This is a genomic window from Williamsia sp. z34, from assembly GCF_059553395.1.
Window position 1 is genome coordinate 57,111 of record NZ_JCANWW010000008.1, and the last position, 175,300, is coordinate 232,410.

The 175,300-nt window shown below is 63.8% G+C and carries 168 protein-coding genes, 2 tRNA genes, 3 pseudogenes and 1 riboswitch (1 of these 174 running past the window's edge); of the genes and pseudogenes, 98 read left to right on the forward strand and 75 right to left on the reverse strand.

The window, feature by feature from the left end:
- Positions 1-817: the 3' portion of a TauD/TfdA family dioxygenase gene (locus tag AC51GT_RS19430; RefSeq protein WP_496329847.1), read on the forward strand. It extends 185 nt beyond the left edge of the window; 817 of the gene's 1,002 nt are visible here — the last part of the coding sequence; its start codon lies beyond the left edge, outside the window; the stop codon is at positions 815-817.
- A 14-nt stretch (positions 818-831) separates the two neighbouring features.
- Here the strand turns inward: AC51GT_RS19430 and AC51GT_RS19435 are convergent, their stop codons facing one another.
- Complete coding sequence (locus tag AC51GT_RS19435) at positions 832-2,976, reverse strand: molybdopterin-dependent oxidoreductase (RefSeq protein WP_496329848.1); 2,145 nt, start codon at positions 2,974-2,976, stop codon at positions 832-834.
- 29 nt (positions 2,977-3,005) lie between these two features.
- A complete protein-coding gene (locus tag AC51GT_RS19440) occupies positions 3,006-3,839 on the reverse strand; it encodes an oxygenase MpaB family protein (RefSeq protein WP_496329849.1) in 834 nt (277 codons plus the stop codon).
- A gap of 166 nt (positions 3,840-4,005) precedes the next feature.
- Here AC51GT_RS19440 and AC51GT_RS19445 point away from each other — a divergent pair, with 166 nt between their 5' ends.
- From AC51GT_RS19445 to AC51GT_RS19460, 4 genes are all read left to right on the forward strand, one after another.
- Positions 4,006-5,214, forward strand: coding sequence for an MFS transporter (locus tag AC51GT_RS19445; RefSeq protein WP_496326702.1), 1,209 nt, complete (start codon positions 4,006-4,008; stop codon positions 5,212-5,214).
- Positions 5,215-5,233: 19 nt separating this feature from the next.
- On the forward strand, positions 5,234-6,463 hold the full coding sequence (gene arcA / locus AC51GT_RS19450; RefSeq protein ID WP_496329850.1) for an arginine deiminase: 1,230 nt from the start codon (positions 5,234-5,236) through the stop codon (positions 6,461-6,463).
- Between the two features lie 2 nt (positions 6,464-6,465).
- The gene (locus AC51GT_RS19455) at positions 6,466-6,840 is read left to right on the forward strand and encodes a GntR family transcriptional regulator (protein ID WP_496326704.1); all 375 of its coding nucleotides are present in this window, start codon (positions 6,466-6,468) and stop codon (positions 6,838-6,840) included.
- Between the two features lie 106 nt (positions 6,841-6,946).
- On the forward strand, positions 6,947-8,629 hold the full coding sequence (locus tag AC51GT_RS19460; protein WP_496326705.1) for a BCCT family transporter: 1,683 nt from the start codon (positions 6,947-6,949) through the stop codon (positions 8,627-8,629).
- 176 nt (positions 8,630-8,805) lie between these two features.
- Here the strand turns inward: AC51GT_RS19460 and AC51GT_RS19465 are convergent, their stop codons facing one another.
- Entirely contained in the window at positions 8,806-10,356 is a 1,551-nt protein-coding gene (locus AC51GT_RS19465; protein WP_496326763.1) for a dolichyl-phosphate-mannose--protein mannosyltransferase, read from the reverse strand.
- 97 nt (positions 10,357-10,453) lie between these two features.
- Between AC51GT_RS19465 and rsmI the strand changes: the two genes are divergently transcribed.
- On the forward strand, positions 10,454-11,305 hold the full coding sequence (gene rsmI, locus AC51GT_RS19470) for a 16S rRNA (cytidine(1402)-2'-O)-methyltransferase (protein WP_496326706.1): 852 nt from the start codon (positions 10,454-10,456) through the stop codon (positions 11,303-11,305).
- A gap of 149 nt (positions 11,306-11,454) precedes the next feature.
- Positions 11,455-13,530 (forward strand): putative bifunctional diguanylate cyclase/phosphodiesterase, encoded by a 2,076-nt coding sequence (locus AC51GT_RS19475; RefSeq protein ID WP_496329851.1) that lies wholly within the window; start codon positions 11,455-11,457, stop codon positions 13,528-13,530.
- Here AC51GT_RS19475 and AC51GT_RS19480 read toward each other — a convergent pair.
- Together AC51GT_RS19480 and metG are read right to left on the reverse strand one after the other, a co-directional pair.
- Complete coding sequence (locus AC51GT_RS19480) at positions 13,509-14,711, reverse strand: aminodeoxychorismate synthase component I (protein WP_496329852.1); 1,203 nt, start codon at positions 14,709-14,711, stop codon at positions 13,509-13,511. The genes AC51GT_RS19475 and AC51GT_RS19480 overlap by 22 nt on opposite strands.
- 50 nt (positions 14,712-14,761) lie before the next feature.
- A complete protein-coding gene (gene metG / locus AC51GT_RS19485; RefSeq protein WP_496326709.1) occupies positions 14,762-16,315 on the reverse strand; it encodes a methionine--tRNA ligase in 1,554 nt (517 codons plus the stop codon).
- Between the two features lie 61 nt (positions 16,316-16,376).
- Here metG and AC51GT_RS19490 point away from each other — a divergent pair, with 61 nt between their 5' ends.
- On the forward strand, positions 16,377-16,808 hold the full coding sequence (locus AC51GT_RS19490; protein WP_496326710.1) for a TIGR03668 family PPOX class F420-dependent oxidoreductase: 432 nt from the start codon (positions 16,377-16,379) through the stop codon (positions 16,806-16,808).
- Here the strand turns inward: AC51GT_RS19490 and AC51GT_RS19495 are convergent, their stop codons facing one another.
- On the reverse strand, positions 16,809-17,657 hold the full coding sequence (locus AC51GT_RS19495; RefSeq protein WP_496326764.1) for an alpha/beta fold hydrolase: 849 nt from the start codon (positions 17,655-17,657) through the stop codon (positions 16,809-16,811).
- Positions 17,658-17,806: 149 nt separating this feature from the next.
- Here AC51GT_RS19495 and AC51GT_RS19500 point away from each other — a divergent pair, with 149 nt between their 5' ends.
- The 15 genes from AC51GT_RS19500 (at position 17,807) to AC51GT_RS19570 (ending at position 34,682) form a co-directional block, all read left to right on the forward strand.
- Positions 17,807-18,652 carry a PhzF family phenazine biosynthesis protein gene (locus tag AC51GT_RS19500; RefSeq protein ID WP_496329853.1) on the forward strand — a complete coding sequence of 282 codons (846 nt, stop codon included), beginning with the start codon at positions 17,807-17,809 and terminating at the stop codon, positions 18,650-18,652.
- 1 nt (position 18,653) lies between these two features.
- Positions 18,654-19,571 (forward strand): TatD family hydrolase, encoded by a 918-nt coding sequence (locus AC51GT_RS19505; protein WP_496326712.1) that lies wholly within the window; start codon positions 18,654-18,656, stop codon positions 19,569-19,571.
- Between the two features lie 46 nt (positions 19,572-19,617).
- The gene (locus AC51GT_RS19510) at positions 19,618-20,739 is read left to right on the forward strand and encodes a resuscitation-promoting factor (protein ID WP_496329854.1); all 1,122 of its coding nucleotides are present in this window, start codon (positions 19,618-19,620) and stop codon (positions 20,737-20,739) included.
- A 16-nt stretch (positions 20,740-20,755) separates the two neighbouring features.
- Complete coding sequence (gene rsmA / locus AC51GT_RS19515; protein ID WP_496326765.1) at positions 20,756-21,643, forward strand: 16S rRNA (adenine(1518)-N(6)/adenine(1519)-N(6))-dimethyltransferase RsmA; 888 nt, start codon at positions 20,756-20,758, stop codon at positions 21,641-21,643.
- A 24-nt stretch (positions 21,644-21,667) separates the two neighbouring features.
- The gene (locus AC51GT_RS19520) at positions 21,668-22,606 is read left to right on the forward strand and encodes a 4-(cytidine 5'-diphospho)-2-C-methyl-D-erythritol kinase (RefSeq protein WP_496326714.1); all 939 of its coding nucleotides are present in this window, start codon (positions 21,668-21,670) and stop codon (positions 22,604-22,606) included.
- Positions 22,603-24,420, forward strand: coding sequence for an ABC-F family ATP-binding cassette domain-containing protein (locus AC51GT_RS19525; protein WP_496329855.1), 1,818 nt, complete (start codon positions 22,603-22,605; stop codon positions 24,418-24,420). The genes AC51GT_RS19520 and AC51GT_RS19525 overlap by 4 nt, the downstream gene beginning before the upstream one ends.
- Positions 24,421-24,434: 14 nt before the next feature.
- Positions 24,435-25,436, forward strand: coding sequence for an enoyl-CoA hydratase/isomerase family protein (locus tag AC51GT_RS19530; RefSeq protein WP_496326716.1), 1,002 nt, complete (start codon positions 24,435-24,437; stop codon positions 25,434-25,436).
- Between the two features lie 104 nt (positions 25,437-25,540).
- Positions 25,541-25,915 (forward strand): hypothetical protein, encoded by a 375-nt coding sequence (locus AC51GT_RS19535; RefSeq protein ID WP_496329856.1) that lies wholly within the window; start codon positions 25,541-25,543, stop codon positions 25,913-25,915.
- The gene (locus AC51GT_RS19540) at positions 25,912-26,601 is read left to right on the forward strand and encodes an ArsR/SmtB family transcription factor (protein WP_496329857.1); all 690 of its coding nucleotides are present in this window, start codon (positions 25,912-25,914) and stop codon (positions 26,599-26,601) included. The genes AC51GT_RS19535 and AC51GT_RS19540 overlap by 4 nt, the downstream gene beginning before the upstream one ends.
- A gap of 505 nt (positions 26,602-27,106) precedes the next feature.
- On the forward strand, positions 27,107-27,754 hold the full coding sequence (locus AC51GT_RS19545) for a transglycosylase SLT domain-containing protein (RefSeq protein ID WP_496329858.1): 648 nt from the start codon (positions 27,107-27,109) through the stop codon (positions 27,752-27,754).
- Positions 27,755-28,548: 794 nt separating this feature from the next.
- On the forward strand, positions 28,549-29,163 hold the full coding sequence (locus AC51GT_RS19550) for a transglycosylase SLT domain-containing protein (protein ID WP_496329859.1): 615 nt from the start codon (positions 28,549-28,551) through the stop codon (positions 29,161-29,163).
- A gap of 211 nt (positions 29,164-29,374) precedes the next feature.
- Positions 29,375-30,013 carry a TetR/AcrR family transcriptional regulator gene (locus AC51GT_RS19555; RefSeq protein WP_496329860.1) on the forward strand — a complete coding sequence of 213 codons (639 nt, stop codon included), beginning with the start codon at positions 29,375-29,377 and terminating at the stop codon, positions 30,011-30,013.
- Between the two features lie 44 nt (positions 30,014-30,057).
- On the forward strand, positions 30,058-31,302 hold the full coding sequence (locus AC51GT_RS19560) for an alanine racemase (RefSeq protein WP_496329960.1): 1,245 nt from the start codon (positions 30,058-30,060) through the stop codon (positions 31,300-31,302).
- Positions 31,299-32,615 carry a D-arabinono-1,4-lactone oxidase gene (locus AC51GT_RS19565; protein WP_496329861.1) on the forward strand — a complete coding sequence of 439 codons (1,317 nt, stop codon included), beginning with the start codon at positions 31,299-31,301 and terminating at the stop codon, positions 32,613-32,615. The genes AC51GT_RS19560 and AC51GT_RS19565 overlap by 4 nt, the downstream gene beginning before the upstream one ends.
- A 15-nt stretch (positions 32,616-32,630) precedes the next feature.
- A complete protein-coding gene (locus tag AC51GT_RS19570) occupies positions 32,631-34,682 on the forward strand; it encodes a neutral/alkaline ceramidase (RefSeq protein WP_496329862.1) in 2,052 nt (683 codons plus the stop codon).
- Positions 34,683-34,713: 31 nt separating this feature from the next.
- Here the strand turns inward: AC51GT_RS19570 and AC51GT_RS19575 are convergent, their stop codons facing one another.
- Both AC51GT_RS19575 and AC51GT_RS19580 read right to left on the reverse strand, forming a co-directional pair.
- Positions 34,714-35,352, reverse strand: a complete 639-nt coding sequence (locus AC51GT_RS19575) for a hypothetical protein (RefSeq protein WP_496329863.1) — start codon at positions 35,350-35,352, stop codon at positions 34,714-34,716.
- Positions 35,352-37,001, reverse strand: coding sequence for a peptide chain release factor 3 (locus AC51GT_RS19580; RefSeq protein WP_496326725.1), 1,650 nt, complete (start codon positions 36,999-37,001; stop codon positions 35,352-35,354). Before AC51GT_RS19580 ends, AC51GT_RS19575 begins: the two co-directional genes overlap by 1 nt.
- Positions 37,002-37,026: 25 nt before the next feature.
- Between AC51GT_RS19580 and AC51GT_RS19585 the strand changes: the two genes are divergently transcribed.
- Entirely contained in the window at positions 37,027-37,287 is a 261-nt protein-coding gene (locus tag AC51GT_RS19585) for a hypothetical protein (RefSeq protein ID WP_496329864.1), read from the forward strand.
- Here AC51GT_RS19585 and AC51GT_RS19590 read toward each other — a convergent pair.
- The 3 genes from AC51GT_RS19590 to AC51GT_RS19600 form a co-directional block, all read right to left on the reverse strand.
- The gene (locus AC51GT_RS19590; protein WP_496326727.1) at positions 37,242-38,258 is read right to left on the reverse strand and encodes a beta-ketoacyl-ACP synthase III; all 1,017 of its coding nucleotides are present in this window, start codon (positions 38,256-38,258) and stop codon (positions 37,242-37,244) included. The two genes, AC51GT_RS19585 and AC51GT_RS19590, sit on opposite strands and share 46 nt — an antisense overlap.
- Positions 38,259-38,355: 97 nt before the next feature.
- Positions 38,356-38,931, reverse strand: a complete 576-nt coding sequence (gene pth / locus AC51GT_RS19595) for an aminoacyl-tRNA hydrolase (protein WP_496326728.1) — start codon at positions 38,929-38,931, stop codon at positions 38,356-38,358.
- Complete coding sequence (locus AC51GT_RS19600) at positions 38,928-39,533, reverse strand: TetR/AcrR family transcriptional regulator (protein ID WP_496329865.1); 606 nt, start codon at positions 39,531-39,533, stop codon at positions 38,928-38,930. Before AC51GT_RS19600 ends, pth begins: the two co-directional genes overlap by 4 nt.
- An 82-nt stretch (positions 39,534-39,615) precedes the next feature.
- On the opposite strand from AC51GT_RS19600, the gene AC51GT_RS19605 reads away from it, so the two are divergent.
- A complete protein-coding gene (locus tag AC51GT_RS19605) occupies positions 39,616-40,605 on the forward strand; it encodes a DMT family transporter (protein WP_496329866.1) in 990 nt (329 codons plus the stop codon).
- A 3-nt stretch (positions 40,606-40,608) separates the two neighbouring features.
- Here AC51GT_RS19605 and AC51GT_RS19610 read toward each other — a convergent pair whose 3' ends face one another.
- Positions 40,609-41,229, reverse strand: a complete 621-nt coding sequence (locus tag AC51GT_RS19610; RefSeq protein WP_496326731.1) for a 50S ribosomal protein L25/general stress protein Ctc — start codon at positions 41,227-41,229, stop codon at positions 40,609-40,611.
- Positions 41,230-41,455: 226 nt separating this feature from the next.
- Between AC51GT_RS19610 and AC51GT_RS19615 the strand changes: the two genes are divergently transcribed.
- Positions 41,456-41,938 carry a limonene-1,2-epoxide hydrolase family protein gene (locus AC51GT_RS19615; protein ID WP_496326732.1) on the forward strand — a complete coding sequence of 161 codons (483 nt, stop codon included), beginning with the start codon at positions 41,456-41,458 and terminating at the stop codon, positions 41,936-41,938.
- An 82-nt stretch (positions 41,939-42,020) separates the two neighbouring features.
- Here the strand turns inward: AC51GT_RS19615 and arsC are convergent, their stop codons facing one another.
- The 3 genes from arsC to glmU are packed head-to-tail and all read right to left on the reverse strand — an operon-like array spanning position 42,021 to position 44,849.
- Complete coding sequence (gene arsC / locus AC51GT_RS19620) at positions 42,021-42,362, reverse strand: arsenate reductase (glutaredoxin) (RefSeq protein WP_496326733.1); 342 nt, start codon at positions 42,360-42,362, stop codon at positions 42,021-42,023.
- Between the two features lie 13 nt (positions 42,363-42,375).
- Positions 42,376-43,356: a ribose-phosphate diphosphokinase gene (locus AC51GT_RS19625; protein ID WP_496326734.1), complete on the reverse strand. Its 981-nt coding sequence runs from the start codon at positions 43,354-43,356 to the stop codon at positions 42,376-42,378.
- Positions 43,353-44,849, reverse strand: coding sequence for a bifunctional UDP-N-acetylglucosamine diphosphorylase/glucosamine-1-phosphate N-acetyltransferase GlmU (gene glmU, locus AC51GT_RS19630; protein ID WP_496329867.1), 1,497 nt, complete (start codon positions 44,847-44,849; stop codon positions 43,353-43,355). The genes AC51GT_RS19625 and glmU overlap by 4 nt, the downstream gene beginning before the upstream one ends.
- A gap of 163 nt (positions 44,850-45,012) precedes the next feature.
- Here glmU and fabG point away from each other — a divergent pair, with 163 nt between their 5' ends.
- The 4 genes from fabG (at position 45,013) to AC51GT_RS19650 (ending at position 47,498) form a co-directional block, all read left to right on the forward strand.
- Entirely contained in the window at positions 45,013-45,768 is a 756-nt protein-coding gene (gene fabG / locus AC51GT_RS19635; protein ID WP_496329868.1) for a 3-oxoacyl-ACP reductase FabG, read from the forward strand.
- Positions 45,769-45,883: 115 nt separating this feature from the next.
- Positions 45,884-45,955, forward strand: a tRNA-Gln gene (locus AC51GT_RS19640).
- A 152-nt stretch (positions 45,956-46,107) separates the two neighbouring features.
- Positions 46,108-46,650 carry a hypothetical protein gene (locus AC51GT_RS19645; protein WP_496329869.1) on the forward strand — a complete coding sequence of 181 codons (543 nt, stop codon included), beginning with the start codon at positions 46,108-46,110 and terminating at the stop codon, positions 46,648-46,650.
- A 158-nt stretch (positions 46,651-46,808) separates the two neighbouring features.
- Positions 46,809-47,498, forward strand: coding sequence for a TetR/AcrR family transcriptional regulator (locus AC51GT_RS19650; protein WP_496329870.1), 690 nt, complete (start codon positions 46,809-46,811; stop codon positions 47,496-47,498).
- Here the strand turns inward: AC51GT_RS19650 and AC51GT_RS19655 are convergent.
- The 3 genes from AC51GT_RS19655 to AC51GT_RS19665 all read right to left on the reverse strand — a co-directional run bounded on the left by AC51GT_RS19655 (position 47,495) and on the right by AC51GT_RS19665 (position 49,749).
- Positions 47,495-48,262 (reverse strand): dioxygenase family protein, encoded by a 768-nt coding sequence (locus AC51GT_RS19655; RefSeq protein WP_496329871.1) that lies wholly within the window; start codon positions 48,260-48,262, stop codon positions 47,495-47,497. The genes AC51GT_RS19650 and AC51GT_RS19655 overlap by 4 nt on opposite strands.
- A gap of 72 nt (positions 48,263-48,334) precedes the next feature.
- On the reverse strand, positions 48,335-48,859 hold the full coding sequence (locus tag AC51GT_RS19660; RefSeq protein ID WP_496326739.1) for a GNAT family N-acetyltransferase: 525 nt from the start codon (positions 48,857-48,859) through the stop codon (positions 48,335-48,337).
- Entirely contained in the window at positions 48,856-49,749 is an 894-nt protein-coding gene (locus AC51GT_RS19665; RefSeq protein WP_496329872.1) for an SDR family NAD(P)-dependent oxidoreductase, read from the reverse strand. Before AC51GT_RS19665 ends, AC51GT_RS19660 begins: the two co-directional genes overlap by 4 nt.
- A gap of 174 nt (positions 49,750-49,923) precedes the next feature.
- Here AC51GT_RS19665 and mfd point away from each other — a divergent pair, with 174 nt between their 5' ends.
- Positions 49,924-53,544, forward strand: a complete 3,621-nt coding sequence (gene mfd / locus AC51GT_RS19670) for a transcription-repair coupling factor (protein ID WP_496329873.1) — start codon at positions 49,924-49,926, stop codon at positions 53,542-53,544.
- A complete protein-coding gene (locus AC51GT_RS19675) occupies positions 53,537-54,223 on the forward strand; it encodes a nucleoside triphosphate pyrophosphohydrolase (protein ID WP_496329874.1) in 687 nt (228 codons plus the stop codon). The genes mfd and AC51GT_RS19675 overlap by 8 nt, the downstream gene beginning before the upstream one ends.
- Positions 54,224-54,315: 92 nt before the next feature.
- On the opposite strand, the gene efeB is transcribed toward AC51GT_RS19675, so the two are convergent.
- The 3 genes from efeB to efeU are packed head-to-tail and all read right to left on the reverse strand — an operon-like array spanning position 54,316 to position 57,771.
- Complete coding sequence (efeB, locus tag AC51GT_RS19680) at positions 54,316-55,641, reverse strand: iron uptake transporter deferrochelatase/peroxidase subunit (RefSeq protein ID WP_496329875.1); 1,326 nt, start codon at positions 55,639-55,641, stop codon at positions 54,316-54,318.
- Complete coding sequence (gene efeO / locus AC51GT_RS19685) at positions 55,641-56,858, reverse strand: iron uptake system protein EfeO (protein WP_496329876.1); 1,218 nt, start codon at positions 56,856-56,858, stop codon at positions 55,641-55,643. The genes efeB and efeO overlap by 1 nt, the downstream gene beginning before the upstream one ends.
- A 31-nt stretch (positions 56,859-56,889) precedes the next feature.
- On the reverse strand, positions 56,890-57,771 hold the full coding sequence (gene efeU / locus AC51GT_RS19690; protein WP_496329877.1) for an iron uptake transporter permease EfeU: 882 nt from the start codon (positions 57,769-57,771) through the stop codon (positions 56,890-56,892).
- A 331-nt stretch (positions 57,772-58,102) separates the two neighbouring features.
- Here efeU and AC51GT_RS19695 point away from each other — a divergent pair, with 331 nt between their 5' ends.
- From AC51GT_RS19695 to AC51GT_RS19715, 5 genes are all read left to right on the forward strand, one after another.
- Positions 58,103-58,834, forward strand: a complete 732-nt coding sequence (locus AC51GT_RS19695) for a lytic transglycosylase domain-containing protein (protein WP_496326745.1) — start codon at positions 58,103-58,105, stop codon at positions 58,832-58,834.
- Positions 58,835-58,980: 146 nt separating this feature from the next.
- Positions 58,981-60,267, forward strand: a complete 1,287-nt coding sequence (gene eno, locus AC51GT_RS19700) for a phosphopyruvate hydratase (protein WP_496326746.1) — start codon at positions 58,981-58,983, stop codon at positions 60,265-60,267.
- A gap of 202 nt (positions 60,268-60,469) precedes the next feature.
- On the forward strand, positions 60,470-60,883 hold the full coding sequence (locus tag AC51GT_RS19705) for an FtsB family cell division protein (protein ID WP_496326747.1): 414 nt from the start codon (positions 60,470-60,472) through the stop codon (positions 60,881-60,883).
- Positions 60,880-61,419 carry a DUF501 domain-containing protein gene (locus tag AC51GT_RS19710; RefSeq protein WP_496326748.1) on the forward strand — a complete coding sequence of 180 codons (540 nt, stop codon included), beginning with the start codon at positions 60,880-60,882 and terminating at the stop codon, positions 61,417-61,419. Before AC51GT_RS19705 ends, AC51GT_RS19710 begins: the two co-directional genes overlap by 4 nt.
- Complete coding sequence (locus AC51GT_RS19715; protein WP_496329878.1) at positions 61,416-62,369, forward strand: Ppx/GppA phosphatase family protein; 954 nt, start codon at positions 61,416-61,418, stop codon at positions 62,367-62,369. The genes AC51GT_RS19710 and AC51GT_RS19715 overlap by 4 nt, the downstream gene beginning before the upstream one ends.
- Positions 62,370-62,425: 56 nt before the next feature.
- On the opposite strand, the gene AC51GT_RS19720 is transcribed toward AC51GT_RS19715, so the two are convergent.
- The gene (locus tag AC51GT_RS19720; protein WP_496329879.1) at positions 62,426-63,022 is read right to left on the reverse strand and encodes a TIGR03086 family metal-binding protein; all 597 of its coding nucleotides are present in this window, start codon (positions 63,020-63,022) and stop codon (positions 62,426-62,428) included.
- A gap of 61 nt (positions 63,023-63,083) precedes the next feature.
- Between AC51GT_RS19720 and AC51GT_RS19725 the strand changes: the two genes are divergently transcribed.
- Positions 63,084-63,536 carry a MarR family winged helix-turn-helix transcriptional regulator gene (locus tag AC51GT_RS19725; RefSeq protein WP_496329880.1) on the forward strand — a complete coding sequence of 151 codons (453 nt, stop codon included), beginning with the start codon at positions 63,084-63,086 and terminating at the stop codon, positions 63,534-63,536.
- Between the two features lie 26 nt (positions 63,537-63,562).
- Here AC51GT_RS19725 and AC51GT_RS19730 read toward each other — a convergent pair whose 3' ends face one another.
- From AC51GT_RS19730 to AC51GT_RS19750, 5 genes are all read right to left on the reverse strand, one after another.
- A complete protein-coding gene (locus tag AC51GT_RS19730; protein WP_496329881.1) occupies positions 63,563-64,045 on the reverse strand; it encodes a DUF4395 domain-containing protein in 483 nt (160 codons plus the stop codon).
- Between the two features lie 86 nt (positions 64,046-64,131).
- Positions 64,132-65,592 (reverse strand): DHA2 family efflux MFS transporter permease subunit, encoded by a 1,461-nt coding sequence (locus tag AC51GT_RS19735; RefSeq protein ID WP_496329882.1) that lies wholly within the window; start codon positions 65,590-65,592, stop codon positions 64,132-64,134.
- On the reverse strand, positions 65,593-65,808 hold the full coding sequence (locus AC51GT_RS19740) for a hypothetical protein (protein ID WP_496327190.1): 216 nt from the start codon (positions 65,806-65,808) through the stop codon (positions 65,593-65,595).
- A gap of 54 nt (positions 65,809-65,862) precedes the next feature.
- Positions 65,863-66,978: a fatty acid desaturase family protein gene (locus AC51GT_RS19745; RefSeq protein ID WP_496329883.1), complete on the reverse strand. Its 1,116-nt coding sequence runs from the start codon at positions 66,976-66,978 to the stop codon at positions 65,863-65,865.
- 68 nt (positions 66,979-67,046) lie between these two features.
- Positions 67,047-68,123: a ferredoxin reductase gene (locus AC51GT_RS19750; protein WP_496329884.1), complete on the reverse strand. Its 1,077-nt coding sequence runs from the start codon at positions 68,121-68,123 to the stop codon at positions 67,047-67,049.
- Positions 68,124-68,305: 182 nt separating this feature from the next.
- On the opposite strand from AC51GT_RS19750, the gene AC51GT_RS19755 reads away from it, so the two are divergent.
- A complete protein-coding gene (locus AC51GT_RS19755; protein WP_496327198.1) occupies positions 68,306-68,989 on the forward strand; it encodes a TetR family transcriptional regulator in 684 nt (227 codons plus the stop codon).
- A gap of 82 nt (positions 68,990-69,071) precedes the next feature.
- A complete protein-coding gene (locus AC51GT_RS19760) occupies positions 69,072-69,845 on the forward strand; it encodes an SIMPL domain-containing protein (protein WP_496329885.1) in 774 nt (257 codons plus the stop codon).
- A 173-nt stretch (positions 69,846-70,018) separates the two neighbouring features.
- On the opposite strand, the gene AC51GT_RS19765 is transcribed toward AC51GT_RS19760, so the two are convergent.
- On the reverse strand, positions 70,019-71,425 hold the full coding sequence (locus tag AC51GT_RS19765; protein ID WP_496329886.1) for a carotenoid oxygenase family protein: 1,407 nt from the start codon (positions 71,423-71,425) through the stop codon (positions 70,019-70,021).
- A gap of 203 nt (positions 71,426-71,628) precedes the next feature.
- Between AC51GT_RS19765 and AC51GT_RS19770 the strand changes: the two genes are divergently transcribed.
- Positions 71,629-73,314 (forward strand): DUF7800 domain-containing protein, encoded by a 1,686-nt coding sequence (locus AC51GT_RS19770; protein ID WP_496329887.1) that lies wholly within the window; start codon positions 71,629-71,631, stop codon positions 73,312-73,314.
- 236 nt (positions 73,315-73,550) lie between these two features.
- On the opposite strand, the gene AC51GT_RS19775 is transcribed toward AC51GT_RS19770, so the two are convergent.
- The 7 genes from AC51GT_RS19775 to AC51GT_RS19805 form a co-directional block, all read right to left on the reverse strand.
- Positions 73,551-73,754, reverse strand: a complete 204-nt coding sequence (locus AC51GT_RS19775; RefSeq protein ID WP_020108824.1) for a cold-shock protein — start codon at positions 73,752-73,754, stop codon at positions 73,551-73,553.
- Between the two features lie 238 nt (positions 73,755-73,992).
- A complete protein-coding gene (locus AC51GT_RS19780) occupies positions 73,993-75,594 on the reverse strand; it encodes a GMC oxidoreductase (protein ID WP_496329961.1) in 1,602 nt (533 codons plus the stop codon).
- A gap of 94 nt (positions 75,595-75,688) precedes the next feature.
- On the reverse strand, positions 75,689-76,258 hold the full coding sequence (locus tag AC51GT_RS19785) for a TetR/AcrR family transcriptional regulator (protein ID WP_496327184.1): 570 nt from the start codon (positions 76,256-76,258) through the stop codon (positions 75,689-75,691).
- Positions 76,259-76,395: 137 nt separating this feature from the next.
- A complete protein-coding gene (locus tag AC51GT_RS19790; RefSeq protein WP_496327183.1) occupies positions 76,396-76,818 on the reverse strand; it encodes an organic hydroperoxide resistance protein in 423 nt (140 codons plus the stop codon).
- 25 nt (positions 76,819-76,843) lie between these two features.
- Positions 76,844-77,290, reverse strand: a complete 447-nt coding sequence (locus AC51GT_RS19795; RefSeq protein WP_496329888.1) for a MarR family winged helix-turn-helix transcriptional regulator — start codon at positions 77,288-77,290, stop codon at positions 76,844-76,846.
- A gap of 82 nt (positions 77,291-77,372) precedes the next feature.
- Positions 77,373-77,885 carry a mycothiol transferase gene (locus AC51GT_RS19800; RefSeq protein WP_496327181.1) on the reverse strand — a complete coding sequence of 171 codons (513 nt, stop codon included), beginning with the start codon at positions 77,883-77,885 and terminating at the stop codon, positions 77,373-77,375.
- Positions 77,886-78,012: 127 nt separating this feature from the next.
- Positions 78,013-79,107: an esterase/lipase family protein gene (locus AC51GT_RS19805; protein WP_496329889.1), complete on the reverse strand. Its 1,095-nt coding sequence runs from the start codon at positions 79,105-79,107 to the stop codon at positions 78,013-78,015.
- 360 nt (positions 79,108-79,467) lie between these two features.
- Here AC51GT_RS19805 and AC51GT_RS19810 point away from each other — a divergent pair, with 360 nt between their 5' ends.
- The gene (locus AC51GT_RS19810) at positions 79,468-80,565 is read left to right on the forward strand and encodes a DUF2776 family protein (RefSeq protein WP_496327179.1); all 1,098 of its coding nucleotides are present in this window, start codon (positions 79,468-79,470) and stop codon (positions 80,563-80,565) included.
- A 63-nt stretch (positions 80,566-80,628) separates the two neighbouring features.
- Here AC51GT_RS19810 and AC51GT_RS19815 read toward each other — a convergent pair whose 3' ends face one another.
- The 4 genes from AC51GT_RS19815 to AC51GT_RS19830 all read right to left on the reverse strand — a co-directional run bounded on the left by AC51GT_RS19815 (position 80,629) and on the right by AC51GT_RS19830 (position 83,229).
- Positions 80,629-81,090, reverse strand: a complete 462-nt coding sequence (locus AC51GT_RS19815; protein WP_496329890.1) for an ATP-binding protein — start codon at positions 81,088-81,090, stop codon at positions 80,629-80,631.
- A gap of 45 nt (positions 81,091-81,135) precedes the next feature.
- Positions 81,136-81,534 carry an STAS domain-containing protein gene (locus tag AC51GT_RS19820; RefSeq protein WP_496327177.1) on the reverse strand — a complete coding sequence of 133 codons (399 nt, stop codon included), beginning with the start codon at positions 81,532-81,534 and terminating at the stop codon, positions 81,136-81,138.
- Positions 81,535-81,824: 290 nt separating this feature from the next.
- Positions 81,825-82,424: an NADPH-dependent F420 reductase gene (locus tag AC51GT_RS19825; protein WP_496327176.1), complete on the reverse strand. Its 600-nt coding sequence runs from the start codon at positions 82,422-82,424 to the stop codon at positions 81,825-81,827.
- A 73-nt stretch (positions 82,425-82,497) separates the two neighbouring features.
- Entirely contained in the window at positions 82,498-83,229 is a 732-nt protein-coding gene (locus AC51GT_RS19830; RefSeq protein ID WP_496329891.1) for an SDR family oxidoreductase, read from the reverse strand.
- Between the two features lie 106 nt (positions 83,230-83,335).
- Between AC51GT_RS19830 and AC51GT_RS19835 the strand changes: the two genes are divergently transcribed.
- Complete coding sequence (locus AC51GT_RS19835) at positions 83,336-84,184, forward strand: LysR family transcriptional regulator (RefSeq protein WP_496329892.1); 849 nt, start codon at positions 83,336-83,338, stop codon at positions 84,182-84,184.
- Between the two features lie 72 nt (positions 84,185-84,256).
- Here AC51GT_RS19835 and AC51GT_RS19840 read toward each other — a convergent pair whose 3' ends face one another.
- The gene (locus AC51GT_RS19840) at positions 84,257-85,228 is read right to left on the reverse strand and encodes an NAD(P)/FAD-dependent oxidoreductase (protein WP_496329893.1); all 972 of its coding nucleotides are present in this window, start codon (positions 85,226-85,228) and stop codon (positions 84,257-84,259) included.
- 78 nt (positions 85,229-85,306) lie between these two features.
- Complete coding sequence (locus AC51GT_RS19845; RefSeq protein WP_496329894.1) at positions 85,307-85,897, reverse strand: hemerythrin domain-containing protein; 591 nt, start codon at positions 85,895-85,897, stop codon at positions 85,307-85,309.
- Between the two features lie 190 nt (positions 85,898-86,087).
- Between AC51GT_RS19845 and AC51GT_RS19850 the strand changes: the two genes are divergently transcribed.
- A complete protein-coding gene (locus AC51GT_RS19850; RefSeq protein WP_496327171.1) occupies positions 86,088-86,975 on the forward strand; it encodes a manganese catalase family protein in 888 nt (295 codons plus the stop codon).
- Positions 86,976-87,203: 228 nt separating this feature from the next.
- On the opposite strand, the gene AC51GT_RS19855 is transcribed toward AC51GT_RS19850, so the two are convergent.
- Positions 87,204-87,764 carry a TetR/AcrR family transcriptional regulator gene (locus AC51GT_RS19855; RefSeq protein WP_496329895.1) on the reverse strand — a complete coding sequence of 187 codons (561 nt, stop codon included), beginning with the start codon at positions 87,762-87,764 and terminating at the stop codon, positions 87,204-87,206.
- 112 nt (positions 87,765-87,876) lie between these two features.
- Between AC51GT_RS19855 and AC51GT_RS19860 the strand changes: the two genes are divergently transcribed.
- From AC51GT_RS19860 to AC51GT_RS19870, 3 genes are all read left to right on the forward strand, one after another.
- Entirely contained in the window at positions 87,877-88,818 is a 942-nt protein-coding gene (locus AC51GT_RS19860; protein ID WP_496329962.1) for an alpha/beta hydrolase family protein, read from the forward strand.
- Positions 88,819-88,892: 74 nt separating this feature from the next.
- Positions 88,893-89,336, forward strand: a complete 444-nt coding sequence (locus tag AC51GT_RS19865; RefSeq protein ID WP_496329896.1) for a MerR family transcriptional regulator — start codon at positions 88,893-88,895, stop codon at positions 89,334-89,336.
- A gap of 160 nt (positions 89,337-89,496) precedes the next feature.
- Positions 89,497-89,970: an ester cyclase gene (locus AC51GT_RS19870; protein WP_496327168.1), complete on the forward strand. Its 474-nt coding sequence runs from the start codon at positions 89,497-89,499 to the stop codon at positions 89,968-89,970.
- A gap of 12 nt (positions 89,971-89,982) precedes the next feature.
- On the opposite strand, the gene AC51GT_RS19875 is transcribed toward AC51GT_RS19870, so the two are convergent.
- From AC51GT_RS19875 to AC51GT_RS19885, 3 genes are all read right to left on the reverse strand, one after another.
- Entirely contained in the window at positions 89,983-90,591 is a 609-nt protein-coding gene (locus AC51GT_RS19875) for a TetR/AcrR family transcriptional regulator (RefSeq protein WP_496329897.1), read from the reverse strand.
- Positions 90,592-90,656: 65 nt separating this feature from the next.
- Positions 90,657-91,088 (reverse strand): nuclear transport factor 2 family protein, encoded by a 432-nt coding sequence (locus tag AC51GT_RS19880; protein ID WP_496327166.1) that lies wholly within the window; start codon positions 91,086-91,088, stop codon positions 90,657-90,659.
- Positions 91,089-91,280: 192 nt separating this feature from the next.
- Positions 91,281-91,925, reverse strand: coding sequence for a TetR/AcrR family transcriptional regulator (locus AC51GT_RS19885; protein WP_496329898.1), 645 nt, complete (start codon positions 91,923-91,925; stop codon positions 91,281-91,283).
- 141 nt (positions 91,926-92,066) lie between these two features.
- Between AC51GT_RS19885 and AC51GT_RS19890 the strand changes: the two genes are divergently transcribed.
- Positions 92,067-92,846 (forward strand): glucose 1-dehydrogenase, encoded by a 780-nt coding sequence (locus AC51GT_RS19890; RefSeq protein WP_496329899.1) that lies wholly within the window; start codon positions 92,067-92,069, stop codon positions 92,844-92,846.
- A complete protein-coding gene (locus AC51GT_RS19895) occupies positions 92,843-93,349 on the forward strand; it encodes a nitroreductase/quinone reductase family protein (protein ID WP_496329900.1) in 507 nt (168 codons plus the stop codon). Before AC51GT_RS19890 ends, AC51GT_RS19895 begins: the two co-directional genes overlap by 4 nt.
- A gap of 154 nt (positions 93,350-93,503) precedes the next feature.
- On the opposite strand, the gene AC51GT_RS19900 is transcribed toward AC51GT_RS19895, so the two are convergent.
- On the reverse strand, positions 93,504-94,268 hold the full coding sequence (locus AC51GT_RS19900; RefSeq protein ID WP_496329901.1) for a CPBP family glutamic-type intramembrane protease: 765 nt from the start codon (positions 94,266-94,268) through the stop codon (positions 93,504-93,506).
- Positions 94,269-94,827: 559 nt separating this feature from the next.
- Here AC51GT_RS19900 and AC51GT_RS19905 point away from each other — a divergent pair.
- Positions 94,828-95,841 (forward strand): alpha/beta hydrolase, encoded by a 1,014-nt coding sequence (locus AC51GT_RS19905; RefSeq protein ID WP_496329902.1) that lies wholly within the window; start codon positions 94,828-94,830, stop codon positions 95,839-95,841.
- 136 nt (positions 95,842-95,977) lie between these two features.
- Here the strand turns inward: AC51GT_RS19905 and AC51GT_RS19910 are convergent, their stop codons facing one another.
- From AC51GT_RS19910 to AC51GT_RS19930, 5 genes are all read right to left on the reverse strand, one after another.
- A complete protein-coding gene (locus AC51GT_RS19910; protein WP_496329903.1) occupies positions 95,978-96,826 on the reverse strand; it encodes a hypothetical protein in 849 nt (282 codons plus the stop codon).
- Entirely contained in the window at positions 96,823-97,635 is an 813-nt protein-coding gene (locus AC51GT_RS19915; protein ID WP_496329904.1) for a MerR family transcriptional regulator, read from the reverse strand. The genes AC51GT_RS19910 and AC51GT_RS19915 overlap by 4 nt, the downstream gene beginning before the upstream one ends.
- Before the next feature lie 643 nt (positions 97,636-98,278).
- Positions 98,279-100,495, reverse strand: a complete 2,217-nt coding sequence (locus AC51GT_RS19920) for an MMPL family transporter (RefSeq protein WP_496329905.1) — start codon at positions 100,493-100,495, stop codon at positions 98,279-98,281.
- 157 nt (positions 100,496-100,652) lie between these two features.
- Positions 100,653-101,339 carry a response regulator transcription factor gene (locus AC51GT_RS19925; protein ID WP_496329906.1) on the reverse strand — a complete coding sequence of 229 codons (687 nt, stop codon included), beginning with the start codon at positions 101,337-101,339 and terminating at the stop codon, positions 100,653-100,655.
- A 22-nt stretch (positions 101,340-101,361) separates the two neighbouring features.
- Positions 101,362-102,528, reverse strand: a complete 1,167-nt coding sequence (locus AC51GT_RS19930; RefSeq protein WP_496329907.1) for a sensor histidine kinase — start codon at positions 102,526-102,528, stop codon at positions 101,362-101,364.
- 303 nt (positions 102,529-102,831) lie between these two features.
- Between AC51GT_RS19930 and AC51GT_RS19935 the strand changes: the two are divergent.
- Positions 102,832-103,679, forward strand: a pseudogene (locus AC51GT_RS19935) (IS3 family transposase); the annotation flags it as partial.
- Positions 103,680-104,289: 610 nt separating this feature from the next.
- Here AC51GT_RS19935 and AC51GT_RS19940 read toward each other — a convergent pair.
- Complete coding sequence (locus AC51GT_RS19940; RefSeq protein WP_496327156.1) at positions 104,290-104,910, reverse strand: M48 family metalloprotease; 621 nt, start codon at positions 104,908-104,910, stop codon at positions 104,290-104,292.
- A 1,151-nt stretch (positions 104,911-106,061) separates the two neighbouring features.
- Between AC51GT_RS19940 and AC51GT_RS19945 the strand changes: the two genes are divergently transcribed.
- Entirely contained in the window at positions 106,062-106,607 is a 546-nt protein-coding gene (locus AC51GT_RS19945) for a thermonuclease family protein (RefSeq protein WP_496329908.1), read from the forward strand.
- 1,027 nt (positions 106,608-107,634) lie between these two features.
- On the opposite strand, the pseudogene AC51GT_RS19950 reads toward AC51GT_RS19945, so the two are convergent.
- Positions 107,635-107,984: pseudogene (locus AC51GT_RS19950) on the reverse strand (hypothetical protein); the annotation flags it as partial.
- Between the two features lie 347 nt (positions 107,985-108,331).
- Between AC51GT_RS19950 and AC51GT_RS19955 the strand changes: the two are divergent.
- The 4 genes from AC51GT_RS19955 to AC51GT_RS19970 all read left to right on the forward strand — a co-directional run bounded on the left by AC51GT_RS19955 (position 108,332) and on the right by AC51GT_RS19970 (position 112,654).
- Complete coding sequence (locus AC51GT_RS19955) at positions 108,332-109,360, forward strand: hypothetical protein (protein WP_496329909.1); 1,029 nt, start codon at positions 108,332-108,334, stop codon at positions 109,358-109,360.
- A 63-nt stretch (positions 109,361-109,423) separates the two neighbouring features.
- Entirely contained in the window at positions 109,424-110,077 is a 654-nt protein-coding gene (locus AC51GT_RS19960) for a hypothetical protein (protein ID WP_496329910.1), read from the forward strand.
- 394 nt (positions 110,078-110,471) lie between these two features.
- A complete protein-coding gene (locus AC51GT_RS19965) occupies positions 110,472-111,641 on the forward strand; it encodes a site-specific integrase (protein ID WP_496329911.1) in 1,170 nt (389 codons plus the stop codon).
- Entirely contained in the window at positions 111,638-112,654 is a 1,017-nt protein-coding gene (locus tag AC51GT_RS19970; protein ID WP_496329912.1) for a hypothetical protein, read from the forward strand. The genes AC51GT_RS19965 and AC51GT_RS19970 overlap by 4 nt, the downstream gene beginning before the upstream one ends.
- An 18-nt stretch (positions 112,655-112,672) precedes the next feature.
- Here the strand turns inward: AC51GT_RS19970 and AC51GT_RS19975 are convergent, their stop codons facing one another.
- Positions 112,673-113,047, reverse strand: a complete 375-nt coding sequence (locus AC51GT_RS19975) for a histone-like nucleoid-structuring protein Lsr2 (RefSeq protein ID WP_496329913.1) — start codon at positions 113,045-113,047, stop codon at positions 112,673-112,675.
- 487 nt (positions 113,048-113,534) lie between these two features.
- On the opposite strand from AC51GT_RS19975, the gene AC51GT_RS19980 reads away from it, so the two are divergent.
- Complete coding sequence (locus tag AC51GT_RS19980; RefSeq protein WP_496329914.1) at positions 113,535-113,831, forward strand: DUF4193 domain-containing protein; 297 nt, start codon at positions 113,535-113,537, stop codon at positions 113,829-113,831.
- 276 nt (positions 113,832-114,107) lie between these two features.
- Here the strand turns inward: AC51GT_RS19980 and AC51GT_RS19985 are convergent, their stop codons facing one another.
- Positions 114,108-115,163 carry a PDDEXK nuclease domain-containing protein gene (locus tag AC51GT_RS19985; protein ID WP_496329963.1) on the reverse strand — a complete coding sequence of 352 codons (1,056 nt, stop codon included), beginning with the start codon at positions 115,161-115,163 and terminating at the stop codon, positions 114,108-114,110.
- A gap of 259 nt (positions 115,164-115,422) precedes the next feature.
- On the opposite strand from AC51GT_RS19985, the gene AC51GT_RS19990 reads away from it, so the two are divergent.
- The gene (locus AC51GT_RS19990; protein WP_496329915.1) at positions 115,423-116,235 is read left to right on the forward strand and encodes a MerR family transcriptional regulator; all 813 of its coding nucleotides are present in this window, start codon (positions 115,423-115,425) and stop codon (positions 116,233-116,235) included.
- A complete protein-coding gene (locus AC51GT_RS19995; RefSeq protein ID WP_496329916.1) occupies positions 116,232-117,080 on the forward strand; it encodes a hypothetical protein in 849 nt (282 codons plus the stop codon). The genes AC51GT_RS19990 and AC51GT_RS19995 overlap by 4 nt, the downstream gene beginning before the upstream one ends.
- 169 nt (positions 117,081-117,249) lie before the next feature.
- Here AC51GT_RS19995 and AC51GT_RS20000 read toward each other — a convergent pair whose 3' ends face one another.
- Positions 117,250-117,384, reverse strand: coding sequence for a hypothetical protein (locus AC51GT_RS20000; protein ID WP_496329917.1), 135 nt, complete (start codon positions 117,382-117,384; stop codon positions 117,250-117,252).
- Positions 117,385-117,947: 563 nt separating this feature from the next.
- Positions 117,948-118,796 carry a bifunctional 5,10-methylenetetrahydrofolate dehydrogenase/5,10-methenyltetrahydrofolate cyclohydrolase gene (locus tag AC51GT_RS20005; protein ID WP_496329918.1) on the reverse strand — a complete coding sequence of 283 codons (849 nt, stop codon included), beginning with the start codon at positions 118,794-118,796 and terminating at the stop codon, positions 117,948-117,950.
- Positions 118,797-118,815: 19 nt separating this feature from the next.
- A riboswitch (ZMP/ZTP riboswitch) is annotated at positions 118,816-118,892 on the reverse strand.
- A gap of 133 nt (positions 118,893-119,025) precedes the next feature.
- Between AC51GT_RS20005 and AC51GT_RS20010 the strand changes: the two genes are divergently transcribed.
- Together AC51GT_RS20010 and AC51GT_RS20015 are read left to right on the forward strand one after the other, a co-directional pair.
- Positions 119,026-119,583, forward strand: coding sequence for a GNAT family N-acetyltransferase (locus AC51GT_RS20010; protein WP_496329919.1), 558 nt, complete (start codon positions 119,026-119,028; stop codon positions 119,581-119,583).
- Between the two features lie 238 nt (positions 119,584-119,821).
- A complete protein-coding gene (locus tag AC51GT_RS20015; RefSeq protein ID WP_496329920.1) occupies positions 119,822-120,376 on the forward strand; it encodes a recombinase family protein in 555 nt (184 codons plus the stop codon).
- 44 nt (positions 120,377-120,420) lie between these two features.
- Here AC51GT_RS20015 and AC51GT_RS20020 read toward each other — a convergent pair whose 3' ends face one another.
- A complete protein-coding gene (locus AC51GT_RS20020) occupies positions 120,421-121,029 on the reverse strand; it encodes a class I SAM-dependent methyltransferase (RefSeq protein WP_496329921.1) in 609 nt (202 codons plus the stop codon).
- Between the two features lie 1,757 nt (positions 121,030-122,786).
- On the opposite strand from AC51GT_RS20020, the gene AC51GT_RS20025 reads away from it, so the two are divergent.
- From AC51GT_RS20025 to AC51GT_RS20035, 3 genes are all read left to right on the forward strand, one after another.
- Positions 122,787-123,224, forward strand: a complete 438-nt coding sequence (locus AC51GT_RS20025) for a hypothetical protein (RefSeq protein WP_496329922.1) — start codon at positions 122,787-122,789, stop codon at positions 123,222-123,224.
- Between the two features lie 8 nt (positions 123,225-123,232).
- Positions 123,233-124,222 carry a hypothetical protein gene (locus AC51GT_RS20030; RefSeq protein ID WP_496329923.1) on the forward strand — a complete coding sequence of 330 codons (990 nt, stop codon included), beginning with the start codon at positions 123,233-123,235 and terminating at the stop codon, positions 124,220-124,222.
- A gap of 179 nt (positions 124,223-124,401) precedes the next feature.
- The gene (locus AC51GT_RS20035) at positions 124,402-124,881 is read left to right on the forward strand and encodes a hypothetical protein (RefSeq protein ID WP_496329924.1); all 480 of its coding nucleotides are present in this window, start codon (positions 124,402-124,404) and stop codon (positions 124,879-124,881) included.
- A gap of 76 nt (positions 124,882-124,957) precedes the next feature.
- Here the strand turns inward: AC51GT_RS20035 and AC51GT_RS20040 are convergent, their stop codons facing one another.
- Entirely contained in the window at positions 124,958-125,170 is a 213-nt protein-coding gene (locus AC51GT_RS20040) for a hypothetical protein (protein WP_496329968.1), read from the reverse strand.
- 412 nt (positions 125,171-125,582) lie between these two features.
- Here AC51GT_RS20040 and AC51GT_RS20045 point away from each other — a divergent pair, with 412 nt between their 5' ends.
- The 7 genes from AC51GT_RS20045 to AC51GT_RS20075 all read left to right on the forward strand — a co-directional run bounded on the left by AC51GT_RS20045 (position 125,583) and on the right by AC51GT_RS20075 (position 130,246).
- Positions 125,583-126,146 (forward strand): hypothetical protein, encoded by a 564-nt coding sequence (locus tag AC51GT_RS20045; RefSeq protein ID WP_496329925.1) that lies wholly within the window; start codon positions 125,583-125,585, stop codon positions 126,144-126,146.
- Entirely contained in the window at positions 126,139-127,260 is a 1,122-nt protein-coding gene (locus AC51GT_RS20050) for an XRE family transcriptional regulator (protein WP_496329926.1), read from the forward strand. Before AC51GT_RS20045 ends, AC51GT_RS20050 begins: the two co-directional genes overlap by 8 nt.
- A 254-nt stretch (positions 127,261-127,514) precedes the next feature.
- Positions 127,515-127,748, forward strand: a complete 234-nt coding sequence (locus AC51GT_RS20055) for a DUF2188 domain-containing protein (RefSeq protein ID WP_496329927.1) — start codon at positions 127,515-127,517, stop codon at positions 127,746-127,748.
- A gap of 271 nt (positions 127,749-128,019) precedes the next feature.
- Positions 128,020-128,475 carry a toll/interleukin-1 receptor domain-containing protein gene (locus AC51GT_RS20060; RefSeq protein WP_496329928.1) on the forward strand — a complete coding sequence of 152 codons (456 nt, stop codon included), beginning with the start codon at positions 128,020-128,022 and terminating at the stop codon, positions 128,473-128,475.
- Between the two features lie 347 nt (positions 128,476-128,822).
- Positions 128,823-129,224 (forward strand): PLDc N-terminal domain-containing protein, encoded by a 402-nt coding sequence (locus AC51GT_RS20065; RefSeq protein ID WP_496329929.1) that lies wholly within the window; start codon positions 128,823-128,825, stop codon positions 129,222-129,224.
- 52 nt (positions 129,225-129,276) lie between these two features.
- Positions 129,277-129,648: a PLDc N-terminal domain-containing protein gene (locus AC51GT_RS20070; protein ID WP_496329930.1), complete on the forward strand. Its 372-nt coding sequence runs from the start codon at positions 129,277-129,279 to the stop codon at positions 129,646-129,648.
- A gap of 352 nt (positions 129,649-130,000) precedes the next feature.
- Positions 130,001-130,246, forward strand: coding sequence for a hypothetical protein (locus AC51GT_RS20075; RefSeq protein WP_496329931.1), 246 nt, complete (start codon positions 130,001-130,003; stop codon positions 130,244-130,246).
- A 126-nt stretch (positions 130,247-130,372) separates the two neighbouring features.
- Here AC51GT_RS20075 and AC51GT_RS20080 read toward each other — a convergent pair whose 3' ends face one another.
- From AC51GT_RS20080 to AC51GT_RS20090, 3 genes are read right to left on the reverse strand one after another with little or no spacing between them, the layout of a single operon-like run.
- Complete coding sequence (locus AC51GT_RS20080) at positions 130,373-130,855, reverse strand: nuclear transport factor 2 family protein (RefSeq protein WP_496329932.1); 483 nt, start codon at positions 130,853-130,855, stop codon at positions 130,373-130,375.
- Positions 130,852-131,106, reverse strand: coding sequence for a hypothetical protein (locus AC51GT_RS20085; protein WP_496329933.1), 255 nt, complete (start codon positions 131,104-131,106; stop codon positions 130,852-130,854). Before AC51GT_RS20085 ends, AC51GT_RS20080 begins: the two co-directional genes overlap by 4 nt.
- Before the next feature lie 39 nt (positions 131,107-131,145).
- Positions 131,146-131,487 (reverse strand): LLM class flavin-dependent oxidoreductase, encoded by a 342-nt coding sequence (locus tag AC51GT_RS20090; protein WP_496329934.1) that lies wholly within the window; start codon positions 131,485-131,487, stop codon positions 131,146-131,148.
- A gap of 703 nt (positions 131,488-132,190) precedes the next feature.
- Between AC51GT_RS20090 and AC51GT_RS20095 the strand changes: the two genes are divergently transcribed.
- Positions 132,191-132,415 carry a hypothetical protein gene (locus AC51GT_RS20095; protein WP_496329935.1) on the forward strand — a complete coding sequence of 75 codons (225 nt, stop codon included), beginning with the start codon at positions 132,191-132,193 and terminating at the stop codon, positions 132,413-132,415.
- Here AC51GT_RS20095 and AC51GT_RS20100 read toward each other — a convergent pair.
- The 3 genes from AC51GT_RS20100 to AC51GT_RS20110 form a co-directional block, all read right to left on the reverse strand.
- Complete coding sequence (locus tag AC51GT_RS20100; protein ID WP_496329936.1) at positions 132,397-133,038, reverse strand: DUF6461 domain-containing protein; 642 nt, start codon at positions 133,036-133,038, stop codon at positions 132,397-132,399. The two genes, AC51GT_RS20095 and AC51GT_RS20100, sit on opposite strands and share 19 nt — an antisense overlap.
- Before the next feature lie 484 nt (positions 133,039-133,522).
- On the reverse strand, positions 133,523-133,987 hold the full coding sequence (locus AC51GT_RS20105; protein ID WP_496327140.1) for a hypothetical protein: 465 nt from the start codon (positions 133,985-133,987) through the stop codon (positions 133,523-133,525).
- Positions 133,988-134,649: 662 nt separating this feature from the next.
- A tRNA-Leu gene (locus AC51GT_RS20110) sits at positions 134,650-134,723 on the reverse strand.
- Between the two features lie 151 nt (positions 134,724-134,874).
- Here AC51GT_RS20110 and AC51GT_RS20115 point away from each other — a divergent pair.
- The 8 genes from AC51GT_RS20115 to AC51GT_RS20150 all read left to right on the forward strand — a co-directional run bounded on the left by AC51GT_RS20115 (position 134,875) and on the right by AC51GT_RS20150 (position 145,076).
- Positions 134,875-135,531 (forward strand): TetR/AcrR family transcriptional regulator, encoded by a 657-nt coding sequence (locus AC51GT_RS20115; RefSeq protein ID WP_496329937.1) that lies wholly within the window; start codon positions 134,875-134,877, stop codon positions 135,529-135,531.
- A gap of 33 nt (positions 135,532-135,564) precedes the next feature.
- Complete coding sequence (locus tag AC51GT_RS20120; RefSeq protein ID WP_496329938.1) at positions 135,565-136,743, forward strand: oxygenase MpaB family protein; 1,179 nt, start codon at positions 135,565-135,567, stop codon at positions 136,741-136,743.
- Between the two features lie 162 nt (positions 136,744-136,905).
- A complete protein-coding gene (locus AC51GT_RS20125; protein ID WP_496329939.1) occupies positions 136,906-139,230 on the forward strand; it encodes an MMPL family transporter in 2,325 nt (774 codons plus the stop codon).
- Positions 139,199-139,840, forward strand: a complete 642-nt coding sequence (locus tag AC51GT_RS20130; protein WP_496329940.1) for a TetR/AcrR family transcriptional regulator — start codon at positions 139,199-139,201, stop codon at positions 139,838-139,840. The genes AC51GT_RS20125 and AC51GT_RS20130 overlap by 32 nt, the downstream gene beginning before the upstream one ends.
- Before the next feature lie 305 nt (positions 139,841-140,145).
- Positions 140,146-141,741: a glutamate/gamma-aminobutyrate antiporter gene (gene gadC, locus AC51GT_RS20135; RefSeq protein WP_496329941.1), complete on the forward strand. Its 1,596-nt coding sequence runs from the start codon at positions 140,146-140,148 to the stop codon at positions 141,739-141,741.
- 66 nt (positions 141,742-141,807) lie between these two features.
- A complete protein-coding gene (gad, locus tag AC51GT_RS20140) occupies positions 141,808-143,223 on the forward strand; it encodes a glutamate decarboxylase (protein ID WP_496329942.1) in 1,416 nt (471 codons plus the stop codon).
- A gap of 69 nt (positions 143,224-143,292) precedes the next feature.
- Positions 143,293-144,054, forward strand: a complete 762-nt coding sequence (locus tag AC51GT_RS20145) for an SDR family NAD(P)-dependent oxidoreductase (protein ID WP_496329943.1) — start codon at positions 143,293-143,295, stop codon at positions 144,052-144,054.
- Positions 144,055-144,203: 149 nt separating this feature from the next.
- Complete coding sequence (locus AC51GT_RS20150) at positions 144,204-145,076, forward strand: Bax inhibitor-1/YccA family protein (protein ID WP_496329944.1); 873 nt, start codon at positions 144,204-144,206, stop codon at positions 145,074-145,076.
- 66 nt (positions 145,077-145,142) lie between these two features.
- Here the strand turns inward: AC51GT_RS20150 and AC51GT_RS20155 are convergent, their stop codons facing one another.
- The gene (locus AC51GT_RS20155; RefSeq protein WP_496329945.1) at positions 145,143-146,363 is read right to left on the reverse strand and encodes an acetyl-CoA C-acetyltransferase; all 1,221 of its coding nucleotides are present in this window, start codon (positions 146,361-146,363) and stop codon (positions 145,143-145,145) included.
- 186 nt (positions 146,364-146,549) lie between these two features.
- Between AC51GT_RS20155 and AC51GT_RS20160 the strand changes: the two genes are divergently transcribed.
- The 6 genes from AC51GT_RS20160 to AC51GT_RS20185 all read left to right on the forward strand — a co-directional run bounded on the left by AC51GT_RS20160 (position 146,550) and on the right by AC51GT_RS20185 (position 153,969).
- Entirely contained in the window at positions 146,550-147,953 is a 1,404-nt protein-coding gene (locus AC51GT_RS20160; protein ID WP_496329946.1) for a cystathionine beta-synthase, read from the forward strand.
- 75 nt (positions 147,954-148,028) lie between these two features.
- Positions 148,029-149,201 (forward strand): cystathionine gamma-synthase, encoded by a 1,173-nt coding sequence (locus AC51GT_RS20165; protein WP_496329947.1) that lies wholly within the window; start codon positions 148,029-148,031, stop codon positions 149,199-149,201.
- A gap of 166 nt (positions 149,202-149,367) precedes the next feature.
- Positions 149,368-150,516 (forward strand): threonine ammonia-lyase, encoded by a 1,149-nt coding sequence (ilvA, locus tag AC51GT_RS20170; protein ID WP_496329964.1) that lies wholly within the window; start codon positions 149,368-149,370, stop codon positions 150,514-150,516.
- 73 nt (positions 150,517-150,589) lie between these two features.
- Positions 150,590-151,291, forward strand: a complete 702-nt coding sequence (locus AC51GT_RS20175; RefSeq protein ID WP_496329948.1) for a TerD family protein — start codon at positions 150,590-150,592, stop codon at positions 151,289-151,291.
- 137 nt (positions 151,292-151,428) lie between these two features.
- Positions 151,429-152,430 carry an AurF N-oxygenase family protein gene (locus AC51GT_RS20180; protein WP_496329949.1) on the forward strand — a complete coding sequence of 334 codons (1,002 nt, stop codon included), beginning with the start codon at positions 151,429-151,431 and terminating at the stop codon, positions 152,428-152,430.
- Positions 152,431-152,433: 3 nt separating this feature from the next.
- Positions 152,434-153,969, forward strand: a complete 1,536-nt coding sequence (locus AC51GT_RS20185) for a 4Fe-4S binding protein (RefSeq protein WP_496329950.1) — start codon at positions 152,434-152,436, stop codon at positions 153,967-153,969.
- 66 nt (positions 153,970-154,035) lie between these two features.
- On the opposite strand, the gene AC51GT_RS20190 is transcribed toward AC51GT_RS20185, so the two are convergent.
- The 5 genes from AC51GT_RS20190 to AC51GT_RS20210 all read right to left on the reverse strand — a co-directional run bounded on the left by AC51GT_RS20190 (position 154,036) and on the right by AC51GT_RS20210 (position 157,033).
- Entirely contained in the window at positions 154,036-154,248 is a 213-nt protein-coding gene (locus AC51GT_RS20190) for a hypothetical protein (protein WP_496326171.1), read from the reverse strand.
- A 99-nt stretch (positions 154,249-154,347) separates the two neighbouring features.
- Positions 154,348-154,842, reverse strand: coding sequence for a transcription elongation factor GreA (gene greA / locus AC51GT_RS20195; protein ID WP_020108804.1), 495 nt, complete (start codon positions 154,840-154,842; stop codon positions 154,348-154,350).
- A gap of 105 nt (positions 154,843-154,947) precedes the next feature.
- Entirely contained in the window at positions 154,948-155,712 is a 765-nt protein-coding gene (locus AC51GT_RS20200) for a queuosine precursor transporter (RefSeq protein WP_496329951.1), read from the reverse strand.
- A 19-nt stretch (positions 155,713-155,731) separates the two neighbouring features.
- The gene (locus tag AC51GT_RS20205; protein WP_496329952.1) at positions 155,732-156,436 is read right to left on the reverse strand and encodes an LppP/LprE family lipoprotein; all 705 of its coding nucleotides are present in this window, start codon (positions 156,434-156,436) and stop codon (positions 155,732-155,734) included.
- A gap of 168 nt (positions 156,437-156,604) precedes the next feature.
- On the reverse strand, positions 156,605-157,033 hold the full coding sequence (locus tag AC51GT_RS20210) for a DUF4307 domain-containing protein (RefSeq protein ID WP_496329953.1): 429 nt from the start codon (positions 157,031-157,033) through the stop codon (positions 156,605-156,607).
- 129 nt (positions 157,034-157,162) lie between these two features.
- On the opposite strand from AC51GT_RS20210, the gene mca reads away from it, so the two are divergent.
- The 3 genes and pseudogenes from mca (at position 157,163) to AC51GT_RS20225 (ending at position 160,273) form a co-directional block, all read left to right on the forward strand.
- Positions 157,163-158,029 (forward strand): mycothiol conjugate amidase Mca, encoded by an 867-nt coding sequence (mca, locus tag AC51GT_RS20215; RefSeq protein ID WP_496326248.1) that lies wholly within the window; start codon positions 157,163-157,165, stop codon positions 158,027-158,029.
- Positions 158,026-158,247: pseudogene (locus tag AC51GT_RS20220) on the forward strand (hypothetical protein); the annotation flags it as partial. The gene mca and the pseudogene AC51GT_RS20220, both read left to right, overlap by 4 nt.
- Positions 158,246-160,273, forward strand: coding sequence for a thioredoxin domain-containing protein (locus AC51GT_RS20225; protein WP_496329954.1), 2,028 nt, complete (start codon positions 158,246-158,248; stop codon positions 160,271-160,273). The pseudogene AC51GT_RS20220 and the gene AC51GT_RS20225, both read left to right, overlap by 2 nt.
- A gap of 162 nt (positions 160,274-160,435) precedes the next feature.
- Here AC51GT_RS20225 and rocD read toward each other — a convergent pair whose 3' ends face one another.
- Positions 160,436-161,611: an ornithine--oxo-acid transaminase gene (rocD, locus tag AC51GT_RS20230; protein ID WP_496329965.1), complete on the reverse strand. Its 1,176-nt coding sequence runs from the start codon at positions 161,609-161,611 to the stop codon at positions 160,436-160,438.
- A 166-nt stretch (positions 161,612-161,777) separates the two neighbouring features.
- Here rocD and AC51GT_RS20235 point away from each other — a divergent pair, with 166 nt between their 5' ends.
- Both AC51GT_RS20235 and AC51GT_RS20240 read left to right on the forward strand, forming a co-directional pair.
- On the forward strand, positions 161,778-162,224 hold the full coding sequence (locus tag AC51GT_RS20235) for an Lrp/AsnC family transcriptional regulator (protein ID WP_496326166.1): 447 nt from the start codon (positions 161,778-161,780) through the stop codon (positions 162,222-162,224).
- 256 nt (positions 162,225-162,480) lie between these two features.
- A complete protein-coding gene (locus AC51GT_RS20240; RefSeq protein WP_496326165.1) occupies positions 162,481-163,581 on the forward strand; it encodes a 3-deoxy-7-phosphoheptulonate synthase in 1,101 nt (366 codons plus the stop codon).
- On the opposite strand, the gene trhA is transcribed toward AC51GT_RS20240, so the two are convergent.
- Positions 163,574-164,200 carry a PAQR family membrane homeostasis protein TrhA gene (trhA, locus tag AC51GT_RS20245; protein ID WP_496329966.1) on the reverse strand — a complete coding sequence of 209 codons (627 nt, stop codon included), beginning with the start codon at positions 164,198-164,200 and terminating at the stop codon, positions 163,574-163,576. The genes AC51GT_RS20240 and trhA overlap by 8 nt on opposite strands.
- Before the next feature lie 103 nt (positions 164,201-164,303).
- Here trhA and AC51GT_RS20250 point away from each other — a divergent pair, with 103 nt between their 5' ends.
- Positions 164,304-165,086 (forward strand): isoprenyl transferase, encoded by a 783-nt coding sequence (locus AC51GT_RS20250; RefSeq protein WP_496326164.1) that lies wholly within the window; start codon positions 164,304-164,306, stop codon positions 165,084-165,086.
- A gap of 39 nt (positions 165,087-165,125) precedes the next feature.
- On the opposite strand, the gene coaA is transcribed toward AC51GT_RS20250, so the two are convergent.
- On the reverse strand, positions 165,126-166,058 hold the full coding sequence (gene coaA / locus AC51GT_RS20255) for a type I pantothenate kinase (protein ID WP_496326163.1): 933 nt from the start codon (positions 166,056-166,058) through the stop codon (positions 165,126-165,128).
- A gap of 98 nt (positions 166,059-166,156) precedes the next feature.
- Between coaA and AC51GT_RS20260 the strand changes: the two genes are divergently transcribed.
- The 4 genes from AC51GT_RS20260 (at position 166,157) to phoH2 (ending at position 171,450) form a co-directional block, all read left to right on the forward strand.
- Positions 166,157-167,383 (forward strand): DUF885 domain-containing protein, encoded by a 1,227-nt coding sequence (locus AC51GT_RS20260; RefSeq protein WP_496329967.1) that lies wholly within the window; start codon positions 166,157-166,159, stop codon positions 167,381-167,383.
- 81 nt (positions 167,384-167,464) lie between these two features.
- On the forward strand, positions 167,465-168,763 hold the full coding sequence (glyA, locus tag AC51GT_RS20265; RefSeq protein ID WP_496326162.1) for a serine hydroxymethyltransferase: 1,299 nt from the start codon (positions 167,465-167,467) through the stop codon (positions 168,761-168,763).
- Positions 168,764-168,891: 128 nt separating this feature from the next.
- Positions 168,892-169,755, forward strand: coding sequence for an acyl-ACP desaturase (locus tag AC51GT_RS20270; RefSeq protein ID WP_496329955.1), 864 nt, complete (start codon positions 168,892-168,894; stop codon positions 169,753-169,755).
- Between the two features lie 378 nt (positions 169,756-170,133).
- Entirely contained in the window at positions 170,134-171,450 is a 1,317-nt protein-coding gene (phoH2, locus tag AC51GT_RS20275; RefSeq protein ID WP_496329956.1) for an RNA 5'-3' helicase PhoH2, read from the forward strand.
- 100 nt (positions 171,451-171,550) lie between these two features.
- Here phoH2 and AC51GT_RS20280 read toward each other — a convergent pair whose 3' ends face one another.
- Positions 171,551-173,140, reverse strand: coding sequence for a serine/threonine-protein kinase (locus tag AC51GT_RS20280; RefSeq protein ID WP_496329957.1), 1,590 nt, complete (start codon positions 173,138-173,140; stop codon positions 171,551-171,553).
- A 134-nt stretch (positions 173,141-173,274) separates the two neighbouring features.
- Between AC51GT_RS20280 and AC51GT_RS20285 the strand changes: the two genes are divergently transcribed.
- Both AC51GT_RS20285 and AC51GT_RS20290 read left to right on the forward strand, forming a co-directional pair.
- Complete coding sequence (locus AC51GT_RS20285) at positions 173,275-173,955, forward strand: L,D-transpeptidase family protein (RefSeq protein WP_496329958.1); 681 nt, start codon at positions 173,275-173,277, stop codon at positions 173,953-173,955.
- A gap of 269 nt (positions 173,956-174,224) precedes the next feature.
- Positions 174,225-175,280 carry an IS110 family RNA-guided transposase gene (locus AC51GT_RS20290; RefSeq protein ID WP_496323328.1) on the forward strand — a complete coding sequence of 352 codons (1,056 nt, stop codon included), beginning with the start codon at positions 174,225-174,227 and terminating at the stop codon, positions 175,278-175,280.
- Positions 175,281-175,300: the final 20 nt, after the last annotated feature.

Below are 175,300 nucleotides of genomic sequence, written 5' to 3' on the forward strand. Positions count from 1 at the left end.
CCGGGAGCTGCTGCTCGACTTCCTCGTCGAAGGTGACGGAGGATTGCTGTTGCGTGGGCTCGACGTCGGTGACATTCCCGAAACCCCGGCCGCCGCGGTCGGTGCTCCGACACGGCACACCGCGATCGCGAGGCAGTCGGCGCTACTGCTCTCGAGCATTGTGCATCTGGTGGGATATCGACCGGAATGTGGCGGTGAACTCGTGCAGACCCTGGTCCCGATTCGTGGTCATCAGCGGCGGCAGATGTCGACCGGTAGTGCGGTGAACCTCGAAAGCCATACCGAGCAGTGCCACAATCTCCGGACCCGGCCCGACTTCATCGCCCTCGGATGCCTGCGGGGTGATTCGACGGCGGCGACTTATCTGTTGTCGGCTCGGCAGTTGCAGAACCTGCTTCCCGCCGAGACCGTCGCCTTGCTCCGGGATCCGGTGTTCTACACGCGCGTGGACGGATCGTTCGTCGACGGTGGCGTTGCGGACGAAACCCGAGGACCCATCCCGGTACTCAGTGGTTCCTGGGATGACCCGGTGATCACCTACGACGAAGATCTGATGTCTGCAGATGACGACGACCACGTTGCCGCTCTGGCGGCGGTGAAATCCGTATGGCGGGCACGCCATGACGAAATCGTCCTGCGCCCAGGCGATTTGTTCATCATCGACAACAGCCGGGCCATCCACGGTCGTAGTTCTTTCGCGCCGCGTTGGGATGGGGCCGATCGATGGTTGTGCCGGCTGCAGGGGCTGTGCAATCTGGCGGTGTCACGGTTCGCCCGCGAGGATCGGTCGCCGATCATCGAGGTCGAGGGTTGCTGAACGCCGGTGCCTGTTCAGCCGGCGGCACTGACCGTCACCGGTACCCCGTTCAGCGCCGCATTTCCCGAGATCTCGTCGAGGCGAAGGGGATCGGTGACGTCGTTGGCGCTCGGGGCATCGACGAGTGCGGCCACGGACAGACGAACGCCGTCTTTGTTCTGACCGAAACCATGGGGCAGACTCACCACGCCCGGCATGATGGTGTCGCTTTCGGCAACAGTCACTTCCACACTGCCTGCCGCGGAGCGCAGCAACGCCCGGTCGCCGGAACACAGTCCGCCGGAGGCCAGGTCCGCTGGATGCATCAACAGGTGATGGCGCGCATGACCTTTGGACAATCTGGGTGAGTTGTTCATCCACGAATTGTTCGATCGCAGGTGCCGCCGGCCGATCAGCAACAGTTCGTCACCGGTCGTCGCCACCAGGTCGGTGTGCATGCGGCCCAGGTCCGCGGTGATCGGCGGTGGTGCCAGATCGACCTGGCCGGAAGCGGCAACGAGTTTGCGGCGCAGGCCGGGGCGCAGTGCACCGAGGTCCCGGCCGGACGGGGTGGCAAGGAGTTTGCGCACCGTCAGTTCTCCCGGCCCGGTGTGCAGCAGCAGATTCAGCAGAAACCGTGGACCGACCGCCGCGCGGATGTTCGGAACCAGTTGCTTCGGAATCTGCCGGAGACGTTGGAGCACGGGCCGGTCTGCGGAGCGGGCCCGGGACAGGCCGCGGGTGAGGTCTCCGAAGATCTCCCAATCATGCTTGGCATCAGCCGATTTGGTGACAACCGGCGCGGTGAATCGGGCGGTGTTGCGAACCGCGAGCTGGTGAAAGACGAGGTCGTAGTGGTCGCGTTCGAGGATCATCGTCGGCGGCAGGATCACGTCGGCGTGCCGGGTGGTCTCGTTGATATAGAAGTCGACGGACACCATGAAGTCGAGACCATCGAGGGCCGGTCCCAGATTGCCGCCTCCGGGTGCTGAGGAGACCGGGTTGCCCGCGACCGTGATCAGGGTCCGGATCTGGCCCTTGCCCTCGGTGACGATCTCGTCGACGAGTGTGGCGACGGGGAGTTCGCCCGCGAATTCCGGTAGCTGACGGACCCGGCTGCGCCACTTGTCGAAATGGCCCCGGCCACTGAGTTTGCGCCCCACCAGGTCGATCTCGGGGTCGGGCAGGAGTGCACCGCCGACGCGGTCGAGGTTGCCGGTGACCGCATTGATCACCTGGATCGCCCATTGGCACACGGTCCCGAATCGCTGGGTCGACACACCGGTTCGCCCATAGATCACCGCGCGCGGGGACGCGCCGAAATAGGTTGCGATCGAACGGATGTCGGTGATGTCCACACCGGTGATCGGGGCCGCCCATTCCGGCGTGGTCGTCGTGCAGAGCGTCCGGACCGTATCGAGTCCGGACAACGGGAGGTGCTCGATGCGCTCCGGCGAGATCCCGCGCTCGTGGACGAGCACGTGCAACATGGCCATGAGCAACGCCGCGTCGGTGCCCGGGCGGATGAAATGGTGCTTGTCGGCTATTGCGGCGGTCTCGGTGCGGCGGGGGTCGATGACCACCAGCTGCCCACCGCGACGGCGTAGTTCGCGCATGCGGTTGCGGAAGTCGGGCGCGGTCATCATCGAGCCGTTGGACACCACCGGATTTGCGCCGATGACCAGCAGGTGGTCGGTGTTGTCGAGGTCGGGTATCGGGATCTGCAGCTGGTGCCCGTACATCAGATGGGCGGTCAGTTGGCTGGGAAGCTGATCCGCCGAGGTCGCGGAGAAGACGTTGCGGGTGCCGATTGCTTTCACAAAAGGCAGTCCGTGGGTGACGAATCCGAGACTGTGCGCGTTGGGATTGCCCAGATAGATTCCGACGGCGTTGCGACCGTGCTGTTCTTGGGTCCCGGTGATCTTGCCGATGACCAGTTCGATCGCCGCCGGCCAGCTGATGGGCTGCCATCGACCTTCGGGTGTCTTGCGCAGCGGCGTCCGCAACCGATCAGGATCGGCGTGCAGGTCGGCCAGGGCCGTGCCCTTGGGACAGATGTGGCCACGGGATAGGGGGTCATCGCGATCGCCGCGGATATCGACGACGCGGTTGTCCTTGACGGTCACGTGGAGACCGCAGATGGCCTCACACAGATTGCAGACGCTGTGGCTGGGCGGCATACGACGTGAGTGTAGGCCTGGTCGCGGTCTCAGAAGACAGCAATTCCGAACCTGCGCCGGATTCGCAGGTCGGCCAGCATGACGTCGTTGAGCCCTTTGATCAGGCGTGAGGACGCCCAATCGGTCTGGCGATACACCTTGAGGACCCGGTGGTATCGCCGATCGTCCGCGGCGGTCCACGACCAGCCCATCGCCTCACGGAAAGGCTCGGGAAGGGCGCCTTTGGTCATGAACAGCTGTGGTCCGCCGAACGCCTTGTGCAATGCCTTCCCGCTGATACCCAACGGGCCGGTGAGGAAGCTGAGATCGGCGAGCGAGGTCAGCATCTCCCGGACCGGTGGATCGATGTGGATGTCCGCGAGCTGTTTGTCCCAGTACTCCTCGAAGGCGGCGCGATCGGGCGGCCACATCGCGGGGCGCACGTTCAGCGTCGTGCCGAGCCGGGCCGCGTCGGCGTAGACGGCGTCGGCGGCGTCGGCGTCGAGGGGTCCGTACAGGAACTCGTACTGGTCGACGTAGAAGCGGTACAGGCACGCGGCCACCCACAGTTGCAGTTCGGGGCTGTTGGCGCTGTAGGCGACCTCGGCACCCGTTTTCGAGGCGACCTGACCGTGGACATGATGTAGCTGTTCGCGGACGTAGGCGACGTCGTCGTCGGAACCGCTGATCGCCACGGCCAGATACTGGCCGGTGGTGCGCGCTCGCTTGATCGGGTGCTTGAACGTGCTGCCGCGTTCGACCGGGCTCTCGAGGACGCCGTGGCCGATACCGGGGGAGGCGAGCTGCATGATGACGTTTGCTGCGGCCATCGTGCCGCCCAGTGAAGTGATGAGGTCTAGCGTTCTCCGAGGCTTGCTGCGCATCACACGGCTCCTGGACCCGGGTGCACGGCAGTGTGCACACATCGGCGTTTTTCGATGATAGCTCCCGATCCGCACCGGACCGTCGGACTCGGCCGGGGTTGATCATCCGGTGGGTGATCGGAGGGTCCGATGTGACCGGCTCAAGGCGCGACGGTAGTTTTGTCCCGTGAAGCAGATACCCCGGGAGATATGGGTTCTGCTCGTCGCCAACGTCGTGATCGCACTCGGTTTCGGCCTGATCGCCCCGGCGTTGCCGATGTTCGCACGCAGTTTCAACGTCGGCATCACTGCGGCGTCCGTGGTCATTTCCGCCTTTTCGGTCATGCGACTGTTGTTCGCACCGGTCGGCGGACGGCTCGTCCGGGTGCTCGGCGAACGCCGGATCTACCTGACCGGACTACTGATCGTGGCGGCCTCGACGCTGGCATGTGCGTTTGCGCAGAACTATTGGCAACTATTGGTCTTCCGCGGGCTCGGTGGCATCGGATCGACGATGTTCTCGATCTCCGCGACAGCGTTGATGATCCGGTTGGCGCCGCCCGATATCCGCGGCCGGGTCTCGGGCTTTTTCAGTGCGGGATTCCTCGTCGGCAACATCACCGGCCCGCTACTGGGCAGTGCACTGATCGGTTTCGGGCTGCGGATGCCGTTCGTGGTGTATTCCATCGCGCTGATCGTGGCCTCCGTGGTTGTCGCCACCCAGCTCCGGTCGGTGGGTGGGCGCCCGTTGCCCGGCGGCGACGACGACCAGGTCGCGATGCCCATGGCCGAAGCGCTGCGCGACAGCGCATACCGCGCGATCCTGGCATCGAGTTTCACGCAGGGATGGGCGTCGATGGGCGTGCGTGTCGCGCTGGTCCCGCTGTTCATCGTGGAAGATCTCGATCAGTCCGATGCCATGACCGGCGTGGTGCTCGCGGTCTACGCCGCGGGCAATGTGCTGGCGATCATCGTCGCGGGCCGGCTGTCGGACTCGCTCGGGCGACGCCCGATCATGCTCCCCGGCCTCCTGCTGATGGGGACGTCGACCGCCTTTCTCGGGTACAGCGGCAACATCTGGATCGCGGCCGCACTGACCTTCGTGGCGGGGATCGGTTCAGGACTCTTCGCCCCGACACACCAGGCTGCACTTGCCGACGTCCTCGCCGGTAGGGGGCAGGGTGGCCCGGCTCTGGCGACCTATCAGATGACCGCGGACGTCGGAGCGATCAGCGGGCCGATCATCGCCGGTGTCATTGCACAGCAGTGGGGGTTCGGTCCGGCATTCCTGGTCACGGCCGGGGTGGCATTCGCCGCGACGATCCTGTGGATCGCGGCGCGGGAGACCTTGCCGAAGCGCATCGCCGACGACAACCTGCAGGCGAACGACGCCTGACCGCACTACCGTTGACTGCATGTCACAGACGGCAAGTTCGCAGCAACCGGTTCTGGGTTCGGACTCCGAGGTCGGCCGATTGCGCACGGTGTTGTTGCATCGTCCGGGTGACGAACTGCGCAGGCTCACACCACGGAACAGTGACCAGTTGTTGTTCGACGGTCTGCCCTGGGTGGACCGGGCGCAGGAAGAACACGATGCATTCGCCGACGTGCTGCGTGAGCGTGGAGTCGAGGTGCTGCTCCTCGGCGACCTGCTGACCGAGACCGTTCAGATCAGTGGCGCGGCGCGGATGCAGGGGATCGCGGCCGCGGTCAGCCCGCGCCGACTCGGCCATCATCTGGCTCAGGACCTGTCCGCGGAATTGCGGCGTTTGCCGGCCGGTGATCTGGCCCGGGTCCTGATGGCCGGGATGACGTTCGACGAATTGCCCGAGTCGGCGGCGACGGTGCGGTCCTCGCTGGTGTGGCGGATGCACCACGGTTCCGAGTTCGCGATCGAGCCGCTACCGAACCTGTTGTTCACCCGTGACAGTTCGTTCTGGATCGGTGACCGGTTCGCGATCACCTCGTTGGCGCTGCCCGCCCGGGTTCGAGAGACGTCCCTGACCGATCTCATCTATGCACATCACCCGCGGTTCCTCGGGGTCCGCCGGGCGTACGAATCGCACACGGCACCGGTGGAGGGTGGCGACGTCTTGTTGTTGGCACCGGGCGTGGTGGCGGTCGGTGTGGGGGAGCGAACCACTCCGGCGGGCGCGGAAGCGTTGGCGCGCAGCTTGTTCGACGACAATCTCGCGCATACGGTCCTGGCGGTGCCGATCGAGCAACGCCGGGCCTCGATGCACCTCGACACCGTCTGTACCATGGTCGACACCGACGCGGTGGTGATGTACGCCGCGATCCAGAACACGTTGTCCGCGTTCACGATTCGTGCCGGTGAGAATGTGTCGATCAGCGGACCGGAGCCGTTTGTCGATGCGGCGGCCACGGCGATGGGCATCGACAAACTCCGGGTCATCGATACCGGACTCGACGCGGTCACCGCCGAACGGGAACAATGGGACGACGGGAACAACACGTTGGCGTTGTCCCCGGGGGTGGTGGTCGCATACGACCGTAATGTCGAAACCAATCGGCGACTTGAGGATTCGGGCATCGAAGTGCTCCGGATCGCCGGCAGTGAGCTGGGTTCGGGCCGCGGTGGCCCCCGCTGCATGTCGTGCCCGGTCTCACGGGATCGGGTGTAGGCATGTCTCCTGACCTTCGCATCGACATCACGATCGACCCGGATTCCGACGTGGCGCCGTACGAGCAGGTGCGCCGCGGCGTCATCGAATTGGTCAACTCCGGTGAACTGCTGGCCGGGAGCCGGATCCCCACCGTCCGGGCGCTCGCGTCGGTGCTCGATCTCGCGCCGAACACGGTGGCGCGTTCATATCGCGAGCTCGAGGCCGAAGACATCATCGAAACACGGGGCCGTAAAGGGTCGTTTGTGAAGGCGCATGCAGATTCCACGCTGCAGCGCGCGGGGGAACTGACCGTCGAGCATGTTTCGGCGTTGCGGCAACTCGGCATCGACGACGACCGGATCAGACTGTTGCTCGACACCGCCCTGCGTCGGTGAGTGGCCTGGCGTCACGTCCGATTCTGTTCAGCCGCATACTTTCCGCGAGATCGCAAAAGGATAGCGAATGTTGATCAATAAGGGTTGATGCTGCTTTGGTGAGTACATGGCATTGAAGACCGAACGTTCTGACGCAGTTCCGCCAGCTGACCCCGGAAGTGGAAAACCCCGACTCGATCTGGTGGTTTTCGGGGTCACCGCGGTGGCTGTGATCGCGTTCGTGGTGTGGGGTCTCGCCGACGGATCGCATCTGCGGTCGATCACCGCGGACATGCTGGCCTGGATCACCGAAAACCTGGGATGGATCTACATCCTGTCCGCCACGTTCTTTGTCCTTTTTGCGTTGTATCTCGCGATCAGCAAATACGGCAAGATCCCGCTCGGGCGCGACGGCGAAAAGCCGGAATATCGGACGATCAGCTGGATCGCGATGATGTTCAGCGCCGGTATGGGTATCGGCCTGATGTTCTTCGGCGCCGCGGAACCGCTGGCTCACTATGTCGACGCCCCGCCCGGAACCGAAAGTGAAGATGTCGGTGTCGCCATGGCGACAACGATGTTCCATTGGGGATTCCATCCCTGGGCGATGTATGCCGTTGTGGGCCTGGCGATTGCCTACAGCACCTACCGCTGTGGCCGGGGCCAGTTGGTGAGCGCGGTATTCGCGCCGATCCTCGGGCATCGCGCGAACGGGTGGGGCGGCAAGTTCATCGACATCCTGGCCATCTTTGCCACACTGTTCGGGACCGTCGCGTCGCTGGGGCTCGGTGCGGCGCAGATCGGCTCGGGCATGGTGGAGATCGGATGGCTCGACGACCCGTCGAAGCTGTTGCTGGTGGCCATCATCGCGGTGTTGACCGCCGCGTTCGTCGCCTCGGCGGTGTCGGGGGTGGCCAAGGGAATCCAATGGTTGTCGAACACCAACATGGTGCTGGCCGTGATCCTGGCGATCTTCGTGTTCGTCGTCGGGCCCACTGTGTTCATCCTCAATGTGCTGCCGACGACGATCGGCACATATCTCGGTGACATCACGTCGTATTCGGCGCGATCGGGTGCCACGGTGGACAGTGCCGGCGAAGAATGGCTCGCCGGCTGGACGATCTTCTACTGGGCGTGGTGGGTGTCGTGGACGCCGTTTGTGGGCATGTTCCTGGCCAAGATCAGTCGCGGCAGGACAATTCGGGAATTCGTGGTCGGTGTGATGCTGGTGCCCACGATCGTGTCGTTGGTGTGGTTCGCGATCTTCGGCGGTACCGCGATCAGACAACAGATGGAGGGTAAGGACCTCGATGTCTCCGGAACGGAGGAAAGCCTGCTCTTCGACATGCTCGGCAACCTGCCGCTGACCGGTGTTGCGTCGGTGCTGGTGATGTTCCTGGTGGCGATCTTCTTCGTGTCGGGAGCCGATGCGGCGTCGCTGGTGATGGGGACGCTGTCGGAACGCGGTGCGCAGAATCCGAGCAAAACGGTCACGATTTTCTGGGGGACGTTGACCGGTGGGGTCGCGGCTCTGCTGTTGTGGCTCAGTGGCGACGATGCGTTGGAAGGCATCAAGACGATGGCCATCATCGCAGCACTACCGTTTGTGATCGTGATGCTCGGTATGTGTCTGTCGCTGTACCTGGATCTACGACGAGACCCGCTGATCGTGGCGCGCCGTACGTATAAGGGCGAAATCGACCGGAAACTGCGTGTGAAGGCGAATATCATAGCCGCCGAAGATGATTCCAGCGACGTCATGCCGTCCGACCAGTTCCCCGCCATCACCCCGGACACGTTCGACGACTGACCACCGCCGCCGAGCGGGCCGAAACAACCGCCCAACGTGCCAAAAACACCGCCCGACTGCCCAATCTGCTGGCGGCGCGGCAGTTTCGGCCCGCTCGACGGTATTTTGGGCCCGCTCGACGGTGATTAGGGCCCGGTCGACGGGTGGGGTGGGGGGTCAGTGTCGGAGTGCAGGGGTCAGGCCCAGCTGGGGAGCCAGATCTGTAGGTTCCACAACTCGCGGCTGATCGGGGATCCGGTGAGGATCGGCCACATCCACATGAAGTTGAGGACCACCAGGCCGATGTAGATGCTGATCCCGACCGCGCCCGCGAGCCGCCACTCGTAGGCGTTCTTGCGTGGCTTCCGGCCGGCCGCCAGGATGTCGCCGACGCAGAGGGCCAGACCCATGATCAGGAACGGGGCCATCGCGGTTCCGTAGAAGAAGTACATCTGCCGATCGAGGTTGGCGAACCAGGGCAGATAGGCCGCGCCGTAGCCGGCCAGGACCACCGCGTATCGCCAGTCGCGCCGGAAGAACATCCGCCACAGGGCCCACGCGAGCATGGGCAAGGCCAGCCACCACAGGATCGGCGTGCCGATGAACATCATGGCGCGAACGCATTCGGATTCGCCGCACTGGTCGGGGCCGTACTCGATGTAGTACAGCATGGGGCGCAGGCTCATCGGCCAGGTCCAGGGCTTGGATTCCCAGGGGTGATGGTTGCCCGCAGAGTTGGTCAGGGTCGAGTGGAAGTCGAGCACGCCGGACTCGTAGTACCAGAGCGAGCGCAGCGCGTCGGGCACCCAGGCGAACGGCCCGTCGGTACCGATCTGCCTGCCGACCTCATAGCGGTACACCGCCGTCTCGGAGGCGAACCAGGGTGCGAAGGTGGCCAGGTACACCAAGATCGGCGTGAGGCCCAACGAGAATCCGGTGGGGATCAGATCGCGTACCAGGACTCCGCGCCATGGCCGCCGGACCTTGTAGGCGCGCCGGGTGGCGACGTCGAAACCGAGCGACAGCACGATGAAGAAGGCGACGAAGTAGATGCCGGACCACTTGGTGCCGCAGGCCAATCCCAGCAGGATGGCCGCGCCGAAGCGCCACCACCGAAAGCCCAGGCGGGGGCCGTAGACGGAATCTCCCATCCGTCCTTCGAGGTGGACCCGGTGCATCCGGGCGCGCATCTGATCGCGGTCACAGACGATGCAGGACAGCGCGGCGACCACGAAGAAGATCTGGAAGATGTCGAGCAGCCCGGTGCGGGAAGCGACAAAACTCACCCCGTCGCAGATCAGCAACACCCCCGCGATGGCCCCGACCAGGGTCGACCGGGTGAGCCTGCGGACCAGGCGGATGACGATCAGGATCATCAGCGTTCCGCAGACCGCGGACATGAAACGCCAGCCCCAGGCGTCGTAGCCGAAGATCCACTCGCCGATGGCGATCATCCATTTGCCGACCGGGGGATGCACCACCAGGCCGTAGGCGGGGTTGTCCTCGAGCCAGTTGTCGCCGGTGAGGACCTGCCAGGCCTGTGGGACGTAGTGCTTCTCGTCGAAGACCGGCGTGCCCTTGTCGGTGGGTGTGCCGAGGTTGATGAAGCGGGTTGCCGCGCCGATGGCGGTGAGGATCAAGGTGACGATCCAGCCGCGCCTGCGGTCGGTGGCACCGAAGACCGGTGCGGGTACATCACGGGCATCGTTCGGGGTGTTGCCGAGGTCCTCGGCATGCGTGCCCGGCAGTTCTCCCGGGAGTCGACGGGTGTTGATCGAGTCCTCCGGCGTGGAGATCTCGAGCGGCGGGGAGAACGTCACGGGGCCAATCGTAGGCTGTGCAGTGATGAACTCTCCGGAACCGCACGGCCAACTGGTACTCGCAGCAACCCCGATGGGGCACCTCGACGACGCCTCACCCCGACTACGGCAGGCGATGGCCAGCGCCGATGTGGTCGCCGCCGAGGACACCCGCCGGGCGCGGGCCCTGGCCGCGGGTCTGGGGGTGACCATCACCGGGCGGGTCGTGAGCTATTACGACCAGGTGGAGGCGCAGCGGACACCGGCTCTGGTCGAAGAGGTCCGGTCCGGTGCAACTGTGTTGGTGATCACCGACGCGGGGATGCCGTCGGTGTCCGACCCCGGCTACCGCCTCGTGGTGGCCTGTGTCGAGGCGCAGTTGCCGATCACCTGCCTGCCGGGCCCGTCGGCGGTCACCACGGCGCTCGCGGTCTCGGGACTGCCGGTCGAGCGATTCTGCTTCGACGGTTTCGCCCCTCGTAAACCGGGTCAGCGCAAGAAGTGGTTGGCCGCCTATGTGGAAGAGCCGCGCACCGCGGTGTTCTTCGAGGCGCCACACCGTCTGGCCGAGTGCCTCGGCGACGCGGTGGAGGTACTCGGACCCGACCGTCGGGCGGCGGTGTGCCGGGAACTCACCAAAACCTACGAGGAGGTGCGCCGCGGGACGCTGGCAGAGCTGTCGCGGTGGGCTGCCGATGGGGTCCGCGGTGAGATCACGGTGGTGCTCGAGGGTGCCGTCGCCGGTGAACCCGACATCGATGATCTGGTGGCGCGGGCCGAAGAGCTCGTGGCGTCGGGTGTCCGGCTGAAGGACGCCTGCGCGCAATTGGCGGCTTCCTCTGGTGCGTCCAAGCGTGAACTCTACGAAGCAGTGCTGGCCGGCCGTCCGGACGAGTAGGCGCTTCCCGCCCGCCGGGTTTATGTGATCGGACCGTCATTATTTGGCCGATCGTTCAAAGTCGGCTGAGACGACGGCGGCGGAGGCGTAATGTTCGGCCCATTGTCAGTGGTGTGCCTGGGTGTGGCACCTCGGGAGGGGGCGATCGCATGGCGGCCTTCGATCATGTCGACCTGGACGCGATGCCCAACCCGGTGTGGGTCGCCGGCCGCGGCGGGACCCGGGGGCATGGCAACCGGGCGTGGTCCGAGTTCGTCGGCTGCGCGGTCGGGGCCCTGGCCGACTGGACGGACGTCGTCCACCCGGCGGATCGGGAACGGGTGGTGCAGGCCTGGGAGTACGCCACGGCGCATGGCGAGACCTTCGGCGATGAGTGTCGCCTGCGCGAGCGTGACGGCGGGTACCGCTGGTTCGTGATGATGGCCTATCCGCCGGACGCATCGCGGGATTCGTCGGGGCAGTGGGTGATCAGCTGCGCCGACATCGACGAGCGGGTGCGTGCACACCGAGCGCTGGTGGTGAGCGCCGAGATCCAGAACACCATGCTCGATGCGAGCGGCGATTGCATCAAGATCCTCGATACCGACGGCGTCGTGGTGCACATGAACAAGGCGGGGTGTGCCGCACTCGGGCTGCCAATCGAGACGACCATCTTCGGAATGCGTTGGCTCGACCTGCTGCCGGAAGAGTTTCGCGGGCGCGGACAACGCGCCATCAATGCGGCCAGGAGCGGCGAGAACGCGCATTTCGCGGGTTCGCTCCCGACGGAAGGGCCGTCCCGGCAGTACTGGGACAACCTGCTGACGCCGATGAAATCCGCGGACGGGACAACCGCACGGATCCTGTGCGTCTCGCGCGATGTCACACTGCAGCACGAGGCCGAAGCCCGGCTGCGCAGTGCCGGGGAGATCGACGACCTCACCGGCCTTCCCAACCGCAGATCGTTCAAGATCCACCTGAAGCGGGCCCTCGGCCGTGCGCGGAACACGAACCGGCCGGTGGGCCTGCTCCTGATCGACCTCGACCACTTCAAACTGGTCAACGACACCCTCGGACACCCGGCCGGTGACCATCTGCTGCGGGTGTTGTCCCGGCGCCTGCGATCGTGTCTGCCGGACAGTGGGTACGTCGCCCGGCTCGGTGGTGACGAGTTCGGTGTGGTGATCGAGGACGTGAACGGTGATGCCGAACTGCAGGCGGTGGCAAAATCCGTTGCCGCGCAGACGAACACGCAGGTCACCTACGCGGGCAAGGTGATCAACGGTGGAATGAGCATCGGCTGCGCCACGTATCCGCGCGATGCCGCAGACGCCTCTGGACTGTTGAGGTCGGCCGACACCGCACTCAACGACCTCAAGGCGGGCGGACGCGGCGGGGTCCGGATGTTCAGTGCGGAGATGATGGCCGGAACCGAAGACGCGGCGGCGCAGCGCGGGCGCGCCCGTCAGCTCATCCGCGACAACGCCATCGAACCGCACTACCAACCCAAGGTCCGCCTCGCCGACGGAGAAGTCGTCGGATTCGAGGCTCTGTTGCGCTGGCGGACACCGTTGGGCCTGCAACTACCCGGCGCAGTGGCCGAAGCGTTCAAAGACTACGAGCTGGCCACCCGGCTGGGCGCTCTGATGCACCTGAAGATCTGCCGCGACATCGCCGCCTGGATCGACGCGGACCTGCCCATCGTGCCGGTGTCGTTGAACGCCTCGCCGGTCGAGTTCCTGCGCGATGACTATGCCGAGAGACTGTTGCGGCGGTTGGAACTCTTCCGGATCCCGACCTCGCTCATCGAGGTCGAGATCACCGAACACATTCTCACCGATCGCGGATCGGAACATGTTGTGCGAGCACTCAATGCGCTCAAGTCGGCCGGAGTGCGGGTGGCACTGGACGACTTCGGTACCGGGCATTCATCGCTGGCCCACCTGCGCGACTACCCGGTCGACTGCGTCAAGATCGACCGCGGGTTCGTCCGGCGACTGAACGATGACCCGGCCGTCCTGGCCATCGTCCGGGCGATAGCCCAACTCGGGCCCGGCCTCGATCTCGACGTCGTCGCAGAGGGCATCGAGACCGAGCTGGAGTGCTGCGCGCTGGCCGATGCCGGATGCGCCTTCGGCCAGGGCTTTCTGTTCGCCGAGGCGATGGATGCGGCAGCGGTGGTGGCGCTGCTGCGGTCTGCCGACGGACTGAATCCGGACCGTCGTCAGCCGTCGGCGCTGGTGTGATCGGGCCGGTGTTGCAGGCCGATGATCGCGGCCGCCTTGTCGAGGCATTCCTGCCACTCGCTTGCGGGGTCGGAATCGATGGTGATGCCGCCACCGACACCGAGGTGCACCGAGCCCTCGGGTGAGACCTCGACCGTGCGGATCGCGACATTGAGGTCGAGGTCGCCGTCGGGGGAGGCCACTCCGATCGCGCCGCAGTAAAGCCCGCGGGGATGCTGCTCCCAGTCCGTGAGTAGCTCGCGCGCACGGATCTTGGGGGTTCCGGTGACCGAGGCAGGCGGAAAGGTCGCGTCGATCAGGTCGCTGTTGGACACTGTCCGACCGAGCGTGGCCTGCACCGTCGACACCAGATGCCAGACCCCCGGGGCCGGATGAACCTGCAGCAACTCGGTGACCGTGACGGTGCCCGGGACGGCGACGCGGCCCAGATCGTTGCGGACCAGGTCGACGATCATGATGTTCTCCGCCACATCCTTGGCGGAGCCGAGCAGTTGTTTCGGGTCGAGATCGATCGGGAGCGTTCCCTTGATGGGACTCGAGTGGACCACTGCACCGTGCCGCCTCAGGAAGGTCTCCGGTGAGAACGACACCACCGAACCCCAATCACCTTGCAGGAAAGCAGATTTCCTGGGCCGGGTGACATCGACACCGTCGGAGAAGTAATTGGCGACGGACCCGTCGAGCTGCCCGGTGAACCGCGTGCAGATACACGCCTGGTACACCTCGCCGGCTGCGATGGCGTCGAGGCACTGCTCGATGGCTCTCACGTGTGGCGCCTTGTCGGGCGGTGTCCACCGCACCGCCCAGTTGTCCCGGTGCTGTTCGGTCAGGGCGGCGAGAACCCAGTCGGGACACGGGCGGTCGGTGACCGAGGTCCACCACCAGGTGCCCAGTCGGTCCTGGTGCAGGATGGCGTCCGTCGATCCGCCCGCGGTGGCCGGCAACGGGCCCTCGTCGGCGCGATCCGGAAAACCCAGGTACCCGAACCAGAACTGGTCCGGGTGGTCCGGAACCGCGGTGCCCGCGGTCAGCGTGATCGACGGGGCGATGACGGCATCGGACCCGAGCCAATCGCCGATCAGTGCCGCCGGACCGGGCAGGCCCAGCCGGCGCGTGTGAAAATCCAGCGCGCGCACCACATCCGGGGCGGCGGCGGGACCGATCTCAACGCTGCGCAACACACCGCCCGCACCGGTCCGTACGGGCGATGGGCCGTTGGGGCACTGAGGGCTCAGCTCTTCGGTGCTTCGTAGCGCGGGAAGATCGGTGTCGGCTTCGGCAGGGACGTTCCGGCGGTGAGCCGCTGGGCGATCGCGTCGAAGTCACGTGAATCTGGCTTGACCACAAGCTGATCCAACAGACGTGCCGACGAATCCGGCATGGCCGGCTGGGTGAGCAATGCCGCGATCCGGACCACCTCGGCACAGATGTAGAGCACGGTGCCGGTGCGTTCGAGATCGGTCTTCGCCAGCTTCCACGGCTCTTCGACGGAGATGTACTTGTTGGTGTCGCCCAGAACGTCCCAGATCGCTTCGAGTCCGGAATGGATTGCCTGCTGGTCGAATTCGGCGCGGACCCGGTCGAGAAGTCCGTCGGCCTTGGCCAGCAGGGTGTTGTCGGCCTCGGTGAGGTTCACCGGGGCAGGCAGCACGCCGTCGAAGTACTTGCCCACCATCGAGAGCGTCCGCTGGGCGAGGTTGCCGAGTTCGTTGGACAGATCGGCGTTGACCCGCGCGACGATGGCGTCGTGACTGTACGAACCGTCCTGGCCGAACGGCACCTCGCGCAGGCAGAAGAACCGGATCGGATCGAGACCGAACTCGGCGATCAGGCCGGCGGGGTCGACCACGTTGCCGACCGACTTGCTCATCTTCTCGCCGCTGTTGAGCAGGAAGCCGTGTGCGAAGACCCGTTTGGGCAGTTCGATCCCGGCGCTCATCAGGAATGCGGGCCAGTACACACAGTGGAACCGGATGATGTCTTTGCCGATGATGTGCAGGTCGGCGGGCCAGTACTTCTTCCAGGCCGCCGAATCGGTGTCGGGGAAGCCCGCGGCGGTGATGTAGTTGGTCAGCGCGTCGACCCACACGTACATGACGTGGGCGTCGTCGCCCGGTACCTTCACGCCCCAGTCGAAGGTGGTGCGGGAGATCGACAGGTCCCGCAGGCCTCCGCGGACGAAGCTGACCACCTCGTTGCGGCGGGTGTTGGGTCCGATGAACTCAGGGTGCTCGTCATAAAGAGCGAGGAGCTTGTCCTGGTACGCCGAGAGCCGGAAGAAGTACGACGCTTCCTCGGTCCACTCGACCGGCGTTCCCGACTCGGTGGCGATGCGGCTGCCATCCTCGAGGACGGTCAGTTCGGCATCGCCGTAGAAGGCTTCGTCGCGGACGGAGTACCAGCCGGAGAACTTGTCGAGGTAGATGTCGCCGTTGGCGTTCATCCGCTCCCAGATGGCCCGGGACGCGACATGGTGGTCGGCGTCGGTGGTGCGGATGAACCGGTCGAAGCTGCTGCCCAGCATCTCCTGCAGTTCGCGGAACGCGGCGGAGTTGCGGTCGGCCAGCTCGCGGGTCTCGACGCCCTCGTTCTCTGCGGTCTGTTGCATCTTCTGGCCGTGTTCGTCGGTGCCGGTGACGAACAGCACGTCATAGCCGTCGAGCCGCTTGAATCGTGCCAGTGTGTCGGCCGCAATGTACTCGTAGGCGTGCCCGATGTGCGGTGCCCCGTTGGGGTATGCGATGGCCGTTGTCATGTAGAACGGCGGTTTTGTTGCAGAAGCCATGGTGTCGACAGCTTATCGGCAGGCCGAGCCTGCGCGGACTCGGCCACTACAGTTGCCCGGTATGGGTGACCCCACCGGCACGCGAGTGCCGCTCGAGCGATTTGCCGCCGCCCGGTCGGCCCGGCTGGCGACGGTGTCGGCCACCGGAGGTCCGCACCTGGTCCCGGTCGTCTTCGCCGTCGACGGCCAGACGATCCACCTGGCCGTCGACGGCAAGCCGAAATCGACCCGGCAGCTGCGGCGGCTGGCGAACATCGAGCGCAATGCCCAGGTCTGCCTCCTGGTCGACGAGTACACCGAGGACTGGGAGCAGCTGTGGTGGGTGCGCGCCGACGGCCACGCCGCGATCCACACCGAAGGCCCCGCGGTGGACCGGACGTATCAACTCCTGCGAGCCAAATACCCGCAGTACGCGACCGTGCCGCTCGACGGCCCGGTCATCGTGGTGGCCGTGACCCGATGGTCGGCCTGGAGTGCAACCGGCCGGGCCTGACTACTCCGCCCGGGCGAAGTTCTCGGTCAGTTCGAGGATGATCCGCGGCCACAGGGGTTCGGGGATGTCGTGCGCCATGTCCTTGAGCAGGACGAGCTTCGAACCCTTGACCGCCTTGGCGATCGCCTTGCCACCCGTCGGGCGCATCAGACCGTCCGCGGTGCCGTGGATGACGACGGTCGGTGCGGTGATGGCGCGGGTATAGGGGAGCAGACTGCCGGTACCCATCACCGCGGCCGCCTGTCGCACGACGCCGGCCGGGTCGTGGGCGCGGTCGTAGGCCAGGGTGGCGCGACGCAAGGACTCTTCCCAGGGCAGTGCGTATTTGGCGCTGCCGATGGTGCGGGCGGATCGCGCGGCGTTTTCGATGTACTCCTCGCGGGTGGCGCCGATGCCCGGCCCGGAGAGCAATGCCTTGAGTTTGCGGGGATCCGGTGGCGGGAGGAAGGCCTGGTTGGTGCTGGAGAACATGATGCCCACCGACAACACCCGGTCGGCATACTTACCCGCCACGATCTGGGCGATCATGCCGCCCATCGAACCGCCGACGATGTGGGCCTGCCGGATCTCGAGGGCGTCGAGGAGGCCGACCGCGTCCGCCGCCATGTCGACCAGGGTGTACGGCACCTCACTGGCCTTGCCGAGTTCGTAGTTGGCGAGCCGTTTGAGCAGCGACCCGTCGACCCGGACGCCGTCGAGGTGTGTCGACAGACCGATGTCGCGGTTGTCGAAACGGATGACGCGGTAGCCCTGATCGGCGATCTTCATACAGAACTCGGTCTGCCAGAACGTCAGCTGGGCGCTCAGGCCCATGATCAGCAGCACTGCCGGATCGTCGGGATCGCCCATGTCCTCGTAGGCGATCGTCAGGTCGCCGACCTGCTTCGTGCCCACCCGGTGGTTGGTCTGTGTCACATCGCGCCACTTTAGTGCACCTGCTGTCGAGTCCGGTCGATTTCCATTCGCCAACCGCGGGGGCGGACGGGCACAATCCACACATGTCACCTCGCCGGTTCGAGCAAGTCGATGTCTTCGCGTCCGGGCCGCTGACCGGTAACCCCGTCGCCGTCGTGTTCGGCGCCGACGACCTCACCGACGACCAGATGCGCACGTTCGCGCGGTGGACGAATCTGTCCGAGACGACGTTCGTGTGTACCCCGCGGGATCCGGCGGCGGATTACCTGCTCCGGATCTTCACGCCTGCCGGGGAACTGCCCTTCGCCGGACACCCGACCCTCGGTTCGGCGCACGCCTGGTTGCAGGCCGGTGGAGAGCCGAAGGGCGAGAAGATCATTCAGGAATGTGGCGTGGGACTGGTCGGTATCCGCGCGGTCGGCGACGCGCTGGCGTTCGCGGCCCCACCGCTGATCCGGTCGGGCGCGGTCGAGGCCGACGACCTCGCCCTCATCCGGCAGGCCCTGGGTCTGCGCCCGTCGGATGTCGTCGCCGCGAACTGGGTGGACAACGGGCCGGGATGGATCGGATTGCTGCTGACCTCGGCCGGCCTGGTACTCGACGTCGAGCCGGATTTTGCCGCGCTCGGGGCGTTCAATGTCGGCCTCATCGGCCCCTACCTGGGCGAGACGGGACCACCTGATCGACCAGATTACGAAGTCCGGGCCTTCGCCCCCGGCGCGGGCGTCGCGGAGGACCCGGTGACCGGCAGCCTCAATGCCGGCCTGGCGTGCTGGCTGCGCGGGCTGGAGATCGCGCCCGCGACATACGTCGCGGCGCAGGGGGCGGCGCTGGGCCGGTCCGGCCGTGTCCTGATCAATGACGACGACACCGACATCTGGGTCGGCGGTCGCAGTGTGTCGGTCATCGTCGGCGAGGTCGATCTCTGACATGACCGATCAGACGACGCCGGGACCCATCGCGCCGGACACGAGCAACGGCCAGGAGAAGAGCAACAAGGAACTCAAGAAGGAGCGGCGGCGCACCCCGCCGCCGGATCCGGAGCCGTTGCCCCCGCTGATCGACGCCCACACCCACCTGGCCGCCTGTGGCGGGCGGGATGCCGAATCGGTGCGGCAGATTCTCGACCGTGCCGAGGCCGTGGGTGTTCTTGCCGTGGTCACCGTCGCCGACGACATCGTCGATGCCCGCTGGGCCGTGGACGCGGCGCGGTGGGATTCGCGGGCGTACGCCGCCGTGGCGTTGCACCCGACCCATGCGCACGAACTCGACGACGCCACCAAGGCCGAACTCGAACAGATGCTGACCGACCCGCGGGTCGTCTCGGTGGGGGAGACCGGCCTGGACTACTACTGGCCGGGCAAGTCGGACGACTGCGCGACCGTCCCACAGCAGCATGAGGCGTTCGCCTGGCATATCGATCTCGCCAAACGCGTCGGCAAGCCGCTGATGATCCACAACCGCGAGGCCGATCGCGACCTGCTCGATGTACTCGAACGCGAGGGTGCGCCGCAGACGGTGATCATGCACTGCTTCTCCGGGGACGAACGCGTCGCCGCGGAGTGTGTCGAGCGCGGGTATCTGCTCAGTTTTGCCGGGACGGTGAGTTTCAAGAACTCCACCACCTTGCAGGCCGCGGCCGCTCTGGTGCCCGACGATCAGCTCCTGATCGAGACCGATGCGCCGTTCCTGACACCCCACCCGTATCGAGGCCAACCGAACCAGTCGTACGTCCTGCCCTACACCGCGCGGGCGCTGGCGGAGGTGCGGGGGCAGGAGCCAGCGGGGCTCGCCCGAGCTGTTACCCAAAATGCGATCCGCGCATACGGATTGGACCTGCAGGTTTAGCGATAGCTTTGCACAACGCACACCATCTCGTTATCTTGTTGTGATCATGTCTGTGCTTGCTCGTATCAACGAATCGACCTCCCGCACCCCACGCATCGCAATCGCGCTACTGCTCGCAGTACTCGTCGCAGGCGGTGTGATGGGGATCGTCGCCCACAAAAGCGTGACGATCGACGTCGACGGCGAGGTGGTCAGCGTCGCCACCATGCGTAGCTCGGTCGACGCCATCCTGGACGAACAGGGTTACGACCCGGCCGACGGCGACCTGGTGTTGCCGGCACCCGACGACCGGGTGGGCGATGGCGAGACCATCACCCTGCACCGGCTCAAGACCCTGACGGTCAACGTCGACGGTCAGCCCCGTGAGGTCAAGACCACCGCCACCACGGTCCAGCAGGCGCTCGCGCAGATCGACCTCGACTCGGCGGCCAATGACATCGAAGGTCCCATCACCGAGCAGCTGCCGGTGTCCGGTGGCACCGTGAACGTGGTGCTTCCCAAGAAGGTCAAGCTCACCGACGGGACGCACACCTCGACGCCGCAGATCGCCGCGAAGACCGTCGCCGAACTGCTCCAGGACACGGGCAACCCGCTGACGCCGACCGATCAGGTCACACCGGCCGCCGACGCGCCGGTGACCAACGACATGGACATCACCGTCACCCGGATCCGCACCGAGACCGTGACAGTGACCGAACCGGTCGCACCGCCGGAGAACAAGGTCGACGACCCCGAACTGACCACCGGCCGTACCGAGGTCAAGAACCCGGGACAGCCCGGCTCCGCCGAGGTCACCTATGAGGTGACCACCGTCAACGGCAAAGAGACCGAGAAGGTGAAGCTCGATTCCGTGGTGAAGGTCGAACCGAAGCCGGCCACCGTGGCGGTCGGCACCAAGCCGGGTGCGCCGTACGTGCCGCCGGGCTCGGTCTGGGACCGGCTGGCGCAGTGTGAGGCGACCGGCAACTGGTCCATCAACAACGGCAACGGTTTCTACGGTGGCGTGCAGTTCGACCAGAACACCTGGGACCGCTGGGGTGGCCAGGAATACGCGCCGCGCGCCGACCTCGCGACCCGCGAGGAACAGATCGCAATTGCAACCAAGACCCAGGCCGCGCAAGGATGGGGCGCATGGCCTTCTTGCTCGTCCAAACTCGGACTTCGTTGATCTCACCGCAGCACGCCTGCCCTCGTGGGCGGACGCTGCGCTGAGTAACGTACCCGCGCTGCTCGGTCCGGCGGAGATCCGTGAACTCGCCGCCGAACTCGACATCCGCCCCACCAAGACCCTCGGCCAGAACTTCGTGCATGACGCCAACACGGTGCGGCGCATCGTGACGGCCTCCGGGATCGGTCCGGACGATGTGGTGGTCGAGGTCGGCCCCGGACTCGGCTCGCTGACCCTGGGACTGCTCGCGGTGGCCAAAGAAGTGATCGCCGTCGAGATCGATCCCCGGCTCGCCGGCCGGCTGCCCGCGACCGTCGCCGAGCGTGCGCCCGACCAGGCCGATGCGCTGACCGTGGTCACCAAGGACGCCTTGCGGGTGACCGCGGAGGACCTGCCGACCGCGCCGACCGCGCTGGTGGCGAACCTGCCCTACAACGTCGCCGTGCCGGTGCTGCTGCACCTGATGTCGGAGTTCCCCAGTATCCGCACGGCATTGGTGATGGTGCAGCTCGAGGTCGCCCAGCGGCTGGCTGCCGGTCCCGGCGGGCGCGTCTACGGGGTTCCCAGCGTCAAGGCACGGTTCTTCGGGGAGGTCTCCCAGGCCGGCTCGGTGGGGCGGCATGTGTTCTGGCCCGAACCCAAGGTCGAGTCCGGTCTGGTCCGGATCAGCCGGTACGCCGAACCGCGCTGGCCGGTCGACGAGGCCCATCGCCGACGCGTCTTCTCGGTGATCGATGCGGCTTTTGCCCAGCGGCGCAAGATGTTACGTGCGGCGCTGTCCGGTCTGGCCGGTTCATCCCCGGCGGCCGAGGAGCTGCTGACCGCCGCCGGTATCGACCCCACCCTCCGGGGTGAGCGCCTGGCCATCGACGACTACGTGGCGCTCGCCGCGCAGCTTGATTAGCCGGGCCGCATAGACTTGGCGATCGTGTTGTCTGTTGTCCCACGTCCCGTCACGGTTCGGGTACCCGCAAAGGTGAATCTGCACCTGGGCGTCGGTCTGCCCCGCCGTGATGGCTATCACGAATTGACGACCGTGTTCCAGGCGCTGTCACTGTCGGACACCGTCACGGTGGCCCCGGCCGACAACCTCTCGATCGTTGTCACCGGAGACAGCGCCGCCGAGGTCCCGGTCGACTCGACCAACCTGGCGTGGCGGGCCGCCGAGTTGATGTCGCGGGCGGCCGGCCGGCCACCCGAGGTGACGATCACGATCAACAAGGGCATCCCGGTCGCCGGGGGTATGGCCGGTGGTTCGGCCGATGCCGCCGGCACACTGCTGGCGCTGTCCCGGCTGTGGCGCCTGGAGATCGACCGCGCCACCATGACATCCCTCGCCGCCGAATTGGGAAGCGACGTACCGTTTTCCCTGCGCGGTGGCACCGCGCTCGGCACCGGCCGCGGCGAGAAGCTCAACACCGTCCTGTCCCGCGGTGAGTACCACTGGGTGCTGGCCGTCGCCAAAGAAGGTCTGAGCACCGCGCAGGTGTACCGCGAACTGGACCGGTTGCGCGAGACGAACGAGTCCGCCGACGACACCGGCACCTATACCGAATCTCCCGACGAGCTCCTGCAGGCGCTCGCATCGGGTGACCCACAGAGAGTTGCAACATTGCTACACAACGACATGCAACCGGCAGCGCTGTCCATGCGCCCGGCTCTGCGCCGAACACTGCGCGCCGGTGTCGACGCCGGGGCCCTCTCCGGAATCATCTCCGGGTCGGGACCGACGTGCGCGTTCCTGTGCGCCGATGAGGCCGCCGCGGTGGCCACCGCGGCCGAGTTGTCCGGCGCGGGTGTGTGTCGCGCGGTCCGTACCGCCTCCGGCCCGGTCGGCGGCGCACGAGTGATCGAGGCAGCACTGTGACCGCACCAGGAAAACGTCAGGGCACCAACCTGATCTCCGTCGAGAAGATCAGCAAGTCGTTCGGCATCAAGCCGCTGCTCGAATCGGTCAGTCTCGGCGTCCAGGAGGGCGACCGCATCGGAGTGGTCGGGCTCAACGGCGGCGGCAAGACGACGATGCTCGAGATCCTGGCCGGGATCGAGCCGCCCGACGAGGGCCGCGTGGCCCGCGCCACCGGGTTGCGGATGGCGGTGGTGACCCAGCGTGGACACCTTCCTCCCGAGCAGACCATCGGGCAGATCGTTCTCGGACCACTCGGGGTCGCCGAACACGAATGGGCCGGCGATGCCCGCATCCGGTCGGTCCTGGCCGGTATCGGCATCGGCGAATTGGGGCTCGATACCCTCGTCACCGACCTGTCCGGTGGACAGCGGCGCCGGGTGGCGCTGGCGGCCGCGCTGGTGCAAGATCTGGATCTGCTGATCTTGGACGAGCCCACCAACCACCTCGACCTCGAGGGCATCGCCTGGCTCGGTCAGCATCTGGTCAACCGGCGCAGCGCGCTCGTCGTGGTGACCCACGACCGCTGGTTCCTCGACACGGTCGCGACCACCACCTGGGAAGTGCAGAACGGCAAGGTCGAGAGCTATGAAGGTGGCTACAACGACTGGGTCTATGCCCGCGCGGAACGGACCCGGCTCTCCGATGTCGCCGAAGAACGTCGACAGAACCTGGCGCGTAAAGAACTTGCCTGGCTCCGTCGTGGGCCGCCGGCCCGGACGTCCAAGCCGAAGTACCGGATCCAGGCTGCCGAGAAACTGATCGCCGATGTGCCACCGCCGCGAGATTCGGTGGCGCTGGCCAGTTTCGCCAAACGACGTCTGGGCAAGGTGGTCATCGAACTCGAGGACGCCAAGCTCACGACCCCCGACGGCCGCGTGCTGATCGACGACCTGACCTGGCGTCTGGCGCCGGGCGAGCGCATCGGTCTCGTCGGTGTCAACGGCTCGGGCAAGTCGACACTGCTACGGACCCTGGCCGGTGAATTGCCGCCGGCCGCCGGTCGTCGCATCGAAGGGCAGACGGTCTCGATCGGCTGGCTGCGTCAGGAACTCGACGACCTACCGGTCGACATGCGGGTGATCGAGGCCGTCGAAGATGTTGCCGGACATATCGAATTGGGCGGCAAGGACGTCTCGGCCGGGCAGCTGGCCGAGCGTCTGGGATTCAGTCCGGCCCGGCAGCGCACACCGGTCGGCGACCTCTCCGGTGGTGAGCGTCGACGGCTGCAGCTCACGCGCGTGTTGATGGCACAACCGAACGTGCTGTTGCTCGACGAGCCCACCAACGACCTCGACATCGACACACTGCAGCAACTCGAGGATCTTCTCGACAACTGGGCGGGGACGCTGGTGGTGATCAGTCACGACCGTTTCCTGATCGAGCGGATCTGTGAGAGCACCTGGGCTCTGTTCGGTGACGGTAAACTCACCAACCTGCCCGGTGGCATCGAGCAGTATCTGACGAAACTCTCCAACGGTCCGGCCGCTGCCTCGGCCGTTCAGTCGTCGGGACCGGCCAAGGCTGCCGCTTCGGCCGGCGGCGGTCCCGCCAAAGGCTCTGGCGCTGAGCGTGACATGGAGAAGGCTCTCAAGAAGGTCGAACGTCAGGTGCAGCGTCTGGTCAAACAGGAGGCCGAGTTGCACGACAAGCTCGCCGACGCGGCCACCTCACCGGATCAGCTGATTGCCTTGGGCATCGAACTGAAATCTGTGGTGGCGCAACGTGAAGCGGCTGAAGAGTCGTGGATGGAACTCGCCGAAGCAATCGGCTGACAAGGAGATCATCGGTGTCGTTCATCCGTACGCAGGTCGGCAATGGTGTCGGCGAGATCGTCTTGGATCGCCCCAAGGCCCTCAACGCGCTGGATCAGACGATGGTCGACGACATGTTCAGGGTCCTGTCGGATTGGGCGGACAATCCCGAGATCGAGACGGTCCTGGTCACCTCGTCGAACGATCGGGCGTTCTGTGCCGGCGGTGACATCCGGGCGATCCGCGATGCGGTGCTGGCCGAGGACTTCGCCGCCGTGACAAGGTATTTCAGCGCGGAGTACGAACTCGATCAGCTGGTGGCGGATTTTCCGAAGCCCTATGTGGCATTGATCGACGGACCCGCGCTCGGCGGTGGTCTGGGCATCAGCGTGCACGGTGAGATCCGGGTGGTCAGCGAGAAGGCAATGATCGCGATGCCGGAAACGGCAATCGGATTCATGCCCGATGTCGGTTCGACATATTTTCTGCCGCGGCTGCCGGCGGGTGTGGGGCTGTGGATGGGATTGACCGGCGCGCGTGTGCACGGGGCGGATGCGGTGGCCGTCGGCCTGGCGACCCACTATGTTCCCAGTGCCAAGTTCGGTGACCTCGCCGATGACATCCGGTCGGGAATGTCACTGTCGCAGGCATTGTCGGGCCGGACCGAAAAGGTCTCCACGACGGAACTGCCGCTGGCGAAGATCGCCGAGTACTTCAGTGATGATCCGGTCGCGGCGATCGTCGGCGGTCTGCGCGGCGCCGTCGGTGATGACTGGGCAGCGCAGACCGTCGCCCAACTCGACGCCGCATCACCGACAAGCCTGGTGGTGACCGCTGCATTGATCGAACTCGGTGGGCGTTCGACGCTCGACGAATGTCTCGAGCGCGAGCTACATGCCGCCGAGCAGATCACCCGGACACCTGACTTCGCCGAGGGCGTACGGGCGGTTCTGGTCGACAAGGACCGGAATCCGACGTTCAGTCCGGCCGCGTTGGCCGACGTGGACCTCGAGGTCGTCACCCGCATCATCGGCTGACACCGCGCCGATCCTTCGGCGATCAACGAAGTGATCCGGCTCTAGTGTCGAGTGATGACCGCACACACCGATCTGGTCCTCGAACCAGTGATCGAGGTGCCGTGATGTTCGATATCGAGATCGCGGCGCCGCACGGCGCCGACTCCCTCGCCCGAATCGGCCGCACGCTCGGGGACGCGGGTGTGGGGCTCGAAGGCGGGGGTATGTGGTCGGGCGTGGCGCACTACCTCGTCGCCGATGCGAACGCAGCGCTACGAGCGCTCGCTGCCGGAGGCGTCGGAACGGGCATTGCCCGGGAAGTGGTACTGGCAGACCTGGACGCCGACGTCCCCGGAGCCCTCGGGAGAATGACGCAGCAACTCACCGCCGCCGGGATTGCCCTGCTCGGCCAGTACAGCGACCACGACAATCGCAAGGTCCTGATCGTCGACGACGCGGCGGCCGCTCGCGCTGCGCTCGGAGAAGGGCGCCGCGCGTGAGTGGCGAGCCGGACATCGCGGTGCCGGCCCGGGCTTTGGGCGACCCCGCGCGAGGCCGCATCGTGACGGCATTACTGGGTGATCGTGCGATTCCGGCGGGTGATCTTGCCCGCGTGGCCGGTGTCTCGGCGTCCACGGCGAGCGAACACCTGCGCGTTCTACTCGACAGCGGCATCGTGGTCGTTGAACAGCATGGCCGCAATCGTCTCTTTCGGCTCGCCGGCAGCGACGTCTCGCATGCGATCGAAGCGCTCCAGGCGATCGCGCCACGATCGCAGGTGCATTCCCTGCGCCAACATCGGGTCTCCGAAGAGCTCCGGGTGGCCAGAACCTGCTACGACCACCTGGCCGGAGACCTCGGCTTGAGAATCGCCGACGTGTTGATCCGTTCCGGAGTTGTGGCCGAACTGGTAATCGGGCAGCCTTCACCTCCGCCGGAGCCGTTCCCGCGCGGACCTGTCGCGGCAGCGTTCGGCATCCGGCCTCCGGTGGGCTCGCGCCCGTGGGCCAGGGGCTGTTTGGACTGGACCGGTCGACGTGCTCATGCCGCCGGTCAGGTCGGCGTACAAGTCCTCGGTGCGCTGGAGTCCCAGAGTTGGGTCACGCGCCGACCGAACCGCCGGGCTGTTCGCGTCACCGACGTCGGCGAGGCAGGCCTTCGAGAACTCGAATCGGCGCTCGACTGATCCGCTCCGTAACATTTTGGCGTCTTCGGGCGTGTCGTAGTCGAATATCCTTGTGAAACTCCTCACGGTGGGGTAAAGGGACAAAACCGCAGCGTAGACGGTATTTTTGCATACGTCGGCGGGCGCAAAAAATACTTTGCAGGCCTTGTCAGGCCGCTTTTTACTGGACTTTTTCGGGTTCGTATACCAATCTGTTATCAACCAGTTACGCAGATGCAACGTCTGCAGGACGAGAAGGTTGGTGATCATGCGGATTCATCCCGCATGCGCAATCCGAGGTCTCGCTGGGCGCCTGGAGGCTGAGACCGCCACCCGGGCTGTGTAGCGAGTCTCGTCTGGACCCTGACCAGACGGGTCGGATGCGACATGCGCCAGGGCGCCAGCGCCCCTGGTTTCACAAATCCATCGACAGCAATGACCCACATCGCCGCGAGTGTGACCGCACCTGGCGAGGTTGTCTGCTGCCCGCCGTCAGTCGGCCGAATCAAATCTAGGAATCAGTTACATGTTCGCTTTTTCGAAGTTGCTCCAGGATGCCCGGAGCGGCGCATCGCACACGCACGCCCGCTACGTCGGTGGCGCCGCCACGCTGGCGATTGCCGCCACGCTCACGGCCGGGGCGTTCATCACCGATGAGCCCGCCAGCGCCGACACGGCCGCGGTCACGAAGTCTGCCACCGAAACGGCCGTCGTCGAGACGACGACCGAGACCGAGACCGAAGCCGCGGTCGCCGCCCCGGTCGAGCCCGCAGTCGTGGAGCCCGTACCTGCTGCCGCCGAGCCCGCACCCGAGCCGGTTGCGGCGCCGGAGCCACCCCCGGCCCCGGTTTACGAGAACAACCTCGACGGCTGGATCCGTCAGTCACTCGACATCCTGGCCGCGAAGAACATCCCGGCGAGCTACGACGGGATCATGCGCAACATCATGCGTGAATCGACCGGTAACCCGGCCGCCATCAACCTGTGGGACTCGAATGCCGCGGCCGGCATCCCGTCCAAGGGCCTGCTTCAGGTGATCGACCCGACCTACGCGGCCTACCACGTCGAGGGCACCGTGTTCGACATCTGGGATCCGGTCTCGAACATCGTCGCGGCCTGCAACTATGCCGCACACAAGTACGGCTCGATGGACAACGTCAACGGCGCATACTGAGGCCGGCTGACGGGTCCGCCGTCCCTCTGAGCAGTAACCCCCCAGCGCTCCGCCTGTACGAAGACTCTCCGCAATTCCTGTGGAGGGCCCCGTACAGCGGGGCGTTCGTGGTTTCTGAGGTAGCGCGTTCGGTCGACGGGACCAGGCTCACAGTCCCCGCACCCGTTCATTGTGCGGCGATCATCGTCCAAATCGACCTGTGAGACGCGGATTCAGTCGGTCGCGGAACTATAACCATTGCGCGGCATTGTGGGCTTTTCATACCCGTATGTCGTCAATTAATCATGTGAGACCTGTCACGAGGGTGTTTCGGCGAATTCGCAACGCACACCGCTTTTTTGGGGAACACGAGGGCCGCAGAAGGTGCCTCGCAGACCTGACTTAACGAGTCTTTCTCAGATTTTTCTCAGGTTTGGATACCAATCTGTTATCGGAGCGAAATGCAGACGTGATGTCTGCCGCATGAGAAGGATGAATAGCCATGCCCATGCACCTCGCATGCGCAATCCGGGGTCCTGCCACGGCCATCGGGGCTCACATCGCCACGTGGTCGCCGCCGTGATCCTCGGCCGTACCCGATAGTCGGTTGGCTCGATTGCGCTATGCGCCCGGGACACCAACGCCCCCTGTTTTGACAAACCGATCGACAGCGTTGGCCGACATCACCGTGAGTGCCACTGCGTTCTGGAGGCCTTCTGCTGCCTGCCGAATCACACCAGGAACCCGGTTAAATGTTTGATCTATCTAAGTTTTATATATCCAAGTTTAATATCTCTAGGTTTGATATCTCGACGTTGGTCCGGCGTGCCCGGGTCGGCGCATCACGTTCACGCGTCCGCTACGTCGGTGGCGTCGTCACGGTGGCGATCGCGGCGACGCTTGTCACCGGGGCGATCGTCACCGACGAACCGGCCGGCGCCGACCAACCCGTCGCGGCGGCCAGGACTGCTGCCGAGGCCGCGATCGCAGCGCCGACCGAGACCGAGGCGCCTGCTGCTGCCGAGGCCCCGGTGGAGGAGGCGCCGGTGGTCGAGGAGCCGGCCCCTGAGGCGGTTGTCGCCCCGGAAGCGCCGCCGGCCCCGGTGTACGAGGACAACCTCGATGGCTGGATCCGTGAGGCACTCGACATCCTGGCCGCACACAACATCCCGGCGAGTTATGACGGGATCATGCGCAACATCATGCGTGAGTCGACCGGTAATCCGCAGGCCATCAATCTCTGGGACTCGAACGCCGCGGCCGGTATCCCGTCCAAGGGCCTGCTGCAGGTGATCGACCCGACCTACGCCGCCTACCACGTGGAGGGCACCGTGTACGACATCTGGGATCCGGTCTCCAATATCGTCGCTGCCTGCAACTATGCGGCCGACAAGTACGGTTCGATCGACAACGTCTACGGTCCTTACTGAGCCTCCGGGATGGCTCTGACCCCTCCGGGCCGTAGTGGATTACCCTCATCGCTCTGCCTGTACGAATTCTCCGCAATTCATGTGGAGGGCCCCGTGCAGGCGGGGCGTTCATGGTTTCTGCGGTAGCGCGTTCGGTCGAATTCGCCTACCCTCGCACGCAACAGTGGGTCGTTTGACCCACATCGGGCAGGCGGGGGACTGCGTGGCACGGATGTCTGTGGAGGTGCGGCGTGACCTGCTGGTGCGCGCTGCGTTCCGGGTCATCGCCGATCATGGGGTGGAGGCCGCGACGACCCGCCGGATCAGTGCGGAGGCGCGGATGTCGCTGGCCAGCTTCCACTACGCGTTCGAGTCGCGGGATGAGCTGCTCGCCGAGCTGGTTGCGCGGGGCACCTCCGACGAACTGGCAACGCTCACCGCACCGCTGGGCCCGCCGGACACCGCGGGGGCGCTCGACACGGATGACTGGAAGTTGCCGAACGACATCGGCGCGCTGATCAGGGCCGGTCTGATGTCGTACCTGGAGAGCGTCGTCGCCGATCCCGGCCGGGAAGCGGCGATGATCACGCTCGGCCAGTACGCCCGACGAACCGGCGGCCTCGAACACTTCGCCACCCGCCTGTACACCCGGTACTACGAAATCGCTCAGGTGTCACTGGAGGCCGCGGCCACCGCGATGGGCGCCACCTGGGCCACTGATCCGGAGTATCTGGCGCCGCTGGTGGTGGCCGCCACAGACGGTCTGACACTGGCCTATCTCAACACCGGCGATCGTGAGGTCGCCGAACGCATCATCGACGCGACCGTTGCCGCCCTCCTGGGCCACCTGACAGATCCGTCCGCATCATGAACGTCGACGTGAGCATTCCGGACCTGGATCTGGCCACCTCGACCATGCGGCCCGATTGGCCGTGGGCGGCCGATCCGGAATCGTATTGGGGTGCAATAGATTCAGCGGTCCGGGATCACGGGGACCCGGATGGTCCGGTTGCGGTGCTGGAGTTGACGGCACTGCGGCACAATCTGGCAGATCTGCGGTCGCGGGCCGCGGGTGTGCCCATTCGCGTCGCCTCCAAGTCGCTGCGGATCAGGTCGGTGATCGAGCAGATCCTGGCGGTGGACGGATTCGCCGGTGTGCTCGCATACGATGTGGCCGAAGCGCATTGGCTGGCGACAGCCGGTGACGTCGCCGATGTACTCGTCGGATATCCCAGTAGTGGTCGGCACGCGATCGCACGCCTGGCGGCCGACCCGGTCGCCGCGCAGCGGGTCACGCTGCTGGTCGATTCGGTGGCCCAGCTCGACCTCATCGAAGCGGCCAGAACTCGCTCGGGCCTGCCCGGAGCCGCCGGCCCGCTGCGGATCGCCATCGACCTCGACGCCTCGTACAGAGCACCCTTGCTCGGACATGTCGGCGTGCGCAGGTCCCCGATCCGGACGGTCACCGAGGCGGTCGACCTGGCCACCGAGATCGTCAACCGCTCCGGGATGACGTTGGTCGGCCTGATGTCGTACGAGGCGCAGGTGGCCGGTGTCGGCAACGAGATCGTCGGGAAGCGGTTGCGTAACAACCTCATCTGCGACATGCAGCGCCGTTCGATGGAGGAGCTGGTCGGCCGCCGAGGTGAGGTCGTCGCGGCGATCAGGCAGATCGCCGACCTCGAGTTCGTGAACGCCGGTGGTACCGGTTCGATAGAAGTCACCGCCGCCGATCTGTCGGTGACCGATATCGCCGCCGGAAGCGGCTTCTTCGGTGGGCACCTGTTCGACACCTATGCCCATTTCAAACCCGCGCCGGCGATGGCGTTCGGTCTGTCGGTGGTCCGGATCCCCAGCCGCAGCATGGTGACCTGCCTCGGTGGGGGATGGATCGCGTCGGGTTCGCCGGGGCAAGACCGGCTTCCGCTGCCGGTCTGGCCTCCTGGTCTGAGCTATCTGCCCCGAGAGGCCGCCGGCGAGGTGCAGACGCCGCTGCGTGGTAAGTCTGCGCAGACGCTGTCGGTGGGAGACCGGGTGTGGTTGCGGCACACCAAGTCCGGTGAACTCAGTGAACATGTGAACACGGTTTTGGTGGTCGACCACGGCGTGGTCATCGGCGAGATGCCGACGTACCGCGGCGAAGGGAAGTCGTTTCTGTGAGCGGGCCCCTGGTCTGGCGCAATTGGGGCGGTACAGAATCGGCGATTCCCGAACGGGTTGTCCGGCCCTGCGGTCGCGACGAGATCGCCGCGGTGGTCGCGCAGGCCCGCGCGGACGGGTCGACGGTCAAGCCGGTCGGGTCGGGTCACAGCTTCAGCGCGGTCGCGGTGGCACCGGGCATTCAGCTGGACATGTCGGCGATGTGCGGTCTGGTCGCTGTGGACACCGAATCGATGCAGGTGACCCTGCAGGCCGGGACAACACTGCAGCAGATCCCGGGACTACTGGCGCCGCACGGGTTGGCCATGGCGAACCTCGGAGATGTCGATGCGCAGACGATCTCTGGCGCCACCTCCACCGGAACACACGGAACGGGGGTGCGATTCGGCGGCATCAGTACCCAGATCGTCGGGTTGACGTTGGTGACAGGTACCGGGGACGTGCGCACGCTGGGTTCCGATGAGCCGCGGTTGTTGTCCGCCGCAGCACTCGGTCTCGGCGCGCTGGGTGTGATCACCGAGATCACGCTGCAGTGCGTTCCGGCGTTCGCCCTGCAGGCAACCGAACGGCCGGAGCCCGTGGACAAGGTCCTCGAGACATTTCTGGACCACGTCGAAACACATGATCATCACGAGTTCTTCTGGTTTCCGCACACCGGATATGCGCTGACCAAGACGAACACCCGGATGCCGATCGACACCCCGCGGTCAGGTCCTGGGAAGCTGCGGCGCTATGTCGACGACGATCTGGTCAGCAATCACCTGTTCGGGGCCATGTGCGCGCTCGGTGCCAGGTTCCCCGCGGTGGTGCCGAAGTTCAATTCCCTGGCCGGCAACGTCCTGTCGGCGCGCACGTACACCGATACCTCGACCGCGGTGTTCGTCTCGGCGCGCAACGTCAGGTTCCGGGAGATGGAATATGCGATACCGCTCGAGCGGGTTCCGCAGGCACTCGGCGAGATTCGCCGAGTGATCGAGGCCCGCGGCTACCGGGTCAGCTTCCCGGTCGAGGTCCGCGCGGCGGCCGCCGACGATCTGATGTTGTCCACCGCGTCCGGGCGCAAGAGTGGCTACATCGCCGTCCACCGCTATCACGGCGACCTGCAGGACCGGTACTTCGACGACGTCGAACAGATCATGGTCGCCCACGGTGGTCGGCCGCACTGGGGGAAGATGCACACGCAGAGCAGTGCATATCTCCGCTCGGTCTATCCGAGGTTTGATGAATTCCTTTCGGTGCGAGAAGAACTCGACCCGGGTGGTGTCTTCGAGAATCCATATCTGGCGTCGGTTTTCGGAAGCGGCGATCAATAACGAACAGGGGCGGGTATGAGCGGTCTAGGACCACGGTTGTCGAGGCGACAGATGCTCGGCACCATGGCGGCGGGCACGGTGGTCGCGGGGGCGGGCAGTACATTCGGCGCGGTCGGTGCCGGTTCGGCCGGAGCCGATCCGGCCGGTGGATACCTGGTCGGGGCCGGGCGGGCCGACATGACCGGCGCCGTGGCCGGACAGGGCATGATGGGTTATTCGCAACCGGCGCAGGTCGCCGAAGGTCTGCACATGCGTTACTGGTCAAGGGCTTACATCATCGTCGACAACGCGACGGGTAACCGGGTCGTCTTTGTCACCGCCGACTCGGCCTGTCTGTTCGAATCGATCCATTTCGGGGTGCTGGCGAAGCTGAGGTCACGGTTCGGTTCGCTCTACACAGAGTCGAACGTCAATCTCAATGCCACCCATAATCACAACTCGTGCGGCGGGACGGCGTGGGACTACGCCTATTCCCTGGCGGCGTTCGGATTCAAGAAGAACTCATACCAGGCCGAGGTCGACGGTATCTACGATTCGATCTGCCGAGCCCATGATTCGCTGGCGCCGGGGTCGATCAGCCTGGGCCGCAGCGAACTCCACAACGCCAGCGCGCAACGGTCCCGGACGGCCTTCGACCTCAACCCAGACCCCGACAAGCGCGTGTTCCCCGACGGCATCGATCCGGCGGTCACGGTGCTCCGGCTCACCCAGGGCGGCAACGACATCGGCGTCATCACCTGGTTCTCCACCCATGGCACGTCGATGGCCGATCACAACAAGTTGATCACCGTCGACAACAAGGGATACGCCAGTCATCGGTGGGAGCACGATGATCCGGGTGTGGTCGCGGCGTTTCCCAAAACCAACGCCGGCGATATGACACCCAACCTGAATCTGGTGCCGTTCTCGCCGTCCGGTCCCACCAAGGACAACCGGGCCAACTGCGCGATCATCGGTGAACGGCAGTATCAAGCCGGCCGGCAGGCGTATTCCGCCGCGTCCGGAATGACAAGGTCCGGTGTCGAATCGGTGATCCAGTACGTGGATTTCTCCGATGTCGCCATCGACGGTTCGTACACGCCCGACGGCAAACCCGCCCGAACCTCCCCGGCGATGATGGGGGCCGGTGCGGTGGCCACGAGCACCGAGGACAACTACGAGCAACCGTTGCCGTTCTTCTATGAGGGGCAGGTCAATCCGCTGGTCGCGGCGGTCGGTGGCCTCGACGCCCCGATCTCACCGTGGATTCGGGATGTGCAGGCGCCCAAACTGATCGCTGCACCACTGGGGTTGCTCCCACCGGCGCCGTGGATTCCGCAGGTGATGCCGATCCAGATCATGCGGATCGGTGATCTGGTACTGGCCGCGGCGCCGGCGGAGTTCACGATCGTCTCGGGCCTACGGGTCCGGCAGATCGTCGCCGCTGCGCTACGGGTTTTGCTCGACGATGTTCTGCTGCAGGGTTATGCCAACGGATACAGCCAATACGTGACCACGCCCGAAGAGTATGTGGCGCAACACTATGAAGGCGGTGAGACACAGTTCGGCCGGTGGACGTTGCCGGCGTACATGCAGAGTTTCGACAAATTGGCCGGTGCGCTGGCCGCCGGTACACCACCGCCGCGTGGTCCGGCGCCGCTGAACAAGTCGGGATTTCAGCCGGATCTGGTGCCGGCGCCGCCGCCGGACGCGCCGGTGGCCGGCCGCAGGTACGGGGATGTGCTCAAGGCGCCGAAGTCCGGATATCGTGCGGGCCAGACGGTGTCGGTTGAGTTTGTCGGGGCGCATCCGAACAACAACCTGCGCCGCGCCGATACCTACACGGTGGTCGAGCAGTGGATCGACGGGACCTGGCAGCGAGTATTCGATGACAACGCGTGGTCGACGGAACTGCGGTGGTCGCGGCCACCGGGAAGTCTCGACGCCTCCGTGATCACCGTCCTGTGGAACACGAATGCCGGAACAACGGGCCGGTACCGGATCCGGTACCAGGGGGACCATCGCACCGGTGACGGAAAGGTCCACGGCTTCACGGGCACCTCCCCGGCGTTCGACGTCACGGCCTGAGTTGTGACGATCGTTCCGTGGCTTGGAGTTGTCACGGCTCGGTGGCGAACCAACCCGTGATCGAGGCGATGGGCAGAGGCGCTGACGTCGACGGTTCGGTTGCGGGGTCGTCCAGTGGCGCAAGGGGATTGCCGAACACCGCGGTGGCGGTGGGGCAGGAGAACGAGCCGGCGACACCGGCGCTCGACAGCGCGGTGAGATCCATGCTGCAACCCTCGCCCTGATAGGTGGTTCCACCGATCGACACGGCCACCTTGGCGACGACCTTGGTGCGCTGGGTGAGGTCGCCGACGGCCATGTCGATGGTCACGCCATCCGAACCCGGACCCTTGAACAGGAACAGCAGACTGTCGATGGGCACGGCCGGGTCGGCGTTGCCCCACCGTGGATAGCTGTGGCAGCGGGCGTCCCGACCCGGCGCCGTCACCGAGACCGTGGCCGAGCCCGAATCGAAGGCAAACCCTTCCAAGGTGTGATCAACGGGACCGCGGGGCGAGGACTCCTGGCACCGCGCCGCCGCCACTTCGGCGCTCACCGTGGGCGATGCGGCCGACGCCGGGGTCGATGATGTCGCGGTGGCATCGGCGGGTCGGGACCCGTCACTGCAGCCGGACAGGATCGCGGCGGCGGTGACGAGTCCGGCGGCCAGGACGGAAGCCGACCGTGGCATCAATCTGCCGCCGCCACCAACGGTTCCAGGGTGAGGTCGGCGTGTTCCTTCTCGATGTACTGCAGGCGCCACTTGTCGCTGACGAGCGCAAGCAGCGCACCGTCGCTACGGGTGAAGACCTCGACGCCGCGCTGGCGGTTCAGTTCGTCGACGCTGGTCTCGTCGGTACGGCGCGCCAGCGTGTACGGCAGCGGCTCGAAGCGTGCCTCGATACCGAACTCGGTCTTCATCCGGGCCGCGACGACCTCGAACTGCATGGGTCCGACGGCCGCGAGTACCGGAGCCGCGTCGCCGCGGATCTCGTTGCGCAGGACCTGGACCACACCTTCGGAATCGAGTTGGTCGATCGCCTTGCGGAACTGCTTGTACTTGCCTGCCGACTCGGCCCGGCACACCGAGAAGTGTTCGGGCGCGAACGACGGGATCGGCGGGAACTGCACCTTGACGTCGGTGTACAGGGTGTCGCCGGGTGCCAGCGCCATCGCGTTGACCAGTCCGACGACATCACCGGGGTAGGCGGTGTCGACCGTCGAGCGGTCGCGGCCGAACACGGCCTGGGCGTACTTCGTGGCGAAGGGTTTACCGGTCTGGGCGTGGGTGACGACCATTCCGCGGTCGAACACGCCGGACACAATGCGCATGTATGCCAGGCGATCTCGGTGCGACGAGTCCATGCCGGCCTGCACCTTGAAGACGACGGCGCTGAACGGATCGGTGACCTCGCGGACGGTGCCGTCGATCGCTGCGCGACCCTGGGGCGGGGGAGCGAGCTCGACCAGCGCCTGAAGTAGCTGCCGCACACCGAAGTTGAGCATCGCGGAGGCGAAGATCATCGGTGAGGTCTGTCCGGCCAGGAACAGCTCCTGGTCGTGGTCCTGGCCCATCTCGGAGAGCAGTTCGCTCTCCTCGACGGCGGTCGCCCACTCTTCGCCCTCCTTGGCCAGCGCGGCGTCGGCGTCCAGAAGCTCTTCGGGGGCGATGGTGGCGCCGCCCGCGGTCCGGGTGAAGTGGATGTACTCGCCGGTGCGCCGGTCGAGCAAGCCACGGAAATCTCCGGCGATACCGACCGGGAAGTACAGGGGCGTGGGGGTCAGGCCGATGCGCTCGGTGATCTCGTCGATGAGTTCGAGCGGGGTCTGGCCCGGGCGGTCCCATTTGTTGATGATGGTGATGATCGGGATGCCGCGGTGGCGACAGACCTGGAAGAGCTTGAGTGTCTGCGGCTCGAGGCCCTTGGCGGCGTCGATCAACATGACCGCGGCGTCGACGGCCGTCAGGACGCGGTAGGTGTCCTCGGAGAAGTCGGCGTGACCGGGGGTGTCGACCAGGTTGATCACGTTCACCTCGTCCACGTCGCCACCTTCGAGGCGATAGTTGAACTGCAGTGCCGTCGAGCTCACCGAGATACCGCGCTGCTTTTCCATCTCCATCCAGTCGGAGACGGTGGAGCGGCGGCCGGCCTTGCCGTGGATGGCACCGGCCTCACTGATCATCCGGGCATGCAGCGCCAGCGCCTCGGTCATCGTCGACTTACCGGCGTCGGGGTGGGAGATGATCGCGAAAGTGCGGCGACGCGCCACCTCGCGGGCCAAAGCGGCCCGACTGGTTGCAGAACCGGTACCGGACGACGTGCTGACTTCAGAACTCACGAGGAAAGGCTACAGACCTCGCCCTATGCAGGACCAATCGCACATCCCCGCCACCCCCGTCGAGCGTGCCGAACCGACCGTCGAGCGTGCCGAACCGACCGTCGAGCGTGCCGAACCGACCGTCGAGCGTGCCGAACCTCGCTTGGTGCCGGGATCGACGTGCATTTTCGGCACGGCCGACGGTGATCAACGCACGGTCGACGGTGTTATGGGCACGGTCGACGGGGGTGAGGTGGGGGACTACTCGAAGGGGACGGGCGGGAGTTTGACCACCTGGGCGGCGTAGCTCAGGCCGGCGCCGTAGCCGAGCAGCAGTGCGGTGTCACCGGGCTTGGCCTTACCGGTGGAGAGCAGGTCTTCCATCGCCAGCGGGATCGAGGCAGCAGAGGTGTTACCGGTGTGTTCGATGTCGTTGGCGACCACGGCACCCTCGCGCAGTTTGAGGCCGCGCGCGAGCAGCTCATTGATCCGAGAGTTGGCCTGGTGCGGTACGAACACGTCGAGTTCTTGGGCGTCGATCTTGGCGGCCTCGAGGGCGCGTTGGGCGACCTTGCCCATCTCGAACGCGGCCCAGCGGAAGACGCTGGTGCCCTCCATGCGCAGGTACGGTCGCTGTTTGCGGTCGCCTTCGAGGAAGGTCAGCCAGTCGATGTCCTGGCGGATGGCGTCGTACTGCGAACCGTCGCTGCCCCAGACCACCGGGCCGACGCCCTGTTCTTTGGTGGCGCCCAGCACGACTGCACCGGCTCCGTCGCCGAAGATGAAGCAGTTGCCGCGGTCGGTCATGTCCAGAGCCACGGACAGCTGCTCGGAGCCGATCACCAGGACAGTCGAGGCGCTGCCGCTGCGGATCATGTCTGCGCCGATGCCCATGGCGTACCCGAAGCCGGCGCAGCCGACGGTCACGTCGAAGGCCGGGACGCCGTTGGCACCGAGGGCGGTGGCGACCGCGGTGGCCGCGCCCGGGGTGAGCAGCAGGTGGGTGTTGGTGGCCACGATCACCGCGTCGATGTCGGACCCGCTCAGCAGCGCGTTGGCAATGGCCTTACGGCCCGAGTCGATGGACATCGTGGTGACGGATTCGTCGGGCGCGCAGAAGCGACGGCTCTTGATTCCGGTGCGGGTGTAGATCCACTCATCGCTGGAATCGATGTGTTCGCAGATCTCCTCGTTGGTGACCACCCGAGCAGGTCGGTAGGCGCCGATGCCGAGAATCCCGACGTTGTTGATTCCGGTCTGGTCAGCGATGACTGGCATTCGATTCCTCTTCTCAGTGCGGGCTTGATCTGTGTTTCGGCCGCAGGTGGTGCTCACAACAGGCTAGTTCAAACCCAGGTCGACGACGGAGGTCGCCTCACCAGGCGTGGACGCGGTTCTGTGCGTCTTCCAGGCTGTACTCAATCAGCAACTCGATCGCGTCGGTGGCATTTTCAAGCAGGAGGGGTACTTCGGCGCGTTCGGTGCTGGAGAACGGTTTGAGAACGAAGTCGGCGGGATCTTGCCGCCCGGGAGGACGACCGACACCCAGACGTACCCGCAGGTAATCCTTGGTTCCCAGGGCCTGCGAGATCGACCGCAACCCGTTGTGACCACCCTCGCCGCCACCGCGTTTGAGCCGGACCGCACCGAAGTCGATGTCGAGCTCGTCGTGGACCACGATCAGTGATTGTGGTGGTGCCGAATAAAAGGCGGCCAGCGGGCCGACCTGGCGTCCGGATTCGTTCATGAAGCAGGTGGGCTTGGCCAGGACCACCGGTTTTCCGGCCAGACGGCCGACGGCCACGGCTGCACCGGACTTCTTGTGGACCTTGAACTTCTCACCGAGCTTGCCGGCCAGATGGTCGATGGCCATCGCGCCCACATTGTGGCGCGTCTTCTCATAGCGGCTGCCGGGATTGCCCAGCCCGACAATCACGATGGGATCTGTCACCGGGCCATTCTGTCATCCGGTTTCAGAAGGACCTCGGCGGTCCGGCGTGCCAGCGCCGAGGCATCGCTCTGGGCGCCCGCGGTCCGGGCGACGATGCTGCCCTCATGGAGCAGTGTCAGTTGTCCGGCCAGGACGTCCGGCTCGGCGTAACCCCCTGCGGTGCAGATGTATTCGAACAGATCCCGCACCCATGACTTCTCCTCGACGATCACCGCGACGCCGGGATGCTCGGTGCCGCCGAGCTCGGCATAGGCGTTGATGAAGCCGCAGCCGCGGACCCAGTTGTCCATCCACTGATCGGTCGCGTCGAACACCGCGAGTGCCTGGTCGCGGCCGGGGGACTGTTCGGCGATGACATCGAGCACCAGGGACCGCCACCGCAGACTCCGGCGACGGAGATACGCGACGATGAGCCCGTCCTTGGACCCGAATCGGTCATAGATCGTCTTCTTGGTGGTACCGGCGGCCTCCGCGATCGATTCGACCCCGACCGCGTGGATTCCGCGGCCATAGAACAGCGTCCCGGCGGCGGTGAGAATACGGTCGGCGGCCGGTGTCATCGGCGGCTCGATCGGCAGCTGTAGTGCGGCGACGGTGGTCATGGGGTGTCTCCGATCCCGGTCCGGCAGCGATCTGGGCGAAACTACACTGCAAGTATACCGACCGGTGTGTTTACCTAGCCGCATGGTTAAAGCGTCCATCCTGTTGGTCCTCACGTGGAGCTCCGGGTACCTCGGTGCCGAGCTCGGCGCCAGGTACTCGTCGTGGCACATGCTGCTCGCCTGCCGGTTCTTGGTCGCAGGGGTGCTGCTCGTCGGGTTCTGTGTCGTCATGAACCGGACTTACCGGAGACGAAGCGAAGCGGAGGTCAATCCGTGGCGGGTGACGCCCAGGGGGATGGCTCGGCAGGCCGGCCTGGGTGTGGTGATGCAGGGCATGTATCTCAGTGCGATCTGCGCGGCCGTCCAGGCCGGTCTCAGTGCCGGGATCACCGCCCTGATCTGTTCGCTGCAGCCGTTGGTGGTCGCGGCCTGTGCATTCCCGCTTCTCGGAGAGCGGATCGGTCGACGGGAGTGGGGTGGTCTCGTCGTCGGCATAGCGGGCGTGGGGTTGGTTGTCGGGGGGAAGCTGAACACGGGCGGCGCGCCGTGGTGGGCTTTTCTGCTGTGCGTCTTCGGGATGTTGGCGCTGTCCGGGGGAACGCTGGCGCAACGAATACTGAAAGCGCCCGAGCCGATGGCGGTGGCGCTGGCCGTTCAGTGCACGGTGGGCGCAGTCATGTTCTGGTCTGTGAATGTGGTTGCGGGCGAGCTGGTTCCGCCGGTCACCGTCGAGTTCGCCGGGTCGGTCATCTGGGTCGTCGCACTGTCGACGTTCGGCGGCTGGGGTGCCTACATGTGGGTGAACCGACAGGCCGGGCCTGTGCTGTCGAGCACTTTGCTGCTGCTGGTTCCGCCGACGACGATGTTGATCGGCTGGCCGATGTTCGGTGACGCATTCGGACACTGGGAGGTCACCGGAGTGGCGGTCAGCGCGCTGGGCGTGGCGATCAAACTGCTCGGGGCGAGCGGCAAGCGGGAGGCGGGCGAAAAAACTCCGGCCCGCAACACCGAAGTGTGCGGGCCGGAGAAGGTGCAGACAGCGTCAGGGCTGTCGCAGACCGGGCGGGAGTGATCCCTACTCTTCCGGAGCTGCTTCGGCGGCTGCTTCCGCGGCATCCTCGGCGTCGGTCGTGGTGTCGGCGGTCTGCGACTCGTTGACGGCAACGATCAGCGTCTCGGGGTCGGAGATCAGCGTGACACCCTCGGGCAGTTCGATGTCGCCGGCGGTGATGGTGCTGCCGGCGCCGAGGCCCTCGACGGAGATGGTGAGGTGCTCGGGGATCGACAGTGCGTCGGCCTCGATCTCGATGCTGCTGGCATCGTTGGTGACCAGGCTGCCGGGGATGGCGTCGCCTTCGACGACGATCGCGACCTCGACCTGGACCTTTTCGCCCTTGCGGACGACGACGAAGTCGGTGTGCTCGATGTAGTTGCGGATCGGGTGAACGTCGACCTGCTTGGGCAGGGCCAGCTGCAGTTCGCCGTCGATGTCGAGCTCGATGATGGCGTTGAGGCCGTTGTTACGCAGGATGGCTGCGAACTCGCGGGCCGGGACGCTCAGGTGCTTGGGGTCGGTGCCGTGGCCGTACAGAACGGCGGGGACGTTGCCGGCGCGACGTGCGCGACGAGCGGCACCCTTGCCTTTTTCGGTGCGGATGGTGACAGCAAGCTTGCTGGCGGTATTGGCGGTTGCCATGAGATGACTCCTCGTTCGGGTACTGGAATACGGGCCCGACAAGAAACCGAGACAGCCACAGTGCACCCTGGAGGGAGAACCACGCCGCGCCGATTACGGTGACCACCGATCACCCTCGCCGAGACAACGGCGCAAACTATACCGTAGCTGCCGCAAAATCCCACTTCGCCGCTTCTACCAGCGGTTTCTCGGCACCTTCGAGACTGTTGGCGTAGTCTCGGGCGGCATGACGGGGAACACAGAAACAGAGATCACGCAGGCGGGGAACGTTCCGGTGGCAACCACGCCGTCGGACACGGTCCGTAATTTTCTCGACGCGATGGCACTGGCCGACTCCGTGGGCGCGTTGGAGTTGGTCCATCCGGACATCGAATACGCGAATGTCGGTTACACCTTCACGCGTGGAAAGAAACCGATCGCCGGATTGTTCCGGGCGATGGAGAAGACGCACCTGGGTTTCGGCGTGAAGTTGGTCAACATCTCATCCGACGGGTCGGTGGTGCTGACCGAGCGGGTCGACGAACTCTCGCTCGGCAGATTCCGGATGCAGTTCTGGGTCTGCGGCCGGTTCGAGGTCGAGGCCGGTCTGATCACGGTGTGGCGTGACTACTTCGACTTCGTCGACACGACGAAGGCGCTCGTGCGCGGACTGGTGGGAATCGCGATTCCGCGGATCCAGAAGCCGTTGCCGAAACCGGCGCAACCGTAGTCCGACACAAATCGGCCCCGTGGTTCGGTGTGGAGGGACGTATGCCCTCGACACCGAACCACGGGGCCGATTGTGGATTGCCTCAGAGGATCTCGTCGACGGACTCGACCGGCCGGGTCAGGCGGGTGCCCTTATCGGTCACCACGAATGGTCGCTCGATCAAGATCGGGTTCGCGACCATCGCGTCGAGGAGTTGATCGTCGGTGGCGCCGGCGAGGTCGAGTTCTTTGTACAGCGACTCGCGCTTGCGGACCGCTGCGGAGACCTCGATACCGGCGTCTGAGATCAACTTCTCGAGTTCGGCCCGCGTCGGCGGCTCCTCGAGGTACTTCACGATGGTGGGTTCAACCCCGGCGTCACGCAGGTGCTGCAACGTCTTCCGTGACGTCGAACACTTGGGATTGTGGTAGATCGTAGCCGCCATCGCGTGTGTACTCCTATGCGTTTCCGTTGAAAAGACTTGTCACCGAGCCGTTTTCGAAGACCTCGCGGATTGTACGTCCCAGCAGGGGGGCGATGGATAGCACGGTCAGGTTGTCGAACTGCTTCTCGGGCCCGATCGGCAGCGTGTCGGTGGCGATGACCTCGCGGGCGCCACAGTTGGCCAGCCGCTCGGCGGCCGGATCGGAGAAGACGCCGTGGGTGGTGGCGATGACAACGTCGCCCGCACCGGCATCCTTGAGGACCTGGACCGCGCCGGCGATGGTGCCGCCGGTGTCGATCATGTCGTCGATCAGCACGCAGGTGCGGCCTGCGACGTCACCGACAACCCGGTTCGACTTCACCTGGTTCGGCACCAGCGGATCGCGGGTCTTGTGGATGAACGCCAGTGGTGCGCCGTCAAATGAGTCGGCCCACTTCTCGGCAACGCGCACACGACCGGAGTCCGGCGAGACGATGGTGATGTTGGCGGTGCCGTACTTGCCCTTGACGTACTCGGACAGCTGGCCCTGGGCGTGCATGTGGTCGACGGGTCCGTCGAAGAAGCCCTGGATCTGGTCGGTGTGCAGGTCGACGGTGATGATGCGGTCGGCGCCTGCGGTCTTCAGGAGGTCGGCCACCAGGCGGGCGGAGATGGGCTCGCGGCCGCGGTGCTTCTTGTCCTGGCGGGCGTAGGGGTAGAACGGCAGGATCGCTGTGATGCGCTTGGCCGATCCGCGCTTGAGCGCGTCGATCATGATCAGCTGTTCCATCAGGTGCTGGTTGAGGGGGAACGGGCAGCTCTGCAGGACAAACGCGTCGGAGCCACGCACCGACTTCTCGAAGCGAACGAAGATCTCACCGTTGGCGAAGTCGCGGGCGGTTTGGGGGGTCACCTCGATGTCGAGCTCTTTGGCGACCGCTTCGGCCAGCTCGGGATGTGCACGACCAGAGAACAGCATGAGGTTCTTTTGATTGTGGGTGTTCGTCCAGGTCACAGCGAGTCACTTTCTTGTTGCACGTTCTCGGTGGCGGAGAGTGCATCGGCAGCAGCTTGTGCCGATGGCGTACCAGGCCGCTTGGCCTGCACCCAACCGTCGATATTTCTCTGTTTCCCACCTGAGACCGCCAGGGCTCCAGGGGGCACATCCTGCGTCAAGACGGTACCTGCTCCGGTGTAGACGCCATCACCGACATTGAGAGGGGCGACGAACATGGTGTCCGAACCGGTTCGGCAATGTGCCCCAATTGTGGTATGGCTCTTGTTCACGCCGTCGTAGTTCACGAAAACGCTCGATGCGCCGATGTTGGTGCCCTCGCCGATGGTCGCGTCGCCGACATATGTCAGATGCGGCACCTTGGCGCCCTTGCCGATGTTCGCGTTCTTCGTTTCGACAAACGTCCCGATCTTGCCTGCCTCACCGAGAACCGAGCCCGGTCGCAGGTATGCGAAAGGTCCGACCTGCGTGTTCGCGCCGATGATCGATTCCGACGCGTGGGTTCGGATGATCGATGCGCCGGCGCCCACGGTGACGTCGGACAGTGTGGTGTCCGGTCCGATCTGTGCGCCGGTGGCCACGCTTGTCTGCCCGTGCAATTGGGTTCCGGGTGCGATGGTCACGTCGGGCTCGATCGTCACGTCGACATCGACCCAGGTGGTGGCCGGGTCGATGATCGTGACGCCGCCGAGCATGTGCCCGGCCAGGACGCGCCGGTTCAGTTCGGCGCCGAGGTTTGCCAGCTGCAGCCGGTCGTTGCAGCCGGCAACCAGGGCGGCGTCCTCGATGTGCTTGGCGCGCACCACTTTTGAATGCCGGTTGGCGATTTCGATGACGTCGGTCAGATACAGCTCGTGCTGGGCGTTGTCGGGGGACAGTTCGGCCAGGGCGCCGCGCAAGGTGGCGGCGTCGAACGCGTAGACACCTGAGTTGACCTCGGTGATGCGGCGTTGCTGTTCGGTCGCGTCCTTCTGCTCGACGATGGCGGTGACGGCGCCGTCCTGGGTGCGCAGAACGCGCCCATATCCGGTCGGATCGGGTGCGGTCGACGTGAGAACTGTCACTGAGGCGGCAGGCTCGGCGGTGTGGCCGGCGATGAGATCGCCGAGCGTCGGGCCGTCGAGGAGCGGGACGTCGGCGGCGGTGACGAGCACGGTGCCGTCGAAGTCGTCGGGCAGTGCGCCGAGTCCGGCCCGCACGGCGTCGCCCGTGCCGTTCTGTTGCTCCTGGACGGCGATGTGGATGTCGCGGCCGAGGGTGGCGGCGAGTTCGTCGCAGGCGGCGCCGACCTTTTCGCGGTCGTGACCGACGACGACAACAAGGTGATCGGGCTCGATACCGGATGCGGCATGCAACGCATGCGAGAGCAGCGAACGCCCACCGATCGCGTGCAGGACCTTCGGGGTGGCCGACTTCATGCGGGTGCCGGCGCCCGCGGCGAGGACCATCACGGCGGTTGGCCGCTGGGCCGAGCGCGCGGATTTCGGTGCCATGGACATAGGACTCCCTTGGCGGTTGGTATCGGGGAACGGCCCGATCCTACGCACCTTTTGGAGGCGCTTGATACAACTGGTGAACCATCGGCAGGGCGTTCGGACCGTTGTTGTGGGTCACCTGGCGATCGTCATCGGTAGTTCTACGACAAGGGAGTTGTTTGTGAGCGAGCAGAGGACAGCGATCGTCACCGGCGCGGCACGCGGGATCGGGGCGGCGGTCGCGAAACGACTGTCGGCTGACGGATATGCAGTGGCGGTCCTGGATCTCGACGAGTCGAGTTGTGCCGACACCGTCAAGGCGATCACCGATGCCGGTGGCAAGGCGATCGCCGTCGGCGCCGATGTCGCCGACGAGGCCGCCGTCGCCGCGGCCGTCGAGAAGGTGGCCGACGAGCTCGGTGCCCCGACCATCCTGGTCAACAACGCCGGCATCACCCGCGACAACATGCTGTTCAAGATGTCGGTCGATGACTGGGATTCGGTCATGAACGTCCACCTGCGTGGCGCATTCCTGATGTCGCGGGCGGTGCAGCAGCACATGGTCGCGGCGAAGTTCGGCCGGATCGTCAACCTGTCGAGCGTGTCGGCCCTCGGTAACCGTGGACAGGCGAACTATTCCGCGGCCAAAGCGGGCATGCAGGGGTTCACCAAGACGCTCTCCATCGAGCTCGGCAAGTTCGGTGTGACGGCCAACGCCATCGGCCCGGGTTTCATCGAGACCGAGATGACCGCGGCGACCGCCGAGCGCGTCGGTGTTCCGTTCGAGGACTACAAGGCCGCAGCGGCGTCCCAGATCCCGGTCGCCCGGGTCGGTCAGCCCGAGGACATCGCGCACACCGTCTCATTCCTCGCCAGCGAAGGTGCGGGATTCGTCACCGGGCAGGTCATCTACGTCGCCGGCGGACCGCGCGACTGACCCCCATCCGCCCACCACAAACGAGCCATTACCGGCTCGTTCGCCGGAGGTGGGGTCGGGCGTCGCGAGCCGGTTGTGGATTCTGATGACTCTCATGGCACAATCGTGAGCGCAATCCGCCATGGTGTAATCGGCAACACTCCTGATTTTGGTTCAGGTATTCCAGGTTCGAGTCCTGGTGGCGGAGCTCTTACCGAATCCGGTTGACGGTCAGCACTCTTCGATATTCCCGCGCTGTTTCCAGCTAACTCACAGCTACCCTTCAGCGAACTTCCAGTCCCGATGGTGATCGTGGAGTCATCCACCTGACCAACAGGGGTCGGTGAAGAGTGAAAGGGCATGAACGTGTCTGGGCAACAGTTCCCAACTTCTCAGAGCCAGAATGAACCCGGTGGCCGGCCTGCCGGCGACAAGGGGGTTTCGAACGACGAGTCCGTAACCGAGCAGATGGCCACCGCCGACGGACCCACCGAGCAGACCCGCCCGGCCGGCGAACAATCGCCGGCGGATCCGGCAGCGCCGGCACAGAGTTCGTCGCGCTGGTATCAGGGGCGTGGCGCACTCGTCGCCGGAGCGGTCGCAATTGCGGTCGTCTTCGGGGTGGGCGGGCTTGGTATCGGCCTCACCGTCGCTGACGACGGTGGCCCGAGCGGTCCGAGTACGAGCCAGGAATTGCGGGGTGGACCCGGTGGCAACGGCCCCTTCGGTGACCTGCGTGGTGACGACCAGCGCGGTGGCGACATGCGAGGTGGCCCGGGGCGGATGCTCCCTGACGGCACCGCGCCCGAACAGGGGGACGGGACTCAGAACGGTGACGAGCAGGATCGCCCGGAGCGGGGCAGCACCGAGTCCGGCCAGACCGGCGACGAACAGCCGGCCTGATCGTCACGTATTCGACGATTTTCTCGGGCTTCTTCTTGTCGAATGCCCTCTTTCAAATCGGTCTGGACACCAGTCGTCGGCGCCGGGTTCGAACTGATTTGAATGCGGTCCGCATATAGTTGGACTCGATGTCCATTTTTGCGAGGGGGTAGGCGACGATGACCGTTGATCGCCCGACCACCAAAGCAGACCAGGTGCAGCGGGTACCGCGTGCCCGGATGACCGGTCCGCAGCGGCGCCATCAGCTCATCGAGGTCGCCCGGGGTCTGTTCGCCGAACGGGGTTTCGAGGCCACCGCGGTCGAAGAGATCGCGCAGCGCGCCGGAGTCTCCAAACCTGTTGTGTATGAACACTTCGGCGGCAAAGAGGGTCTGTACGCGGTGATCGTCGACCGCGAGATGGAAACCCTGCTCGAGATGATCACCTCGTCGCTCAGCAAGAACCGGTCGCGGTACCGCGTGCAGCAGGTGGCGCTGGCGCTGTTGACCTACATGGAAGATCGCACCGACGGTTTTCAGATCCTGATGCGCGGCTCGTCCACGGCCGGGGATGCCGGCAAGTATTCGAGTCTGCTCAACGATGCGATCAGTCAGGTCGAGCACATCCTGGGTTCTGATTTCGAGCGGCGCGGCCGCGACCCCGCCCTGGCGCCGCTCTATGCGCAAGCCCTGGTCGGGATGGTCACGTCGACCGCGCAGTGGTGGCTCGCCGTGCGGGAGCCCTCGAAAGAGGTGGTCGCGGCCCATCTGGTCAACCTGTGCTGGAACGGCCTGGTCAACCTCGAGGACGACCCGCACCTCGTCGAGCCGAGCGAGCCGTCCGAGTCCGATGGGAAGCGATCGACCTAGGCCAGCTGCAGACTGCGTTTGCTCAGGCCCATCCAGAAACCGTCGATGACCTGATCGCCCTGTTGTTCCGGGTCGTCGCCGGCGCCGAGGGCGACGAACAGCGGTGACCAGTGTTCGACCGTCGGATGCGCGTAGGGCATGCCCGGCGCCAACTCACGGAATCGAATCAGCGATTCGACGTCGCCGGCGGCAAAGCGCTCGCCCGCCCAGGCATCGAATTCCCTGGACCACGACGGTGCGATGGCGTTCGGTCGCATGTCGCGCAGGAACTGCAGACCGTGCGTGGTGAAGCCCGAACCGATGATCAGCACACCCTCATCTCGGAGTGGCCTGAGCCGGCGGCCGAGGTCGAGGAGCTGCTGCGGATCGAGAGTCGGCAGGGAGATCTGCAGGACCGGGATCTGTGCCTCTGGATACATCACCGTCAGCGGGACATAGGCGCCGTGGTCGAGACGTCGGTTGCGATCGTGGCGGACAGGCTGTTTGTCAGGCATCAATGCCTCGATCCGGGCGGCGAGATCGACAGCACCGGGCGCGTCGTAACGCACGCGGTAGTAGTGCTCGGGGAAGCCGCCGAAGTCGTAGGTCAGTGGCACGGTGGAATCGGTGGCGCCGATGGTCAGCGGCGCCGACTCCCAGTGCGCCGACACCATCAGGATCGCGGTGGGTGTTGGCAGGTCCGCCGACCATTGTTCGAGCTCACCGACCCAGCGGGCGTCGTCCACCAGTGGGGGAGCGCCATGGCTCAGAAACAGGGATGGCATGCGCGTCACGGACATGATCCCTTCAACCGGACCTCGGTCCGTTTTGTTCCCCGGTGGCGAATCGCTGCCGGATCAAAACGGGGGCCGGTCCGAATCGACGACGTCGTACTGCATCACGATGCAGTCCACCCAGGAACCGTGTTTGTAGCCGATCCGCCGGAGACGCCCGACCTCGTAGAACCCGGCTTTGGCGTGCAGCGGGACCGAACCGGAACCGGGGATGTCCGCGATCACCGACACGACGCGGTGGGCCGGTGACTCCTTGACCGCGTCGAGAAGTCCGGTCAACAGTGTCGCCCCGTACCCCTGGCCGGTATACGCCGGGCTCAGGTAGATGGTGTTCTCGACGGTCCACGCGTACGCCTGCTTGGGCCGGTAGTGGGCCACATAGGCGAACCCGACCACCACGTTGTTCTCGTCCGCGGCCACCAAAAAGGGAAAATGCTCGGAGATCAGGTTGGCGCGCTTGATCTTCCAGTCGGCGGCGGTCGGTGGCACATAGTCGAAGGTGACCACCGTGTTGTCCACGTAGTGCTTGTAGATTGCGGCGACATCGACGCAGTCGGGCGCGGTGGCCGGCCGGACGGTGATGGTCACAATCGGTACCTCGTGTCGGTTGCGAACTCGGCGAGTTCCCAGAGCAATCCCGCTGTTCGGATGTCGCAGGCCGCCGCGGATCGTCCGACCAGCACCGGGCCGCCGCGCAGACCGAAGGGCCCGTCCGGGCCGACGTATGACCCCGACGGGATGTCCGGGGTCAACGCGCGCATGGTGATCGCAGCACCTTCGGCCGGTGTGTTGGCCAGGATCCGGCCCGCACCCGAGATGACGCTGTCTATCGCCCGCAAACCGGTGACGCCGAGGATCCCGGTGGTGGCCCAGCCCGGATGCGAGATGGCGGTGCTGGTCAACGACCCCGACTTGCGCAGCCGGCGGTCGAGTTCGAGTCCCCAGAGCATGTCCGCGAGTTTCGATTGGGCATACGCTGCCGGACGACTCCAGGCACGCCGCTCGAAATGCGGATCGTCGAGATGGATCTGCCCGGCCTTGTGGGAACTCGAGCCCACGATCACCACCCGGTCCCGGATCCGGGGCAAGAGCAGATTGGTCAGCGCGAACGGGCCCAGAAAGTTTGTGCCGAACGATGTTTCGAAACCGTCGACGGTGAAGCTGTGTTCCCGCGCCATCACACCGGCGTTGTTGACGAGGACGTCGATGTCACCGAGACCGGCCGCGCAACGCCGTACCGACGACAGATCGGCGACATCGAGTTCGATCACCTCGGCGTGCGCACCGGGGGTGTCGGCAGCGATCTCGGCGGCCCGTTCCTTGCCGCGGTCGACGTCGCGAACCGCGAGGACCACGTCCGCACCGACTCGCGCCAGGCCCCGCGCGGTCTCCCAGCCCAGGCCGTTTGTCGCGCCGGTGACGACGATTCGTTTACCGTCCAGGCGCGGTAGGTTGGCTGCCGACCAGCGTGACTTCATGCAGTCACAGTAATGTGCCGGCAAGTCGACCGGTTCGTCCCTTTCGATGATCAACCGATCGCACCACCCGGGCCGGGGTCGGCGACGAGGCCCATCAGCGTCGCGGCGTGTCTTTCAGGCGAACATCAGGTGCTCGTGGTCACCGCTGCCGGGGCGCACCCGTAAACTGTTCGTGTGACTGGGCCCTCTGCTGCAATTTTCACCGGACAGCTATCTGGTTTGGCCCAGATCGCCGCCTCTGACGCCGCGCTCACGGGGGTGACCGGACAACTCGACACCCCTGAACTCGAACTGGTGGGACCGCCGGCGGCGCGACCGTTCCTCGTCTCCGCGCTCGCCGCTGCCGCAGCCAAGCCGTTGCTGGTGGTGACCGCGACCGGCCGCGAATCCGATGAACTGACCGCACAGCTGCGCGACATCATCGGTAAGAGGGTGACGCAGTTCCCGTCGTGGGAGACGCTGCCCCATGAGCGGTTGTCGCCGTCGGTGGACACCGTCGGTCAGCGGTTGCGGGTCCTGCACCGGCTCCGGCACCCCGATGACGAGAGCTTCGGCCCACCGCTGAAGGTGGTGGTGACAACAGTTCGCTCCCTGGTGCAGCCACTGGCCCCCGGATTGGGTGAACTGGACTCCATCACCCTGCGTGAAGGCGCCGAAACCGACTTCGACGGTGTGATCTCCAAGCTGGTCGAGTTGGCCTACACCCGCGTCGACATGGTCGGAAAACGGGGCGAGTTCGCGGTCCGCGGCGGCATCCTCGACGTGTTCCCGACCACCACCGACTACCCGGTTCGCGTGGAGTTCTGGGGCGACGAGATCACCGAGCAACGGGCGTTCTCGGTCGCCGACCAGCGCAGCCAGCCCGAAGTCGACATGAAGCTCGTCCACATCCATCCCTGCCGCGAACTGTTGCTGACCGAGGGTGTGCGCGCCCGGGCAGCCGACCTCGCGGTCGACATGGCCGCCGATTCGTCGGTCGTCGAAATGCTGACCAAACTCTCCGAAGGCGTCTCTACCGAGGGGATGGAAGCGCTCATCCCGGCACTGGTCCCCGGACAGATGCAACTGCTCACCGAGGTCATGCCCGTCGGTACCCATGTGGTCATCCTCGATCCGGAGAAAGTCCGGACGCGGGCGTCGGATCTCGCCCGGACCGGTGCCGAGTTCCTCGAAGCGTCGTGGACCGCGGCCGGGGGCGGCGGGCTGGCGCCGATCGACCTCGGGTTGTTGCATCTCGAGGACAGCTCGTACCGCTCACTGGATGAGGTACACGAACAGACCCTTGCCGCGCAGCGCACCTGGTGGTCGTACAGCTCGATCGGCATCGGCACCGAGCTGAAACTGACCCCGGGCCCGGCGCCACGCGGCGACGAGAAGGAAATCGCCAAGACCTTCGCCGGGCTGCGGGCGCATGTCGCCTCCGGCGGCCGGGCAGCGGTGGTCTCTGCCGGCGCCGGAACCGCCGACCGCATCGTCGAACGCCTCGGTGAAGCCGAAGTTCCAGTCCGCCACGGTGATTCAGGGGCGACCCCGGAGCCGGGGATGGTGACGGTCCTGCGGGGCTCGCTGTCATCGGGATTGGTGTTGCCCGATGCGGAATTGGTGATCATCACCGAATCCGATCTCACCGGCGCCCGGATCACCGGAGCCCAGGATGGTCGCCGGCTCCCGGCGAAGCGACGCAACCAGGTCGACCCACTCGCGCTCAGTGCCGGTGACATGGTGGTCCACGATCAGCACGGCATCGGCAAGTTCGTCGAGATGATCGAGCGCACCATCGGCGGGGCGCGGCGTGAATACCTGGTCATCGAATATGCGCCGAGCAAGCGTGGTCACCCCGGCGACCGACTGTTCGTCCCGATGGACTCGCTCGATCAGCTGTCCCGGTATGTCGGTGGCGAGACGCCCTCGTTGTCGAAACTCGGTGGCTCGGACTGGCAGAACACAAAGCGCAAGGCGCGCAAGGCTGTTCGCGAGATCGCCGGCGAGCTGGTGCAGCTGTACGCGGCCCGGCATGCCGCTCCGGGTTACGCGTTCGCGCCCGACACCCCGTGGCAGCGCGAGATGGAAGATGCCTTCGGATTCACCGAGACGATGGATCAGCTGACCGTCATCGGTGAGGTGAAGGCCGATATGGAACGTCCGGTCCCGATGGACCGCGTGGTGGTCGGCGATGTGGGTTACGGCAAGACCGAGATCGCGGTCCGGGCGGCGTTCAAGGCCGTGCAGAGCGGTAAGCAGGTGGCCGTTCTCGTTCCGACAACCATTCTCGCGCAACAACATCTGCAGACCTTCACCGAGCGGATGCAGGAGTTCCCGGTGACGATCGCGGGCCTGTCGCGGTTCACCGATGTGGCCGAGTCCCGCAAGGTTGTCGAGGGGATGGCCGATGGCACGGTCGACATCGTCATCGGAACCCACCGTCTGCTGGCCACCGGAATCCGTTGGAAAGACCTCGGATTGGTGGTGGTCGACGAAGAGCAGCGCTTCGGTGTCGAACACAAAGAGCACATCAAATCGCTGCGGACACACGTCGACGTGCTCACCATGTCGGCGACACCGATCCCACGAACACTGGAGATGTCGATGGCCGGCATCCGCGAGATGTCGACGATCCTGACTCCTCCGGAGGAGCGGCATCCGGTGCTCACCTACGTGGGTCCGTACCAGGAGAAGCAGGTCGCGGCGTCGATCAGGCGTGAACTGCTGCGTGACGGACAGGTGTTCTTCGTCCACAACCGGGTCAGCACCATCGACAAGACGGCGGCCGCGATCCGGGCGATGGTGCCGGAGGCCCGGGTCGTCGTGGCGCACGGCCAGATGGGGGAGGATCTCCTCGAGCGCACTGTCACCGGATTCTGGGACCGTGAGTACGACGTGCTGGTGTGTACGACCATCATCGAGACGGGTCTCGACATCTCCAACGCCAACACCCTGATCGTCGACCGGTCCGAGGTCCTGGGTCTGTCGCAGCTGCATCAGCTGCGCGGACGCGTCGGTCGAAGCCGGGAACGCGGATACGCGTACTTCTTGTACAACGGCGACAAGCCACTCACCGAAACGGCACACGAGCGGCTCGCGACCATCGCGCAGAACAACGACCTCGGCGCGGGTATGGCCGTGGCGCTCAAGGACCTCGAGTTGCGTGGTGCGGGCAACGTGCTCGGTGCCGAGCAGTCCGGACACGTCGCGGGCGTCGGCTTCGATCTGTACGTGCGGCTGGTCGGTGAAGCCGTCGAGGCCTACCGTGCTGCCGCCGACGGCAGGCCGATCGCCATGGAGGAGGAGAAGGAGGTGCGGGTCGATCTCCCGGTCGATGCGCACATCCCGCCCGACTATGTCGATTCCGATCGTCTGCGACTCGAGGCGTACCGCAAGTTCGCGTCGGCGACCACCGACGACGAACTCACCGGGGTGGTCGAGGAACTGCTCGACCGCTACGGCCCGCTGCCCGAAGAGGTGCTGCGCCTGGTTTCCGTCGCGAAGTTGCGTTTGCTGGCGCGTCAGCTCGGTGTCACCGAGGTCGGGATCGCGGGCAACCAGTTCAAGGTGTCACCGCTCAAACTGCTCGATTCGCAACAGGTTCGGCTCAAGCGGATGTATCCGTCGGCGACGTATCGCGGCACGACCGGTGTGGTCGGGATCCCGATCCCGCGGACCGGTGGTGTGGGCAGTGACCGGGTGCGCGACGTCGAGCTGGTCCAGGTGGTCGCGGATCTGCTGCTGGTCATCGACGGCCGCAATCCGGGCAGTGTCAACATGCGGGTCGATGCCGGGCAGGGTGCCGATGTCTGATCAGGCGAAAGATGTCGGCGCCGCCGAACGGCCACCGCGCGGTTGGGAGTTGCTGGCGTCGGTCGAGTTGATGGACCGGCTGCGCCTGGACGGGCCGTGGGAGCGCGACCAGACCCACGAGTCGCTACGCCGGTATCTGGTGGAGGAGACCTACGAACTCCTCGACGCGATCGATTCCGGCGATCGTGATCATCTGCTCGAAGAACTCGGCGACATCCTGTTGCAGGTGCTGTTCCATGCGCGGATCGCCGCGGACCGCGACGAGGACCCCTTCGACATCGACGATGTGGCACGGGCTTTCACCAACAAGGTCTCGGCGCGTACCCAGGGTGTGCTCAGCGGCGAGCGCATCGATCTGCAGACCCAGCTCGAGGAGTGGGAGACGCGGAAGGCGGCCGAGAAGGCGCGCGGTTCGGTGCTCGACGGTATCGCCACCAATCAGCCGTCGCTGGCCCTGACCCAGAAGGTGCTCGAAAGGCTTGCTGCGGCAGACTTTCCAGACGATCTGATCCCCGCCGATGTCACCGAGGTGCGGATCACCGCGGACGGCCCCAGCGTCGAGGATCAGCTGCGCCGCAATGTCCTGGCCTTCATGGCCGACATTCGCAGTGCCGAATCCGGAGCCCCGGCCGGCGAACCCAAAACCGCCGAGATCTGGCGCACTCACTTCCCCCGCTGAGACCCCCGCAACTCCCGAAAGTGTGCCCTTTTGGCGAACAAAAGCCCAGGTGGGCACCGCCAAAAGGGCACACTATCGGGGTGTGGGGGCGTTCATTCGAAGAGGTGCTGGCCCCAGTATTGACCCTCGGATAGGCCTGGGGGGCAGGCGAACAGGGCCGTCCCGGTGTGCATCAGGTATTCCATCATCGCATCTTTGGAGGCCAAGGCCCGCTGCATCGGGACGAACTGGGTGTGGGCGTCCCGGCAGTACGCGATGAAGAACAGGCCGGCATCGAGGTGTCCGAACCCGTCGGAACCGTCGGTGAAGTTGTAGCCGCGACGCAGGATTCGCACCCCACCGAGATTGTCCGGATGGGCCAGGCGCACATGGGCATTGCGAGGGACGAGTGGTCCGGCGCCGTCGCCGATGTTGAAGTCCATCTCGTCGAACTCGTCGACCTTTCCCAGTGGTGCGCCGTTGCCCTTGAAACGTCCGACGATCTGTTCTTGTTCGAGCAACATCGCCCGGTCCCAGGGTTCGATGTCCATCCGGATCCGCCGGGCCACCAGATATGAACCACCGGTCATCCACTGGGCGGCCGGCGGGTTGTCGCCGGCGCCAACCCAGACGTGTGTGTCGAGCGCCTCGGTGTCATCGGCCTTGATGTTCGCGGTTCCGTCCTTGAACCCGAACATGTTTCGCGGTGTGGCCTGCGATGTGGTGGTGGACGACGTGCGTCCGAACCCCAGCTGGGACCAGCGCACACTGACCACCCCGAACCCCATCCGGGCCAGATTGCGGATGGCGTGGACGGCGACCTGGGGGTCGTCGGAGCAGGCCTGTACGCCGATGTCGCCGAAGCTGCGCGAACGCTCGATGGCATCGGCGACAAACGCCGGAAGGTCGGTGAGCGCAGCCGGCTTGCGTTCGGCGATACCGAAACGGTCTGAGCCGGTCGGGTTCGCGGCGCTGGGACCGAACAGCCCGGGCCCGAATCCGATGGTGATCGTCAGCGACGACGCCGTCAGGCCCAGGGCCTCACCGGTGTCGGCCGGCGGGGTGTAATCGCCCATCCCGAGCGCGCCATCCTCGACGGTGTCCAGACCCCTGGTCATGCGCTCGGCGGCCGCCGTCCACCGTTTGAGCATGTCGACCAGCTCGTCGCGGTTGTCGGTGATCACGTCGAACGCCGCGAAGTGCAGTCGGTCCTGGGCCTCGGTGACGATGCCGGCCTGGCGTGATCCGTAGAACGGGACGATGTGATCGGCCGGGTCGGCGCTCGGTTCGGATGCGGTGGCGCGGCCGACGGCGAGACCGCCGGCCGCTGCCACGGCGGCCGCACCCACCCCGGCGGCACCGAGCACCGCGCGACGGCTGACGCCGGTGCGCTCGCTCGGCTGGTCCGGGGTGGGTGCGGTGCCCTCTGGTTCGGTCACTATTGCGTCATCACCAACCCGGGCACCAGCGACAGCGACTGCGAGAGTGCGTCGATCTGATCGGAGAACGCCTTGCGGGCCTCTTCGGGGACCTGGTCGTAGGACTGATACCCGTCCGCCGTCTGATACTCCTCGATGGATGCGCGCACGGCCGCGAACTGTGCGGTGATCTTGTCCATCAGTTCGGGGTTCTTGGCCGCGATGATGGGTTGCATCGCTGCGATGAGTGTTTCGGATCCGTCGACGTTGGCGGCGAAGTCCCACAGGTCGGTGTGGCTGTAGCGGTCCTCCTCGCCGCCGACCTTGGTGGCCGCGACCTCATCGATCAGTGCCTGCGGGCCCTTGACGAACGAACCGGTCTCGAAGACGAAGTCGGGTTTGTCGACTTCGGCCTTGAGCGCGTTGACGTTTGCCAGTAACTCGTCGGCCGCCTTGTCGGCTTCGGCCTTGTTGTCGGTCGCCAGCGCATTGTCGTAGTCGGCCTGGCTCACGTCACCGGGGTTCTCGCCGATGTCGCTGGTCTGCGGTGCCCACAGGAAGCGTTCGATGCGATGGAACCCGGTGAACGGGGCGGCGCCGTCTTCGGTGTCGTCCCAGCGCATGTCGATCGCGGGATCGAGGTCGGGGAACGATTCGGCAACCGGTTCGATGCGTTCGTAGAAGGTACGCGTCTGACCGAACTGCGCCCGAGCGGCGTCGAGGTCACCGGCCTTGACCGCCGCGACGAACACGGCGGTTTGATCAGCGAAACCGTTGACCTGCCCGCGGACGTAGTCGAGATAGGAGGCCTTGGCCTGTTCGACATCGGCCGGAATCTTCGCCTTCTCCTTGGTCTCACCGGTCACGTTCAGCTCTTCACGGATACCGGTTCCGACCATACCGGGCTTGCAGGCTGTCTGATAGGTGCCCGGCTCCACGATCTCGACCGTCAGCTTGCCGGTCAGACCCGGCCCGATGTTCTCGACCTCGCCGAGGACGCGATTGTTGTTGCCGTACACATAGAACTCGGTGATCTTGTTGCCGTTGTTCGTGACATTGAACGACACGTTCCCCGTCGCGGCATCCGTGGTGGCGAGATCGCAGCTCGAATCGGTCGAGGTGACGGCGATATCGCCTTCGGAGGCCTCGGTCTTGTCGGTACAGGCAGCCAGGGCGAGCGGGCCGATGACCGCCGCGCACAGCAACGCGACCGCCTTGGCGGATCGGGTGGGGTTCATGTGGAGGTGGAGCCTTTCTCAAGGTGGGGGATCAGGCGGTGACGGGTGTCTGTTGCGGTCTGGCCGGCGCCGGTTTACGGGGCCAGAGGAAGAAGGTCATCACGATCAGGAGATAGGCGGCCCAGCCGAGGACCTGGAGCACCGTCGGATCGGGCCGGAAGTTGAAGACGCCGGCCAGAACGGTTCCGTACCAGGATGATTGGTCGTACTGTGCGGTGACATCGAAGGCGGTGTTCGACAGCCCGGGCAGCCATCCCACGGTCTGCAGTGCCCGGATCGCGTACGCCAGCATCCCCGCGGCGACCACCACCAGAAACGCTCCGGTGTAGGTGAAGAACTTCTGAAAGTTGATCCGGACCGCACCGTGATACAGGAGCACCGTGACGATGACGGCGATGACGACTCCGAGCACGAGCCCGACCAGCGGCCAGTTGCTGCCCGAGGTGTTCTCGGCGTACCCGACCATCAGCAGTGCGGTCTCGACACCTTCTCGTCCCACGGCGAGGAACGACAACAGCACCACCGCGCCCGCGCCGACCTCCAGGGCGCGGGCCATCGATTCCTTGAGCTCGCCGGAGATGGACGCCGCTGCCGTGCGCATCCACAGCACCATGAAGGTCACGATCGCCACCGCTGCCAACGAGGTGACGCCGGCGATGGCTTCCGCGGTCAGGCCGGTCACGGTCGACGTGCCGTAGTGGATGACGGCGAAGATGGTCAGCACCATCACGATCGCGGAACCCACGCCGAGCCACACCCACTTGAGGGCGTCCCGCCGGTCCGATTTGACCAGGAACGCGACCAGGATCATCACGACGATCCCGGCCTCGAGTCCCTCGCGAAGACCGATGAGCCCGCTCCCGAACAACTGGGTCGCCACCGAGGGTGCCGAACCGCCGTCAGCGACGTACAACTGTGCTCCCTCTGTCTTCGAGCCTGGTTAGGGTCGGGTTGCCTAAGACGCGACTGTACAACGGAATCCGGGGAACTCCGAGGGGTAATTGTGGAGTTGGGACATGTTGGGGACTTTGTGCCCTCACCCGCTGCGACCTGGGCATTCGGGCAAATCGGACAAAGCTCACCCAGGCTCGGTGTGTTGTTCGGCGATTCGGTACCGGGCAAGCGCGGCGTGGTCGGGCACAGTGGAATGGTGACCCCACTCGAAGTGGTGGGTCGATGGTGACGAAGTGAGGATGACGGTGGTGCGTGGGCGTCGGCGAGAGCCGCGAAGTGATCGGCGAACGATGAGCCGGCGGTTGGCGGTCGTGGGTGTCGCCGTGGGTGTGATGGCGGCGACCGCCGGATGCCTCGATCTTCCGTCCAAGCCGGACGTGGTGATCCCGGAGGGCATCCCGCCCAACCCGGGGGCGCCCGTGCCCTACTTCGACATCAATGCGCCCGGCCGCACCGCCGAGCTGGTGCGTGAGTGGGCGACCCCGATCTCCGAGGAGAGCCGGATCCCGCTCGTCGCCCTCGAGGCGTACGCCAATGCGGCGGAGATCCAGCGGCAGCAACACCCCGAATGCGGTATCACCTGGACAACGCTCGCCGGGATCGCCGGGGTGGAGAGCAAACACGGTCAGTATCGCGGGGCACAGATCGCTGCCAGCGGCGACGTCTCGCCGGAGATCCGGGGTGTCCCGCTCGACGGGACGGCGGGCAACGCCAAGATCACCGACACCGACGGCGGACTACTCGACGGCGACGATGTGCTCGACCGGGCGATGGGTCCGTTCCAGTTCATCCCGGCGACCTGGGAACGCTTCGGCGTCGACGCCAACGGTGACGGTGTGGTGGATGTGGACAACATCGATGACGCCGCGCTGTCCGCGGCTCGCTACCTCTGCGTCTCCGGTGGCGACCTGACCACCCCCGAGGGCTGGGAGAAGGCGGTCAAGGTCTACAACAACTCGATGCAGTACGTCCTCGACGTCCGCGACCATGCCAACGCCTACTCGGTGAACGTCGCGTACTGAGATTTTCTGTGCAGATCGCATCTGCATCGACGTCGGTGCGGCAATCGTTATCTGGCCGCGTTGGGCATTAGGCTCTAAGGCGATACGCGCCACCTTCTCGGTGCGGGCGTGAACGTGCAGTGATCAACATCTGAAGGAGATGAGCCGTGGCCAGCATCGATCAGGTCGGAGCCCGCGAAATTCTGGACTCGCGGGGTAACCCGACAGTCGAGGTCGAAGTTGTTCTGGACGACGGAACATTTACCCGCGCGGCGGTGCCCTCGGGCGCCTCGACCGGTGAGCACGAAGCAGTGGAACTCCGCGACGGTGGCGATCGCTACGGCGGCAAGGGTGTTCTGAAGGCCGTGGAGGCCGTCCTCGGTGAGATCGCGCCTGCCGTGATCGGTATCGAGGCCGACGATCAGCGACTGGTCGATCAGGCCCTGCTCGACCTCGACGGAACCCCCGACAAGTCCCGCCTCGGTGCCAACGCACTGCTCGGTGTCTCCCTGGCCGTGGCCAAGGGTGCTGCCGAGTCGGCCGGACTCCCGTTGTTCCGTTACGTGGGCGGACCCAACGCGCACATCCTGCCCGTCCCGATGATGAACATCGTCAACGGCGGCGCGCACGCGGACACCGGTGTCGACGTCCAGGAATTCATGGTCGCGCCCATCGGGGCGCCGACGTTCAAGGAGTCCCTGCGGTGGGGCGCCGAGGTGTACCACTCGCTGCGGTCCGTCCTGAAGTCCAAGGGCTTGTCGACCGGTCTCGGTGACGAGGGCGGCTTCGCGCCGGACATCGCCGGGACCCGTGCGGCGTTGGAGCTGATCAGTGAGGCCATCGGTAACACCGGTCTCAAGCTGGGTACCGACGTTGCGCTCGCGCTCGACGTCGCCGCCACCGAGTTCCACACCGAGGGCAAGGGTTACGCCTTCGAGGGAAGCATCCGTACGGCAGCGCAGATGGCCGAGTTCTATGCCGAACTGCTCACCGAGTTCCCGTTGGTCTCCATCGAGGATCCGCTGTCCGAGGATGACTGGGATGGATGGATCGCGCTCACCGAGGCCATCGGCGACAAGGTCCAGCTGGTCGGCGACGACCTGTTCGTCACCAACCCCGAGCGTCTGGAAGACGGCATCAACCGCGGTGCGGCCAACGCACTCCTGGTGAAGGTCAACCAGATCGGCACACTGACCGAGACCCTCGACGCCGTGGCGCTGGCACACAACAGCGGCTACAAGACGATGATGAGCCACCGTTCGGGTGAAACCGAGGACACGACCATCGCCGATCTGGCAGTGGCGTGTGGTTGTGGACAGATCAAGACCGGCGCACCGGCTCGCAGCGAGCGCGTTGCCAAGTACAACCAGTTGCTCCGCATCGAAGAGGGCCTCGGAGACGCAGCCCGCTATGCCGGCGATCTCGCCTTCCCGCGGTTCTCCTTCGAGGGCTGAGCCGCACCGAAAGTTGATGGACGCCTAAACCATGGCCGAAAGACGAAGTCGCCGAACGGGATCGCCAGACGGATCCCGGCGTGAGCGCGGCCGTGGGCAGGCGGACGGTGCGCATGGACCGGCTCGGTCGGGGTCGCGCAGTCGCGGCGGCCCCGGCCCTACCCGGGCCCGTGCGACATCGCGAGCGTCCGCCTCACCGACGATGACGTTGCCGCGGACCGCGGCAGCGTTGTCGTCGCGGTGGGAGGCGATCAATCCGAAGCGCGCGGTGGTACTCGCCGCGGTCCTGAGTCTGCTGGCGTTGTCGCTGGCGGTGCCGATGCGGACGTACTTTTCACAGCAGACCGAGTTCGACGAGTTGCGGGCAAGCACTGTGCAACTCGAGCAAGAGGTTCGGGACTATGAAGAGAAGGTCGCCGAGCAGAGTGACCCGGCCTATATCGAGGCGCAGGCGCGCGAGCGATTGCAGTTTGTGATGCCAGGGGAGAAGCCCTTGGTGATGCAGTACCCGGAACCACCGGGCAAGACGGACGAAGAGCGTGAGGCGGAGAAGCAGGCACAGAACCCCTGGTACACCAACCTGTGGGAGTCCGTATCTGTGCCCGAGAAAAAATGAGTAACCCAGAATCCAATCAGCAGGTCTCCCAAGATGATCTCGACGTCATCGCCAAGCAGCTCGGGCGGGTGCCGCGCGGGGTGCTCGAGGTGAGCTACCGCACTCCCGACGGTCGGCCGGCGGTCGTCAAGACCGCTCCGCGCCTGCCCGATGGCACACCGTTTCCCACCCTGTACTACCTGACCGACCCGCGCCTGACCGCCGAGGCGAGTCGGCAGGAATCGGCCGGGGTGATGCGGGAGATGACGGCCCGGCTGGCCGAGGATCCGGAGTTGGCGGCGCAGTATCGCCGGGCTCACGAGTCGTATCTGGCCGAACGCGACGCCATCGAATCGTTGGGTACCGACTTCACCGGCGGCGGGATGCCGGACCGCGTCAAGTGCCTGCACGTGTTGATCGCCCACTCTCTGGCAAAGGGCCCCGGCCTCAATCCTTTTGGTGACGAGGCGGTCTCGTTGGCTGCCGCGGCCGGTCTGCGCGGCAGTGCGATTCCGGCGGATTGGCCGGAACTACCTGCCCGCGAAGAGGATTCATGACCGAGGTTGTCGCGGCAGTTGACTGTGGCACCAATTCGATCCGGTTGTTGGTCGCTGCCGCAGGAAACGACGGACTGATCGATCTGCATCGCGAGATGCGGGTGGTGCGTCTCGGGCAGGGCGTGGACGCCACCGGCGCATTCGCCGACGAGGCGATCGAACGCACCCGCGTCGCCCTGGCCGACTACGTGACCGTCATGCAATCGCACGGTGTCGGGGCGGTTCGGATGGTGGCCACTTCGGCCACCCGGGACGCCGTCAACCGGGACGAATTCTTTGCGATGACGCGTGACCTTCTGGGCGCGGTGGTACCGGGTGCGGTCGCCGAGGTGATCTCGGGCGACGAAGAGGCCCGGTTGAGCTTTGCCGGTGCGGTGGGCGACCTCGACCCCGCGCAGGGTCCGTTCGTGGTTGTGGACCTCGGTGGTGGCTCGACCGAGGTCGTCATGGGTGACAGCGATGGCGTGCACGCTGCGTATTCGGCCAACATCGGTTGTGTCCGGCTGACCGAACGCTGCCTGCACAGCGATCCGCCCACCGAGGCCGAGATCGCCGATGCCATCTCGGTCGTCAAATCGCTTCTGGGCGAAGCCTTTTCGCATGTCGACATCGACGGCGCAAAGACGTTTGTGGGTGTGGCCGGAACGATGACCACCCTGGCCGCCCTGGCCGCAGAGCTGCCGGAATACGACTCCGAGCGGATTCATCTCTCACGAATCGGCTTCGACCGGTTGTCGCAGGTGTGCTGGGGTCTGGTCCAAATGCCGCGTGCGGAGCGGGCGGTACTCGGGCCGATGCACCCGGGCCGCGTCGACGTCATCGGGGGTGGATCGCTGGTGACGCTCGAACTCGCCGAGATGATCGGGGAGCGGACCGGTATCACCGATCTCGTTGTCTCCGAACATGACATCCTCGACGGGATTGCACTTTCGCTGTTCAACGTCGGCTGACGACGTTCGTAGGCTGGTGCCTGAGGCAGGTGGATGCCGGGGGCCGGTAAGCGGGCTCAGGTCGACGGCCACCGGGGTGAGCGCCCCAGTAGTGCCAGCGTCCGGTCCAGCGCGGTCGCGTCGGCCGGGGGGCCGGTCCGTGGCCCGAACGGGGAACCGGATTGCCTGCGGCTGTTGGTATCTGGGATCTGCTCGGCGATTCGTAGCGCGAGATCGGTCAAATTCGGGTCCGGTTCGATGTGACGACCGACGGTCCGGGCGACGTCCCAGGCGTGGATGAAGCAATCGACCAGGTGCATGGTGATCGCCTGTGAACCGATGAAGGTCCGATCGCGCGACAGCTCCGGCAGGGCGAAGTGACGATCGGCGACGCCGGGCTGAGTGAATGCCTCGGTCACCACGGCGGCCGACGTCAGGTAGTCGCTGACCGGATCGCCGCGCGGTGTTCCGGTGGCCCAGAGTGCGTCGTCGTGACCGTTGCCGGCGGCAGCGGCTGCGAAACCGTTGTTTTGCACGGTCATGTGGTCCAAGAGCTGCTCCAGATTCCACTCGGCGCAGGGGGTTTGTCGCGTCAGCTGGTCGGGGGTGATCAGTCGCGCGGCGTCGATGGTGAGTTGTACGGCTTGGGTGTGTGAGGTGAGTAAGGAATCCATACGCATGAGCATATCGTATGCACACTGCTTATGAATAGCCTCGAGAGGATAGCTTGGGTACATGACTGAGCAACCGCGTCCAGATCTGGCAGCGATGTTGTTTCCGGTGGTCCGCGCGCTGATCGAGGTCGAGGAACCGATCTTGGCCGAGAACGACCTCACCATGTGGGCATATTCCGTGCTGCTCGAGCTCGGGGACGGTCCGGTCCGGACCCAGCAGGCGCTGGCAAGTGCCATCGGCGCAGACAAATCGCGGCTGATCCCGATCTTGGACAACCTGCAGGGCAGGGGGATGATCACTCGCCGACCCGATCCGGCCGACCGTCGCGTCCGTCTGGTGGCCCTGAGCGCGGAGGGGCAGCAGCTTCGGGATCGGGCCCAGTCGTCGATTCAACGCGCGGAAGGAAAGATCCTGGCGCCGTTGGCCCCGGCTGAACGGCAGGACTTCATCCGCATGGCGCGCGTCCTGCACGAATCCGTGCGAGGTGCAGCTGCGGACCCGACCGCGCAGTGACCCGCTTGCCGGCTGTGGGTGGGGGGTTACTGGCTGACGGGCGTGCGCAGCGAGATGTTGTTGCAGGCCTCGCAGACGCTCTGCGGGATCACGCCGGCCCGCTGGAGGAAGCCGAAGACGGTGCAGCCCAGGCAGAAACCGAGGACCGATTCCAGGAGTGCGGCAACCACGAGCAGTCCGGTCACGATCTGGGCCGCCACTCCGAGGCCGAGTAGCGACAGGATCAACGCCGACCCACTGAAGACGAGTCCGATGGTCTGAGCGAAACGCTTCGGCGGACCGGGGACCAGCTTCGTCTTCTTGATCAGGTGCGGTGCGATGACCCGCACGGAGAGTTGTCCGAACGGTGAGAGCGTGGGGCCCGAGGCCACCCGCAGCGCGAACCCGATCGCCAGCAGCGCGTACACGACGGGATTGTTGACCACGATCGCCACCACGGCGAGTACGACGACCAAGCCCGCCGTCGACCGCGCGGCGTACTCGTTGACGGGATTCGGAAAAGTCAGCACCGGCCCAGGCTACCGGCCCCCCGATGATGTGCCCTTTTGGCGGTGCTGACCTGGGAGTTTATTCGCCAAAAGGGCACACTTTCGGGTTAGGCGGGGCTGGATTCTTCCAGTTCGGCGAGGCGTTCCTGATTTTCTGCGTGTTTTCGGACGGCACTGAGCCCGGGCAACAGGAAGCTGGCCGCTGCACACAGGGCATAACCGCAGATCGGCACCCAGGCGGCGATCGTGAACGCGTGCAGCAACTCCGGTTGCGTGTAGCGACCGGCCTCGCCGAAGAAGAGCACGCCGGTGACGGCCACACCCACGGCGCCGCCGATCTGGGCAAAGGTGTTCAAGGTGCCCGACGCGGCACCGGAATCGGACACGTCCACGGTCGACAGGGCGATATCTAGCAGCGGTACCAGCATGATCGTCAGACCGAGACCGGCCAGGGCCATCGGGAAGACGGTGTCCCAACTCGAGAAGGCTGCGTCGGCGTCGCGGATCACCACAATGGTCCAGGCGGTGCCGGCGCTCATCATGAGACCACCGATCAGCGGCAGATTACGTCCGAGTCTGGTGGTCAGCGCGGCACCGATGCCGGCTGCGACAGTGGCGCCGATGCTGAAGGGCAGCGTCATCGCGCCGGCCGTGATGGCCTCGAAGCCGAGCCCGACCTGGACGTAGAGCGCCAGGATCAGGAAGAACGACGTGATCGAGCCCTGGAACAGGAACTGGATGGCCGAACCCCCGACGAAGCCGCGGCTGGCGAACAGGCGCAGCGGGATCAGTGCGCTGCCTTCGACGGTTCGCCGTCGCTGCTGGAACACGAACGCGATCAACGCCACCGGCGACAACGCCATCAGCACAAACGACCAGGTCGGCCAGCCCAACTGCCGTCCCTCCACCAGGGGATAGACGAGCAGTAGGACGCCACCGACGGCGAGTACCACCCCGAGGAGGTCGAGGTTGGTGACCTTCTCGGACTTGGTGTCGGGGATCAGGAACCAGCCGGCGACCGCGATGATGATGCCGATCGGAACGTTGATGAAGAAGATCGCCCGCCACTGCCCACCCAACGGGTTGTCGGTGACCAGCCAGCCGCCCAGGACCGGACCGATCACCGCCGCCATCGCGGTGATGGTGCCCAGGATCGCAAAGACCGGCGCGCGCTCCTTTGGTCGGTAGAGGACCTGCACGTTGGCCAGTACCTGCGGAACCATCAGCCCGGCAAAGAAGCCCTGCAGCACCCGCGATGCCACCAGGACGCCACCGGTCTGCGCGGTGGACGCCAGGACCGAGGCCAGGGTGAAGCCGACGATTCCGACGAGGAAGACCTTTTGCCTGCCATAACGGTCACCGAGGCGACCGGCCGTGATCAGCACGGCGGCGAAGGCCAGGACATAGCCGCCGACCAGCCATTCGATCTGCGCCGGGGTGGCGCCGAGGTCGCCGCGGATGGATGGGATCGCCACGTTGACGATCGTCACGTCCATGAGATCCATGAACATCGCGAAGGCGAGAATCGCCATCGCCAGGTTGCGCCGCTGGTAGACCGGCGCGGTCATTCAGGCGCTCGGACCGTCTGTGCGTTCCGCATCGTCGAGGCGGGCGCGCTTGGATGCCTCGCGCATCTCGATGCCGTCGCTGATCAGGTCGCCGACCTCCCTGGTGACGTCGATGACTGCTCCGGTGATGATGGACGCGATCCGACCGACCCGGTGAGTGGTCTGTTCGATCAATTCCTGGGCGATATCCTTGTTGCGTTCGAATTGCGAGACCATGAGGGCCTTCCGTGTCGATGCCGGAATCGTCCCATTTTGTCAGAAGATTCGGCGTTAGGCAGCAACTTTGGATTCGACCTTAACACTGAACTCTGCGTCATCGGCCACCCATGAGTTGGGCAGCGAGAGCCGGGCGATCTTCCGCCACGTCGATCCGATCTGATGACTGAAACTGCCGGTGTTGTAAGGCAATCCGTAGCGCTCGCAGAGTTCGCGGACCTCACCGGCGATCTGCGGGTAGCGGTTGGCCGGGATGTCGGGGAACAGGTGGTGCTCGATCTGGTGGGACAGGTTGCCGCTCATGATGTGGAACAACGGGGTGCCGGTGATGTTGGCCGAACCGAGCATCTGTCGCAGGTACCACTGACCGCGGGTCTCGTCCTGGGTCTCTTCCTTGCTGAAAGTCTGGACACCCGAAGGGAAGTGGCCGCAGAAGATGATGGAGAACGTCCACAGGTTGCGGGCCAGGTTGGCGCCGGCGTTGCCGACCAGTGTGCTGACAAAGAACGGTCCGGTGAGCGCGGGGAAGACGACGTAGTCCTTGAGGACCTGTCGGCTCGCCTTGCGCCACATGCCCTTCACCAGACCCTTGACGTCGGTCCACTTGCGTTTGCCGGCCAACAGGTTCTCGGTCTCGAGATCATGCAGCATCACGCCCCACTCGAACAGCACCATCAGTGCGCTCGCCCAGGCGAGATTGCCCAGGTAGTAGGGGTTCCACTTCTGGTCGCGGTCCATACGGAGGATGCCGTAGCCGATGTCGCGGTCCTGGCCCACGATATTGGTGAAGGTGTGGTGCATGTAGTTGTGGCTGTGTCGCCACTGATCTGCCGGACAGACTGTGTCCCATTCGAACTCGCGGGAGTTCAGGCCCGGCTCACGCATCCAGTCGTACTGGCCGTGCATGACGTTGTGGCCGATCTCCATGTTGTCCAGGATCTTCGAGACACTCAATGCCCCGACTCCGGCGAGCCAGGCCGGCGGGATGAACGGGAAGTACATCAGTGCGCGGCCGGCGACCTCGAGGGTGCGCTGCGTTTTGATGATCGAATAGATGTACTCACGGTCGGCCTCGCCGAGGTCGGCGACCACCCGCGCACGCAGTGCGTCGAGTTCTTGGCCGAGTTCTTCGACTTGGTCGTGGGTGAGGACGAGTTCTTTGTTTGTCATGGTGACTCCTACAGAGGTGTCGGAAACTCGGGGTGTGGGGGAGCTTGGGATGCCGGGCAATCTGGGTGTCAGATCTCGATGACGCAGTCGCCGACCGGTTTGCTTATGCAGAGCTGGATGTGCTCATCGGATTCGGCGTCGGTGTCGCCGGTGAGGATGTTCTTGGTCAGACCGGAGCGCTTGACCGCGGTGCATGAGAAGCAGATGCCCATCCGGCAGCCGAACTCTGGTTGCAGCCCGGCCTTTTCTGCCTGTTCGAGGATGGACGCACCGGTGTTGGGTGCGGTCTTGCCGCTGGCAGCAAAGCTGAGCTGTCCGTGTGCGGGGGCATCGTCGTCGGCCGGTGTGACCAGCACGAACTGTTCGATGTGCAGATTGTCGACCGCACCGATGTCCGTGAGGTGATCACGCACGCTGTCGTGCAGGGCGGATGGGCCGCAGAGAAAGATCGGCGTATCGGCTCGGTGGGCGCCGGGTAGGTGCTCAGCCCGAAAATGCTCGGCGGGCGATCCGTCGGCCGGGCGGGTGAAGTGGGTGCGAATGTTCCACTCGGGGTGATCAGAAGCGATGGCCCCGAGTTCGCGCGCGTACGGGTGATCGTCGGCGTTGCGCGCGTAGTGGATGAAGTCGACGTGTCCGCGGTAGTTCTCGGCTACAAGTGTGCGCAACATTGAGAGCACAGGTGTAATACCGCTGCCCCCGCTGACGAAGATCATCCGGTCAGGCCGCTCGGCAGGCAGCGTGAAGGATCCGGTCGCGGGCGAGAGTCCCAGGACCTGGCCGGGGCGGGCGTGTTCGCGTAGGTGCTTGGACACGAGTCCGTCGTCGTGCGCGGTGAGTGTCAGTTCGATGTGGTCGTCGGTCGTGGCGCTGTTGGCGGGCGAGTAGCAGCGGGTGTGTCGAACGCCGTTGATCACCGCGCTGAGCTGCACAAATTGCCCTGCCTCGAACCCGGTCCACTGCCGGGTCGGGCGCAGTAGCAGCGTCACCGATCGTGGCGAGCGGTGTTGTACGTCGACGATCTCGGCGCGCAGGTCGCTCCAGGTGATGCGCGGGTCGATCAACTCCAGGTAGCGATCGACGGCGTGGGGCGTCAGGGCAGCTTCGAGTACAGGGCCGAGGAATCTGGAAATGGTTCTCGACATTGTCGAGTCCTTTCATTCAGTGCACGACTGTTCACTAGCAGTGTTGCATCACCGGGCCCCCCGCCGTCAAGGGTTTCAGGTGTAACGGGCACCACGTTTTGGATGCGGGGTTGCAGACGTCTCCGGTGTACGGACGTACACTCAGCTGCGTGTCGCGGAGTTCGAAACATCACAGCTCGAGAATCGCCAGTGGTTCTCGGCATGGCTCCGCGTCGGCCGAGCGTGTTGCCGAGGTATCCCGAACCCGCGCCGAGCAGAAGAGCCGGACCCGTCAGGCGCTGCTCGACGAAACTCTCGAGTTGGTGGGTGAGCGCAGTTTCTCGTCGATCAGTCTGCGTGAGGTGACCAAGCGGGCCGGAATCGTGCCGACGGCTTTCTATCGCCACTTCGCGTCGATGGACGAAGTGGGCGTGACCCTGGTCGAGGACGCGATGCGGACCCTGCGCCGTATGTTGCGTGACGGGCGACGAGATCTAGCCGCCCGCACGGCCGTGCCCACCGCGAAGGATTCCCTGGCCGTCGTGGTCCGGCAGGCCCGCGCCAACGAGTCGCAGTTCCGGTTTCTCGTGCGAGAGCAATATGGCGGGAGCACCGAGGTCCGGCGCGCCATCGACACCGAGCTCAAACTGCTTTCGCGGGAGCTGGCCATCGATCTGTCCAGGATTCCTGAGTTGGCACACTGGCCGGCCGATGATCTCGAGATCGCCGGAGACCTGATCGTCACCGTGATGCTCCACGCCGTCGCGGAACTCGTCGAACTCGATCCGCGCAATGCCCGCGAAGAAGAAGACTTGATCCGGCGGACGGAAAAACAAATTGTCATGACATTCCTGGGAATGGGCGCATGGCGCCCGTCGCAGGACTGACCGGCTGCCGGGGTTCGACGATCAAGGCACCCGATCCCGGCGTTGTCGATGCCTGCGCCTGGATCCCCGATACAGTCCTGACGTGGATACCAGTGAACCTCGATCAGCTGCCCGCCGGCGAGTGCTGAATGCACCGAGCCCGCGTCGGATCGCCTTTGCCGTGGCCGGTTCGGCTGTGTTGGTGTTCGGCCTGGCCGCATGCGGTGAGGACAACCCATCGGATCCGGCGAACCAGCGTTCGGTGACGGTGGTCGGTAGCGGTGAGGTCAAGGGGGCACCTGACACGTTGCGGGTCGATATCGGCGTCGAGACGACCGGCGACGACGTGTCGACTGCGATCAATGCGGCCAACGCGCAGATCACCGCGGTAACCGACGCGGTGGTCAATGCCGGTGTGCCGCGCGAAGATGTGCAGACCCAACAGGTCACGGTCTCACCCGATATGACCAATCCCGGCCCCGGTGGGTCGAGCCAGATCTCGGGCTACCGGGCGACCAACTCGATCCGGGTGGACATCCACGACCTGGCCAAGGGTTCTGATGTGCTCAAGGTGGCAGCCGAGGCGGGTGGCAACGACATCCGGATCAGCAACGTGTCGTTTGTCATCGACGACGATTCCGAGTTGGTCGCCAATGCTCGAGAGGAAGCGTTCAATGACGCACGGAGCCGCGCTCAGCAGTACGCAAACCTGTCGGGGGACGATCTCGGTGCCGTGCTGACGATCGACGAGACCACCTCTGGGCAGGCAGTGTCGGCGTCCGAGCAGCAGCGCACGATGCTGGACAGTTCGGTTCCGCTCGAACCCGGTCAGCAGACCGTCGGGTTCTCGGTGACCGTGAAATGGCAACTGAAGTAGCGTTCGCCTCACGCGACGATATTGGTTGGCTCGAGTCGTCCAAAACGCCAGGCTGCCGCCCTGCCCAGAAGTACCAGCACTCCGGTGCCGGCCGCATTCTGCAGGTCTCGCCGGCGCGACAAGCTATTGGATCACCCGATCGTGCCATGGAGAACGGATACGGAATCGGTCGCCTACTCGGGTGAACCCTGAACCCAGGCTCCATGCAGGCCGGCCGGGACCCGGATCGGAAGTCGCGCGGAGCACAGGGGCCCCGATGCGGGATCGTCGGTGGGGAATACGTAGAACGCCGACGTCATGGTCTCCCGATCGGTGCCGATGGTGCCCCAGTAATCGTTGCCGGCACCCGACAGGAAGATGGGTTCACCGACGCAGACCGTGCCCGAGTCCCAGGACGTCTGCGTGCCGGTGGTCAGGTCGTCGAAGAACAGGGTCTCGATACCGGCCGGTCCACCGGGTAACTGTCCGGCGGAGGCGATCGCGGTGTGTGGGTGTGTCAACGACCGGTCATCAACACGGGGGAACTCGACCATCGAGTCACTGAGCGGCGTATGCGTCACGCGTCCACTGACGGGGTCGAGTCGGGTGCGGGTGATGGCGGCGACGCCCGGTCCGGTTTCCACACCCAGGTTGGTCGGCTCGTTCCATCGCACGTAATCGACGGCCACTTCGCCATTTTCGGTGTCGAAGGCATTGGCGAAATGCCACACCCAGAACGGGTCGGCGTCGACCCACTTCACGGCTGAGCCGTCGCGGGGGACCAGCGCGATCCGGGTGCCTCGTTCGGGAAGCCATTCCAGGGGTGAGGCGCCGGTGGTGAAGGATGCGATGATGTCGAACTTCAGGGGGCAGACGAAGATCACGACGTACCGTTCGGTCAGTGCCATGTCATGGATCATCATCGGGGCATCGACTCCGTTGATGGGAGTCGGTGGGCGCGTACACTTTCCGTCCGGACCGACCACGGACCAAGTGAGAAACGGTGCCTCGAACGCATAGTTGAACAGCAGCATCTCGCCGGTCACCGGATCGATTTTCGGGTGCGCGGTACTGCCCGCGAGCATTGCGCCGTCACATGATTCGACTCCCAGGGTCGACAGATCACTGGGGTCGAGGCCATAGGGCCGTGCGGCCTCGGCCATCGCGAGTAGTCTGCCCCCGTGTTTGACGACGTTGATGTCGGGCAGATCGCGACCGGTGTTCTCGGCCCCGTCCAGATCGTCTTCGGTAGGGACGTACGGATCGAAGAGTCCGGACCACAGGGCGTGACCGACCTCTTCCTCCGATACGACAGCCGGTGTCCGGACGAAACGGTTCCGGTACGACACCGTCGTCCCGTCGAATTCGATCTGATGGACCATCGCGTCACCATCGATCGGATACAGGTAACTGCCGATCGGATCGAATCGTGGGTTGGGCCCATTGCGGAGATAGCTGCCGATCAGATCGGCCGGCAGGTCACCGTCCACGGTCAGCGCGGAGACATCGACTTCTTTGCGTTGCGGGGCAAAGAAGCCGGACAGGTAGGGGTGATCGGTCATGTTGACCGTCGCAGGCCGCGGATCGTGTGGACTCGTCATCGTGAACGCCCCTATCCCGCTACGGAATCGTCGGACGGGCCGCGACTGAACGCCATGGCGCCGTCCACGCTGGATTCTACTGATGGGTCGGGCGGTCCGCAGGCCCCGGGGAGAATCGCCGATCGGCAGCGCGGTGGCGCGTTCGACAGGTCAATGACCACGGAAACGTGCGGAATCGGCGAATCGGTGTAACTGTGGGACCGATGAGCATGAGACTGCCGGGGCTCGTCCTCGGACCGATCCTTCGTTATGTCGACACCACGAGAGCCACGATCTGGGTGGAAACCGATGACGCGTGCAACGCGGAAGTCCGAACGTCCACCGGCCAGATCGGCGCTGAGAACACCTGGTCGGTGCACGGGCATCACTTTGCGATCGTGCAACTGGTCGGACTTCCGTCCGGCAGCCTCATCGACTACACGGTGACGCTGACGCCGACCGGCGATCCGGATTCGGAGGTGACTCCGGTGATCTGTGCCGAGGGGACGCTGAGGACCGCAGCGCGGGACGACTCCCTGACTGTCGCCTTCGGTTCGTGTCGTCGAGGTGATACCTACGACGACGATCGGATCAAGGCGATCGGCGCCGATGGACTTGCCGGGCTGGCCGCCCAGGTGAAAGACCAGGATGCGGAGCTGTGGCCGCAACTGCTCCTGTTGCTCGGAGACCAGGTCTATGCCGACGACCCCTCACCCGAGATCAAGGCAAGGCTCCGGGAGCGCCGGGAAACGGAAAAAGACCCGGAACTGGGTGAGGAGGTCTACGAAGAGATCTGCGACTTCGAGGAGTACACGTGGCTTTACCGCGAATCGTGGGGCGCAGAACAGGTCACCGGGTTGATGGCCACCATTCCGAGCTGCATGATCCTCGACGACCACGACCTTCGCGACGACTGGAACTCGTCGTTGGACTGGCGAACGGAAATGGAGCAGAAACCCTGGTGGCACCGACGCGTCGTGGGCGCCTTCTCCTCGTACTGGATCTACCAGCACCTGGGTAACCTGTCGCCGAACGAACTGGCGACGGACGAGCTCTACCTCGCAGTGCGGTCAGCGGTCAGCGCAGAGGAACGGGAAAAGCTCTTGTCGGACTTCGCGCTCCGGGCCGACCGCGAGCCGGCGTCGGCCCGCTGGAGTTACGTCCGGGATCTGGGCAACACCCGGATCATCATGATCGACTCGCGCTGCTCGCGAGATCTCACCCCGGAGCGGCGAGCAATGCTCGACGATCTCGAATGGGCCTGGCTGTGCGAGCAGGCTCTGGCCACCGATGCGCGGCATATCGTCTTCGGGACGTCGCTTCCGTATCTGATGCTGCCGGCGCTTCACCAGCTCGAACAGTGGAATGAGGCTGTCGCGCAAGGTGCTTGGGGTCGCCGGTGGGCGAAGGTGGGGGAGAAGCTGCGCTTGGCACTCGATCTCGAGCATTGGGCTGCGTTCGGCAATTCGTTCGAGCAGATGGTGACCCTCGTCGGCGACCTGGTGCGCCGGCCACAAGCCCCGGCGAGCATTCTGTGGCTTTCCGGCGACGTGCACTGCTCGTACGTTGCCCAGGCCGAGTTGACGGACAGCGGCGCAAACAGCAGCACGGCGTTGTACCAGCTGACGATGTCACCGTTCCGGAACCCGCTCGACTTACCGATCCGAGCGGTGAATCGGCTCGCGATCCGACGGCCCGTGGTCAAGTTCATGCACTTTCTCGCGCGCCGGGCCGGACTCGGGGATCACGCGATCACCTGGCAGGTCGATGCGGGACCGTGGTTCGACAACGGCGTGATGGTATTGCGACTGAAGGGCGACACCGCGTCGGTTCTCATCGAGCATGCAAAGACGGGTCCCGGAGGTTCACAGGATCTCGTGCAGACGCACGAGATGGTCCTGACGCGCTGACCGATCGAGAGCGCACTCGGGCGCGCGGATCGATCATTCACTGGTTCAGAGAGCTCGATCCTGGTGCGCCAGTCACTTGCGGTGTCGGCTTGCGCCGGACGTGTCCACGGCAATCGCCACGTGGAGGAGCCATGAGGAGTTGGTCGGTAGTGTCCCTACCGAACGGGTTACAAGCAAAAAAGTGGGCGACCCGCGATTTCTCGCTGGTCAACCCACTTTTTTGAAGTCTGACGATCTTAGATCGCGGTCACTCCGGTAGCCTGGGGGCCCTTGGCGCCCTGGCCGATTTCGAACTCGACTCGCTGGTTCTCCTCGAGGGTGCGGAAGCCGCCGCCCTGGATCTCGGAGTAATGAACGAAGACGTCATCTGAACCGCCGTCGGGGGCGATGAAGCCGAAGCCTTTTTCGCCGTTGAACCATTTCACAGTTCCCTGTGCCATATTAAAGTACTTCTCTCTTTTTTCCTGCAGAACGCATTAACACGTCCCTGGTACATAGTGTTGCACGGATTTCCCCAAACGGATAGTCCCAGGGACAAATTGGGGGCAAATTATTTTGTCCCGAGCCGCTGACCTGCAGTTATGTCCCGAAACTCGTTCAACCGGGTTTGGCACGGGTGTGCAGGTCTGCCGATACAGAGCGGTGGGAACACGTCGGTCCGGCCGGTCACTCGGTCGCTCAGATGATCGTTCCGACGTCCTCGCGGACGAGGTGGTCCATTGCGCGCTCGGCGACCGCGGCGATGGTCATCGACGGGTTGCACGCCGCGGAGTTGCCCGGCATCAACGCGCCGTCCAGCACATAGAGCCCCCGCTGTCCCTGGACGCGTCCCTGGAGGTCGCACACCGAACCCATGCTCGCGCCCCCGAGTGGATGCCAGGTGGACGGGAAGGTGAGGTTGGTGTCCGTGGTCAGGGTCGCGGTGCCGGCGATCTTGTGGACAGCGGGACCGATGTGGCCCTTCTGGATCTCTGAATCGCCGTCGATGGGCCAGTGCAGCGTCGCGTTGTCGATCGCGGCGTCGTAGGCGAAGCGGCCGCGGTCGGCGCTGACCCCGAATCCGACCATCATCGTGCTGCGGGCATCGATGCCGATGCTGGGGATGGACGCCTGGATGATGGTGAACGCGGATTTCGGGTCGTTCCAGTTGCGGCTGCCATAGACGACCGGACCGCCCTGTGGTGTGCCGAAACCGGAGCCCGGGTTGGTCCATAGATAGATGCGGTCCGCGTTGGTGCCCCAGTTGCCGCCCAGGCCGTCGGGCATGTCTCCGATCGCGCCCTTGCCGGCCGCCCGCATCAGCAGGTTGGTGGTGTTCATGCTGCCCGCCGCCATCACCAGTGCGTTGGTGGTGAGGATCTTGTTCTCCAGGACGGTGCCGCTGGTGTCGGTCCGTTCGACGTGCACCCGCCACCGGCCGTCGTTCGTCCGTTCGACGTCGGTCACCTCGTGCAGCGTGTGGACGGTGGCGCGGCCGGTCGCTTCGGCCGCGGCGACGTAGGTGACGTCCACCGAGTGTTTGCCACCGTTGTTGACACCGAGTGCGCCATCACCGTTGGTATAGGAGGGCCTCATCTTGCCGCGCAGCTCGTCGAGTGCGTAGTTCCAGTCGATGGGCATCGGGATCTTCGATACCGGGAACCCGGCCCGTCGTGCGCTCTCGGCAAACATCCTGGGGGCCTGGTAGTTGGGGGTGGCGATCAGCTCATCAGGTGCGACCTGGAGCTTGAGCATCTGTGCCACGCGCGGGTAATGCACCCGGTCCATCGTCTTCCAGTCGAGGGCCTCGGGGAAGTTGGCATTGAAGACGGACTCGTCCGGCTGCAGTGTCATTCCTTGGTAGACAAGGGATCCGCCGCCGACCCCGGCTGCGCACAGGGCGGTCATGTTCTGGCCGATGATCGCTTCGATCAGCCCGGTGTACGGCTCGAAGACGGCGGGCTTGCCGAACAGTTGCGGTGCGCCCTTGTGCCAGAGGATCCGCTTGTCCGGGGCCGTGGCGAGGGGAAACGTGTTGGAGTTCGGACCGGTTGCCCACCGGCGACCCCGCTCGAGGATGGTCACCGGTACGCCGGCTTCGGCCAACCGGAGCGCGGCCACGCCGCCACCGAAGCCGGAGCCGATCACGATCACCCGGTGGTCCTCGCGGGTGACCGGTGTCCGGGCGACAGGTGTGCGTGAGACCGGTACCGACTTCGCTTGTGCAACCGTCGAACTCGCCGCCATCACCCCGGCCGCGGCGGCCCCGGCCAAGAACGTGCGGCGCTTGATTTCAGACAACATTGCCCCCCGGTCAGATGTTCATCGTCGACCGAAGTTGCTCCGCGGACGCGGCTGGTCGCCCGGTAAAGTTAGACAGTTCCGTCCGAAAGTGTCAAGAGTCGTCGGGTGATGTGGTCCAGGATTGCATCGCCGGAGCCAGCCACCGGATGAGGAAGTCTCGGAGCGCGTCGTCCTCGGTGACGTCGACGTCATCGAAGAGGACGGTCGAGAGCCCCAGCCGCAGCCCCATTGCGACGATGTCATCGATGTGCTCTTTGACCTCGGCATATTGCTCGGCCAGCGGGGCGAGCAGTTCATGGGCAATCGGTTTCGCGCGGGAGATCATCCCGGTGTCGAAGATCGGATTTCCGACTTCCGCGTGGAGCAGGGCGGCCAGTGCCGGGTGGCTTCGGACAGTTGCCCGGCCGGCGACGATGAGTTCGACGATGTAGGCCACCGGTGTGTCGACGGCTTCGAGGTGATTACGGATATCGCCGAGAATTTCCATGGTCAGGCCTGCGACGGCTTGAGAGACGAGGTCTTCTCGAGTGCCGAAGATCGAGTAGACGGTCTGGCGGGAGACATTGGCAGCGCTTGCCACCGCGGCGATGTTGACCCCGTCGAAGCCCTCGGTAGCGATCAACCCGAGTGTGGCCTCCAGGATCTTGTTCCGCGATCTCATCCCGGCATTATCAACCACATGTCCGGCGTTGTTGCACAACCGGGCGCTCTTCCATGAACCGTTGAAGCCGAAAAACGGCAGCCGGCGGGCCTTGTGGCCCGACGGCTGCCGTCATCTGTTCGGTCGATTCTGGCGGCTCAGTCGTCGGTCACCACGAGCTTGACGTCGATATTCCCGCGGGTTGCGTTGGAATACGGGCAAACCTCGTGTGCTTTGTCGGCGAGTGCCTGGGCGGTGGCGTGATCGAGGTTCGGCAGTGTCACCTCCAGCTCCACGGCGAGGCCGAAGCCGCCGTTGTCGAGGCTTCCGATGGACACCCGTGCGCCCACAGTCGAATCGGTGTCATCGGCCTTTTCCTGTCCGGCGACCAAACGCAGTGCCGAGTGGAAGCAGGCGGCGTATCCGGCGGCGAAGAGCTGCTCAGGGTTGGTTCCGACACCGTTGCCGCCCATCTCTTTTGGAACCGACAGGTCGACGTCGACCTTGCCGTCGGTGGTGCGGGCGTGACCATTGCGGCCGTCACCGGTGGCGAGTGCTTCTGCGGTGTAGAGAGCTTTCATGGTGGTGCCTTTCGGAGTTGGCTGTTCACGAACCGGCCGGATTGCCGGATTCACGTAGTGCGACGGTCAACCGCTGGACCGCGTCGCGCAGTTCTACGGTTTGATCCACATCCAAACCTGTTGCAGCAAAGAGCTGTTCGGGTATGCACTGGGCCTTCGATTCGAGTTCTCGGCCGGCGTCGGTGAGCGTGACCTCGACCGACCGCTCGTCGGTCGGGGAGCGGTCACGCCGGACATGACCGGCGGTCTCCAACCGCTTCAACAGCGGCGAGAGAGTGCCCGAATCCAGTTGTAGCCGTTGCCCGAGTCGGCGGACCGTGATCGTCTTCTCCTCCCACAACACCAGCAGAACCAGATATTGCGGATAGGTCAGCCCGATTTCGTCGAGCATCGGACGGTACGCGGCGGTGGTCGCCCGCGACGCCGAATACAGGGCGAAGCAGAGTTGGCTGTCCAGGCGAAGTGCGGTCACATGTCTGAACATAGTGCGCAATTGAATTGTGCACAACCATTCTAGGGGAGTTCTCAGACTCGGTCGGGTTTGCGTGGCGGATTCAGGTCGCCGTGCGAGCGAATACGCCGGCGATGAACGCTGCCTGACCGACGTGCTGGAGATCGTCGGCGACGACGCTGACCAGGCGCACACCGAGGGTGACCGGTGGGTTCCAGTTCCGGTCGACCACGGTGTCGAGGTCTTCTGAGCTCAGGGTTTCGACAAACGCGGCGGTTCTCTCGTGGACCGCGTCGTGGTATCCGAGTAGGAGGTCGCCGGCGGCTCGGACCTTCTCGACGTCGTCGCTGGATTGTCCGTAGCCGATCTCGTCGGCGTCGAAAGGTAATGCGAAGCGGCCATACCAATCCTGTGCGGTCCACACCTGCTCCGAGTTGGCGACACCGGCGATGTGGTCGTCCTGTACGCGGGTCAGGTGCCAGATCAGCCATGCGATCGTGTTCGCACCGGGGTCGATCCGGTAGGTGAGGGCGGCATCGGGAAGGTCGGAGAGCGTCGCGTGAACCTCCTCGGAGATTCGGCCGTATGCGTCGCGGATCAGGTCGGCCTCGTTCATGATCAAGTCCTTTCGCTGTCAGGGGACATGCCGATCCCCTCTATCTATGCTCCGACACTGCAATACCTGCACGGCGCCGGAATGCCTCCTTATAACGGTAAAGAGCAGTGGGACAATGAGTTTGCCGTCAACCGAAAAGCCAAGCGTTCGGTTCGCACACGATGGGTACCGGACGGCCGTCGCTCGTCCTTCCTCCGACCGCACGTGCGGTGATGGATGCCGCACGCGGTGAATAGCTCAGGGACAGGTGATCTGATGTGTCGATTTCGCAGCCGTCTTGAATGGTGACGTTGTTGACGCTCGCGCCCGGGCCGGCGGTGAGGAATGTTGACGCATACGGCGTGGTGATCTCGTCGTATCGGCTGCCGATCACCGTGTAATCGACGCCGGGGACGGTGTCACCGTCGGCGTTGAGGGTCTCGAGGAACTCCGAGTCGTAGACCTGCTGGATCCCGGCGACCCCGACCACGAGTGCGACCGGGCCGAGAATGTCGATACCGAGGTTGTTGATGGTCCGGCCCAGGGTGCCGATGCCCAGCAGGCTGGTTCCGTGGTTGGTGGCGCCGAGCGTGACGAGGTTGTCGACCTTGTCGGCGCCGCCGTTGAACTTGAGGTATTGCCGTGCCATCAGGCCGCCTTGCGAATGGCCGACCAGGTTGACCTTCGTCGAACCGGTCGAGGCGAGCACCCGATCTACGAACGTCGCGAGTTGTCCGGCCGACTGCGCGATATCGCCGTTGCCGTTGGCGCCGGGAACGATGTCCCCGAGCCCGCCACCGTCCTGGATCGGCAACTTGCCGTAGTTCAATGCGTACACGCACAGTCCTGCGGCTTTCAATGCCGGCGACATGAAAGCCCAATTGTCATAGGCGTTTTCCCATGTTCCGTGGAGGAGGACAACGGGCTCTTGGCCGTCCTCGGGTGTGCAATCCCAATCGTTCGCGCCCGGAGGTGCGACATCCGGATTGAACAATCCGTACGCAAATGCCGGCAGAAAGGAATCACTGCTCGGGCCATTGCCGACCGGTGCCGACCAGGTGCTGGGGCCGTTGAGGATGACGTCGCCGGCCGGTTGCTCGAGCCCGGACTCGATGACGTGGGCCAGGTCTTCGGTGGTCGCCGCCGAGGCGCCGGCCGTCCCGATTCCGATGGTGAGGACTGCGGCAAGGGCCGTTGCGGCCGTTCCGATTTGGGCGATATGCGAACTCGAAAAGCTCTTCATGCTCGTTCCCCCGACTGGCTGTTGACGGTGGTATGGGTTACATCGAGACTAGGGTGAACTGGGGAGTGTCCACCAGAAAACGCCAGATTCGAGCATGACTCGCGGTTGGTTCGGTCAGGTGTGAAAACGACCTTCGTCCGCTGCGGCGGGGGTGCCATACGGTGTGGCGCAGCGTATCTCGTTCGGTTCGGCGAGCGGAGGGGTGGGGAAAGCCGGACAGGGGCAGTGGCCTGTTCGTGACACCTGCCGTGAAACGACTCTCAATGCTGTTCTGCCATGGTTGACTGCAATCACGGACCCTTGGACCAACCCTTGACCCCAGGCGTCCACCTCAGAAGTCTCGATCATTGCTCTGGAGTGGTGATCGACCGGCAACGCTACGAGGTCGTGATCGGTATGAACTACGGGATGAGCGTGGTCTTCCGGACGATTCCATTGGTCATGATGGGGTTGTGCATCGGCTACGGCGTCTACATCTGGACGGACGGCGACGCGTCGGGGAACTTCGTCGCCGGCAGAGTGGTCACCTTCCTCGCCGCCATCTGCCTCTGCCTGTTCTGTACCGCCGCCACGATCATCAGACAGTTGATCGGCCGCTTCAACACCGTCGACAAGATCTTTTATCCGACTCTCGGGTTCGCCACGGCGATCGGGACGGCGGTTTACGGAATCATCATCTTCGCCGGGGCAGAATCCGCACGTGCCCCTGCTTACGTCGCCGGGCACGTCGTTTTCGGTCTCGGTCTGATCAGCGGATGCGTTGCCACCGTCGCAACCGCGTCCACGAAATTCACGCTCATCCCGCAGAATTCGAGTCAGTCGGAGAATGACCGGCACCCGCCCGCCGCGGCATTCAGAGGCGGTTCGGTCCTGGTGTTGTCGATCATCCCGGTGGCACTGGCGATCACCGCATGGGTGTTCGCGATCATCAACCTGGCACAGACCACGACCCCGGAGCGGTTCACGGTCGGCCACGTCGTCGCCGGCCTGGCGATGATCTGCACGAGCCTGATCGGGTTGGTGTTCAGCATCGTTCGGCAGGTGCAGAACACCTATGAGCCGCGGGAGCGGATCTTCTGGCCGTGGCTCGTCATCACCATGGGCGCTCTGAGCATGGTCTGGGGGATCGTCGTCCTCGCACTGCACAGCAAGGAGTACTACCTGACGCCCGGCTTCGTGATGATCGGGCTGGGACTGGTCTGCTTCAGCATCCTGAGCAAGGTCGGCCTGTTGGCGCTGGTGTGGCGCAGGACCTTCGGGCTCGCCAACCGGGTTCCGCTGATTCCCGTTGTCACCGCTCTGAGCTGTCTGTTCCTGGCCGCCTTCGTCTTCCAAGAAGCAGTGGACAACCTGAATGTGTTCATCGCCGCTCGCGTGCTCGTCGGTTTGGGCGCGATCTGCTTCTCGCTGTACTCCATCGTGAGCATTCTGGAGAGCGGTACCTCGTCCGCGAAGTAGTGGCTCTGGGTCTTACCCGGTGCCGTGAGGTCCTTTACCGCACCGCCGCAGGGGGCGCCGGCACTAGAGTGTCGTCGGCCTGCCGCTGGCGCTCGAGGAGAACAATCGCCACTGCAGGTTCACTGTGGTGCCGGCAGGTCCGGTGGCGATGTCGGTGGTGTCGGTCAGGGCGCGGATGAGCAGTAGACCGCGTCCGCGTGCGTGGCCGGGCTGCTGTTGTTTCCAGGTGCCGTGGTCAGTGACGGTCACATCGAGGGTGCGGGCGGTGTGCCGGTAGCGCGCGGCGATGTTCAAGGTCGCGTCGGGAGAGTGGGTGGCGTAGGCGTGTTCGGCGGCGTTGGCGACAGCTTCATAGACGGCCAGGACGATGTCGGCGCGACGTTCGTCGGTGGCGTTGGTCTGGTCGGCGATCCATCGGGTGAAGTGGCGGCGGAAGGTGGCTACATCTGAGGCGTCGGCGGGAAGGTTGTGTAGCGAGAACCCGCAGTGCCCGGAGGTGCGCCGTAGTTGGGGTAGTGGGGTCACAGGTGCTGACTACCCAGCCGATGGCAGATTTACGCAGGCTGCCGATCAGGCCATCGCGGCAATTGCTTGGTCCAGGGTGGGGTAGAGGGTCAATGTTTGGTCCAGTCCGACCATTTGAAGTGGCCGTGAGGTGGACGGGCCGTCGGCCACGACGCCGAACAGCCCGGTCGGGGCGATGGCTTCATGGGCGGAGGCCAGGGCACTCATGCCTGCCGAGGCGAGGAACTCGGTGGTGGTCAGATCGATGATCAGTCCACGTGGCTCGCTGGTCAGTGCGTCGGCGACCGCCTCGGTGAGCTGTGGTGCGGTCAGGACGTCGATGCTGCCCTGCACGGTCAAGATGACCAGCTCGTTGTGCGCAACGGTGACCACGGTCAATGTGGCGGTGCCGGCGGTTGAGTCGTCTCCATCGACGATTACTGCGTCGGTGCTATCTCGATTCACGGACGGGATCCCTTCGGTTCTAACAGTTCATCGCCGCCCGTGGGCACCAAGGCACACGGGCGCGACGGCAATGTCTTTACCGACACCGTTCATTCTCTCACGTCCACAGCCTGCAGGTTCGCTCGCCTGTCGACGCTATGATCGGGCAACCGGGTGGGGCGGGTCAGGCCCTGGGGACGTTGTCTCCCGGAATGGCCCAAGAACCTTCACCAGAGGTTGCATGCTCCGGTTCACTGACGCCAGGAACGCCAGGTGCCAGATCCTCGACGAGCCCACCACGTGGGGGGCTCTCATCGAGAGATCGTGATATTGAACTTGGTGGTCTGCAGGGCCCTGACGAGCGCGAAGAACAGTGGGGCCACGTGTTCGGTTGCCAAAGCAGTATCGATACCGCCCAGATCGAGGATGCTGTCGGTCGACCACCCCAGGTCCTTGAGTACCTCGGTGACAACGTCTTTGGCGTTGTCGTGGTCGCCACTGAGAAACACGGTCGCCTGTGACAGGGACCCTTTCGGGTCAACCATGATGGAGAAGTTCATCGTGTTGAGGGTCTTCACGACCCTCGCGCTCGGGAACCGCGCCTGCAGCTTCTGGGCGACGCTGTCGCCGGGGTACGCCATCGTCATTTCCGGCGTGAACGCGGCCGACGGGTCCAACACGATCTTGTCGCCGAGGACCTCCTCTCCGATCTCCTGCAATGTATCGAGTACGGCTGTTCCGGGGATGGCCGTGATCACCATCTCCGCCGAGGCGACGGCCTCGCACTGGGCGAGGATCCCGGCTTCCTCAGACGGTGTCCGGGACCCGTAAACCACGTGGTGGCCTGCCGAAGCGAGACGGGTCCCGAGAGCGGTTCCGACTTTTCCGGTACCCAATATCGCGATATTCATGAAATCTTCCTCAGCAGTGGACGAATGGAGAAGTTGTTGGCGGCGCGGGCGAATGGGAGCGTGAGCATGGACGTCACCACGGCACCACACCGGTGTCCTCGAAAAAGCCGCCCGTGGGACCGTCCTCAGGGAGCGTGGCCAGGCGAATCGCAACCGCAGCACCTTCTTTCGGGCTGCGTACGCCGCGGAAGCCGTTGAGATCGGTCGCGACAAATCCCGGGCAGACGGAATTGATCAGAATGTTGGTTGCGGCCAGTTCGCGCGCGTACTGGAGGGTGACTGCATTCAAGAATGTTTTCGAGGGTGCGTACGCGACAGCGACCGGACCGGTGGTGGTCTCACTGCAGGCTTCGGATTGTCGCGTCAACGACCCCACACTGCTCGACATGTTCACAATCCGCGGAGCGGTTGAGCGCCGTAGCAACGGCAACATGGCATTGGTGACCCGGATGACGCCGATGACGTTGGTCTCCACGACCGAGCGAATGATGTCTGGGTCGACGGTTGTCGGTTGCTGCAGTCCGCCACCGGTGATACCTGCGTTGTTGACCAGCGCGTCCAGACGCCCGGTCCGCTCACTGATCACGTCAGCGGCCTCGGTGACGCTGCGGTCGTCTGTGACGTCCAGTGGCACTTCGAAAGCATCGACGCCTGCTGCTCGCAATCTGGCCACTGCGGCGTCCCGCCGCACTTGATCTCGGGCGCCCACACCAACGCTCCAACCCAAATTGCCCATCCCCGCGGCGATCTCGTAGCCAATACCCTTGTTCGCGCCCGTCACGAGGACTGTTTTTGCTTCATTCACGCCATCGATCATGCGGTTCGGTCCACGCGTCCGTCCAAGACCAATCGGGTCATGAGCGATACCCGCAAGGTATCGACGCTCATCGCGGGCTGGTTATGCTGTCACGGTGGAAACCCGAGAGCTACGGTACTTTGTCGCCGTTGCTGAAGAATTGCACTTCGGTCGAGCGGCTCAGCGTCTGGGCATCGCGCAGCCACCACTATCTCGGGCGATCAGCCAGCTCGAACGCCGGCTCGGTGGTGAGTTGTTGCAGCGCAACAGCCGAGGGGTGACTCTTACCCCGGCCGGTACTGTCCTGCTTCATGAAGGACGGGTGGCTCTGGACGCAATGAGGGCTGCCGAACACCGCACTCAGCGTGCCGCGGAGGCAGCGGTGGGTGAAGCGGGCATCATCTTGGTTGCCAAAGCCGGAGCGTCCGATGAATTACTGGCGAAGCTTCTGCACGCCTATGACGCAGTACCCGGGTCCGTCCGCGTCGACGTGGTGTTGTGTAGGCCCGGTGAACAAGAGCAGCTATTGCGAAGCGGTCGCGCCGATGTTGCGTTGCTTCACCGACCATATGACGACACAACAGGTTTCGACACCGAGAACCTTCACACCGAAGGTCAGATCGCGGTTCTACCTGCCGGTCACCCGCTCACCACCCGCGGTGATCTGCGCCTGAAGGATCTCACTGAGGTGCCCGAGCTACCGCTGCCCCGCTGGCCCGGGCCCGACGGTACCTTCGCAGAAGGCAATGGGCCCGAGGTGCACAGTCACACGCAGCTTCTACAGCTCATCTCACTTGGCCGAACCTTGATGTTCGCGCCTGACTCCTGCCGTTCACACCTGCATGACGATCTTGTCGCTGTGCCGATAGTCGACGCACCACCGGTCACCACGGTCATTGCCTGGCCACCACACAGTCGGTCTCGGGCTGTCGCCGAACTCGTTCGAACTGCGCTCCGCACCTGACTTCCGATTGTGGCGGTCGACGTCGCGGCTATTCGCAGTGCTGCAAGTGGTTTCGTCCGCCATTGCGCGACTCTATCTAGCGGCGAAATGCCGGGCGGGCGGGGCCGGGGCGGGTGCCGCGGAGGTCGTGGAGTGGCCACGGAAAGATGTCGCGCACGCCACGCCGGCGGTGGTACCGCTGCCGACGGCGACAGATACAAATTGCAGCCCAGAGGTGATGTCCCCGGCGGCGTAGACACCGTCGACGCTACTGAGCTGCAGCGCGTCGACGACGATCCCGCCCTCGTGATCGAGCTCGCATCCGAGTTGCTGGGCAAGTTCGTTGGTCGGATGGTGTGCGTAGGAGAAGAACACTTTCTCCCCCGCAACCAATTGTCCGTCGGCCAACCGGACACCGGTCAAGGCGCCGGGATCACCGATCAAGGCTTGGGCCACTCCGTCGACGACCTCGATGCCGTGCTCGGCGCATACAGTGCGTTGTTCCTCGCCGAAGAGGGAATCGCCGTTGGTCTCGGTGACGATCCGCACCTTCGCGGCCCAGTCCAGCAGTTCGGACGCGTACGCGGGGGCATGCTCACCGCTGCTGAGCACGATCACCGTCTTGCCGCGTGCGGTGTAGCCATCGCAGGACGCGCAATGATGGACGTCGGTGCCGTAGTGGTTCGCGATGCCCGCAACCTGGGGTAGTCGGTCACGGACACCGGTGGCCAACACGATCCGTTTGGCGCGCACCTGGGCGCCGCCGATGGTGGCGACGAACCTCTCCGGGCCCTCCAGTCGCACAGCGGTGACGGTCCCGTTGTGCAGCCGCACGTGCGAGTACCGCTTCAAACTGGCCCGGGCAGCGTCGTAGAAGTCCTGCGGGGTACTCGGACCCGGGACGAGCATGCCGTGGATTTCGTCGGCGGCCAGGTTGCGCTGCTGTCCGGCATCGATGAGGAGAGTGGATCGCTGATATCGGCCGAGCCAGGTGGCCGCGGAGAGCCCTGCGGGACCACCGCCGATCACAATGACGTCGACGGCAGTGGGAAGGGCAGCACTCATTGACAATCCGTTCTGGTTCGGGCGCGAAGCAACGAACACCCCGTTGGTGCCCGTCGTTGGTCGTTTATGTGCGACCACTCACGTCGGGGGCGCCTGCGCCGGTTTTTGCTTGTCGCGTCCGGTGACCTTGTCGCGCACCTTGTCCACTGCAGCGGCTGCCATACCGACAGTGCCCTGCGCAGCAGCATTCGACGGGGTGTGGGGATGGGGTCTGGTGGGTGCGGTCGACTTGGCCACGCGCAACGAATCTCCCAGAGCTTCGAGGTCGGAGGCGGCGGTGTGGCGCTTCTCCCGTAGCGCTGGCCAGGCTGTTGTCTCCTCGAACTCGATGTGCAGGCGGGCGAGACTGATGAACGCCGTGAGAGCATCTTCGAACTCGGGTGTTCCCGCGTCGTTGTCCTCGATGGTCTGCAGCAATCGCTTACCCTTTTCTTCCTGCTCAATCGCCTGGTCTGCCACTGCGTGGCCGTTGTCGACCAGGCGCCGGAAGGCGGGCCAGAAGAGCTGCTCCTCGATGGCTTCGTGTTGTGACTCCGCCATCACCAGCGTCGTGGCCAGCTCCTTGCGCTTGGCGAGGCTGTCGGCACTGTCTCCGGGGGGTCCGTCCAGAAGCTCCAGCATTCCGAGCACGCTCTCGTGGTCTGCGCGCAACATATCCAACGGGTCCATGGATATCTCCTTCGCCGTCGTCTGTGTGGGCAGCAACGCCCGGATTAATGTGGCTTACCTCGTTTGACCGCTGACGAAACACGCAGAGGATGAGCCGAAACGGACAGTGCCTGAACCGAAACGGACAGTGTGAAGGAGGGCCGCTGGGGGTAGTCGACCGATGAACTAATCCACCCTTCTGGAGGTAATCATGTTCATGCACCACAAAGAGCTTCAGTTCGATGTACGAGTCGAGCGGCCCGATCCAAAGTTCGCCACGCTTCTACAGGAACAGTTCGGCGGGGCCAACGGTGAGCTGAAAGCGGCGATGCAGTACTTTTCGCAGGCCTTCATCTTGCGACGCAAGAGCCCGAAAATGTACGACCTTTTCATGGACATCGCCACCGAGGAACTGTCGCATCTCGAGATGGTCGGAGCGACGATCACCATGCTGCTCGACGGGCTCAACGATGATCTCAAACAGGCGAACGAGCACTGTGATTGGATGCCGGCGGTCTCCAGTAATGACGGTAAGGACTCGATCATCAACCAGGTTGCGGTAACCCCCGAATACCTGACACTGCGCGGTGGTGGTGTCGACCTGACCAACGCGGCCGGCGTGCCGTGGACCGCGGCCTACGTCAACTCCAACGGGGATCCCACGGTCGACCTGCGCAGCAACCTCGCTGCCGAGTCCCGCGCCAAAGTGGTCTACGAATACCTGAAACAATTCACCACGGACCCGGGTATTCAGGACACATTGACTTTTCTGATGTCGCGTGAAGTTGCACACTTCCAACAGTTCACGGCCGCTTTGAACGAATTGCCGATGAACTTTCCGCCCGGCCAGCAGCCCGGTGACGATCGGTTCCAGAATCTCACCTTCAACATGTCCGGCGGCGGCGGCTCGACGCGAGGACCCTGGAATGAGGGGCAGGGGCCTTGGTCCGAAGGTACCGAATGGCGTTATGTAGAAGACCCGGTCGGCTGGCTCGACAGTGACGAACGGAAAAATCGGGGGGCACAAGACAACCCCGAAGGCAGTCCAAAGGTGAAGGGCGAAAAGCCGTTTATGCGTACTCAGCACATCCCTGGCTGAGCAAAGTCAATCCCGCCCGCCGGAAGGCAGCGGTTGGGAACCCCGTGATGTTCTGAGGGCGCCTCATGCGGCCCGATGGTGGCGGTGACCGTTGATGATGCGGTGTGCCGTATATCTTGGCGGCACCGCCCGCTCGCGTAGTCGCGGACGAACTCTGCGCAGATGCCGCGGTTTGCGCCGGCCATCAGCAACCCTGAGCCGTCGATCTTCATGTGAGCTGACCGGTTGTCAGTTGAGGGTCTCGATGAAGTGCTCCGCGGCGTCCTCTACTCGGACTCGATCACCGCCGGCAAGGAGGTCGAGGAGGAGACCCCGGATTGTGGCGATCACGAGTGTGGCGTTGCGATTGGCGGTTGCCGGATCGGTGTGGCCGGCCTGAGCGCTGCGCAGGGCTTGCATCCAGTCGTCGCCCACCGAGCTCATGAAGTCGGCATAGGGCTCTGGGGTTTGCAGGGCATTGCCGTAAACCGCGAAGAACAGCCGGAATGTGGCCCACTGTTGTGGATCTGAGCTCCATGACCATACCGCCCGCGCGGCGGTGCGAAGGTCGGGCTGGTCACCGGCCAGTTCTCCGGTTGCGACCACGACGCGCTCACGCAATCTCTCCAGAATGGCCGCTAATAGGTGCTCTTTGGTGCCGAAGTGGTGGACAAGCGTCGAGGTCGAGACGCCGAGGTCCGCAGCGATCGGGCGCCATGACAGCTCAGCGAAACCGCGTTGGGCGGCGTAATCGACTGCCGCATCGAGCAATTCGGTACGCCGTCGGTGATCTACGGGTCGTCCGACCATGAACCCTCCACTCTCGTCGTTGACTTTCTGTCACGATCGTTCTAATAATTAACTAGAACGATCGTGCGAGTAATCCTTGCACAGCATCCCCACAACTGATCAGAAGGACTTACTGGTGGCCAACGAAGAGGCGATATTGGGTGATAGGGACGTGGCTGGACCGGTGGTGTCGGTGAGTCCGGTGCGGTTATCGGCCCCTGGCCGGGGAGTGGATGTACAACTGCGGGTGTCGGCCCCGATCGCTGGTCGCGACTTGCCCACCATCTTGTTCTCCCACGGTTTCGGCTCATCTATGCGTGCCTACGGCCCACTGACGGATTTCTGGGCCGCCCATGGATTCGTCGTCATCCAACCGACGCACCTCGACTCTCGTACGGTCGGTCTCGATCCGGACGACCCGCGGCGAAAAGTGCTGTGGCGGCACCGAGTTGACGACATGACCCGCATTCTCGACAACCTGCCTACGATCGAGGCCGCGGTTCCCGGGCTGCAGGGACGCTTGGACCACAATGCGATTGCTGCGGCTGGGCACTCATTCGGTGGCCAAACCGCAGGTATCCTGCTCGGCTTGCGGGTTCTGGATCCGGACACACAACAGGGTGTCGACATGTCCGATCCTCGTGTCACGGCCGGTGTTCTCCTCGCCACTGCGGGCCAAGGTGGGAGTGATCTTCGTCCGGAATTCGCCGCGCAGATGCCCTGGCTGAACCCCAGTTTCACGAACATGACCACTCCGAGTCTGGTTGTGGCAGGAGATGCCGACGTGAGCGTTCTGACCACGCGTGGAGCGGACTGGTCGACCGATCCTTACTGGTTGAGCCCCGGTGCACAGTCGCTGCTGACCTTATTTGGTGCGGAGCATTCACTCGGAGGCATCCCTGGGTACGAAGCCGCCGAGACCACCGATGAGGACGCCGACAGGGTCGCGGCACTGCAACGTTTGACGGTGGCTTTCTTGCGCAGCGCTCTCTATCCGCAGGATCCGAGCTGGGAACGAGCCAAAGCTGCGTATGACGCAGATCCGACCACACCAGGCCGGATCGATTCGAAGTAGTGCGCGGCAATGATTGCTCGGGTACGGGCCCGGCGTGACAATCCAACTGTCGCGGTCGAACGTATTCTGATCTGATGTCAGAGGCACAGCAGCTCCTGTCCATCGGTGAAGTCAGTGCCCGCACAGGCCTGAGCGTGGACGCGCTCCGTTTCTACGAACGTGAGGGCGTATTTCCTCCGCCGCAACGAAGTGCTTCTGGTCGCCGCGGTTTCTCCTTGGATGACGTGGCCTGGATTGGGATAGTCCAGCGCTTGCGCGCATCGGGAATGTCGTTGTCCGACATCGCCAAGTACGCCGAGTTGGTCCGTGCGGGGATCGGTAACGAGACCGAGCGGCTGGCGCTGCTGAAGCGTCACGAGGAAAAGGTGCGCGCCCAAATGGCCGTCCTACAGGAATCTCTCGACCTGATCGCTGCGAAGGTTGCCGCCTACACCGAAGCTCTGGCTCAAGGATCTGCCGGCGAGCTTTTTGTGCGGGACGACACCGACGACGCCTACTTTGCAGACCGAAACGTCTGAGCGCGCGCATTCGCCGACCGCAGATTTCATAACGACCGCCCGCAGGGCTTGACCTGGAGTCGACTCCAGCTTTTACGGTCGTATCACTGGCTTATCCGCAGCGTGATCCCCACGTCGCGTGGGCCAGTTGGTAATCAACCATCTAATGTAAAGGAACTTCATGTCTGCCTTCATCGAAGCCGACGACATCCGATACGACGATCGTTCGCGTGCACTTGTGCGTATCGGACGTGAAGCGATCGCGCGGGAAAACCCGACCGCGTTGCGCGAGTATTTCAGCGAAGACTTCGCATTCCACGGTCCTGGCGCCGAACTCGACTTCGCCGGCTTGGAGGCATTTTTCACGGCGATGCGGTCATCGTTCAGCGACTTCTATTGTGAGCGAAGAGAAATCGTTTCGTCGGGGTCCCTTGTCGGCTGCCGAACCGAGATGGGCGGCATTTTCGTGGCTGCCTTTGGGCTCTCTCCGATTGGCACGGTCGAGCCGCATGGCAAGCGAGTCACGTTGTCGCTGATCAACATGTTCCGCTTCGACGATAACGGCAAGCTCGCCGAGGAGTGGGTTCAGTATGACAATCTTGATTTCCTGCGCCAGCTCGGCGTCGAACTCACCCCGTCAGGTCGTGGTGAATGATGTGCCGGACGATCAATGGGGTTCTTCGTTGATCGTGAATGCTCGGGTGAGCATGGCGGTGGTGTTGGCCTTTGCCTTCTCGAACTGATCGTCGTTGAAGCCCGACTTCCGGAGGAACTCGATGCCCTGCATAGCGGTCAGCAGTGTCAGTGCAGCTCCGTCGACATCGATGCCAGTCCTGAGCTGCCCCTGGGCTTTCGCTCTCTTGAGAGCTGTGGCAAACACCTCGAGAATTTGGGTGAATGTTCGCTGCGATGCGTTGTGGACCTCACTGTCCAGACGGGCCAGAGCCGCGGCAGAGTCGGCCAGGTAGCAGCCATCCTCGGTGAGTCTGAGACGGCCGCCATCCTCGAAAGACACAGCATCCATCAGCCAGGCCCACGGATCGTTTGCGGCCTCGTGGCTGCCCAGAAGGGCGGTGACCTGCTTGGTGCAGTAGTCGTCAAGGGTGCGCACGAATAGATGGTGTTTGGATCCGAAGGCGCCGTACAGGCTCTGCGAGGCGACGCCGGTGGCAATGCAGAGCTCGCTCATGGTCGTCGCCTCGTAGCCCTTGTGCCAGAACTGCTGTCGCGCAGCAGTGATCACCGCGTCTTCGTCAAACTTTCGCGGTCGCGCCATGCCACGACGCTACCAGTTCATGGTTATACGACCAATAACTGTGTGAATCGCGCCTCTGTTCCTCGTCAGTCCCACAGGAGGCGGTTCGTGTCCTCGGTCAGAAAGTCCGGGTCTTCGTAGATGTGCAGGCGTGAGATCAACGGCCCGGAGAACTCGAACACATTGCAGTAGCGCCCCTCGTTGCGCGGATGTGCGGGCCAGGGCCGGCCATCCGCGGCTTCGCCGGTGACGAGTCCCTCGACTACCAGGCGGTTCCCCTCGATTGTGAAGACCATGCTCGGAAAGTTGTGCCTGAAGAAGTGCTGCGTCCTGAGCAGTCCTGCCGCGAGCTCGCTGAACTGTTCCTGCCCTTTGGCTGTCCCGTACTTCGGAAAGAAGACTCGGCAATCCGACGTGAACAGGGCGAGGATCGAACCTTCACCGCCGTCCACGAGGTGGAAATACTGTTTTGCAATATCAATCATTTGTTCGCGCGTCAGCGCCGAAGTGTTGGTCATGCCGCCATCCTAGGGCGTTTTTGATTGGATGACCAATAACGTGGTTTTGAGTGGCCTCTGGGGGCAACTCATGGCGGCGCGGGGATCATGCGCCGGGGGGTGACTCCGAAACCTGCTGGGGACAACGCAACCACGAGGGTCGCTTAGGGATCCGGTCCGTGTGCGGTGGAACCTATTCGGGGACAGCGGGCTTCAGTCGTTGGTCGACGGCGCCGGGTCGGTCGCGGCGTACCGGGCGGCGATGGTGCGAACGGCCTCGTCGACCACCTGGGCGACGCGTTCGGCGCTCACTTCCCAACCCGGCACCAAGAGTGTCGGCCAGAACACGTAGTTGGAGATCATGCCCAGGAACTGGGTGGCTGCGAGGTCAAGGTCTTCGACCCGCACCGTTCCCGCCTCATGCTCGGCCACCAGGTAGCTGCGTACGGACTCGAAGTAGGGCATTTTCCCGTGCGAGAACTGCGCATTGGCGAGTTCGGGGAATCGCGGCAGCTCAGCAATGACGATTCGGAACAGATCGGTCATCTGGGGGCGACTCAGTAGCTCGGCGTAGCGGCGACCGATGGTGCCCAGGCCGTCAACGATGTTGCCTGCCGGCGGAGGGTTCTCTTCGTCGGCGGTTGACCAGGACTCGGTGACCATGGCGTCGAACAGGGCGGCCTTGCTCGGAAACTTCTTGAACAACGTGGCCCGTGAAACTCCCGAACGCTCTGCGATCTGCGCCAGTGACGTCCGGTCGTAGCCCGATTCGAGGAACAGTTCGGTCGCTGCCGTCAAGATCAGCGCGCGCTTCTCTTGGGCGATGCGCTGGTGGTATGTCGTCACGACCCTGCTCATGGGCCGAGCATACGAGGTGAGTGGCTTGACTCACCATAGTCACTGTCCTAGTGTCGAAGTGGTGAGTCGATTGGCTCACCACTGGGCCGCCGTTCATCACTGATGAGCCCGGTCGGTCACCCACTTCCAAAGGAACTTCAGATGCACCGCTTCGACGACCAAACCGTGCTCGTGACCGGTGGGACCGGTGGCCAGGGATCGAGCCACGTACGCGCCTTTCACGCGGAGGGAGCGAACGTCGTGATCGGCGACATCAACCTCGAACGCGGCGCCGCTCTCGCCGACGAGCTCGGGACCCGCGCTCGCTTCACTCACCTAGACGTCACCGACGAGAGCTCGTGGTCCGCCGCTGTGCTGGCCGCCGAGAGCGCCTTTGGCGCGCTGAACGTGCTGGTCAACAACGCGGGTGTCCAGAATCCGCCGGCGCCGATCGAGAAGACGGACCAGGCCACGTGGTCGCGCATCCTCGACATCAACCTCACGGGGACATTTCTCGGCATCAAGGTCGCCGCCCCCGCTCTGCGTCGGGCAACAGGGGGAGCCATCGTCAACATCGCCTCGACAATGGGCCTGGGCGGCACGGCGCACTACGCGCCGTACGTCGCCAGCAAGTGGGCTGTGCGAGGTCTCACCCAAACGGCAGCGCTCGAGCTCGGCCGGGACCACATTCGCGTGAACACCATCCACCCCGGCGTGATTGCCACCCCGTTCATCCAAGAACCAGCAGCCGGCGCCACCGCGGCAATCGCCGACTTCTATTCACCCGAGCCGTTCGCCATTCCCCGACTCGGGGAGCCGGCCGACGTCACCCGGCTTCTCCTGTTCCTCACGTCATCAGACGCGTCGTTCATCACGGGGTCGGAGTATGTCATCGACGGTGGGCTCCTTCTCGGGCCCGCCCTTGGGGCCGAGACCGCATGAGCAGCCCAGAGACGACCGGATGGAAAGACTCCGTACGGGACGCGTCTTTGTCGCACCTGCCCGATCGCATCCGGCGAGCCATCGAGATCACACCCGCCGCAGGCACCAGTGAACGGATCATCGACATCACGACGCTGGGGCGCCGCACCGGCCGGCCACGCCGCATCGAGATCTTTTTCTACCGAGCTGCGGGCATCACCTACCTGTGTAGCGGCGCAGGCGGGGCCGCTACCGACTGGCATGCGAACCTTCTGGCCAATCCCGACTTCACCTTCCACCTCAAGAACGGGATCCGTGCAGATCTGCCTGCACGGGCCACGCCGGTCACCGCCCCGGCTGAACGTCAGGCCGTGCTGGTTGAGATCGTCGCGGATCTCAACCAGCCCCACGACCCCGGCACCATCCGGCCGACCCGGCTCGAAGACTGGGCCGACAGCCGCCTGGTGCGCATCAGCTTTCCGCCATCGGCCGTGATCGCGGACCCTCCGCAGACGACCTACTAGGGACTGGGGCGTAATCGCGGTCAGAAGAGTTGGAGCTGCACGCCATAGCCCGGTCCGGGCAGAGCACAGTGCTGACCGGATCGACATCGCAGAAGGGCACGGGCATGCGCCGGTCGGGGTGTCGGGTCGTAGGCGAGAGGGGGTGCGAACCGGGTCACTGGAGTGGCCGGGCGGTGCGGTGGTTGGTGAGTAGTGCGGCGGCGCAAACGCTGGTGACGGCGGCCATGATCACCATGGTGGCGGGAGCGTCCAGCGCCGGGGTGTAGGCCTGCGCGAGGTTGAGTGCGGCGTGGGCGGTGACCGCGGTGCCGACCGCACCGGCGGTGCGGTCGTAGACGGAGACGATCAGCATCCGGGCGGCGACAGTGTTCACGAACCAGCCTGCGGTCCACAACCAGGGATGTCCGGCTTGAGCGAGCGGGATCAGGTGCCACAGTGCCCAGAACACCCCCAACACCGCTCCGGTTCTCACGACACCGATTCGAGCCAGCAGGGGAGCAGTTGCATATGCGCTCCACCCCAGTTCTTCGGCGGCCGCGGCGATAACGAATACCACGAGCACCACCGGCGCGGCCGCGAGCGGCAGCGGCAATTCCGACCCGGCGCCCCTCATCGCCGCCACGGTTTGGGCGAGCACCGCTCCGACCGCGAACACGCCCGCCCCTACCATGTACCAGCGCCACCGGGCGTGGGGGTGATCGATCAACCGGGCTGCCAGCGCCCGGACCGCCGGCCACCTGCCGGCACGCCAGCATAGTGCGGCAGCGACCGCGCCGGGAACGACCACGATCACCGCGCTCGCCGGCAGGCGCATCGCGCCGACCCCGATCCCATCTCCTACCGCGCCCAACACAAAAATCGGAATCGAGACCGCGCCAACCCATACCAGAAACCGCCAGGTACTCGCACGCCTGTTCATCGGCCCACCATAGGCGCGGTGGGCACCGGTCGCAGGGCCGCAACTCGCGCAGTGCTGCGCTGATCTCGATGACGGGGCGTATCCGGCGCAGGGAATTGCCGCTCCGTTTATCCGCGAGAGGATGCGATGGCAAATCCGACCGATGAGCATCAGCGCCTTCTTTGGCGCCGGTCTATGTAACGGCTCGAACCCCACCCGTTGCTCTATCACGCAGCGACAGAGTGCTTTTCATCCGATCACCTGCGAGCGATGAGACCGGATTCGAAAGTGTTGGTCCACATACTCAGTGAGGGCCCCTCCCTCCGTGGAATCTTCAGGTCACCACGCTTTTGTTGTTCTGGCTCATTGCATCTGACGGGAGCTCATTGAACTTGATCTTTTGGTAGGTCTAGTGATGCGAGCTGTTGGGTGGCCGCCGCCGCGTCGCGCTTGAGTTGCGACCGGTAGGGTTCGCCTGGTGATCACAGTTTGGCGCCGCGCCGCGACAGTTATCTCCGTGTTCGTTCTCTCGACCGGCCTAGCCGTACTGGGTTCACCTGTAGCGCAGGCGATTCCGGAAGTGCCGACAGGATCATCGGCCACCGGATCTCTGTCCGCAGGTGTGGGTGCCGACACCGAGGTGACGTTCGAATCCCGCGACATGACGTTCTACGGGAGCCTACGGACACCGACAGTTTCCCAACGGTCAGACATTGCGGTGCTGCTGCTGCCGGGCAGTGGACCCACCGATCGCAACGGAAACCAGGCGGGCGCGATGGTCTTTCCGAACACCCTTGGATACCTGGCCGACGAGCTGGCGAAGCGCGGCATCGCGAGTCTGCGGTACGACAAGTTCGGGTCCGGCCGCACGGCGCTCGGTGGTAGCGCCCCGGACGCATACGACTACGGCTTCGAAATGCAGGTCGACGACGCCGATGCCGCGTTCGGTCTGCTCGGTGAACTGACCGGGACGCCGGCAGCCCGAACCGTCGTCCTCGGACATAGTGAAGGTGCGCTCACCGCGCTTGCGCTGCAACACCGGGTGGAGGTGTCCGACGCTGGTCTCGGACTGCTGCAACCGCTCTCGCAGCGGTATCTCGACCTACTTTCGGACCAGATCACTGCGAGTCTCGACCGCAGCGTTCAGAGCGGGCAACTTCCTGTCGCCGACGCGGAAGCCACGCGCAGCAGTCTCGCTGACACGGTTCGATCATTGCGGGAGAACGGCAGCATTCCTCCCGACCAGGACCCGCTGCTCGAGTCTGTAGGATTTGTACCGGCCAACGAGCGCTTCCTTGCCGAGGCCGATCGCTACGATCCGGCCGATCTTGCAGCCGCACTACCGGATTCACTGCCAATTCTCGTCACGTGCTCCGAGAAAGATCTGAACGTGAGTTGCGATCAGGTGGAGCGGCTGCGAACGGCGGTCGCGCCCGAGGCACTCACCTTCGCCCAACTGACCAGCACGAACCATGGACTCGGCGAGATCGGGCCCTTAGCTCCAGGACAGCTGGATGCGATGGCGCCGCTCCCACTGTCCGGAGAGTTCACACGGTCGTTCACGGCGTGGTTGGATCTGATCGGACGCCGCTGATGGTGCCGCTCGTTCACGCCATGACGTTCTGACGCGTGCGGAGAGCGAGCGCTGACGCCTTTCGCCATGGCTAGCAACCTGGTTTTGCTCGACACCAGTTGGCCCGGTGACCGCGCTACTGATTCAGCACTGCCCATCAGGGCGACGCAGGAAGCACTTCTTTCGTCAGTTCGGTCACGAGCGCAGCAGGGTCGTCGACATACATGCTGACGGAATTGACGGACGAGGTCTTCCGGAATCGCGGGAGCATGGCGGGCAGTTGAATTGAGATTGGTTGCACGAGAGAGATATCGACATTCGTCCCGTCCATATTGGGAAGGTGTAACCGACTGGCGACGACGATCGCATTGCTCTCGGTAAACCGGCGTGAAAGTGTCGCCGATGTGATGTCAGAACGAGAGATCGAGGCGACGATCGTGCCGGATTGCCGCAGCACGAAATGCGAATCGGTCAGATAGTGCGGATGCACGCGGTGAACAGCCAAGTATCCAAGCATCACGACCAGCGACCACGCGGACAGCACCGCAAGTGTGACGCGAAGCCACAACCACGGTAGGACGAAATGAAGCACACCGATCTCCACAAGGGTGGCGACACCGAACGCGGCAGGCAGAACCATTGATCCGCGGTTCGACCGGAATACGAGAGCGCCAGATTCGATGTCGGCATCGCGGCCCCGCGCCCATAACCATAGCGACGTGAACGCACGGGTTTCCGCCCGAATCATCGGCCAGAAGGGCGAATCATCGAGCGTCGCAGTCGCGGCCTCGGACCAATCGATTCCGCGGCGACGGAGAAGTCTGAAACGTGCCACGAACCCGACCGTCACCAGCATGACCAAGGGAAGTTCGACAGCGATGAACAAGAACAACCCTTGTCTGGGTGTGAGAACACCTGTCGCGAGTAAGCCGGCATCGACGACCAGGATAGCCACTGTCAGCAGTTGCGTAACCCGATGAAAAGCCTTGGCGCTCAGAACGCTCATTCGGCAATCGCCGCTGAATCCGGCGAGGTCGTGAGCGCACGTTGCACGCGTAGGACCACCTCTCGCTGAGCCGGGTCGGGTATGACATCGTCAAGGGAAACCGGCATGCCGGGGCCTCCCCATTGCGCGGTATCGGATTCCGTCTCGGTGAATGTGCCTGCCTCTTCGAACTGTGCGAGCAAGTCCTGAACCAGTAGTTCTATTTCCGATTCCGCCGAATCCGGCTTCTGCCCTGTTAGATTCGACCATCGGGCGAGAAACGAAAAGTAGCGGGAACGCTTCTCCTCGTCGGCAATCGACGCCGCGTACGAAGACAAGAAGTCATCGGGCACATTGCCGGAGATGGCGAGTACTTCGAGCAGATCGCGTTCGCGCTCGAGTGCTGTGCGCACCGCAACTGTCGGTGCGGTGTCAATGGCGGTAGCCAATAGACTTGTGACATCGGCAGATAGCGCAGAGATCGGATGACCGTTGTCGATATCAGCGAGCATTGCGGTGAGCCTTGCGAGTCGACGCGCAAGCTTCGCGTGCTCGGCGCGCATGACTCCGATCAGTGAGTTGAGGTCGGCGATCGTATTGCCAGTTTCCTCGTCGGACGAATCCTGCGAAAGTATCGCGGACACCGAGCCGAGTGGTACTCCGCTGTCAGCGAGCCAGCGAATCCGCATCAGTCGGACGACGTCGCTCATTGTGTACTCGCGGTAGCCGTTTGGGCGTCGCTGTGGCTCATCTAGTAGTCCGAGGCGGTGATAGTGGCGCACCGTTCTCGGTGTGGTGTCGGCAGCGGCAGCGAGCTGACCTATTTGCATGGTCCCAGTGTCGACTATGACCTTACGTCAAGGTCAAGAAAAGATCAGCACGCCGGAAACCGGACCGTCTGGTCGGCCGATCATGCTGACTTGCCAGGCTCGGTCTTAAGCCGACGGACGACATCGACCGGTCTCTAGTTTGTGAGCGTTAGGTTTGGAAGTCGCAGCGGGCGTCTTCCCGAGACCGCTTGTGGGAGAATGTAACTGATTCACGTGCCGGTACGGATTTGTTCCCACGCGTCGATTCTTGCCGGCCCCGCAGACCCTACGCACCGCTCTACGCAACCAAGCCGCGACACCAGCCGCACGCTACGTGAACCTGCATGACGTGCCTGCTTCGCCCGGCTTGCCGACCTGACGCGTCTTGCTCGCAACGGAGCGTAGGGAACCGCCCCCTCCAGTTGACTCGTGGCGTTAAGCGGTCAGGCCGCCTCAACCTCGGAAGGGGAAACTCGTGTTCGGGATGTTCGCCGGCACAGCTCTGCTCGCTGGTTGGAGGTCCTCACGGGTCAGGGTGGGGCCGAGCCGGTCGAGTTTCCAGGCCGCGGAGCCGGAACCCGGTCCAGCGAGTGCGGCGCCGGTCTGCCTCCGTTTGGAGGCAGACCGGCGTCGACGTTGTTTTATTGCTGACTTTGACCTTGTGTCAGGTGTTCGACCCCACTTCGACAGGGTCCGCCTCTTCGAGAGCCGTGCCTTCGGTGTCGATGGCGGGAAGCACCCGATTTAACCAACGGGGTACCCACCAGCCGGCCTCGCCGAGGAGTTGCAGTGTGGCGGGCACCAGAATCATCCGGACGATGAATGCGTCAACCAGAACGCCGACGGTCAGGGCCAGACCGATGGAGGCGACCATCGGGTCACCGCCACTGAACGCAAAGCCTGCGAATACCGCCGCCATGATAGCGGCTGCTGCGACGACGATGGGCGAGGCCTGTCCGAAACCTTGGAGAATGGCTGCGCGAGTGTGCAGGCCCTTCTTGTGTGCTTCGTGGATTCGGGATACCAGGAACACTTGGTAGTCCATCGCAAGACCAAACAGGACTCCCACCACGATGATCGGCACCAGACTGGCCAGTGGTCTGGCCTCGTCGAGAGAGACGGCCGGTCCGGCCCAACCCCACTGGAAGACTGCGACTGTGACCCCGAGGCCGGCTCCGAGTGACATCAAGAATCCGAGAGTTGCAAGGAGGGGCACCGCAACAGATCGGAACACGACCATGAGCAAGATCAATGACAGCCCGACCACGCAGATCAAATAGGTGATGAGTCCGGAGGAGAGCTGTGCATCGACATCGACGTCTACTGCGGTTTGTCCTGTCACGGAGACTTTGGCACTGTCGACGCCATCCATTGCTGTTCGCAACCATCCGACCAGGTCTGCTGTTTGGGCATCGGCCGGTCCGTGCTCAGGGATGACAGCAAGGAAGGCGACGTCGCTGGTCTCCGAATTCTGCACGGGACTGACGCCGGCAACTCCGTCGATGGCTGTAATCGTCTCTGTTGCACTGGCTGCCGTGCCGGCGGCGTCTGGTCCTTCGAAAAGCACGACGAGAGGATTCTGTACACCGGCACCGAAGGCGTCGCTGATGGTGTTGTAGGCCGCGCGCTGGGAACTGGCGGGATCAGGTCCGCCGGGAGGGTCGAGCTCGGTCTCCATCGAGATCACGGGAGCGGCCAGTAGGACGATGATCGCTGCGCCGCCGAGCATGCTCAGCAGTGGGCGATCGACGACGGACAGAGCCCAGCGGCGCAGGACAGTGGGGCGGGGCTTTGCCGCGCTGTCCTCATCGACCCGCTCGAACTGTGCTGTGTCCAAGTCGGTGTTGTTGGTTGGCCGCTCCTTGCGGGGGAGTGCTTTGTAGCCAAGTGTTTTCAGAACGGCAGGTACAACGGTGAGCGAAACTGCGACTGCCACGACGACCGAAAGTGCTGCACCGAGCCCCATTTCGGTGATGAACGGGATTCGGATGACCGCGAGCCCCACCAGTGCGATGACGACGGTTGATCCGGCGACCACGACGGACGTTCCGGCGGTGCCCGAGGCGCGCGCAACCGCTGCAGTGATGTCGGATCCACGCCGGAGTTCGTCGCGGAATCGGGAGAGGATCAGCAGGGCGTAGTCGATTCCGACGGCCAAACCGAGCATCAGGGCAAGGATCAGTGTGGTGGACTCAATACCGGCTCCGATCGATGACCACGCGAGGATCCCGAGGACCCCGAAGATCACGCCGCTCAAGGCGGTCAGCATGTTGGCGCCGGCGGCGGCGAGCGAACCGAAGGTCAGTAAGAGCACGATGAAGGCGACAATGATTGCCAACGCTTCGGTGATGCTGGCGATTTCTGGCGCTCCGTCCTCGAGTGCCCCGCCCAGTTCAAGGGTGTAGCCGGCGGCAGTCAGATCTGCGGCGGCGTTGCGGATGTCGTCTTCGACGACGCCTTGGTCGGCCTCTACGTCGACAGCGAGCGTCGATACTGCAACCGAGCCGTCCACCGAGACGTAGGGGCGATTGTCGTCGTACGGATCTGAGGCGGATAAGACGTCTGGCTGTTCGGCCGCAGCGGCGACCACTTGCATAACCGCATCACGGTCGGCCGGCTGATTGAGCGAACCGCCGTCCGGGGCCTCGATGACGAGCAGAAGCTCGCCTGATTCCGGTCCGGGGGCGGCGGGAAACGCTTCGTCCATGGTCGCGAGGGCGGTTGTCGATTCGGCGCCGTCGATGCTGAACGGGCTGTCGGAGAACTTTGCACCGCTGACCGCTATGAGGACGAGGACGGCTGTGAGCGCGATCCACGCGCCGGCGACCGTCAGACGATGGTTGGCACTGAAAGCGCCGACCTTGGACAGTAATCGAGACATGAGTACTCCATGGGATGAAGGGCGAGTCGGGAGGCGCTCATGCGACCCGATGCTTCAACCTTCGGCCGTGAGTGGGGTCCAAGTCGTCCCTCACAGGCGGTATTCACCTACCGCAGCCGCGGTATTTCGTGAGATATCCGCCGGTATTGTTGTGCGGTCAGTTTTCGTCGAGCAGGCCTGCGCGGAGGCCCGCGATCACAAGCTGCGCTCGATCGGATACATGCATTTTGCTCATCGCGCGGTTGACGTGGGTCTTGGCCGTCATAGGGGAGATGAACAAGTGTTCGGCGATGGCGTCGTTGCTCAGCCCTCGTGCGACGAGAGCGACAACCTCGCGTTCACGCGAGGTCAGGGATGCGATTTTTCGTCGATCTTCGGGAGAGGCCGGTTCGTGAGCCGGCGGTTGGCTTCCGGTACTGGCGAGGTAACTGACAACAGAATCCGCTGCGACAGAGGAAAGGGATGAGCCCCCGACCGCAACCCGGCCAACCGCCTCGAGGAGTTCTTCGTAGCCCGCCGATTTTCCGAGAAATCCGTTCGCGCCTGCTTTGAGTGCGCGGATCACGTTCTCGTCGGTGTCGAACGTGGTGAGCACCAGGATGCCGATCTTTGCCGTTCGTGTGTCACCGCGAATTTCCGCGGTTGCGCCGACGCCGTCGAGAACCGGCATCCGTAGATCCATCAGAACGACGTCGGGCCGCAGCGCTCGCGTCATGTCCACCGCTCGCCGACCGTCGGCGGCCTCTCCGATTACCTCGACGTTGTCGCTTGTTTCGAGCAATGCGCGCATTCCTGAGCGGATCATCGCCTGGTCATCGACGATTAGAACCCGAATGACACTCATTCGGGCAGAATACCGGCGGGAGTCAAGTCGCCTCTTTCAGTGCAGGTTCAGGCGTGGCGGTCGGAAATTGTGCGGAAACCACGAAGTGGTCGGCGTCAGGACCCGCATGGAACTTTCCGCCCAGGAGTTGGACGCGCTCGCACATGCCCACGAGCCCGAGTCCGCTACCGGGGGAAGGTGACATTCCAGGCTTTCGCTTGTTGCGGACTGACAGGGTCACATATCCCTTGTCTGGGCCTGCAACGGCCAGATCCACGGTGCCGTCGCCGTACCGGAGCGCGTTGGTCAGAGCTTCTTGTAAGAGACGCTGGGCGGCCGTGTGGGCTTGCGGCGCAAGGGATAGGAGGTGTTCGAGTCCGGCCGTCGAGACCTCCAGGCCGATGTCGCGGAAGCTCTCCAGAAGGTCCTCGATCATCCCCGCGTCGATCGGCGTCGTCGGCGCGATTTCAGCTTCGGACGCACGAAGAACGCCAAGCACTGTCGCAAGCTCTTCCAACACGGATTGGGTGGCGGCCTGAACATCGTTGAGGGCACGTTCGGCCGCGCTCGGTGATCGGAGCAAGTTCGCCCTCGCGACATTGGCGTGCACGCTCACCACCGCCAGGTGGTGCGCGACGCTGTCATGTAATTCACGGGCGATACGGAGCCGTTCTTCTGCGACATGACGAGCCACTTCTTCACGTCGACGCTCAGCCTCTTCCTGACGCCGTCCGACCTCCGCAGCAAGATAACGTCTTTGGGCCTGAACCCACTGGCCGACTCCGACCATCGCCGCCGCCATGGCCACGAGCCCGAAAGCTCCGCCGCTGCCGCCGTCGATCCACGGTGCGTAGGCTGCGATCATCGCTGCACCGCTGACCACAACGCCAGCAGTCACGGCATTGAATCTGGGTTTACGCAGCGCGTAAAGGAAAAGCAGGCCCGCGGCGACTGCCCATGTGCCCCATGGTGCCGGGTCGTCCACCTCCAGACTGACCAGGAGTGCGGCAACTGCAACCGAAAAGTTCGGTGCTCGCCAAGCCATTGCAAGACCGACAGCGCCCAGAGCGAGGATTGACCATAGATGTGCGGAATCGGTGGTGCCGGTAACGATGACGGACACTGCACCAACCCCGAGTGCGACCATAGAAAGGGTAGTGCCGGCGATCGCCCACGGGTCGAAATGCATCGGAGATCGGTCCGTCTTCATACCTCGAACGGTAGGCCTTAAAGGTTGATGACGCGATGCTCGGACTTCCTGAGTGGTCTCGCCCCTGCTCGACGTCACAGGCCCTGGTCTGGGCCTGGTTTGCGCAGACGTTTGCGTTCCGGCCGTAACTGGGACGCATCTTGGTTTGCTTTTCGTGGCGAAATCTATTGGGCAACAATTGATATGTAGACAGTAGTGAATCACCCCGGTGTGTCCGGAGGCTTCGTTCTCTGGGAAGGAGGAAGTCATGTCGTCAGGATCGCAAAGAGGTATCCGCGGGAGCTGCGTGAGCGTGCGGTGCGGATGGTCACCGAGGTTCAGCATGAGCACGCCTCGGAGTGGGCAGCTATCGAGTCGGTCGCGAGAAGCTTGGCATTGGATCGGCTCAGACTTTGCACAACTGGATCCGCAAGGCGCAGACCGTGCCGGCCAACCCCGGGAGTGACGAGTGAGATGGCGGCGGAGGTGCGTAAGCTGCGTGCGGAGAATTGAAAGCTCAAGCGCGCCGACGAGATCCTGAAATCGCATCGGTTTTCTTCGCGGCGGAGCTCGACCGCAACAACAAGTGATCATCGACTACATCGTGAAGAACAAGCAGGAGTACTCCCGTCGTGCTGATCTGCAGGGTGCTCACCGAGCACGGCTGTCCGATCGCGCCGTCTACCTACTACGACGCTCGAGTCCGCGCAGTATCGAAACGGGCATTGCTCGATGAGTACCTCAACGTCGAGATCAGTCGTGTTCACGGCGAGAACTACTCGGTCTATGGGGCCCGGAAAGTGTGGCTACAGCTGCGACGTGAAGGTACTGTGGTGGCCCGCTGCACAGTCGAACGATTGATGAGCGCACTGGGCCTCGAGGGAGCGCGGCGCGGCAAAAAGAAGCGCACGACGATCGCCGACCCTCAGGGGCAGCGTGCGGACGATCTGGTGCAACGCAAGTTCAACCCGGTGGCATCAAATATGTTGTGGGTAGCGGACATTACATACGTTTCGACGTGGTCTGGATGGGTGTCTGTCGCGTCCGTAGTCGATGCCTATTCTCGTCGGATCCTCGGTTGGAGGACCTCGACAAGGATGACCACACCACTGGTTCTCGACGCAATCGAGCACGCCATCTGGACGCGGCGCCGCGAAGGAATCACCGACTTGGCGCGACGGCGAGTTAGGAGCCTTCGGGAGGCCCACCCGAGGGCGACCGCCACCCTGATGGAGTCGAGGACGTCGGGATCAGAGTCCAGGTAGTCGGCGTAGACCTCGACGGTCTCAAGCTCGCGGGACTTGCGGTGAGCGACGTGGTCGTGGCGCCACACCATCAAAGTCTGGTGAAACTCAATCCCGCGGTCACCGCTGGCGGCCCTGATCAACTCCTCGTAATCGACGTTGCGACGCTAGTCGCTGACAGCTATGCGTCCGTAGCTGATGACCGCAGCATCCCAAAGGGCACGCCGAACGAAGACGTTGGAGGGATGTCGGGTAAATCTGCCCTCGCGGCGAGAGCCATATCGGCGTGAATCAGGTCCGCCCATAGTGAGGCCCACTTGCCGAGGCGATTCGCGTCCGACTCGTCGCGATTCACCCGACGCACTTGGTAGGCCCGATCAGCCATGGGTCGATGGTGCCGGACGGCACCGCTCGTTGCCAGAGTATGCCCGCTTATTGTGAACCCCGGCGACGCCGAGTTTGCTCATGGCGTCATCTCGGCGGCTGAATAAATAACGGCCGGTTCAGGCCCGCCACTCTTTCTAAGTTGTGTACCCACCTACAACAGACGATGTAAGCGTGTAATCCGGGCTTTAGGGCTCGGATGGGTAGGGGAGGGCATCTTTGAGTCTGGGAAGGTCTCGAGCATTTCGATCACCGCTGGCACTCCGACGATCTTGGTGGCCGCCGCATCGGCGTGGTATTCCCCTGGCCAGTAAGAACGACCGGCGCCGACAAGAGACAGCGCTGTCACGACTGCACAGCTAAACACAGCCAGTGGTGCCAGATCAGGGTTTCCGATGTTGAAGGCAGGCGAGCAGAGGAGGACCACCACCAGGGCGGCGGCGCCGACGATGAACATCGGTGCCGTATAAATCCGCGCCCGTCTAATCCGTTTGTCTAGGTAGGGATCAGCCCAGTGGCCACATTCGTGCGCGACGGTCGCCCGGATCACCTCATCGCGAACGTTTGGATCATCAAGAAAGTTCGGAACGCGGATTGATATCTCGTTCGACTTCCTCTGATACCGGCCAGAAGACGCGCCAGGGGTAGTGTCGGTGAACTTCACGGTCGGACAGTCGCGGTAGCCTTCCAGTCGTGAAATCGACTGCTGCACCGTCGCATTGACCAGTCGCTGCCTTGCTTCGATCAAGACCTCACGATTCGCCCTCTGCTGCATCACGTAATGGTAACCACAGGCTGAGTATCGGCAGGGTGTGGCAAACGTAGTTCATGACAAAGTGCCGGATATGGACTTCTACGATTGGGTGTGTGACCGGGCGGCAGAGAAGGGCGTGTTTACAGATGCCGAGATCGCCAGGCTGGTAGGTACCAGTCAATCTACGGTTAGCCGGTGGGCAGTCGGTTCAACGCGCTGCCTGCACTTCCTGTGCGAACGGCGCCACTTCTTCCTGGCTGGGCGAGGTTACGACGAGGCGAGTGATCGCCTGGGCGTAGCGGATGACGCCACTGTTTGCTGTGCCCACTGTCACGTTAAACGTGGAAACAATGCGAAGCTCGGCACCCACCACGGCGGGCACACCCGGGGCAGTGCTTCCGGTGCCGTTGCAATCGCCCGCCGGACCGAATGAGGCGTTCGTGCGTTGCGCTTATTAACGCTGGGTGCGCCTCGCCTTCCACGTTTGTGATCTCAAAATATTTTCTGTGGTGAATTGTGTGCTGTTCCAATTAGCGAGCACATCTATTGACTCGACACCTTCATTGCGGCCTATTTCTTCGTCTTCGAGGTTTAGATGAATGAGCGCGGCTGTGCGATCGAGGTAGCACGTTAACTTGCGGGTGCCTGCCCATTCTTCCTGATGGTTTTCGCAGTTGGTAGTGATCGCGCGTTGGTTAGACGGAGGTGTCGATTCAGTGCGGGCCTGCCCGCGGCGCCAGGAGCCGTTGACTGTTGGTGCTATTTCCGTCGGACTTGCCGTAAGCGGAGTCTCCGAGAGAGACGGGGTGCAGGGAACGCCGGCGAGGTGGTGGTGGTCGTCGTACTGTCCGGCGAGCTCGGCGTCGTGGTGGTCGTCGATTCGACGGCTGGGGTTGACCCTGGCGTGGACGTGGGGCCGATGGCTGCTGAACCGGTGGCGATATTGGAATGTTATATGAGCCTGCGGCGCGCCGCGTAATATGCGCAGGTGGTGAAAGTTTCACTTCTCAAGTGTCCCCAATAATAGGGACAGCCATTCTCAAGGGGAGATTGCCGCGTTAACGCTGCTAAGATTCACTCAACATTGAGGTATGGGCGGTTTTATCAATTGGACATTGAACGTTGGATTTCCTAGAATCGCGAGGCGGAACATGGGCGCAAGGCGCGTTTTGATGCTTCTGGCAGTTGGCCTTCTGGCAAGCGGGTGCACCGCGTCGAGTCAAGGGGAGCCGCCGCGGCAGCTGCAATCATCGAAGGTATCTGCGTTGGGTGAATGGGCTCGCATAGACCCGGACGCGCTGACAGTCTCGAAAGTGTTGTCAGGCGATACGTTGCGCGTCAATGTCGACGGTGACGATGTTGACGTTGCGATCATCGGTATCAAGGCGCCCCGCGCCGACGCGACCGATGCGGTCGAGCAGTGTCTCGGGAGACTGTCGACTGCGCATCTTCGAAACAAGGAGGCAGGCGGCGGAGTTCGCCTCTTCTTCGACCCAAGTCAATCGCGGACGGACGACAAAGGCAGGCGGTTTGCACACGTGCGGCTCCTGGCCACGGGCTCGCAGGCCGGGGCGGAACAGTTGCGCGCAGGCTACGCCGAAACGATTCATCGCGGCGACTACCACAAACAGGAACTCAACTACGTCAGCGACGAAAACGAAGCGAAACAGAGCCACGTAGGGATATGGGACGAGCGTCTATGCAGATCCCCGGGCTGACCTGGGCACGCCCCCGGGGATCTCGACTCAGCCAGTGAGTGGCACGACTACCTCGCCAGTCCGCGAGACCTGTTGATGTGCAACATGTTTCGTGTGCAGATATTAGTATTCCCTTAAGTAACAATGACGAGGCTAGGTGGCTGCCGACTTGGCTATTTCCGCAGGTCCGACTCTCTCGGCTGTCAGTCACTCGTCCCGCATTGCGTGTGATCCTTTGAATGAGAATGGATTCGACGGCTTTGGCTCTGAGCGGGAAACCCGTCAACATCCTTTCGGATGGCGGTGGCGTCACCCACACACATGGGGGAACTTTAGGACAGATCCACTAATTGGTACGACTCAGTCGTGCTTGTGACGCTCGGCGACTTGCCGCAGTTGGTGCTGGTCGACTGAGCTGTTTTCGCGAGCATCCGGCCGCAGTTTTGCGTGCGTATCGAGATGCCTGCCGATAAGCCCTGGCTGGTTCAGCCGGCGTCTTTGAGCGTCTCGGCGAGGGCTGGGCGCCTGTTCCGAGAGCAAACTGCTGCGTACCCACTGCGTACCGGGGTTGCATGTCTGCATGTAACGTTCTGAACTGCGGTTTTGTGCCCCCAGTGGGATTCGAACCCACACTTGACGGATTTTAAGATTGCAGCTCTGGGTGTTTGCGGTGTTGTGGCTTTGTTGATCGTTATCGAGATGCTGAGTCTGACAGCGTGTTTCGTGTTTGCGGGTGTTGGTGCGGAAGGGCCAGGTGTGGGCGTGCTGCGTACCCTCTGCGTACCCGCACGGACTGAACTTGCTGACGTTGCAGACCCAAGGCGTTCGTCCCGGCCGGTTACGACCTGATATTGAGTGGTTGGCTATTCGGTACACCGCGATGACGTGGATCGCCGAGCTCATGACCCAGGTCACCGTCTCGGGATAGCTGGTAGCGACTGGTGTCGGCCTCAGTCAATCCGCACGGGCGCGGTGTCGTTGAAGGTGGTGAACGCCGATTCGTTCGGAAACCGGTGCGGGCGATGGTGCGGCCAGCGGTGACAGGGCCTCAGTCGAAGATGTCGGTGAGTGTCGAGTCGCGGTCGTCGCGCGCGGCCTGGGTTCGTTCGGTGATCGAAGAGCTGCAGGCTGCACCGCCGAAGATCCCCGACGGAGCTCCACGCCGGGCAGTGCGTGTGTTCATTTCCGCAAGCCTTTTCTGGCCGTTCTGCTCGGCGCGTTCGACGATGTGAAGAGTGAGTTGGAGGTGATCTCGATGCTGGGGCAGGAACTCTGGCGTGGTGATGAAGACAGGGCAACTCAGGCATGCATTGGCGTGGGGACAACTCTGCTGCAGTGCAGTCCGCAGTATCCGTTGGGCAACGCCATCGTGGCGCGAGAGATGTGTTGTTTGGCCCACCGAGGATGAGGTCCTAGATCCCCGGGTGCTGCGGCAGTCGCTGCGATTTGTGCGTGTTTGACCGCGCTAAAACAGATTAGCGCGATTAGTAGAGGTCTCGACCAGCGCACATGTACGAACCGCCAGGTTCTCGAGACTGAGAGATGTCGTGACCTGCACAGATGTCGCGGCACCGGGCCTTAGCAGATGTGAATGCACCACTCCTGCGTCTTGCGGGCACCGTCGACCTCGATCCCGCATCATAGAACGGCCTTCTGTTGGCCAGTGGGGTGTAGATAGCACGCGTCGCGGGACCCTCTTTCGGAGTTTTGACGCCCGCTGTTTCGCGCTGCAGTTGGTTCTGGCTGTGGCAGTGTTGAGAGTCGTGGTCACGTGGATAGAGGTTCTCAAGAGAATCGTCGATGGGCCGAAAGCGCCTATCGAGGGCATCATTTCTAGGTCTGGGCCGATCGACACGGCTCGTCTTTTGACGTCCGGGATCGATGACGTGATGCCGGTGTATGTCGTCGGTGTCGATGACCTACAGGTGTGGCGCGACGAGCCGAAAGTGCGCGTCGAGTCGATGGCTGGGAAACCTCTGGTCATTCACAATGGTGAACTCGTATGGAGCTTTGCTCACCACGAAGACCTGCCGGTGGCCGTCCCGCGGCAAACGGTGTCGTACGTAGGGCCTGGGAGCGAACTGCTCAAGACTCAGCCCGCCTCACGATGGGTCGGTAACGACTTCACCACACCCGACAAGCCCATTGAAGAGATTGAGTATCTTGGTCGGGGGTGCTGGGCGGTGGAACTTAAACCGCCACAACACAAACCCCATGCGATGCAACTGGTCGTTGATCAGCAGACCGGGACCATCCTGCAGCAACGGCAGGACGGCTTCGACATCGCCGTCAGTTTTATCGCTTTTACCGCTGGGATACCCCTCGACCCCAGCCTGTTTGAATGGACTGGTCCAGTCCGCCCGCCCCGACTATCCCCACCGTTTGAAGACTTTCGCTCGGCGAGTATCCCGAGCCAGGGCGAGCGGAAGGATGCGCACCGGCAGTGGTTCAGCCAGCACGTCACCAATCGCCCATTAGCGATACCAATTCTGGCTGACCTCACCATCGAGAACCTTCGGTACCACCATGACGATGGGTCCTTCGACGCTGATATCGGGTCCATGGTGATCACCGGCAGACTCGCCAGACGCCCGCGGTCCAGCGCGCTGTGGGACTTGTTGTGGGACCGTCCAACTCTGCAAGCGTGGAGCACCGAGGAGTACGACTGGGCGATCGCTATGGACACGGGAAAACTCGATGACGATGCTCTGCGCGCACTGCAAGAGCTACTTCACCCAGGACTACCAGTCATCGGGCAACCGGAAATCGAATAGCTGGAGGTTGGACGGCCCAGGGTTTCTGACGAGTTCCGTTCGATTGCACGGAAGGGATGCTGAATGGTTGATCTTGCACCGTATGTCGAGTCGTGGATGGAGAGACTCGGCAAGGAGCGGCCGTTGTTTCACTCGGAGAGCGATTTCCAGCTTGCGCTGGCAATGGTGATGGCGGATGAGGTGGAGCAGGTGCGGTTAGAGAAGAAGGTGGCCGTCAGTGAGCGTGTGGGCGGAAGGTCTCGGCTGGCAGTTGACGTGCTCGGTCGGCTCGGTGGCCGGCGTATCGCGCTGGAGCTGAAGTATCCGAAGAAGCGTCTGCTGGCGGATGTCGACGGTGAGGTGTTCGCACTTGCTTCTTCTGGTGCACCGGACCTCGATACGGCAGCGATCTGGCGGGACGTCCAACGTGTCGAACGGTTGATTATCGACGGCAGCGTCGAGGCTGGTGCTTCTCTCACCCTGACGAACTATCCATTTTGGAGCGAGCGGAGCTCCACAGTTCTTTCCCAGGCGTATGAGTTCCGGTTGTGGGACGGTCGCAGCGTCGAACCCGGACCCTTGCGGTGGCACCTCAAGAACGATCGGGTCGGGGAGAGTTTGGGATTCGAATCCAGGTATCGGTGTTCGTGGCGTGACTACGGGGCCGCGGAGCGTTTCGGGTTCAGATACCTGCTCTTGCAGCCTTCGTTGAGCCTCCGGGGAATCCTCAAGGATTGACACCCGACGGCGCCGCTGACGGTTTTCCTTCCATCACCGGTTCGGGTCATCGGTCGGGTTGGCACAGGTCGTGGCAAGGGACCATGCGCGCGTCATTGGGCGTTCTGACGGTTGGCGACCGAGCGGCTGGCCGAGTGATTCACTCGCGGCGCGCCAGACTTATTGTCTGGCCCGTCGCCGCGCTAAGTCATTTTAGCGCGATGAGCACCCGCCATGACCTGCAGGTCTGCGTCTGTACACGCCCTCGCGGCCTCCCTTACCGCCAGCGGCAGGCGTGAGAACATCGGATATCGGTGACCGTGGGTACCTTTGCCCGAAACGACCAGTTTCCGATAGCGGCCGGGCAACCCGGCAGCGAGTCGTGCAGTGCGGGCAGCGACGGGAAGGGCATGCAGTGACCACCGAGTTCGAGCGGTTCACCCCCGGCGACGTGGTCTCGGCGCGGGCAGCTCTCGATGTCGGGCGGATCGATCGGTCGTTGGCTGATGCCCGCTCGGCCAGTACCCGCCGCAACTACGACCGGCAATGGTCCCGGTTCGTCGACTACTGCCGGCGGCAAGGTCTGTCGTGGTTGCCGGCCCCAGCAGATGTGGTGTGTGACTACCTGCTGAGCATGGAAAACACTCTGACCATCGGCCCCGACGACACCGTCGCGCATACGTATTCGGTCAGTGCGATCGATGGAGCGCTCGCGGCGATCAAGTACGCCCACCGCGCCGCCCCGGTCTTGGAGGTCGGTGGGGGATCTGAGCCGCCGGTCTGGGCCCATCCCCGGGTGGCTGACACCATGCGCGCGATCCGCAACCGCTATGCCGGGGAGCGGCGCCGGCCGGTCCAGCAACGCGCGCCGTTGAGCCTGGCTGATCTGACGGCGATGATCGATATCGCACGTTCCCAAGCTTTTTCGTGGCGCAGCCGGCTGTTTGAGCGCCGTGATACTGCGGTGTTGGTGATCGGCTGGGCGGCCGCAGCCCGGCGCTCAGAGATCATGGCCCTGCAGGTCGGCGACATCCACCAGTCGAAAGATCGGTGGATCATCAACATCGCCACCTCCAAAACCGACCAGGCCGGCGCCGGGTACCTCAAAGCCCTACCCACCGGACAGCATCTAGCGACCTGTGGCCCGTGCGCGTATCTACGGTGGGCGCAGTGCCTGTCCGCGTTCGACCAGTCCGGGCGCAGCGGCCTGATCCGGCTACTGGCTACGCCTGATCGTCACACCCGGCACCTGTGCGCTGATCCCGGCGAACTCGAGATCGATGCGTCCACGCCACTGTTTCGGGGGATCACCCGCTCCGGGCATCTTGCTGACAAGGCGCCCGGCGGGCAGTTGGTGCATGCGATCGTGCGCCGCCGCCTGGGCGCAGCGCGCCCCGAGGTCGATGTCAGTGCCTACGGGGCGCACAGTTTGCGGGCCGGGTTTGTCACCGAAGCCTTCGAACAAGGCCACACGCCCCGCAATGTGATGCGCCAAACCGGGCACAAACACATGGATTCGGTCCTGCGGTACGGCCGGGAAAAAGACGTCTACACCAACAATGCCGCCACCGACCTGGGCCTATGACCCCAGAGTTGACGGCCCTGAGGGTTCCGGCCGGTTACCGCAACGACTGGGCCCTGTTCACCGACTGGTGCGACGCCTACCACCTGCCCTACTGTCCCGCTGATCCGGGCACTGTGGCCCGCTTCCTCGATTTCGAGGCCACCGACCTGCACCCGAACACCCTGCGCCGCAGAGTAACTGCCATCAACACCGTGCACCGCCATGCCGGACACCGGCCACCGGGCACGGCCACTGCCGTCCGGCGTCTACTGTCACGGCGCGACCGCCACGTCCAGGCCGCCCAGCAGGTGATCCGCCAGGTCCCCACCACCGGGTGGCCGGGTGGGTTGTTTGGTCGGCGCGACGCTCTGCTCCTGCATTTGGTGTGTGTGGTCGGTCTGCCGATCGGGTCGATCGCGGACCTGCGCTGCGGCGAAATGACCCTGATCGGCGACACCATGCACATTGGCGGTACCCACCAACTCGAACTGCATGCCGACCGGACCGATCCTTATGGGCTGCTAGCACTCTGGGCCCGGTGGGCGCAGGTGCAGCAGTTGATGGCCCGCCGGCCCTCACCACGGTCCTGGATCACACCCCTGAACCAGGCCGCCGCCATCGACCCCAACGACGCCGAGCCCGCGGCGTTGCCACCGACCCCGCAGCGCCCCGAGGGTGCATTGTTGCCGGCCTTTGATCGGTGGGGAACGCCTCAGAGTTTGCCGGGCACACCAGATGTGGGGTTGTCGGCGCGCGCGGTGTACGACATCATCACCACCCACCTAGTCGGGGCAGGCCGCCCCACCCGCACCCCGAACACGCCCAGGCCAGCAGCAGTGCAGTCGCTCGAGAACGATACTGTGATCGAGTCGCCGCCGGTACTGGCTGATGTGTACGCCGCCGGGATCGCTGCCCGCCGGCACGCTCTCGAACGATTCGTCGACATTGACGACGCCTTCGACGAGATCGACCGCCGCACCCACGACATCCTGGCCCGCACCGCAAATCTGCTCGACGAGCTCGATCTCACCTAGGACCGGACGGTTCAGTTCCTATTGCGCGAGGTAGGCGTCTTTGATGCCCTGGGGGATTCGGCCCCGGGCGGCGATGTCATAGCCCTGCTCCTGGGCCCATCGACGCACCTCGGACAGATCAAGGCTCTGGCCCTGATCGTTCGTGTGGTCACCGGTGGCGGGGGTGAGATGTTTGGGAGCAGTGGAGCGTTTGCGACCACCGACCCGGGTCGATTTGTCCAAGAGTGTTGCGACCGAGACTTTTCCGGCTTCGATCTTTTCTAAACTCGTGGTGTCGACATCAACAACGTAATCCACGCCCAACCACGACCACTCGATGGTGTGCAGATCATCAATGTCGATGGGTTTGCCGGTCAGATCGTCGTAATATTCGAACGTAGTTTGTGATGCCATAATGTCCCACGATAGTCCGTGGGTCGAAATAGGTGCCCACGCCCTCGGTATAGCAGATACGACGTCGTCGAGCATGACCACTGGTCTGCCCTGCGACGATGTTTGTTTCGCAAACGGTGAAAGTTGTTGAATAACGTTGCCTGACAGCAGTTAACGCTGTCGATCTGCTGTCGTCCGGTAGGTGTCACGGAGGTGGCCGGCGGTCATCGCCCGATCGAATTCGTCTATTTGCGCAATATCACATTCTGTAGCATCCTCGATATTCGAGTATTGCCAGCTCCAGCGTTCACTTGAGTGTTCGCTCCACAATGGTGATGTGAAGCGCCTTCAGACCGTGTGGGCGCTTCACATTCACACTCCCGGAAACTTCTCGTCTGCACCATCCACTTATCACTGTGGTGCGACGGCATCCGATGCGCTATCGGGGCGTGAAAGTTAGCGCGCTAAACTCCACGCACATTCGCGGTTTCAACGATGAGGAATAGGCATGGCCACCGATTACGACGCTCCCCGTTCTGTTCCCGACGCCGTCGAGGCCGTCGACGCCCTCCAAGATTTGACCGCCCTGCGGCCCGAGACCGCGGTCATCGACGTCGAAGACTCTGAGGATCCTGACTCCTTCGAGTTGCCCGGAGCCGACCTGTCAGGTGAAGAGCTCGTCGTCAAGGTCATACCCAAAATGCCTGATGAGTTCACCTGCACCAGTTGCTTTCTCGTGCATCACCGCAGCCTGCTCGCATATCAGCAAAGCCCACAGATGCTCTGTCGAGACTGCGCCGACTAGCTAGACCATCCGCGCCTGGGGCGCAGAACTATGGGCGAACGCATCAGCTGTCAGTACGCGCCGTTCAATAGCTGATTCGTCGTCGCAGAGGTTCAACCAGCCGGACGACCACTGCGATGCAATGATCCGGCCCGGACCTGCGATACAACGAACCAATCTAGTTCGATGCGGTGGGCGATATGGGACAGACGGCAAACCGGGGTGGACATGGCGTGCCCCCGACCGAGACATCCGTTGTAGCTGGTTTGGAGATCTCACGTGCGACCGTGCCTGTTGTCAGCGGTCCTGGTCGTCTGTGGGGCGCTGAGCGTGTAGTTCAGTGAGGGTGGCGTCGAGTGCGGAGGCCAGTTCGTTGTCCGTGGGTACGACCTCCCGGAGTTGCTCGGGCAGGGTGTCGTAGGTGTAGTTCGCCACCGCCAGCGGTGCGGGTGCTCCGGCGAGCGAGTAGCGGACGGTGTTGTCGTTGCGGCCAGCGCACAGCAGGATCCCGATGGTGGGGGCGTGCTGGCCGTGAATCCGGAGGTTCTCGTCGACCCAGGCCACGTAGAAGCCGAGCTTTCCGGCGTATTCGGGCTGGAACCGCCCAACCTTGAGCTCGACAACTACAAACCGCGACTGAGTCCAGTTGAAAAACAGCAGGTCGATGTAGAACTCGTCGCCGTCGACCGTGAAGTGGTACTGCCGGCCGACGAAGGCGAAGCCGTGGCCGAGCTCGAGCAGGAACCGTTCAAGTCGGGCCATCAGCGCGGTTTCGAGTTCCCGTTCGGCCACCTTGGTGGTCAGACCCAGAAAGTCGAAGACGTAGGGGTCGCGGACCAGCTGTTGAGCCAGATCCGAGTCCTCGGCGGGCAGATGGTCGGAGAAGTTCGACGGCGCCGCTGCGATCCGCTGGTGTAGTCGCCCGGCGATCTGATGGGCCAGGATGTCACGGGACCAGCCGTGTTCGGCGGCTTGGGCCGCGTACCACTCGCGGCGGGGCTGACTATCGAGCTTGTCGAGCAGGACCGTGACGTGCCCCCACGGCAATCGTGCAACAGGCTGTTGCACCATTTCCTCAGGCCAGGCCGCGGCGAACGAGCGCATATAGAACAGGTTGCGCCGGGATAGTCCGCGCATCTCCGGGAACGCGGTTCGTAGGTCCTTCGCCAGCTGGTCGATGACCTTGGTGCCCCATCCGTGTGCTCGTTGCCGCTCCAAAATGGCCCGGCCGAGATCCCAATACAGCAGCAGAAGCTCGGTGTTGACGGCCCGTGAGGCGCGGATCCGGGACCGGCTCACCTGTGCCTTGAGTTGCTCGAGGAATCGGGGGTAGTCGTCGGGCAACCTCAACATTGGATCCGTCACCGCCTCATCCTCTCGCGTGGGGATTCCTCATGGCGGACCTCCCCGTCGAAGACCGGCGTGTCTCTCACCGATCAAGGTCTCGGAAACGGCCGATTCAGAGACATGGAGGAACGGAGAGCTCCTCGCCTGTTATGGACGTTCACGCCAAGGGAGTGGGAGGGCCTTCGGGCGGTTGTGGCGGCAGTGAGGTTTCCCGCCGTGCAGATATTCTTGACCCTGACGTTAGGTCATAGTTAACACTTGGGCTATGCAAATTGGTCAGCTCGCCGCCGCTGCCGACACCACACCGAGAACGGTCCGCCACTACCATCGCCTCGGGCTATTAGACGAGCCACATCGTCGCGCTAATGGCTACCGCGAGTACACGATGAGCGATGTTGTCCGCCTGATGCGGATTCGCTGGCTCGCCGACCGCGGAGTCCCACTCGGCTCGGTGTCCGCAATACTTTCGCAAGATTCGTCGGACGAGGGCACCGACGATACGATCGCCGACCTCAACTCACTGATTGGTGTGGTGCGCGCCGAGCACGCGAAGCTCGCACGGCGACTCGCCAGACTCACCTCAATGCTCGCTGACGTCGACAACGGGCGTCCGATCTCCGCGCTACCTACAAATGTCGCAGGTCTGTTGGCTACCGCCATCGACACCGCACCGACACCTGCGATACGGACGGCACTCGAACGTGAACGCGATCTGCTCGAGGTACTCGCTATCTCCGGCACCGTGCCCGATGATTTCTTGTCTTCGTACGCGGCGTCGATTGCCGACGATGAGCAGCGTTCCCGCTACTTTGCGTTTCTCGCCCAGTGGTCGAATCTATCTGGACGGGCACCGGATTCAGTGGAATCGGAAATCGAACTACTATCCCGGAACTTGCTTGCGCAGTTCGAGGATGCCGGCACATTCACCGACATGGAATCCGATACCGCCCAGTGGGGAGACGCCGGCATGCCGGTTTCACTCGACGATGTCATTCCCGACCCGGCTCAACGAGAGGTGGTCCTACGCGTGCAACGCGCGCTCGCAACCTTGACGGACTCGGCGGCGATTGCTGAATGAACATTCTCACCGCCAAGACCTTTCACCGGGTCGTGCAACTGGTGACAGTGGCTGTCCTCGTCGTCAATGCCGTCCTGCTCGCGATAGGTGTTCTCGCACCCAGACAAGCACTGTTCCTGTTAATCGCCGTCGAACTTCCCTTGGCCGTGCTCGTGATCATCGGGTTCGTGGCACGTTTCAGAGTTCACTGGCGCCGCGGGGTTGGCAGATCGGAGGCCGTGAATGCGACGTTCGGTGATTCGCCTTTTTGGCCGATAATTCGGGCGGAAATCCGTGCGTACACGTCGCTGTGGTTCTGGGCGCGCGACCGCGATGCCGGCATCGAACCGGGCGCGCTCGTGTTCCGGTCGAGCCGTGGATCAATGGTTCTGCCTGCCGCGTTCGGTGTCGCAACCCTCGTGGAAATCGGTGTGCTGCACTTCGTCCTCCCGTGGTGGTGGCTTCGCGTCGCGGCGACGGTGCTGTCCGTGTGGTCGTTGCTGGTACTGCTCGGATACCTGGCGGTGCACCGGGTACATCCGCACTACCTGACCGATTCGCATTTCGTACTGCGGCAGTCCGGCACGATCGTCGCCACGATCCATCGTTCGAACATCACATCGGTGGCGCTCTCTCGCCGGTTTTCCGAGACCAATCCGATGGTCGTCGACAATCGGCTGTACCTGCCGAACATCGACGGAACAGACGTCGATATCGCTCTTACTCAATCGATCTCGATTCAACTACCCGCGATGCTCCCGCGATTCCGGAAGACCTCGTCAGTCGATTGCGTCAGCATGTACGTCGACAACCCTGCTGCGCTCGTGACCGAACTGAGGAAAGACGCGCTTCCTGCGTTGCCCTGATGGGCAGTGCTGATTCAGTAACCCTGGCCACCGGGCCAACTAGTGTCAAGCAAACCAGCGATATCTCACGAATCAGTGCCTCAGAAACGGCCGTTGGTGGGACGCCGCGACTCGATAGGGAGAGCAATAATCGATTGGTAGCTACAGTGTCCCGGTGCCTCTTCTCGGTTCAGATGAACCACTGCCCCGACGCCCCCAGCGCGTACTTGTCGCGGGAACTTCCGGATCCGGAAAGACCACACTGTCGGTACGGATAGCGACACTGCTCGACATCGAGCATGTCGAGATCGATGCCCTCTATCACGGGCCGGACTGGACGCCCCGTGAGCAATTCCTAGCCGACGTCAGAGCATTCAGTTCTCAACCACTTTGGGTAACGGAGTGGCAGTACGACTCTGTTCGCGATCTGCTCGCAGACGAGGCGGATCTCCTTGTATGGCTGGACTTATCGCGGTTCACCGTGACACGCCAGGTCACGGCTCGGACGGTGCGGCGGAGACTGCGCCGTGAAGTGTTATGGAACGACAATATTGAGCCACCTCTGCGTACGATCTTCTTCAACCGAAACCACATCATCCGATGGGCTTGGAACACACACCCCAAAACTGAACGCAATGTATCTGCGATCAGACATCGGAGACCAGACCTGGCAGTCGTCCGTCTTCAGACCCACAGTGAGACCGAAGAGTGGATCAAGGGGCCATTACGAAGTGCCGCAAACCTCTAGCTGCCCACTGATCCAGCGGGATGTCTCACACTTCCAGCTACTTCACCAACGGCCGTTTCTGGGGCACCGAAACGTGAGACAGGCCCCGGCATGGCGTTCGCGAACGTCGTGCCGGGGTCCCATCCATACGCGACTGCCGCCTACTGCGTCTTTGCGTGGTTCTTCGCGGCAGTCAGGGTCTGATCCAAGAGGACTGCGATCGTCATCGGGCCCACCCCGCCCGGCACCGGAGTGATCAGGCGCGCGCGCTCGCGCGCGGCTTCGAACTCGACATCACCGACGTTGCCCTCGTTGTAGCCGGCATCGACAACTACCGCTTCCTCCTTGATCCACTCACCCCGCACAAACTCCGGGCGACCGACCGCGGCGATCACGATGTCTGCACCCTTGACAGCCTCGGCGACATCTCGTGTGCGGGAGTGGCAGAACGTCACGGTCGCATCAGCAGCGAGAAGCATCATCCCCACCGGTCTGCCGAGGATTGGACTGCGGCCGATCACGACGGCGGAAGCTCCCGCAATCTGAACGTCGAATGCATCGAGCAGTCGCATGATCCCGCCCGGCGTCGCGGACACGAACCCTGGCTCTCCGAAAGCCATCTGCGCGAACGACGTTCGGGTCACACCATCGACGTCCTTGCTCGGATCGATAGCCTCGAACGCGGCGCGCTCGTCCACGTGCGAGGGCACCGGATGCTGGAGCAGGATGCCATCGACAGTCGGGTCGACAGAGAGTGCATCGAGGACTGCGACGAGTTCACTCGTTGTGGTCGTCTCGGAGAGGTCGATACGCCGCGATTCGGTGCCGACCTTCAGCGAGCGATTGACCTTCATCCGCACATACACGTGCGAGGACGGGTCGTCGCCGACCAGGACCGTTGCTAGACAGGGTCTCCGCCCTGCCGACGCCATGAACTCGGATACTCCTTCGGCCACGCGACTTAATGTCTGCGCTGCGAGGCTGGCACCATCGAGTAATTGCGCTGTCATCACGTTCTCCGCTCGGTGCGGAGAACGCCCAGGCGGACGACGCTCTCGACTTCACTCCCCGGTAGTTTTCTACCCTCGCCAGTCGTGTTCCGTCAGCGTAGAGGGCCTCGGGGTGAAGTGTCTATCGGCAGGTCGACGCTTTCCAGTAGGGGTTGATAGTTGGATTGTTATGCATGAGTTCGGATGTCTCTCCCTCGACTGTTAACGAGCGCGAATAGGCGGGACTTCCATGAAGGCTCAAAGAATCGACTCGAGTGCGAAGATCTTGGGGGTGATCCGCCAAACGATCCTGAAGACCAACAGACTGAAACTTACGACGTGGTTGCCGTCTGACGTGCATGACCTCGCCGAACTGCACTCTGACCCTCAGACCATGCGGCACATCGGGTATGGCCGACCGGAGAGCGTCGCGGAGTCGCAATCGAGGCTCGACGGGTACCTCGATGAGCAACGAACTCAGGGCTGGACAAAGTGGCGTGTGGAGAACCGGGACGGAGAAATGGTCGGTAGAGCTGGATTCGGCGAGGTCGATTCCTGTCGTGAGCTGGCGTATGCCTTTCGGCGAGATCAGTGGGGTCGAGGTTTCGCGACGGAGATTGCATCTGCTCTGGTGGACTGGAATTTTGAACATCCTGGCCGAGATCTGTTGTCGGGCGGTCTTTGCGCTCATGTGGAGGACGGACATCGAGCGAGCACACGAGTCCTTGAGAAGGTCGGTTTCGATTTCGTGGACATGCGTGAGTACAAGAGCGTCATCTGCGCGTTCTTTCAGTATCCCGGGCAGTAGATCCCGTCGGCACAGTCTCGGATACGACCGTTTCTGAGGCACCACCCGTTGAGACACAGCGACGACGGACCGGAAGCTGAAACCCGGAAGCCGCTAGAGGCGGTGTTCCCCGCTCGAGGCGGGTAGGGGAGCCGAATCGATCACTACTGTTACTGAACCGTGATGTGTCTCAGAAACCCGTCTCACCCCCTGTGCTGCCCACTGGAGCGTGTCTGACGTTCTGAGACAGTCATCCCTTGTGAGCGCCGTATTTGGGTACCTGAGGGTAAGTGGCACCGATCAGGTGCTGGATTTGCAGAGAGACGCTCTGGCGAAAGCCGGATGCGATCGAGTGTGGGAAGAAGTCGCGAGCGGAGCGAAGAACGACCGCCCTGAGCTGCTCGACCTGCTTGGACACCTACGAGACGGCGACACGCTCGTTGTATGGCGACTCGACCGACTGGGGCGATCGCTGACACACCTGATCGAAACGGTTGAGGGGCTCCAAGCGCGAGGGGTGACGTTCAAATCGCTGACCGAGACGATCGATACCTCTTCCCCGGGAGGAATGCTGATCTTCCAAATCTTCGGTGCGCTAGCACAATTCGAGCGGGCGCTCATCCAGGAGAGGACCGTCGCCGGCCTCGCCGCAGCACGAGCGCGAGGCCGAGTCGGTGGACAACCCAAGCGTATCGACGCTGCCAAAGCCCGTCAGATTCGCCGAATGATCGAAGACGGTACGCCCAAGAGCGAGATCGCAGCCGTACTCGGAATCGGTCGAGCCACCTTGTACCGACATCTCTCAACCTCGTAGAAGGAGAGTCGGTGCCATTGTTGTCGGTTGAGAGAACCTGTTGGTCAGAAGCCGGGCTTCCGCCAAATTAGCGAATATCGAAACAAGGAGAGCCGCCGCCATCGAGCGCCGGGAAGTTCTATCTCGGCGATCTCCCTCACTTGCGAGTACGAATGAGGAGGCGTCCATACCTTCGGCGCGGTGTGTTCCCAGAACTCGTTTCGCCGCGAGAGCCAGCTGTGTTGTGCAACGCCGAGCACATCAAAAGCAAAGTCGGCCAATCGAGTTGAACGTGCGAGACCGATCACGACGAGGACACCGCCCGGAGCTGTCAACGATGCGAGGCGCCGGAGTGCGGCCGATAGCTCCGGCATATGGTGCACCGTGGCCACCGAAGTGACTACGTCGAAGGTTCGGTCGAAGGGGTAAGTCAGCGCGTCCCCATGGATCCAGGTGATGTCGTGGCTGACGATGCTTGTGCGTGCGGATTGGACGACCGGATCGTCTATGTCGATAGCAACGACCTTCGGGATCTTCTGACAAAGATCGGCAGCCAGCAAACCGTCACCTGCTCCCACGTCGATCGCCGATCGGGCCTTTACGGGCACGGCATCGAGTACGAGCTGGTGGTAGTGGATGTTGTGGTTCCAGCGTTGGTGCCCTTTGTCTCCCACAATCCCGACGGTAACACCGGCTACACAATCACTTTGGCGGTGTTAGATCGGACGCTTCGTTGCGTAACTGTCACCTATCCGTGCAGCAGTCCCGAATGAGCAGCGCGAAGCTTCTTGCTAGGTGTCCTAGCTAGGCATGCCTCGTGAAAGCGTGCCTGGCCACCTGACGCGACCGTCCACTGAACGAATGAATATTGAAGACAACGCTGGTGGTAGGGATTGATTTCGCTCGGATAAGGTGTCCGGTTTGGAGCGCTGGCAGGGCCATGCACGTTACGCTCACTAAAGAGCACTACTGCACGTTGACTTGTCATCTAGAGGTCGCTGAGGGGTGTGCGCAAGAATGATCGGGGGTGTGCTTATGGCGTGGGTGTCGAGTGGTAGTTGTTCTGGCTCGGATCGTCGCCGGATGTTCTCCTCCGAAGGAGGGGCGAGCCCATGGCAGCTATGAAAGCCTTCGCGACCCGATTGGATCCGAGGTTAATCAAAGCGGTCAAGATGCAAGCAGCCGAGCGGGGATTACTGGTTCAAGTGGCGGTTACTCAGGCATTGTGTCAGTGGTTGAAATCCTCCTCCGAACCCAGGGCGGGGGAGGAGCAGTGAGTAGCGCTTCAATCCCCCGCTCAATTCTCATACCAGGAAGAGCTGTCAAGCTCCCGTGTTCGGTGGTGCTGCCTTACTGCCCCGCGACGAAGGCCCTATCCTCGCCCTGCTCTGACTCCTTTACGGTTCGTCTAAGCCTAGTTTGGTGACCGCACGATCAAGTTGAGCTGGCTCTAGCCCGGTTATCGATCAGACATTGCGTGAACTCCCCTTCATATTCGTTAGCTTCAATGTTGTTTGATTCAAGGAGAACATCGCCATCGATGTTCGTCACCCGTGCGGTTGCGAATCGAGGCCACCGAGTTAATCGACGCCTCAACGGCCTCAAAGAAGTCGAGATGTGATCTAGATATTATCCATTATCAATGTTCTCGCTCGACAGTTCTTAGAAAGTTAGAAAGTTAGAAAGTTAGAAACCGTCGCACCCCAGTCTTTCGGTGACTTGTCAACATGTGGCGCGGCGGTATCCAGGGGAATAACACAGAGCACTGTCAGCACTAGCTGGTGGCTAGACATGACCCCAATATTGGGGGCATGTCTACAAGTAAAAAGTAGTCCCACCAACGGTGCAGCGAATACAAAATAGAGCTGGGTCGTTTCTCTCCGAAATATTTTGAGAATTCACTTGAAGTCAAAAGGGAAACCATGATATGGGCGTCCGAAATTTATTTCTGAGAAGAGGCTGTGCAAATCATTACGACATGTTTACTATGTTGAGACACTCCCATTGCGGTTCAATGCGAACGAAAAAGCCAAGGGCTCAGACTTTCTGAGGCTGCGGGCGGGGAGTGGCTATAAGCAGTCCTAATTCCCATCGCTCGCTGTCATGGAGGTCGAAAATGTCCCTAAAGTCGTTGGTTCGTTCGTTTTTGGTGGCCGGGGCGGCGGTTGCCATGGTGTCGACTGCGGCGGCGCCGAGTGCTAGTGCAGCTTCTCTGAATGGGTGGATCGGCCCGACTCCGATTATCAATGGGAACTCGTATTTGCATTATTCGACGATCAGCAATACTCCGCTCTTCGCTTCGACGCGGCTCTATACGTCGTTCGGGTACGCGGTGCCGGCCTACACGATGGGCGTGCGGTCACGGTTGTTCAAAAGCGGTGCCCTTTGCGTGATCAATCCCGTCAAATACAACGCGACGTCCACTGGTTCGTTGACAGATCCGACCAGCGGCGATTGTGGGCCCGGGTGGTACAACAGCCACGGGTTCGTACTGGTCGACGACGGGACGAACTACCAGGAGTTCGTGACTTTCCCGACCGATCCGTTGCAGTGGGGGGAAGCCGCTCCCGCCCCGGCGGCGGATCAGACGATCCAGAGCAATTCCCGCGGCCAAACCTATGGTTCGGCGGCGACGATCACCGACGATACCGCTCTTCCCGACCTGATCCTGAGTGTCGCCACCAACGGGCGGACCGGCTACATCAAGTCCGCCGACATCCCGGCGACCCCGACGACCAAGGCGCAGGTCTCTGCACTTTCGGAGCGGACTGACACTGACGGTCAGCGGGTCCGCGTCACTGCTTCGAAGACGGTGCCTGTGTACGAATCTGACGGGACCACCGTCATCGGACAGTTCGTCATCCAATGAGCGACCAGATGGCGAACAACATCGATCAGCGGTGGCTCAGAATGGGACGCGCACGCGCATCGCGCATTGCCTCGGCGACATCCGGCAGGAAATCGAGCTTTCGGACTCGAGTTCTGGCGGTGACCGGCGCCCTGGCCCTTGCTCTGATCGCTTCAACGGCACCGGCAGGAGCAGCTCCCCAGAACAACGGGAATGCCAAGATAGCTGGCTCTCAATGTGAGCAAGGTTTCAAGGCGATTGTGGCGACGGGTGCCGTCCAGGCCCCCGGCGACAGGGAAGCCTTCTTCACGTGTTCATCAGGCGGGATTGTCATTGATGTCAAAAGTGCCGACAAGAAGAAGTCGGATCAGCTGATCCTCGGAAACCCGCAGACATTGCAGACTCGATCGATCAACGGTCTGGGGCCGGCTCAGCGCGACCGTGCAGCGTCTGAGCTAGGGTTAAATACTCCTGCAGCGCAGGCTCGGTCGGGTGTCCCGGCGAACGATTGCCTTCCGTTCACGTCGACGAGCACCTATGTTGACGACTCGACTCATGCACACGGGAATGTAGACATGTGTTACGGCAGGTTCATTACCCGCGGCATCCCCCCAGTCGCTGTCGAGGTCGTGTGGTCCGACACGCTGTCGTATGTGATGCGGCAGCAGCTCAATGGTAGGACCGTCCAGGAATTCTCGTTGGCCAACATCTCAACGAACCAGGCATACGAGATTGGGGTCGAGATCGACTGGAACCAAAGAAAGACCGTCGCGTTCGGTTCTGATCCCTACATCCAGGAACCGGAAACGGTGGAGATGTTGCCTTTCGAGATAGGGCACATCCAGTACGAGACCTACTTTCCGTTGGAAAGCGAGGCAACGGCCCATCTCACGAACGACTACACGAGGATGGTCATCAACAGCGGACCGAGTACAGGGGTTAACCTTACGGCGCACCCCAACTTGCGGATGCCCGACTTCGAATGCCCGGCCATCGGTGATGGCCAGTGCGAGTTCTAGTCGCATCGCAGCCCCGACGGAGATAGAAAGGCCGCGTCATCGGCATAACACTGGAAGACACGTTGGCCGCGATCGGCCTTCTCCTCAACGCCGAATCGTGTTCACGAGTTTCCGGAACTGCCGAATACAGGTCGTGGGGGAAAGCCGATCTAACGGGGCCGCCGAAGAGACTTCAGACTGTGCACTTCACAGTCGATAACGAGTCTGACCGCTGGTCGGAGAAAGTCGTCAAATACGGCGAAGGGCGTCGGTATTCGAAAGAGTCCGGCCAGGAGTACTTCGACGAGCGCGGCGAGGTCATTGACTACCTCTCCGGGGTTTCGGAGTGGCCAAAACTGGTCAGGATGTTGAAACCGAGCAAGTTCGAGATCTGGGGACGTCTTGGAGACAAATGGCGGATGACAGGCGCCGAGTCCGTCGAGCACGGCTATCTTCTGCACTTGGACCGTGAGATGTCGCAGTCCGTGGCGGAACTGTTTATCGATACCACGTTCTCGTTACCGCTTCGCTGGACCGAGGTTCATCCACTCGGCCCAGCGAAGCAAGAGATAGAGATCAAGGGCTTGCACATTCCCGTGGAATGGAAGCGACTAACGGGCATGGACATGTCAGAAAAAGGCGAACACATGTTTGGGGGACCGCCCCTACCCGACTACTGACTGTCAGCGTGGACTTGCGAACCGACTAGTGACACCTAGTTGACACTCAGGTGGTGCCGAGGGATGAGGGTGCGGCCTACTGGGGGCGCAAGGGGATCATGGCGGAGACACGTTCTGTGGCGGTCAACAGTTGCGAGGTTACGTCGCATCGTAGATGAACAAGGTCTTTGATTGCTGCCAGATCTGCTGTCAGGTCTCGAGCGACCATCAACTGCTCGAACTTGGTGCCACGTTCGGAGTTCGACGGCGCCTCGCGGAACGCCTCGATGACCTCATGTACTGACCCCATGAACTGACCAACTCTCTCCGCGACAAAAATGCACCTGCCCGGAACATCTTGCCCGCTTACCTCAACTAGGTCAGAGGTGCGGGCTTGTTCGCCGCGTCGGGGAGATACGCCGAGGGACAATCAACAGCAGTGTGGTCTGCAGGCAGGTCGAGTGTCAGCAGTAAGTTACGAACGACACGCCTAGGGTTCAAGTAAAGCAATGGTGCTCGAATTGCGTGCCATACTGAAGTTCGATCCTGGTCGACACCGCGGCCATGGACGCCAATTCAGAAGGTTCCCAATGGTTCCGGACTCTCCCGCCGATGCTCTCGGCCCCCATTCCCGTGGCGTTCGTGACCTCATTACCGAAGTCGTCCGGTCCAGGCATGAGCGATTCGCCGCGGGGCATCAGGCGTCTGAGTCGAGGTATTCGATGGGATTCGGCACCCAATGGCGCGACCTTCTCGACGACGCTAACGACGCGTTCGCGGCCCGCGGGTTCCAGGCGCACAAGCTGACCCCTGCGGGGTACAAGCTCCCCGTCGTCAACGATTGCCTGGTCTTTGTGTGGCGTTGCCCAGACGCCGTGAACGCGGTTTCGCAGTTCGCGGCGAGCCCGACGAGAAAGAACTGCTTTGCAGTGAAGCCGCCGGACCCGATGCTGTTCGAGCCCGGGTTCACAAATGAGGCCGAGGCGGCCGAAGAGATATCCGAAGATGTCGAGCTTGAGCGCGTGGTGCGCGCCGCCGGCGACATGATGCCGCTCGTGCTCGTGATGGTCCAGTCGTCGCCGCGGCAGTTGCAGTCGATCGAGTGGGCTATCGCCGAGCTTGACCAGGAGTCTGACACGGTCAAATTGCATGGGCAAGAGAGCATCTGGGTACCGGAGCTCGCTGTCGATGCCGCATCGTCGAGCGTTGAGGCGTTCGACAGCGGCGTACCGAGCAGCCCCGCCATCGAGCCGAGGAAGCAGGAGGGAATCCCACCGGATGCGTGAGGACACTCCGGGTTTGTTTGACTCGCCCGTTTCCGGGCAGAGGCATGGCCGCTTCGAGCCAGCGCGGCTGACCCAGGCCCGTGTTCGCGTAGGCGTGAGTAAGACCGACCTCGCCGCCGACGTTGGGGTGTCGGCGGCAGCGATCGGACAGTACGAGGCCGGAATCAACTCGCCGCGTCCCGAAGTCATCGACCGCCTGGCGTCTGCCCTGGGAGTGCGCCCAGGCTTCTTTGGCGTTGGTCGTCCACTAGCCCGCATAGACACTGTGAACGCACACTTCCGAAGCCTGCGTTCAGCGCGCGTGAGCGACCGGCAGAAGGCGCTGGCGACGGCGACCCTGATGTGGGAACTGACGTTCGCGCTCGAACGCTACGTCAGGCTCCCTGAAGCAGATATCCCAGAGGTCGAGACCGGAACTTCGCCGTCGGACGCCGCATCGCTCCTACGCATGCACTGGGACTTGCCCGTCGGCCCTGTCAAGCATCTAGTCGCCACGGCGGAGTCTCGCGGCATCGTGGTCGGGGTACGCCCCCTCGGCGACATCGACGCGGTAGACGCCTTCTCGGTCGTAATCGTTGACCGCCCGATCATCGTCACGACACCGCGCCGAAGTGAGAACGTCTTCCGCCACCGGTTCTCGATCGCGCACGAAATCGGCCACCTGGTGCTGCACACCGACACAGGCGAGCACAGCGCAGCCATCGAGAAGGAGGCCGACGAGTTCGCTGCTGCGTTCCTCACGCCCGCGTCATCGATGGATGTTGGTCTTCCTCAGCGCCTCGACCTGGCAGCCCTGGACCGACTGGGCAGGACCTGGGGCGTCTCGCCACACTCACTCGTCCGCCGGATGGTCGAACGAGGCCGCACGACCGAGTCATCAGCGCGACGTGCTTACCAGCGCCTCGCCTCCGCCAACGATCCGTTGGCCGACCCGTCGAGCGCATACCCGGGTGAGGTCCCCACGCTTCTCAAGAAAGCCGCTGAGCTCGCTGCGGACCATGGCGCGGACATTTCCACGCTCGCCGAAATTCTCAAGATCAGTCCTAAGCAGGTCCGTGACTTGCTCGGACAGGTCGATCAAAGGCCGGTGCTGCATATCGTCACCGACAAATGACGACGTCCTTCCTGGGACTTGCCGCAGGAGTACGACTCAGGCGGCAGATTCACGCCGTGAGCTCCACTTCGTCCACCGTTATCCCACTGGCGACTGGCACGGGCTCGTCTGGTCGACGGAGGCGTGGCAGGGGATACGTCGGGGTTCAACCTGTAACCCGCGTAGACGACATCCTGCATCATCGGACCGATTTGTCGGACCCGCCCGATAACCTGCAAACGTTCGGCCGAGGACGCCAGCGAGGAGGCTCCACCATGACCAATAAGCGGATAGTTCAGCAGCGGGACGACGGCGACTGGGAGGTGCGCAAGCCAGGCGCTGATCGCGCGAGCTCGGTGACGTCCACGCAGGCTGAGGGGATTGACCGCGCACGAGGCATTCTTGCCAATGACGGCGGCGGGGAGCTGCAAGTGCGGGGGAAGAACGGTCAGATTCGAGCACAGGACACGATCGCCCCCGGCAACGACCCTCAGTCCTCGAAGGGGTAGTCAGATCATGTCCGGCTGCACCGCTCCGGTAGAGGGTCACCGCACGGCGAGGGGTGCCGCGAATTGCCCGGTATGCCGGTACCGGTCGGGATCCCGTCCTCGCTCCGCGCCGCCGCGGGTGCCGTCCGACGGCTCTAAACGGTCAGCATCATGGACGTCGTTGGCCAGTGGGGGCGGGACATCTGGCGGCGGGGGCTCACGAAGGACTCGCGCCGGTACATCCGTCAGCTACACGCCCACCGAGTGGCGAACCATCGAGCCCGTCACTCGCGTGGCCGAGCGTCAGGCACGTCAGCACCCGGAGCGCCGCGACCTTTTCCTGTGTCACGCATGGGACGACAGACTCGACTGCGCCGCCGACCTTTACAACCTGTTGCTGACCAACGGCGCGACGGTGTGGTTCAGCGAGAAGGATGTCGGGCTCGGCAAGTCGCTGCTACGTGAAATTGACCGGGGGCTCGCTTGCTCGCGAGCCGGTATCGTCCTGGTCACCCCAGCTCTACTGAGAAGCCTTGCGGCCGAGGGTATTGCCGATAAGGAGCTCTCAGTGCTTCTAGCCACCGATCGCGTAATCCCGGTTGCTCACGGAACGACGTTCGATGCACTCCGAGACGTCAGCCCCCTACTCGCCTCCCGGTCCGGGCTCGACACCGCGGAGTCGTCACTCGACGACGTCGCAGCCAAGATCGCCGCCGCCACAGCGGCACTTTCCGTCGCTGCTTCGTGAGACGTCAGCCCGCTACCGTGGAACGTCCAAGCACTGATCGCCGCCATCCACACTGTTGTCCCCGTAATGGCGACGCGAGAGAATGAACCTGACATAAGGGCGGTTTATCGGGGGCGGGGGGAGTGGGCGTCCTGTGCGGGGCCCGCGGCCGGAGCAGACCGTCCAATAAGGAACGGGCGCTTGCGGTTTGCGATCGACAACTAACACCGGCAATGGTCGGATTAACCTTTACTCGGACGGTCCCACCGGTGTATGCGGGCTCGTAGTGTCCATCGAATCATGTCTATTGGTTTTGCTTACTCCGTGAAACTATGGCGGTTTGTCCGGGGCGAGGCGAGGGGAAGCCGGTGGGGTCGTATCTGATGCTGATCGGTACTCCTGCCATGCCGTACGCGGTGGTGATCGCCGCAGTGATCGTGTTGGCGTTGGCCGCGGGATTGATTGATGTGTTGTGCCGCGACGACGTTGGGGTCCGGGTGTTGCCGCGGTCGGGATGGTTCCTGGTGGTGGTGCTCATTCCGCTGGCCGGCTCGTTGGCGTGGTTCATCTTTGGCCGCCCCCGCCGGCGGCGTGGCCGCAGTGCGCGGCGCCCGACGGCCAATCGGGAGCAATTCCCGGAGTACGACCGGCCGGGCCGGTTTGTGGCGCAGGACCCGGTGGCAGATGCGGAGTTCTTGCAACGATGCCGTGAGCGGGCGGAGCTACAGCGCCGTGAAGCCGAGGCCGAACGTCGGCGCCGGCAGTCCTGACAAGAGCGGATCATCTGATCGCCGAATGGAAGATTGTCACTGAGGGGGAGCGATGCCGTATCTGGGTTTGATCGTGTTGGTGGTGATGATCGCGGCGTTAGTCGACATCATCGGCAGCGAGGCTGGGGTGCGGGGCCTGCCGCGGTGGGGGTGGTTGCTGTTGGTGCTCGTGCTGCCGCTGGTGGGTTCGATCGTGTGGTTTGTGGCCGGAAGGCCGATTGCGGGCGGGGCCTACGGTCGGCCGCGTGGCACGGGCCGTGCCACCGCCTTGGGATTTCCCGAGTATGACGAGCCGGGTCGCTTTGAACCGCAAGACCCTGCCGCCGATGCCGAGTTCTTACGGCAAGTGCGCGAACGGGCCGAGGCGCAACGGCGAAAGGCTGAGCTGGAGCGGCGGCGCCGTCAACAGGAGGGCGAGCAGTGAACTGCGTACTGGTCGATGAGGCTGTCCCTACCGGAAACAGTTGGCGTGCACCGCTGGTGGCGTTGAGTGGTTCTGAAATTTCTCGTCACATGTTGACGGACTGAGCCGGACCCCGATTCGAACGATGACCAGGACGCCACGAGTGCGCAGAGTGTGGTTATGGCTCTGCGTCGGAGCAGTTGTCGTTGGTCTGCTGGTCGCCGGGACGATCACTGTGTCACGAGTGGTTCACCGCGACCCTTGCGACTCTGTCCTCCCGTATGCCAACGACCTGGGACTGGTCCTTTCCGACGACGACCAGGTGCTCTCGTGTGAATGGCATCCAGACTTGTCGGATTCCTCGGGAATAGTCATGGTGCGCACCGCATCGCGGGCTACACGTGGTGCCTTGTTGGCACGGTCCGGCGTCACCGAGGAACTCGACCGATCCCTGGTGAGCATTAACGACGGCCCGTTCCAGGAACAGGTGCGCCGGCCGAACCTCGAACGCAGCAGGCAGGTCTACCTAGCTTCCGCACCCGGCGGTGATCAGCTGAGCATCAGCTACGACGAGACCGTGGACTCTGGGCTTCTGCTCACGGTGGGGGTGCTGGTCTGACCCACGGCATCAACCCACGTTCCTCGACGCCCTAGGGGAGCGGCCATCGACCGCCTCGCGTGGCCACGTTCAGACCCACTCCGAAGCTCCTGGACTGGAACAGGAGTTTCCTGACATAACTTTCGGTTATCGGACGGAGGACGGATTGGTCAGTCCCAGCGTCGCTAGACTGCGCCGGGCAGTTGTCATAGACCGTGCGCGATGGATGGTGCGTTTGCTGATGCGCCAGCCTCCGGGGGTTCGCACCAGGGTGTCTAGATACTGGCCGATCAGGACCGGCATGGGGCCGGGCTGGTGCTGGCCCAGGCGTAGGTACTTGCTGCGGACGTCCACCTCGTCGCCCCGATCGTTAATCACTTCGCTGTTTGTTGTGTGATGCGACAGCACGGCCCGCAGATGTTCCGCGCCGCGGGAGTGCGGATCGTCGCTCGAACCCGTCATCGCTTCGAGCACGGCGCGTCGTCCGGAGACCACCGAGCCGCCGCTCCTTCTCATATCGAAGACGACATCCTGGGTGACCACGGTGTCGAAGGGGGTGCTGGCCGAATCGAGGACATGGCCGTAGCGCGCGATTGTTTGCATGATGCCGAAATAGTCTTCAAACCTCAACGAACAGCCACTCCCACCGGCGCGTTGATGATGGAACGGTGCCGCGGCGAGAGGCCAAACGTCCGGGCAAGTAGGTGGTGGGAGTGGCGGCGGGCGATGGGGTCGGCGATGAGGTCTTGGAGCATCAACTCGTCGGCTCCACTGTCTTCGACCATCTGCTCCAGAGTTGCGCGCACGTCGTCCGGACCGCCGGCCACAAACCGGGGCCACCGGCCGTCGACGATGCTTGTGGGCTCGCTTCTTTTCGGCATCGGTCATCTCCCGCGCCGCGTCGCCGGGGGAGGGAACGGTCACCGACCCGGCACCGCGTCCCGCGCGGCCCAGGCGTGCGTAGAACCCCTTCGCGGAGTTTGCAAGGTATTCGCCCTCGGCCTTTGTCTCCCGACAGAGACGTTGACAGCCAGGATGGCGCGCGGGGATTCGAGTCCGAAACCTTGGGCCTGAAAGTTATTGCGGTACTCGCGTAATGCCGATGCTGCGGCGGTGGGGCGGATGAACCCGGCAAAGGTGTAGCCGATACCGAGGCCGGCCGCGAGGTCCGATCCGTTCGGACTCGACCCGAGCAGCCACGTCTGCGGGGTCGATGTCACCGACGGCAGGAGTTGATGACCGGTGACCCGGAGGATCTGCATTACGAAAGTCCGAACTGGAACGGTGGTGCAACAGGTTAAGTCGATCTGCGGTGGGCGGAGTGCAATCTATACTCCGTCCACCGTCACCCGATCACCGGCGTAGGAGAGTGCTGATCGCCCATCCGATGAGTGCGGGGATCGCGGCTACGAACGGTGCGCCCGTTACTACAAGAATAAATATCGACATTGCATCCGAGAGGAGCTTCGGCAGTAAGAGACCACCGAGAACAATCCAAAGCAGACTTACAGTCTCGGCAGTGATGAGATAATGAATAGCTCTCATTCTTTCGTACCGCCGAAGAGCATAGAGGTTTACTGCTGCTGTGAGAACGAGAAAAACGTGAAATATTGCCGCACGCGGCGAGATGTTTGGGAGATTGAAAGCAGCTCCGGCGGATATTGTAAAGATGAGACCTAGGAACAACAATAAGACGACGCCAGAAATTCCTGTTGCCGTATATCGAAGCGTCGAAAACCTAATTGTTTCGGTTCATAGCTGTGCATTCTCCCGGGACATTACGTCATGTGGTCCTTGCTGACGCGTCGCTTGCGGCGCGGCGGCGCGTACCGCAGCGCGGTGGGCTTGATGTGGCCTCACCTGGGGGCTTGACGGTAGTTGACATGCATAGGGTCTATTGTCGCAGATCGCCAAGAACGTCCACTGAGCTGTGAGTTCGTACTAGGTCATCGGGGCACAGGGGCAATGATCGCCAACCGGCGGTTGCCCGAGCTACTCACGTGTGGCAGCGGGTTGCCGCCCGTCGTCGATCAGCGGTCCATCGACGCCACCACACCCGGCGACACCGCTCCCCGGACCACTGATGACAGGGGGCAAGAAGACCTACCAGGTCTGGCGACCGTAGCCCTTGGTTCCGAGGACTACAAAGAAGGTAACGGGGTAGCCGTAGCTCAGGTCGAGGCGTCGTGAGGCGCGACGGCGACTATGAACGTGGATCGCGTCAACAGTTCAGGAGTGATGCGTACCCCCGTGAGGCGTTCTGCGAGTGCGAAGGAGCCTGCGACGTGGTGGAACTCAAGGCCAGGAGCTTCGGTGAGGTCGATGCCGCCTACCTCTTCAATCAGTCCGATGATGTAAGTCCGAGACTCTTCGGGCTGACGGTTCGCAAGAATGCCCCGGAGATCAGTCTGGGGGAGTAGTGGTTCGAATGAGATTCGCTGAGCTCCCCCAGACCACCACACGAATCTGTCCGCGCCATGCGCGACAACCTCATCGTCAATAATGATGCGGCCCATCGAGATCTCTGAGATACCAAGATAGCCGGGTGCTTGAATCATGATCGTCCAGCCGTCGCCCGCGTCGGCAACCGCAGCGAGCTGCCGGCCATCTCCGTCGACACCGTGGCGCTCGCCAAGGTCGTAGCCTGCGATGAATGCGTCGCGCGCACCCGTGACCGTCAGCCGGTCGTCGAGGGCGCCGAGCTTTGAAAGTACGTCTTCGGGCGTGCTGTTGTCGACTAGGGCTAGGCAATAACCGTCTGATGTGAAAAATGGCCAGTCTTCAGTCCATAGGTAATCGCGGTAGTCACTCACCGGCACAACCTCCTCACCATGGCGGTGTTTCCGTGCGGGGGCCTCGCTGAGTCGATCAAACTCATTCTTACAATCCGACATGGGAGAACTGTAAAGCGCCGGTCCTTCGTCGCGCAGTGTAAAGCGTCGGGTGGCAGTGACTATACAAAGCCAAAGTCGCGGCACCTGAACCGCATGGAGGGGGCAGATGATGGGGTTCGATACCTATTTCGTCGCTGGTTGACGAAATAGATTGCTACACACTCTTTTACGCCGGTAGTATAGATGCGTCTACCTGCGGGCGCGGATCGTTTCGACGAACGCCAGTCGGCGGGCAGGAAGCGGCTTTGCGTAAGACTGGCACGTGGGTGTCAGGCAGGCCCATCGCAACCTGGTCGACATCCACTACACGGTCGTCGGCGCCAATGGACCCGACGTCAAGGCTGCATTTCGTCACTGCTGACAAAATGCATTGTGCAGCGATGACTTACGCCGATAACATAGATTACGTCGGTTGTGGACTCTGCATTGCTTGCAGGGGGTCGCTGTGCGGTCTCGGTGGGTAGAGGACCCCAGCGGCAACGACTGTGACCGTCGGTACCGCAACCCACACGGTGGCCTCGCGCGTTGCACCGCCCAGGATGGCGAAGGCGATCGCGATCTCCAACCCGATGAGGCCGCCGGCCACCAACCCGAATGCCATCCTGAGCACTCGATTTCGTCGGCGCCAGCTGGCCAGATCCGGCGCGAGAGCTCGTAGCGACACTGATCCAAGAGACCACAGCGTCAACGCAGCGAGAGCCCCGGCAGGCAGCGCCATGAAAGCCCCCATAGCGGCACCGGGAACGGTGGTGGTCAGCTCGCCGCCCAAGACCGCGCCGGCAACAGCCGCAGTCGCCAGCGACAGACCCCAGACCGCATGAGTCCATCGCGGCGACAACTCGACCGCTACGTAACCGCTCGCACTCATGAACTCACACTAGTCATGGGCCAGGCGCTTCGACGGTTGCGCGGCAGATGCGTTCCAGCGACGCGCTGGCGCAAAAAGAGGGCTCGTTCAAGGCTGCCGGCGTGAGCGCGGACCTAAATGGGGTTACATATCGTCACTGGTGACAAAAGTGGTTGTTAGACAAGGTATTACGCCGATAATAGATATTCCGTCAAGTAGCGGCTACGACGGCGGGCGGCTGCCCTACTTGGGGGTCAACTCTCATACCGGATGGCAACTACGTGAGACTTTGACAGCCTGATTGAGACTCGGTGACGTGAGATGTCGAATGCCCCGGCGTGGGCATACGCCGTCCTAAGTCTCGCTGTGGCTGTCGCCTGCGCTGGCCGTGAGCGTTAAACCGGCGTCCTTCAGCCGCTGTCGGCGGGTAGGGCTTCTGTGTAGTCCGGGTCTGTCGCCGCTCTCGAGACCTCTAGCGATGAGCGCCGGAGCCCGAACATCCGGGTGTTCCAGAGATTCCTTGGATACAAGCCGGGCGATGACGCTTCAATCTGCAGGCACATTTATGGCGGGCGATCTCGGCGGAGCTACGGCTTAATCAACGCCGTTGCCGAGCAAGCTGCGTACCCACTGCGTACCGGGGTTGCATGTGTATGCATATACCACTCTGACCTGCACATTTGTGCCCCCAGTGGGATTCGAACCCACACTTGACGGATTTTAAGTCCGTTGCCTCTGCCAGTTGGGCTATAGGGGCGTGCTGTGAAGCCTGATCAGAATCTCATGGACGGCCACGGCACATGCGACACGGGTTCCCCGTCGGGGCGAGTTGGGCAGGTCGGTGCCACATTGTGGGAAGGTCGGTGCCGAGACCTAGGACTTTGTACCCTGATGGCAAGATGCCACGCATGTCGGAACCATCCGCCCGCCGCAGCAGGGGGCGACCACCGGGACCCGGTGTTGACATCGACTCCCGTCGTGAAGAACTGCTCGACGCTGCAGAGTTGGAAATCGCCGGGCATGGTTCGGACTTCGGACTGGCCGGTGTGGCCAAGCGTGCGGGCCTGACCCGATCCGCGGTGTACGCGGCATTCACCGACCGTGATGACCTGTTGACAGCGCTCACGCGTCGTCACGCCAATCGGATCACCGCGGATATGGCCGCGGTGCTCAACGAGGTCAAGGACCCGCGAGTTCAGACCCGGGCGACGGTCGATGTTCTCGCCCGCTGGATGGAGGACAATCCGCAGCTCTCAGCCGTTCTGGCGCCAAGAATGCAGGCCGGCGTCGGTGATTCCCAGGTCACGGGGTTCCTGGAATACATCTTCGATATCGCGTTCACCCAGATCGACGGGAACCGCCGAGCGGCCGCGCCGTGGGCACGCGCCGTCATCGGTGCGATCTGGACCGCGGTGCAGTGGTGGAGTGAGACGCGCACGATGGAACGCGGTGAGCTCGTCGACCATGTGACCGACCTGATCTGGGAGGGCTTCTCGGGCGTGGGCGGCGCGGCCGTCTCCTTGCCCGACGTGCATGCCCCGAAACGTGACCACCCAGGTTCTTGACGACCTGCACTTTTAAAGATCACGATGTTCGTTATGAGGGCATCAGAGATCACCGGTGCGGCCAACTGGGAGTCGGTCCGGTCTCGGCATCCCGAGCTGGTCGACCAACTCGACCGCGGCCTGCGTGAAGGAGATCCGCTTGCTCAGGCGGTCATCGTCGAGATGCGCGAGCGGGCCGATTACGGCGGGGCGGACATCCAGAAGGTTCTCGATGATCCCGTCGCCCGACGTGCGGATGCCCCACCGTGCCTGCGTGCTCTGCTCGACGCGGCTTCGGAATTGCCGCCGTGGTTCGACCCGGCCCTGGCGCATGCCGGTGCACGCGCCTGGTGGAAGTTCGGGACGTTGCAATCGAGCACGCTCTACCAGTCGCTGATCTACGGCTATCAGGCTCCGGGCTTCGTTCGTCCACTGGTCGTCACCGGCCAGCTGGCCGAGAACACGTACGACCGGGTGCTCAGCACCGGACGGTGGGTCGCCCTCGCGACCGCACCCGGGCAGATGGTCCCGGGAAACGAAGGCTGGTCGAACACGTTGCGCATCCGCCTGATTCACGCCATGGTGCGAGACCACATCGCATCATCGGGGGAGTGGGACGAGGATGGCTGGGGAGTGCCGATCAATCAGACGTATACCGCCCTGACGATCGGTGCGGGCTTTTGTGCATTGCCGATGACCATCGCCGGGGACTTCGGGATCCAGTACTCGGCCGCCGAACGTGAAGCAATCACGCACATGTGGCGGTGGATCGGCCACATCATCGGAGTGGGCGAGGCGTTGTTGCCCGTCAATTTTGCTGCGGCACAAGACCTTTTCTCGGTCGGCGCGGAGTTCGACCTCGAACCCGACGAATGGTCGAAGACCTTGACCCAGGCGCTGTTACGCGAGGGGTACCGGCTGGACCTTCCCTTCGTCCCCACCGTCGTGACCTCGATGGTGACGATGATGCTGCGGCCCATGTTGTCGATGTCGTTCTCGTCCATGTCGACCCGGTGGGTGGAGAAGCCCGTGGCCGGCAAGATGGGCCTACGCCGAACGCCGCTGCACCACGTTGTCGAACTGATGCGTCCTGCCGTCCGCCTTCGTGAGGTCATCCGGGTGATCGGATTCCTGGGCGACGAAGAACGGGTGGTGAATCGCGAGATGCGGGCGGTCATGCGCAATTTGGGCATGAGCGCCGAGGAAATCCGGATGATCGGATCCGCGGCCTGAGGCTCCGGCGGCGGCGTGCGACCGGCGGCGCCCCGGGAGCGGGCATGCCACTCGACGAGAAATTCGCCCACCTGTTTTGCAAGGCTAGAGACCATTGACCATCGTAAGATAGGGCTGTTAACTTAACGACGATCACTTGAGAATCCCCGAAAGGATGTCCCGGTGTTGTCGTCACTCGCTCGCGGCGTTATAGCTGCGCCCAAACGTGTCCTGGGTGGCGCGCTGCTCATCTTGATCATCTGCGGGGTTCTCGGATCGTCCGTTGCCGGAGAACTTGCGGCCGGTGGCTTTCAGGATCCGAGTTCGGAGTCCGCCAAGGCGATTTCGATATTGGAGGACGAGTTCGGACGTGGCGGGCTCCAAGTGGTGGTGCGCCTACGAGATTCCGACACCACCAACATCGCCGACAGTGACGAGGCCCGGGCAGCAGCAGATGCGATCATCGCCGAGCTGGAGGACATGGAATTCGTTCAGCGCCCGATCATTTCGGCCTGGACCAACCCGGAGGCGGCATCGGCCCTGATTTCCGCCGATCGCACCTCGGGACTCATCGTCAGCACGGTATCGGGCGGGGATCGCGATGCCGCGGGGAACGGGCAGAAGATCGACGACCGGTTCACCGCTCCCGCGTTCGCCGATCAGTTCCCGGATGTCGACGTCCTGGTCGGCGGGCAGGCGCTGGTGTACTCCCAGGTCAACGAACAGACCAGCCGAGATCTGTTCATCGCTGAAGCAGTGGCGATACCCATCAGCTTCGTCCTGCTGATCTGGGTGTTCGGCGGGCTCGTCGCAGCGGTATTGCCGTTGGCGATCGGCATTTTCGCGATCATCGGAACGACGGCGGTGCTTCGCGGATTCACGCTCTTCGCCGACGTGTCGGTCTTTGCGCTCAATCTCACGACAGCTCTGGGTTTGGCGCTGGCCATCGACTACACCTTGCTGATCATCAATCGGTACCGCGAAGAGGTGCACGCCGGCCACGACCGCAACGAGGCGTTGGCGATCACCGTGCGGACAGCGGGTCGCACCGTGCTGTTCTCCGCGGTGACCGTTGCCTTGTCGCTTGCCGCGATGGGTATCTTCCCGATGTACTTCCTGCGATCGTTCGCCTATGCGGGTCTGGCTGTGGTCGCCCTTGCCGCCGCCGCGGCGCTCATCGTGGCACCGGCCCTGATCGTGTTGCTCGGCGACCGGATCGACTCTCTCGACGTCCGCAAACCCATCCGCCGAATGTTGCGCAGACCCGAACCCCGGATCCTCGAGCCCGAGGAATCGATGTGGTACCGCAGCACCCGATTCGTGCTGCGCCACGCGGTTCCGGTGGGGCTGGCAGTGGTGGCGCTGTTGTTGGTCCTGGGTGCACCGTTCCTCGGCATCAAGTTCGGATACCCCGACGATCGGGTGCTGCCCTCCTCGGCGACGTCCCGAATACTGGGTGATGAACTGCGCAACGACTACTCCCAAAATGCCTCTGCCGCAGTCAACATCGTCATCCCGGACGCGGCGCGGATGGGTGATGACGACGTGGCCGGCTACGGACAAGAACTCTCCCGGGTTCCGGATGTCACCGCGGTCCTCACGCCGGTCGGGACATTTGTCGACGGCCAACGTGCCGGTCCCGGCGGCGCGGATATGGCGGCCGGGGACGATGCGTTCGTCACCGTTTCCTCCACGGTCGATCCGTTCTCCACGCAGGGTTCCGATCAGCTCGACGCACTGCGCGCCGTGCCGACGCCCGAGGGGATCGACCCACTGTTCAGCGGACTGGCCCAGTCCAACCGCGACAACGTCGACAGCATCATCGATCACCTGCCCGAGGTGTTCGCGGTCATCGTCGTCACCACGTTCGTGCTGCTGTTCATGCTGACCGGGTCGGTGCTCCTGCCGCTGAAAGCACTGGTACTCAACGTGTTCTCGCTCAGCGCCACGTTCGGCGCCATGGTCTGGATCTTCCAGGAAGGGCATCTGGGTGGCCTGGGCAGCAGTACGACCGGAACCCTGATCGCCAACATGCCCGTGTTGATGTTCTGCATCGCCTTCGGGTTGTCGATGGACTACGAGGTGTTCCTGTTGTCGCGGATCAGAGAGGAATGGCTCAAGTCCGGCAGAACCCGGGCCGACAGCGATCGTGCCGTTGCCCTCGGAATCGCCCGCACCGGCCGGGTGGTGACGGCCGCGGCACTGCTGATGGCGGTGGTCTTTGCCGGTATCGCGTTCTCGCAGGTCTCGTTCATGCGGATGTTCGGCGTGGGGCTGGCCTTGGCGGTCCTGATGGACGCCACCCTGATCCGGATGTTCCTGGTTCCGGCCTTCATGAAGGTCGCGGGTCGGGCAAACTGGTGGGCGCCTGCGCCGCTGCGTAAGTTCCACGACCGTTTCGGTCTGAGTGAGGAAGGTGGACATGACAACCGAGCGACTTCGCAGGAGGAGATCTCCACGCGGCTCGGGGGAGCAGTTGCGAGCGGAGATCCTCGCAGCGGCAACTGATCTGCTGTTGGAGACCGGCGACGAGTCGGCGGTGTCCATCAGGGCGGTGTCCGATCGGGTGGGGGTCTCACCGCCGTCGATCTATATCCACTTCGCTGACAAGGACACGTTGATCAGCGAGGTCGTGGCGAGCTATTTCACCAGGCTCGACGAAGTCATGCGCCGGGCCGGTGCCCAATACGAGGACAGCTGGCAGGCCGCGCATGCGCAAGGCTTGGCGTATGTGCGTTTTGCGGTGGAAAACGCCGAACTGTACCGGGTCGCCACGATGAAGCAGTGTCCGGAAGGAACCGATGCGGACGCCGTGCTCGGCGAATCGGCATTCGTACATTTCGCCCAGACCATCGAGCGGCTGATGGACGAAGGGATCATCGACAAAGGTGACCCGACACCGGTGGTACTCGAATTCTGGACGGCCGCACACGGCGTCGCCGCACTGATGATCGCCAAACCGTATTTGTTCGCCGATGACAACTACGACCTGGCCGAGCGGGTACTGACCTCGGTGAGCCTCGGTCGCGTCACCAAGGACCTGATCGGCCGGACCGCCGGACCGCAGGAGATCCGGAAATACGTTGTGGAACAACGCGCGAAACGCACATCCGACTGACCGCCTTTGTTGACGCAGTCACGACATACGAGTATCGGACTTGTTGTGTCGCGTGATGGACCTTGGTAATTCGGGAAAATGACTTAGGTAATATGCGCTATCGACTCAGGTAAACGCCAAGGTAAGTCGATTTGTTTCGTGACCGAATGGCCAGGTGTATTTGCCGTTCTTGCCCGGTTTTGATTCCTCTTCTATGTGGGGTCTTTGACATATTTCCTTTCTGGATCGCGATACGCTGGCGATGCCAAGCAGGGGACTAATGGATCTGGTGGTGTCTCCGACTTCTCGATGAGAAAGGAACAGGTATGACTGCTCCTAAGGCTCCTCCGAAGACGCTGACACTCTTCGGTTTCTTTGCAATCACCGCGTCGATGGTCATGACCGTCTACGAATACCCGACATTCGCGACATCTGGTGTGAGCCTGGTCTTTTTCCTTTTGCTCGGCGGCTTCTGTTGGTTCATCCCGGTGGCGTTGTGTGCCGCCGAGATGGCTACGGTCAAGGGTTGGGAAGAGGGCGGTATCTTCAAATGGGTCGGGGCAACGCTGGGTGAGCGATTCGGATTCGCCGCCATCTTCTTTCAGTGGCTGCAGATAACCGTCGGATTTGTCACGATGATTTACTTCATTCTCGGTGCTCTGGGTTATGTCTTCGACTGGGATCAGCTTGACGAGGTTCCGTGGATCAAGTTCGTCGGGGTGTTGGTGATTTTCTGGTTGCTCACGTTGAGCCAGCTCGGTGGCACCAAGTACACCGCCCGGATCGCGAAGACCGGTTTTGTCGGTGGCGTACTCATCCCGGGAGCTGTTCTGATCATCTTGGCTATCGCATACCTCGCCACCGGTGGTAAGTCGGATGTCGAGATCAGTGCCGACAAGCTGGTGCCGGACTTCAGTGAGATTTCCACTCTGGTGGTGTTCGTGTCATTCATCCTGGCCTACATGGGGGTTGAGGCCAGCGCCAGTCACGTCAACGAAATGGTGAACCCGAAGCGGGACTACCCGTTGGCGATGTTGATGCTCGTCATTGCCGCGGTGGTTCTCAACACTGTCGGAGGCCTTTCGGTTGCGGCAGTTGTACCCGAGAGTGAACTCTCGCTCAGCGCCGGCGTGGTCCAGACATTCTCCGGGCTCCTCGAACATTTCAGCCACAGTCTTGTCTGGCTCGCGAAAGTGCTGGCCGTGATGCTCGCCGTCGGTGTCATGGCCGAGGTGAGCGCCTGGGTTGTCGGCCCGGCCAAGGGCATGTACGTGACTGCTCAGAAAGGCATTCTGCCCAAGTCGATGCGCAGGGTGAACAAGGCCGACGTCCCGGTCAACTTTGTAGTCGTGCAGGGAGTGATCGTCTCGGGCTGGGCAGCACTGCTCACCTTTGGTGGCGGCGCAGGCAATGTCAGCTTTTTCACCGCGATCGCCCTGACCACGGTCATCTACCTGGTCGGCTACCTCCTGTTCTTCGTCGCATACATGGTCCTCGTCGTGAAGAAGAAGGATCTGAATCGCGCCTACCAGATTCCCGGCGGCACAGTGGTCAAGCTGATCGTCGCAGTGGTCGGGTTCGTCGTGTCCGGATTTGCCCTGGCCATCAGCTTCGTCACCCCCTCGACCTTGGCGAAGAGATATGACACGGAATACACCGGCATATTGGTCTGCGCGTTCGTCGTCGCCGTATTGCTCCCATTCGTTATCTATGCGGTCCATGACAAGAAGACTCATCCGCACTTTGTCGAGCCGATTCGGCTACGTCATCCCGACGTCAACAAGTTCGTCCCGCCGATTGCCCGTGGTGAACATGTGATGTTGACCGCTGGTGAGGATGTGCTGGATCAAACCGATACCGCGAGGGACAACCCGGATGGCCCCGCTCCATCCGCGGCAGCGGCCGACACGAGTCGCACATGATCTGCTGGGCACTCAATCTCACCATCCATGCAAGAAATCCTCTGACCCGCTTCCCGAGGGAGAGTCATGTCTGAACCGATCAGTCCCAACGAGTTCCGCGGACGTGGTGTCGGCAACAGCGATTCGCTGTCGTTGAACCCCATATTCGCGCGCCCCGGAGAGGCCACCGACCTCCCGAAATCACGGGTACCGACCTCGGAGTCGCTGCCCGAGACGGCATACCAAATCGTTCATGACGAAGCGATGCTGGACGGGAACTCGCGGCTCAATCTCGCCACCTTCGTCGGCACCTGGATGGATGACCATGCCGCCCGCCTGTACACCGAGGCCGCCGACAAGAACATGATCGACAAGGACGAGTATCCACAGACCGCTGCGATCGAGACCCGTTGTTGGACAATGCTTTCCGACCTGTGGAATGCGAGTGATCCGGAAAGGGCGATGGGTACGTCCACCATCGGTTCGTCCGAGGCCTGCATGCTTGGCGGTCTGGCGCTCAAGCGGAGGTGGCAGAAACGCCGTCGCGCCGAGGGCAAGTCGACCGAGGCTCCGAACCTGGTGCTCTCGAGTGCAGTGCAGGTGTGCTGGGAGAAGTTCTGCAACTACTTCGAGGTCGAGGCCCGGCTGGTGCCCATCACGCTCGATCACAGAACGCTGGACGGGCACGAGCTCGACAAGTACGTGGACGAGAACACCATCGGCGTCGTTGCCATCATGGGCGTGACATATACCGGGGCGTACGAGCCGGTCGCCGAGATCAGTGCGGCACTGGACAAGATCGCGGCCGATACCGGCGTCGATGTCCCCATCCATGTCGATGGTGCGTCCGGAGCGATGATCGCGCCTTTCTGTCAGCCGGATCTGCTGTGGGACTTCCGTCTCGACCGGGTCGCGTCGATCAGCACGTCGGGCCACAAATACGGTCTGGTCTATCCCGGCGTGGGCTGGGTGGTCTGGCGTGACAAAGCGGCGCTGCCGGACGAACTGGTCTTCTACGTGAGCTACCTGGGCGGAAACATGCCCACGTTCGCACTGAATTTCTCCCGGCCCGGCGCGCAGGTGCTGCTGCAGTACTACATGTTCTTGAGGCTGGGGTTCGAGGGCTACAAGCGTGTTCAACAGCAGTCACTGGCCGTCGCCCAGTACCTGGCGCGCGAACTGGAGAAGATGCCGGCATTCGAGCTGTGGAACGACGGTTCCGATATCCCGGTCTTCGCGTGGATGCTGAAAAAGGGTCATACCGACAAGTGGGATCTCTACGACCTGTCGGACCGGCTGCGGATGAAGGGCTGGCTTGTGCCCGCCTACCCCATGCCCGACGACCTGGCCGACGTGACGGTCCAACGAATCGTCGTCCGTAACGGCTTGAGCCACGATCTGGCCACCGCGCTGCTCGCGGAGATCAAGACCGAGGTCGAGTTTCTCGACCGGCTCGAGGCGCCGATACCTCGGGAAGGTCAACCGGTGGCGTTCCACCACTAGGACCCCACGCCGAAGCCGGGGGTGACCAAATCGGGGTGAACGTGTTCTAGTTTCGCTACTGTCTGCGATATGGGAGTCCTAGAGGGAAAGATCGCGCTGGTCACCGGCGGCGGCAAGGGTGTCGGTTTCGGTATCGCGTCCGCGCTGAGCAAAGAAGGTGCCGACATCTTCATCTGCGGGCGGCACCGCCGGCCACTGGTGGAGGCAGCCGAGCAGTTGGCCGGCAACGGGGTGCGCGCGGAGTATCTGGTCGGGAACGTCAGTGAGGCGGACGACTGCGCCGCGATCGTGCAGGCCTGCGCCGACCGGCTCGGTGGCGTCGACATCCTGGTCAACAACGCCAATGACGCGATGCCGATCCCCCTGCTCGACGTGACCGACGAAGACTTCACCCGCTTTTTCCAGACCGGCCCGCTGGCCGTGTTACGTCTGATGAAGGCCTGCCATCCACTGATGGTGCAGCGGGGCGGGGGATCGGTGATCAACCTCGTCACGTCGGCGGCGGTGCGCTGGGACATGGCGACGTACGGTCCCTACGCCGCGGTGAAAGAGGCGACCCGGTCCCTGACCCGAGCAGCCGGATGCGAGTGGGGCAAAGACAATATCCGAGTCAATGCCATTGCACCCCATGCGATGACGCCGTCGCTGCAGTGGTGGACGGACACCTACCCCGAAGAGGCCGATGCGTTTGTGAAGAGCATTCCGCTCGGCCGGATCGGTGATGCAGAAGCGGATATCGGTCGGATCGCGGTGTTCCTCGCCGGCCAAGATGCCAGCTACCTCAGTGGTGTCACGATTCCGGCCGACGGGGGGCACAGTCGCTGGGGCTGATGGCCACTACCGCCAGCTTTGCCGAACACGGGCCCGTTTTGGGAAGAAAGCTGCCTGCGCCGAGGTTCAAGAGAAGGTAAAGTCGGAACTCGAACGTCACTCGGCTCGTTGAGTGGACATCAGCTTTGCAATCAGAAGGGACCAATACGGTGCGTGAAAGCAGCAATCCGGTGATGCGCGGGGTCGTGCGCAGCAACCAAGGCCCGGGTGGGTACGCCGGCTTTGGCGCTGGTGCCGCCGGCGCCGGGCAGGCCGCAACCTGGAACCAGCATGGGGGAGCGCCCTCGGCCGACCCGTATGCACGGCCGGCACAGCCGGTCGGTTCCCGAACTCTGACCATCGACGACGTGGTGACCAAGACGGCCGCCACCCTGGGCGTGCTGATCCTGTCGGCCGCCATCTCGTACTTCTTCACCACACAGAACGAATCCCTGGCCACACCGCTGATGCTTGTCGGTGCGTTGGGTGGCCTGGCTCTGGTGCTCGTCGCGAGCTTCGGACGCAAGCAGGACAACCCGGCCATCGTGCTCGGCTATGCGGTCCTCGAAGGCATGTTCGTCGGCACCATCTCGTACGTCTTCGCGAACTGGGTTGTCGCTGATGACGTCAGCGCGGGAGCGCTGATCGGGCAGGCCGTACTCGGAACGTTCGGTGTGTTCGCCGGCATGCTCATCGTCTACAAGACGGGTGCCATCCGCGTCACCCCGCGTTTCACCCGGATGATCTTCGCCGGCCTCGTCGGTGTGCTGGTGCTGATCCTCGGCAACCTGATCATCGGCTTGTTCAACGGTGGCTCGGGCCTCGGCCTGCGTGACGGTGGACCGATCGCGATCATCTTCTCGCTCGTCTGCATCGCGCTCGCGGCGTTCAGCTTCCTGATCGACTTCGACGCCGCCGATCAGCTGATCCGTTCGGGCGCTCCGTCGAAGGCCGCATGGGGCATCGCGCTGGGCCTGACCGTCACCCTGGTCTGGCTGTACGTCGAGATCCTGCGACTGCTGAGCTACTTCAACTCGGACTAGTTGATCCAACAAAGAAGCCCGCGACCGAATCCGGTCGCGGGCTTCTTTGTGTCCATTGCGGAGGCCTCAGCTGAGGCGCTCGAGCACCATTGCCATGCCCTGTCCGCCGCCGACGCACATGGTTTCGACCCCGAAGGTCTTGTCGTAGGTCTTGAGGTTGTTGATCAGGGTGGCGGTGATGCGTGCACCGGTCATGCCGAACGGGTGGCCCAGTGCGATGGCTCCACCGGAGACGTTGAGCTTGTCGTGATCGATACCCAATTCCTTGGCCGATCCGAGGACCTGCACCGCGAACGCCTCGTTGATCTCGAACAGATCGATGTCTTCGATGCCCATACCGGCGTGACGCAGGACCTTGCGGACGGCCTCGATGGGGCCCAGACCCATGATCTCGGGGGACAGTCCGGTGGCCGCGGTCGCGACGATCCGGGCCAGCGGGGTCAGGCCGAGAGCCTTGGCCTTGGTGTCGCTCATGATGACCAGTGCGGCGGCACCGTCGTTGAGGGGGCAGGCGTTGCCGGCGGTGACGGTGCCGTCGGGCCTGAACACCGGCTTGAGCTGGCTGATCTTCTCGTAGGTGGTGCCGGCGCGGGGGCCGTCGTCGGTGCTCACAACGGTGCCGTCGGCCAGGGTGATCGGATCGATTTCGCGGGCGAAGAATCCGGAGTTGATGGCTTCTTCGGCGCGGTTCTGGCTGAGCACGGCCCAGTGATCCTGGTCCTCGCGGGAGATCCCGGTGAACGAGGCGACGTTTTCGGCGGTCTCGCCCATGGGGATGTAGATGTCGGGCAGTACACCCGCGGCGCGAGGATCACTCCACGCCGGGCCGCCACCCTGCGCTGCCTTGGCGGTGCGTTCCATCGCCTCGGCGAACTCGGGGTTCTTGGTGTCGGGCCAGCCGTCGGCGCTGCCGGTTCCGAAGCTGGACACGCTCTCGACGCCGCCGGAGATGAACACATCGCCTTCGCCGGCGCGGATCGCGTGGAGTGCCATGCGGGTGGTCTGCAGCGACGACGAGCAGTAGCGGTTCACGGTGACACCGGGAAGGTGATCCATTCCGGCCAGGACGGCCACCACACGGGCCATGTTGAAGCCGGCCTTGCCCGCGGGCTGACCGGAGCCCAGATGCAGGTCGTCGATGTCGGCGCGGTCGAGTTCGGGGACCTTGCTCAACACGGTCTCGACCATCTGGCGGGCCAGTTCGTCGGGGCGGACGTCTTTGAGTGAACCTTTGACCGCCCGGCCGATCGGTGAACGGGCGGTGGCGACGATAACTGCTTCTGGCATGAGAACTCCCTACGATGCACGTGGTTCTGCAGATCAGTGTGATGCTGATCAAGTCCTGACGTTACCCCTGGTCAACCCGACCACCGCCGCGTGGTCCGGTGCATCACGGCGCGGGCGCGGGACCATTCGGCGCCCGGATGCGGATACAGCTCCAACTTAATCGAGGCGGTCTGGGACGATGGAGACATGCGCATCGCAAGTCACATCACCGACCTCATCGGCAACACCCCGCTCGTCCAGCTCAACTCGGTTGTCCCGGCAGGGTCGGGCCTGGTGGCGGCGAAGGTGGAATACCTCAATCCCGGCGGCAGCTCCAAAGACCGCATCGCCATCAAGATGATCGATGCGGCGGAGGCATCCGGCGAACTCAAGCCCGGCGGCACGATCGTCGAACCGACGTCGGGTAACACCGGCATCGGTCTGGCACTGGTCGCCCAGCAGCGCGGTTACAAGTGTGTTTTCGTGGTCCCCGACAAGGTCGGCGAGGACAAGCGGAACGTCTTGAAGGCTTACGGAGCCGAAGTGGTGGTGTGCCCCACGGCAGTGGCACCGGAGCATCCGGACAGCTACTACAACGTCTCCGACCGCCTGACCCGCGAGATCGAGGGCGCCTGGAAGCCCAACCAGTACGCAAACCCGGCCGGCCCCGAGTCCCACTACGAGTCCACCGGACCCGAGATCTGGAACGACACCGACGGCAAGATCACCCACTTCGTTGCAGGTGTCGGCACCGGCGGGACCATCACCGGCACCGGCCGTTATCTCAAAGAGGTTTCGGGCGGAAAGGTGAAGGTGATCGGCGCCGATCCCGAGGGTTCGGTGTACTCCGGCGGCTCCGGTCGTCCGTACCTGGTCGAAGGTGTCGGCGAAGACTTCTGGCCGAGCGCCTACGACCCGTCCATCCCGGACGAGATCATCGCGGTCTCCGATGCCGATTCGTTCGAGATGACCCGCCGTCTGGCCCGTGAAGAGGGACTGCTGGTCGGTGGCTCCTGCGGTATGGCCGTGGTGGCGGCGCTGCGGGTGGCCGAGCGTGAGGGTCCGGACGCGCTCGTTGTCGTGTTGCTGCCCGACGGTGGACGCGGCTACATGGGCAAGATCTTCAACGACAAATGGATGAGCAGTTACGGCTTCCTGCGCAGCCCGCTCGACGGCAAAGGCCAGTCCGAGCCGCTGGTCGGCGACGTCCTGCGCGGCAAGTCCGGTGCGTTGCCGGATCTGGTGCACACCCATCCGCAGGAAACCCTGCGCGATGCGATCGAGATCCTGCGCGAGTACGAGGTGTCGCAGATGCCGGTCGTCGGAGCCGAGCCGCCCATCATGGCCGGCGAGGTCGCCGGTGCGGTCAGCGAACGCGAGCTGCTCAGTGCGGTGTTCGAGGGCCGGGCCAGTCTGGCCGACCCGGTCAGCGCCCACATGGGCGAGCCCTTCCCGTTGATCGGGTCCGGCGAGCCGGTGTCGACGGCGACCAAGGCGCTCGGCGACACCGATGCGCTGATGGTGGTCGAGGACGGTAAACCGATCGGCGTCATCACCCGCCACGATCTGCTCGCGTTTGTCAGCGCCGTCGGTGCGCCGACCGTCGGCTGAACAACAATCTTCGGGTCGTCGGCCGACCGTCAGGGCGGATCGGCCGACGATTTTCGGGGCACTAGGCTGGTTGCCATGAGTGAGCAGCGCAGTAAGACCGACTCGCACAACTGGCAGGGATTCGCCACCAAGGCGATTCATGCCGGATACGAACCGGATCCGCTGACCGGTGCGGTCAACGTGCCGATCTACGCCAGTTCCACCTTCGCCCAGGACGGCGTCGGTGGAATGCGCGGTGGATTCGAGTACGCCCGTACCGGAAACCCGACCCGGCAGGCGCTCGAGGCCAACCTCGCGGCCCTCGAAGAGGGAAGTTTCGGCCGGGCCTTCGCATCCGGTATGGCTGCCACCGATGCACTGCTGCGGGCCACTCTGCGGCCGGGCGACCACCTGGTGATCCCCAACGACGCCTACGGCGGCACCTTCCGGTTGATCGACAAGGTCTTCTCCCAATGGGGGATCGAGTACTCGGTGGCACCGGTCACCGACGTCGACGCGGTGCGGGCGGCCATCCGCCCCAACACGAAGCTGGTCTGGATCGAGACCCCGACCAACCCGTTGCTCAACATCGGTGACATCGAGGCGCTGGCCGGTGTTGCGCATGAGGCCGGCACAAAGCTCGTGGTGGACAACACCTTTGCTTCGCCGTACCTGCAGCGCCCGCTGACCCTCGGCGCCGACGTGGTGCTGCACTCGACCACCAAGTACCTCGGTGGCCACTCGGATGTGGTCGGCGGCGCGCTGATCACCGACGACGAGCAGCTCGACACCGATCTGGCGTTCCTGCAGAACGGTGCCGGCGCGGTACCCGGACCGTTCGACGCGTACCTGACCATGCGCGGCATCAAGACCCTGGCCGTCCGCATGGACCGGCACAGCGACAACGCGGAGCGGATCGTCGACTTCCTGCTCTCGCATCCGAAGATCGATTCGGTGCTGTACCCCGGTCTGGCGAACCACCCGGGCCACGAGGCGGCAGCCAAGCAGATGAAGCGTTTCGGCGGCATGATCTCCGTGCGGGTGGCCGGTGGTCTCGAAGCTGCGCAGCAGTTCTGTGACCGTACCGAGGTGTTCACCTTGGCCGAGTCACTCGGCGGCATCGAGTCGCTGATCGAGCATCCCGCCGCGATGACCCATGCGTCGACCGCCGGGTCGCTGCTGGAGGTCCCTGATGACCTCGTCCGGTTGTCGGTCGGTATCGAAGACATCGGTGACCTGCTCGGGGACATCGAGAACGCCCTGAGCTGACACTCCCGTCCTTCCGAATTCGCGCCGCTTACCTGCGTTCGCGCCGGTTGCAACCGGCGCACACGCAGGCAAGCGGCGCGAATTCTGCGTTGAGGGGTGGCAGGCTGACCCTGTGAGCATTGATCAGGCATCCATCGACCGAGCGGTGCAGTTGCTGGCACCGACGATGCGCCGGACGCCGGTGGTGGCGTCGCGGGCGCTGTCGGAACGATGTGGCCACGACGTGTGGCTCAAGTGTGAAAACCTTCAGCGCACAGGCTCTTTCAAGCCGCGCGGCGCGTACGTCCGGATTTTCGGACTCAGTGCCACCGAGCGGGCGAACGGTGTGGTCGCGGCCAGTGCGGGCAACCACGCGCAGGGTGTGGCGTGGTCGGCTGCCACCCTGGGTATCGCCTCACGCGTCTACATGCCCACCGGTGCATCGCTGCCCAAGATCGCCGCAACCCGGGCTTACGGCGCCGCCGTGGTCCTCGAAGGCGAGACCGTCGACGAGAGCCTGGAGGCCGCGGCCCGCTACGCCGAAGAGTCCGGCGCCATCCTGATCCACCCGTTCGACCACCCCGACATCGTGGCCGGGCAGGCCACGGTGGGGATCGAGATCCTGGAGCAGTTGCCCGACGTCGGGACCGTGCTGGTACCCCTCGGCGGCGGCGGTCTGCTCGCCGGGGTGGCCGCCGCGGTCAAACTGCACCGCCCAGAGGTGCGGGTGATCGGGGTACAGGCGACGTCCGCGGCGGCCTGGCCCGATTCGCTCGCGGCCGGAAAGCCGGTCAAGGCCCGGTCGATGAACACGATGGCCGACGGCATCTCAGTGGCACTGCCCGGCGCGGTGCCGTTCGCGCACGTGCAGGACCTGGTGGACGAGGTCGTCACGGTCAGCGAGGAATCGATCTCGCAGGCACTTCTGCTGGTGCTGGAGCGAGCAAAGCTGGTTGTCGAACCGGCCGGCGCGACGGCGGTCGCGGCGTTGACGAGCCTGCCCGATCTCGAACTCGCCGGACAGGTCTGCGTGGTGCTGTCCGGCGGCAACATCGATCCGCTGCTGCTGACGCAGGTGATCACGCACGGTCTGCGGGCCTCCGGGCGGTATCTGACGATCACCGTGACGGTGCCCGACCGACCTGGTGGGCTGGTCGCGTTGCTCGAGTTGCTGCGCGACCTGAACGTCAGCGTGGTCGACGTGATCCACTCGCGGGTCAGTGGCGAACTGAGCCTCGGAGAGGTCGCGGTGACGGTCAGTCTGGAGACCAAGGGACCTGATCATCAGGCCAGGGTCCGGTCCGCGCTGGCCCGCGCCGGCTATTCGGTGGCCTGACGCCGTCTTTGCCTGCTGACGGTCCCTGTCGGCATCGGTACGAGACCGCCGCTCCCGCACTAGGCTCACGGGTATGGGAATCGACTACACGAAGCGCGGCAATCCGACACAGCAGCCGGCGCAGACACCGCCGCCACCGTCGACGCCACCCGCCGCCGCACCGGCCACCCCGCCGGTCCAGCTGAGCAAGATCACCCTGACCAAGGCGCAGCCGACGGTGAACCTCGCGAAGTCGGGCTCGTCCGGCGGGACCATTCGCGTCAACCTGAACTGGGCACAGGCGCCGGCCACGGGCGGATTCTTCAAACGCAAGAGTTCCGTCGACCTCGATCTGCGCTGCCTGTACGAGCTGGCCGACGGGTCCCGCGGCGGAATCGGTGCGCTGGATCGCAACTTCGGCTCCCTGGAGAAGCCGCCGTACATCAAACTCGATCAGGACGACCGTTCCGGAAGCGTGGCCGGCGGCGAGAACATGTTCATCAACCTGGCCGACCCCTCGGTGTTCCGGCGCATCCTCATCTTCGCCGACATCTACGAGGGCAGCCCGAACTGGGCCGCGGTCGACGGCGTCGTCACGGTGGAGTCGCAGTTCGGACCGCCGATCGAGGTACGGATGGACTCGGCCAAGAACAGCCTGCGCACGGCCTCCATCGTTCTCATCGAGGTCGGCGGCGACGGGGTGAGCGTGACCCGTGCGGTCGAATATTTCTCCGGCGGCGACAAGATGGACAAACATTTCCGGTGGGGCCTCAACTGGGGGCGTGGCAGCAAATAGTCCCAGGTAGGGGCTCGGCCTCCTCGTCGCTTCGCCGGAACTGGGCGTAACAACGCTCGTTGATTTAACAACGGGCGTTGACAAGTTCGCGCCGGCCTTCTAGCGTCATGTGAACATGTTGCATCGAGGAGGCGAAGATGACTGAAGCGTTGAAGTATGTCCCGGAGCACACCAAGGCGGCTACCGGTGACAACTACGACCAGGTCCTCGATGACCTGTCGAGCGCGTCGGTGCACCGCAATTTCGACCCGTACATCGACATCGACTGGGATGCTCCCCACATGGCGGTCGTCGACAACGACCCCCGCTGGGTGCTGTCCAAGGACGTCGACCCGATCGGTCGGCACCCCTGGTACCAGAATCTCCCTGTCGACAAGCAGATCAAGATCGGGATGTGGCGCCAGGCCAATGTCGCCAAGGTCGGTCTGCAATTCGAGTCGATCCTCATCCGTGGACTGATGCAGTACAGCTTCAAGCTGCCCAACGGAGCACGCGAGTTCCGTTACACCACGCACGAGTCGAAAGAAGAGTGCAATCACACCCTGATGTTTCAGGAGTTCGTGAACCGCACCGGTGTCGATGTACCCGGCGCAAAACTCGGGTACCGGATGATCTCGCCGCTGGTGCCGCTCGCGTCCACGATCTTCCCGAGCCTGTTCTTCTTCGGTGTGCTCGGCGGCGAAGAGCCGATCGATCACATCCAGAAGGACTTCCTGCGCAACCGCGATGAGATGCACCCGACCATGATGGCCGTGATGCAGCTACACGTCGCCGAAGAGGCGCGTCACATCTCCTTCGCCCATCATCTGCTGCGTGAGACCGTCCCGAAGAAGGGCCTCGTCCAGCGGTTCCTGTTGTCGCTGATGTTCCCGATCATCATGCGTGTGCTCTGCGGTGCGATCGTGGTGCCGCCGAAGTCTTTCCAGAAGGAGTTCGACGTTCCCGATCAGGTCATGAAGGAGCTGTTCTGGAAGTCGGAGAACTCGAAGCAGTTCCTGCGCAACGTCTTCGGTGATGTCCGCATGCTGGCGCAGCAATGTGGCCTGATGAACCCGGTCTCGCGGTTCCTGTGGCGGATCCTCGGTATCGGCGGACGTCCTTCGCGGTTCCGCAGCGAGCCCGCCTACACGGCAGCGTAGCCCGTGCCGCACGTTGTCACCCAGGCGTGTTGCGCCGACGCCTCATGCGTCTACGCCTGCCCGGTCAATTGCATTCACCCCACGCCGGACGAGCCCGATTTTCTGACCTCGGAGATGCTGTACATCGACCCGTCCACCTGCGTCGATTGTGGAGCCTGCGTCAGTGCCTGCCCCGTGGGTGCGATTGTCCCCGGTCATCGCATCGACCCGCAGGACGAGCGGTATCTCGAGATCAACGCGGCCCACTACGACACGGTGTCGCCGTTGCCGGTCCGTTTCCCGGTCGACGAGAAGCTACGTCTGCCACTGGCGCCCATCAGCAAACCCAAACCGATCGCGGTGCCGGGCGGCGGCGACATCCGCGTTGCGATCGTGGGGACGGGGCCGTCGGCGATGTACGCGGCCGACGAGTTGCTGCGTTATCCGGGCGTGTACGTCACGATGTACGAACGCCTCGGCAAACCCTTCGGTCTTGCGCGCTATGGTGTTGCGCCCGATCACCTTTCGACCCGCAAGGTGATGGCGCTGTTCGATGAGATGGCACGTAATGATCGCCTCGACATCATGCTCAACTGTGAGGTCGGGCGAGACGTCGCGCTCGACGATCTGCGCCGCGATTTCCATGGCGTGATCTATGCCGGTGGTGCGAAAACGGACCGACGGCTTGAGATCCCCGGCATCGGTCTGGACAACGTCGCCAGCGCAACGGAATTCGTCGGCTGGTACAACGGCCATCCGGATTTTGTCGATCGTGACTTCGACCTCTCGCATCGGCGGGTGGTTGTGATCGGTAACGGCAACGTCGCGCTCGATGTCGCCCGGATCCTCACCACTGATCCTGAAGCCCTTGCCTCGACCTCGATTTCGCCGGGGGCGTTGGACGCGCTGCGCAATTCGAAGGTCGAAGAGGTCTGTGTCGTCGGGCGCCGGGGCGCGGCCCATGCCGCATTCACGTTGCCCGAACTGGTCGGACTGGCCGACCGTGGGGCCAATGTCACCGTCGATCCGGAATTGCTGACCTCCTTCGGTCCGCCGGACGACCACACCATCGCGGCCAAACTCGCACTACTGACCGAACTGTCCCAGCGCGCATCACGATCGGGGCCGGTGATCAGGTTCGGCTTCCTGCGGTCGCCGCAGGAGATCGTCGCCGACGCGGACGGATCGGCCGCCGGCGTGAAGTTCGGGATCAATCAGCTCGATCCAGGCACGGGTGGGATCGAATCGACAGGGGAGACCGAGACGGTCGAGGCCGGGCTGGTGCTGACATCGATCGGCTACAAGGGTGTCGCGGTGCCCGGACTGCCCTTCGACGGCGCACGCGGTGTCATCCCCAACGATCGAGGACGGGTCGTCCAGTACGGCACCCCGATGACCGGCGTCTATGTCACCGGATGGATCAAACGCGGACCCTCCGGTTTCATCGGCACCAACAAGTCCGATTCGGCTGAAACGGTCGGACAGCTACGCGCCGATCTCGAGGCCGGTCTGTTGTCGGCGCCGACCACCTCGAAGCGTCGGCGCCTGTTTCCGCGCTGATATCGCTGACAACCCAAAGGTGACGTCCCCCGATCGGGGGACGTCACCTTTTGTTGCGTATCCGGTCTAAGTGTCGAGGCGCGCCTGCACCGACTGTTCGTTGAGGTCGTCGCCTTCGACGACGTGGAGCCGCTCGCCCTCGTGCGACCCGTTGACCCAGTCGCCGGTGGTCTTCCAGTCGATGATCTTGCCGTCGTTGTCGAACGCGATGGCGGTGTACTCCGGGTGCGCTTCGGCGAGCTCGGCGATACGTCGGGCGGTGCTGGTCGAATCAGTCATGGATGCGGTGTACCCACAAGGCCACAAACCAAAAATGGTGACTTCCGGCGAACCCCGACCTGCGGGTTCGGCTGCCAGAAGCCACCATTTGCGGGGGGTCTAGTTGTGGTACGGCTCCGCGCTGACGAGCGTCACCGAGACGGTGGCGCCGCTGGGCACGGTGTACTTGCGGGTGTCGCCGACCTTGGCGTCGATGAGCGCGCCGCCCAGCGGTGACTTCGGCGAGTACACCTCGAGCTTGTCCTCGGACGATCCCTGTTCGCGGGTGGCGATCAGGAATGTCTCGGTGTCGGACTCGTCGCCGTCGTAGTACACCTTCACGACAGAACCGGGCAGAGCCACACCGGACTGGGTGGGTGTCTCGCCGACCTTCGCGGTGTTGAGGAGCTCCTGGAGCTGTCGGATGCGGGCCTCTTGCTGGCCCTGCTCGTCACGGGCAGCGTGGTAGCCACCGTTCTCTTTGAGGTCTCCCTCTTCGCGCCGCTCGTTGATCTCGGCGGCAATCACCGGACGGTTCGCGATGAGCGCGTCGAGCTCCTCTTTGAGCCGATCATGGGACTCCTGGGTAAGCCAGGTCACCTCGGTGTCGGTCATGCTCGATCACTCCCTCTCGTTAAATACAGCAACACGGCCCCTTCCGGAACCGTGTATCAGCCCAGACTACCAGGTGACGTGTACGGATCCCCAATTCCTACACAATTATGCCCCTTGGGACGGCTCGGCCCGGTAGGTCGGTTCGCGGTTCTTGAGCCACCTGATGGCCGCGTACGTCAACGGCATGATCGCTATCTCGACCAGCGTCTTCCAAATGAAGCCGATGAGTGCGTAATTCAGGAAATCAGACCACGTCGAGATGCCCAGCGCACTGGCCGCGATCGCGCAAAAAACCAGCGTGTCGAAGAACTCGCCGACCACGGTGGAACCGAGGAGGCGGGCCCACAGGTGCTTCTCGCCGGACCTCGCCTTCATCTTCACCAGGACCCAGGAGTTGAGGAACTCGCCGACGAGATATCCGGCCAGGCCGGCTGCCAGGAACTGGGGGAGCACACCGGCGACGGTCTCGAATGATTCCTGGCCGTCGTAGAACTCCGCGGCAGGCAGCTTGATGGTCAGCCAGAAGCAGAAGGAGGCGATCAGCAGGACGAAGAAACCTGCCAGGATGGTGCGTCGCATCGCCCGGAAGCCATAGACCTCGCTGATCACGTCGCCGAGGACATAGGCGAGAGGAAAGAGGTAGAAGGCGCCGTCGGTCACCAGTCCGTCCATGGACAGCGGACCGAGGTCGAAGTGGAGGTCGGAGAACAGCACCACACCCTTGGTGCCGGTGATGTTGCTGATCATCATCACGCCGACGAAGAGACCGACGAGCATCGGATAGTACGGACTTGCGATGGTGGCGAACGCCGGACTCGTTCCCTTGGCGGTGAGCGAGTCCGGCTGCCCAGACTGGTTCGTGGATGTCATGGGTGCCGATTATGGGCGATCAGCACCCATTCGGTGTCAATGCCCCGGGCAGTGCGCCGATCCTCTCCACTCCGGAACCGGTCCAGCGGTAGCTGACATCGACCTGGCCCTGCGGATCTGCATTGGGTTCATGGCCGACGATGTACCGGTAGGTGACGAACACCTCACTGTCGTCGGCGCCGGTGACGGTTTGGTACGAGAGGTTGCACCCCGTGCCCACAGGTGCACCGTCGTAGAAGAAGGCCAACTGGTAGGGGGACGACACCGTGCCGCCCTCGGTTGCCAGAGCGACATAGGTGAAGCCGGCGCAACTGAAGTTGTTCTCCGCCGGAACCCATCGGCCATCGGGTACCGGCGGGTCGATCTGGCCGATCGCGGCGTCGATGATGGCGGCAGAGTTGTCGGGATCGCATGAGGAGTTGTCGTCCGGATCCGGGTTGCCGCCCGGATCGTTCGGATCGATCGGATCGTTCGGATCGATCGTGACGGGTGGTGGCACGGTGACGGTTTCTGTCCGGCCGGCCGGTTGTGTCGTCCCCGGCATCTCCGTGACGCTCGAGGCCCAGGATGTGGACGACGTCGGACTGCTTGCTCCGGCCCCGTCGTCGTCGGAGTCCGAGCAAGCGGAGATGCCGGTGATCAGTACCGTGGCCGCACCCACGGCCACCCAGGTACGGGCCGACGACACGGTCGTCGAAAAGAGCCTGTCCACAGTCTTTTTCATCGATTCATCCTTTCCGTTGCCGACCCACTTGGTCCGTCGCGATCGGCGGCGGGAAAGTTAGTCACGGAAAGGCATCGAAACGTAGACATCGAGCATGTGTGCAGGTGAGCCGGTCGCGGGCCGATACCGCTGTCGGTCGACCGAACGACCGGGAGCGGTGGTTTCAGATCACGGTGCGACGAGATATTCCGGGACGTTCTTGCTGCATCCATAGACCTCGCCGACCACCGGGGCGGCCGAGGTGTTGACGACCTCCGACATCGATAAACGGGATTCGGTGGACGCCGGGATGTACACCTCGCGGCGACCGGTCTCGCTACCGTCCAGGGATCGGGCACGCAGGATGCAGGTGGCCGGGACCTCGGGATCCTTGCGGGTGACTGTGAACTTCACCTCAACACTCGTGTCATCGAGGATCTCGTAGCCGGTGGCCTCCCCGGAGATGTCGGGGTCGGAGAAGTTGTTGTAACCGACCCACGCGATGAGCACGCCCAGGGCGATGACCAGGGCAGTCAGGCCTATCGACCACACGCGGCGGGAGCGTGGTGAACGGTCGGTGGGGTAGCGCCCCGACGGTGGTGTGCGAGGGCTTGTCATGTGTTCATACCTACCATGGAGGCAGAACCGGGTACCGGTGCGCCATGGTCCGTCCGGACGGTGGGAGTATTGAACCCGAATACCGATCTGTTGTGAAGGTGAGGAAATCGCGTGGGCGGACTACGACTGATGGCGGTGCATGCGCACCCCGACGACGAGTCCAGCAAAGGCGCGGCCACGATGGCCAAGTACGCCGCCGAGGGCAATGACGTCCTGGTGGTCACTCTGACCGGTGGCGAGCGCGGCGACATCCTCAATCCCGCGATGGACCTGCCGGGCATCGTCGAGCGCCTACCCGAGGTGCGTCGCGAAGAGATGGCCAAGGCGGCGGCTGCGCTCGGTGTGCGCCAGCAGTGGCTGGGCTTTGTCGACTCGGGCCTGCCCGAAGGGGATCCGAAACCGCCGCTACCCGAGGGCTCGTTCGCGGCCATCCCGCTCGAGATCCCGACCGAGGCGCTGGTCAAGGTGATCCGGGAGTTCAAGCCCCACGTGATGATCACCTACGACGAACACGGCGGGTACCCGCACCCCGACCACATCCGTGACCATGAGGTGTCGATGGCCGCCTACGAGGCCGCTGCCGATCCCGAACAGTTCCCTGATGCCGGGGAGCCCTGGGCGGTGTCGAAGATCTACTACACCCACGGATTCATCCGCGACCGGATGATCCTGTTCTCTGACGAGTACGCAAAAATCGGCAAGGAGAGTCCCTTCGCCGAGTGGCTGGCGAACTGGGACCCCGAGCGCGGGAACACGATGGGCCGGGTCACCACGCAGGTGACCTGCGGCGACTACTTCCCCAAGCGCGACGAGGCGCTGTTGGCCCACGCCACGCAGATCGACCCCAATGGCATCTTTTTCGCGGTCCCGATGGAGTGGCAGCAGCGACTGTGGCCGACCGAAGAGTTCGAGCTGGCGAAGACCCGCGTGAAGACCGCGATCCCCGAGACCGATCTCTTCGCCGGAATCACCGCTGATGAGGAGGTTGTCGGATGAACATGACCTATGCCGCAGCACAGTTGACCGACATACTCGCCGCCCCCGAGGGCCCGGAGTTCGGCAAGGCGTCCCCGCTGGGGCTGCTGGTTGTCGTTCTGCTGCTGGTCGGAACGGTTTTCTTGATCTGGTCGATGAACCGGCACCTCAAGAAACTGCCGAAGAAGTTCGACTGGGACCATCCTGAGGACGATCAGGCCGCCGACGACGGGACCGATGGTGACCCGAGACAGCAACAGTCTCGCTGAGGCGACAAGTCCGTATCTGCGCCAGCACGCCGACAATCCGGTGCACTGGCAGCAATGGGGTGCCGACGCGCTGGACTGGGCGCGCGAGCGTGACGTACCGATCCTGTTGTCGGTCGGCTATGCGGCCTGCCATTGGTGCCACGTCATGGCGCACGAGTCGTTCGAGGACCCCACCACCGCCACGGTGATGAACCGGCATTTCGTCTGCATCAAGGTCGACCGCGAAGAGCGGCCCGACATCGACGCGATTTATATGAACGCCACCGTCGCGATGACCGGCCAGGGTGGCTGGCCGATGACCTGTTTCCTGACGCCGGACGGCGAGCCTTTCTACTGCGGCACCTACTTCCCGTCGGTGCCGCGGCACGGTCTGCCGTCGTTCGTCCAGCTTCTCGATGCGATCACCGAGACGTGGAACACCAAACGTGATGAGGTTCACCGGGTTGGGTCGGCGGTCGCCGAGCAACTCGCCGCCAACGCTGCCGGCCTGCCCGATCCCGAGTTCGCCATCGACAGCCCGCTGCTCGAACACGCGGTGACCAAGGTCCTGGAGGACGAGGACCGCGAGTACGGCGGATTCGGTGGCGCGCCGAAGTTCCCGCCGTCGGCACTGCTCGAAGGATTGATCCGTGAATCGGAGCGCACCGGTGACCCGAGGGGCCTTCAGGCGGCGCAACGCACCGCGGCGGTGATGGCCCGCGGTGGTATCTACGATCAGCTCGCCGGTGGGTTCGCCCGATACGCGGTCGACCAGGACTGGGTCGTCCCGCACTTCGAGAAGATGCTCTACGACAACGCGCAACTGCTCAGGGTGTACGCGCATCTGGCGCGCACCACATCAGATCCGTTGGCGCAGAAGGTCACCGAGGAGACCATCGGATTCTTGGACCGCGACCTCAGGGTCGTCGGCGGTTTCGCCTCGGCCCTGGACGCCGATACCGACGGCCGCGAGGGACTGACGTACGTGTGGACGCCGCAGGAGTTGATCGACGTACTCGGTGCCGAGGACGGACAGTGGGCGGCGCAACTGTTCACCGTGACCGCCGCAGGCACCTTCGAAGACGGCGCCTCGACCCTGCAACTGCGCGCGGATCCCGACGACATCGACCGGTTCGAATCGGTGCGCACCCGGTTGTCGGCCGCGCGGGCGTCCCGGCCGCAGCCCGGTATCGACGGCAAAGTCGTGACCGGCTGGAATGCCATGACCATCACCGCGCTCGCCGAAGCCGGCGCCGGACTCGGTCGTCCGGACTGGATCGACCTGGCCACCTGGTGCGCCGGAGAACTGCTCGCGCGGCATGAGGTCGGCGGTCGCCTGCGACGGTCGTCGCTCGACGGTGTGGCCGGGGAGCCGCTGGCGATGCTCGACGACCACGCCGCACTGGTCACCGCACTGCTGGCGCTCTATCAGGTGACCGGACAACAGCATTGGCGAGACCGCGGTCTCGACCTCCTGGACCGCACCATCGATTTGTTTGCCGATCCGGAGGTGTCGGGCTCCTGGTACGACGCCGGATCGGACGCCGACGCCTTGCTGACCCGACCGCGGGACCCGATCGACGGTGCAACACCGGCGGGCACCTCGTTGGTGGCCGAGGCGCTGCTGACCGCCGCGCCGCTGGCCCCGGTCGACCGCACACCACGCGGTGCCGACGGTTACCTGGCGCTGGCCGACGACACCCTGACCCGTGGTGGCGTGCTGCTGGCAAAGCTGCCGAGATCGGCCGGGCATTGGCTGGCCGTCACGTCCGCGTGGCTGGCCGGGCCGCTTCAGGTCGCCGTGTCCCAGCCCGACGCGGACTCCACCGGACTGCTCACCGAAGCGCGACGGCGAGCACCGGGCGGTGCGATCGTCGTCGGCGGAGTCGTCGATTCCCAGCCGCTGTTGACCGGACGGCCCCCGGTGAATGGTGAACCGGCTGCCTACGTCTGCCGCGGATCGGTGTGTGGACTCCCGGTGACGACCGCCGAAGGACTCGCCGCACAACTCGCCTGACCGCCGAGCGTGCCGAAATCACCGCCGAGCGTGCCGATCTGGCCGCCGAGCGTGCCGAAATCACCGTCGAGCGTGCCGATCTGGCCGCCGAGCGTGCCAAAGTTGCAGGCGTGCAGTCATTTTCGGCACGGTCGACGGTGATTTCGGCACGCTCGGCGGGGGTCAGGTGTGGAGGGTGGCCTCGACTTGATCCATGGCCCAATCGATTTCGTCAGTGGTGATGACGATCGGTGGGGCAAAGCGCAGGGTGCTGCCGTGGGTTTCCTTGACCAGGACACCGCGCTCGGCAAGCTTTTTGGAGAGGTCCTTGCCCGTACCGAGCGCCGGATCGACGTCGACGCCTGCCCATAGGCCGAGCCCTCGGACCTCGGTGACGCCGTGAGGGATCATCGCCCGGAGTCTTTCGTGGAGATGGGTTCCCAGGGTGGCAGCCCGGTCCTGCCAATATCCAGTACCCAGCATGTGCACCACCGTCGAACCGACCGCGGCGGCAAGCGGGTTACCACCGAAGGTGGAGCCGTGTTCGCCCGGATGGAGTACCCCGAGGATGTCGCTGTCGCCGACCACCGCCGACACCGGGAGCACACCTCCGCCCAGCGCCTTGCCCAGCGTGTACAGGTCCGGCACCACGCCCCAGTGGTCGCAGGCGAAGGTGGTTCCGGTTCTGGCCAGACCGGATTGGATCTCATCGCAGATCATCAGAACGTTTGTGGCCGTGCAGAGTTCACGAACGTCGGCGAGGTAGCCATCCGGTGGGACGACGATACCGGCCTCACCCTGGATGGGTTCGATCAGCACCGCGACGGTGGTGTCATCGATGGCGGCGGCCATCGCCGCGGCGTCACCGAACGCAGCGATGCGGAATCCGGGGGTGAACGGCCCGAAGCCGCTGCGGGCGGTCGGGTCATCCGAGAAGCTCACGATGGTGGTGGTCCGGCCGTGGAAGTTACCGGCCGCCACCACAATTGATGCCTGACCGGCCGGTACGCCCTTGACGTCGGTGCCCCACTTGCGGGCCACCTTGATGGCCGACTCCACCGCCTCGGCGCCGGTGTTCATCGGCAGCACCATTTCCTTGTCGCAGAGTGCGGCCAGGTCTCGGCAGAACGGTCCCAGGCGATCGGAGTGAAAGGCCCTGCTGGTCAGAGTGAGTCGGCCGAGCTGGTCGGTGGCGGCGGCGATGATCTCCCGGTTGCGATGGCCGAAGTTGATCGCCGAGTAGCCCGCCAGGCAATCGAGGTGGCGGCGTCCTTCGACGTCGGTGATCCAGGCGCCGTCGGCGGTGGCCGCGACGACGGGAAGTGGTGAATAGTTGTGTGCCGCGAAGTCGTCGACCATGGCGATGTGCCGCGCCGACGCGACGATCTCGCTGATGGTCACTCACTGATCGTAGGAACTCGCTGTGACGCAATCAATCTGCGTCCGTTGCTTTGACGCCAGCCATCTGTTGCGCGATCTGGCACAATAGGGGGATCTGTTGCGTGAGGCGAAAAGAGGTCGACCGGTGGCTGAGCTGGACGAGATCGACGAGGCGATTCTGGGTTGCCTGACCCGGGATGCGCGGCAGACCTACGCGCAGATCGGGGAGGCCGTACGGCTCTCCGCGCCGGCCGTGAAACGGCGCGTCGACCGGCTTGTCTCGTCCGGTGTGATCCGCGGATTCACCGTCGTCACCGATCCGGCAGCGCTGCAATGGACCACCGAGGCGTACGTCCAGGTGTTCTGCCGGGGCACCATTGCGCCGGACATCCTCGCCAAATCGTGGGAACACATCTCCGAGGTGGTCAGTGCCGCCACCGTCACCGGTCCGGCCGACGCGATCCTGCGGGTGGTCGCGCGCGATGTCCAGCACCTCGAGGTGGCTCTCGAACGGATCCGCGCCGCCGAGACCGTCGACCACTCCGAGAGCATCATCGTGCTGTCCCGGGTGATCGATCGCGGTCATCCGTGACGGGCCGGACAGCTCGTGGTCAGGCGTTTTGGGCGGTAGGCGGCCACCGTGCTACATTCGCCGACGTGAACATTTGTGCTGGTGCCTATTGGCGCTTTATCGAGGCTCCGGGTGGAGCCGCCGATACTGCGTTGTACTGAACGCGCGCCAACACCCGGAGCCCCGAGCAGTGACCACCATGGTCGCTGCTTTTTTCTTTGTCAGGGCACCGGTTCCATGAGTGCAGGTGCTCGCCGAAATCAGGAAGGCACGCATCATGACCAGCGAATCCATCACCCCCCAGGCTGAGCAGGCGACGATGGTCGGACCCAAGACGTCCGACCGCCGCATCCGCGCATTCCGCGAGATCCCGTCACCGAACATCGTCCGGGCCGAACTGCCGTTGACCGACCGCCGCGCTGCCGTCGTACAGCGCGATCGGGACGAGATCGCCGACATCCTCGCCGGACGCGACGACCGACTGCTGGTCATCGTCGGACCGTGTTCGGTTCACGACACCGTGGCCGCCCTGGACTACGCACGACGCCTTGCCCCGTTGGCCGTCGAGCATGCCGATCGGCTCAAGATCGTGATGCGGGTGTACTTCGAAAAGCCCCGTACCACCGTTGGCTGGAAGGGCCTGATCAACGATCCGGGGATGGACGGTTCGTTCGACGTCGAGCGTGGACTTCGGACCGCCCGCGCGTTGCTCCTCGACATCATCGACCTCGGTCTGCCCGTCGGATGTGAGTTCCTCGAACCGACGAGCCCGCAGTACATCGCGGACGCCGTGGCGTGGGGTGCGATCGGCGCCCGGACCACCGAGTCCCAGGTGCATCGCCAGCTGGCATCGGGTCTGTCGATGCCGATCGGATTCAAGAACGGAACCGACGGGAACATCCAGGTTGCCGTCGATGGAGTCAAGGCCGCCGCCGCCGAGCATGTCTTCTTCGGTGTCGACGACTTCGGCCGCGGCGCGATCGTCGAGACCGAGGGCAACGAGGATTGCCACGTGATCCTGCGGGGCGGGACGTCGGGACCGAACTTCGCCGTCGACACGATCAACACCACCCTCACCGCACTGGCCAAGGCCGGTCTGCCCGAACTGGTGATGGTCGACTGCTCGCACGCCAATTCGGGCAAAGACCACCTCCAGCAGGCCGTGGTCGCCACCGACATCGCCGAGATGATCGTCGGTGGGCAGCACGGCATCAGCGGTGTGATGTTGGAGAGCTTCCTCGTCGCGGGTGCGCAATCGCCGGACGCCGAGGTGCTGACCTACGGCCAGTCGGTTACCGACAAGTGCATGGACTGGGATGCCACGGTGGCTGTGGTGCAGACACTTTCGGCAGCCAAGGCCCCGTCCGCCGCTAGCTGAACAGCACCAGCCAGACCGCGACGTAGTGGACCAGCGCCGCAATGACGGTGCAGGCGTGGAAGAACTCGTGGTGACCGAAGGTGTTCGGCCACGGGTTGGGCCACTGCGTCGCGTAGAGGACGCCGCCGACGGTGTAGAAGAATCCGCCGACGGCCAGGAGCACGACCACGGTCCCGCCCACGGAGTCGATGAGTGTCGGGGCGACGGCGACGATCGTCCAGCCCAGGATGACGTAGAGCGTCACACCGAGCCAGCGCGGCGAGGTCGGCCAGAGCATTTTCAGGGTGACCCCGGCCAGCGCCCCGGCCCACACGATGATCAGCACCACCATCTGTGTGGGTGGCTTCAGTCCGATCACGCAGAACGGAGTGTAGCTGCCGGCGATGAAGATGAAGATCATCGAATGGTCGGCCCGTTTCATCCACATCTTGGCGACGTCGGTGGTCCAGTCGACCCGGTGGTATGTGGCGCTGACCCCGAACACCCCGCAGACCGTCAGGGAATAGATACCGCAGGCCAGAGCCGCCATCGGGCCGACCATCGCCCACGCGACGGCGACGAGGACGATGCCGGTGACGATGGCGGTGAAGCCGGCGTACAGGTGAATCCAGCCGCGCATCCGCGGCTTCAGTTCAGCGAGTCGTGCGAGTTCGGAGGAGACCACGATCTACGGTAACTTAGGTACGCATCGACCGATCTCCACGCCGCGTAAGGTGTACCCAGTGAAGCTGATTCCCGACGCCATGCGTGGACCCATGTACCGGGTCTACGAACGTCGGCTCACCCACTATCTCGATCCGGAACGTATTCCTCGTCACATCGCGATCATCTGTGACGGCAATCGTCGCTGGGCTCGCGAGGCCGGGTTCGAAAACGTCAATCATGGGCATCGGGTCGGAGCGCAGAAGATCGCCGAGGTCCTCACCTGGTGCAGTGAACTCGACATCTCCACGGTCACCATCTACCTCCTTTCGACCGAGAATCTGAGCCGCGGCACCGAAGAACTCGGCGCGCTGATGGAGATCGTCCCGGACATCGTGGAAGAGATCTCCGCGCCCGGGCAGCCGTGGCGGGTGAAAGTTGTTGGTGCCCTTGATCAACTGCCGGTCGAGGTGTCGAGTCGGCTGAAGGCCGCCGAACAGCAGACGGCTAGTCGGGTCGGCCCGACGGTGAATGTGGCCGTCGGTTACGGCGGGCGCCAGGAGATCGTGGACTCGGTGCGTTCGCTGCTGGCCGACCGGATCGCCGCCGGGGACTCACCCGAAGAACTTGTCGATGCGGTCACCGTCGAGGCCATCGACCAGAATCTCTACACCCGCGGTCAGCCCGACCCCGACCTGGTGATCAGAACCTCTGGCGAACAACGCCTTTCGGGCTTTTTGCTCTGGCAGAGTGCGTACTCGGAGATCTGGTTCACCGACGCCTACTGGCCGGCGTTTCGTCGCGTCGACTTCCTGCGCGCACTCCGTGACTACGGTGCCCGAAGCCGCCGCTTCGGCAAGTGAGCGCGAGGCTTTCCCTGCTCTGAGAACCCCCCGTGGTTCTCAGATCTTGCGCAGACGCACCCGGTTGATCGCGTGATTGGCGTCCTTGCGCAACACCAGCGTCGCCCGGGGGCGGGTCGGCAGGATGTTCTCCACCAGATTCGGCCGGTTGATGCCGTTCCAGATGTCGCGGGCGGCCAGGAATGCCTGGTCATCGTTCAGTGATGAGTAGTGGTGGAAGTGTGAGTTCGGATCAGCGAATGCGGTTGTCCGCATGGCCAGGAACCGGGTGATGTACCAGTCTTCGATGTCCTCGATGCGGGCGTCGACGTAGATCGAGAAGTCGAACAGGTCCGAGACCATCAGCCGGGCTCCGGTCTGGAGCACGTTCAGTCCCTCGACGATGAGGATGTCCGGTTGCCGCACATGATGTTTGGTCCCGCGGACGATGTCGTAGGACACGTGCGAATACACCGGCGCCGACACATCGCGAGCACCTGACTTCACCTCGGTCACGAATCGCAGCAGTGCGCGGCGATCGTAGGACTCGGGGAAACCCTTGCGGTGCATGATCCCGCGACGTTCGAGCTCGGCGGTGGGGTAGAGGAATCCGTCCGTCGTGATCAGGTCCACGGTGGGGTGCGATTCCCAGCGGGCGAGTAGCGCCTGCAACACGCGTGCGGTGGTCGACTTGCCGACGGCCACACTGCCGGCGACGCCGATGATGAACGGCACCTGCCGCTCGGGTTTGCGTTCGCCCAGGAAGGTGGCCGTCGCGGCGAACAACCGTTGCCGGGCGGCGACCTGAAGGTGGATCAGACGGGACAGCGGCAGGTAGACATCCGCGACCTCCGTCAGATCGATCTGTTCGCCGAGGCCACGCAATTCGCGCAGCTCACTCTCGGTCAGCACCATCGGCATCGATTGGCGCAGATCTCGCCACTGACGGCGATCGAGTTCGATATACGGACTCGGCTCGGTTATCCGTGACATGTCAACTTTCGATCCGTGGGACCTGCAGCATGGAGATCATCCTTGCGAATGCCTCCGAGGACAACAACTCCGGGGTCACTTCGGTAGCGTTTGACCCCATGCACAACGAAGCGATCACGTCGCGGTATCTGCGGTTGGGCCTGGCATTTGATCGTCTGGAAGAGGGTTTCGTCGACGCGTTCACCGGTGATCCGGCGCTGCGTCGCGAGGTCGAGAACGCCTCGGCGCCCGATCCGAGAGATCTTGCCCATCAGGCGGCTTCGCTGCGCAAGGAACTCCCCGGCGCCGGTTTGGGGGAGATACGCACCGAGTTCATCGAGTCGGCACTGCGGGCGCTCGAATGTTCGGCCCGAAAGTTCGCGGGGGATGACATCGGGTTCGTCGACGAGGTCCGCAACTACTTCGACGTCGACATCACCATGGGCGATCCGGACACCTATCGCCGCGTCCACGCCGAGCTGGATGAGCTGCTTCCGGGATCGGGGGACCTCGCAGAGCGTTATGCCGCGCACAAACGGGGCGAAGAGATCCCGCCGGACCGGGTGGCCGAGGTGGTCTCGGCGTTCAGCAGTGCACTGAGGGAACGGGTGCGGGGAACCTACTCGCTGCCCGAGTCCGAGATCGTCGACTTCGAGGTGGTCGGTGACAAGCCGTGGTCGGGGTTCAATTATTACCTCGGCGACTACCGGTCGAAGGTGGCCATCAACGGCGATCTCACCCAGCACATGTCGTCGCTGCCACACCTCATCGCCCACGAGGCCTATCCGGGCCATCACACCGAACACTGTCGTAAAGAGCAGTTGCTGGTCGGTTCCGGCCAGGTCGAGCAGTCGATCTTCCTGGTGAACACCCCGCAGTGCCTGATGGCCGAAGGGCTCGCAGACCACGCGCTCGGCGCCGCGATCGGGCCAGGCTGGGGGCGCTGGGCGCAGGAGATCTACGCCGACCTCGGATTGCGATTCGACGGGGAGCGGGCCGATGCCATCGGCAAGGCCACCGCCGGATTGCTCGGCGTGCGCCAGGACGCGGCGCTGCTTCTGCACGACCGCGGCGCCGACCAGGACACGGTCGCGTCGTATCTGCAGACCTGGCTGCTGGCCACCGATGAACGGGCCCGGCAGATGCTGCGGTTCCTGTCGTCGCCGTTGTGGCGGGCCTACATCAGTACCTACGTCGAGGGCTATCGGCTCCTGGCAACCTGGCTGGACGCCGCTGCACCGGATGAGCGGCTCTCGCGCTTCGGCCGGTTGCTCGACGAGCCGCTGACACCGGGGCGTCTGCGGGCCGAGTTGGCCGCCGGACACCCGGACCGGAGTGGCGAATAATAGGGCATGTGAGGGTTGTCCGCCGGGTCTCTTACACTGAACGTGCCGATTCGCCCGCGCAGCAGCGTCTGAAGGAGACAAATGACCGACGTCAACACCGCATCCCTGGCTGAGCTAGACCCGGATGTGGCGGCCGCGATGAATGGCGAGCTGACCCGTCAGCGCGACACCCTGGAGATGATCGCGTCGGAGAACTTCGTTCCGCGCGCGGTCCTGCAGGCCCAGGGCAGTGTGCTGACCAACAAATACGCCGAGGGTTACCCCGGCCGCCGGTACTACGGTGGCTGCGAATATGTCGACGTTGTCGAGGACATCGCCCGCAACCGGGCGAAAGAGCTGTTCGGTGCCGAGTTCGCCAACGTGCAGCCCCACTCCGGTGCGCAGGCCAACGCTGCTGTCCTGGCCGCGCTGATGGAGCCCGGCGAGACCATGTTGGGCCTCGACCTGGCTCACGGCGGCCACCTCACGCACGGCATGCGACTGAACTTTTCCGGAAAGCTCTACGAGAACGCCTTCTACGGCGTGAGCAAAGAAGACTTCCGCATCGACATGGACGAGGTCCGCAAGGTCGCCCTCGACACCAAGCCGAAGGTCATCGTCGCCGGCTGGTCGGCGTACCCGCGGACGCTGGACTTCGCGGCGTTCCGCTCCATCGCCGATGAGGTCGGTGCGCACCTGTGGGTCGACATGGCCCACTTCGCCGGGCTCGTCGCCGCCGGACTGCATCCGTCGCCGGTCCCGTACGCCGATGTGGTGTCCTCGACCGTCCACAAGACCCTCGGTGGCCCGCGCTCGGGCATCATCCTGGCCAAGAAGGAGTGGGCCAAGAAGCTCAACTCCGCAGTGTTCCCGGGCCAGCAGGGCGGTCCGCTGATGCACGTCATCGCCGCCAAGGCCGTGGCCCTCAAGATCGCCGGCACCGAGGAGTTCAAGGAGCGCCAGCAGCGCACCCTCGACGGTGCCCGTGTCCTGGCCGAGCGTCTGAACGGTGACGACGTGTCCAAGGCCGGTGTGTCGGTGCTGACCGGTGGCACCGACGTGCACCTGGTCCTGGTCGACCTGCGGCACAGCAACCTCGACGGCCAGCAGGCCGAAGACCTGCTCCATCAGGTCGGCATCACCGTCAACCGCAACGCCGTGCCGTTCGACCCGCGTCCGCCGATGGTGACCTCCGGACTGCGGATCGGTACACCTGCGCTGGCCACCCGCGGCTTCGGTGAAGAGCAGTTCCGTGAGGTCGCCGACATCATCGGTACCGCACTGGCTGCCGGGCAGGGCGCGGACGTCTCGGCGCTGCGGGCCCGTGTCTCACAGCTGGCCCTCGACTTCCCGCTTTACGAGGGACTCGAGGACTGGGGCCTGCTCAGCACCCAGCACTGAGCCTGCACACCACCACACGAACCCACCTCTTCGCGCCGGAACCACCCGTTGGTTCCGGCCGGTAGAGGTGGGTTTCTTGTTCTGGCCAGCGGTTTCGCATATCGCGAATCGACCTCTAGGCTGTCGGGGTGAATGATTTGACCCAGGACGAACTGCTCTACGCCTTGGAAAAGGCGATCCCGGAAATCATGGAAGAGCACAACGCCGCGGCGGTGGCGTGGAACCCGCATGACTGGGTGCCGTGGGCCGAGGGCAAGAACTTCGCTTTCCTCGGTGGCGAGGACTTCGACCCCAATCGGCCGTCCCCGCTGCCCGACGACGTCGTCAAAGCGGTGCTGGCCCTGCTGCTCACCAAGGACAACATGCCGTCCTACCACCGTTTGATGGCGCAGAAGGCGTCCATCTTCGGAGCCTGGCAGCAGGTCATCGGCACGTGGACCGCCGAGGACAACCGCCACGCGATTGCCCTGCGGGACTACCTCGTGGTGTCGCGTCTGATGGATCCGGAAGCCGCCGAGACCCTGCGCCTGCACCACATGACCAAGGGCAAGTTGCAGACATCCGCGTCGGTGACCGACTACGAGATCCTCGACGTGCTCGCGCTGCTCGCGGTGCATGAGCTGCAGTGTGTGTCGTTCGGCGAGAAGCTTCTCGAGGCATCCGACAGTGACGTCCTGAAGGGGATCCTGGAGAAGATCGTGCACGACGACCGCGTTCAGGCGAAGACGTTCACCAACTTCCTCAACGCCGGTGTCGATGCCAACGTGACCGAGCTGGTCAAGGCCGTCGACCGGGCGCTGTCCGAACTCGAACTCATCGGCGCCGACATCGACGACTTCGGTGACCTCGAGATCATCGCGCCGTTCAACGCCGATGCCGTGACGTTCGTCGCCACCGCACTGGTCGACGACCTCAAGCTGCAATCCCTTGACGGTCTCGACGAGGCCAGCGAGGCGGCACGCCGTCGGGTGCTGACCGCGGCCGGCCGGTAGGTAATTCGTTCAACTGATCCACCAGCCCCGCTCCAACCCGCAGTATCGCTGCGGTGGAGCGGGGTTTTTGGTTCTGAGGCGGCGATCCTGGGGTGGTCGGGACGTCGAAACCCGACCGATCCGCCAGCGGAGCAGTTAACCGATTATTCACGGACACGGGCTGTCTCCACCTCGCCGACACGCCGGGTTGGGCGTACTTTGACGTTTGACGGGCCGCGGGGAAGCGGTTCGTCCGGGAGGTTCGATCGTTGACTTGCTCACGTGAGTACGAGGGGACCGGCCCCGGTCCTCGTGACAGCAGCACCTGGCCGCTGACATCAGAACCGGACCGGCCGCAACACATGTCTGAGTGGTGCCACCCAGACCGAGGAGCCCTTCGTGACCGCACGCGACGCCCGTACGTATGTCATCGATACTTCCGTGCTGTTGTCCGACCCTTGGGCGGCAACACGTTTCGCTGAGAACCACGTAATTCTTCCGCTGGTTGTCATCAGTGAATTGGAAGGCAAACGCCACCACCACGAACTGGGCTGGTTCGCTCGCGAAGCATTGCGCATGCTCGACGATCTGCGACTGGAGTTCGGGCGACTCGATCAACCGATTCCCATCGGCACTGTTGGTGGCACCCTTCAGGTCGAGCTCAATCACACCGACCCGGCGGTCCTGCCGGCCGGTTTCCGTACCGACAACAACGATTCCCGAATCCTGGCGTGCGCCTTGAATCTCCGTGCCGAGGGCAAAGACGTCGTGTTGGTGTCCAAGGACACCCCGCTGCGCGTCAAGGCCGGTGCGGTGGGTCTGGCCGCCGATGAGTACCACGCCCAGGACGTGGTGGCCTCGGGGTGGAACGGGATGACGGAGGTCGACGTCGACTCCGCGGTGATCGACACGTTGTTCGCCGAGGGTGTTGTCGACCTCGACACCGCGCGGGACCTGCCCTGCCATACCGGGATCCGGTTGCTGGGCAACAGTTCCAGTGCCCTGGGCCGGGTGAACCCGCAGAAACAGGTGCAATTGGTGCGCGGCGATAGGGAGGTATTCGGGTTACGTGGGCGCAGCGCCGAGCAGCGGGTGGCGCTCGATCTGCTGCTCGACGACAGTGTCGGCATCGTCTCCATGGGCGGCAAGGCGGGTACCGGCAAATCGGCGCTGGCCCTGTGCGCCGGTCTCGAGGCCGTGCTCGAACGGCGTACCCAGCGCAAGGTTGTCGTCTTCCGGCCGCTCTACGCCGTCGGCGGCCAGAATCTCGGCTACCTGCCCGGCAGCGAGTCGGAGAAGATGGGACCCTGGGCGCAGGCCGTGTTCGACACCCTTGAAGGGTTGGCATCGACCGAGGTGATCGAAGAGGTGCTGAGCCGGGGCATGCTCGAAGTCCTTCCGCTGACCCATATTCGGGGTCGCTCACTGCACGATTCTTTTGTGATCGTTGACGAGGCGCAGTCATTGGAGCGCAATGTGCTGCTGACGGTGCTCTCGCGTCTCGGTTCGGGGTCGCGGGTGGTGCTCACCCACGACGTCGCGCAGCGCGACAATCTCCGCGTCGGCAGGCATGACGGTGTGGCCGCGGTGATCGAAAAGCTCAAGGGCCACCCACTTTTCGCCCACGTGACGTTGACCCGCAGCGAGCGGTCGCCGATTGCCGCTCTGGTCACCGAGATGCTGGAGGAATTCGCGCCGGGGGCGGGAGCGTACTGAGTCTGGCTGCCGCCCACCTGTTTTCGTACCGGACTCGGCTTATTGCCGGTGGCCGGTGCAAAAACGGGTGGGGCGTAGGGCTTTTGGTGCTCGGTGTGGCTCAGCAGTCGTTTCGTTTGATGTTGGTATCCGGGTCGCTCACGGTGTCGAGGAGTTTGCCGTACCGGTTGGCGGGGTAGTCGGCCAATGCTTCACATAGGTCTGATTTACCTTGACCGACAACAACATAGGCGGCGTAGATGAGCCTTCCGTTGTCGTCTTGGGGACGCAGGGACGGGCACGATAGGTCGGTGCGCAGGTACTGCGCGCCAGGATGCTTGTCGAGTGCTCGCGTGATCTCGTCGTGGTAGGTCCTGGGGTTGGTGGCGTTGGCGACCACAACGATCGCGGTGCCGTCGCACGCGGGTGTGCTGATCGGCACCGAGAGACCGAGATCGGCCGGGTTGGTGGTCGGGGTCACCGACTCGGCGGTCGCCGAGAGATCGGACGGCGGGGTCGGTTGTGTCGGCGGCACCTGCGTGGTCGCCGTGACGGTCTCGGTTGTGGTGTTCGCGGTGGCTGCCGCTTTGGTGTTGTCGTCGGGCCAGAACACGACTGTGGCGATCACTGCCAGGGCGAGCGCGACGACTGCGGCGATGCCGGCGATGATCCAGGGTGTCCGAGAACGGGGACCGCTCGGCGGTGCCTGTTGTGGCGGGGGTGGGTCGTGCGGTGGTTGCGGGGCAGGCGGCGCGGACGTGTACTGCCGCGTGGGTGGCGGAGCGGGAGCGGCGAAGGCCTGCCGTTCGGGTTCCTGTGGTGGTCCGTTCCGGGTGCGCGGTGCGACCGAGGGCAACCCGAGGTGCATTGGCGCAGGGTGTGCGGCATGTGCGTCGGGTGCGGACGTCTCCGCGGGCGGCGCGTCCGGCAGGTTCAGTGCGGCCGCGAGTTCGTGGGCGAACTGTCCGCAGGTGGGATAGCGGTCTGCGGGCGCAGGGGCCAGGGCCCGGTCGATGACTGGAGCGACACCGTCGGGGAGCTCACGGCCGGATCCGGGGGGAGCGCCGGTGAGCAACGCGACGGCGGTACATCCGAGGGCGTAGACATCGGCCCGTGCATCCACCGGCAGACCGCGGAGTTGCTCGGGCGCGGAGTAGGCGACCGTGCCGACGGAAACCCCGGCGGTGGTCAGGTCGCCGACATCTGCGATCGGGCGGGCGATGCCGAAGTCCGTGAGCATGACGCGGTGTGGTGTGGCGTCGGTGAGCATGATGTTGCCGGGTTTGACGTCGCGGTGCAGCAGTCCCTGGTGGTGGGCGTAGTCGAGAGCCGCGGAGACCTCGGTGATGATCTGCAGGCAGAGGGCCGGTCGGACGCCGGTGGGGTAGATGGCGAGCAGTTCGGCGCCGTCGGTGCCCGGAACGTAATCCTGACTGATCCAGAGTTGACCCAGGTACTCGCCGCGGTCGTGTACGGCCACGATGTTCGGATGCCAGAGTTTTGCCGACAGATCGGCCTCGCGCACGAACCGGCGTCGGTAGTTCTCGTCGGACGCGGCACTGGATCCGGGCAGTGAGGTGGGCAGGATCTTGAGGGCATCCGACCGTGGCAACCGGGGATGCTTGGCCAGATACACCTCACCCATGCCACCGGCGCCCAGTAGGCGCTCGATTGTGTAGCCGGCAAAAATGGTGCCCACGGCAAGCGGCATGAAAACCCTCGAACTCTCTTCATCGGTGCCGGCCCCGGGAGCGGAGTGCGCGTCGGGTCGGCAGTGACCAGATTAGTGCAGTCCCGTAATCGCACCGATACGTGCTTTGGCTTACGAATTGGCATAATCAGCAGGTGCTGAAGTTGTCAAAGATGTTGATGGGGCCAGTGGTGTCACTGGCTGCAGCGTGTGTTGTTGTCGCTGCGATGGTCGTCCCGGTCTCGGCGCAGGCCGACGAGATACTCACGCCGGAGTCGTTCCCGACGTCGACCCAGATGATCACGGTGACCTCCCAGTCGATCTACGACACCGTGGCAACCCTGACCGCCTGGGAACGCGACGAAGCCGGGACGTGGATTCAGGTCATCGCACCCACCGAGGCCCATCTCGGCGCCGAGGGCATCGGCATACCCAGGGACAGTGTGTGGCGGACACCGATGGGTACTTTCGCCCTGGACCAGGCCTTTGGCAACCAGCCCGATCCCGGCACCAAGATGCCGTATTTCCAGGCCGATGAGCAGGATTGGTGGGACGCCCTGCCCGGGTCACCGACCTACAACACCCACGTCCGGCAGGTTGAGAATCCCGGCGGCGACAGCGAGAACATCCTCGCCACCGGAGAGGTCTACGACTACGTCGTCAACATCGCGCACAATCCACAGCGCGTCGACGGATACGCGTCGGGCATCTTTCTGCATGTCACCAACGGTGAGCCCACGTGGGGTTGTGTCGCGATCGACCGCGATGTCATGCGCCAGATCGTCCAGTGGCTCGACCCGGCCCGGCAGCCGATCATCGATATTGGCCTGGCCTGACCCACCCCGATGATGTGCCCTCAGTGTGACTCTTGTGTTGCCGCCTGAGCGGTGGTTGGGTCCTGGTCACCTGGTGTTTGGCTCTTGATGTGCCTGCCGGCATCGCATTGATGCGCATGTCTGGTCTTGCAAAAGTTATGCCAACACCAGGTGGGAAGGACCGGCCGATGTGGCTTGATAGGAGCGTGGCAACGCCCCCAACTGAGGATTGCCCACCGACCGGCCCAACCGTCCCTGGTCCCTGTTTCTGAAATCAGGAGGCAACCACCATGGTTGTAGTTGGAGTCGATGTACACAAGAGCTCACACACATTTGTTGCCGTCGATCCCGTCGGCAAAAAGCTAGGCCAACTCACCGCCCCGGCCACCACCGCCGGCCATCATGCCGCGATGCGATGGGCCCACACCCAGTTCGGTACCGACCTGCTCTGGGGCATCGAAGACTGCCGACAGATGTCGACCCGCCTCGAACGCGACCTACTCACCGCCGGCCAGACCGCCGTGCGGGTACCCACCAAAATGATGGCCCACACCCGTGCCTCGGCACGTACCCGCGGCAAATCAGATCCCATCGACGCTCTGGCCGTCGCGCGGGCAGTGCTGCGCGAACCGAACCTGCCCGCCGCCGGCGCCGACCCCCGATCCCGCGAGATACGTCTACTAGTCGATCGACGCGAAGTGTTTGTCGCACAACGCACCTCAACAATCAACCGACTGCTGTGGCGAGTCCATGAAATCAACCCCGCCTACGCCCCCAAACCACGCTCGCTGAGCATGCACAAACACCAACAGATCCTCGCCGCACAGCTGGCCACCGAGACCGGACTGCTGGCCGACATCGCCCGCGAAGAACTCGACGAGATCATCTCCCTGACCACCCGGATCAACACCACGGCCACCGAGATCGGCAAACGAGTCCGCGAACTGGTTCCCTCGCTACTACAGCTACCCGGCTGCGGGGAACTCACCGCAGCCAAAATCGTCGGCGAAACCGCCGGCATCGCCCGCTTCCACTCGGCCGACGCCTACGCCAACTACGCCGGCACCGCCCCCATCCCGGTCTGGTCCGGCAACACCGCCGGCCGCGTCCGGCTACCGCGCTGCGGCAACCGACAACTCACCACCGCCCTGCACCGCATCGCCCTGACCCAAACCCGACTCGAAGACAGCGACGGCTACACCTACTACCGCAAACGCCGCGCCGCCGGCGACTCCACCACCGCAGCCCTCCGAGCACTCCGACGCCGCCTGGTCCGCACCGTCTATCAACGCCTGATCACCGACACTGCGCCCCAACCACGAGCCATTCAGACCGCCGCCGCTTGACATAGGAGCAACTTTTGGCG

Bases quoted from the DNA above. Each gene is read 5' to 3' on its own strand.
- AC51GT_RS19910 (WP_496329903.1), bottom strand. From the start codon at position 96,826: ATGAGCGTTCTGAGCGCCAAGGCTTTTCATCGGGTTACGCAACTGCTG.
- AC51GT_RS19665 (WP_496329872.1), bottom strand. From the start codon at position 49,749: ATGAAGTCACGCTGGTCGGCAGCCAACCTACCGCGCCTGGACGGTAAA.
- AC51GT_RS19495 (WP_496326764.1), bottom strand. From the start codon at position 17,657: ATGGGCGATCCCGACGATCCGGCAGTGCTGCTGATCATGGGCCTGAGC.
- AC51GT_RS20075 (WP_496329931.1), top strand. From the start codon at position 130,001: ATGGTGCGCACCGCATCGCGGGCTACACGTGGTGCCTTGTTGGCACGG.
- rsmI (WP_496326706.1), top strand. From the start codon at position 10,454: ATGAACTCTCCGGAACCGCACGGCCAACTGGTACTCGCAGCAACCCCG.
- AC51GT_RS20180 (WP_496329949.1), top strand. From the start codon at position 151,429: ATGACTGAAGCGTTGAAGTATGTCCCGGAGCACACCAAGGCGGCTACC.
- AC51GT_RS19705 (WP_496326747.1), top strand. From the start codon at position 60,470: ATGACGTTGCCGCGGACCGCGGCAGCGTTGTCGTCGCGGTGGGAGGCG.
- AC51GT_RS20085 (WP_496329933.1), bottom strand. From the start codon at position 131,106: ATGCCGAAAAGAAGCGAGCCCACAAGCATCGTCGACGGCCGGTGGCCC.
- AC51GT_RS20095 (WP_496329935.1), top strand. From the start codon at position 132,191: ATGATCGCCAACCGGCGGTTGCCCGAGCTACTCACGTGTGGCAGCGGG.
- AC51GT_RS19750 (WP_496329884.1), bottom strand. From the start codon at position 68,123: ATGTCGAGAACCATTTCCAGATTCCTCGGCCCTGTACTCGAAGCTGCC.
- AC51GT_RS19995 (WP_496329916.1), top strand. From the start codon at position 116,232: ATGAACATTCTCACCGCCAAGACCTTTCACCGGGTCGTGCAACTGGTG.
- AC51GT_RS19990 (WP_496329915.1), top strand. From the start codon at position 115,423: ATGCAAATTGGTCAGCTCGCCGCCGCTGCCGACACCACACCGAGAACG.
- AC51GT_RS20290 (WP_496323328.1), top strand. From the start codon at position 174,225: ATGGTTGTAGTTGGAGTCGATGTACACAAGAGCTCACACACATTTGTT.
- AC51GT_RS20070 (WP_496329930.1), top strand. From the start codon at position 129,277: ATGCCGTATCTGGGTTTGATCGTGTTGGTGGTGATGATCGCGGCGTTA.
- AC51GT_RS19925 (WP_496329906.1), bottom strand. From the start codon at position 101,339: ATGAGTGTCATTCGGGTTCTAATCGTCGATGACCAGGCGATGATCCGC.
- trhA (WP_496329966.1), bottom strand. From the start codon at position 164,200: ATGCGCGGCTGGATTCACCTGTACGCCGGCTTCACCGCCATCGTCACC.
- AC51GT_RS20205 (WP_496329952.1), bottom strand. From the start codon at position 156,436: ATGAAAAAGACTGTGGACAGGCTCTTTTCGACGACCGTGTCGTCGGCC.
- AC51GT_RS19960 (WP_496329910.1), top strand. From the start codon at position 109,424: ATGGTTGATCTTGCACCGTATGTCGAGTCGTGGATGGAGAGACTCGGC.
- AC51GT_RS19440 (WP_496329849.1), bottom strand. From the start codon at position 3,839: ATGCGCAGCAAGCCTCGGAGAACGCTAGACCTCATCACTTCACTGGGC.
- AC51GT_RS19720 (WP_496329879.1), bottom strand. From the start codon at position 63,022: ATGGATTCCTTACTCACCTCACACACCCAAGCCGTACAACTCACCATC.
- arcA (WP_496329850.1), top strand. From the start codon at position 5,234: ATGTCACAGACGGCAAGTTCGCAGCAACCGGTTCTGGGTTCGGACTCC.
- AC51GT_RS19840 (WP_496329893.1), bottom strand. From the start codon at position 85,228: ATGAGTGCTGCCCTTCCCACTGCCGTCGACGTCATTGTGATCGGCGGT.
- AC51GT_RS19770 (WP_496329887.1), top strand. From the start codon at position 71,629: ATGAGCATGAGACTGCCGGGGCTCGTCCTCGGACCGATCCTTCGTTAT.
- AC51GT_RS19695 (WP_496326745.1), top strand. From the start codon at position 58,103: ATGAGCCGGCGGTTGGCGGTCGTGGGTGTCGCCGTGGGTGTGATGGCG.
- AC51GT_RS19615 (WP_496326732.1), top strand. From the start codon at position 41,456: ATGACGGGGAACACAGAAACAGAGATCACGCAGGCGGGGAACGTTCCG.
- AC51GT_RS19805 (WP_496329889.1), bottom strand. From the start codon at position 79,107: ATGAAGAGCTTTTCGAGTTCGCATATCGCCCAAATCGGAACGGCCGCA.
- AC51GT_RS20190 (WP_496326171.1), bottom strand. From the start codon at position 154,248: ATGACTGATTCGACCAGCACCGCCCGACGTATCGCCGAGCTCGCCGAA.
- AC51GT_RS19775 (WP_020108824.1), bottom strand. From the start codon at position 73,754: ATGGCACAGGGAACTGTGAAATGGTTCAACGGCGAAAAAGGCTTCGGC.
- AC51GT_RS19930 (WP_496329907.1), bottom strand. From the start codon at position 102,528: ATGAAGACGGACCGATCTCCGATGCATTTCGACCCGTGGGCGATCGCC.
- AC51GT_RS19785 (WP_496327184.1), bottom strand. From the start codon at position 76,258: ATGAGATCGCGGAACAAGATCCTGGAGGCCACACTCGGGTTGATCGCT.
- AC51GT_RS19600 (WP_496329865.1), bottom strand. From the start codon at position 39,533: ATGACCACCGTCGCCGCACTACAGCTGCCGATCGAGCCGCCGATGACA.
- metG (WP_496326709.1), bottom strand. From the start codon at position 16,315: ATGGCTTCTGCAACAAAACCGCCGTTCTACATGACAACGGCCATCGCA.
- AC51GT_RS20010 (WP_496329919.1), top strand. From the start codon at position 119,026: ATGAAGGCTCAAAGAATCGACTCGAGTGCGAAGATCTTGGGGGTGATC.
- AC51GT_RS20045 (WP_496329925.1), top strand. From the start codon at position 125,583: ATGGGATTCGGCACCCAATGGCGCGACCTTCTCGACGACGCTAACGAC.
- AC51GT_RS19850 (WP_496327171.1), top strand. From the start codon at position 86,088: ATGTTCATGCACCACAAAGAGCTTCAGTTCGATGTACGAGTCGAGCGG.
- AC51GT_RS19940 (WP_496327156.1), bottom strand. From the start codon at position 104,910: ATGCAGCAGAGGGCGAATCGTGAGGTCTTGATCGAAGCAAGGCAGCGA.
- AC51GT_RS19490 (WP_496326710.1), top strand. From the start codon at position 16,377: ATGGGTGACCCCACCGGCACGCGAGTGCCGCTCGAGCGATTTGCCGCC.
- AC51GT_RS19885 (WP_496329898.1), bottom strand. From the start codon at position 91,925: ATGAGCAGGGTCGTGACGACATACCACCAGCGCATCGCCCAAGAGAAG.
- AC51GT_RS19570 (WP_496329862.1), top strand. From the start codon at position 32,631: ATGAGCGGTCTAGGACCACGGTTGTCGAGGCGACAGATGCTCGGCACC.
- AC51GT_RS19855 (WP_496329895.1), bottom strand. From the start codon at position 87,764: ATGGTCGGACGACCCGTAGATCACCGACGGCGTACCGAATTGCTCGAT.
- AC51GT_RS19800 (WP_496327181.1), bottom strand. From the start codon at position 77,885: ATGAACGAGGCCGACCTGATCCGCGACGCATACGGCCGAATCTCCGAG.
- AC51GT_RS20090 (WP_496329934.1), bottom strand. From the start codon at position 131,487: ATGCAGATCCTCCGGGTCACCGGTCATCAACTCCTGCCGTCGGTGACA.
- AC51GT_RS19475 (WP_496329851.1), top strand. From the start codon at position 11,455: ATGGCGGCCTTCGATCATGTCGACCTGGACGCGATGCCCAACCCGGTG.
- AC51GT_RS19890 (WP_496329899.1), top strand. From the start codon at position 92,067: ATGCACCGCTTCGACGACCAAACCGTGCTCGTGACCGGTGGGACCGGT.
- AC51GT_RS19970 (WP_496329912.1), top strand. From the start codon at position 111,638: ATGACCCCAGAGTTGACGGCCCTGAGGGTTCCGGCCGGTTACCGCAAC.
- AC51GT_RS19715 (WP_496329878.1), top strand. From the start codon at position 61,416: ATGACCGAGGTTGTCGCGGCAGTTGACTGTGGCACCAATTCGATCCGG.
- AC51GT_RS19605 (WP_496329866.1), top strand. From the start codon at position 39,616: ATGGTTAAAGCGTCCATCCTGTTGGTCCTCACGTGGAGCTCCGGGTAC.
- AC51GT_RS19460 (WP_496326705.1), top strand. From the start codon at position 6,947: ATGGCATTGAAGACCGAACGTTCTGACGCAGTTCCGCCAGCTGACCCC.
- AC51GT_RS19675 (WP_496329874.1), top strand. From the start codon at position 53,537: ATGTCTGATCAGGCGAAAGATGTCGGCGCCGCCGAACGGCCACCGCGC.
- AC51GT_RS20175 (WP_496329948.1), top strand. From the start codon at position 150,590: ATGGGAATCGACTACACGAAGCGCGGCAATCCGACACAGCAGCCGGCG.
- AC51GT_RS20260 (WP_496329967.1), top strand. From the start codon at position 166,157: ATGCACAACGAAGCGATCACGTCGCGGTATCTGCGGTTGGGCCTGGCA.
- AC51GT_RS19875 (WP_496329897.1), bottom strand. From the start codon at position 90,591: ATGGCGCGACCGCGAAAGTTTGACGAAGACGCGGTGATCACTGCTGCG.
- gadC (WP_496329941.1), top strand. From the start codon at position 140,146: ATGACTGCTCCTAAGGCTCCTCCGAAGACGCTGACACTCTTCGGTTTC.
- AC51GT_RS20240 (WP_496326165.1), top strand. From the start codon at position 162,481: ATGACCAGCGAATCCATCACCCCCCAGGCTGAGCAGGCGACGATGGTC.
- efeO (WP_496329876.1), bottom strand. From the start codon at position 56,858: ATGAACCCCACCCGATCCGCCAAGGCGGTCGCGTTGCTGTGCGCGGCG.
- AC51GT_RS19555 (WP_496329860.1), top strand. From the start codon at position 29,375: ATGTCTGTGGAGGTGCGGCGTGACCTGCTGGTGCGCGCTGCGTTCCGG.
- AC51GT_RS19510 (WP_496329854.1), top strand. From the start codon at position 19,618: ATGTCTGTGCTTGCTCGTATCAACGAATCGACCTCCCGCACCCCACGC.
- AC51GT_RS19845 (WP_496329894.1), bottom strand. From the start codon at position 85,897: ATGGACCCGTTGGATATGTTGCGCGCAGACCACGAGAGCGTGCTCGGA.
- AC51GT_RS19560 (WP_496329960.1), top strand. From the start codon at position 30,058: ATGCGGCCCGATTGGCCGTGGGCGGCCGATCCGGAATCGTATTGGGGT.
- AC51GT_RS20160 (WP_496329946.1), top strand. From the start codon at position 146,550: ATGCGCATCGCAAGTCACATCACCGACCTCATCGGCAACACCCCGCTC.
- rocD (WP_496329965.1), bottom strand. From the start codon at position 161,611: ATGGTCGACGACTTCGCGGCACACAACTATTCACCACTTCCCGTCGTC.
- AC51GT_RS20225 (WP_496329954.1), top strand. From the start codon at position 158,246: ATGGTGACCCGAGACAGCAACAGTCTCGCTGAGGCGACAAGTCCGTAT.
- arsC (WP_496326733.1), bottom strand. From the start codon at position 42,362: ATGGCGGCTACGATCTACCACAATCCCAAGTGTTCGACGTCACGGAAG.
- AC51GT_RS19610 (WP_496326731.1), bottom strand. From the start codon at position 41,229: ATGGCAACCGCCAATACCGCCAGCAAGCTTGCTGTCACCATCCGCACC.
- AC51GT_RS20280 (WP_496329957.1), bottom strand. From the start codon at position 173,140: ATGCCGCTTGCCGTGGGCACCATTTTTGCCGGCTACACAATCGAGCGC.
- AC51GT_RS20005 (WP_496329918.1), bottom strand. From the start codon at position 118,796: ATGACAGCGCAATTACTCGATGGTGCCAGCCTCGCAGCGCAGACATTA.
- mca (WP_496326248.1), top strand. From the start codon at position 157,163: ATGGCGGTGCATGCGCACCCCGACGACGAGTCCAGCAAAGGCGCGGCC.
- AC51GT_RS19880 (WP_496327166.1), bottom strand. From the start codon at position 91,088: ATGACCAACACTTCGGCGCTGACGCGCGAACAAATGATTGATATTGCA.
- AC51GT_RS20105 (WP_496327140.1), bottom strand. From the start codon at position 133,987: ATGAGTGCGAGCGGTTACGTAGCGGTCGAGTTGTCGCCGCGATGGACT.
- AC51GT_RS20115 (WP_496329937.1), top strand. From the start codon at position 134,875: ATGTCGGAACCATCCGCCCGCCGCAGCAGGGGGCGACCACCGGGACCC.
- AC51GT_RS19825 (WP_496327176.1), bottom strand. From the start codon at position 82,424: ATGAATATCGCGATATTGGGTACCGGAAAAGTCGGAACCGCTCTCGGG.
- AC51GT_RS19980 (WP_496329914.1), top strand. From the start codon at position 113,535: ATGGCCACCGATTACGACGCTCCCCGTTCTGTTCCCGACGCCGTCGAG.
- AC51GT_RS19870 (WP_496327168.1), top strand. From the start codon at position 89,497: ATGTCTGCCTTCATCGAAGCCGACGACATCCGATACGACGATCGTTCG.
- AC51GT_RS19945 (WP_496329908.1), top strand. From the start codon at position 106,062: ATGCTTCTGGCAGTTGGCCTTCTGGCAAGCGGGTGCACCGCGTCGAGT.
- AC51GT_RS20165 (WP_496329947.1), top strand. From the start codon at position 148,029: ATGAGTGAGCAGCGCAGTAAGACCGACTCGCACAACTGGCAGGGATTC.
- coaA (WP_496326163.1), bottom strand. From the start codon at position 166,058: ATGTCACGGATAACCGAGCCGAGTCCGTATATCGAACTCGATCGCCGT.
- AC51GT_RS19915 (WP_496329904.1), bottom strand. From the start codon at position 97,635: ATGCAAATAGGTCAGCTCGCTGCCGCTGCCGACACCACACCGAGAACG.
- AC51GT_RS20040 (WP_496329968.1), bottom strand. From the start codon at position 125,170: ATGGGGTCAGTACATGAGGTCATCGAGGCGTTCCGCGAGGCGCCGTCG.
- AC51GT_RS19650 (WP_496329870.1), top strand. From the start codon at position 46,809: ATGACCGTTGATCGCCCGACCACCAAAGCAGACCAGGTGCAGCGGGTA.
- glyA (WP_496326162.1), top strand. From the start codon at position 167,465: ATGACCGACGTCAACACCGCATCCCTGGCTGAGCTAGACCCGGATGTG.
- AC51GT_RS19975 (WP_496329913.1), bottom strand. From the start codon at position 113,047: ATGGCATCACAAACTACGTTCGAATATTACGACGATCTGACCGGCAAA.
- greA (WP_020108804.1), bottom strand. From the start codon at position 154,842: ATGACCGACACCGAGGTGACCTGGCTTACCCAGGAGTCCCATGATCGG.
- AC51GT_RS19895 (WP_496329900.1), top strand. From the start codon at position 92,843: ATGAGCAGCCCAGAGACGACCGGATGGAAAGACTCCGTACGGGACGCG.
- AC51GT_RS19545 (WP_496329858.1), top strand. From the start codon at position 27,107: ATGTTCGCTTTTTCGAAGTTGCTCCAGGATGCCCGGAGCGGCGCATCG.
- AC51GT_RS19790 (WP_496327183.1), bottom strand. From the start codon at position 76,818: ATGAAAGCTCTCTACACCGCAGAAGCACTCGCCACCGGTGACGGCCGC.
- AC51GT_RS19575 (WP_496329863.1), bottom strand. From the start codon at position 35,352: ATGCCACGGTCGGCTTCCGTCCTGGCCGCCGGACTCGTCACCGCCGCC.
- AC51GT_RS19455 (WP_496326704.1), top strand. From the start codon at position 6,466: ATGTCTCCTGACCTTCGCATCGACATCACGATCGACCCGGATTCCGAC.
- AC51GT_RS19435 (WP_496329848.1), bottom strand. From the start codon at position 2,976: ATGCCGCCCAGCCACAGCGTCTGCAATCTGTGTGAGGCCATCTGCGGT.
- AC51GT_RS19645 (WP_496329869.1), top strand. From the start codon at position 46,108: ATGAACGTGTCTGGGCAACAGTTCCCAACTTCTCAGAGCCAGAATGAA.
- AC51GT_RS19985 (WP_496329963.1), bottom strand. From the start codon at position 115,163: ATGTTGAGGTTGCCCGACGACTACCCCCGATTCCTCGAGCAACTCAAG.
- AC51GT_RS19655 (WP_496329871.1), bottom strand. From the start codon at position 48,262: ATGCCATCCCTGTTTCTGAGCCATGGCGCTCCCCCACTGGTGGACGAC.
- glmU (WP_496329867.1), bottom strand. From the start codon at position 44,849: ATGGCACCGAAATCCGCGCGCTCGGCCCAGCGGCCAACCGCCGTGATG.
- AC51GT_RS20055 (WP_496329927.1), top strand. From the start codon at position 127,515: ATGACCAATAAGCGGATAGTTCAGCAGCGGGACGACGGCGACTGGGAG.
- AC51GT_RS20200 (WP_496329951.1), bottom strand. From the start codon at position 155,712: ATGACATCCACGAACCAGTCTGGGCAGCCGGACTCGCTCACCGCCAAG.
- AC51GT_RS20050 (WP_496329926.1), top strand. From the start codon at position 126,139: ATGCGTGAGGACACTCCGGGTTTGTTTGACTCGCCCGTTTCCGGGCAG.
- gad (WP_496329942.1), top strand. From the start codon at position 141,808: ATGTCTGAACCGATCAGTCCCAACGAGTTCCGCGGACGTGGTGTCGGC.
- AC51GT_RS20145 (WP_496329943.1), top strand. From the start codon at position 143,293: ATGGGAGTCCTAGAGGGAAAGATCGCGCTGGTCACCGGCGGCGGCAAG.
- AC51GT_RS19535 (WP_496329856.1), top strand. From the start codon at position 25,541: ATGTTCGATATCGAGATCGCGGCGCCGCACGGCGCCGACTCCCTCGCC.
- AC51GT_RS19590 (WP_496326727.1), bottom strand. From the start codon at position 38,258: ATGCCAGTCATCGCTGACCAGACCGGAATCAACAACGTCGGGATTCTC.
- AC51GT_RS19725 (WP_496329880.1), top strand. From the start codon at position 63,084: ATGACTGAGCAACCGCGTCCAGATCTGGCAGCGATGTTGTTTCCGGTG.
- AC51GT_RS19920 (WP_496329905.1), bottom strand. From the start codon at position 100,495: ATGTCTCGATTACTGTCCAAGGTCGGCGCTTTCAGTGCCAACCATCGT.
- AC51GT_RS20210 (WP_496329953.1), bottom strand. From the start codon at position 157,033: ATGACAAGCCCTCGCACACCACCGTCGGGGCGCTACCCCACCGACCGT.
- AC51GT_RS19585 (WP_496329864.1), top strand. From the start codon at position 37,027: ATGCAGGACCAATCGCACATCCCCGCCACCCCCGTCGAGCGTGCCGAA.
- AC51GT_RS19865 (WP_496329896.1), top strand. From the start codon at position 88,893: ATGTCAGAGGCACAGCAGCTCCTGTCCATCGGTGAAGTCAGTGCCCGC.
- AC51GT_RS19740 (WP_496327190.1), bottom strand. From the start codon at position 65,808: ATGGTCTCGCAATTCGAACGCAACAAGGATATCGCCCAGGAATTGATC.
- AC51GT_RS19735 (WP_496329882.1), bottom strand. From the start codon at position 65,592: ATGACCGCGCCGGTCTACCAGCGGCGCAACCTGGCGATGGCGATTCTC.
- AC51GT_RS20120 (WP_496329938.1), top strand. From the start codon at position 135,565: ATGAGGGCATCAGAGATCACCGGTGCGGCCAACTGGGAGTCGGTCCGG.
- AC51GT_RS20155 (WP_496329945.1), bottom strand. From the start codon at position 146,363: ATGCCAGAAGCAGTTATCGTCGCCACCGCCCGTTCACCGATCGGCCGG.
- AC51GT_RS19900 (WP_496329901.1), bottom strand. From the start codon at position 94,268: ATGAACAGGCGTGCGAGTACCTGGCGGTTTCTGGTATGGGTTGGCGCG.
- AC51GT_RS20030 (WP_496329923.1), top strand. From the start codon at position 123,233: ATGGCGAACAACATCGATCAGCGGTGGCTCAGAATGGGACGCGCACGC.
- AC51GT_RS19765 (WP_496329886.1), bottom strand. From the start codon at position 71,425: ATGACGAGTCCACACGATCCGCGGCCTGCGACGGTCAACATGACCGAT.
- AC51GT_RS19710 (WP_496326748.1), top strand. From the start codon at position 60,880: ATGAGTAACCCAGAATCCAATCAGCAGGTCTCCCAAGATGATCTCGAC.
- AC51GT_RS19500 (WP_496329853.1), top strand. From the start codon at position 17,807: ATGTCACCTCGCCGGTTCGAGCAAGTCGATGTCTTCGCGTCCGGGCCG.
- AC51GT_RS19505 (WP_496326712.1), top strand. From the start codon at position 18,654: ATGACCGATCAGACGACGCCGGGACCCATCGCGCCGGACACGAGCAAC.
- ilvA (WP_496329964.1), top strand. From the start codon at position 149,368: ATGCGCCGGACGCCGGTGGTGGCGTCGCGGGCGCTGTCGGAACGATGT.
- AC51GT_RS19745 (WP_496329883.1), bottom strand. From the start codon at position 66,978: ATGACAAACAAAGAACTCGTCCTCACCCACGACCAAGTCGAAGAACTC.